The 230686-nt window shown below is 63.9% G+C and carries 208 protein-coding genes, 1 tRNA gene and 2 pseudogenes (2 of these 211 cut by a window edge); 123 read left to right on the top strand and 88 right to left on the bottom strand.

The annotated features are described in order from the left end of the window. The 4 genes from EP376_RS05770 to EP376_RS05755 all read left to right on the top strand — a co-directional run. A protein-coding gene (locus tag EP376_RS05770; RefSeq protein ID WP_127654557.1) for a DUF294 nucleotidyltransferase-like domain-containing protein crosses the window boundary here: on the top strand, positions 1-1645 show its 3' portion. It extends 176 nt beyond the left edge of the window; 1645 of the gene's 1821 nt are visible here — the last part of the coding sequence; its start codon lies off the left edge, out of view; it ends in the stop codon at positions 1643-1645. A gap of 4 nt (positions 1646-1649) precedes the next feature. Continuing rightward, on the top strand, positions 1650-2168 hold the full coding sequence (locus tag EP376_RS05765) for a hypothetical protein (protein ID WP_127654556.1): 519 nt from the start codon (positions 1650-1652) through the stop codon (positions 2166-2168). Between the two features lies 1 nt (position 2169). Then, on the top strand, positions 2170-3579 hold the full coding sequence (locus EP376_RS05760; protein WP_127654555.1) for a 3'-5' exonuclease: 1410 nt from the start codon (positions 2170-2172) through the stop codon (positions 3577-3579). A gap of 233 nt (positions 3580-3812) precedes the next feature. Next, on the top strand, positions 3813-4562 hold the full coding sequence (locus tag EP376_RS05755; protein WP_127654554.1) for an SDR family NAD(P)-dependent oxidoreductase: 750 nt from the start codon (positions 3813-3815) through the stop codon (positions 4560-4562). Positions 4563-4695: 133 nt separating this feature from the next. On the opposite strand, the gene psrA is transcribed toward EP376_RS05755, so the two are convergent. The 4 genes from psrA to EP376_RS05735 are packed head-to-tail and all read right to left on the bottom strand — an operon-like array spanning position 4696 to position 7992. After that, a complete protein-coding gene (psrA, locus tag EP376_RS05750) occupies positions 4696-5835 on the bottom strand; it encodes an iron-containing alcohol dehydrogenase PsrA (protein WP_127654553.1) in 1140 nt (379 codons plus the stop codon). A 59-nt stretch (positions 5836-5894) separates the two neighbouring features. After that, the gene (locus EP376_RS05745; RefSeq protein ID WP_127654552.1) at positions 5895-6545 is read right to left on the bottom strand and encodes a hypothetical protein; all 651 of its coding nucleotides are present in this window, start codon (positions 6543-6545) and stop codon (positions 5895-5897) included. Between the two features lie 48 nt (positions 6546-6593). Further along, positions 6594-7730, bottom strand: a complete 1137-nt coding sequence (locus tag EP376_RS05740; RefSeq protein WP_127654551.1) for a sulfotransferase family protein — start codon at positions 7728-7730, stop codon at positions 6594-6596. Beyond that, a complete protein-coding gene (locus tag EP376_RS05735; RefSeq protein WP_203330866.1) occupies positions 7717-7992 on the bottom strand; it encodes an acyl carrier protein in 276 nt (91 codons plus the stop codon). Before EP376_RS05735 ends, EP376_RS05740 begins: the two co-directional genes overlap by 14 nt. 193 nt (positions 7993-8185) lie before the next feature. Between EP376_RS05735 and EP376_RS05730 the strand changes: the two genes are divergently transcribed. Both EP376_RS05730 and EP376_RS05725 read left to right on the top strand, forming a co-directional pair. Then, on the top strand, positions 8186-9514 hold the full coding sequence (locus EP376_RS05730) for an isocitrate lyase/phosphoenolpyruvate mutase family protein (protein ID WP_127654550.1): 1329 nt from the start codon (positions 8186-8188) through the stop codon (positions 9512-9514). Positions 9515-9575: 61 nt separating this feature from the next. Continuing rightward, entirely contained in the window at positions 9576-10730 is a 1155-nt protein-coding gene (locus EP376_RS05725; RefSeq protein WP_127654549.1) for a sulfotransferase domain-containing protein, read from the top strand. Here the strand turns inward: EP376_RS05725 and EP376_RS05720 are convergent. The 6 genes from EP376_RS05720 to EP376_RS05695 form a co-directional block, all read right to left on the bottom strand. Beyond that, positions 10721-11296, bottom strand: a complete 576-nt coding sequence (locus EP376_RS05720; protein ID WP_127654548.1) for an adenylyl-sulfate kinase — start codon at positions 11294-11296, stop codon at positions 10721-10723. The two genes, EP376_RS05725 and EP376_RS05720, sit on opposite strands and share 10 nt — an antisense overlap. A gap of 8 nt (positions 11297-11304) precedes the next feature. Beyond that, entirely contained in the window at positions 11305-12063 is a 759-nt protein-coding gene (locus EP376_RS05715; RefSeq protein ID WP_127654547.1) for a class I SAM-dependent methyltransferase, read from the bottom strand. A 291-nt stretch (positions 12064-12354) separates the two neighbouring features. Continuing rightward, on the bottom strand, positions 12355-13062 hold the full coding sequence (locus EP376_RS05710) for a GntR family transcriptional regulator (RefSeq protein WP_127654546.1): 708 nt from the start codon (positions 13060-13062) through the stop codon (positions 12355-12357). A gap of 1 nt (position 13063) precedes the next feature. Next, complete coding sequence (locus tag EP376_RS05705) at positions 13064-13924, bottom strand: ABC transporter permease (RefSeq protein WP_127654545.1); 861 nt, start codon at positions 13922-13924, stop codon at positions 13064-13066. After that, entirely contained in the window at positions 13921-14691 is a 771-nt protein-coding gene (locus tag EP376_RS05700; RefSeq protein WP_238928581.1) for an ABC transporter ATP-binding protein, read from the bottom strand. The genes EP376_RS05705 and EP376_RS05700 overlap by 4 nt, the downstream gene beginning before the upstream one ends. 47 nt (positions 14692-14738) lie before the next feature. Next, positions 14739-15770 carry an ABC transporter substrate-binding protein gene (locus tag EP376_RS05695; protein WP_127654543.1) on the bottom strand — a complete coding sequence of 344 codons (1032 nt, stop codon included), beginning with the start codon at positions 15768-15770 and terminating at the stop codon, positions 14739-14741. 243 nt (positions 15771-16013) lie between these two features. On the opposite strand from EP376_RS05695, the gene EP376_RS05690 reads away from it, so the two are divergent. From EP376_RS05690 to EP376_RS05675, 4 genes are read left to right on the top strand one after another with little or no spacing between them, the layout of a single operon-like run. Beyond that, complete coding sequence (locus EP376_RS05690; RefSeq protein WP_127654542.1) at positions 16014-16712, top strand: fumarylacetoacetate hydrolase family protein; 699 nt, start codon at positions 16014-16016, stop codon at positions 16710-16712. Then, the gene (locus EP376_RS05685; protein WP_240652432.1) at positions 16709-17326 is read left to right on the top strand and encodes an RraA family protein; all 618 of its coding nucleotides are present in this window, start codon (positions 16709-16711) and stop codon (positions 17324-17326) included. Before EP376_RS05690 ends, EP376_RS05685 begins: the two co-directional genes overlap by 4 nt. Further along, positions 17323-18189, top strand: coding sequence for an NAD(P)-dependent oxidoreductase (locus EP376_RS05680; RefSeq protein ID WP_127654541.1), 867 nt, complete (start codon positions 17323-17325; stop codon positions 18187-18189). Before EP376_RS05685 ends, EP376_RS05680 begins: the two co-directional genes overlap by 4 nt. A 1-nt stretch (position 18190) precedes the next feature. Beyond that, complete coding sequence (locus tag EP376_RS05675) at positions 18191-19021, top strand: sulfite exporter TauE/SafE family protein (RefSeq protein ID WP_127654540.1); 831 nt, start codon at positions 18191-18193, stop codon at positions 19019-19021. 9 nt (positions 19022-19030) lie between these two features. On the opposite strand, the gene EP376_RS05670 is transcribed toward EP376_RS05675, so the two are convergent. Both EP376_RS05670 and EP376_RS05665 read right to left on the bottom strand, forming a co-directional pair. Beyond that, a complete protein-coding gene (locus EP376_RS05670; RefSeq protein ID WP_127654539.1) occupies positions 19031-20875 on the bottom strand; it encodes a PHA/PHB synthase family protein in 1845 nt (614 codons plus the stop codon). A 91-nt stretch (positions 20876-20966) separates the two neighbouring features. Further along, positions 20967-22493: a bifunctional aminoglycoside phosphotransferase/ATP-binding protein gene (locus EP376_RS05665; protein WP_127654538.1), complete on the bottom strand. Its 1527-nt coding sequence runs from the start codon at positions 22491-22493 to the stop codon at positions 20967-20969. A 287-nt stretch (positions 22494-22780) separates the two neighbouring features. Between EP376_RS05665 and EP376_RS05660 the strand changes: the two genes are divergently transcribed. Together EP376_RS05660 and EP376_RS05655 are read left to right on the top strand one after the other, a co-directional pair. Next, a complete protein-coding gene (locus tag EP376_RS05660) occupies positions 22781-23773 on the top strand; it encodes an aldo/keto reductase (protein WP_127654537.1) in 993 nt (330 codons plus the stop codon). Between the two features lie 74 nt (positions 23774-23847). Beyond that, a complete protein-coding gene (locus tag EP376_RS05655; protein ID WP_127654536.1) occupies positions 23848-24840 on the top strand; it encodes an aldo/keto reductase in 993 nt (330 codons plus the stop codon). On the opposite strand, the gene EP376_RS05650 is transcribed toward EP376_RS05655, so the two are convergent. The 6 genes from EP376_RS05650 to EP376_RS05625 form a co-directional block, all read right to left on the bottom strand. Then, entirely contained in the window at positions 24837-25082 is a 246-nt protein-coding gene (locus tag EP376_RS05650) for a MoaD/ThiS family protein (protein WP_127654535.1), read from the bottom strand. The two genes, EP376_RS05655 and EP376_RS05650, sit on opposite strands and share 4 nt — an antisense overlap. Beyond that, positions 25082-27310 (bottom strand): xanthine dehydrogenase family protein molybdopterin-binding subunit, encoded by a 2229-nt coding sequence (locus EP376_RS05645; RefSeq protein ID WP_127654534.1) that lies wholly within the window; start codon positions 27308-27310, stop codon positions 25082-25084. Before EP376_RS05645 ends, EP376_RS05650 begins: the two co-directional genes overlap by 1 nt. Then, positions 27307-27789 (bottom strand): (2Fe-2S)-binding protein, encoded by a 483-nt coding sequence (locus EP376_RS05640; protein WP_127654533.1) that lies wholly within the window; start codon positions 27787-27789, stop codon positions 27307-27309. The genes EP376_RS05645 and EP376_RS05640 overlap by 4 nt, the downstream gene beginning before the upstream one ends. Next, entirely contained in the window at positions 27789-28649 is an 861-nt protein-coding gene (locus EP376_RS05635; protein ID WP_127654532.1) for an FAD binding domain-containing protein, read from the bottom strand. The genes EP376_RS05640 and EP376_RS05635 overlap by 1 nt, the downstream gene beginning before the upstream one ends. A 136-nt stretch (positions 28650-28785) precedes the next feature. After that, complete coding sequence (locus tag EP376_RS05630; RefSeq protein ID WP_127654531.1) at positions 28786-31548, bottom strand: cation-translocating P-type ATPase; 2763 nt, start codon at positions 31546-31548, stop codon at positions 28786-28788. Positions 31549-31715: 167 nt separating this feature from the next. Next, positions 31716-32639 carry a LysR substrate-binding domain-containing protein gene (locus tag EP376_RS05625; RefSeq protein ID WP_127654530.1) on the bottom strand — a complete coding sequence of 308 codons (924 nt, stop codon included), beginning with the start codon at positions 32637-32639 and terminating at the stop codon, positions 31716-31718. Between the two features lie 108 nt (positions 32640-32747). Here EP376_RS05625 and EP376_RS05620 point away from each other — a divergent pair, with 108 nt between their 5' ends. From EP376_RS05620 to EP376_RS05610, 3 genes and pseudogenes are all read left to right on the top strand, one after another. Beyond that, complete coding sequence (locus EP376_RS05620) at positions 32748-33878, top strand: TauD/TfdA family dioxygenase (protein ID WP_127654529.1); 1131 nt, start codon at positions 32748-32750, stop codon at positions 33876-33878. Beyond that, positions 33875-34621, top strand: coding sequence for a class II aldolase/adducin family protein (locus EP376_RS05615; protein WP_127654528.1), 747 nt, complete (start codon positions 33875-33877; stop codon positions 34619-34621). The genes EP376_RS05620 and EP376_RS05615 overlap by 4 nt, the downstream gene beginning before the upstream one ends. Positions 34622-34666: 45 nt before the next feature. Continuing rightward, positions 34667-35647 (top strand): annotated as a pseudogene (locus tag EP376_RS05610) (NAD(P)-dependent oxidoreductase); the annotation flags it as partial. A 61-nt stretch (positions 35648-35708) separates the two neighbouring features. Here the strand turns inward: EP376_RS05610 and EP376_RS05605 are convergent. The 6 genes and pseudogenes from EP376_RS05605 to EP376_RS05590 all read right to left on the bottom strand — a co-directional run bounded on the left by EP376_RS05605 (position 35709) and on the right by EP376_RS05590 (position 42656). Then, positions 35709-38024: a TRAP transporter permease gene (locus EP376_RS05605; protein WP_127654526.1), complete on the bottom strand. Its 2316-nt coding sequence runs from the start codon at positions 38022-38024 to the stop codon at positions 35709-35711. A 166-nt stretch (positions 38025-38190) separates the two neighbouring features. Next, entirely contained in the window at positions 38191-39180 is a 990-nt protein-coding gene (locus EP376_RS05600) for a TAXI family TRAP transporter solute-binding subunit (protein WP_127654525.1), read from the bottom strand. Between the two features lie 210 nt (positions 39181-39390). Then, on the bottom strand, positions 39391-39567 hold the full coding sequence (locus tag EP376_RS23580) for a helix-turn-helix domain-containing protein (RefSeq protein ID WP_338068381.1): 177 nt from the start codon (positions 39565-39567) through the stop codon (positions 39391-39393). A gap of 69 nt (positions 39568-39636) precedes the next feature. After that, positions 39637-40212: pseudogene (locus EP376_RS23575) on the bottom strand (sigma 54-interacting transcriptional regulator); the annotation flags it as partial. A 12-nt stretch (positions 40213-40224) separates the two neighbouring features. Next, entirely contained in the window at positions 40225-40749 is a 525-nt protein-coding gene (locus EP376_RS23570) for a sigma-54-dependent Fis family transcriptional regulator (RefSeq protein WP_338068378.1), read from the bottom strand. After that, positions 40746-42656 carry an ATP-binding protein gene (locus EP376_RS05590; RefSeq protein WP_127654524.1) on the bottom strand — a complete coding sequence of 637 codons (1911 nt, stop codon included), beginning with the start codon at positions 42654-42656 and terminating at the stop codon, positions 40746-40748. Before EP376_RS05590 ends, EP376_RS23570 begins: the two co-directional genes overlap by 4 nt. Positions 42657-42739: 83 nt before the next feature. Here EP376_RS05590 and EP376_RS05585 point away from each other — a divergent pair, with 83 nt between their 5' ends. Further along, entirely contained in the window at positions 42740-43726 is a 987-nt protein-coding gene (locus EP376_RS05585) for a magnesium transporter (protein WP_127654523.1), read from the top strand. A gap of 51 nt (positions 43727-43777) precedes the next feature. On the opposite strand, the gene EP376_RS05580 is transcribed toward EP376_RS05585, so the two are convergent. Next, a complete protein-coding gene (locus EP376_RS05580; RefSeq protein WP_164744870.1) occupies positions 43778-46153 on the bottom strand; it encodes a YbcC family protein in 2376 nt (791 codons plus the stop codon). A 16-nt stretch (positions 46154-46169) separates the two neighbouring features. Next, positions 46170-47729 (bottom strand): proton-conducting transporter transmembrane domain-containing protein, encoded by a 1560-nt coding sequence (locus tag EP376_RS05575; protein WP_127654521.1) that lies wholly within the window; start codon positions 47727-47729, stop codon positions 46170-46172. A gap of 100 nt (positions 47730-47829) precedes the next feature. Here EP376_RS05575 and EP376_RS05570 point away from each other — a divergent pair, with 100 nt between their 5' ends. The 3 genes from EP376_RS05570 (at position 47830) to EP376_RS05560 (ending at position 50020) form a co-directional block, all read left to right on the top strand. Next, positions 47830-48741 carry a LysR family transcriptional regulator gene (locus EP376_RS05570; RefSeq protein ID WP_127654520.1) on the top strand — a complete coding sequence of 304 codons (912 nt, stop codon included), beginning with the start codon at positions 47830-47832 and terminating at the stop codon, positions 48739-48741. Positions 48742-48867: 126 nt separating this feature from the next. Beyond that, the gene (locus EP376_RS05565; protein WP_127654519.1) at positions 48868-49350 is read left to right on the top strand and encodes a hypothetical protein; all 483 of its coding nucleotides are present in this window, start codon (positions 48868-48870) and stop codon (positions 49348-49350) included. A gap of 10 nt (positions 49351-49360) precedes the next feature. Then, complete coding sequence (locus tag EP376_RS05560) at positions 49361-50020, top strand: hypothetical protein (RefSeq protein ID WP_127654518.1); 660 nt, start codon at positions 49361-49363, stop codon at positions 50018-50020. 162 nt (positions 50021-50182) lie between these two features. Here EP376_RS05560 and EP376_RS05555 read toward each other — a convergent pair whose 3' ends face one another. From EP376_RS05555 to EP376_RS05540, 4 genes are read right to left on the bottom strand one after another with little or no spacing between them, the layout of a single operon-like run. Further along, positions 50183-51277: a fatty acid desaturase family protein gene (locus EP376_RS05555; protein WP_127654517.1), complete on the bottom strand. Its 1095-nt coding sequence runs from the start codon at positions 51275-51277 to the stop codon at positions 50183-50185. Positions 51278-51290: 13 nt separating this feature from the next. Beyond that, positions 51291-52076, bottom strand: a complete 786-nt coding sequence (locus EP376_RS05550; protein WP_127654516.1) for a 3-methyl-2-oxobutanoate hydroxymethyltransferase — start codon at positions 52074-52076, stop codon at positions 51291-51293. Next, positions 52070-53116, bottom strand: coding sequence for a LacI family DNA-binding transcriptional regulator (locus EP376_RS05545; RefSeq protein ID WP_127654515.1), 1047 nt, complete (start codon positions 53114-53116; stop codon positions 52070-52072). The genes EP376_RS05550 and EP376_RS05545 overlap by 7 nt, the downstream gene beginning before the upstream one ends. Continuing rightward, complete coding sequence (locus EP376_RS05540) at positions 53113-54669, bottom strand: alpha-amylase family glycosyl hydrolase (RefSeq protein ID WP_238928579.1); 1557 nt, start codon at positions 54667-54669, stop codon at positions 53113-53115. Before EP376_RS05540 ends, EP376_RS05545 begins: the two co-directional genes overlap by 4 nt. Positions 54670-54871: 202 nt before the next feature. Here EP376_RS05540 and EP376_RS05535 point away from each other — a divergent pair, with 202 nt between their 5' ends. The 11 genes from EP376_RS05535 to EP376_RS05485 all read left to right on the top strand — a co-directional run bounded on the left by EP376_RS05535 (position 54872) and on the right by EP376_RS05485 (position 67016). Next, a complete protein-coding gene (locus tag EP376_RS05535) occupies positions 54872-55861 on the top strand; it encodes a substrate-binding domain-containing protein (protein WP_127654514.1) in 990 nt (329 codons plus the stop codon). A gap of 76 nt (positions 55862-55937) precedes the next feature. Next, complete coding sequence (locus EP376_RS05530) at positions 55938-56732, top strand: ATP-binding cassette domain-containing protein (RefSeq protein WP_127654738.1); 795 nt, start codon at positions 55938-55940, stop codon at positions 56730-56732. A 10-nt stretch (positions 56733-56742) separates the two neighbouring features. Continuing rightward, entirely contained in the window at positions 56743-57798 is a 1056-nt protein-coding gene (locus EP376_RS05525) for an ABC transporter permease (RefSeq protein WP_127654513.1), read from the top strand. Position 57799: 1 nt separating this feature from the next. After that, complete coding sequence (locus EP376_RS05520; RefSeq protein WP_127654512.1) at positions 57800-58513, top strand: SDR family NAD(P)-dependent oxidoreductase; 714 nt, start codon at positions 57800-57802, stop codon at positions 58511-58513. 1 nt (position 58514) lies between these two features. Further along, entirely contained in the window at positions 58515-59216 is a 702-nt protein-coding gene (locus EP376_RS05515; RefSeq protein WP_127654511.1) for an SDR family oxidoreductase, read from the top strand. Next, positions 59213-60358: a cytochrome P450 gene (locus tag EP376_RS05510; RefSeq protein ID WP_127654510.1), complete on the top strand. Its 1146-nt coding sequence runs from the start codon at positions 59213-59215 to the stop codon at positions 60356-60358. Before EP376_RS05515 ends, EP376_RS05510 begins: the two co-directional genes overlap by 4 nt. Before the next feature lie 6 nt (positions 60359-60364). Then, on the top strand, positions 60365-62437 hold the full coding sequence (locus EP376_RS05505; RefSeq protein WP_127654509.1) for a glycoside hydrolase family 31 protein: 2073 nt from the start codon (positions 60365-60367) through the stop codon (positions 62435-62437). Positions 62438-62515: 78 nt separating this feature from the next. Further along, positions 62516-63094 (top strand): 2-oxoacid:acceptor oxidoreductase family protein, encoded by a 579-nt coding sequence (locus tag EP376_RS05500; RefSeq protein ID WP_203330869.1) that lies wholly within the window; start codon positions 62516-62518, stop codon positions 63092-63094. After that, a complete protein-coding gene (porA, locus tag EP376_RS05495) occupies positions 63087-64262 on the top strand; it encodes a pyruvate ferredoxin oxidoreductase (RefSeq protein WP_127654508.1) in 1176 nt (391 codons plus the stop codon). The genes EP376_RS05500 and porA overlap by 8 nt, the downstream gene beginning before the upstream one ends. Continuing rightward, the gene (locus tag EP376_RS05490) at positions 64262-65329 is read left to right on the top strand and encodes a thiamine pyrophosphate-dependent enzyme (RefSeq protein ID WP_127654507.1); all 1068 of its coding nucleotides are present in this window, start codon (positions 64262-64264) and stop codon (positions 65327-65329) included. Before porA ends, EP376_RS05490 begins: the two co-directional genes overlap by 1 nt. Position 65330: 1 nt before the next feature. Further along, positions 65331-67016 (top strand): FAD-dependent oxidoreductase, encoded by a 1686-nt coding sequence (locus EP376_RS05485; RefSeq protein ID WP_127654506.1) that lies wholly within the window; start codon positions 65331-65333, stop codon positions 67014-67016. Positions 67017-67019: 3 nt separating this feature from the next. On the opposite strand, the gene EP376_RS05480 is transcribed toward EP376_RS05485, so the two are convergent. The 3 genes from EP376_RS05480 to EP376_RS05470 all read right to left on the bottom strand — a co-directional run bounded on the left by EP376_RS05480 (position 67020) and on the right by EP376_RS05470 (position 69601). Further along, a complete protein-coding gene (locus EP376_RS05480; RefSeq protein WP_127654505.1) occupies positions 67020-67943 on the bottom strand; it encodes an endonuclease/exonuclease/phosphatase family protein in 924 nt (307 codons plus the stop codon). A gap of 87 nt (positions 67944-68030) precedes the next feature. Continuing rightward, positions 68031-68978 (bottom strand): agmatinase, encoded by a 948-nt coding sequence (speB, locus tag EP376_RS05475; RefSeq protein ID WP_127654504.1) that lies wholly within the window; start codon positions 68976-68978, stop codon positions 68031-68033. Then, complete coding sequence (locus EP376_RS05470) at positions 68975-69601, bottom strand: TetR/AcrR family transcriptional regulator (protein WP_127654503.1); 627 nt, start codon at positions 69599-69601, stop codon at positions 68975-68977. The genes speB and EP376_RS05470 overlap by 4 nt, the downstream gene beginning before the upstream one ends. Before the next feature lie 129 nt (positions 69602-69730). On the opposite strand from EP376_RS05470, the gene EP376_RS05465 reads away from it, so the two are divergent. The 7 genes from EP376_RS05465 (at position 69731) to EP376_RS05435 (ending at position 77579) form a co-directional block, all read left to right on the top strand. After that, a complete protein-coding gene (locus EP376_RS05465; RefSeq protein WP_127654502.1) occupies positions 69731-70786 on the top strand; it encodes an ABC transporter substrate-binding protein in 1056 nt (351 codons plus the stop codon). After that, positions 70783-71634 carry an ABC transporter permease gene (locus tag EP376_RS05460; protein ID WP_127654501.1) on the top strand — a complete coding sequence of 284 codons (852 nt, stop codon included), beginning with the start codon at positions 70783-70785 and terminating at the stop codon, positions 71632-71634. Before EP376_RS05465 ends, EP376_RS05460 begins: the two co-directional genes overlap by 4 nt. Then, positions 71631-72404 carry an ABC transporter permease gene (locus EP376_RS05455; protein WP_127654500.1) on the top strand — a complete coding sequence of 258 codons (774 nt, stop codon included), beginning with the start codon at positions 71631-71633 and terminating at the stop codon, positions 72402-72404. The genes EP376_RS05460 and EP376_RS05455 overlap by 4 nt, the downstream gene beginning before the upstream one ends. Then, the gene (locus EP376_RS05450; protein ID WP_127654499.1) at positions 72401-73441 is read left to right on the top strand and encodes an ABC transporter ATP-binding protein; all 1041 of its coding nucleotides are present in this window, start codon (positions 72401-72403) and stop codon (positions 73439-73441) included. Before EP376_RS05455 ends, EP376_RS05450 begins: the two co-directional genes overlap by 4 nt. Before the next feature lie 3 nt (positions 73442-73444). Further along, entirely contained in the window at positions 73445-74176 is a 732-nt protein-coding gene (locus EP376_RS05445) for an MBL fold metallo-hydrolase (protein ID WP_127654498.1), read from the top strand. 62 nt (positions 74177-74238) lie between these two features. Further along, on the top strand, positions 74239-76857 hold the full coding sequence (locus EP376_RS05440) for a cation-translocating P-type ATPase (protein ID WP_127654497.1): 2619 nt from the start codon (positions 74239-74241) through the stop codon (positions 76855-76857). Positions 76858-76916: 59 nt separating this feature from the next. Further along, positions 76917-77579, top strand: a complete 663-nt coding sequence (locus tag EP376_RS05435; protein ID WP_164744869.1) for a helix-turn-helix domain-containing protein — start codon at positions 76917-76919, stop codon at positions 77577-77579. A 320-nt stretch (positions 77580-77899) separates the two neighbouring features. On the opposite strand, the gene katG is transcribed toward EP376_RS05435, so the two are convergent. Further along, positions 77900-80077, bottom strand: a complete 2178-nt coding sequence (gene katG, locus EP376_RS05430) for a catalase/peroxidase HPI (RefSeq protein WP_127654495.1) — start codon at positions 80075-80077, stop codon at positions 77900-77902. A 117-nt stretch (positions 80078-80194) separates the two neighbouring features. On the opposite strand from katG, the gene EP376_RS05425 reads away from it, so the two are divergent. The 13 genes from EP376_RS05425 (at position 80195) to EP376_RS05365 (ending at position 96539) form a co-directional block, all read left to right on the top strand. Further along, entirely contained in the window at positions 80195-81124 is a 930-nt protein-coding gene (locus tag EP376_RS05425) for a hydrogen peroxide-inducible genes activator (protein ID WP_127654494.1), read from the top strand. Positions 81125-81411: 287 nt separating this feature from the next. Beyond that, a complete protein-coding gene (locus EP376_RS05420) occupies positions 81412-82494 on the top strand; it encodes a C4-dicarboxylate TRAP transporter substrate-binding protein (protein ID WP_127654493.1) in 1083 nt (360 codons plus the stop codon). Positions 82495-82613: 119 nt separating this feature from the next. Beyond that, on the top strand, positions 82614-84557 hold the full coding sequence (locus tag EP376_RS05415) for a TRAP transporter large permease subunit (RefSeq protein ID WP_203330870.1): 1944 nt from the start codon (positions 82614-82616) through the stop codon (positions 84555-84557). 31 nt (positions 84558-84588) lie between these two features. Beyond that, positions 84589-85959, top strand: a complete 1371-nt coding sequence (locus EP376_RS05410) for an amidohydrolase family protein (RefSeq protein WP_127654492.1) — start codon at positions 84589-84591, stop codon at positions 85957-85959. Positions 85960-86214: 255 nt separating this feature from the next. Beyond that, entirely contained in the window at positions 86215-87525 is a 1311-nt protein-coding gene (locus EP376_RS05405) for a serine/threonine protein kinase (protein ID WP_127654491.1), read from the top strand. Between the two features lie 41 nt (positions 87526-87566). Next, entirely contained in the window at positions 87567-88736 is a 1170-nt protein-coding gene (locus tag EP376_RS23290; protein ID WP_238928578.1) for an FHA domain-containing protein, read from the top strand. Next, positions 88720-89637 carry a PP2C family protein-serine/threonine phosphatase gene (locus EP376_RS05395; protein ID WP_127654490.1) on the top strand — a complete coding sequence of 306 codons (918 nt, stop codon included), beginning with the start codon at positions 88720-88722 and terminating at the stop codon, positions 89635-89637. The genes EP376_RS23290 and EP376_RS05395 overlap by 17 nt, the downstream gene beginning before the upstream one ends. Positions 89638-89656: 19 nt before the next feature. Beyond that, positions 89657-90955, top strand: coding sequence for a hypothetical protein (locus tag EP376_RS05390; RefSeq protein WP_127654489.1), 1299 nt, complete (start codon positions 89657-89659; stop codon positions 90953-90955). 144 nt (positions 90956-91099) lie between these two features. Next, entirely contained in the window at positions 91100-93166 is a 2067-nt protein-coding gene (locus EP376_RS05385; RefSeq protein WP_127654488.1) for a dynamin family protein, read from the top strand. 8 nt (positions 93167-93174) lie between these two features. Further along, the gene (locus tag EP376_RS05380; RefSeq protein WP_164744868.1) at positions 93175-94137 is read left to right on the top strand and encodes a dynamin family protein; all 963 of its coding nucleotides are present in this window, start codon (positions 93175-93177) and stop codon (positions 94135-94137) included. A 49-nt stretch (positions 94138-94186) separates the two neighbouring features. Next, positions 94187-94564 carry a hypothetical protein gene (locus EP376_RS05375; protein WP_127654486.1) on the top strand — a complete coding sequence of 126 codons (378 nt, stop codon included), beginning with the start codon at positions 94187-94189 and terminating at the stop codon, positions 94562-94564. Next, complete coding sequence (locus tag EP376_RS05370) at positions 94564-95352, top strand: hypothetical protein (protein ID WP_127654485.1); 789 nt, start codon at positions 94564-94566, stop codon at positions 95350-95352. Before EP376_RS05375 ends, EP376_RS05370 begins: the two co-directional genes overlap by 1 nt. A gap of 542 nt (positions 95353-95894) precedes the next feature. After that, on the top strand, positions 95895-96539 hold the full coding sequence (locus EP376_RS05365; protein ID WP_127654484.1) for a fibrinogen-like YCDxxxxGGGW domain-containing protein: 645 nt from the start codon (positions 95895-95897) through the stop codon (positions 96537-96539). A 656-nt stretch (positions 96540-97195) separates the two neighbouring features. On the opposite strand, the gene EP376_RS05360 is transcribed toward EP376_RS05365, so the two are convergent. From EP376_RS05360 to EP376_RS05350, 3 genes are all read right to left on the bottom strand, one after another. Beyond that, positions 97196-98017, bottom strand: a complete 822-nt coding sequence (locus EP376_RS05360; protein WP_238928577.1) for a class I SAM-dependent methyltransferase — start codon at positions 98015-98017, stop codon at positions 97196-97198. Between the two features lie 467 nt (positions 98018-98484). After that, positions 98485-98766 (bottom strand): helix-turn-helix domain-containing protein, encoded by a 282-nt coding sequence (locus EP376_RS23615; protein ID WP_420837120.1) that lies wholly within the window; start codon positions 98764-98766, stop codon positions 98485-98487. Between the two features lie 399 nt (positions 98767-99165). Next, positions 99166-99255, bottom strand: a tRNA-Ser gene (locus EP376_RS05350). 129 nt (positions 99256-99384) lie between these two features. On the opposite strand from EP376_RS05350, the gene EP376_RS05345 reads away from it, so the two are divergent. Then, positions 99385-100230: a DUF2059 domain-containing protein gene (locus tag EP376_RS05345; protein ID WP_127654482.1), complete on the top strand. Its 846-nt coding sequence runs from the start codon at positions 99385-99387 to the stop codon at positions 100228-100230. On the opposite strand, the gene EP376_RS05340 is transcribed toward EP376_RS05345, so the two are convergent. Continuing rightward, entirely contained in the window at positions 100227-100580 is a 354-nt protein-coding gene (locus EP376_RS05340; protein ID WP_164744867.1) for a hypothetical protein, read from the bottom strand. The two genes, EP376_RS05345 and EP376_RS05340, sit on opposite strands and share 4 nt — an antisense overlap. A gap of 229 nt (positions 100581-100809) precedes the next feature. Between EP376_RS05340 and EP376_RS05335 the strand changes: the two genes are divergently transcribed. From EP376_RS05335 to EP376_RS05305, 7 genes are all read left to right on the top strand, one after another. After that, the gene (locus tag EP376_RS05335; RefSeq protein WP_127654481.1) at positions 100810-101451 is read left to right on the top strand and encodes a 50S ribosomal protein L21; all 642 of its coding nucleotides are present in this window, start codon (positions 100810-100812) and stop codon (positions 101449-101451) included. Positions 101452-101463: 12 nt separating this feature from the next. After that, entirely contained in the window at positions 101464-101733 is a 270-nt protein-coding gene (gene rpmA, locus EP376_RS05330; protein WP_127654480.1) for a 50S ribosomal protein L27, read from the top strand. A 195-nt stretch (positions 101734-101928) separates the two neighbouring features. Next, complete coding sequence (locus EP376_RS05325) at positions 101929-102468, top strand: GNAT family N-acetyltransferase (RefSeq protein WP_127654479.1); 540 nt, start codon at positions 101929-101931, stop codon at positions 102466-102468. Between the two features lie 20 nt (positions 102469-102488). After that, complete coding sequence (locus EP376_RS05320; protein ID WP_164744866.1) at positions 102489-103478, top strand: GNAT family N-acetyltransferase; 990 nt, start codon at positions 102489-102491, stop codon at positions 103476-103478. A gap of 36 nt (positions 103479-103514) precedes the next feature. Beyond that, entirely contained in the window at positions 103515-104555 is a 1041-nt protein-coding gene (gene obgE, locus EP376_RS05315; RefSeq protein WP_127654477.1) for a GTPase ObgE, read from the top strand. Then, on the top strand, positions 104543-105652 hold the full coding sequence (proB, locus tag EP376_RS05310) for a glutamate 5-kinase (protein ID WP_127654476.1): 1110 nt from the start codon (positions 104543-104545) through the stop codon (positions 105650-105652). The genes obgE and proB overlap by 13 nt, the downstream gene beginning before the upstream one ends. 30 nt (positions 105653-105682) lie before the next feature. Then, positions 105683-106948 (top strand): glutamate-5-semialdehyde dehydrogenase, encoded by a 1266-nt coding sequence (locus tag EP376_RS05305; protein ID WP_127654475.1) that lies wholly within the window; start codon positions 105683-105685, stop codon positions 106946-106948. A gap of 8 nt (positions 106949-106956) precedes the next feature. Here the strand turns inward: EP376_RS05305 and EP376_RS05300 are convergent, their stop codons facing one another. Beyond that, a complete protein-coding gene (locus EP376_RS05300; protein ID WP_127654474.1) occupies positions 106957-107553 on the bottom strand; it encodes a histidine phosphotransferase family protein in 597 nt (198 codons plus the stop codon). Positions 107554-107589: 36 nt separating this feature from the next. On the opposite strand from EP376_RS05300, the gene EP376_RS05295 reads away from it, so the two are divergent. From EP376_RS05295 to olsA, 3 genes are all read left to right on the top strand, one after another. Next, the gene (locus tag EP376_RS05295; RefSeq protein ID WP_127654473.1) at positions 107590-107769 is read left to right on the top strand and encodes a DUF3553 domain-containing protein; all 180 of its coding nucleotides are present in this window, start codon (positions 107590-107592) and stop codon (positions 107767-107769) included. Positions 107770-107947: 178 nt separating this feature from the next. Next, on the top strand, positions 107948-108715 hold the full coding sequence (gene olsB / locus EP376_RS05290; RefSeq protein WP_127654472.1) for an L-ornithine N(alpha)-acyltransferase: 768 nt from the start codon (positions 107948-107950) through the stop codon (positions 108713-108715). A gap of 2 nt (positions 108716-108717) precedes the next feature. After that, the gene (olsA, locus tag EP376_RS05285; RefSeq protein ID WP_127654471.1) at positions 108718-109545 is read left to right on the top strand and encodes a lyso-ornithine lipid O-acyltransferase; all 828 of its coding nucleotides are present in this window, start codon (positions 108718-108720) and stop codon (positions 109543-109545) included. On the opposite strand, the gene EP376_RS05280 is transcribed toward olsA, so the two are convergent. Further along, positions 109542-110591 (bottom strand): zinc-dependent alcohol dehydrogenase family protein, encoded by a 1050-nt coding sequence (locus tag EP376_RS05280; protein ID WP_127654470.1) that lies wholly within the window; start codon positions 110589-110591, stop codon positions 109542-109544. The two genes, olsA and EP376_RS05280, sit on opposite strands and share 4 nt — an antisense overlap. Before the next feature lie 10 nt (positions 110592-110601). Then, positions 110602-111225 (bottom strand): thiamine phosphate synthase, encoded by a 624-nt coding sequence (locus EP376_RS05275; RefSeq protein WP_127654469.1) that lies wholly within the window; start codon positions 111223-111225, stop codon positions 110602-110604. 168 nt (positions 111226-111393) lie between these two features. On the opposite strand from EP376_RS05275, the gene EP376_RS05270 reads away from it, so the two are divergent. The 3 genes from EP376_RS05270 (at position 111394) to EP376_RS05260 (ending at position 114851) form a co-directional block, all read left to right on the top strand. Beyond that, positions 111394-112137, top strand: coding sequence for an RNA methyltransferase (locus tag EP376_RS05270; protein ID WP_127654468.1), 744 nt, complete (start codon positions 111394-111396; stop codon positions 112135-112137). Between the two features lie 62 nt (positions 112138-112199). Beyond that, the gene (ctaA, locus tag EP376_RS05265; RefSeq protein WP_127654467.1) at positions 112200-113354 is read left to right on the top strand and encodes a heme A synthase; all 1155 of its coding nucleotides are present in this window, start codon (positions 112200-112202) and stop codon (positions 113352-113354) included. An 18-nt stretch (positions 113355-113372) separates the two neighbouring features. After that, on the top strand, positions 113373-114851 hold the full coding sequence (locus EP376_RS05260; RefSeq protein WP_127654466.1) for a carboxypeptidase M32: 1479 nt from the start codon (positions 113373-113375) through the stop codon (positions 114849-114851). 4 nt (positions 114852-114855) lie between these two features. Here EP376_RS05260 and EP376_RS05255 read toward each other — a convergent pair whose 3' ends face one another. After that, a complete protein-coding gene (locus tag EP376_RS05255) occupies positions 114856-115641 on the bottom strand; it encodes an enoyl-CoA hydratase (RefSeq protein WP_127654465.1) in 786 nt (261 codons plus the stop codon). A gap of 76 nt (positions 115642-115717) precedes the next feature. Here EP376_RS05255 and EP376_RS05250 point away from each other — a divergent pair, with 76 nt between their 5' ends. Then, positions 115718-116137: a PaaI family thioesterase gene (locus tag EP376_RS05250; protein ID WP_127654732.1), complete on the top strand. Its 420-nt coding sequence runs from the start codon at positions 115718-115720 to the stop codon at positions 116135-116137. Positions 116138-116314: 177 nt separating this feature from the next. Then, the gene (locus EP376_RS05245; protein WP_127654464.1) at positions 116315-116593 is read left to right on the top strand and encodes a hypothetical protein; all 279 of its coding nucleotides are present in this window, start codon (positions 116315-116317) and stop codon (positions 116591-116593) included. Here the strand turns inward: EP376_RS05245 and EP376_RS05240 are convergent. Both EP376_RS05240 and EP376_RS05235 read right to left on the bottom strand, forming a co-directional pair. Next, positions 116590-117630, bottom strand: a complete 1041-nt coding sequence (locus EP376_RS05240) for a hypothetical protein (RefSeq protein WP_127654463.1) — start codon at positions 117628-117630, stop codon at positions 116590-116592. The genes EP376_RS05245 and EP376_RS05240 overlap by 4 nt on opposite strands. Further along, positions 117630-117866 carry a hypothetical protein gene (locus tag EP376_RS05235; protein WP_127654462.1) on the bottom strand — a complete coding sequence of 79 codons (237 nt, stop codon included), beginning with the start codon at positions 117864-117866 and terminating at the stop codon, positions 117630-117632. Before EP376_RS05235 ends, EP376_RS05240 begins: the two co-directional genes overlap by 1 nt. Before the next feature lie 331 nt (positions 117867-118197). On the opposite strand from EP376_RS05235, the gene rplM reads away from it, so the two are divergent. The 6 genes from rplM (at position 118198) to EP376_RS05205 (ending at position 122959) form a co-directional block, all read left to right on the top strand. Beyond that, positions 118198-118659: a 50S ribosomal protein L13 gene (gene rplM, locus EP376_RS05230; RefSeq protein ID WP_127654461.1), complete on the top strand. Its 462-nt coding sequence runs from the start codon at positions 118198-118200 to the stop codon at positions 118657-118659. Beyond that, positions 118659-119165: a 30S ribosomal protein S9 gene (rpsI, locus tag EP376_RS05225; protein ID WP_127654460.1), complete on the top strand. Its 507-nt coding sequence runs from the start codon at positions 118659-118661 to the stop codon at positions 119163-119165. The genes rplM and rpsI overlap by 1 nt, the downstream gene beginning before the upstream one ends. Positions 119166-119338: 173 nt before the next feature. After that, on the top strand, positions 119339-120109 hold the full coding sequence (locus EP376_RS05220; protein ID WP_127654459.1) for a polysaccharide lyase family protein: 771 nt from the start codon (positions 119339-119341) through the stop codon (positions 120107-120109). Between the two features lie 149 nt (positions 120110-120258). Further along, entirely contained in the window at positions 120259-121068 is an 810-nt protein-coding gene (locus EP376_RS05215) for an ABC transporter permease (protein ID WP_127654731.1), read from the top strand. Next, positions 121065-121868 (top strand): ABC transporter permease, encoded by an 804-nt coding sequence (locus tag EP376_RS05210; protein WP_127654458.1) that lies wholly within the window; start codon positions 121065-121067, stop codon positions 121866-121868. The genes EP376_RS05215 and EP376_RS05210 overlap by 4 nt, the downstream gene beginning before the upstream one ends. Beyond that, entirely contained in the window at positions 121865-122959 is a 1095-nt protein-coding gene (locus tag EP376_RS05205; protein ID WP_127654457.1) for an ABC transporter ATP-binding protein, read from the top strand. The genes EP376_RS05210 and EP376_RS05205 overlap by 4 nt, the downstream gene beginning before the upstream one ends. Before the next feature lie 53 nt (positions 122960-123012). Here the strand turns inward: EP376_RS05205 and EP376_RS05200 are convergent, their stop codons facing one another. The 7 genes from EP376_RS05200 to EP376_RS05170 form a co-directional block, all read right to left on the bottom strand. Further along, entirely contained in the window at positions 123013-123630 is a 618-nt protein-coding gene (locus tag EP376_RS05200; RefSeq protein WP_127654456.1) for a TetR/AcrR family transcriptional regulator, read from the bottom strand. Between the two features lie 3 nt (positions 123631-123633). Next, positions 123634-124518 carry a polyphosphate kinase 2 gene (ppk2, locus tag EP376_RS05195; RefSeq protein ID WP_127654455.1) on the bottom strand — a complete coding sequence of 295 codons (885 nt, stop codon included), beginning with the start codon at positions 124516-124518 and terminating at the stop codon, positions 123634-123636. A 46-nt stretch (positions 124519-124564) separates the two neighbouring features. After that, on the bottom strand, positions 124565-125533 hold the full coding sequence (locus tag EP376_RS05190) for an alpha/beta fold hydrolase (RefSeq protein ID WP_338068377.1): 969 nt from the start codon (positions 125531-125533) through the stop codon (positions 124565-124567). A 1-nt stretch (position 125534) separates the two neighbouring features. Further along, positions 125535-126467: a homoserine O-succinyltransferase gene (locus EP376_RS05185; protein ID WP_127654453.1), complete on the bottom strand. Its 933-nt coding sequence runs from the start codon at positions 126465-126467 to the stop codon at positions 125535-125537. 51 nt (positions 126468-126518) lie between these two features. Then, positions 126519-127400, bottom strand: a complete 882-nt coding sequence (locus EP376_RS05180; RefSeq protein ID WP_127654452.1) for an ATPase — start codon at positions 127398-127400, stop codon at positions 126519-126521. Positions 127401-127493: 93 nt separating this feature from the next. Continuing rightward, a complete protein-coding gene (locus tag EP376_RS05175) occupies positions 127494-128606 on the bottom strand; it encodes an OmpP1/FadL family transporter (protein ID WP_127654451.1) in 1113 nt (370 codons plus the stop codon). A gap of 99 nt (positions 128607-128705) precedes the next feature. Next, positions 128706-129587, bottom strand: a complete 882-nt coding sequence (locus EP376_RS05170) for a DMT family transporter (RefSeq protein ID WP_127654450.1) — start codon at positions 129585-129587, stop codon at positions 128706-128708. A gap of 74 nt (positions 129588-129661) precedes the next feature. On the opposite strand from EP376_RS05170, the gene EP376_RS05165 reads away from it, so the two are divergent. Continuing rightward, positions 129662-130282 (top strand): hypothetical protein, encoded by a 621-nt coding sequence (locus EP376_RS05165; protein WP_127654449.1) that lies wholly within the window; start codon positions 129662-129664, stop codon positions 130280-130282. Between the two features lie 69 nt (positions 130283-130351). On the opposite strand, the gene guaA is transcribed toward EP376_RS05165, so the two are convergent. Continuing rightward, entirely contained in the window at positions 130352-131917 is a 1566-nt protein-coding gene (gene guaA, locus EP376_RS05160; protein WP_127654448.1) for a glutamine-hydrolyzing GMP synthase, read from the bottom strand. A gap of 135 nt (positions 131918-132052) precedes the next feature. Continuing rightward, positions 132053-132256 (bottom strand): hypothetical protein, encoded by a 204-nt coding sequence (locus EP376_RS05155; protein WP_127654447.1) that lies wholly within the window; start codon positions 132254-132256, stop codon positions 132053-132055. A gap of 155 nt (positions 132257-132411) precedes the next feature. Between EP376_RS05155 and EP376_RS05150 the strand changes: the two genes are divergently transcribed. Together EP376_RS05150 and EP376_RS05145 are read left to right on the top strand one after the other, a co-directional pair. Beyond that, entirely contained in the window at positions 132412-133587 is a 1176-nt protein-coding gene (locus EP376_RS05150) for an alpha/beta hydrolase (protein WP_164744865.1), read from the top strand. 184 nt (positions 133588-133771) lie between these two features. After that, a complete protein-coding gene (locus tag EP376_RS05145) occupies positions 133772-135313 on the top strand; it encodes a trimethylamine methyltransferase family protein (protein WP_127654445.1) in 1542 nt (513 codons plus the stop codon). A gap of 5 nt (positions 135314-135318) precedes the next feature. Here the strand turns inward: EP376_RS05145 and EP376_RS05140 are convergent, their stop codons facing one another. Further along, a complete protein-coding gene (locus tag EP376_RS05140) occupies positions 135319-135627 on the bottom strand; it encodes a DUF6477 family protein (protein WP_127654444.1) in 309 nt (102 codons plus the stop codon). Between the two features lie 241 nt (positions 135628-135868). Between EP376_RS05140 and EP376_RS05135 the strand changes: the two genes are divergently transcribed. Both EP376_RS05135 and lipA read left to right on the top strand, forming a co-directional pair. Then, positions 135869-136978 carry a DUF6456 domain-containing protein gene (locus tag EP376_RS05135; protein ID WP_127654443.1) on the top strand — a complete coding sequence of 370 codons (1110 nt, stop codon included), beginning with the start codon at positions 135869-135871 and terminating at the stop codon, positions 136976-136978. A 108-nt stretch (positions 136979-137086) separates the two neighbouring features. Beyond that, positions 137087-138046, top strand: a complete 960-nt coding sequence (lipA, locus tag EP376_RS05130) for a lipoyl synthase (protein ID WP_420837118.1) — start codon at positions 137087-137089, stop codon at positions 138044-138046. Between the two features lie 41 nt (positions 138047-138087). Here lipA and EP376_RS05125 read toward each other — a convergent pair whose 3' ends face one another. From EP376_RS05125 to EP376_RS05115, 3 genes are all read right to left on the bottom strand, one after another. Next, entirely contained in the window at positions 138088-139347 is a 1260-nt protein-coding gene (locus EP376_RS05125) for a sensor domain-containing phosphodiesterase (RefSeq protein ID WP_127654441.1), read from the bottom strand. An 89-nt stretch (positions 139348-139436) separates the two neighbouring features. Next, entirely contained in the window at positions 139437-140327 is an 891-nt protein-coding gene (locus EP376_RS05120; RefSeq protein WP_127654440.1) for a c-type cytochrome, read from the bottom strand. A 19-nt stretch (positions 140328-140346) separates the two neighbouring features. After that, positions 140347-140817 carry a c-type cytochrome gene (locus EP376_RS05115; RefSeq protein WP_127654439.1) on the bottom strand — a complete coding sequence of 157 codons (471 nt, stop codon included), beginning with the start codon at positions 140815-140817 and terminating at the stop codon, positions 140347-140349. A gap of 92 nt (positions 140818-140909) precedes the next feature. Between EP376_RS05115 and EP376_RS05110 the strand changes: the two genes are divergently transcribed. After that, the gene (locus EP376_RS05110) at positions 140910-141800 is read left to right on the top strand and encodes a LysR family transcriptional regulator (RefSeq protein ID WP_127654438.1); all 891 of its coding nucleotides are present in this window, start codon (positions 140910-140912) and stop codon (positions 141798-141800) included. On the opposite strand, the gene EP376_RS05105 is transcribed toward EP376_RS05110, so the two are convergent. Further along, positions 141790-141972, bottom strand: a complete 183-nt coding sequence (locus EP376_RS05105) for a hypothetical protein (protein ID WP_127654437.1) — start codon at positions 141970-141972, stop codon at positions 141790-141792. The genes EP376_RS05110 and EP376_RS05105 overlap by 11 nt on opposite strands. Beyond that, positions 141969-142520, bottom strand: a complete 552-nt coding sequence (gene hpt, locus EP376_RS05100; RefSeq protein ID WP_127654436.1) for a hypoxanthine phosphoribosyltransferase — start codon at positions 142518-142520, stop codon at positions 141969-141971. Before hpt ends, EP376_RS05105 begins: the two co-directional genes overlap by 4 nt. A gap of 78 nt (positions 142521-142598) precedes the next feature. Between hpt and EP376_RS05095 the strand changes: the two genes are divergently transcribed. The 3 genes from EP376_RS05095 to EP376_RS05085 all read left to right on the top strand — a co-directional run bounded on the left by EP376_RS05095 (position 142599) and on the right by EP376_RS05085 (position 145371). Further along, on the top strand, positions 142599-143531 hold the full coding sequence (locus EP376_RS05095) for a tetratricopeptide repeat protein (protein ID WP_127654435.1): 933 nt from the start codon (positions 142599-142601) through the stop codon (positions 143529-143531). 101 nt (positions 143532-143632) lie between these two features. Then, a complete protein-coding gene (locus EP376_RS05090) occupies positions 143633-144085 on the top strand; it encodes a type II toxin-antitoxin system RatA family toxin (protein WP_127654434.1) in 453 nt (150 codons plus the stop codon). After that, positions 144082-145371, top strand: a complete 1290-nt coding sequence (locus tag EP376_RS05085; protein WP_127654433.1) for an MmgE/PrpD family protein — start codon at positions 144082-144084, stop codon at positions 145369-145371. The genes EP376_RS05090 and EP376_RS05085 overlap by 4 nt, the downstream gene beginning before the upstream one ends. Here the strand turns inward: EP376_RS05085 and EP376_RS05080 are convergent. The 4 genes from EP376_RS05080 to EP376_RS05065 form a co-directional block, all read right to left on the bottom strand. Further along, on the bottom strand, positions 145353-146534 hold the full coding sequence (locus tag EP376_RS05080; protein ID WP_127654432.1) for an ammonium transporter: 1182 nt from the start codon (positions 146532-146534) through the stop codon (positions 145353-145355). The genes EP376_RS05085 and EP376_RS05080 overlap by 19 nt on opposite strands. Positions 146535-146683: 149 nt before the next feature. Then, entirely contained in the window at positions 146684-147163 is a 480-nt protein-coding gene (locus tag EP376_RS05075) for a CinA family protein (RefSeq protein WP_127654431.1), read from the bottom strand. Next, positions 147160-147654, bottom strand: a complete 495-nt coding sequence (locus EP376_RS05070; protein WP_127654430.1) for a phosphatidylglycerophosphatase A family protein — start codon at positions 147652-147654, stop codon at positions 147160-147162. The genes EP376_RS05075 and EP376_RS05070 overlap by 4 nt, the downstream gene beginning before the upstream one ends. Then, a complete protein-coding gene (locus EP376_RS05065) occupies positions 147651-148787 on the bottom strand; it encodes a bifunctional 2-C-methyl-D-erythritol 4-phosphate cytidylyltransferase/2-C-methyl-D-erythritol 2,4-cyclodiphosphate synthase (RefSeq protein WP_127654429.1) in 1137 nt (378 codons plus the stop codon). The genes EP376_RS05070 and EP376_RS05065 overlap by 4 nt, the downstream gene beginning before the upstream one ends. 197 nt (positions 148788-148984) lie before the next feature. On the opposite strand from EP376_RS05065, the gene dusB reads away from it, so the two are divergent. From dusB to hflX, 9 genes are all read left to right on the top strand, one after another. Then, positions 148985-149980 carry a tRNA dihydrouridine synthase DusB gene (gene dusB / locus EP376_RS05060; protein ID WP_276317299.1) on the top strand — a complete coding sequence of 332 codons (996 nt, stop codon included), beginning with the start codon at positions 148985-148987 and terminating at the stop codon, positions 149978-149980. Continuing rightward, the gene (locus EP376_RS05055) at positions 149977-151059 is read left to right on the top strand and encodes a two-component system sensor histidine kinase NtrB (RefSeq protein ID WP_127654427.1); all 1083 of its coding nucleotides are present in this window, start codon (positions 149977-149979) and stop codon (positions 151057-151059) included. The genes dusB and EP376_RS05055 overlap by 4 nt, the downstream gene beginning before the upstream one ends. Before the next feature lie 4 nt (positions 151060-151063). Next, a complete protein-coding gene (locus EP376_RS05050; protein WP_164744864.1) occupies positions 151064-152431 on the top strand; it encodes a response regulator in 1368 nt (455 codons plus the stop codon). Positions 152432-152542: 111 nt separating this feature from the next. Continuing rightward, entirely contained in the window at positions 152543-154795 is a 2253-nt protein-coding gene (locus tag EP376_RS05045) for a sensor histidine kinase NtrY-like (RefSeq protein WP_127654426.1), read from the top strand. 7 nt (positions 154796-154802) lie between these two features. Beyond that, positions 154803-156218 (top strand): nitrogen assimilation response regulator NtrX, encoded by a 1416-nt coding sequence (gene ntrX / locus EP376_RS05040; RefSeq protein WP_127654425.1) that lies wholly within the window; start codon positions 154803-154805, stop codon positions 156216-156218. An 80-nt stretch (positions 156219-156298) separates the two neighbouring features. Continuing rightward, a complete protein-coding gene (gene trkA / locus EP376_RS05035) occupies positions 156299-157675 on the top strand; it encodes a Trk system potassium transporter TrkA (RefSeq protein ID WP_127654424.1) in 1377 nt (458 codons plus the stop codon). A gap of 10 nt (positions 157676-157685) precedes the next feature. Next, the gene (locus EP376_RS05030; protein WP_238928576.1) at positions 157686-159233 is read left to right on the top strand and encodes a TrkH family potassium uptake protein; all 1548 of its coding nucleotides are present in this window, start codon (positions 157686-157688) and stop codon (positions 159231-159233) included. Between the two features lie 128 nt (positions 159234-159361). Beyond that, the gene (hfq, locus tag EP376_RS05025) at positions 159362-159595 is read left to right on the top strand and encodes an RNA chaperone Hfq (protein WP_127654423.1); all 234 of its coding nucleotides are present in this window, start codon (positions 159362-159364) and stop codon (positions 159593-159595) included. Positions 159596-159674: 79 nt separating this feature from the next. After that, a complete protein-coding gene (hflX, locus tag EP376_RS05020; RefSeq protein WP_127654422.1) occupies positions 159675-160994 on the top strand; it encodes a GTPase HflX in 1320 nt (439 codons plus the stop codon). Here the strand turns inward: hflX and EP376_RS05015 are convergent. After that, on the bottom strand, positions 160991-161758 hold the full coding sequence (locus EP376_RS05015) for a GGDEF domain-containing protein (protein ID WP_203338825.1): 768 nt from the start codon (positions 161756-161758) through the stop codon (positions 160991-160993). The two genes, hflX and EP376_RS05015, sit on opposite strands and share 4 nt — an antisense overlap. Positions 161759-161882: 124 nt before the next feature. Between EP376_RS05015 and EP376_RS05010 the strand changes: the two genes are divergently transcribed. Continuing rightward, the gene (locus tag EP376_RS05010; RefSeq protein ID WP_127654420.1) at positions 161883-162311 is read left to right on the top strand and encodes a DUF2177 family protein; all 429 of its coding nucleotides are present in this window, start codon (positions 161883-161885) and stop codon (positions 162309-162311) included. Here the strand turns inward: EP376_RS05010 and EP376_RS05005 are convergent. Next, the gene (locus tag EP376_RS05005; RefSeq protein WP_127654419.1) at positions 162280-164754 is read right to left on the bottom strand and encodes a penicillin acylase family protein; all 2475 of its coding nucleotides are present in this window, start codon (positions 164752-164754) and stop codon (positions 162280-162282) included. The two genes, EP376_RS05010 and EP376_RS05005, sit on opposite strands and share 32 nt — an antisense overlap. Positions 164755-164861: 107 nt before the next feature. Here EP376_RS05005 and EP376_RS05000 point away from each other — a divergent pair, with 107 nt between their 5' ends. Beyond that, complete coding sequence (locus EP376_RS05000; RefSeq protein WP_127654418.1) at positions 164862-165737, top strand: NAD(P)-dependent oxidoreductase; 876 nt, start codon at positions 164862-164864, stop codon at positions 165735-165737. 57 nt (positions 165738-165794) lie between these two features. Here EP376_RS05000 and EP376_RS04995 read toward each other — a convergent pair whose 3' ends face one another. From EP376_RS04995 to EP376_RS04960, 8 genes are all read right to left on the bottom strand, one after another. Then, positions 165795-167099: a branched-chain amino acid ABC transporter permease gene (locus tag EP376_RS04995; protein ID WP_127654417.1), complete on the bottom strand. Its 1305-nt coding sequence runs from the start codon at positions 167097-167099 to the stop codon at positions 165795-165797. Further along, the gene (locus tag EP376_RS04990) at positions 167096-168106 is read right to left on the bottom strand and encodes a branched-chain amino acid ABC transporter permease (RefSeq protein ID WP_127654416.1); all 1011 of its coding nucleotides are present in this window, start codon (positions 168104-168106) and stop codon (positions 167096-167098) included. The genes EP376_RS04995 and EP376_RS04990 overlap by 4 nt, the downstream gene beginning before the upstream one ends. Before the next feature lie 18 nt (positions 168107-168124). Then, the gene (locus tag EP376_RS04985) at positions 168125-168589 is read right to left on the bottom strand and encodes a hypothetical protein (RefSeq protein ID WP_127654415.1); all 465 of its coding nucleotides are present in this window, start codon (positions 168587-168589) and stop codon (positions 168125-168127) included. Between the two features lie 54 nt (positions 168590-168643). Further along, entirely contained in the window at positions 168644-169360 is a 717-nt protein-coding gene (locus tag EP376_RS04980; RefSeq protein WP_127654414.1) for an ABC transporter ATP-binding protein, read from the bottom strand. Positions 169361-169397: 37 nt separating this feature from the next. Then, positions 169398-170177 carry an ABC transporter ATP-binding protein gene (locus EP376_RS04975; RefSeq protein ID WP_127654413.1) on the bottom strand — a complete coding sequence of 260 codons (780 nt, stop codon included), beginning with the start codon at positions 170175-170177 and terminating at the stop codon, positions 169398-169400. 102 nt (positions 170178-170279) lie between these two features. Then, on the bottom strand, positions 170280-171473 hold the full coding sequence (locus tag EP376_RS04970) for an ABC transporter substrate-binding protein (RefSeq protein ID WP_127654412.1): 1194 nt from the start codon (positions 171471-171473) through the stop codon (positions 170280-170282). Positions 171474-171574: 101 nt separating this feature from the next. After that, the gene (locus EP376_RS04965; protein ID WP_127654411.1) at positions 171575-172603 is read right to left on the bottom strand and encodes a hypothetical protein; all 1029 of its coding nucleotides are present in this window, start codon (positions 172601-172603) and stop codon (positions 171575-171577) included. A gap of 4 nt (positions 172604-172607) precedes the next feature. Continuing rightward, the gene (locus tag EP376_RS04960) at positions 172608-173609 is read right to left on the bottom strand and encodes a GlxA family transcriptional regulator (protein WP_127654410.1); all 1002 of its coding nucleotides are present in this window, start codon (positions 173607-173609) and stop codon (positions 172608-172610) included. 217 nt (positions 173610-173826) lie between these two features. On the opposite strand from EP376_RS04960, the gene EP376_RS04955 reads away from it, so the two are divergent. Then, positions 173827-175197 (top strand): class II 3-deoxy-7-phosphoheptulonate synthase, encoded by a 1371-nt coding sequence (locus EP376_RS04955; RefSeq protein WP_127654409.1) that lies wholly within the window; start codon positions 173827-173829, stop codon positions 175195-175197. 228 nt (positions 175198-175425) lie between these two features. Here the strand turns inward: EP376_RS04955 and EP376_RS04950 are convergent, their stop codons facing one another. Beyond that, positions 175426-176067: a PAS domain-containing protein gene (locus tag EP376_RS04950; RefSeq protein ID WP_127654408.1), complete on the bottom strand. Its 642-nt coding sequence runs from the start codon at positions 176065-176067 to the stop codon at positions 175426-175428. A gap of 169 nt (positions 176068-176236) precedes the next feature. On the opposite strand from EP376_RS04950, the gene EP376_RS04945 reads away from it, so the two are divergent. Genes EP376_RS04945 through EP376_RS04930 form a run of 4 tightly spaced genes read left to right on the top strand, consistent with a single transcriptional unit; the run spans position 176237 to position 179510 of the window. Continuing rightward, the gene (locus tag EP376_RS04945; RefSeq protein ID WP_127654407.1) at positions 176237-177136 is read left to right on the top strand and encodes a YicC/YloC family endoribonuclease; all 900 of its coding nucleotides are present in this window, start codon (positions 176237-176239) and stop codon (positions 177134-177136) included. A 3-nt stretch (positions 177137-177139) separates the two neighbouring features. Further along, on the top strand, positions 177140-177799 hold the full coding sequence (gmk, locus tag EP376_RS04940) for a guanylate kinase (protein ID WP_238928575.1): 660 nt from the start codon (positions 177140-177142) through the stop codon (positions 177797-177799). Next, a complete protein-coding gene (locus EP376_RS04935; RefSeq protein WP_127654406.1) occupies positions 177796-178317 on the top strand; it encodes a gamma carbonic anhydrase family protein in 522 nt (173 codons plus the stop codon). The genes gmk and EP376_RS04935 overlap by 4 nt, the downstream gene beginning before the upstream one ends. After that, positions 178314-179510: a trans-sulfuration enzyme family protein gene (locus tag EP376_RS04930; protein WP_127654405.1), complete on the top strand. Its 1197-nt coding sequence runs from the start codon at positions 178314-178316 to the stop codon at positions 179508-179510. The genes EP376_RS04935 and EP376_RS04930 overlap by 4 nt, the downstream gene beginning before the upstream one ends. 2 nt (positions 179511-179512) lie before the next feature. Here EP376_RS04930 and EP376_RS04925 read toward each other — a convergent pair whose 3' ends face one another. Then, on the bottom strand, positions 179513-179914 hold the full coding sequence (locus EP376_RS04925; RefSeq protein WP_127654404.1) for a hypothetical protein: 402 nt from the start codon (positions 179912-179914) through the stop codon (positions 179513-179515). A gap of 152 nt (positions 179915-180066) precedes the next feature. Between EP376_RS04925 and EP376_RS04920 the strand changes: the two genes are divergently transcribed. The 9 genes from EP376_RS04920 (at position 180067) to EP376_RS04880 (ending at position 189703) form a co-directional block, all read left to right on the top strand. Beyond that, positions 180067-181119 carry an ATP-binding protein gene (locus EP376_RS04920; RefSeq protein WP_127654403.1) on the top strand — a complete coding sequence of 351 codons (1053 nt, stop codon included), beginning with the start codon at positions 180067-180069 and terminating at the stop codon, positions 181117-181119. 128 nt (positions 181120-181247) lie between these two features. Further along, positions 181248-182282 carry a substrate-binding domain-containing protein gene (locus EP376_RS04915; protein ID WP_127654402.1) on the top strand — a complete coding sequence of 345 codons (1035 nt, stop codon included), beginning with the start codon at positions 181248-181250 and terminating at the stop codon, positions 182280-182282. Between the two features lie 95 nt (positions 182283-182377). Beyond that, complete coding sequence (gene pstC / locus EP376_RS04910; RefSeq protein ID WP_127654401.1) at positions 182378-183859, top strand: phosphate ABC transporter permease subunit PstC; 1482 nt, start codon at positions 182378-182380, stop codon at positions 183857-183859. After that, a complete protein-coding gene (gene pstA, locus EP376_RS04905; protein ID WP_127654400.1) occupies positions 183856-185211 on the top strand; it encodes a phosphate ABC transporter permease PstA in 1356 nt (451 codons plus the stop codon). The genes pstC and pstA overlap by 4 nt, the downstream gene beginning before the upstream one ends. An 11-nt stretch (positions 185212-185222) precedes the next feature. Next, entirely contained in the window at positions 185223-186020 is a 798-nt protein-coding gene (gene pstB / locus EP376_RS04900; RefSeq protein WP_127654399.1) for a phosphate ABC transporter ATP-binding protein PstB, read from the top strand. 12 nt (positions 186021-186032) lie between these two features. Continuing rightward, on the top strand, positions 186033-186743 hold the full coding sequence (gene phoU / locus EP376_RS04895) for a phosphate signaling complex protein PhoU (protein ID WP_127654398.1): 711 nt from the start codon (positions 186033-186035) through the stop codon (positions 186741-186743). Continuing rightward, on the top strand, positions 186740-187438 hold the full coding sequence (phoB, locus tag EP376_RS04890; RefSeq protein WP_127654397.1) for a phosphate regulon transcriptional regulator PhoB: 699 nt from the start codon (positions 186740-186742) through the stop codon (positions 187436-187438). Before phoU ends, phoB begins: the two co-directional genes overlap by 4 nt. Positions 187439-187515: 77 nt before the next feature. After that, positions 187516-188703, top strand: coding sequence for an ectoine hydrolase DoeA (doeA, locus tag EP376_RS04885; protein WP_127654396.1), 1188 nt, complete (start codon positions 187516-187518; stop codon positions 188701-188703). Between the two features lie 241 nt (positions 188704-188944). Then, complete coding sequence (locus EP376_RS04880; RefSeq protein ID WP_420837117.1) at positions 188945-189703, top strand: LuxR family transcriptional regulator; 759 nt, start codon at positions 188945-188947, stop codon at positions 189701-189703. 489 nt (positions 189704-190192) lie between these two features. Here EP376_RS04880 and tsf read toward each other — a convergent pair whose 3' ends face one another. From tsf to EP376_RS04865, 3 genes are all read right to left on the bottom strand, one after another. Next, positions 190193-191068, bottom strand: a complete 876-nt coding sequence (gene tsf, locus EP376_RS04875) for a translation elongation factor Ts (protein ID WP_127654395.1) — start codon at positions 191066-191068, stop codon at positions 190193-190195. Between the two features lie 91 nt (positions 191069-191159). Beyond that, positions 191160-191963: a 30S ribosomal protein S2 gene (rpsB, locus tag EP376_RS04870; protein ID WP_127654394.1), complete on the bottom strand. Its 804-nt coding sequence runs from the start codon at positions 191961-191963 to the stop codon at positions 191160-191162. Positions 191964-192130: 167 nt separating this feature from the next. Then, positions 192131-193429, bottom strand: coding sequence for a HupE/UreJ family protein (locus EP376_RS04865; protein WP_127654393.1), 1299 nt, complete (start codon positions 193427-193429; stop codon positions 192131-192133). Between the two features lie 55 nt (positions 193430-193484). Between EP376_RS04865 and EP376_RS04860 the strand changes: the two genes are divergently transcribed. The 5 genes from EP376_RS04860 (at position 193485) to EP376_RS04840 (ending at position 197806) form a co-directional block, all read left to right on the top strand. Continuing rightward, a complete protein-coding gene (locus EP376_RS04860; RefSeq protein WP_238928573.1) occupies positions 193485-194297 on the top strand; it encodes a DUF4198 domain-containing protein in 813 nt (270 codons plus the stop codon). Positions 194298-194360: 63 nt separating this feature from the next. Continuing rightward, positions 194361-195257 (top strand): PfkB family carbohydrate kinase, encoded by an 897-nt coding sequence (locus EP376_RS04855; protein ID WP_127654391.1) that lies wholly within the window; start codon positions 194361-194363, stop codon positions 195255-195257. Continuing rightward, complete coding sequence (locus EP376_RS04850; RefSeq protein WP_203330872.1) at positions 195254-196183, top strand: pseudouridine-5'-phosphate glycosidase; 930 nt, start codon at positions 195254-195256, stop codon at positions 196181-196183. Before EP376_RS04855 ends, EP376_RS04850 begins: the two co-directional genes overlap by 4 nt. A gap of 87 nt (positions 196184-196270) precedes the next feature. Beyond that, on the top strand, positions 196271-196978 hold the full coding sequence (locus EP376_RS04845; RefSeq protein ID WP_127654390.1) for a DUF502 domain-containing protein: 708 nt from the start codon (positions 196271-196273) through the stop codon (positions 196976-196978). 231 nt (positions 196979-197209) lie between these two features. After that, complete coding sequence (locus EP376_RS04840) at positions 197210-197806, top strand: VPLPA-CTERM sorting domain-containing protein (RefSeq protein WP_127654389.1); 597 nt, start codon at positions 197210-197212, stop codon at positions 197804-197806. A gap of 77 nt (positions 197807-197883) precedes the next feature. On the opposite strand, the gene EP376_RS04835 is transcribed toward EP376_RS04840, so the two are convergent. The 3 genes from EP376_RS04835 to EP376_RS04825 are packed head-to-tail and all read right to left on the bottom strand — an operon-like array spanning position 197884 to position 201376. Then, positions 197884-198906 (bottom strand): patatin-like phospholipase family protein, encoded by a 1023-nt coding sequence (locus tag EP376_RS04835; RefSeq protein ID WP_240652430.1) that lies wholly within the window; start codon positions 198904-198906, stop codon positions 197884-197886. Then, on the bottom strand, positions 198903-200597 hold the full coding sequence (lhpI, locus tag EP376_RS04830) for a cis-3-hydroxy-L-proline dehydratase (protein WP_127654388.1): 1695 nt from the start codon (positions 200595-200597) through the stop codon (positions 198903-198905). The genes EP376_RS04835 and lhpI overlap by 4 nt, the downstream gene beginning before the upstream one ends. 5 nt (positions 200598-200602) lie before the next feature. Further along, a complete protein-coding gene (locus EP376_RS04825; RefSeq protein ID WP_127654387.1) occupies positions 200603-201376 on the bottom strand; it encodes a 3-hydroxybutyrate dehydrogenase in 774 nt (257 codons plus the stop codon). A 322-nt stretch (positions 201377-201698) separates the two neighbouring features. Between EP376_RS04825 and EP376_RS04820 the strand changes: the two genes are divergently transcribed. Both EP376_RS04820 and EP376_RS23500 read left to right on the top strand, forming a co-directional pair. Then, positions 201699-203519, top strand: coding sequence for an extracellular solute-binding protein (locus tag EP376_RS04820; RefSeq protein WP_127654386.1), 1821 nt, complete (start codon positions 201699-201701; stop codon positions 203517-203519). 18 nt (positions 203520-203537) lie between these two features. After that, positions 203538-203660: a hypothetical protein gene (locus EP376_RS23500; protein ID WP_255519397.1), complete on the top strand. Its 123-nt coding sequence runs from the start codon at positions 203538-203540 to the stop codon at positions 203658-203660. A 74-nt stretch (positions 203661-203734) separates the two neighbouring features. Here the strand turns inward: EP376_RS23500 and EP376_RS04815 are convergent, their stop codons facing one another. After that, the gene (locus EP376_RS04815) at positions 203735-204358 is read right to left on the bottom strand and encodes a helix-turn-helix domain-containing protein (RefSeq protein ID WP_127654385.1); all 624 of its coding nucleotides are present in this window, start codon (positions 204356-204358) and stop codon (positions 203735-203737) included. 65 nt (positions 204359-204423) lie between these two features. Between EP376_RS04815 and EP376_RS04810 the strand changes: the two genes are divergently transcribed. From EP376_RS04810 to EP376_RS04800, 3 genes are read left to right on the top strand one after another with little or no spacing between them, the layout of a single operon-like run. Beyond that, entirely contained in the window at positions 204424-205932 is a 1509-nt protein-coding gene (locus EP376_RS04810; protein WP_127654384.1) for a class I adenylate-forming enzyme family protein, read from the top strand. Beyond that, a complete protein-coding gene (locus EP376_RS04805) occupies positions 205919-206563 on the top strand; it encodes a DsbA family oxidoreductase (RefSeq protein ID WP_127654383.1) in 645 nt (214 codons plus the stop codon). The genes EP376_RS04810 and EP376_RS04805 overlap by 14 nt, the downstream gene beginning before the upstream one ends. After that, the gene (locus EP376_RS04800) at positions 206560-207816 is read left to right on the top strand and encodes a multidrug effflux MFS transporter (RefSeq protein WP_127654382.1); all 1257 of its coding nucleotides are present in this window, start codon (positions 206560-206562) and stop codon (positions 207814-207816) included. The genes EP376_RS04805 and EP376_RS04800 overlap by 4 nt, the downstream gene beginning before the upstream one ends. 6 nt (positions 207817-207822) lie before the next feature. Here the strand turns inward: EP376_RS04800 and mfd are convergent, their stop codons facing one another. Then, positions 207823-211278 carry a transcription-repair coupling factor gene (gene mfd, locus EP376_RS04795; protein ID WP_127654381.1) on the bottom strand — a complete coding sequence of 1152 codons (3456 nt, stop codon included), beginning with the start codon at positions 211276-211278 and terminating at the stop codon, positions 207823-207825. A gap of 37 nt (positions 211279-211315) precedes the next feature. Continuing rightward, entirely contained in the window at positions 211316-211840 is a 525-nt protein-coding gene (locus EP376_RS04790) for a component of SufBCD complex (protein ID WP_127654380.1), read from the bottom strand. Positions 211841-211998: 158 nt separating this feature from the next. Between EP376_RS04790 and hemB the strand changes: the two genes are divergently transcribed. The 4 genes from hemB to EP376_RS04770 all read left to right on the top strand — a co-directional run bounded on the left by hemB (position 211999) and on the right by EP376_RS04770 (position 216886). Next, a complete protein-coding gene (gene hemB / locus EP376_RS04785; protein WP_127654379.1) occupies positions 211999-212997 on the top strand; it encodes a porphobilinogen synthase in 999 nt (332 codons plus the stop codon). Between the two features lie 121 nt (positions 212998-213118). Continuing rightward, positions 213119-213676, top strand: a complete 558-nt coding sequence (locus EP376_RS04780; RefSeq protein ID WP_127654378.1) for a lipid-binding SYLF domain-containing protein — start codon at positions 213119-213121, stop codon at positions 213674-213676. A 168-nt stretch (positions 213677-213844) separates the two neighbouring features. Then, positions 213845-216253 (top strand): GcvT family protein, encoded by a 2409-nt coding sequence (locus EP376_RS04775; protein ID WP_127654377.1) that lies wholly within the window; start codon positions 213845-213847, stop codon positions 216251-216253. Positions 216254-216298: 45 nt separating this feature from the next. Next, entirely contained in the window at positions 216299-216886 is a 588-nt protein-coding gene (locus tag EP376_RS04770; protein WP_127654376.1) for a nucleotidyltransferase family protein, read from the top strand. Positions 216887-216895: 9 nt separating this feature from the next. Here EP376_RS04770 and EP376_RS04765 read toward each other — a convergent pair whose 3' ends face one another. Together EP376_RS04765 and EP376_RS04760 are read right to left on the bottom strand one after the other, a co-directional pair. Then, positions 216896-218410: a Hint domain-containing protein gene (locus EP376_RS04765; protein ID WP_127654375.1), complete on the bottom strand. Its 1515-nt coding sequence runs from the start codon at positions 218408-218410 to the stop codon at positions 216896-216898. Between the two features lie 285 nt (positions 218411-218695). Next, entirely contained in the window at positions 218696-221581 is a 2886-nt protein-coding gene (locus EP376_RS04760; RefSeq protein WP_127654374.1) for a Hint domain-containing protein, read from the bottom strand. 878 nt (positions 221582-222459) lie between these two features. Here EP376_RS04760 and EP376_RS04755 point away from each other — a divergent pair. Together EP376_RS04755 and EP376_RS04750 are read left to right on the top strand one after the other, a co-directional pair. Then, positions 222460-223335 carry a lysophospholipid acyltransferase family protein gene (locus EP376_RS04755; RefSeq protein ID WP_127654373.1) on the top strand — a complete coding sequence of 292 codons (876 nt, stop codon included), beginning with the start codon at positions 222460-222462 and terminating at the stop codon, positions 223333-223335. A gap of 274 nt (positions 223336-223609) precedes the next feature. Then, entirely contained in the window at positions 223610-224656 is a 1047-nt protein-coding gene (locus tag EP376_RS04750) for a sodium:calcium antiporter (protein ID WP_127654372.1), read from the top strand. A gap of 254 nt (positions 224657-224910) precedes the next feature. On the opposite strand, the gene EP376_RS04745 is transcribed toward EP376_RS04750, so the two are convergent. Beyond that, positions 224911-225891, bottom strand: a complete 981-nt coding sequence (locus EP376_RS04745) for a universal stress protein (protein ID WP_127654371.1) — start codon at positions 225889-225891, stop codon at positions 224911-224913. An 8-nt stretch (positions 225892-225899) separates the two neighbouring features. Continuing rightward, positions 225900-227615 (bottom strand): cation:proton antiporter, encoded by a 1716-nt coding sequence (locus EP376_RS04740; RefSeq protein WP_127654370.1) that lies wholly within the window; start codon positions 227613-227615, stop codon positions 225900-225902. Positions 227616-228862: 1247 nt separating this feature from the next. On the opposite strand from EP376_RS04740, the gene EP376_RS04735 reads away from it, so the two are divergent. Further along, a protein-coding gene (locus EP376_RS04735) for a calcium-binding protein (protein WP_203331166.1) crosses the window boundary here: on the top strand, positions 228863-230686 show its 5' portion. The gene runs 606 nt beyond the window's last position; the window shows 1824 of its 2430 coding nt (coding positions 1-1824); the start codon lies at positions 228863-228865; its stop codon lies off the right edge, out of view.

Raw genomic sequence — 230686 nt, 5'->3', positions numbered from 1 at the left:
CGAGATCGAGATCACCGACGAGACCGGCGTTCAGCTGTCCCTTCTGGGACCGCGCAATTCCTTCGGCGAACGCGCGCTTCTGCGTCGCGAGGCGGCCAGCCGGACCGCGACGGCAATCGCCGAGGCAATCCTGATCGTGCTGCCGGCGGCCCGGCTCTTTGAACTGATGGAGGATCATCCTTCCGTTGCCCGGTTCTTCGACCGTCGTCGCCCGGCGCGGGCCGATGACAGGTCGCTGGCGACCATGTCGGTCGCGCAACTGATGACCCGGGCGCCGCTGACCTGCACGCCCGACACGCCGATCCGGTCGGCGGCGGAACAGATGCAGGCAAACCGCATCTCGTCGATCTGCATCGCCGACGACAGCGGCTTTCGCGGCATCGTGACCCTGCGCGACATGAACGGTAAGGTTGTCGCGGGAGGGGCCGATCCCGATGCGCCGGTCTCGACCATCATGACGGCGAACCCGCTGACGCTTGGCGCGGGCGCGCTGGTCACGGATGTGCTGCACCTGATGGTGGAGCGCGGGATCGGGCATATCCCCATCGTGGATGGTCCGCGTCTGACCGGCATCGTCACCCAGACGGACCTGACCCGCGCGCAGGCCATGTCGTCGGCCGACCTTGTGGGCCGCGTGGCAAAGGCCGGCGACGCGATGGAAATGGCCCGCGCGACGGGCGACATCCCCAAGCTGCTGGTGCAACTCATCGATACCGGCAACCGGCACGAAGTCGTGACGCGGCTGATCACCGATATCGCCGACACCGCGACACGGCGGCTTCTGGCGCTGGCCGAGGCGGAGTTGGGCCCCGCGCCGGTGCCCTATCTCTGGCTTGCCTGCGGGTCGCAGGGCCGGCAGGAGCAGACCGGCGTCTCGGATCAGGACAATTGCCTGATCCTGTCGGATGACGTGACCGAGGCGCAGATGCCCTATTTCGCGGCGCTCGCCCGGTTCGTGAGCGATGGGCTCGATCGCTGCGGATACGTCTATTGCCCCGGCGATATGATGGCGACCAATCCCCGCTGGTGCCAACCCCTTCGCGTCTGGCGCGACTATTTCAGCGGCTGGATCGCCAGGCCGGACCCGGAGGCGCAGATGCTGGCCTCGGTCATGTTCGACCTGCGGCCGATCGGCGGCGATGAGAGCCTGTTCGGAAGCCTGCGCGACGACACGCTTCGCGCGGCGGCGAAGAACTCGATCTTCACCGCGCACATGATATCGAATTCCCTCAAGCATCAGCCACCGCTGGGTCTGTTACGAGGGCTGGCCACCATCCGATCGGGCGATCACCGCAATCAGCTTGATCTCAAGCACAACGGTGTGGTGCCGGTGGTCGATCTGGGGCGGGTCTATGCGCTTCAGGGCCAACTGACCGTCGCCAACACGCGGGCCCGGCTGGAGGCGGCGCGGAAAGCGGGGATCCTGTCGAAATCGGGCGGCGCCGATCTTCTGGATGCCTATGACCTGATCGCGACCATGCGGCTGGACCACCAGGCACGCCAGATCAAGGCGGGGGAGAAACCGGGCAATCATCTTGATCCGTCGGTTCTGTCTGATTTCGAACGCAGCCACCTGCGCGACGCTTTCGTCGTGGTCAAGACGATGCAATCGGCGGTAGGATCGGGAAAAGGGGCATTGGGGTGACGTCATGTTCCTGGAACTGATCGCGACGATCTTTGCCGGCATCGCCTGCGCGGGCGTGGCCATGGTGCTGAACCTGATCGTGGGGCGCAGGCTGCCGAAATGGATCCTGCCGGTGGCCGCGGGCCTCGGGATGCTGGGGATGACGATCACCAACGAATACACCTGGTTCGACCGGACGGCAGCCCAACTCCCCGAGGGGGTGACGGTGGCGATGCAGGTCGAAGAGCAGGGCTGGCTCCGCCCGTGGACCCTGCTCTGGCCCTATACAAAGCGCTTTGTCGCCGTCGATATCGCCACGGCCCGCCGGAACGAGAACCTGCCGGATCAACGTCTGGCTGACCTGTATTTCTTTGGCCGCTGGTCACCCGTGAACCAGGCGCCGATGCTGTTCGATTGCGCCGGCGCGCGCTCGGCGCTTTTGATCGACGGTGCAGAATTCGCGGCCGATGGCGCGGTGACGGATGCCGGGTGGCAGGCGATGGCGCCCGACGACCCGATCCTGACGCTGATCTGCGACGGCTGACATGCTCACCAGCCTCAGCCTGCGCCTCCGGATATTCCTGTTCTTCTGCCTTCTGGCACTCGGCGGGGCGGCGCTGGCGGCTGCGGCGCTTTATCTGGGATGGTCGCGGGCCGAGGAGGCGCTGCCGTCGCAGCCGTTCGTCACCGTCTTCATCGTCTTTGCCTTCCTCAACACCGGCCTTGCGCTCGGGGTCTGGCTGCTCTTCGACGAAAACGTCGCGAAACCGATCAACCGGTTGTCGGCGGGGTTGCGGCTGCGCGCCCATTCCGATGTGGAGGCCGAGGTTGACAGGCGGGCGGCCCGCTATCTGGGCGATCTTGCGCCCGCGGCCGAGGCGCTGACCCGAACGATGAACGCCTCTGTCATGGACAGCGCCGCCCAGATCGCGCGCGAAACGCAGCGCCTGCGCCGGGAAAGCGAGCGGCTGACAGCGCTTCTGACCGAGATCCCGATTGCGACGATCCTGCTGAACCCGGCAAACGAGATCGTCCTTTATGACGCGCAGGCGGCCGAGGTTCTGGCCGGCATTGCGCCGCCAAGGCTGAAGGCGGCGATCACCGAGTATTTCGACGAGGCCGAGATCGCCTCTGCGATCGGGCGCCTGTCGGATGGGGGCGGCGAGGTGGCCCTGACGCTCTGCAACAGCGCGAGCGGTCGGACCTTCGACGCGCGGATCAAGGTGCTTGGCGATGACGGCCACATGATCCTGATCGACATGACAGGTGTGGCCCGGCCGGTTGCGCCACGCCCGCTTGTCTTCGATTTCGATTTGCTCGACGCGGCGCAAAGCCGTGAGGTCAGGGACACGCCCTTGCGTGATCTGTGTTTCGTGGCCTTCGACACCGAAACGACCGGCCTCTCGGTCGAGAAGGATGCCATCGTTCAGATCGGGGCGGTCCGCATCCTGAACGGACGCATCGTCGAGGGGGAGGCGGTTGATTGCTACGTCAACCCGGGGATGCCGATCCCGCCCGCCTCGACACGGATTCACAAGGTGACGGATGAGGATGTCGCCGGCGCCCCCGGCATCGCCGAGGCCGGACGGGCGCTCCATCACTTTGCCCGCGACGCCGTTCTGGTCGCGCATAATGCGCCGTTCGATGTGGGGCTTCTTAAGAAATCCGAGGCGGAAATCGGGGTTCGCTGGTCGCACCCGGTGCTGGATACCGTCCTTCTGTCTTCGGTCGTCTTCGGGATCAACGAGCCCCATTCCCTCGATGCGCTGTGCGACCGGCTGTCGATCACCATCCCGCCCGAGCTGCGCCATACCGCGATGGGCGACGCGCGGGCGACCGGCGAGGCGCTGGTCAGGCTTCTTCCGATCCTCGAAGGGATGGGTTTCCGAACCTTCGGGGCGCTGGTGGACGAGACCCGCAAGCACGGCCGATTGCTCCGCGACCTGAACGAGTGACCACGGGTGACGAATGCGGCTGACTTGGGCAGGTGGGCTCTGCGATGGGCGAAGCCTGGGTCACGAGACGTGTGAGCTGATCAGAGTCAATCGCATGAGCGACGCGTCGTAACCATCTGATAAATAGACGTTAGATTTCGAATTTAGTTGATTAAGGGCTCCGAAACCATTTCCCAACGCCCGCCGTCGCGTCGTAAACCGATTTCGAAGAACGGGAATCGGGAGGGACAGTTATGGCAATCGTCATCACCGGAGCGGCCAAGGGGATCGGAGAGGCCGTGGCAAGGCGGCTTGGTGAGGGAGAGACCCCCTTGATCCTTGTCGATACGGACGAGGCCGCTCTGGCGCAGGTTGCCCAAAGCCTTGCCTGCCGGACCGTGACCATCGTGGGTTCCATCGCGGAGCAGGAGACAGCCACCAGAACCGCCGCCGCAGCGGCGGAGCTTGGCGGGGCGACGGGGCTGTCACATAACGCGGGCATTCAGCGCTATGGCTCGGTCGTCGACACGACACCGGATCTGTGGGACGAAGTGATGAACGTGAACCTGCGGGGGGCCTACCTGCTGTCTCACGCGCTCCTGCCGCAGATCGCCGTCAACAGCGGCTCCTGCGTTTTCATGGCGTCGGTGCAGGGGCTGGCCACGCAGGCCAATGTCGCGGCCTATACCACGTCGAAACACGGGCTGATCGGGCTTGCGAAATCCATCGCGGTCGATTTCGCGGCTCAGGGCGTGCGGTCGAACGCCGTCGCACCGGGTTCTGTCAAGACGCCGATGCTCGACTGGTCGGTGGGCCTGTCCGACGACCCCGACGCGGTGTGGGACGAGATCAACGCCATGCATCCCCTTGGCCGGCCGGCGGAGGCACGCGAAGTGGCCGAACTCGTGGCGTTCCTTCTGTCGGATGCGGCCTCCTTCATCACCGGAGAGACGATCCGCGTCGATGGCGGCTTGATGGCGCGGTTGGGCGGTTCGCCGAAGTAATCAGGCCCGGTCCTTGGCCGGTCTCGTCTCGGAAGATGGCCCCCTGATCACGGGGCAGGCGCTCGACATCGTCAGCCGTGTCCCGATCCGAGGCCGGTTGGGCTGATGTCAAACCCCGGGCGTGCTGTCCGCTCTATGTGCCGGCAGGATCACTCAGAAGGCCATGGCTGCGGGCCATGTTCAGGAACCTGTCCTTGTCTCCGATGAAGTTGCGTCCCCTCTGACCCTCGAAGGCCTCCGCGATGATGCGTGTCGCGGGGCTGTCGGCGATCCCGTAATCCGCGAAACTGGTCGGAACGCCGAGGCCGTTCAACTCTGCCGTCAGGTCATCCGCGCCGCGCATGAGGTCGGAGCCGAAGACCCGCATCAGGGCCTGCTGACATATCCCGTCGATTTCGGCGACCGAGCGCAGGATGTGCGGCAGGGTGAACGAACAGGCGATGCCATGGGCCACGCCATAATCCAGTGTCACGGGATAGCTGAGGTTGTGGGCGATGGCGGTCTTGGTGTTCGAGAACGCCAGACCTGCCGTCACCGCGGCCTCGGACATGCGTGTGCGCAACGCCAGATCGTCCGGTCGGTCGAGCACCTGCCCAAGTGTGTCTCGGATCATGAGTGCCGCGTCGACCGCGTGCCGGGCCGAGACCGGGTTCACGTTCTTGTTCCAGAGGCTCTCGAGCGCATGAGACAGGGTGTCGAGACCGGTCGCTTGCGTCAGGTCCGCAGGCATTCGCAGCATCAGCGACGGGTCGATGATCGCGGCCTTCGGATAAAGGTCTTCGTGTGCGAGCGAGAATTTCGCTCCTCCGGCCTCGTCCCAGATCGTGGCCCAGCACGTCACCTCGCTGCCCGTGCCGGCGGTCGTGGGAATGGCCAGCAGGGGCACCGGGCGCAGGTCCGGGCCGCCCCGGCCCGTCGTCACGAAGTCCATCACCGCATCAAAGCCCGCGCGCCCGGCGGCCAGAACCTTGGCGGTGTCGATCACCGATCCTCCGCCGATGGCCACGATCACGTCGACCTGTTCCGCCCCGGGCCAGAACCGTGCGCATTGGGCCGAGAGCCTCTGGCGTTCAGGGTTCGGCAAGACATCGTCGATCACGAGCCCGGCCGGACCCGCCGCCGCCTCGAGACGTGCGGCAAGGTCCTGAAACATCGGGCTGGGATAGGTCACGATCGCATAGCGCGCACCATTCAGGAGCGTCGCCGTGGTCTCGATGGCGTTCACATCGAAGTGGATGTCGACGGGGTTGCGAAATCGCCAAGGCGCGGTCATGTGAAATCCCTTCGGTTCGTGTTCGCGCCCTGACGGGCCGTTCGCGTTCGGTCGGGCGGTCAGACCTCGATTGCCTTATGCGCCGGGAATAGACCGGGCAGCAGGCCGTCCTGAATAAGGCCGTTGATCATCAGATGCCCGTGCCCTTCGTGGCGTATGAGGTTTACGCCCGGAAATCCGGTCAGGCTTTCTGCAAAATCCCGGTCGGCCGCGATCTCGCGGCTGTAGAGAACATCGTATTGGGTGATGCCGTTATCCTGATCCATCAGGTTGACCAGAAGATCACGGCCGCGCGGGCCGCCGGGCGCAAGCGCCCAGACCTTCTTGAACCCGAGCATGTAGCCAAAGAACAGCGCGGCCCACCCGCCGTGCGAATTTCCGACGGCGTAGATCTCTGTCACATGCGGATTGGCGGCAATATGCGCTTCGTGCCAGTTCAGCACGGCGTCGAGGTTGGGAATGTCGTCGCTGATGCCTTTCTCATAAAGGCAGCCATTGGGATCGCGCAGACAGGCGACATTGCGGTCGGAAATCCCGCTGCGCTGGAGGAAAGTCATCGGGCTGAGGCCTTCCATCGCGCCTTTCATGCCGGAATAGACGAAGAACAGCTGAGAACAGCGTTTCCGGGTCAGGCAGGCGATGTTGCCCCCATGGTCGAGCTTTGTCTTGCCGGATATGTTCATCGCCTCTTCCGTTGCCAGAATAAACACGCGAGCGCGATCTTGTCGGACCAAAGTGCCGGGTAAGGGGGGAGCGTGTCAACTCTTGGCTGTGGTGCGGCCGATCTCGGCAGCGCCGGTGGCCACGCGCGCGGCATCCGCCCCGTCGAATGACAGGCCAAGTGCCGCGTGAATACGCTGGACCGTGTCCACCGGCGTGTTGATCAGGTCGTCGAAGGCGATGTCGAGGAAACGCGCAGGCGCGGTTTGCCGCGCGGCCTCGGCGCGGGCGGTGGCGATCTGCATCATGGCGCGGGCCTCGTCCCCGAGGTCCACGACCGTGCCACGGCGGGCAAAGACGGTTCGGTTGGCTTCGAGCAAGGTGGCGGTCGAGGGAGCCGTCTGTTCCGAAGGGCGGGACAGCGCAACGATCAGCGCCTCGGGAAACCCGCGCAGGATCGCCGGCAATCCCCACATGTGAAAGGGCGACTTGAGAACCCATCGACGCTTCGGCGCCTGCGGGGCCTGCGCCCCGATCCGCGACAAGAGCCGCCCGTAGATCAGGTAGGCCGCGTCCCAATCCTCTTGCGGGCGCTCTGCAAACCAGCGGTTATAGCCGGGCAGCGGCGCCCAGAACTGGAACGACGGCGACAGAAACGATGGCTCCAGAAGCGCAAAGCATTCTTCTGCGCTGTCCGCGGCCACCGGGTGAAGCTGCAGCAGACGCGGCGAGAGCCTGCCGACCTGTTCGAGATATCGCGTGACACGATCCTGCGGCCAGTGGCCGTCTGCACGGGACATGCCAAGCGGCACCGAGACTTCGGTCGCGGTCGGACATCTGAACTGCGGATCGGTCGCCATCAGGCGATGCAGGAAGGTCGAGCCGGTGCGAAACGGCCCGACGATGAAGACGGGCGCCGGCGTTCGGGCGGAGTTGCCCGGCCCGTGGGTCATCTCGGTGCGCCGGATCAGCCTGTCGATCAGGGCCTGTTGCAGAAGCTTGCGGCCAAGAAAGCTCAGCCCCGGGGAGGCGCGTCGCAGATCGTCGGTCAGAACCTCCAGCCCCGCGCGCGCCAGAGGATCGAGGGGAATGTCGCCTCCCACCCTGTCTGCAGCCAATTGCCGAAGGGAGGCCGGGTCGAAGATCTCTGCCCGTGAGCCCCGGGCAAGTCCGCCCACGACGGTCCGGTCCGGGGTTGCGGCGGCCCCGCCCGGCGGATCGTCAGCCGCCTTCATTGTCGATCGCCCGGGCAAGGTAGGTCTCGACCAATGCGCAGATCGTCGAGAGGTCGACGAAATTCTCGGGTATGAAATCCTCGTCCGAGAATTCGAAATCGTATTCCTCCTCGATCCGCGAAATCAGCTCGACGGTCGCAAAGGAATCCAGTTGCAGCCCCTCATCGAAAAGTCGCGTGTCGGGCCGGAACCCACCCTCGGGCGCCGCTGTGGCCTCGGCAAGAAATGCAACGACCTGCACGTAAACTGCGTTCTGGTCCAATTTCTTAACCTTTCAAATGGCACGATCTGCGCGTCACATTCAGGTAGGCGTCTGTGTGTTGCCACGTCAAGCTTGGGACATGCCCAAGAAATACGCAGATACAGGGGCTATCACGCAGGGCCATGATCGCGTTAGGCTTGGGCATTATGTGATTGCCCTCCGATTTTTTGCCTGACCGGGACCAAGACATTCGATGCGCAACGATTACGAGAGCGATGCCGAACAGACCGTCTATGTCGGAATGGTGGGGGATATGCTCCATGCAGGCCACATCAACGTGATCAGAACGGCCGCGCGGCTGGGCAAGGTGACGGTCGGGGTGCTGACCGACGCAGCTGTCGTCAGCTACAAACGCCTGCCGATACTGGGCTATGCCGAACGCGCCGGGGTGGTGGCCAATATCAAGGGTGTCAGCCGCGTCGTGCCGCAGGACACGCTGAGCTATGCGGCCAACCTTCGGGCCCTTCGGCCCGATTTCGTTGTTCATGGCGATGACTGGGCCAAGGGCCAACAGCAATCGGGGGCCCGCGCCGAAGTGATCCAAGTGCTGAGCGACTGGGGCGGCCAGCTGATCGAGATCCCCTATACCGCCGGCATATCGAGCACCCAGCTTGTTCTGGCGCATGAAGAGGACGGATTGCTGGCGCGATCGCGGCAGGGCCGGTTGCGTCGGCTTCTGGCCGCGAAACCTCTGCTTCGGGTGATCGAGGCACACAGCGGCCTGTCGGCCCGGATCGCAAGCGAGGCGGTCGGACAGGATGGCAAGACCCGGTTCGACGCGCTCTGGCAAAGCAGTCTGGCCGATGCCACCGTCCGTGGGAAATCCGACCGGGAGGTCGTCGACAAGGCCCACAGATTGCGCACGATCGAGGAGATCAGCGAAGTCTCTCATCTGCCGCTGATCTACGAGGGCCGGGCCGGCGGCACGCCGGATCAGGTGTACGACCTGACGCGAAGCCTGGATTATGCCCGGGTCTCGGCGCTGTGCCTTGATGACAGGCTCAGCCTTGCACGCAACGGGGATACCGGGACCGACGAACCCGAGTTGCAGGCCCCGATCCCGGAGTTCAGGCAGAAAATCAACGCCTTCGAGGCCGCAAGCCGCGCGAGCGAGATCATGTTGATCTCGGGCATCGGCAGCTTTGTGACAGGCGCGGGGCTGGCCGATGCGATGGCGCGGGCAGAAGCGTTTCTTCAGGCCGGAAGCGAGGCGATCCTTATCCGGGGCACCCCCGACGGCCCGCAGCAGGTGTTCGAATTCGCTCGGTCGCTTCGATCCAATGGCATTCTCGCGCCGATCCTCGTCGAGCCGGTGGCAGGCTGGTCGGCAGGCCTCGCGGCGTTCGAGGAGGCAGGGATCAATGCGGTCATCTATCCCAACCAGTTGCTGCGTGCCACGATCCGACCAATGGAGCGGCTTGCACAATCGATCCTGACGGATGACCAAAGGGACGGCGCAGGCGATCTGCCGGACGTGATTTCGATCCCTGATCTGCTTGCCATGATCCCGGAGAATTTCTGACGATGGATGGGCGCCGCTTCGCATCGCCGTTGCAGACGTGCCATGGCCGGGCGGCCCGTGCATGACAGATCCACGTCGCATCGTCTTTGCCTCGCCGATCGAGCCGTCGGGCGCATCGTGGCTTGTGAATTGCTTTCTCGAGCTTGGCATCAGGGTCATCCACCGGCCCGCCGAGACAAAGCTCTGGCGCAAGGGCGATCCTGCGGCGTCGATCTGGATCGACGAGGGCGGTAGTTCGCGGCTGGCACCCCGCGCCGCGATACTGGGCAAATGGATGCCGTCGCTCGTCCATCGCGACAGCTTTCGCTTTCGGGAGGATCTTGTCGTCGATTACCGGCAGGATCTACCCCGTCTCGGCGAGGCCCAAGATGACACGCTTCTGTTTGTCCGCGACCCCCGCGATGCGCTCTATTCGATGTATCGCAGGCGGGGTCCGGGCATGTCGTTCGCCGAATTCTGCGATTTTCCCAACCCCGAGACATTGTTGAACAGGCCTGATCACTGGCGTCTGCATGTCCAGTGCTGGCAGGCCCGCGCTGCACAGCGGGTCTACCGGTTCGAGGATTACAAGGCCGATGCGACGGCGCTGTTGCGGCGCATTCTGGGTGATCTGGGGATCACGGCCTCCGACGCCGAGATCGGGGCTGCGGTTGCCGCGTCCGACAGTTCACAGGCCAAGGCCGCCGAGGCCATCTACCGGGCCCGCAATCCAAGCGATCAGGAGATCGCGAACCGGGCGGGAACCGTCGGCGACTGGAAGAACGGTGATGACGCGACAGACGCAATCGAGCGGATAGAAGGGCGGGCAGGGGCTGTCATGCGGGCGCTTGGTTATGCGACAGGCGTGCCGGCGCCCGTGAGCGTCATGCCCGCGCAACTGGCCTGTCTGAAGGTGTTCGAGACGATCGACCTGCCGGCGGCATTCGCCGAAAGACGTGGCGATCCGCTTGCGGATCCGGACATGCCGGCGCTTGTCTCTCAGATCGCGAGGCTGACGCCCGAGGCGCTTGCGGCGGCAAAGATGTCGCCTGTCGAAAGCCGGATGTTTCTGGACAGCATGTCCGAATTTCAGGCCGCTCTCGGGGCCCGGATGGGTCAGCACCTTGATCGGCTGTCCCGGCAGCTTCAGGACGGGGAAGCGGCGCATCTGGAGACCCTGAACGCACTCTTGCGCGAAAAGCGTGCGGCCCGTCGGGCACGGCGCGCTCAGCCCTGACGACCGGGTGCTGGCGGTTTGAGCAGTGTTGCACATGCAGGCCAGACAGCCGCCAGAGCCTCGGCCGGAGACAGACGGTCGGTATCGATGCGAAGGCAGGTTCCGTCCTGTCGTTCCGGCAATTCGTAATCGTGCGTCACGCCGACAAAGCAATCGTATTCGCCGGCAAAGGCGCGCGCGTAGTGGCCTTTCCTGTCCCGCGCGGCACAGGCCTCGGTCGGGCATTCGAGAATGACTTCAAGAAACGGATCAAGGTGTTGTCGGGCCAATTCCCGCATCCAGACCTGATGAGAAATCGTGGCGACGATCGCGATCCTGCCGGCGCGGTTCGCCTCGGCCGCAAGCTCGATCGTGGCGTGCAGGACTTCGGCCCTGTCCTCAAGCGAATGGCCATAGGATTTAGGCAGCCGCGCGCGGATCTCTTCTCCGTCGAGGAGGACGACACCGTGGTTGCCGGCCTCTGTGAAGCGTTGGCGAAGCCTTTGGGCAAGAGTGCTTTTCCCGGCACCGGACTGCCCGCTGAGCCAGATCGTGCCCATGACGTCTGTGCCGTTTCCGGGGGACACGCGGCCGGCTACCTTGGCAATCTGCGCGCCATCCAGACGCGCGTCATGTAGGGGATCGGCAGGGTCGTGCCGGGCAGGGCGCCCACGACGTCGGCAATCTCGTCCACGATCGCGTGAAACGCGGCGCCGGTCTGACGTTCCAGTGTTGCATGTGATCGCCACGCGGTGACCCAGTCGTCCTTGTCGACGTGATGAACGATCGGGCATTCCAGCCGGTGCACGGGGCCGAACAGCCCCGATTGCGCGATGACGCCGCCCTGATCTTCGCGGCGGGTCCCGTAGTCATAATCGGGCACATGCGCGGTGATGATGCCCTCGATCCGGGTTTGCAGCGGGTCTGTCAGGTCGCGGTGATTGAACATGCAGACAAACCAGCCGCCATCGGCCAGAAGACGCGCACTCTCGCGCAGGGTGTCGATCCGGTCCGTCACCCCGAACGACGAGCCATAGGTCGTCAGGGGAAAAGATGCGTCCGGCAGCCCGGTTGCCTGCATCACGCCCTCTTTCCATGTGACCTTTGGCAGATGCTCGGTGCGTTCGGTGCCATAGCGCCGCATTTCTGCATTTGGCTCGAGCGCCAGAACATCAAGACCGCGCTCTGCCAGCTTGAGCGTCAGATGGGCGACGCCCGCGCCAAGATCGATCACCTGCTGGCCCGACGGGGGCGATGCGATTGCCAGAACCGCATCGATCGCCGCGTCAGAATAATCGGGCCGGTTGATGTAGGCTTTGGCAAGCCCGGTATAATCCCAGTCGAGTTTTGTCATTTGCAGCAATTTCTTTGATGAAAAGGGTGGTCTCCACGATGGCGCGATTGCGCCTGCAAATACAGACCTTTCTGCCGCTTTTTGCCATTCAGGATCACGCAGGGCGTTCGATGGAAGTCCGAGGGCGGTGGTCGCATGGTGCGTGTTGCGGAGGGCAGGATCAGCCTTATGTCGCTTCCGGGAAGGTGTGTAGGTGTTTTATAACAAAGGCTTGTCCGACAAAGCTGATGTTATGCATTAAGCCTGCCATCGCGTGAACGCGGCTAGCGACTTTGCCGGAACTCTCTGGTTCTAGGCCGGACGACGATCCTGGAATTCCCAGGGAACCAGCCCCCGGAGCCCCTCAAGAGTGGTGCGGTAGTGATCTTCCAGAAGCTGGCAGGCCAGATCGGGATCACGGTCAAGCACCGCGTCGAGGATCGCCTTGTGTTCGGCAGCCGCCCCTTCGCGGCGCAGCTTGCTGGGATTGCTGTTCATCGACAGGTTCCGATAGCGCACCGCCTGATCCATCAGGTTCGAGCAGAACCCCAGCAGAAGCGAGGAGCCACAGCGATCCAGAAGGAGCATGTGGAAATCCTTGTGAAGCCGCTCCCATTCCTCGGACAGGTCCTTTTCGGCCTCTTTCGGGATGCGCCTCTGGGTCCGTGCCAAACGGTGGAAACTGACGACCAGTTCCTCTTCGAGAGCTTCGTCGATATTCGCGATCGACTGCCGCAGCGCTAGCGTTTCGAGCCAGATGCGCGTCTGAACCAGTTCGGCCAGATCGTCCATCGAGATCGGGGCCACGCAAAACCCGCGATTGCTGCGCCGTTCCACCAATCCCTCGGACGACAACCGGTTGAGCGCCTCGCGCACGGGGACAGCACCGATGGAATACCTCTCCGACATGGCGTCGATCTGCAGGCGCTCATCGGGGAACAGCGTGCCGTTCAGGATGTCACGACGGATCCGGTCGTGGGCCTGCTCCGACAGGTTGCGAAATTCCGTCGCTTCTACCATCCTACATCATCCCGCCCGGGCCACCCGACTTGTTCCAGAATACGAACCGTCTCTGAAGCCAGACGACGATGAAGAACAGGGTCAGGCCCAGAAGGCTGAGATAAAGGATCAGCGAAAACACGCGGGGCGTGTCCAGCTGGCTGGCCGATTGCCGGATCAGCGCGCCGAAACCCGACCCGCCGCCAAGGAATTCGCCCGTGATCGCGCCGGCCATGACGCCGACCGAGGCGATCTTGAGGCCGGTGAAGAAATAGGGGAGCCCCGTCGGCAGCTTCAGCCGCAACAGGATCTGCATCCGGGTCGCGCCCACGGATTTGAACAGCATCCGTTCGTTCTCGGTCGCGGCATAAAGCCCGGCGGCGGTCGAGACCACGATCGGGAAGGTCGCGATAAAGGCAGCAAGGGCCACTTTCGATCCGATGTCAAAGCCCAGCCACGCGATGAACAGGGGCGCAAAGGCCACCTTTGGCATTGTGTCGATCGCCACGAGATAGGGCATCACGGCGCGTTCGCCGAACTTTGTCTCGCCCACCAGAACGCCAAGGGAAAATCCGATCGAGATCGCGATCAGGAACCCGTAGAGAACGGTCAGGGTCGTGGTCCAGAGCGCCTCGAGCATGTAGCCGCCCGACAGCAGGTTCTTGCCCACGAAGATCAGGTCTTCGAGTGTTTCGGCCGGGCTTGGAAGGATGATGGCCGAAACCCATCCCATCCGCGTCACCAGATCCCAAAGACCCACGATGGCGACAAACAGAAACGTCATCGCCACCCAGCGCGGGATGCGGTCGATGAACGCCTCGTGTTCGACCCAGACGGTATCCCCGCCCGAGTCCATCTGGTCCGGATTGGTCGCGTCGGTCATTGATGGGCCTCCTTACCCAGAAGGTCGCGAATATGGCTGACGATTTCGCCGAAATGCGTGGTGTTGATCATGTCCAAAGTGCGCGGGCGCGGCAAGTCGATGGTGATATCCTCGACCACATGGCCCGGACGCGCCTTCATGACAAGGATTCGGTCCGACAGGATCACCGCCTCGGCCAGCGAATGGGTGACGAGAAAGGCCGTCGCGCCGCGTTCAAGGCAGATCCGCTGCAATTCCATGTTCATGAAATCGCGGGTCAGTTCGTCCAGCGCCGAGAAGGGCTCATCCAGCAAGAGCATCGCCGGATCCGAGATCAGCATCCGGCAGATCGAGGCGCGCTGCGCCATGCCGCCCGACAATTCGCCGGGATAGACATCGGCGAAATCCCCGAGCCCGACGAGTTTCAGAAGGTCCATCGCCTTGTCGGACGCGGCCTTCGCCGCGGCGCGCCCTTCGCGAAGCTCGATCGGCATCAGGACGTTTTCCAGCGTGGTTTTCCACGGCAGGAGCGTGGCCTGCTGGAACATCATCCCGATATCGGGGCGCGGGCCCACGACGGGTTTGCCCTCCAGAACCACGCGTCCGGTGGTTGGCGGCATGAGCCCCGCCATGATCTTGAGCAATGTCGATTTCCCGCAACCGGACGAGCCGATCACGGATACGAACTCGCCCTTGTGAATCTCGAGGTGCACATCCTGAAGCGCTACGAGGCTGTTGCGGGCATAGGTCTTCGACAACCGTTCGATCTTGTAGACAGTCCGCGCCATGGGCGCGGACTGCTGTGTGTCGATGGGGCGGGGCTCTGCCATTGTCGTCAGGCGTTCCAGCCGGCCACGAACTCGTTGGTGTAGGCACCGGCGAGATCTTCCAGAGGCTCGGACAAGGCACCGGAGGCCACGGCGGAATCGTGGATCGCCTGCCAATGCTCTGGCGGCTGATAGCCGTAGCCCTGACCCATGTAGGCATCGGTCGGTGTCATCCGCTCGACCACGCCGTCGAACAGGGCGGCGGCGTAATCCTGCTCGCCTTCCTGCGGGTTACCGGCGGCGCAATGGGCAAGGCAGGTGTCCTTGTTCGCCGGATCGCTGGCAAAACGCATCCCCCGGACCATGGCGCGACCGAAGGCGGGCGCGAGTTCGGGCATCTCGGCGATCGCGCTTTCCAGCATGGCGATGCCGTTGCCGAAGAAGCCAAGATAGGCTTCGGGCGTGATCTCGGTCAGGTTGATGCCGCGCGAGGCGAGGATCGCGGCGTCCGAGACGGCGCCGGCATAGGCGCTGACCTCTTCGCGCAGGAACGCGACGGCTGCCGTTCCGCCGTCACCGACGGGCAGGTATTCGAAATCCTCGCCCGGCGTCAGGCCTACATCGGTCATGATCGCGCTGGTGAAGGACACTTCCGCACCGTCCGCGGTGCCAACGCCCACGACCGTTCCGGCCAGCTGTTCAGGCGAGGTGATGCCGCTGTCGGCCGGCACGAGAAGGCCGAACACAGACTTGGGATACAGGTTGTAGAGGAACTTCACGTCGACGCCGCGGGCGCGTGCGCCGAGGGTCGGGCCCGGTCCGGGCGCGCCGATATGGGCCTGCCCGGCGGTCATCGCCTGAAGCACGGCGGACGATCCGTCGATGGCTTCGAGGGTCGGCTCATAGCCTTCTTCGCCGAAATAGCCTTCGCCCACGGCGACCCAATAGGGCAGCCAGGTCAGTGCCGAAGGGTTCGGCACGGCGAAGGTGATCGCGGTCTGGGCGCGCACGATAGCAGGCGCACCGATCGCGGCGGCGGTCATGCCGCCAAGGCTCAGTGCTCCGAATTGACGGCGCGACATCCCTGTCCGAATGGTCATATGGTTTTCCTCCCATTTCTCCGTTTGGGCACGTCACTCGCGTTTTGTTCGGCACCGAGTGTGAGCCCTGAATCGGGAGCCTATATGATTCGGAGCGATACGCAAAAGAATATACGAAATGCCCAATATCGGCTTTTCATATCTTGAACTAGCGTCTCAACCGCGACAATGTATGGGCATCTGAAGACGCGCCCGACGCGCGGGTCACGTCTGCCCCACAACACGCATCCGAGGATTTCCGCCATGGTCGCCTATGCCGTCACCCCGCCCAGCCCGGCTTATCTCGATATTGTCGGTTCGGACGAGAAATTCCCCGTCCGCCGCATCTATTGCATCGGCAAGAACTACCTCGCCCATGTGCGCGAAATGGAGCAGGACGAACGGGACCCGCCGGTCATCTTCATGAAGCCGGCCGATGCGCTGGTCCGCAATGGCGGCGAGATCCCCTATCCGGTCTTCACGAACAACTTCCATTACGAATGCGAACTAGTCGTGGCGATGAAATCGGGCGGCTATAACATCTCTGAGGCGGATGCCTCGTCGCATATCTTCGGCTATGCCGTCGGCCTCGACATGACCCGCCGCGATCATCAGGCAGAGGCTCTGAAAAAGGGTCTGCCGTGGGAGGTGACGAAAGCCTTCGATCATTCCGCGCCTGTCGGGCCGATCACCCCGGTCGAGACGACCGGTATCATGACCTCGGGCCATGTGAAGCTCAAGGTCAATGGCGAGACGAAACAGGATGCCGATATCTCGCTCCTGATCTGGAAAATCGACGAGATCATCGCGAAACTGTCCGAACAACATGCCCTGATGCCGGGAGATATCATCATGACCGGCACGCCGGCCGGGGTCGGGGCCGTTGTGTCCGGCGATGTGCTGGATTGTTCGGTCGACGGTCTGTGGCCGATGCAGGTCCGCATTGGAGAGCCCGCAGCGTGAGCCTGTCGCGGCACCTGGCTGAGCTTGGGACCGCGACCATTCACGAAGCGGCAGAGGCCGCGCAACTGATCGACCTTCCGCTCAGGCCGTTGTCGCCGGATATGCGGGTCGCCGGGCCCGCGTGCACCGTGCGTTGCACACCCGGCGACAACCTCGCGCTTCATCGCGCGATCGCGGTGGCGGCGCCGGGCGAGGTCATCGTCGCCGATTATGGCGGCAGCATCGACAGTGGCCCGTTCGGAGAGATCATGGCGCTGGCCTGCCGGATGCGTGGCGTGGCAGGGTTCGTCATCAATGGCGCGGTGCGCGACAGTGCCGAGATCGTCGAGATGGGATTTCCGGTCTTTGCCCGGGGCCTGAACATCCGCGGCACGGTCAAGTCCGACCCGGGCGCGCTGGACATCGTGCTTGAAATCGGCGAGGCCCGGATTGCGCCCGGCGATTATGTGATCGCCGACAATGACGCGGTCATCATTGTGCCGGCAGACAGGGCGCACGACGCGCTCGAAGCGGGCCGGGCCCGCGCCGAGGGCGAGGCACGGATGATGGATCGACTGAGGGCCGGGGAGACGACCTTGCAGATCCTTGGATTGGAAGGGGAGATTTCGACATGACGACGATTGCGATCGCAGGCACCGGCCGTATGGGAACGGCCTTTGCCAAGCGCCTGATTGAAACGAGCCATTCCGTCACGGTCTGGAACCGGACGCCTGACAGGGCATCGGATGCCGTGGCCGCCGGCGCCGATCTGGCGGCCGATCTGGCCGGGCTCACGCAGGCGGATATCATCCTCGTGTCGCTGACGGATGCCGCGGCTGTCAACGCGGTGATCGACGGGCTGATCGACGCCGGGCTGGACGGCAAGCTGATCGTGGACATGTCGACCCTGCTGCCCGATGACACGCGCGCCATTGCCGCAAAGGTGACGGCCGCCGGGGCGGAGTTCGTGGATTGCCCGGTGGGCGGCACGGTCGGCCCCGCGCTCAAGGGACAGCTTCTCGGCATGGCAGGCGGCACGGAGGCTGCTGTCGCGCGCGCCCGGCCCGTGCTCGATCATCTGTGCAAACGGGTTGAGCATCTGGGCCCCGCCGGCGCCGGCGCCAGCATGAAGCTGGCCGTGAACCTTCCGCTTGCGCTCTATTGGCAGACGCTGGCCGAGGCGATGGCATTGCTCGACGGATCTGGCATCACGCCCGAGACGGCGATTTCCGTGATCGCCGACAGTTCGGCCGGTCCGGCCGTGCTCAAGAACCGGGCGCAGGTGGTGATCGATACGCTGAACGGCACCGATCAGCCCGGGACCTTCGATCTCAACGGCCTGTCCAAGGACCTTGGCCTCGCCCTGCAGCAGGCCGAGAGGTTGGGGCGCAAGCTGCCGATCTCGGCCGAGGTGCAGAAGAATTATGCCGAGGCGATTGAAGGCGGGCTTGGCGGGTTTGACGGCGCAAGCCTCACGCGCCACCTGACTGGCCACTGAGGTGGAGCTTCTCTCTGATCCGCTTACCCTCCTGACGTTGATCGCCGGGCTGGCCCTTGCGGGGGCCAGCATCGGCGTTCTCGCCGGTCTTTTCGGCGTGGGCGGCGGGGCGATTTCCGTCCCGGTCTTTTTCGAGATCTTCGGCATGCTGGGATATCCCGCCGAGGTCGCCATGCCTCTGGCCGTGGGCACCTCGTTGGCCGTCATCATCCCGACGTCGATCAGTTCGGCGCGGGGCCATCACCGCAAGGGCACGCTGGAAAAGGATGTGTTGCGGGCCTGGGCCGTGCCGATCCTCGCGGGCGTCATCGTCGGCGCGGTCGTGGCGCGATATGCGCCACCGGTCGTGTTTCAGGCGGTGTTCGTGGCCGTGGCGCTCCTGAATTCGGTCAAGCTCCTGACCGGGGGCAAGGGCTGGTCGCTGGGCGACAGCCTTCCGGGGCGCGCGGGGATGAGCGCAGGTGGCGCATTGATCGGGCTGGCCTCGGCGATCATGGGGATCGGCGGCGGCGCGTTGTCGAACCTCTTCCTGACGCTGCATGGCATGCCGATCCACCGCGCGGTCGGCACATCTGCCGGGGTCGGGGTCCTGATCGCGATCCCGGGCACGATCGGCTATATCCTCGCGGGATACGGGCAGGCTGATCTGCCGCCTGGGTCGCTCGGTTTCGTGTCGCTCGTGGCCTTTGCGCTGACGATCCCGACGTCGATGCTGACGACCCGCTTCGGCGTCGCGCTGGCCCACCGGATGACACGCCGCAGCCTCGAGATCGCGTTTGGCAGCTTCCTTCTGCTGGTGGCCATCCGGTTCATCTGGGCGATCTTCGGCTGAGCGATCGCCCTAATGCTGCAGGACGTAGCGGCCCGGTGCGTCGCAAAGCGGCGCATAACGGCCGCCGGACTGGCCCGTCTCGGGGGGCGTGGTGAGGCCGGTTGAGCGGTCAATCAGCCACGCGGTCCATTCCGTCCACCATGATCCATCAACGGGTTCATGTCGGTCGATCCACGTGTCGGGGTCGGTATAGGTATCGCCTTCGTGCCGGGTTCCGATCCGGTAATGGCGGCGGGGGTGGCCCGGCTCGCTCAGGATACCGCCGTTATGGCCGCTGCTTGTCAGCACGAAGGTCAGGTCGCTTTGTGTGAACAGGCGCGTCTTGTAGACCGAACGCCATGGCGCGATGTGATCGGTTTCGGTGCCGACGACGAAGAACGGGGCGTCAATGTCCTTGAGCGCGATGACCCGGCCGTCCACGGCAAAGCGGCCCGCGGTCAGCCGGTTTTCGAGGAACAGGCCACGCAGGTATTCGCTGTGCATCCGGGCGGGCATCCGGGTCGTGTCGTTGTTCCAGACAGTCAGATCGCTGGGCAGGTCCTCGGCCCCGAGGAAGTAGCGCCGCACCGCACGGGCATAGATCAGATCCTCGGCCCGGATCGAGGCGAAGGTCCGCGTCATCTGGGGACGGTCGAGATAGCCCTGCGCCCACATCATGTCTTCGAGGAACGCCACCTGGCTTTCATCGAGGAACAGCAGCAATTCACCTGCTTCGGAAAAATCGACCTGCGCCGCGAACAGGCTGATCGAGGCTAGCCGGTCGTCTCCGTCCCGTGCCATCGTCGCGGCCGCGATCGACAGGATCGTGCCGCCAAGGCAATAACCGGTCGCGTGGATCTTCTGCCCCGGCACGATGGCCGAAACCGCGTCGAGCGCCTCCATCACGCCGCGTCTTCGGTAATCGTCAAGCGAGAGCGACGCCTGATCGGCCGTCGGATTGCACCACGAGATCGCGAAGACCGTGAAGCCTTGTTCGACCAGATACCGGATCAGCGAGTTCCGGGGCGACAGGTCGAGGATGTAATATTTCATGATCCAGGCCGGCACGATCAGAACGGGTTCGGCCTGAACCTCGTCGCGCATCGGAGCATATTGGATCAGTTCGAACAGATCGTTGCGATAGACCACCTTGCCCGGCGTGCAGGCGATGTCTTCGCCGATCCGGAACCCTTCGGGCGGCGGTCTCGAGTGCTGGGTCCAGGTCTGAACCATGTCGTCGATCAGATGTTGGGCGCCTTCAATGATGTTGTGGCCCCTCTGGCGCACGGTTTCCCGGATGATCTCGGGGTTCGTCATCGGAAAGTTCGAGGGCGAGATCAGGTCGAGATATTGCCTGACCATGAAGGCCACACGCTTGGAATCGGGCTCGCTCAGGCCGCGCATGGTGGCCGTTGCATGATCCCACCAATCCTGCGTGGCCAGAAAGCTTTGCTGCGTCAGCGCAAATGGCAGCTTTGACCAAGCCTCATCCGTGAAGCGGTGATCATAGGATTTCGGCTTGAACGGGGGGTCCGCCTCCTGTCCGGCGGCCAGGCGGGCCGCATATTCGAAGACATCGGTGGCGTTGCGCAGGCTGCGCTCGGCAAGTTCGAGCTGACGCCCCGGTGCGCGGCTCAGATGGAGGGCCCAGTCCGACCACGCCTGAAGGATGGAATAGGGCGACACGCCCCCCGTCTGCCGCGCGACAATCGCCCGCGCGATCCGGTCGAGCGCCTGATAGGGATGGGCGTCGGTCTCTGTCGTCGGAACCGATGGCAGCATTTCCCCCGCCACGGGGGGCTTTGGCGAAACCGCCTTGGGCGCGCGCGCGCGTTTCGCTTTGGTCGCGGGTTTCCTGGTCGGGGACTTTGCCATGCCAATGACCTTGTCGGACATCCGCGACACGTTCCTTGATGCAAATCATGAAACGATGCGTTGGCCTTGATCCTTCGGGCAAAGCGCCCCGTCAATCGCGATCGGGCGCATCCCGTCCGATCAGGTCGAGCGCCCGCGCACGGACGTCATCCACCGCACCTGTGCCATCAACACGGGTCCATGACATCGGGCCATGACCGGCCCGGAGCTGCGCATCAAGGACCGAGCGATCGGCATCCGACACGTCACCCCTGCGCGCCATCACACGATCGGCGAGGAGGTCGTCCGGCACGTCGATCCAGAGGCCGTGAAACGGGACGCCGGCGCGCAGGGCGGCCTCTTCGGCCGAGGCCCTGAGAGCGGGATCGACGAAAGTCGCGTCAAGGATCACCGAATGCCCGGCCGAAAGGATCGTCTCGGCGCGATTGAGGATGGCGCGATAGACCGCCTCGCGGCTTTCGCGACCGTAGGACTTCGGATCGAGGTGCCGTGTCTGCGCGCGACCGGCCTTTCGCTCCTGATCGGAATTGAGGATGACGGCACCGGGCAAAGCACCGATCCCGGCGGCGAGCGCCCGGGCCAGCACGCTTTTGCCACTGCCCGAAAAGCCGCCAAGCGCGATGAGGCGGGGCTGCGCGGGCCGCAGCGCCGCGCAGGCCAGATCGAGATAGGCCGCGATCTCCGCCGTGCTGGAACCGGTGCTCTGGCGGGCCGCATCCGTCTGCAGCAGGACCATCGCGCGGATCGCGGCCCTGACCGACAGGAACAGGGGCAGGGCGGCAAGGCCTGCATCCTCGGCCCCGCGCGCCTCGCGCAGCCAGGCGTCCAGAACCCGGCAGGCCTGACGGTGCAGATCGCGGTGGCAGAGGTCCATCACCAGAAAGGCGATGTCGTAGAGCACATCGCAGGTGCCCAGCGTCTCGTCGAATTCAAGCGCATCGAAGGGCACGGGCCGTCCGTCGATCAGAACAAGGTTTCTCAGGTGCAGATCGCCGTGCGCCCGCCGGACATGCCCGTCGCGGCCGCGTGCATCAAGGAGCGGCCCGACCTGTTCCAGTGCCCCGGCCGCGGCTGTCTGCCATTCCGGCACGCGGGCCGCACCATCGGCGCTCGGAAACTCGGCGAAGACCCGTCCAAGTTCGGCCAGGATCTCGGCGATCAGGCGTCGGCCCGAGTGATCGCGGGTCGGCGCGGCTGCGTGATAGGCGGCGATGGCCACGCCCGTGTCATCGGCCAGACGATCATCGAAGGCCCCGCGTTCGGCGATGCGTTCCAGCTCGTTCTCCGCCGGAAAGCGCCACATCCTCAGAACCCAGTCGACTACCTGACCCGTGCCGCCCAGCATCAGGCCGCCGGGGCTCTGGGTTACCGGCAGGATGTCACGATAGATCTCGGGCGCGAAGGGTTGGTTCAATTCCAGCTCGCGCACCAGCATCTTGTGACGCAGATCGGCGGTGCTGAGGTCCATGTAGTCGTATCTGACTGCGCGTTTCAGCTTGAACGCAGCATCTCCACACAGGAAGACATAGGCTCCGTGGGTTTCGACCACCTCGACCGGCGCGTCCGTGCCGAAGGCCCGACCGGATGACAGGAATTCGACCGTCCCGCGTTGATCCATCGTCTGCCTCGTGACTCGTCAAGCCGATGTTTCCGCATTTCGCGCGGAACGACAATGTCTGCAATGGGCGTGCTGTTGCGACAAGAGGCGAAACGGCTCGTGGAGTGGCAAGGATTTCCGTCAATCGACTTGCCAAACCCTTGGAAAACCGATTGATTTGAGACATGGCTTCGCCCCGCGAATGGTGGCGCGCTTTGCCCGTCTTGCGTGGTTCATCGGTAGTCGATTGTCAGTGTTTCGCTCTGTGGAGAGAACGCAAACGCCCCTGAACAGATTAGGAGTATGAAATGAACTTGCCGGATCGAGAACTTGGACGCACGGGTTGGAAGGTCGCGCCGATCGGATTTGGCGCATGGGCGATCGGCGGTTCATGGGGCGATGTGTCGGAGGCCGATGCACGTGCCACGCTCGAGGCCGCTCTCGACGCCGGGGTGACCTTCATCGATACGGCGGATGTCTATGGTGACGGCCGTTCCGAACGGATCGTGCGGGACGTTCTGGCCGGGCGCTCGGGCGATCGGCCGGTCGTCGCGACAAAGGCCGGCCGCAGGCTCGATCCCCATATCGCCGAGGCCTATACGGCCGAGGCTATCGAAGGGTTCGTCGATCGCAGCCTGACGAACCTTGGCGTCGACTGCCTCGATCTTCTGCAACTTCACTGCCCGCCGACCGACGTCTACTACCGGCCCGATTTCTTCGGCGCCCTCGACACGCTGGTGGCGAAGGGCAAGGTGCGGTCGCTGGGCGTGTCGGTCGAAAAGGTCGAAGAGGGCCTCAAGGCGATCGAATACCCCAACGTCGCCTCGGTTCAGATCATCTACAACATCTTCCGCCAGCGCCCCAGCGAACGGTTCTTTGCCGCGGCCCGCGAGAACGGCATCGGCGTGATCGTGCGCGTGCCTCTGGCAAGTGGGCTTCTGACCGGCAAGATGACGGCCGAAACGGCCTTCGCGGCGGATGATCACCGGAATTTCAACCGCCATGGCGCGGCCTTTGACGTGGGCGAAACCTTTGCCGGTGTGCCCTATGAATTGGCGCTCGAGGCGGTCGAAAAGCTGCGCCCGCTGGTGCCCGAGGGGGCCACGATGGCCCAGATGGCGCTGCGCTGGATCCTGATGAACGACGCGGTCAGCGTCGTCATCCCCGGTGCGCGCACCCCTGAACAGGCGCGGGCGAATGCCGCGGCGGCCGATCTGGCCCCCCTTGGGCCCGAGGCGATGGACGCCATTGCAGACGTCTATGACAGCATGATCAAACCGCACGTCCACCAGCGCTGGTGATCTTTGGAACAAATGACGGGCCGTTGCGGCCGGGCAGGGGGTGACCCCCTGCCAACAATAATGGAGATTGACCGATGAATACGCGTCAGGTGGGTCGAACGGACCTCAGGATCGACACGCTCGGGCTGGGCGGGGCGCCGCTGGGCGGCAATTTCGTGGACCTCGACGACAGCGAGGCCGCCGAACTGGTGCGCACCGCGCAGGAGATCGGGATCGGCTATTTCGACACCGCGCCGTGGTATGGGTTCGGCAGGTCCGAGAGGGTGATCGGCGATGCGCTCAGGGGCACGGAGTATATCCTGTCCGACAAGGTCGGCCGCCTGCTCAAGCCGGGCGCGGTGGAGAACCCGATGGATTTCGGCATGGTCGACCCGCTGCCGTTCAACGTTGTGTATGATTATTCCTATGACGGCATCATGCGTGCCTATGAGGACAGCCTTCAACGGCTTGGCCTTGACAGGATCGACATGCTCTTTGCCCATGATATCGGCGAGATGCAGCACGGCGCCGAGAATGCCCGCCATTTCAAGGATCTGGCCGACGGCGGTTACCGCGCGATGGACGAATTGCGCCGCAACGGCGATGTGAAGGCGATCGGGCTGGGCGTCAACGAGAACAAGATCTGCCTGAACGCGCTGGGGATCGGCGCGTGGGATGTGTTCCTTCTGGCCGGGCGCTATACGCTTCTGGAACAGACCCCGCTCGAGGGGCTGTTTCCCGCTTGCCGCGCGGCAGGCACCACGATCATTTGCGGCGGGCCGTTCAATTCCGGCATCCTCGCCGGGCGGGACATGTGGAATTACGCCAAGGCGCCCGAAGACGTCGTGGCAAAGGTCCGAAAGTTGTCGGCCGAGGCGGATGCTTTCGGTGTTCCGCTGCCCGCGGCGGCGCTGCAATTCCCGCTGGGCAATGACATCGTGACCTCAGTCATCCCCGGTCCACGGAACACTGCGGAATTGCGCCAGATCGTCGAATGGTTCGAGATGCCGATCCCGGCGGACTTCTGGGCAAGCTTGCGCGACAAGGGTCTGATCGCCGAGGCGGCGCCGGTGCCCGCGGGGGCCTAGCCCCCGGCGAGCCTGCGCATCAGGAACACCTCTGCATCGGGGGGCAGTTCCTGTGACCAGTCGTTGCGGTAGATCTGGCCATCGACCGCAACGGCCACTTCGTTGCGGATGGGCCCTTCAAGGCCGGGATACCGCTCTTGCAGCTTGCGCAGCAATTCGCGGATCGTCCCGGCCTCGACCGAGAGGGTCTTCTGGTTGTCTGCCAGCGGAACCAGTCCGCCCCAGAGCGTCACCTGTACCATTACCCCGCCTTTTCACGGTCCAGCGCGGCAAGGATACGGGGCGGCGACATCGGGATATGCGTCATCCGGACGCCCACGGCATTCGAGATCGCGTTGGCGATCGCGGCAAGCGGCGGCACGATTGACGTCTCGCCCACGCCGCGCACGCCGTAAGGATGGTTGGGGTTGGGGATCTCGAGGATCTGGGTGTCGATCATCGGCAGGTCCGAACAGACGGGGATGCGATAATCGAGGAAGCCCGGGTTCTGAAGACGCCCGTCTTCGCCATAGACATATTCCTCGTTCAGCGCCCAGCCGATGCCCTGCGCGGCACCACCCTGGTATTGCCCCTCGACGTAAGAGGGATGGACGGCCTTGCCCGCATCCTGGATCACGGTGTAGCGCTTGATCCGTGTCGATCCGGTCTCGGGGTCGACCTCCACGTCGCAGATATGCGTGGCGAAGGACACGCCCGCCCCATCGGCCACGATCTCGGAATGGCCTGCGATCGGCCCGCCGGTCGTGCCGGCTTCCGCGGCAATATCGGCGACCGAAAGCGGGGGCAGGTTGCCGTAGTTTTCGCCGCGCGCGACGGCGTGGCCGTCTTCCCAATCGATATCCTCGACCGGAATATCCCAGATGAGGGCTGCGCGCTGGCGCATCACCTCGATGGCGTTGCGCGCCGCCGAGATCGTCGCCATCGAGGACGAGAACGTGCCCCGGCTGCCGTCGGTCATGTCGTTGTAGCCAAGGGTCGCGGTATCGGCCACGACGGCCTTGACGTCCTTGTAGTCGATGCCGAGTTCCTCTGCCGCGATCAGCGACAGCGAGGCCCGCGATCCGCCGACGTCGACCGTGCCCACCGCCAGCGTCACGGTGCCGTCGGCATTGATGTTGAGGTCGGTGCAGGTCTGCCCGCCGAAGTTGAACCAGAAGCCACAGGCCATGCCGCGCCCCTGGTTCGGGCCGAGCGGGGCCTTCATGTGATCATGCGCCTTTGCCGCCTCGAGCGTCGGTCCGATCCCGATGGGGCCATAGACCGGACCATAGGACGACCGCGTGCCTTCGCTGGCCGCGTTCTGGATGCGGAACTCGACCGGGTCGATGCCCAGTTTCTGGGCGAGTTCGTCGACGGCACTCTCGACGGCGAACGCGGCCATCGGCGCGGACGGCGCGCGATAGGCCGCAACCTTGGGCCGGTTCACGAGGATCTCGGACCCGACGGTCTTGACGTTTTCAAGATCATAACAGGCAAACGAGGTCATTGCGCCCATCTCGGCCCAGCCATCGGCATAGGGGCCGTTGCTGTATCGCAGATGCGCCGTGGCCGCCGTGATCCTGCCGTCCTTGGTGGCGCCGATCTTGACGTCGATCGACGTGGCGCTTGTGGGGCCCGAGGCACGGAACACCTCTTCGCGCGACATGACCAGTTTGACCGGTCTTCCGGCCTTGCGCGATAGCGCAAGCGCGACCGGCTCGGCCCAGACATGGGTCTTGCCGCCAAAGCCGCCGCCGATTTCGGAGGAGGTCACCCGCAACTTCGAGACGTCGAGGCCCAGAAGGCTGGCGCAGGTCTGGCGGTAGACGAAATGGCCCTGTGTGCAGACCCACATCTCCGCCGTGCCGTCCGAATTGCAGCTGGCCACGCAGGCATGGGGCTCGATATAGCCCTGATGGGTCTGCTCGGTCAGAAAGCTGCGCTCGACGATCACGTCGGCCCGGGCAAAGCCCGCGTCCACATCGCCATGGCCGAACTCGGTCTGCTTGGCGATATTGGGGGCGGTTCCGTTCGCCTTGGGCGCGTCGGGTCGGGCGGCCATGTCGACATCGGTTACATGCGGCAGGACCTCGTATTCCACCTCGATCAGCTTGAGCGCCTGTTTGGCGACCCGCGCGTCGATCGCCGCGACAGCGGCAACCGCATGGCCATCATACAGCACCTCTGTCCGGGCCATGCAGTTCTCGAGCGTATTGAACAGGCCCTGATCCCCCTCGGTCAGATCGGGCAGATCGGCGGCCGTGACCACGGCCTTCACGCCCTTGAGCGCCTCGGCGCGGGAGGTGTCGATGCGCACGATCCGCGCATGGGCGTGGGGGCTGCGCAGGATGCGGGCGACCAGCTGACCCGGCATGTTGAAATCCGCGCCATAGCGCGCGCGGCCGGTGACCTTGTCGACACCGTCGGGCCTGAGAGGCCGGGTGCCAACGGAGCGGAAGTTCCTGCCCTGATATGTCGTGTCGAGGCTCATGCCCGTTCCTCCCTCATGACGATTGCGGCGTCGGCGACGGCGCGGACGATCTTGTCATAGCCGGTGCAGCGGCACAGGTTCCCGGCAAGCCAGAACCGGATCTCTTCTTCGCTGGGGTCGGGGTTGGTGTCCAGAAGCGCCTTGGCCGCCATCAGGAAACCGGGGGTGCAGATACCGCATTGCAGCGCGGCATGTTCGATGAACTTCTGCTGCAGCGGATGCAGCGTATTGCCGTCCGCCATGCCTTCGATCGTCTCGATGTTGCGGCCCTCGGCCTCGGCGCCCAGAACGAGGCAGGAACAGACGACGCGGCCATCCATGATGACGCTGCACGCGCCGCAATCTCCCGTGCCGCAGCCTTCCTTTGCGCCCATCAGGCCCAGCCTGTCGCGCAGCACATCGAGCAGGCTTTCATCGGCGTGGCACAGATATTCCACGTCGTCACTGTTGATCGTTGTCGAAACCGGGAGTGATGCCATCAGTCTTCTCCTGCCCGTTGGTATGCGATTTTCGCGGCACGTGCCGCCAGCACGCCCACGACCTGTTTTCTGAAATCCACCGTGCCGCGCTTGTCGGCGATCGGGGTGCTTACCTCGGAACAGACTGCCGCCAGCGCGTCGAGCGCGGGCTGATCCAGCCGGGTTCCGATGATCGTCTCGGCGGCCTCGGTGGCCTCGATCACTTTGGGCCCCACGGCACCGAGAGCCACGCGCGCGGAGGCGATGCTGCCATCCTCGGCAAGCGTCAGTTGCACGCCCACGCCCACAACCGCGATATCCATTTCGGTGCGCGGGATAAAGCGCAGGTAGGCATCGCCCGAACGTGGCCCGGGGTCCGGCAGAACGATGGCCTCGATGAATTCGCCCTTGCGAAGGGAGGTCTTGCCCGGGCCTTGCGGGATGTCCTGCACGGGAACGGTTCGCCGCCCGTCGGGGCCCGCGATCCGGGCCAGCGCGCCGGCGGCGACCATGGCGGGCACGCTGTCGGCGGCCGGCGAGGCGTTGCACAGATTGCCCGAGATCGTGCAGCGCCCCTGTATCTGGGTCGAGCCGATCAGGTTCGCGGCCTCGACCACGCCGGGCCAGACGCGGCTCAGCTCCGCATTCTCGCCAAGTGCGGCGCAGGGCACGGCGGCGCCTATCTCGAATCCGTCGGCGGTGCGGGTCACGTCGCTCATCCCCTCGATCGCCTTGATATCAACGATGAGGTCGGCCTCGAAGGCGTCGTTCTTCATGCGAACAAGAAGGTCTGTCCCGCCCGCAAGGACAAAGGATTTCTCCCCGCCCGAGGCAAGGAGGGCTGTCACGTCCTCGATGGTTGCCGGTCTTTCATAGCGCATCGGGCATGGTCTCCTGCTGCATGATCATTGAACGATGTATCAAATCTGGCGAAGGAAGAATCAACCACTAGCGAACATCCTGCGCGCCCTTCCGTTCAGGTCACGCGACGGACGGCAGCAATGCTCCATGACTGGGTCATCCCATGGCAGGCACGGGGCGCAGCCGGTTGTGCGCGGCCTTGTGAAGCTCCATCACCAGAAGGATCGTCAGCGCGGCGGTCAGCAATGTGACCCAGTGCGAAAACGACACTGGCTCGATCCTGAGCACATCGCTGATCCACGGCGTATACATGGCGCCGATATGGATCAGCTGCGCCACGACCGTCCCGATCAGGAGAAGCTTGTTGGTCAGCGGGTTGTGACGGAAGGCCGAGAGCGTTTCCGACCGGCTGTTGAAGACGTTCACGTTCTCGAACAGCACCATCAGCAAGAGCGTGCTGTTGCGCGCCTGATCGACGGAGAAGCCGTTGTCGAGGAACCATTTGAACAGCAGGAACGCGACCACGCCCATCACCAGCGCCGAAATCACGACCCGTTCGATCATCAGCCTGTTGAACACAGGCTCCTTGGGGGACCGGGGGGGCTGGCGCAATTCGTTGCCTTCCCCCGGCTCGAAGGCCAGCGCCACGTCCTGAATGCCGTTGGTCACGAGGTTGAGCCACAAAAGCTGCACCGCCAGAAGCGGAAGCGGCAGCCCCGCCATGAGCGACAGGGCAAAAAGAACCAGCTCGGCCGCCCCGGTCGAGATCAGAAGGAAGATCACCTTGCGGACATTGGCATAGGCGATGCGGCCTTCCTCCACGCCGGCCACGATCGACGAGAAATTGTCATCGGTGATGATGATATCGGCGGTCTCGCGGGCGACATCGGTGCCGTTCTCGCCCATGGCGACGCCGACCTGCGCCGCGCGAAGGGCAGGTGCGTCGTTCGCGCCGTCGCCACTGACGGCCACGAAATAGCCGCTGCGTTGCAGCGACTGCACGATCTGCAGCTTCTGCTGCGGCTCGACCCGGGCAAAGACCCGGCCGCCGCGCACCAGCGCGTCCATTTCGGCCTCGTCGGAGGCGGCCTTCAGCTGTGGTCCCGTGACCACCTGTTCCGGCCCGTCGATGAGGTTCAGCTCGCCCGCGATGGTGGCGGCCGTCGTCGGGTGATCGCCGGTGACCATCGCGACCTCGATCCCGGCCGCGCGGCAGGCGGTGACGGCGGCCTTGGCCTCGGCGCGCAGCGGATCGATCGCGCCCACGAGGCCGAGGAAGGTCATGTCCTTCAGCTGGTCATCGGAGAACTGTCCATCGGGGCCGGGAGGCGCCGCGCCCTCGGCCAACCCGATCACGCGGTAGCCCTGCCGGGCCAGCGCCTCGGCCTGCGCCTCGATCGCGGCGGGATCGAGCGGCACATCGCCGCCGGGCGTCGCCATGGTGTCGCAGAACGTGAGGATCCGCTCGAACGCGCCCTTGACGAAGGCGCGGGGGGCGCCGCCCACCTCGTTGAAGCTGGCGCAGAATTGCCGCTCCGATTCAAAGGGGATGGTGGCCAGTTCGGGGCTGGCGCTGATCAGTTCGGACCGGATCGTGCCGGCCTTGTGCGCCATGATCAGAAGCGCCACATCCACCGCGTCGCCATCCGTGACCCAGCCGTCGTCGCGGCGACCGAGAAACCCGTCATTGGCCAGAACGGCGGCCCGCGACAGGCGGGCCATCGTGTCCTGTTTTTCTGGGGCGAGGCCGCCCACGGGCGAGACGATCGTGCCGGTGGGCTCTGTCGTGGCGCCCGTCACCTCCCACGGCTCTGCCCCCGGCACGACGACCCTGCGGGCGGATAGCCGGTTCTCGGTCAGGGTGCCTGTCTTGTCGGTCGCGATGAAGGTGCAGGAGCCCAGTGCCTCGACGGCGACAAGGCGCCTGACGATCACGTTGCGCTTGGCCATGCGCTGCATTCCGATGGCAAGCGCCACCGTCAGCGCGACGGGGAGACCCTCGGGGATCGCGGAGACAGCCAGGGCGACTGCCAGAAGGAACACCTCGTCGATCGCCGTGCCGCGGGTCAGCGCGATTGCGGCCATCGCAACGGAGGCCACGCCGACGGCCATCGCCACGCGCCGGGTGAAGCGCTCCATCCGGACGATGAGCGGCGCCTTGGCGGGCCGCCTGTTCAGAACGCCCTCCGCGATCTTGCCAAGCTGCGTGTCCGAGGCGGTGTTGACGACAACCGCATGCTGGCGGCCCCGGACGACCATCGTGCCGGCAAAGACCATGTTCAGCCGGTCGCCCAAGGCGCATTCGGCAGGCAGCGCGGCCTCGTCATCCTTGATGACGGTCGCCGACTCGCCGGTCAGAAGCGACTCGTCCACCTCAAGATCGCGACCCGACAACAGCCGCATGTCCGCCGGAACCTTGTCGCCCGATTCCAGTCGAACCACGTCACCGGGAACCAGGTTTTCCGATCCGATCAGCGTCGCGTCGCCGTCACGCAGGACGCGGGCCTTGGTGGTGACAAGATTGCTCAGCGCCTCGGCGGCGCGTTGGGCGGAGTATTCCTGAAGCGTGCCGATGATCGCATTGACCAGAAGGACAGCGGCGATCAGCGCCGCATCGGACCATTCGCGGATGACCATCGACACGAGTGCCGCCAGCAGCAGCACATAGATCAACGGGCTTGCGAATTGCCGCAAGAACACCTGCACCGGGCTGGGGGGCGCGCCATGGGCCAGCGCATTCGGCCCGAAGCGTTCCAGTCGGTCGGCGGCCTCGGCCCCGCTCAGCCCTTTGCGCGAGGTCTGGAGCCTGGCCAGAACATCATCGATCGCGGGCTGATGCGGATCGGGGAAAGCGGCGTCCTGCCTCGTCCGGTTCCCCGCGCCACTGGGCGGATGCGACGTCGCTGCCTGGTCATTCATTCAGGATCACCCCCAAATCTTGACGCAGAGACCCGCCGGAACCCGTCCTGACATTGTCGGTAGCGGACACTGGAAAAGCCCGCTCACAAGACCAAGGTTTTTCCCGTGGCGCAAATGATTTTCGCCCCATTCGATCGCGACCTGTGTTGGTGCGACCGCACAGGCAGTTATTGCGACGCGGCCCTGGCCTCTGGCTGATCGTATTCGGCGCGTGCGTGGGAAAGCAGCCATTTGGCAAAGGTTTCCGTGGCTTGCGACCCGCGCTTGCTGCGGATGACGAGGTGAAACGCCTCGCGCGGGAACAGGATCGGCAGGCCCGCCGAGACCAGCGTTCCCGCCTCTGTCAGCGCCCCCGTGATCGACCGCCAGCCCAGCATCATGCCGTGCCCGTCCAGTGCGGCCTGTGTCGTCTGGACGTAGTTCGTGAAGGTCTGGCCGTTGCCGCGTTGCATGGGCTGACCGGTGGCGCGCAGGTATTCGGGCCATGTCACCCACGACACCTCCGCCGATTTCACATGCAGAAGCGACACGGCGCCGGGCGGCACGGGCCCGTCGAAGCGTGCGCGCATGGCGGGCAGGCAGACAGGTTCGACCGCCTCCTCGAAGAGGGGATGGACCTGTCCGTCGCTCCAGCGCCCGTGCCCGTAGCGGATCGCCACGTCGATGCCTTCGGTCAGGGGCGGAACGCCAGACTGGGTGGTGACGACGTTGACCAGAAGCTCGGGGTGATCGCGATAGAACGCCGTCAGCCGGGGCATGAGCCAATAGGTGGCCACGCCCACCGAACAGGCGACGGTCACGGTGCGCCCGCGCTGGGTTTCGGCAAGGCGCAGCGTCTCGAGCATGTCGGCGATCTGGCCGAGCCCGTCGGCGATGGTCGCGGCCAGCGCCTGCCCGGCATCGGTGGGCCGCGCCGGGCGGCTTCCCCGATCCAGAAGCGGCAGGCCGATATCCTCTTCCAATTGCTTGACCGCCTGGCTGATCGCGGGTTGCGACACGTTCAACTCCGCCGCCGCCGCCCGGACGGATCCGGTCCGCACCACGGCGGCAAAGGCGGTGAGCAATCGAAGGGGGGGCAAGGCACGGCTCATAGCATAACTCTGGGCTTATATTTCTTTCAGCGCAATCGCCGTATCGCGACGCGTGAAACCCGGATTAGCGTCGGCCTTGAAGAGGTCCGTTTTGTGAAAGGGCGAAGGATGGACGTTGCGCTGATCGAGGCCGTCGAGGTCGAGGAAACCGGATTGCAGGTCAGGCTGCCTGACGGACAGCAGGCCTATTTCAATGCGTGGTGGCTGCGGGACAATTGTCCGACCTCGTTCGATGCCGAAACGCGGGAGCGCGTCTTTGACATATTTCATCATGCAGAGACGCCGAGGCCCGAGGAGGCCTATCTCGACAGCGGCACGCTTGTCGTCAGATGGGCCGGTGAGGGTCATGTCTCGCGCTATCCGCTCGAGATGCTGGCGTCCTATGCCGATGGCAAGCGGCGGCACGATCCCGCCGATCTTCCGCGCCGTCCGTGGTTCGCCGATCACTACGACGCCATGACCCGGGTGTCGCATCCCGCGCTTCTCGAGGATGCGGGCGAACGGCGCCGCTGGATGGAGGCGCTGCTGATCGAAGGGGTCGCCATCGTCACCGACATGCCCGACAGCGACGAGGGACTGACGCGCACCGCCGGGCTGCTGGGCACGATCCGGCCCAGCTTCTTCGGCGACTACTTCGACGTGCGCGTGCACGTCAATCCGACGAACCTCGCCTATACGTCGAAGGCTCTTGAAATGCACACTGATGTCCCGGCCGAGGAATTGGCCCCGGGGATCCAGTACCTGCATTGCCGCCGAAACAGCGTCGAGGGTGGCCGCAACCTGTTCCTTGACGGGACGGCCGTCGCCAATGATCTGCGCCGCGAGGATCCGGAGGCGTTCCGCCTTCTGGCCGAGACCGAGGTGCCGTTCTACAAGGAGCATGACACGATCGACATGCGCGCGCGCCAGCGGGTGATCGAACTTGATCACAACGGCGAAGTGTCGGGCGTCACGATCAGCCAGCATCTGGCCGACATCTTCGATCTGCCGCAGCGGTTCATGGATGCCTATTACCCCGCGCTCGTGAAATTCGGACGGATGCTGCAGGACGACAAGTATGTCATGCGGTTTACCCTGCGCGCCGGTGAATGCATCAGTTTCGACAATCACCGGGTCGTGCATGGCAGGGCCGCCTATTCCGCGACCAGCGGCGAGAGGTATCTGCGCGGAACCTATACCGACCGGGGCGAATTGCGGGGCCTCTACCGGGCAATGGTCTCGGAAGGGCGGTTCAAGTGAACGACCACGTCGCCGGACTGTCGCTCGACGCGCTGCGGCAGGACCTTGCCGCCGCGTTCCGGCTGACCGCGCGGTTCGGCTGGCATGAATCCGTCGGTAATCATTTCAGCGTGGCGGTATCCGACGACGGGCGGCATTTCCTGATGAACCCCAAATGGCGGCATTTCGCGGCGATCCGGGCCAGCGACCTGCTGCTTTTAGATGCCGATGATCCGGCGGTGATGGAGGGGCCTGACGCGCCCGATGCCTCGGCCTGGACGATCCACGGCGCGCTGCATCGCGCGCGGCCGGATGTCCGGGTCATCCTTCATGCGCATCCGCCGCATGCCACGGCGCTGTCCACCCTGAAATCACCCGACCTGCCGCCCATCGACATGAACACGGCGCGGTTCTTCGGTGATCTGGCCATCGATCCGGACTGCGGCGGCATCGCCGATGACGCGGGCGAGGGGGCCCGGATCGCCGCGGCGCTTGGGCAATGTTCGGTCCTTCTGATGGCCAACCACGGCGTGACCTGCACGGGTGCAACCGTCGCACAGGCGTTCGAGCAGCTATATTTCTTTGAAAAGGCCGCGCAGACGGTTCTTCTGGCGCTGGCATCGGGGCAGCCACTTGCCGTGATGTCCGACGACGTCGGCGCCCTTACTGCGCAGGGCTGGAAGGCCTATGCCGGGATGGCGGACGCGCATTTCGCCCATCTGAAATCGGTTCTCGATCGCGAAGAACCGGACTATCGCGACTGAGCCAATTCCTGCAATCATCGGCCGACATATCGCAGGGATCATCCCGCAACGACAGGAGACGGCATGACGACAGGTTTCATCGGTTTGGGCAATGTGGGCGGCAAGCTGGCCGGGAGCCTCTTGCGCAATGGCATCGACCTTGCGGTCCATGACCTCGATCCCGCGCTGGTCGCGGAGTTCGTGGGCCGGGGGGCGGCAGAGGGCGGCTCGCCCGCGCAGATGATGCGCGACTGCGATGTGGTGATCACCTGCCTGCCGTCGCCCGCCGCCTCTGCTGCCGTCATGGCCGAGATGCTGGGCGAGATGGGCCCGGGCAAGATCTGGATGGAAATGTCGACGACCGACGCCGACGAGATCCTGCGCCTTGGTGCCGAAGTGGCCGCAACCGGTGGCATCGCCGTCGAATGCCCGGTCTCGGGCGGCTGTCACCGGGCAGATACCGGCAATATCTCGATCTTCGCGGGCGGGCCGCGCGACGCGGTCGAGGCGGTGATGCCGCTTCTGAAGCATCTGGGCCGGCGCATCCTGCACACGGGCGATCTGGGCACCGCGTCGAAGCTGAAGGTGATGACCAATTACCTCGCCACCGTTCACCTTGTGGCACTGTGCGAGGCGCTGACGACGATGAAGGCCGCGGGCCTCGATCTGGCGACGACCTACGAGGCGATCCGCATCAGCTCCGGCACCTCGTTTGTCCACGAGACGGAAAGCCAGCTGATCCTCTCGGGCTCGCGCGATGTAAATTTCACGATGGACCTGATCCTCAAGGATATCGGCCTCTTCCAGAAGCTGGCCGATATCGGAGAGGTACCCCTCGAGTTTTCGCCCCTGCTGATCGAGATCATGAAGGACGGCCAGCGCCGTTACGGTGAACGGGCTCAATCGGACCGGATTATCGAACGGCTGGAGGAGGCCACGGGGCTGAGCATTCTGGCCGACGGGTTTCCCATGACGCTGATCGATGACGAACCCGAGGAGGAGGGCTACGAGATTGTCCGTCCCGTCCCGGCGGCGGCTGCCGAATGATCAGGCGCCTTCTCTGAAACGCATCCCCCCGCGCCTTGGGCCCGGGGGGAGGAAGTGTGTTCTAGTCCACGCCGCGCACCGGGATCGGCGCGTCCGGATCGGGGTGGAACACCTTCTGGACAAGCCAGGCGCCGACGACGGTGCCGATGCCGATCAGGTCGGTGATGACGCCGCCTTCGATCATGAAGAGGGCAGCCACGATCAGGGCCAGCCGGATGATCCAAGCGGCCTTCTGACCGATGAACCAGCCCTGGACCCCGCCCGATAGCAGGAACACCCCGAAAACCGCCGTCAGACCGGCGCGGCCGACCTCGAACCATGTGCCGTCCATCAGAAGCGCGGAATTGTAGAAGAACATGAAGGGCACGATGAAGGCCGCGATGCCGATCTTGAACGAGGCCACCGAAGTTTCCATCGGGTTGGCGCCCGAAATGCCCGCCGCCGCATAACTCGCCAGTGCGACAGGCGGAGTGATGGCCGACAGAACCGCGAAATAGAAGACGAAGAAATGCGCCGTCAGTTGCGGAATGCCCAGCTGCACAAGGCCCGGCGCCACCACCGAGGCCGCCACCGCATAGGCCGCCGTCGTCGGCATCCCCATCCCCAGCAGGATTGAGATGCACATCGCGAAGAACAGCGCCAGAAGCTGCGAGGCCGCCGCCAGATCAAGCAGAACCGACGAAAATCGCGCGCCCACCCCGGTCAGCGAGATGACGCCCACGATGATGCCCGCGCATGCGCAGACCGCGATGATCTGGATCGACATGATGCCGGCCAGTTCGAACGCCTTCGCAATCGACCGCGCACCCATCCCCGCGACCGATCCGACAGGGACACTGTTGGGAAATATCCGGACCATCAGCACCGGCATCCACGACACCACGGCTGCCGCCATCGTGGCCAGAGTGCCTGCCCGGATCACCGAATAGCCCATGAACAGCGCCACGATCAGGATGATGATCGGGAAGAACAGATACAGCTGCTGCAGCATCTTGCCGAGCTTGGGCAATTCATCCTCGCGCATGCCGCGCATTCCAAGGCGGGCCGCCTCGAAATCGACCATGAAATAGACCGACACGAAGTAGAGGACCGCCGGGATGATCGCGGCAATCGCGATCTCCTGGTAGGGGATGCCGGTGATCTCGGCCATGATGAAGGCGCCGGCCCCCATGATCGGCGGCATGATCTGGCCACCGGTCGAGGCGGCGGCCTCGATCGCGCCGGATACCCGGGGCTTGTAGCCCACCTTCTTCATCAGCGGGATTGTCAGCGAGCCTGTGGCCACGACATTGCCGGCCGAGGTGCCGTTTATCATGCCCATCAGGCCCGAGGCGAAGATCGCGACCTTGGCTGGGCCACCACGGGCGCGCCCGGCGGCGGCGAACGCGAAGTTGACGAAATAATCGCCAACCTTGGATGCCTGAAGAAAGGCCGCGAAGATGATGAAAAGAATGATATAAGTCGAAGACACCGCCGTTGTCGGCCCGAGAATGCCCGCGTCCGAATAGACATGGCCAAAGAACCGCTGCCACGAATAGGCCGAGGAAACAGCGAGGATCCCCGGCATCAGATGCGCGGTGAACACATAGGCCAGAAACACCCCCGTGATGACGACCAGCGCCATGCCGGCGACCCGCCGGGTCAGCTCCATGATCAGGGCGGTGCCCGCGGTTGCCGCGAAGGCGATCCCGATGGGCACGAAGGGTGTGCCGACGGAGTTGCGCGCGGCGGTCGAATAGATCGGGATCAGGTAGGCCGCGACGGCGATCGCGCAGACCGCCAGAAGGATATCGGAGGCCCGGAACCGGTTGCGCGGCGCCTGTTCGAGCCAGCCCAGAACGATGCCGCCCAGGCTCGCCACCAGTAGGGGCACACCGAAGTACCAGACTTCCTGGCTGTAGATTGGTGTGCCGGGGAAAGCGGGCCACGTGGTCAGACCGCCCATCTCGGGCAATGTTCCCGAGGCCACGGTGCGGGCGAACCAGACGCTTGTTCCCAGCGCGAAGAGTGCGGGCACAAGCAGAACCCACGCGATCTTGTCCCACGGCCCCGGTGTTCCGGGCGGGGCCGTCTCGTCCGAATAGACCAACGCATTATAGACCAGAAACCCGAGCGCCAGCGCGCCCGCGATGTGGACAATGCGGAAATTCCACGTCTCCATGGGAAATTGCGGCAGCAGCGGCACGTTGATCCCGGTGTAGTCGGAGATCGAGACGCCGTTCAGAGCGGCCATGTGAAACAGCGCATAGAGCGCCGCGAAGGCGGCCACCGATGTCAGCCGCCAGCCATCCAGAAGGCGCCGGTTGCCTTCGATCGGCTCTTCGTCGACGCCTTCGGCGATCACGGCATCTTCGGCCTGAGTAGATTCCTGAACCATTTTGACCTTCCCCGTTAGGACGCGCGGCGTCCGTCTCTGTCGTCGAGATGTATGAGACACGTGATGATACGACCGACAGCGCAAGACCGACAACTATCGCCGGGGCGCGGGTCTTATCGGGGAAAGGGCGGCGTGCCGATCTGGCCGCGCCGCCCCTTCGTCTGGCTTACATGCCGTTGATCATGTCGTCGGGAATGTCCGCGCCGGCATTGTCCTTGAACCACTGCGCCGCGCCGGGGTGCCACATCAGCACGCCGTTCTTGTCCCAGTTCTCGGGCAGGGTGGAGCGGGCGGCCCGGTGGATGTTCACCATCCGCTCGTTGTCGAACATCACCACGTCGACGACCGCGTTGACGAAGCTGTCGGGCAGGTCGCAATTGGCGATCGCGAAGTTCCACATCGACACCGAACGGGCCGGCGCTTCGAGCGTGGTGTAGGTATCGGCGGCGATATCGAAGGCCGAAACGGGGAAGGCCTCCATGATCGCGGCCTGCTCGGCCTCGGTGAACTCGATGATGTTCACGTCGGTCTGCACTTCAAGCTGGCTGACGGCCGGAACCGGAACGCCGGCGGCAAAGGCGATAACGTCCAGCAGGCCGTCCTGAAGCTGGCCGCCAAGGTCGGACCAGCCACCGTTGCGACGATCGAATTCGACGCCCAGCTCTTCCATCATACGCGGGAAATAGGTGTCGGAGGTCGAACCCGCGGGGCCGAAACCGATCCGGGCCCCGGCCGGGATATCGGCGATCGAGGTGATCCCCGAGGAGGCCAGCGCGGTCACCGAGAACGGGGTCTGGTACATCGGGAAGATCGCGCAGGCATTCGTCATCGGAAGGCCGGGTGCGATCGGGTTGGTGCCTTGCAGCGATTCCGCCGCGGGGCCCATGGTCGTCATGCCAAACTGCGCGTCGCCCGTGTGGACAAGCGCCATGTTCTGCATCGGGCCACCGGTGACTTCGCCGCCGCCCGACAGGCCCAGCTCTTCGGCCACGAGGTTCGCCCAGCCGGAGCCATAGGCAAAATAGGTGCCGCCCTGCGACGCGGTGGCAACTGTAAAGCTTTCCGGCCAGTCGGTCCGGTCCTGATGGGCATCTGCCTGCGCCTGAGCCGTGACGGCACAGGCGACGACAAGAGTAAGTGCTGTGATTTTCTGCATTGGTTCCTCCCAGAAACGTGCGGTGTCTTGATACCCGGTTCGACACGACTCACCGGGACCGCGCAGACCCAATCACGCCGGCGCACTGGTCACCAAGCGCTGTTAACGCCAACATTTCGCGCAAATGCGGTTAGGGCTCGGCGATGGGTCGCAGGGGTGACAAAACGCGGATTTGATGTGTGGCAAGTGACCCATCGCCCGGGTGTCGGATCAGTCCGCGGCCCTCAGCCCGTCGGGATCGGCGAACTTTTCCCGATCCAGCCCATGCCGCTGCATCTTTTCGTAGAGCGCCTTGCGGGAAATCCCGAGCGCCTCGTAGGTGTCTTTCAGACGGCCCGAATTGGCCGCGAGGCTTGCCGCGATCAGGGCGCGTTCCTGTTCCGCCATCCTCTCGGCCAGCGTGGCGGGGGCTGGCGGCGCGTGTTCCGGGGTGTCGGGCAGCCCCAGCAGGTAGCGTTCGGCTGCATTGCGCAACTCCCAAGCATTGCCGGGCCAGTCGCGCGCCGCAACCGCATCGAGCACCGCACCCGGCACACGGGGTACGGGCTGGCCATAACGGTCGGCCAATTGCGTCACGAAGGACAGAAACAGCATCGGGATATCCTCGCGCCGTTCGGCCAGAGACGGCATCCGGATCGTCACCACGTTCAACCGGTAAAGCAGATCGCCGCGGAAGGTGCCGTTTGCCGCTGCCGTTTCCAGATCGGATTTCGAGGCCGCGACAAAGCGCACATCCAGATCGATCCGATCATGTGATCCCAGCCGGTTGATCGAACGGCTTTCGACGGCGTGGAGAAGTTTCGCCTGCAAGCCAAGCGGCAGGCTGTCGATCTCGTCCAGAAAGATCGTGCCCCGTCGTGCATGTTCGAACTTGCCCGCCCGCGCCCGCGCAGCCCCCACGAAGGCGCCGGCCTCGTGACCGAACAATTCGCTTTCGATCATCTCGGCGGGCAGCGCCGCGCAGTTGATCGAGACAAAGGGCCGGTCGGCCCGTGCGCTTGCGGCATGCAGGGCCTGCGCGGCCAGCCCTTTGCCCGTGCCGGTCTAGCCCACGATCAATACATCGGCATCGCTTGTCGCGACCATCGCGATCTGGCGGCGCACGAGGTCCATCTCGGGGCTTGGGCCGCGCAGCCCGTCGCTGATGCCGATCATCGGCGCGACCTGTGCGCGCAATTCCCGGTTTTCGATCGTCAGCCGTCGCAGGGCCAATGCGCGGCGCACCGTGTCGACCAGCCGTTCGGGGGCGTAGGGCTTCTCGATAAAGTCATAGGCGCCCTCGCGCATCATCGCCACGGCCAGTTCGAGATCGCCGTGCCCGGTGACGAGGATGACCGGAAACTCGGGGTCTTTGCCGAGTGCGGCGCGCATCAGCTCTGTCCCGTTCATGCCGCGCATCCGGATATCGCTGACAAGGATTCCGGGGAAATCGCGGCTGATCTCTGCCAGCGCCGGGGCCGCGCTGTCGAAACAGGCGCAATCCAGATCGGCCAGTTCCAGCGTCTGCTGCGCGGCGATGCGCAACGGTTCTTCGTCGTCGACGAAGAGGACAGGCCCCGGGACGTTCATTCCGCGGCCGCCATCGATGGTGCGTCGGCTCTGCGGAGTGTGACGGTAAAGACGGCTCCGCCCTCGGGGTGGTTGCGGCCCTCCAGCGTGCCGCCGAAATCGCGCATGATGTTGTAGGAAATCGACAGGCCCAGCCCCATGCCCTTGCCCGGCTCCTTTGTCGTAAAGAACGGATCGAAGAGGCTGGCCATCTCGTCTTCGGTCATGCCCGGCCCGCGGTCCCTGACCGCGACCGTCGCGGTGGCCCCGCCGCAGGCGATCGACAGATCGATCACAGGTTCGGCCACATCGCCCATCGCGTCGACCGCGTTGCTGAGCAGGTTGACGATGACCTGTTGCAGCCGGACCTGTCCGCCCATCACCCATGTCTCGGCCGGACCTTCGGTTTGTGCGACCACGCAACCGGCGCCCCTGAGTTTCGGCTCGAGGATCGCGAGCGCCGTTTCGACCGCGCGGTCGAGACGGACCGGTTCGGTCTTTTCGCCGGGCCGCCGGGCGAAGTTGCGCAGATGGGTCGAGATCGCGACCAGCCTGTCGACCATGTCGTCGATCATGCCGACATTCTGTCGGACCTTGTCGGGCTGGTCGCGATCAAGATAGGCCAGCGCGTTGCGGGCAAAGGATTTCACCGCCGCCAGTGGCTGGTTGAATTCATGGCTGAGGGCCGCGGACATCTGGCCCAGAGCGGCCAGCTTGCCGGCCTGGATCAGTTCCGTCTGGGTCTGGCGCAACAGGGTTTCGGCCGTGCGGCGCTCCTCGACTTCCTGCATGATGAGCTGGTTTGCCTGTTTGAGTTCGGCAGTCCTCAGGGTGACGCGGTGTTCCAGCTCTTCCTGCATCGACAGCGCCGCGCGGATCCGTTCCTGAAGCTGGACACGACGCTGGATCACAACGGTCGCGATCAGCCCGACCAGCAGCAGAAGCAGCGCCGAAAGGGCCACCATGCCCGCCGCCCGTGTCCATGCCGGATCGGCCGGCGTGAGCAGAGAGACAGTCCAGCTGGCCTCCGGGATCTCCCGGCTCTGCATCAGGAACCGGGTCCGGGTTCCGTCATCCCCCGCGATCGACAATTTGTCGAAATCCTCGTCGAACGGGGTCTGTGTCGCTCCCAGTGGGTCGAGTTGATCCATCGGATACTTGCGCGTGGCCGCGATCGCGGCGAGGGCCTCCGGTCCGAGGGGCGCGAGAGAGCGGAAATGCCACTCCTCTCGGCTTGCCATGAAGATCACACCCGCATCGTCCTGCACGATGATCTCGTTCGTGCCGTCGCGCCACGCGGCCTCGAAGGTGTCGACGGTGAATTTGACCGCCAGCACGCCGAGGATCTCGGCCCCGTCGCGGACCGGCTCGGCAAAGAAATAGCCGCGCTCGCCCGAGGTGGTGCCCAGCGCGAAGAATTTCCCGCGATCGCCCGCAAGCGCCATCGTGAAATAGGGCCGGTAGGAGAAGTTCTGTCCCACGAAGGACAACTCCTTCCAATGATTGCTGGCCGCGATCGTCAGGCCGCTCCGGTCCATCAGGAAGATGTCGGACAGCCCGACCTCCTCTGCGGTGGCCTCCAGATCGGTGTTGATCTTGTCGATCAGGGCGCCGTCGCCGGGATCGCGCAGCGCGCGAACCAGATCTGGCCGCTCCGCGATCAGGATCGGCAGCGCCTCGTAGCGTCTGAGCGATCCGGTCAGACCTTCGACGGCCAGAACGAGGGTCGAGGCCTCGCGCGTGCCAAGCTGGGCGAGGTAGACCCGTTCCAGAGCCGGAAACAGGATCAGCAGCAGGGCCAGCACCATGGCGCCTGCTCCGGAGATCAGGGCGATCGGCCACGAGATGCGGCGCGGGGAGGGGGCGCTCGAGGTTACCACCGCGCGAAGATGCGGCGATTTGGGGCGCGACACAAGCGGCCCGCGCATGTCGTCACATTCGAGGTTTCGCGCGGCGCCGTTCTCGGCGAAGCTTGGGGATCGGCTCTGAGCCGTCAGACAGGGGATCGCACATGTCAGCCGCGCCGGACATCCACTCGGGCTACCACCGCGAGGCCGCGGCCGCCCACATGGTCGCCAACATTCCGCGTGCAAAGTTCGACACGCCCGTCGATCGGGTGATCGAGGCATTGAGCGGGCATCTTTACGATTGCGCCGACACCGTCTTTGTGACCGATGGCGAGGGGCGATTGCAGGGCATCGTCCGGATCAATGACCTTTTCGGAGGTGGCGCCCGCCAGATCGGCGAAATCATGGAAGAACGTCACGAGGCCGTGCGCCCCGGAGACGATCAGGAACAGATCGCCCAGCTTGCCATCCGGCTCGAGATGATCGCGGTTCCAGTGGTCGACGATCTGGGTCAGCTGATCGGCGCGGTCCCGCCCGAGGCCCTGTTTCGCATCCTGCGCGAAGAACACATGGAAGATCTGCAAAGGCTCGCGGGTATCACCTCGCATGAACGGGGTCCTGCGGCGGGGCTCGACGCCTCGATCTGGAACCGGTTCTCGCGGCGCATCCCGTGGCTTGTCTTCGGCCTTCTGGCCTCGTCGGTCATCACGATGGTGATGGTGGGCTTCGAGGATACCTTGTCCCAGAATGTGGCGGCGGCATTCTTTGTCCCCGCGCTCGTCTATATCGCGGGGGCCATCGGAACGCAGGCCGTGTCGGTTTCGGTGCGGAGCCTGTCGATGCACGACGTGGCCATCGGCCCCTTGCTGCGCGACGAACTGGTGATCGGCCTCGCTATCGGGACGGTGCTGGGGCTGATGGCCATGGGCGCGGTCTTCGCGGCCTTTGGCGAATTGCCGCTGGCCTTTGCCGTGGGGCTTTCGGTTCTGGGTGGCGGCGCGGTGTCGGCGATGGCCGGGTTTCTGCTGCCATGGGCCTTTCTGCGGCTGGGCTTCGACCCCGCGCTGGGATCGGGTCCGATCTGCACGATCGTTCAGGATGCAGCGAGCCTGATGCTCTATTTCGTGCTCATCACCGTCTTGGTGCTTTAGCAGGCACCGCGGCGGCCGATAGGGGGCCGCCGCGGTCCGGCTCTCGCGGGCTCAGGCGGCGCGCGCGATGGGGGTCTGGTCCTCCCAGGTCAGTCCGGGCCGGTAGCGCGCATCGACGCAGCCGTCCTTCAGCGCGAACAAATGCAGCCAGCCATTGTCGAACAGGTCCCGCACGTCCTTGTGTCTGGCAAGCACGTCGGTGATCGCCGCGCGCGGGGCCTCGATCATGACCGACAGCCTGAGCGGCTCGTGCGCAAGCGCCGCGCCGTCATGGACGGCCTGCCATGGCAGGCCCGGCCTCAGCCGCCCGCCGTTGCCCTCGATCACGCCGATCCCGCCGACCACGTTGTGGATCAGCTTGTTGCCGCCGCCGAAGACCTCCGGCGCGACGGACGAGCCGTAATATTGCAGGCTGATCCAGCTGGCCACGACAACCGGTGCGGTCAGGATCAGCTCCAGCGTGCCAAAGCCCTCGTCCGCCGCCCAGTCATAGCTGTGCAGGAATGCCCGGCCGCCCAGATCCTTGCCCGCGGTGGCGCGCCGCGGCGCCGCGACAAAGGCCGCGCATCCCGCAAGGCCCCATTCCGGCCGGACCTCGGCCCAGTTGAGCGCCCGGTCCGCGATCGTGGCCGGGGTCGCGCCGGGCAGGGCGCGCGCCCGTTCGGCCCGTGCGATCCGACCCGCCTGTTTCAGCCAGTCGCGGACCTTGCGCAGATCGCCCGATTTCGTGTCGGCGTCATGGATCGTGATCTCGTCCGTGGTGGTGTCATGCAGGCCCGCCACGAAGAGCGTATCTTCGGGCAGCGCGAGCCCCCGCTTGGCAAGGCCCGCCCGCGTTTCGGCATCGTTGAGGAGCGCCGCCAGAAGCCGGGCAGACACCTCGCCGGTCTGCCCGCCGCAGGCGCCACAATGATAGGCGCTTTCATGCGGGTTGTTGGTGACATGCCCGCCGTGACCCAGCAGAAGCACGATCTTGCCAAGCCCCTTGGTCAGGCTCATCGCCCCCAGAACGGCTGCGGCCGTATCGGCCTTTGCCTCGGGTGTCATGCCGCCCACGACCTGCGGGGCGGGTTCCGACTTCGGCGGTTTTCCCGCCATGCCCAGCGCATCGCGGACCAGCTTGCCGGCATAGACAGGCCCCGCCGATTCCACGAAGGCGAAGGACGACACCGCCGCCTGCCGGAACCGGCCCCAGGCCCGGACGGCGCGCGCGCCGATCCGGATCTCCTGTTCTTGCGCGGCGTCGGTCTGGCTGGTCGTTTCGATCCCCGGGGTCAGCAGGACCGGCAAGTGCGCGGCCGCCAGATCGGAGCCCTGCGCCTTGTGCGACAGTGGCAGACCGAAGAAGCCCGCAAAGCCGATCGTCTCGACCGACGGATCGACGCTTTCCAGCGCGCGGCGGAACACCTCGGACCGGACGTCGATGCAGAAGGCTGCCTGAAGAAACGGCCTGTCGCCTATGGCAGCCTGTCCGTCGAGCGCGGCGATCAGCCTGTTCTGGTGCGCGCGGTCGGCGGCGTCCTGAAGGATCGCGAGCGCAACTTCGCCGATATCCGGCGCGACGGGCTGCGCGTGTGCGGCGACCGCCTTGGCCCAGTCCTCGGCGATGCCGGGAACATGGGCCAGAAGCGCCTCTTCCCAGATCAGCCGGATCGCCAGCAGATCGGCAAGGGTGCGATCGGTGCCGCCCTCAAGCTCGGCCTGCCACAGGAGCCACCGGGCGTGCTGGGACCAGCCCCCCAGATCGATATAGAGCCGGTGGAACACGCTTTCCGCCGCGGCATCGCTGAGGCCCAGCGCCTCGGCGGCGCGCAGGATCGCCCTTTCGGCGGTGTCGGGTGCCTCGGTCACATGGGCGCAGAACCCGGTGAGCCCTGCAATCTCGGGCGTCAGGTCATGCGAGGCCCAGGCCCGCCATGCGGCAAAGCATTCCTCGCCGGGCCGGGGTTGCCACAGCGCCTGACCCCGGTCGAACCGGCCGGCGGCCCACAGGCCGATGGTCCGTTCGATGATCGCGGGCCAGTCCGTTCCGGTGGCCTTGGCCGCCAGATCGGCAATTGTCGGCAGCGGGGCGGGCGTGTCGTTGATCCGCGGCGCGTCGAGGATCGCCATCAGGTGCCCGACATCGGCAGGCTTCGGGCTGAAGGTCGCGGCGTCCAGCGCATCGCGCAGCGCGGCCTCGTTGATCCGGCCGTCCCGGATCGCGGCGGCATACTCCGCCGCGCTTTGCGTGGCGCGGATGCCCGCGGTCCGGCGCAGCCGCGCCGATGCGGTGGCCAGATCCTCGCCCGTCTGGCCAAGGAAGGGATTGACCGCAACCGTCGCGTCAAGCGGGAAGGCGGGCGGGATCGCGCGGGCCGCGCTCTCGGCGGCGGCCAGCATATCGGAGAGCCGGGCAGGGGCGATCTGTGCGTGGTTCATGAACATGTCAGTCTCCGTCATGTCAGCTGGATTTCGTTGTCCGGAACCCGCCGATGGCGCGATCCAGCAGGGCGTTGAGATAAAGGCCATTGGCCAGATGAACCCGAAGTCCCGCCGTGGCCGGGTGATGCGCCCAGAGCGGGAAGAGCGATTGCGCCAGAGCCACCATCCCGAAGGACAGGACGGCCAGCACGATCAGCGCCCATTCCAGCGGCCCCGGTGCCGGCGCGGCCGGCAGGTCTGCGCCCCAGACCCATTGGGCGACGGCCTGAAAGCTGAAATAGGCCAATGTCGCGGCAAGCGAGGCGGCCACCGTCCTGCGGGTCAGTTCCGCAGGTGCCGTATCGGCCAGACCCTGCGCCACGAGATAGGCGACGCCGAAGACGAGGATCGCGCCGAGGGCCAGGGCCTGTGCCGTCTTGGGCCCGATGGCGACGCTGAACAGGCCCGCGATCGCGGCATAGAGCAGAAGTGCCAGGCCAAAGGATTTCAGAACAGCCCCGAGGTCCGGCACCGCGACGGGACCGGGCTTGCGGATCGCGGCGACAGCGGCCACCGCACCGCCAGAGGACAGGAAGGCATGCGCCTTGTAGAGCGAATGGGCCACGATATGCAGCAGCGCCAGCGCCCAGAGGCCCAGCCCGCATTGCAACAGCATGAAGCCCATCTGCGACACGGTCGACCATGCCAGCGAAGTCTTGACCGCGCTTTGCGTCAGCATAACCGCCGCGCCAAAGAGCGCGGTGAACCCGCCGATCATCACAAGGGCCGCCATGGCCCCGGGGCTTGTCTGCACCAGAGGCGCCGTCTTGATCAGGATGACCCCGCCCGAGTTGATGATGCCCGCGTGAAGCAGGGCCGAGACCGGGGTCGGCGCCTCCATCACCTCGGTCAGCCAGCCATGGAGCGGGAAACAGGCGGTCTTGAGGATCGCGGCCAGCACCAGAAGGCCGGCAGCCATGTGTCCGGCGATCCCTGCGCCGCCGTTCGAGGCCGCGATCGCGGACAGGTCGCCCGTTCCATGGGCCGAGGTCAGGACAAGGGCCGCCGCGATCAGGGCCGCGTCGCCGCCATGCCAGACCAGCCCGAACTTGGCCGCCGCGCGGCGCGCCTCGGGACGGTCGGCATAGAACAGCAGGAGCCGCTTGAGACCCAGCCCCGTCGCGATGGTTGCTGCGACCAGAAGCCAGAGGCTGCCCGACATCACGAAGATCAGCACGGCAGCCAGCGTAACCAGCATCAACCCGTGAAACGCGCCTTCACGCGCCTCTCCATCGAGGTAGGTCCGGGAATAGCGCAGGACGATCCAGCCGATGAAAGCCACCAGAAGCGCGAGTGTCGCGCTGACCGGATCGGCCCGAAGCGCAAGGACGCCCGCGCCGTCAAAGAGCGACGACACCGCAGGGCCCGCCACGATCACCTGGATGAGGCCCAGCGCCACAAGCCCCAAAGCGCCCAGAGCCGCCACTTCGGAGATTTGCGGCACAGCACCGGGGCGACGGCCGGGCGTCCGAAAGGCGGCGAGTGCCGCGGCAATCAACAGAACCGGCGCGAGAAACGAGAGCGAGAAAGCGGTTGTCATGGGTCAGCTCCAGCGAAGTTGGGTTGAGGGGCTATCTAGTGGCTAGCCAACATCAAGAAAATTTCATATTTTCGCACCAACCGTTCTGTTTGGTGAAAGTATGTCCACGATCAACCTGCATCACCTGCGGCTGTTTCGCGCCGTGGCCCGCGACGGAACCCTGACGGGCGCGGCGCGCTCGCTGAGGATTTCCCAGTCTGCCGTCTCGACCCAGATCAAGGCGCTCGAATTGTCGCTGGGTCATGACCTGTTCGAACGGCGCGGGCGGAACCTTGTCCTGACTGAAGCGGGGCGCATCGCGCTCGATCATGCCGAGGGGATCTTCCGGACGGCGGAGGATTTGTCGGCCACGCTCAGATCGGCGGGCGCGCGGCGGAAGGCGTTGCGCATCGGGGCGCTGGCCACGCTGTCGCGCAACTTCCAGATCGCCTTTCTCAGGCCATTGATCGGGCGCGAGGATGTCGAGGTGATCCTGAGGTCGGGGCCGCAGGAAAGCCTGTTGCGCGGGCTTGATGCGTTGTCGCTTGACGTGGTGCTGACGAACCTGATCCCGGCGCGCGATGCGGCAAGCCCCTATCTGGTTCAGCGGCTGGATGAACAACCCGTCAGCCTGATCGGATCGCCAGAGCGGCAGGTGGCGCCGGGCACGCCGATCGAAGATATCCTTGCTGCGCATCCGGTCGTTCTGCCAACGCCGGAATCGTCGCTGCGGGCCGGGTTCGATGCGATGCTCGACCGGTTGGGCGTGGTGCCCCGGATCGCGGCCGAAGCGGACGACATGGCGATGCTGCGCCTTCTGGCGCGCGAAGATGCCGGCGTCGCGGTGATCCCGCCCATCGTCGTGCAGGACGAACTGGCCTCGGGCAAGCTGGTCGAATTCGCCCGGCTCGACGAGATCAAGGAGGTGTTCTGCGCGGTCACGATCCGCAGGCAGTTCACGAACCCGCTTCTGTCGGATGTCCTGTCACCGGAGAGTGTGGCGGTAGACATGTCTGGTTTGCAGGAAAATTGAACAATCCCTCTTTTGCCGGATGGCAGAGTGCGTTTCTGTTTGGTGCGGTGCCGGCGGCCGTGTACCGTGTGGGTGATAACTTGTTGCCGCCTTGTTTTTCATGACGTTTTCAATTTCGGAGTTGCCATGACGCAAATCCTTCAGGTCGCAGCCATCGCGTTGGCCACTGTCGGCACAGGTGCTGCCACACTGACGGTGATGAACGAGGATGTGCCCGATTTTCAGGTGCCCGAGGGCGATTGGACTGCGGGCGCCGAACTGGATGGCCGCGTCTTCTACACCACCGACACGGTTATCGAGACGGGCGAAATCCTGCAGGACGAACTCGTCTTCAGGGACGGAACGTTCCAGTCGGTCATGTGCCAAGTCTATTGCGATTTCGGCTGGTCGGATTACCAGACCAAGATCGTGGATGACGTGATCCATTTCACGGCGCGGACCGAATGCCCCGACGCGCCGCATGTGGTGGTGTTCTACGGAACAGTCACCGGCGACGAGATCCGGATCGAGGGCAGCTGGACGACACGCCGTTGGTATTGGACGCATCAGCTTACCTTGACCGGTTTCGGCTCGGTCACGCCGCCGGCAGATGATCAGGTGACGGGGTGAGGCACGTCCCTTGACCGGCAAGACCTTGCGCCCGCTGGGGCTCTTGCTTCGGTTCGGGGCGCTGGTGGGATTTGTCATGGTTGTCACCTGGGGCGCGCACGAGGTGCGGGAGGCGCTGAACCTTCAGATACGTCCCGAAAACGAACAGCGCTTTCATCAGGCGATCATGATCGGCGCGGTGGCCTATGTGGGGCTTCTGGCGATCCCGTTCGTTCCGGGGGCCGAGATTGGCCTTGCCATGCTCGCAGCGCTCGGCCCCGGGATCGCGCCGCTGATCTATGTCGCGACGGTTGCCGCGATGATGCTGGCGTTTATCGTCGGGCGGTTTCTCCCGATTTCGATCCTGGAACGGGGGTTCCGGCTGCTTCGGATGCACAGAGCGGCTGACCTGATCGCCCGGATCGCACCGCTGCCGCAGGATGAACGCCTGGCTCTGCTTCTGGGGGACGGCGCAAAGGGCGCAATGCGCCTTGCGGTGCGGTATCGCTACGTCGCGCTGGCGCTGGCGGTGAACACGCCGGGCAATTCGCTGATCGGTGGCGGCGGCGGGATCATGATGATGGCGGGGCTGAGCGGGGTCTTCGGCCCGCTGCCCACCTTCATCGCGATCGCGATCGCCGTTTCTCCGGTGCCGATGGCGGTGGCCTTCTTCGGACTTCAGATCCAATAGGGCCGCCGCTGAAGGCGCATCGATGACGCACCTTAAAGGCCGACACTCTGAGCATCGGGCAGGTCGGCCCCGAGAGACCGTGTAGCGGCCACTGCGCGTACCGCGATCACACGGGCGGGACTGGCGTCGCCCGCGCTGTCAGCATCTTTGGCGAAGGCCGGATTACTCCGCCGCGTGGCCTATCGGCCCGAACTGCGGCGCCCCCGCGCCGGGCGGCAATTGGGGCCGGATGAAATGATGCGGATCGCGCAATTGACGGAACACGCAGGGCACGATCTCGCGCCACGCATGCCAGAGCGAGGGCGAGGGTGTGGGGCAGTCATGTTTCACCGCCGCGTGCAGTTCGGGTAGCCGGTGATAGGGCACCATCGGATACATGTGATGCTCCATATGGTAATTCATGTTCCAGTAGACGAAGCGCAGGACCGGGTTCATCAGGACCGTCCGGCTGTTGAGCCTGTGATCCAGCACGTCTTCGGCCAGCCCCAGATGCTGCGGCAGACCCATCACCAACAGAAGCCATATGCCGTAGAAGCGCGGCAGGCCAATCAGCATCGCCGGCAGGATCGACCCGGTTGCCAGACAGGCCAGCACCGTAGCGGCATAGATCGCCATGTGAATTCGGGCCACCCGGAATGCCTTGGGCCGTTCGCTTTCGGGGATGTAGTCGGCCTCGTCCGCGCTGAGCCGGCCCATCGCGTTGCGCGCGATCGCCGCAAAGCTTTGCGGCCCACCCACGATGCCGAAGAAATTCAGCGCGATCACGATCAGCTGTGGCGGGCGCATGCCCGAGATTTCCGGATCGCGCCCGACAATGATCGTATCGGTGTGATGGCGCGCATGGGACCAGCGCCATACGACCGAATTGCGCACCATCAGGAAGCTGGCGATCTCGTAGATCACGTCGTTCATCCAGCGGGTCCGGAACGCCGTCCCGTGGCCGCATTCATGCCAGCGGCTGTCCGCGGCCGAGGCATAGAGCACGCCATAGACGATGAACACGGGAACCGCCCACCAGCTGCCCCAGAGGGCCACACCGGCCGCACCTGTCGCCATCAGAAGCCCCAGCCAGATGGCCGTGTCGCGCAGGGCGGGCCCGTCTGTGCGTTTCATCAGCTCCTTCAGGACCTTGCGGTCCACGGGCGTGCGATACCACTCGGCATTGGCAAGGCCCGCCTCGATCGCGCGCTGCGATTCAGGGCCTGTCAGGCTGTAGTTCCTCTCGGTCGGAAAGGTGATGAGGTTCAGCAATCCCATTTCAGGGTCTCCGTCATTTTCGATCGTGAAGGCCCCGTTGGAAGGCCTCCCATTCCGGCGTGTCCATGCCGACGCATTCCGAAGGGGCGGGGAACCCGCCCGTCTCGACGTCGTGGCGAAATTCGGTGAAGGCCGCGACCCTTTCGGTCTGAAGCCGGGCGAATTCGGCGGCGAAATCGCGATACGCCCGGGCGTGGCGGGGCATCTTGCCTGTGGTTTCGCCCAGCACGTCGACGGCAAACAGATATTGCACGTCGCAACCGCCGCCCGATCCCATCGAGATCACGACAAGCGGCGTCGCCGCGCAGATCGCCGTGGCCACGGGTTCGGGCACCACCTCCATCTCGACGGCGAAGGCGCCCGCATCTTCATAGCGGCGCACATCGTCCAGCACCTTCAGCGCCTCGTCGGCCGACTTGCCGACGGCGCGAAAGCCGGTCCAGCGGGCCTTTTGCGGGATCAGACCGACATGGCCCACAACGGGGACCCCGTCCTTGGCCATGGCCTCGACGATGTCGAAATTCATCGCGCAATAGATGCTGTCGGCCCCGGCTTCCATCGCCTCGAAGGCGGCGCGCCGGGCCTCGTCGGCATTGACGTGGTGGCCATAGATCAGCCCGAAACAGAAATGCGTATCCGGTGCCGCGGCCCGATAGGCCGCGCGGTTGGCAAGACTGCCCGAGACGATCATGTCGATGCCGGCGGCCTCGGCCGCTGCGGCATGTTCGACGCAGGCCACGTTCAGCTCGGTCAGCTGGCGCTTGCCCTTCAGCGCAATGATGTCGCCAACGCTCAGCATGGCCGGTTCCTCCGGGCGGGCGGCATGTCGCTTTCGCGGACCAGAAGCGTGGCCTCGACCAGATCCTGCAGCCTGTCCGCCCCGCCATTGAGCCGGTTGAGCACCATCCGCCCCATCCGCATGCCAAGCGCATCGAGGTTCTGGCTGAACGTTGTCAGCGGCGGCTGAGACGCGGCCGCCATCGGCATGTCATCGCAGCCGATCACCGCGATATCGCGCGCCGGTTCGAGACCGAAACTGCGCATCGCCTCGATCGCGGACATGGCGATCATGTCATTGCCGCAGAAAATCGCTGTCGGATTGGCGCCGGACGAGATCAGCCGGGTCATCGCATCGGCGCCCGTGTTGCGCGACAGGAAGCATTCGACCTCGAGCGCGGGATCGAATTCGATCCCGGCCTCTTCGAGGGCGGCGCGATAACCCGCGCGGTTGTGGTGCGAATAGGTGTAGCGATAGGGCGTCGAGAGATAGGCGATCCGTGTATGGCCCAGCCGGATCAGACGCTCTGTCGCGGTGCGGCCGATCTTGACGTGATCCCGGTCGATCCAGTCGTGATCGTTGCGCTGGGTCTGGCCGATGGTGACAAAGGGGAATTCGCGCTCCTGCAGGTAATCGATCCGTTCGTCATCGAGACGTGTCCGCCCGAACAGAAGCGCGTCGCAGCGGTTGCGCTCGACCGTTCGGCGGATGATGTCGATTTCACTGTCGAATTCGCGCGCCATCACGACCTGAAGGTCGTAACCCTGCGCCTGAAGCACCATCTCGACCCCGTCGAGAATGCCAAGGAAGAACGGATCCACGAACTTCGTCCAGGGTTTCGAGACCATGAAGGTCACGGTCTGGGTCTGGTTCGAGCGCAGGGTCGCGGCTGCAAAGCTGGCGCGATATCCCAGCGCCTCGGCGGCCTCCTGCACCTTGCGGCGGGTATCGGCGTTGACGTCGTCATAGCCGTTGAGCGCTCGGCTGACGGTCGAGACGGACATGCCCACATGGGCGGCCACATCGCGGATATTGGTCTTTCTCTGGGGATGGGCTGTCACGTGGCGGCCTCGGCGATCCAGTAGGAATGCGGTGGAATGTGACCGGCCTCAAGCGTCCCGGCAAGGGTGTGCCCGTTCGGCGTGACCGGGACGGCGCGTGGCCTGTCGCCGAGATTGAAGCTGCACAGAACGCTCTGGCCGTTGTGCCGCCGCCAGAAGGTCAGACCGTCGGCATCTGCCTCGATGGTGTCGAAATCGCCAAGGCGCAGGGCGGATGTCGTGCGGCGCAGGGCAATCATCGCCCGGCAATGGCTGAGGTGCGAGCCCGGATCACCGGCCTGTCGCGACACCGCAAGCGGCCGATGCGCCGGTTCCGCCGGAAGCCATCCCTCCGCCGTCGAAAATCCGAGGCCCGGCGTATCGTCCCATGCCATCGGGGTGCGCGCACCGTCGCGGCCCCGGTGGTTGGGCCAGAACCGGATCGCTTCAGGATCCTGCAACCTGTCGCGCGGCACGTTGCTGTGCGGCAGGCCAAGTTCCTCGCCTTGATACAGCACGATCGAGCCTCGCAGCGACAGCAACAGCGCCTGGAGCACCTTGACCCGTTCGGCGCCCCACCGGTCGGCAACCCGGGTCACATCGTGGTTGGAAAAGGCCCATGTCGGCCAGCTGTCGCCGGCGCCCGCCTGTTCGACGGCGCGCGCGATATGCCGCCCATCGAGAACGGGGCCGAGAAGTTCGAAACTGTAGGCCGTATGAAGCCGCCCCGGCTGGGTGTATTCGGCCATACGCTCGATCTGCCAGTCGCAGCTGATCTCGGCCAGTAGCATCCTGTCGCCAGCGACCGCGCGCATCCGCTCGAGGAAGGGCAGGGTCTCGGGGCGCGAGCGGTCAAAGACGCGCTGTTGCATGTAGTAGGGATTGGCGGGCCGGTCGGCGAGGGCCGCGGGCGGATTGTCCCGCAATAGCGGGTCGTGCATGAAGAAATTCGCCACGTCGAGCCGCAGGCCATCGACGCCAAGATCGAACCAGAATTTCATGATATCCAGCACTTCGTCCTGAACCTCCGGATTGTGGAGGTTCAGGTCGGGCTGTTCGATGACGAAATTGTGCAGGTAGTATTGCTTGCGCGTCGAGGACCATTCCCACGACACCCCGCCAAAGCGCGCCAACCAGTTGTTGGGCGGGCTGCCATCGGGCTTCGGATCGGCCCAGACATACCAGTCGGATTTCGGCCCGTCGCGGGACGCGGCACTTTCCTGAAACCACGGATGATGGGACGAGCTGTGGGAATAGACCTGATCGATCACGATCCTGAGCCCGAGATCATGGGCCTTGTCGGTCAGGGTCCGAAAATCATCGAGCGCGCCGAAACGCGGATCAACGGCCCGGTAATCGGACACGTCGTAGCCCGAATCGAACATGGGCGAGGGAAAGAACGGCGTGATCCAGAGGGCGTCGACGCCCAAATCCGACAGGTAGTCGAGCCGCGAAATCAGCCCCGGCAGATCGCCTTCGCCGTCACCGTCCGAATCCTGAAACGAACGGACATAGACCTCGTAAATACAGGCTCCGCGCCACCAATCCCGATCCGACATGTTCCGGTGAATCATGCGATTGTCCCTTCTGATCAGGAAATACAAAAACGTTTTTGGATTTCTGGTCAAGTCTCGACGGTGCATTCAGACAAAAAGGCCGCTTTGGGGGAAGAAAGCGCTTGACGCCTCGGGGTTTCCGGAAAAATGATCGGGATAAGCCAAAAACGTTTTTGGCTCGAAGGCGCGGGTTTCCGTGCCGTTCCACAGGGAGGTAAACATGCGAAATATCGCGAAAATCATGCTTGGCGCCGCCTCGGCGATCGCGCTGACGGCCGGCGCAGCCGCCGCGCAGGAAGAGGGTTGGTGTTCGGATCAGACGATTCGCGTCTTTTCGGGCGGTCCCGCCGGCGGGGCGTTCAACTCGATCATTGATCGCGGTGCGCTTCAGGCCGCCGCGGATACCGGCGCGAATGTCGAGATCGTCTATTCGGAATGGGATTTCGACAAGATGGTCACCCAGTTCCGCGAGGCGATCAGCCAGCGCCCCGATGGCATTGCCATGATGGGTCATCCCGGCGATGACGCGCTGATGCCACTGGCCGCCGAAGCCGATGCCGCGGGCATCCCGGTCATGTACATGAACGTGGATGTGCCCCAGATCCGGGCCCGGTTCGGGTCGGGCTACGTGGGGGCCACGCTCTACAATCAGGGCCGCGCACTGGGCGAGGAAACCCTGCGCCTTGCCGGCGACCAGCTGGGCGAAGGCGACAAGGCGATCGTCATGAGCCGCTGGGAATCCGAGAACCGCGCACAGCGCGAACTGGGCCTTGTCGACGTGCTGGAGGAAGCGGGTCTCGAGGTGATCAAGCTGCAGGAGGCCGAAGGCGCCTCGGCAGACCAGATGCTTCAGCTTCCGGTTCTGACCTCGACGCTTCTGTCCAATCCCGAAACCAAGCTGATCGGCTATCCGGGCGGCCCGTGGCTGTCGGCTGCGCCCGTCTTCATGGAAACGGTCGGCAAGGAACCCGGAGAGGTTCTTGGTGTCGGCTTCGACCTTGGTCAGGGCGTCATGGCGGCTTTCGAGGCCGGGCATGTCCTCGTGACCTCGGATCAGCAGCCGTATCAGCAGGGCTATCTGCCGGTCCTGTCGCTGTGCCAGCAGCTTGTCTACAAGCTCGGGCCGCTCAACGTCGATACGGGCGCCGGCTTTGTCACCGTTGACAATTTCGAGGACGTCGTCGCGCTTGCCGAGGCGGGCATCCGCTAGGCAATCCTCCCCGGGCGCGGCGGGCCTGTAATCGAGGGCCCGCCGCGTTCGCGTTCAACCGACAAAGGAGACGATGATGGCGGCCTCAGGCGAACCGATCATCGAAATGCGCAACATCGTGAAGCGGTTCGGCAACGTCGAGGCCCTGTCCGGCGTGTCAATGACCGTCCGCAGGGGCGAGGTGCTGGGCCTTCTGGGCGATAATGGCGCGGGAAAATCCACGCTCGTCAAGACGCTCGCGGGTGTGCACGACCCCGACGAGGGCGAGATCATCGTCAAGGGCAAACCCCGCAAACCCTGGACACCGCTTGCCGCCCGCGACGCGGGCATCGAGACCGTCTTTCAGGACCGGGCTCTGGCGCCACAGCATTCGATCGTCACCAATATCTTCATGGGCCGCGAGATGACCAACTGGCTGGGCCTTACACAGGTTCAGAAACAGGTCGACGAGGCCAACCGTCTGATGCGCGAGATCGGGTTTACCTCAAAGGTCTTCAACCCGGAATCGACCGTAGGCCACCTGTCGGGCGGCGAACGGCAGGGCGTCGCCATCGCGCGCGCGCTTTACAACAAGGCCGATGTGATCGTTCTTGACGAGCCGACCACCGCGCTGTCCCTGACCGAGACACAGAAGGTGTTCCGCTTCGTCGAAGCCGTCCGGGCATCGGGCCGGACAGTCGTTTTCATCGGGCACAACATCTACCACGTCTGGGAAATCGCAGACCGGTTCTTCGTAATTGACCGTGGGCGCGAGGCCTTCGAGGGTGAGAAGTCGCAGTTCGGCGGCGCCGACCACCTGATCGAATTGATGCATCAACTGGCCGAGACCGGCCAAGCCGATGTCGGTTCCCTGACCGAACCGGCCGCCTGAGGAGAGCGATATGAGCGACGCAACACCCGCCGCCACCAAGCCGTCCGAGGCCAACGCAAGCGCGGTCGACAAACGGCAGGAGCAATCGGCATGGTTCCGGTTCTATCGCCGCAACGGCCGCGCACTGAACGCCTTCATCACGCTGATGCTCGTCTGGGGCGTCTTCGCGGTGAACAACCCTGTCCTGTTCCTGAACCCGATCTTCTATGGCGCGTTCCTGTTCTCTGTCCCGGCGACCGTGTTCCTGACGACGGCGCTTGTTTTCGTGATCGTCTCGGGGGAGCTGGACCTCGCCTTTCCCTCGGTCGTGGGCGCCTCGGGCGGGATATTCATGTACATGGTCATGAGCGGCGCGCCGGTCGTGGGTTCGTTCTTCGTCACGCTCGGGTTCGGGGCGCTGATCGGGCTCGGGATCGGGTTGATCGTGGTCTATGGAAAGATCTCGTCGCTGGTGGCGACGCTGGGTCTTAATTTCTTCATCCTCGGGCTTGTGAATCTTCTGGCGCAGGGCCGCACGATCACCGCACCCGAGGCCGTCGATACCTTCGGCTACCAGCTGTTCGTCGGCAAATGGGAGCTGTTCGAGACAGGTCTTCAGGTGCCGATGCACTTTGTCTGGTGCCTGATCTGGACGTTGTTCTGCTGGGTCCTGTTCAAATATCACCGCTTTGGCGTGCGGGTGCAGCTGGTGGGCGACAATTCCGACAGCGCGCGCCAGATGGGGATCAATGTCGAACGTATCCGCGTGGGTGTCTTCGTCTTCTCCGGGATCGCGGCGGCGATCACCGGTGCGGTGCTGGTCCAGATGGCGAACATGGTCTGGTTCCCGACCAGCGGGAAGGCCTATCTCCTTATCGCGCTTGCGGCCCTGTTCGTGGGTGGCACCCCCACATGGGGCGGGGTCGGCACGATCTTTGGCGCCTTCTTCGGCGCGCTCACCGTGACGCTGATCCCCTCGGGCGCGGTGGGTGCGGGCTTTGCCGGGTACTGGACCGATTTCCTCTTTGGTCTCGTCATCATCCTGACGATGATTGCGCACCGCTTCTCGGGCGCGCGGGTGAGGTAGAATGCCGCGTGCCGTCATCACGGGGGCCGCAGGCGGCATCGGCGGAGCGGTCGCGCGGACATTCGCCGCCGCCGGATACGAACTGGCCCTGCTCGACCTGTCGAAGGCCGAACAGCCGGGCGCCGAGTCCATCGCGCTCGATCTGACCGACCCAGAGGCCGTGGCCGAAGCCTTTGAGCGTATCGCGCGCCGATGGGACAGGATCGACGCCCTGATCAACGTGGCGGGCATCAATCATCGCGCGCCCGTGCGCGAGATGGCTGTCGCCGACTGGGACAGGATGATGGACGTCAACGTGGGCCACATGTTCCTGACGGCAAAGAACGCTGTGTCGCACATGGGCGAGGGGGCGGCGATCGTGAACATGGCCTCGATTTCGGGCCATGTCGCGACGCCCGATTACCCGGCCTATGTCACGACGAAGGCCGCCGTCGAAAGCTTTACCTTCGCGCTGAGCCAAGAGGTGGGCGATCGCGGCATTCGGGTCAATGCGGTGGCGCCGGGCTGGGTCAACGCGGGCTTTACCGACGCGGCGCTGTCAGAGGCGGAAAACCCGCAAGACATCTTTGACGCTGCCCGCGAGGCGCATCTTCTGGGACGGATGGCCGAACCGGAGGAGGTCGCCGATGCGGCGCTGTGGTTGGCCTCGCCCGAGGCGTCCTTCGTGACGGGGCAGACGCTCTTCGTGGACGGCGGCCTGATGAGGAAACACTGAGATGAGACCCCTTGCCGGACAGATCGTTGTGACGGGTGGCGCGGGCGGGATCGGTGCGGCCTGCGTCAAGGCAATCCGCGCGGCCGGCGGCACGCCCGTCTCTCTCGATCAGGTGGAAAACCCCGACTGCCGGAGCCTGATCGTCGACGTCTCGGACGAGGCCGAGATCTCCGCCGCCATGGCCGATATCAGAGAGGTTTCGGGCCTGATCTGCGTGGCGGGCACCAACGCCCACGGCCGTCTCGAAGACCTGGCATGGGAGGACTGGCGCCGCGTCATGGCTGTCAACGTCCGCGGCATGATGCTGGCCATGAAACATGCGCAAGTGTCGGATGGCGGGGGCATCGTTCTGACGGCATCGGTCGCGGCTCATATCGGCTGTGACGGATACACGGCCTATCACACCTCGAAAGGGGCGGTTCTGGGCCTGATGCGCGCGACCAGCGGCGAATTCGCGCCCCGGGGCATCCGGGTCAACGCGGTCAGCCCCGGATGGGTTGACACGGCGTTCACCGATCGCGGGCTGGCTGCGTTGCCCGATGGCGCGGCAGTGCGCGCCCGCGCCGCAGAGGCCCATATCCTCGGCCGCATCGCGCAACCGGCCGAAATCGCGCAGGCGATGATTTTTCTTCTGTCCGACAGCGCGCGGTTCATCACGGGGACCGAGCTGGTCGTTGACGGCGGCTTCCTGAGAAAGCGATGACAGAACCGTCCGATCCCTTTGCCCGGGCGCGGGCCTCGGGCGCATATGCCGGCGATTTCGGGGGCGAAATCATTCCCGTTCTCGTGAATTACGCCGAGATACGGCGCGCCGCCGGCCAATGGGAGGATCTGTCGAGCGCTGTGCCGGGGCGGATCCAGATCCCGGCCGAAGACGACGTGCGCAGCCTGCGGCAATTGCCGATCGAAACCGACCCGCCGCTGCATGACGGCTACAAGGCGCTGGTGCAGGACTATTTCCGCCGCCCCCGGACGGATCCGGACATGCGCGAAGGGATCAATGCCGTCGTGGCGCGGGTATTGGGGGATTTGCACGACGGGGCCGAGACGGATGCCCTGCGCGATGTCGCGCTTCCCATCCAGTCGCGCGCTTTGGCGGTTCTGCTGGGCCTGCCGGCAGAGGAAGCCGAAGGCTGGATCGGTTGGGGGCTTCATGCCTTCAAGACCGAGGCCGGCAACGACAAGGCGGCGGCAGACCGTCTCCTGCGGATGATCGAGCGCCATACCGACCGGGCCCTGTCCGAAGGCGGGGCGGATTTCTTCGGCCATCTGGCGGGGGCGCGCCTGAATGGACGGCCATTGTCGCGGGACGAGATCATCGGCTTTGCGCATGTCACCTTTGCGGGCGGCCGCGATACGTTGATCACTTGTATCGCGGCCACGCTGGCGCATTTCGCGGCGCAGCCCGGGGACCTCGATGCCGTGCGCGCCGATCCGCGATCCATTGCCCTCGCGGTCGAAGAGGTCATTCGCCATACCTCGCCGCTTACGCATATCGGCCGGATTTGCACCGGCGATATGCCGGTCGGCGGCGCCGGGTGCGAACGCGGCGACCGGGTTGCCCTGTGCTGGGCGGCCGCCAATCTTGATCCTGAACGGTTCGACGAGGCGCACCGCCTGCGGATCGACAGGCAACCGAACCCGCATGTCGCCTTCGGCTCGGGTCCGCATGCCTGCCTTGGCGCCACCCATGCGCGGGAAGTCCTGCGATCGTTGATCCACCAGCTGATCGAGCGCTTCGACCGGATTACCGTAGTCGACGTGGTCCGGGGCGAAAAGTCGATCGGCGGACCTGTCGTGCCGGGCGGATTTGTCCGTCTGCGCCTTTCCTTTCACCGAAAGTGACCCCAGATGCCCGAGACCTACAGCCGCGACGGATCGGCCCTTATCATCCGCTTCAACGCAGAGACGATCCGGATCGAACCCTGGGGCCGCGATGCGCTGCGCGTTCGCGCCCGCCCCGGCGGTGCGGTGGTCGAACCGCATGTCTCGGCCCTTCTGCCAGCCGAAGATACGCCGTCGGAGATCGAGATCGACGGACCCAGGGCCAGCCTCACCACGGGCCGGATCCGGGCCGAGGTCAGGCTCGTGCGGCGGTTGGGCGCCGAGGTTCCGAAAGAGCCCGAGATCAGGTTCGTCCGCAGCGACACGGGCGAGGAATTGCTGGCCGAAACGCGCAGCCATTTCGCGGGTCCGTCACCGCGCAATTTCAAGGCGATCGCTGGCGGGTCGTTCCAGCTCGAGGCCCGGTTCCGGGCCTATCCGGACGAAAGCCTGATGGGGCTGGGCCAGCCGCAGCACGGGCTCGAGGATCTCAAGGGAACATCGACGACGCTTGTTCAGCAGAACACCCATGTGGTGGTGCCCTTCGTTCTGTCGTCGCGGGGCTACGGGTTCTTGTGGAACAACCCCGCAACGGGGCGCGCCGATTTCGCCACCAATGTCACACGCTGGCTCGCGGATGCGACGCCGGGGCTGGATTACTGGATCACCGCCGGTGACAGCCCGACCGAGATCCTGTCCCGCTATGTAGGCGCCACCGGCCAGCCGCCGCAGTTGCCAGACTGGGCGACGGGGTTCTGGCAATGCAAGCTGCGCTATCGCTCGCAAGCCGAGATCCTCGAGGTCGCACGGGAATACCGGCGCCGGAACCTGCCCCTGTCCTGCATCGTCATCGATTTCTTCGCATGGACCCGGCAGGGCGAATGGCAGTTCGATCCCGCCGACTGGCCCGATCCCGAGGGGCTGGTCCGGGAACTGGACGAGATGGGGATCAAGACCATCGTATCGATCTGGCCCACCGTCGCGGCCAATGCCGAAACCTATGACGAGATGCGCGAGAAGGGCTATCTGCTGCGCACCGAACGCGGCGTGCCGGTTGTCATCCAGTTCCCCGACAAGGATCCCTATGGCATTCACTTCCTGACCTATTACGACCCCTTCAATCCCGAGGCCCGCGATTTCCACTGGGACCGGGTGCAAAAGGGATATGTCGACAAGGGGTTCACCAATTTCTGGCTTGATGCCTGCGAGCCCGAGATGCGCCCAGCCCATTCCGACCACGTGCGCACGCATCTGGGCAACGGGGCCGAAATGCTCTCGGCCTTTCCGTTTCTTCATGCCAGCCGCTATGCCGAAGGCCTGCGGGCGGCGGGCGCCGAGGATCCGGTCCTTCTGTGCCGGTCCACCTGGGCCGGCGGGCAGAGGTTTCCGACGATCCTTTGGTCGGGCGATGTCTGGTCCACATGGGAGGATTACCGCGCCCAGATCGCGGCCGGCCTTCATGCGGCGATATCGGGGATCGGCTGGTGGACGACCGATATCGGCGGTTTCTACGAGGGCCACCGCGAGAACCCCGAGTTCCACGAATTGCTGGTGCGGTGGTTCGAATTCGGCGTCATGTCGCCGATCTGCCGGTTGCATGGGGTGCGGGTGCCCAATGGCGTGCCCTTCGCCGCCCCGGACGGCGAGGTCGATTACGGGCGCGAGCTGTTCCGCGTCTTCACCGATACCGGCGGCGACAACGAGGTCTGGTCCTATACGCCGGAACTTCTTGACCTGTTCACCGGACTGCTTGAATTGAGGGAACGCCTCCGGCCCTATCTGGACGCAACCTTTGCGGCCTATTCGGCTTCGGGCGTGCCGCCGATGCGGCCGCTCGCGTTTGCCTATCCCGGTCAGATGGGTTTGACCGGTCAGGGGGCCTATATGCTGGGTGACGATCTGCTGGTGGCCCCGGTGCTCGAGCCCGGTGCCCGGTCGCGTGAGGTCAGACTGCCCGACGGAGAGCAGTGGATCGACGTCTGGTCCGGCGCACGCCATCCCGGTGGCGCGACGGTGAGCCTCGCGGCAACGCCGGGCCGCCCCCCGGTCCTGTGCCGGGCCGAGGCATGGCAAGGGCTGGCGCCGGTCTTCACCATCTGAGCGGTGCGCTTTCGGCCCCCTGCGCGGTCGGCCGGTTGAATTTGATCTGCATCATGTCGGCATTCCCGAAGGCCCGGCATGGTCGGGGTTATGATCGAATATCGCATTCACGGCAGAGGCGGGCAGGGCAGCGTGGCGGCAGCCTATCTCCTCGCGGCGACCGCTTTTCATGCAGGCCAGATGTGTCAGGCCTTTCCGGCCTTCGGGGCCGAACGACGCGGCGCGCCTGTCACGGCCTTTGTCCGGACCGACGAGGCGCCGATCCGTCTGCGCGCGCAAGTGCGCACACCGCATTTCCTGATCGTGCAGGACGGAACGCTCTTGCAGGACCCGTCCATCGTGGCGGGGCTTCGGCCCGGCGGGGGCATGGTCGTCAACACGACCCGCCCTGGTGACGAGGTCGCAGCGGAATTCGGCTGTCGGGCGCTGACGATCCCGGCCACCGAGCTAGCCGAGGAGGTCATCGGCCGACCGATCCCGAATACCGCTCTTCTGGCGGCGTTCCTCTCGGTCACGGGGCTTTTCGAGATCGCTTCGCTCTCGGTCGCCCTGCGCGACCGGTTCTCGGGCACGACGCTCGAGCGCAATCTGGCGCTTGTCGAGAAGGTGGCCGCCACGATCCGACCCGATGCCTGGAAGGAGCCTGCGGATGCTTGAAGCCATCGAAGGAAGCCAGGCCATCGCCCGTGCGGTGGCCATGTGCCGGCCCGATGTCGTCGCGGCCTATCCGATCACGCCCCAGACCCACATCGTCGAGGCGCTGTCGCGGCTCGTGGCCGAAGGCGAGATGCATACCGAATTCGTCAGCGTCGAGAGCGAGTTCTCGGCCGCCTCGGTCGTTCTGGGGGCCGCGGCCACCGGCGCGCGGGCCTATACGGCGACCGCCAGTCAGGGCGTTCTTCTGATGGCCGAGGTTCTGTTCAACATCTCGGGCATGCGGGTGCCGCTTGTCATGACGGTGGCCAATCGTGCAGTCTCGGCGCCCCTGTCGATCTGGAACGATCACAGCGATTCCATGGCGGTGCGCGATTGCGGATGGATCCAGCTGCATTGCGCCGACAATCAGGAGGCCGTCGACACCACGATCCAGGCATTCCGCATTTCGCAGGAGACGGAACTGCCGGTCATGGTCTGCATGGACGGTTTTGTTCTGACCCATACGCTCGAACCCATCGAGATGCCCGATCAGACCGACATCGACGGCTGGCTGCCACCGCTTGAATTCGACCGCAGGCTCGATCCGTCCGACCCGAAATCGCTGGGCACTCTGGTGTCGCCCGACTTCTTTGCCGAGGTGCGCCATAGTCACCATGCGGCGATGATCCGCGCGCTCGACGTGATCGAAACGGTCGATGACGATTGGCACGCGATGACGGGCCGTCGGGGTGGCGGGCTCGTGGAGGTGGCGGGCGATCCGGAGGCGAAGATCGGCATCCTTGCGATGGGTTCGACCTTCGGCACGCTCGAGACCGGGATGGAACATGCGGGCGCGCAGGCGGGCCGCGCCCGGCTGATCAAGTTGCGCGCGTTTCGCCCGTTCCCCGCCGCTGCGTTGCGCGCCGCCTGTGCGGGGCTGGAGCATCTGATCGTGATCGATCGCGCGATCTCGCCCGGTCTTGGCGGTGTCGTGGGCACCGAGGTGGCCGCCGTCCTGGCCGGTGCGCCCGATGCGCCGCGCATCCACAATCACGCGCTGGGGCTGGGTGGCCGCGACATCCCCGAGACGATCTACGCCGACCTGATGACGGCTGTCGCCGATCCCGACGGGCCGGCCTTCTCGGTCTTTGATGCCGATCTGACGAAACTCGATCCGGAGGACCGCTGATGGCCGAGCATGATCCAAGGGGCGAACGGCTTGATGAATTGCGCCGGAAGTTCGGGCGCGAACCCCTCCCGCCCGGGGCAGACCAAAAGGAACTTACGCCACGCGAGGCGCAACCCCGGTTTCGCGGACTTGAGAGCGGGCACCGCGCCTGTCAGGGTTGCGGAGAGGCGCTGGCCGCGCGGCTGGTGACGGAATGCGCGGGCCCCGATGTCATGATCGCCAACGCGACCGGGTGCCTCGAGGTCTTTACCACGGCCTGGCCGCAATCCTCCTGGCGGGTGCCATGGATGCATTCCCTGTTCGAGAACGCCGGGGCCATCGCCTCGGGCATGGAAGCCGCCATGAAGGCCAAGGGCAAGAACACCAAGGTTCTCGCCTTCGGCGGCGATGGCGGAACCTATGACATCGGGTTTCAGGCCCTTTCGGGCATGCTGGAGCGGTATCACAACGTCCTTTACGTCTGCTACGACAACGAAGCCTACATGAATACCGGGATCCAGCGATCCTCCTCGACGCCGCATGCGGCCACCACGACCACCTCGCCCGCAGGCAAGGAGCGGATGGGCAAACGCCATTTGAAAAAAGATCTTCTGGCCATCGTCGCCGCCCATCACATCCCCTATGCGGCGGCGGCCTCGGTCGCCTATCCGGCCGATCTGCAACGCAAGGTCCGGTATGCGATGGGGATCGAGGGGCCGACGTTCCTCGTGATCCACAGCCCGTGCCCCTTGGGCTGGCGACACGACAGCGCCCTGACGATCGAGGTCGCACGGCGGGGCGTGGAATGCGGGCTCTTTCCTCTGGTCGAGATCGAACGTGGGGCGGTCACCAACGTGATGCCGATCCGCAAGGTGCGTCCGGTCACCGATTACCTTGAGTTGCAGGGCCGCTTTTCGCATCTGATGACCCCCGACGATGCCCGCGCCGAAGAAGAACGGGCGCATCTTCAGGCGCTGGCCGACCATAACATCCAGACCTTCGGCTTGCGCGGCGATACGCCCGACGCCGGCGATACGCAGGCCAGTTCGTCGGTCGGACGGGGTGGCCATCCGGCGGGGAGAGTGTGACATGGTGATCCTGACACGTGGGGCCTATGCACGGCCCGGAACCTCGCTCGATTTCAAGACCGGCAACTGGCGGTCGGGCGAGGCGCCCGTTCATGTTCATGCCACGGCGCCCTGTGCCGCGTCCTGCCCGGCGGGCGAAGACCAGCAGGCCTGGTTCGCCCGTCTGCAGGAAGGCGACGCCGAGGGCGCGTGGCGCGAAGTCGTGCGGGCCAATCCCTTGCCCGCCGTCACAGGCCGGGTCTGCCCCCATCCCTGCGAGACGGCCTGCAACCGCGCCGCACTCGACGCGCCGCTTGCGATCCACAATGTCGAACGCTGGCTTGGCGACGAGGCGATCCGGCAGGGTTGGACCTATCCGGTGTCCGCGCCGGCGGCGGATGCGCCCGAGGTTGCGATCGTGGGGGCGGGCCCGGCGGGTCTGTCGGCGGCCTATCATTGCGTCCGCCAAGGCCTGAGGGCCGCGATCTACGAGGCCGCACCCGAAGCGGGCGGCCTGTTGCGCGCGGCCATTCCGCAGACCCGTCTGCCGCGCGACGTTCTGGATGCCGAGATCGCGCGCCTTCTGGACCTGCCGGGGATCACGCTAAACCTGCGGGCACGGCTGGGGCGCGACGTCACGCTCGACGAACTGGAGCGCGATCACGCCGCCGTTCTTCTGGCGCCGGGATGTCAGGCCAACAAGGCGTGGTCCATCGACGGCGCTGTGCCCGTCGATCTGCACGAGGGGCTGAACCTTCTCAAGGAATTCGTCGATCACGGCCAATTGCCCGAGGCGCGGCGCGTCATCGTGCATGGCGGCGGCAACACGGCGATGGATCTGTGCCGCGCGATGAAACGCGCAGGCGCCGAGCAGGTGACACTTGTCTCCGCCTCGGGTCTGCCCGGGCCGGAAACGGACCCCTCGGACGTGATCAATGTCGTGCCGCGTGAACTTGAGGAGGCGTTGGAGGAGGGGATCGAGATCCTCGATCACACGACGATCAACCGCCTGATCCTGCGCGGCAGTCGGGTCACCGGCGTCGAGGTCATGAGCCTGCGCAAGCTGCGCGGCGAGGATGGCCGGGCGCACCGCGTTGGTTTCGAGGGCACGGAACGTGTCCTGCCTGTCGACATGGTGATCCCCTGTATCGGCGAGGAAGTGGCACCCGAAGGGTTGGGCGCCCTGATCGATCACGGCTATCTGAGGCCCCGCGATCCGGCGGGCCGGCTGACGCAGGAGCGGGTTTTCGCCCTTGGCGATGCGCGCGGCGATCACGGCACGGTGGCGGCCGCGATCGGCGACGGGCTTCGGGCGGTCAGGGCACTGGTTGCCGAACTCGAGGGCGCGCCCGCATCGCCCGACGGCGACAGGGTCGGGATTGCGCCGGATCAGCTGAACCTGTCCTATTACGACCATTCGGCGCGGGTGGCGGCACCCAAGCTGCGGGTCGAGGCCCGGACCTTCGAGACCGAGATCGAGGGCGATATCGGGCGCGCCGCCGCGATGGCCGAGGCACAACGGTGCCTGTCCTGCGGCAATTGCCTGGCTTGCGACAATTGCTGGACCTTCTGCCCCGACAACGCGGTGATCAAGACGGTCGAACTGGCCCGCGACGGATCGCATTACCTGTTCGATCTGGATTACTGCAAGGGCTGCGGGCTTTGCGCGCAGGAATGCCCGACGGGATATATCCGGATGCAATCCTGACGCTTACGTCGCGGGGTCCAGCAGTCCCGGGAAATCGACATGGACCAGGGCGTGATCGCTCGCATGTGGCCTCCGGGCAATCGCCGCGTCATCGCCGGTCAGCCCCATGCTGGCGCGAATGATGCCGGGCCGGACGGCGGGATATTCCTCGGCCAGACGGGGCGAGACGAGGATCCTGTCGGGCCGGGAGTGCAGATGCGTCCCGGCAACCTCGTAGGTCCAGCGATCGCCCGGTCGCCTCCGATCCATCAGGTCGACGGCGAAATCCGATGTCAGGGGTGCCAGCGCGCTTGGTCCCGGCTCCTGTCCGGGGGCCGGTTCGTTGAAATCGCCAAGCGCGATCCAGCGCGCCTGATCGGGCCGGTCGAAGCGCCGCTCGATAATGCGGCGCACGGCGCGCGCCTCGGCCTCGCGGACAAGATGGGCCTTTTGTGCATCAGGGTAGGGGGCTTTGAAGTGGCAGACAAAGATGGTGAGCCCGCCGAACTCAAGCTCGAGGCAGTCGCGCCTGAAGATCGGTAGATCGCGCAAGGCGTCGGGCAGGTCGGTCAGGCCCAGATCGCCGCCGGTGACATGGGCATGGCTGCGCACGGTGGCAGGTGCGATCCGGGACATGGCCGCCACGTTCAACCCGCGCCCGTCATTGCCGGGGCGGCAAATCCGGACGGGGTAGGCCGGCCCGGCGATCCGGCGCAGGAACCTGTCATGCAGATGATCGAGCGCCGCGAGATCGAACACCTCCTGCAAGGCGATAATGTCGGCGCGGGCCTCCTGGATCACGCGGGCGGTCTGCCACCGGTCGGCGATGTCCATCGTGCGCGAGCGGCCCGGCTGGGACATGTCGCCATCGACCGCACCATCGAGATGCGCCCGCCCGTCGATGCGGCGCAGGCGCAGGTTTTGCAGGTTGAAGGTCGCGATGCGCATGATGGGAGACGCCCCGGCGCGGCTGCATGGATATGCCGCCAGCCTAGCCTCGGCGTCCCGCCGCTTTCCACGAAAATCAGGCCGGGCCTAGCCGCGGGTGACCCCGGGCAGGGCGCAGAGCATCTCGAACAGAAGGTTCGCGGCGATCAGCGCGGTGTTGCCGGTCGGATCATAGGGCGGCGAGACTTCGACAAGATCGCACCCCACAAGGTTGAGCCCGGCGCAGCCGCGCACGATTTCCAGCGCCTGAACGGTGGTCAGCCCGCCGGGCTCGACCGTGCCGGTGCCGGGCGCGAAGGCAGGGTCGAGGCTGTCGATATCGAAGCTGAGGTAGACAGGCGCATCGCCCACCACATCGCGCACCCGTTCCATCAGCGGGGAGAGCGATTTGTGCCAGCATTCCTCGGCCTGAACCACTGTCCAGCCCCGGTCGCGGCCCCAGTCGAAATCTTCGGGCGCATAGCCTGTGCCCCGCAGGCCGATCTGGAAGACCTTGTCGTTTTGCAGGCAGCCATCCTCCCATGCGCGGCGGAACGGGCAGCCATGCGCCACGGTCTCGCCGAACATGTGTTCGTTGATATCGGCATGGGCATCGACATGGATCAGGGCCACGGGCCCGTGACGCGCCCTGATGGCGCGCAGGATCGGCCATGTCAGCGTGTGATCGCCACCCAGTGTCAGGGGGATCGTCCCGTGCGACAGAACCTCGTGGTAATGTTCGGTGATGATGTCGACGGATTTCTTCAGATCGAAGGTGTTGATCGGCACATCGCCGATATCCGCGATCTGGAGGCTGTCGAAGGGGGCAGCCCGCGTTGCCATGTTGTAAGGCCGGATCATCCGGCTTTCATCGCGGATCTGGCGCGGCCCGAGGCGGGTGCCGGGACGGTTAGAGGTGCCGATATCCATCGGGATCCCGATGAAACAGGCGTCCAGCCCTTCGGCTGTGTCCTGCGAAGGCAGGCGCATCATCGTGGCGGGGCCGCCAAAGCGCGGCATGTCATTGCCGCCAAGCGGCTGGTTGAACCGGCTCATGCCTGTGCCTCCGGCGCGATCAGGCGCGCGAGGGGGGCGGTCTGGGCGGCAACCTCGCTGCGCAAAGTCTCGAGCGTCATGTCATCCTCCTTCACGAATTCGATGAACATCTGGTTCAGGTTGTTGAAGATCAGCTGCCCCATGGCCACCGGGTCGACATCTGCACGAACCTCGCCCCGCGCCTGAAGCGCGCGGATCAGATCGGTGACCTGCGCCGACAGGCGCGCGTCGAGTTCGGCATAGCGCCGGCCGTTGGGCGTGCCGGGCGCTTCGATCGCAAGGGCCATCGCGGTGCGCCACATTTCTTTCGACAGGTATTCGAGGGAATGGTCGTAATAGGAAAAGATTAGCGAAAGCAACGCCTCTTCCGCACCGGGCGGCGGGGCGCGAACGATCTCAGCCCCCGAGGCCAGAACCTCCTCGACCTCCATCGCGACCGTGGCGATCAGGATGTCGCCCTTGGTCTGGTAGTAGTTATAGACCGTGCCGACCGACACCTCGGCCATCTCGGCCAGGTCCTCGATTCGGACCGAACGATAGCCTTCTGCCCGAAATTTGGTCACTGCCGCACCCAGAATGCGTCTTTCGCGGTCAGCTTTTTGTCGTTCGCGCAATCCGGCCATGGCAATCGTACCCGAGCGTTGAGGACCCATCGAAAAATGACGTTGACTGCAAAGATGAATGACTTCAACTTTTTTCACAAGACGCCGCGACCAGCGCGGTCAACGCGAACCACATCTGGGAGAATAGAGATGACCCGTCTGCCTGCCTTGCTATTGTCGACCACCGCCCTGAGCATCGGGGTGGCCGGCGCCGCCAGCGCACAGGAGCTGAACGCTCTGGTCTGGTGCGACCACACCGACCCCGCCCTGATCGAGCCGTTCGAGCAGGAATTCGGCGTCACGGTGAACCTGCGCGAATACGAAGGGACAGGCGCCGCGCTCGCGCTTCTGGAACAATCGCGCCCCGGCGACTGGGACGTGCTGGTCATCGACGGCATCGACGTGTTTCGCGCGGTCGAGGCCGGCATCCTGGCGCCGCTTGATCCGGCCGAACTGCCCACGGACGATTTCTTCCCCGAAGTGGTCATGGCCGAGAGCAACACCCTTGACGGCGTGACCTATGCGGTAACCGAGAAATTCGGCTACAACACCATCTCCTACAATTCCGAGGCGGTGGACCCGGCGGATATGGAAAGCCTCGCCACCGTCTGGTCCGAGAAATACGACGGCCGCATCTCGATCTACGATTATTACCTGCCGGTGATGGGCATTGCCGCGATGGCCGAGGGCATCGCGACCGCCGAGATCGGGATGGATGACCTTGCCCCGATCGGAGAGGTCCTCTCGACCATGCGCTCGCGCGCAGCATCGGTCGCGGGCGTCGTGGCGGCGCAGACCGCCCTCGCCACGGGCGAGGTGGATATCGTCGTTGGCGGCGGCGAATGGCTGACGGCCGTCCTGGCCGGGGAACAGCCCGAACTGACATGGACCATCCCCGAAGAGGGCGCCGTCCGCTGGGCGCAGTCCATCGGCGTGGTCGCAGGAACCGAACAGCCCGATCTTGCGCTGGAATTCGTCAAGTACATCGTCAGCCCCGAGGGGCAGGCCCGGCTTGCCACGTCGTCCTGTTTCTGGGGCATGCCCGCGAATGCCAAGGCCGGCGACGTGCTGAGCGACGAGGAAAAGGAGCTTCTGCGGTGGGACAGCCAGGCTGATTATCTGGCCCGGACCCAGCTCTATCCTGCGCCCGATACCGATCTCGATATCGAGATGCAGGACCTCTGGCTCGATACGCTGCAGCAGTGACCCCTCGCGCCGAGCGCATCCGGGGCTGGGGCTTTGCGGCCCCGGCTCTCCTCTGGACGGTGGCGTTCTTTGTCGTGCCCTTCCTCGTGATGGGCGCGATGAGCCTCGCCACGCTGGAGGGCCGGACGCTTGTCTGGGGGCTGTCGCTGGCCAATTACGTCGAACTGACGGAAAAGGCCTATCTGGCCCGCGCCATCATGGTGTCGCTCGAGATCACGGTGACGGTGACCGTCGTCTCGGTTGTGCTGGCCTATCCGCTGGCCTGGATCATCGCCTTCCGGGTGCCGGCCCGGTGGCAGCGGCTGGCGCTGCTTCTGGCGATTCTGCCGTTCTGGACGTCCTATGTCGTGCGATCCTATGCGTGGCTGCTGGTTCTGGCCCGCGAGGGCATGATCAACAACACGCTGATCGGCCTTGGCCTGATCTCGGAGCCTATCACATTGGCAAACACACGCTTTGCGACCGTGACGGGCTTCGTGCATTTCTTCGTCATGCTCTTGACGCTGACGATCTACGCCAACCTGATCCAGCTGTCGCCCAACTACCGCCGTGCAGCGATGGATCTGGGCGCGAACGCGTTCCAGACCTTCCGGCACGTGATCCTGCCGCTGACCTTGCCCGGGATCGTGACCGGCGCTTTCCTGACCTTTGTGCTGTGCATCGGCGACTATGTCACGCCGCAGATCCTTGGCGGCAACACCGAGTTGACCGTGCCGCAGGTGATCATGGTCCAGCTTGGCCGGCGCGCGGATTTCCCGCTGGCTTCGGCCCTGGCGATCGTTCTGATGGGGATCGTGACGCTGGCCTATATCGCGTCAGCCCGCTGGCTGAGGCTTGACCGGCTATGATCCTGCGCATGCTGCCATGGGCCTATCTGCTGGCCGCCTTTGTCTTCATCTACCTGCCGGTCGGCACGCTTGTTCTATTCTCGTTTCAGGAGGGCAGCCTTCCGGTGCCGCCCTTCAACGGGCCGTCGCTCAGGTGGTATGGCGATATCCTCGGGGACGACGATCTGACAGGCGCGCTCTTGAATTCGCTTCTGGTGGCGTTCGGCGCGGCGTCGGTCTCGGTGGTGCTGGGATTTCTGGCGGCCTATGGGCTGGCCCGGCATGTGCTGCCGGGATCGGCGGTGATGCGCGGCCTTCTGATCGCGCCGCTGACGGTCAGCTACCTGATCGTGGGGCTCGGGCTTCTGATCGTGATCACCCGCGCGGGGCTTGGCCTGTCGCTTGTGACGGCGGCCATCGGACATGTGGTGATCAACCTGCCGATCGCATTCGCGATCATCTATGCCTCGATGGGCGCGCAGCAGCAGAATGCCGAACGCGCGGCCCGGGATCTGGGCGCGTCGGAGGCGCAGGTGATCAGGCTGGTGACGGTTCCGATGCTGATGCCCGCCATTGCCGCGGCCTTCTTTCTTTCGGTGACGCTGTCGTGGGATGAATTCATCATCGCCTTCCTCCTGACCCGGTTCGACGTGACGCTGCCGGTCGAGATCTGGTCGATGCTGCGCTCGGGCCTGTCGCCCCGGCTCAATGCGATCGGCAGCCTCGTGTTCCTCGTGTCGGTCAGTGTCGTGTTGATCCTCGAACTTCTGGTCTTTCGGAGGCGCAGATGACTGCACCCGTGATCCTTGCCGGCCTCAACCATTGGTTCGGGCCGTTCCATGCCCTGAAGGATATCGATCTGACGATCGAGGCGGGGGAATATGTCACGCTTCTGGGGCCGTCGGGCTGTGGCAAGACCACGCTTCTGTCTGTCCTTGGCGGCTTCATCGATCCCAGCGCGGGCGAGGTGCTGATCGGCGGGCGCGACATGACCCATGTGCCGCCGGCCAAGCGACCCACGACGACGATGTTTCAGGATTACGCGCTGTTTCCGCACATGAGCCTGCGGGACAACGTGGGCTTTGGTCCGCGCATGGCGGGCATGGGGCGTGCGGCGCGGAATGCGCGGGCAGAGCAGTTGCTGGGCATGGTCGGGCTGGCCTCGGAGGCGGACAAGCGCCCGCATGAATTGTCGGGCGGTCAGCGTCAGCGCGTGGCGCTGGCCCGGGCGCTGGCGGTCGAGCCTGATGTCCTGCTGCTGGACGAACCGCTCGGCGCGCTCGACCTCAAGCTGCGCCGCGCCATGCAGGACGAGTTGAAGTCGATCCAGCGGCAGGTCGGCACCACCTTCGTGCATGTCACCCACGATCAGGAAGAGGCGATGGCCATCGCGGATCGGATCGTTGTGATGAACGCAGGCCGGATCGAGGATGTGGGCCCGCCCGCCCGGGTCTATCGCGCGCCCGCGTCCCTGTTCGCGGCCGATTTCATGGGCGAGATGAACCATCTGCCGGCCCGGATCACCGTCGAAGGGGTCGAGACGCCCTTTGGACTGATCCCGCAGGCCCTGCCGCCCACCGGCCGGGCGGTCGCCTGCCTGCGCCCCGAGGCGATCACGCTGGGCGAGGGACAGGTCCGGATCGGTCCGGCCCGCGTCCGCGACGCGGCCTTTTTCGGAACACACGCCCGGGCGCATCTGGTCCCCGACGCGACCCCCGATCTGACGCTCGTGGCCCATCTGCCGCCCGGCGCCATGCCCGCCCCGGGCGACAGCCTCGATCTGTCGGCCGCCTTCGACGCATTCCGCATCTTTCCGGTCAAGGAGTAGGACATGATCCGTGCCAAACCGCAGGACTGGTATCGCATCCGCCATCTGTCGGATGACGTGACTTTCATCGACGAGCCGTTCATCCACGAATTCTACCGCTGCAACATCTGGCACGTTCGCGGCCGCGATCGCGACATGCTGGTCGACAGCGGGATGGGCGTCGTGTCGCTGCGCGACTGGGTGCCGCTGGTGACCGAACGCGCCCTGACGGCGGTGGCGAGCCATACCCATTTCGATCATATCGGCTGCCATCACGAATTCGAGGATCGGGCCGTTCACCGTGCCGAGGCCGGGATCATGGCCGACCCAACCCGCGCCTCCACGCTCGCAGACCCCTACGTGACGGATGAGATATTCGACAGGTTGCCGCCCGCGCCCTATGAATCCGCCACCTACGCTGTCAAACGCGCGCCCGCGACACGGATCCTCGACGATGGCGACCTCGTCGATCTGGGCGACCGGCAGTTCGAGGTGATCCACACGCCCGGCCATTCGCCCGGCGGGATCGCGCTCTGGGAGGCGGCGACGGGTATCCTGTTCTCGGGGGATATCGTCTATGATGGCCCGCTTATCGAGGATACCTATCACGCCGATGCGGCCGATTATCACCGCTCAATGGTCCGTCTGCATGATCTGCCGGTGCGGGTCGTCCATGGTGGGCATTTCCCAAGCTATGACGGTGCCCGCCACCGCCAGATCATCCGCGCCTGGCTGGATGAAAAAGAGCGTGGCTGATCGCGCATCCGGTCGATTAGGCCTTTCAAGTCCGGTCCTGCGTCGGGCAATCTGACGGGGATATGGCGCCCAATTCAGAAGCCGGCCTCCCGGATGAGGCAGCACACGCCACCGACACCGGTCGCGGCCTGACGCGCGATCAGGTGGCCGAGGCGCGGCGCAGCCATGGCTGGAACGAACTGCCGGAGCCCGACAGGGTCGGCCCCCTGACTGTCCTGATCCGCCAGTTTTCGAGCCTTCTTGTCGTCATCCTGATCATCGCCGCATTGGCCGCCCTCGTTCTGGGCGAGATCGTGGACGCGGTCACCATCGGGATGGTGGTTCTTCTCAATGCCGGGCTGGGCTTTGTTCAGGAATGGCGCGCGGAAACCGCGCTGACCTCGTTGCGCAAGCTGATGTCGCCCAAGGCGATGGTGATCCGCGACGGGGCCGAACAGGTCATTCCGGCGCGCGACATCGTGCCGGGCGACCTTCTGTTGCTGGCACCGGGCACCAAGATTGCAGCGGATGCCGATCTGATCGAGGCAAGTTCGCTACAGATCGACGAGAGCGTTCTGACGGGCGAGTCGGTGCCGGTTCAGAAGACCACCGACGGTGACGCATCTTCGGTCTTTGCCGGAACCTCGGTGACAGCCGGCCGGGCGGAGGCGCGGGTTACCGCGACGGGCGCGCAGACAGAATTCGGCCGGATCGCCGGTCTGACCGGATCCTTGGGGCTCAAGACGACAAACCTTCAGATCAAGCTGGGCCAGCTGGCACGGCAGCTTGGGGCGGCGGCCCTTCTGGTGGCGCTGGGTGTGGTTGTCCTCGGGCTTGTCATGAACCGCGACGTGACCGAGATGGTTCTAACGGGGCTGTCGCTTGCCGTGGCCATGGTGCCCGAGGGCTTGCCGGCGGTCGTGACGATCACGCTTGCGCTGGGGGCCACGGCGATGGTCCGGCAGAACGCACTGGCGCGAAAGTTGCAGGCCGTCGAAACGCTGGGCGCGGCCTCGGTGATCTGCACCGACAAGACCGGCACTCTGACCGAGAACAAGATGACCGCGACCCGTCTTCACACGCTGGAACACAGCTATGAGGTGACGGGCACGGGATATGATCCGGCGGGCCACATCCTGCGCGACGGAACCCGCCTGCGGGCGGCCGACGATCCGGTTCTGGCCGCACTCCTGACCGCGGGGCTTTATTGCAACCACGCCCGGCTGAAGGAGGAAAACGGCGCGTGGGAGATGTTGGGCGAGCCGACGGAAGGTGCGCTGGTGACGCTTGCCTACAAGGGCTGGTGCGGTACCGGGGCCGCGCCCCGGATTCTCGCCGAGATCCCGTTCAGCAGCGACCGCAAGCGGATGAGCGTGCTGCATCAATCCGCCGATGGTCCGGTCACGCTGACCAAGGGTGCGCCCGAAACGATCCTCGATCTGTGCAGCGAAGGGCTGACCACTGAGGGCGTGCGACCGTTGACACCAGAAGACTGGGCCCGGATCACCGAGAACTATACCGCCATGGCGCAGGACGGGCTGCGCGTGATCGCCCTTGCGCGACGGCAGGACGGGCCGGAAATCAGGGAGGAGGGTCTGACGTTTCTGGGCCTTGTCGGCCTGATCGACCCGCCCCGCGCGGATGTGCGCGAGGCCATCGCCAGTGCGCGCGCGGCCGGCATCCGGACGATCATGATCACTGGCGACAGTCCGATCACGGCCACGGCGATCGCGCGGCAACTTTCCCTTCCTGTCAGCCGTCACCTGACAGGGCCGGAGCTGGAAGAGCTGGACGACGAGACGCTTGATGCGATCCTTGCCGAAGACGTACTCTTTGCCCGCACGCGGCCCGAACACAAGATGCGGATCGTCTCGGTCTTGCAGGATCAGGGGCAGATCGTCGCGATGACGGGCGACGGGGTCAACGACGCGCCCGCGCTGAAGAAGGCCGATATCGGGGTCTCGATGGGGATACGGGGCACGGATGTGGCCCGTGACGCGTCGGACCTCGTGCTGCTTGACGACAATTTCACGACGATCGTCCGCGCCATCGGCGAAGGGCGGCGGCAATTCGCGAACATCCGCAAATTCGTGCGCTACCTCCTGTCGTCGAACGCGGGCGAGGTGATCGCACTGGTCGTCAATATCGCCATCGGCGGGCCGCTGGTCTTTCTGGCGACGCAGATCCTGTGGATGAACCTTGTCACCGATGGCGTCACGGCTGTGGCGCTTGGTCTTGAGAAGTCGGAACCCGACCTGATGAAGGAAAAGCCGCGCGAAAAGGACAGCGCGATCCTCGGGATATGGGGGATCGTCACGATCGTTGTCTTCGGGCTCTATACCGGGTTGTCGAGCCTTTGGATCTTCTTTCACCTGATGGATCAGGGGGTTGAGCTTGCACGCACGGCGGCCTTCACTGCGATGGTCGTCTTTGAAAAGGCGAGCGTCTTTGCCTTCCGCTCGCTGCATCTGACGACCTCGCGCATCGGCTGGTTCAGCAATCCGTTCCTCTTGGCGGCGCTTGGTGTCACGCTGGGGGCGCAGCTGTTGGCGATCTATTGGGCGCCGCTTCAGATCATGCTGCATACCGTCCCGATCGGAACAGACGACTGGATGTTGATCGGACTGTTCGTGCTGCCGATCCTGATCGTGCCCGAATTGTTCAAGTCGTCGAGGATGCGGATTGCATCAAGGCGGGCCTGAGGCACGCATACGCAACGCGAGGCTTTTCCTGCATGGTGGGATCGCGTAGCAAAGATGTCATGGAAGGGACGGCGATCAAGAACCTGCGACGGCGGCTCGGCATCACCCAACAGCAGTTGGGAGACCGGCTTGGCGTCGATCAGGCCACGGTCAGCCGATGGGAGCGCGGTGTGGAAAACCCGCGCCTGTCGCGACAGAAGGTGCTGTATGCGATCCTGCTTCGCGACGAGGAGAAACGGTTCCTCGATCGCAGCCTCTCGATCGTCCGCAACGATCTGATGGTGTCGACACTCGTCAACGAACGTCTGGAACTGAGCGAACTTTCGGCCTCGAGCGAGAATTACTTTGTCCGCCGGGGGCGCGACCCCGACGCCATCGTCGGCATGCATATAGACAGATATGCCGAACGGTATGGCCTTCCTGAAATGAATGGGCTTGTCGAACAATCAGGCCTTCTGACGGGCGATTGCCTCATGTTCCGGTTCAGCGTCACTGGCAACGGGCTGGGCAACACAACGGTCTGGGAGCCGCTGTTTCTGGGCGGGCACTTCCACGGCTTGATCAACTCGCTCGTGACGGAATTCGAGGTGCCCTTCAGCGGGCCGACCACGATCGAAATGGCGGAATGCATCCGGATCGACGATCCGGCCGAGCTCTGTTCCATCTATCGCGGTCCTCGTGCGGACCTCGTGGCCTCTTTGGCGAAACGTCCCAGCTTATAGTCATGCCAAGACTGTGATGGCCAAATGCGTGGAACGCATATTTTCGCCCTTCTCAGGGTAATCGTTCTATCGGAGACAAGAGGCAGTTCCGGCCCTGTGCCAGGCACTGGTATCGAGTATCGGACGCATGTCGTCCTTTGGTTATGCAGGGCCGGGGCCACCCCCGTGGTCGCATCCCCGATGTATGGCGCGCCATGCCGTGCGGCGCCCATCGCGGGTTGCATCGTCAATGACTGGGAAATCAGAAGTCCTGCAGCCCGTCAGGTAAGCGGGCAGCGGGTGGAACCGGGCAGCGCATGCCGCCCGGTTCTGTCCTTGGATCAGGCGACCAGATCGAAGCGGTCGGCGTTCATCACCTTGGTCCATGCGGCGACGAAATCGCGCACGAACTTTTCGGCGTTGTCATCCTGTGCATAGACCTCGGCATAGGCGCGCAGGATCGAGTTGGAGCCGAAGACCAGATCGGTGCTGGTGGCTGTCCACTTGACCGCGCCGGTCTTGCGGTCGCGGATCTCGTAGGTGCCGTCCTCGGCCGGTTCCCACGCATTGGCCATGTCGGTCAGGTTGACGAAGAAATCGTTCGTCAGCTGGCCTTCGCGGTCGGTGAAGACACCATGCTTCGATCCGCCGTGGTTGACGCCCAGCATCCGCATCCCGCCGACGAGAACCGTCATCTCGGCCGCTGTCAGGCCCAGAAGCTGCGCCTTGTCGAGGAGAAGCTCCTCGGGGGCGACGGCATATTGCTCCTTCTGCCAGTTGCGGAAGCCGCAGGCGAGAGGCTCCAGAACCGAGAAGCTGTCGGCATCGGTCTGCGCGTCGGTTGCGTCACCGCGACCCGCGGCGAACGGAACCTCGATATCGTGGCCGGCGGCCTTGATCGACATCTCAAGCCCGACGTTGCCGGCCAGAACGATGACATCCGCGATGGATGCGCCGGTCTCGCTGGCGATGGGCTCGAGGATGCCGAGGACCTTGGCCAGACGCTCGGGTTCGTTGGCGACCCAGTCCTTCTGCGGAGCAAGACGGATGCGCGCGCCGTTGGCGCCGCCCCGCTTGTCCGACCCGCGGTAGGTGCGGGCACTGTCCCATGCGGTGGCGATCATCTCGGCTGCTGTCAGGCCGCTTTCGGCGATCTTCGCCTTGACGGCCGCCACATCGTAGGAAGTGGAGCCCGCAGGGATCGGATCCTGCCAGATCAGGTCTTCGGCGGGGACGTCGGGGCCGTAGTAATTGGCCTTGGGTCCCATGTCGCGGTGGGTCAGCTTGAACCATGCGCGGCCGAAGGTGTCGGCGAAATACTCGGGGTCTGCCCGGAACTTCTGGCAGATCTCGTTGTAGATCGGGTCGACCTTCATCGCCATGTCGGCATCCGTCATCATCGGCATGCGACGCTTGGACGGATCGGTCGGATCGACCGGCATCTCGCTCTCGGGCATGTCGACCGGCTTCCACTGGTTGGCGCCGGCGGGCGATTTCGTAAGCTCCCACTCATAGTCGAAGAGGTAGTCGAAATAGCCCATGTCCCACTGGGTCGGATGCTTCGTCCAGGCGCCCTCGATGCCGGAGGTGAAGGCGTTTGTTGCCTTGCCGTCCATGCCCGGGTTCGCCCAGCCAAGGCCCTGGCTGTGGACAGGGCAGCCCTCGGGCTCGGCCCCGATATTGGCGTGATCGCCGCCACCATGCGCCTTGCCGACCGTGTGGCCGCCGCAGGTCAGGGCGGCGGTTTCCTCGTCGTTCATCGCCATGCGGGCAAAGGTTTCGCGCACATGGAGCGCGGTGCGCGCCGGATCGGGCTGGCCGTTCACACCCTCGGGGTTGACGTAGATCAGGCCCATGTGCACGGCGGCAAGCGGGTTATAGAGCGTCGACGTGTCGTCGAGGTCGCCGTAACGGTTTTCGGACGGGGCGAGCCATTCGTTCTCGGCGCCCCAGTTCACATCCGTCTCGGGGCCCCAGATGTCCTCGCGACCGAAGCCGAAGCCAAAGGTCTTCAGGCCCATGGATTCATAGGCCATGTTGCCGGCAAGGATGATCAGGTCGGCCCAGCTGAGCGCGTTTCCATACTTCTTCTTGACCGGCCAGAGCAGACGACGTGCCTTGTCGAGGCTGGCGTTGTCGGGCCAGGAGTTCAGCGGGGCAAAGCGGATGTTGCCCGAACCCGCGCCGCCACGGCCGTCACCCATGCGGTAGGACCCGGCAGAATGCCACGCAAGCCGGATCATCAGGCCACCATAGTGACCCCAGTCGGCCGGCCACCAGTCCTGGCTGTCGGTCATCAGCGCTTTCACGTCTTCCTTGACCGCGTCATAATCCAGCGCCTTGACCGCCTCGCGATGGTTGTAGTCGGGATCCATCGGGTTGGTGCGTGCGCCATGCTGGTGCAGGATGTCGAGGTTCAGTGACTTGGGCCACCACTTTGTGACGCTGTTGCCAAGCTCGGTATTGCCGCCGTGCATGACGGGGCAGCCGCCTGCGGGATCGACGTTATTTTCGTCCATGATTTACTCCCTCGAGTCGCGCCGGGCAGGATGCTCCGGCTCTTTCTAGAATCGTTCTAGCAAATGCGCGCAATTGTCTCCAATTGGAATTCCAAAAGGTTTTGATAAACTGAACTTATGATCGGACTGACATTTAAACAGTTGCGCTACTTCGACGCGCTCGCCCGGCACCGCCATTTTGGCCGCGCGGCAGAGGCCTGCTCGATTTCGCAACCCGCCCTCTCGCTTCAGATAAAGGAGCTGGAAGGCATGTTCGGGGCCCCGCTGGTCGAACGGGGCGCCCGCGAGATTCGGCTGACACCGATCGGTGAACGGCTGCTGGACAAGGCGCGCCATATCCTTCTGGCGGTCGAGGAACTTGACGATCTTGTCCGGGCATCACAAGGGCCACTGGCGGGGCGGTTGCGTCTGGGCGTGATCCCGACCGTCGCACCCTATTTTCTGCCCGCGATCATCTCGGCCCTGTCGGCGCGATTCCCCGGGCTGGACCTGACGCTGCGCGAAGCGGTCACGCAATCCCTGATCGAGGATCTTCAGGATGGCCGGATCGACATGGCGGTGGTGGCACTTCCGATTTCGGAGCCGTCGCTGACCGAGTTTGCGCTCTTCGAGGAGGATTTCGTCCTCGTCCGCACGTCGCGGGACGCGGGCAAGCCGGTGCCCAGCCCGAAGACGCTTCAGACGATGCGTCTGTTGCTGCTGGAGGAGGGGCATTGCTTCCGCGATCAGGCACTGTCCTTCTGCCAGTTCGGCCGCACCAAGGCGGGTGCGTTGATGGAGGGCAGTTCGCTGTCGACTCTTGTTCAGATGGTCGGGGCAGGGATGGGGGTCACCCTGATCCCGGAAATGGCGGTCGACCTCGAAACCCGATCGGCCGATGTCTCGATCGCGCGATTCCCCGCGCCGCGCCCGTCGCGCCGGATCGGCATGGTCTGGCGCAAGTCGAACCCGCTGTCGGATCAGCTGATGCAGATCGGGGCCATCGTCCGGGCGGTCAGCCGGACCGGAGCCCCGGAGGATCCGGCAGATGACGGGCAGATGATCTGAATCTGCGTGTCGCAAGAATCTGACAAACGATTGCACATCGAAATCGGCGCAACCGACGTGGCGGGATTTCTGCCACGGGGCGCCGCGTCGCAAACTGAAGAAAATATGCCGAATATTGGCCTATTGCGGGAGATTTTCCGGGCGCAATCTGAAATGGGATGTTGAACGCTTTTCGGACGGATGCTATGCAATCGATTGCGCAGCACCTGATGGTGAATGGGCACTGCATCATGGCGAAAGGGTCCGGGTGTCACGGCACCACCTCGCCGAATTCCAGGGAGGAAGCAATGAGCATCAATCGACGCGCCGCACTCGGCATCATCGTCGGAGCCACCGCGGTTCCGGTTTTGGGAACACGATCCGCATCGGCCCAGACGGTGATCCGCCTGACCATGGCCTCGAGTCACCCGACCGTTCTGCCCTGGACCGCGCCGCTGGAAACCGTCGTGCGCCAGTCCAATGCCCTGCTGGAGGAGCGCGGCTCGGAATATCGCATCGACTGGACCGAAGCCTATGGCGGTCAACTCTACGGTGCGGGCGAAACGCTCGAGGCGATCACCCAGAACATCGCGGATTCCGGCTGGATCGGCGCCCTGTTCGAACCCTCGGCCCTGCCGCTTCAGAACATCATGTATTCGACGCCTTTCGCCACGACGACGCTGCAGCAGGCGCTGAACACGATGAACTCGCTCAACCGCGATGAACAGGCGATGATCGACGAATGGTCGCGCCATGACATCATGTTCTTCGGCTCCTCCGTCTCTGACGGCTACAGCCTGTTCCTGCGTGAACCGCTCGAGAACATCTCCGATATCGCGGGCCGCAAGATCCTTGGCGCCGCGGCGACCGCCTCTTACGTCGAGCCGCTTGGCGCGACGCTTCTGGCCGGTGCGCTTCCGACTTATTACTCCGATCTTCAGACCGGCGTCGGCGACGGCGTTCTGCTGGTGGGGACCGGGGCCTATCCGCTCAAGCTGCACGAAGTGGCGCCTTACGCGGTCCGCGTCGACACGGGCCCGCTGACCTTTGGGGGGCTTGGCATGAACAAGATGATCTTCGACGGCCTGCCGCAGGACGTGCAGGAGGTCATGATCGAGATGGGCGCCATCTATTCCGGCCAGAACGCGGACATGATCGTCGCGCGCGAAGCTGCGGCCTGGGACAACATGGCCGCCGAAGGCGCCGAAGTCCGTGTCATGCCGCTCGAGGAAAAGCAGCAGTGGGTCGACGCGCTTCCCGATCTTGGCAAGATCTGGGTCGAGGAGAACGAGGCCAACGGCGTGCCCGCCCGCGAGATCATGGGCAAGTTCATGGACAGGCTGCGTGCCGAAGGGGCAGAGCCTCTGCGCGACTGGTCCGCGAACATCTGAGCTGCCGACAAATGAACGCATCGCGGCGCAAAGCAGGGTCTTCGTGCCGCGGTTGCGGCTGTTCATGACAATTCGGGGCCGGCGAGCGACCGGCCCATGCACAGGACGAGGCGCGAGGCATGGCGACTGGATCGGCCGAGGCAGGACAGGCAGGCGCGGGCGGCGGAATGATCGACCGGACCTTGGGCCATATCTCGGCCCTCAATGCGGCGGTGGCCTCGCTGATCATTGTGTCGATGACGGTCCTGATCTGTCTCGATATCGCCTCGCGCAACCTGTTTTCGGTGCCGATCAACGGCGTGGCCGATTACGTATCCTATGCGATCGTGGCCTGCGTCTATCTGCAACTCGGCCTGACGATCCGCAACGACAGGCTCGTGCGGGCCACCTTTCTGAGCGACCGGCTCGAGGCCGCGCGCCCCGGGGCGATGCTCGTCCTGCAAACCGTGTTCTCGGTCTCGGCGATCATCGTGATGATCCTCGCGGTCCGCTACCTCTGGGATGATTTCATCTCCGCCTGGGTGGATGGCGAATTCCTGGGCTCGGCCGCGACCTTCCGCCTGCCGACATGGCCGTTCAAGCTCGTCGTGGGCATCGCGAGCACCTTCGCCCTGATCGAGCTGGTGGCGGATCTTTTTCGCAGATACCGGGCCTGGGCCGACGGCGGGCTGGCAGGTCGGGCGGTCACGCTTGTGATTGCGCTGGCATTGGTTGCGGGCGGCTATGTCGCGTTTCAGGCGATGGCCGCCGCGGGGCTCGACCGGATGTCGATCGGGATCGCCGCGCTGGTGGCCCTTCTGGTGCTGATCGGCCTCGGGATGCCCATTGTCTTCGCGCTTCTGATCACTTCGTTCATCGGGATATGGCTGATCCGCGACAACATGGTCGTGGCCGTCAATTCGGTAGGCATCTCGGCCAGCGCCGCGGTGCGGTCATCCGGATTTGGCGTGATCCCGCTTTTTGTATTGATGGGGCTTCTGCTCGACAAGGCGGGCGTGGGCCGCGACGCGTTTCAGGTGATGGCCGTCTTGGTGCGGCGGATCACCGGCGGCCTTGGCGTGGCGACGGTGGGGGCCAACGCGATCTTCGCCTCGATCACCGGCTCGTCCATCGCTTCGGCCACTGTCTTCTCACGCATCGCCGTGCCGCCGATGATGGATTCGGGCTATACCAAGAAATTCTCTCTCGGCATCGTAGCGGGCAGTTCGGTTCTGGGGATGCTGATCCCGCCGAGCCTTCTGATGATCATCTATGGACTTCTGGCCGAAGTCTCGATCGGTGACATGTTCATCGCGGGCATCATCCCCGGGCTTCTGCTGGCCGGCTGTTTCGCACTGCTGATCGTGGGGCTGGCGCGGTTCCGGCCCGGATATGCCGGGCGCCCGCGCGACGAATTCCGCCCCGACGACCTGTCGTTCGGTGGGATGGCGCGCGGCCTTGCGCCGGTGATCTTTGTCGTCGCAGTCGTGATGGGCGGCATCTACGGCGGCATCTTTTCTCCGACCGAGGCGGGCGCGGCGGGCGCGCTTGGCGCGCTTGTCGTGTCGCTGGCACGCCGGTCGCTCAGCTGGAACGATCTGCGGCAACTCGTGCTCGAGACCGGGGCGATCACCGCGGGTCTTCTGTTCCTGATGATCGCGGCCAGCGTCTATGGGCGGATGCTCTCGATGAGCACGATCCCGATGCAGACCGCGGGCCTGATCTCGGGGATGGACCTGACGCTGATCGGCTTCGTGATGCTTTATGTGCTGATCGTCGTGGTGCTGGGGATGATCCTCGATTCCGTGTCGATCATGCTGATCATGCTGCCGATCGCGCTTCCGGTGGTGAACGCGCTTGGCGGCGATCCGGTCTGGTTCGGCATCATCACCGTGATCGCGATCGAGATCGGCCTGCTGACCCCGCCCTTCGGGCTGAGCATCTATGTCGTCAAGGCGTCCTTGCCCGAAGGGTTCGCCACCCTGGGCGAGATCTTTGCCGCCGCCGCCCCCTTTGTCGTGATCATGGCCCTTGTCACGATGGCCCTGATCCTTGTCCCATGGCTGACCACGGCGCTGATCTGACACAGATCCCGCCGCCTAGAAGGAGAGTTCGATGTCCAAGACCCTGATCAAGAACGGAACCGTGCTGACCCTCCAGCCCGGGAGCACGCCGCAAATGGCCGACATCCTTGTCGAGGGCGAGCGGATCGCGGCCATCGGCCCCGACCTCGAACCCGCTGACGACATGATCGTGATCGACGCCGCCGGCATGATCGTGATGCCGGGCCTTGTGAATGCGCATATCCACACCTGGCAGACGGGTCTGCGGGGGCTTGCCACCGACTGGACCGGCACGAATTACTTCCGCGCGATGCATGCGGGGCTCGCCAATTTCTTTACCCCCGACGACATCAAGATCGCCAACCAGCTGGGCGCGATCAACCAGATCAACAACGGCGTCACGACGATGATCGACTGGCACCACAACAACCCCACGCCGGATCATTCCGACGCGGCCATCGACGGGTTGGAGGATGCAGGCATCCGCGCCGTGTTCCTGCACGGATCGGCCAAGCCGGATCCGAAGCCGGGGCAGAAGCATTTCTCCGAAGTGCCGATGTCGCAGAGCGAGGTGAAACGCCTCCGGACAGGTCGCCTGTCGAACGATGACGCGCTGGTGACGATGGGTCTTGCCATCCTCGGCCCCCAGATGTCGGTCGAAGAGGTGACGCTGACAGATCTGCGGCTTGCCAAGGAGTACGATCTCGTCACGTCGCTGCACCATTCCATGGCCAAGATGATGGCGCCCGAAGGCTATGTGGCGGCCGCCGCCGAGGGGCTGATCGATCGGCGCCTGAACATCGTGCATGGCAACGAGCTGACGGATCGCGATCTCGATGTGCTGGTCGAGAACGGCGCCACCTTCACCGTGACCGCAGAGATCGAGATGCAGATCTGCTATGGCGATCTGCTGAGCGGCCGACTGCATACGCGCGGTGTGCCGTTCTCGATCGGGACAGATATCGAAAGCGCCTATGCGCCCGACATGCTGGCCTGCACGCGGATCAGCCTTCAGGCCGAACGGCACCTGACGAGCCTGCGGATGAAGGCCGAAACGGGCGAACGGCCGCATCCGATCCCGCTGAGCGTGCGCGAGGCGCTGGGATGGGCCACGATCGAAGGCGCCCGCGCCGTGCGGCTCGAGGATCGGACGGGCACGCTCGAGGCCGGGAAGCAGGCCGATATCATCCTGATCCGCGCCAATGACCTGAACATGTCGGGGGCCTTCGATCCCTACAACGCCGTCGTGGGGTTCGCGCATCCGGGCAATATCGACACGGTGATGGTGGCGGGCAAGGTCCACAAGCAGGGCGGCCGGATGCTGCGCGAGGATATCCCCCAGCTTCAGGACAAGCTTGCCGCATCGGGGCAGCGCATCTTCAAGGACTTCAAGGCCAAGGCCGCAACGGCCGAATTCGCCTGATCGCTGCCTGACCGCACGTCATCGCACATGGCTCGCCTGGCGGGCCGGTTCCGCCGCCAGCCGCAAGGCAGGCGGCGGTTCGCTTTTCGGCATCCACACCGGATTGCCACCGCACGGGAGGCAACCTGCCGGCATTGTCAGGGCATCGGCCCAATGTCGCCATGATCTGATCATAATTCACCGGCACCCTGACATCACGGTTTGTGTGTTTTGTGTTCCCTGTTTTCCCTAGCTGCCAGCTGGAAAGCCCGAGACGTGCAAAACATCGCCAATTTCTCCGACGAGCCCGAAACCGATGCGCTTCCGCCGGGAAGCCAGCTTCTTTATGGTCAATACACCATCGAGAGGCATCTGATCGACGGGGGCTTCGGGATGACATACATCGCGCGCGACAGCCTAGAGCGCCGCGTCGTGATCAAGGAATCCTTTCCCACGGCGATCTGCCGGCGGCTCGGTGGGGAGGTGCGCCCCCGCAAGCCCGATTATCAGGAACAATATCAACGGGTCATCCGCAACTTCCTGCGCGAGGCCCTGCGTCTGGCCAAGCTCGATCACCCGAATATCGTCAAGGTCTACCAGGTCTTCCAGGAGAACAATACCGCCTACATCGCGATGGAATTCGTCGATGGAAAGGACCTCTTCACGATCCTTGAAGAAGAGCCGTCCCGCCTGTCACATGACCTTCTGCGCAAGCTTCTCAGAGAGACGCTGATGGCGCTGTCGCATGTGCACGACTACGACATGCTTCACCGGGACATTTCGCCCGACAATCTGATCCTCGACGAGGACGGGACCCTGACACTCATCGATTTCGGTGCCGCGCGCGAAGATCGGAGCGAACAATTCCGCGCCCTGTCGACGGTTCTGTCGGTCAAGGACGGCTATTCCCCGCATGAATTCTATTATGCGAACGGCACTCACGAACCTTCTAGCGATATCTATTCGGTGGGGGCCACGTTCTATCACCTGATCACGGGTGGCGCGCCGCCCGATTGCCAGAAACGTCTGGCCGATCTCAGTTCCGGTTTGCCTGACCCCTATGTCCCGCTGACCTCGGGGTCGGCTGTGCGGGACGACGGGTTCCTGTCGGGGATCGACCGGGCGCTGGCCGTTTCGCAGGACCGGCGTTTCCAGTCGGTCGAGGAGTGGCTGGACTTTCTGGATCTGGCGGAAACCGCGCCCGCGCCGAAGGGGCGGGTCAGGGCGCCCAAGACAATCCTGCACACCAACCAAAACGAGCTTGGGCCGAACCTCGCGATGGTGATCTCGTCTTTGGTCGAAGACACCAACAGCGCCATCGAACCCGAATTGCGCGCCGAACGCGCCCGGGCCGCTGGTCAGCCCTCGGGATTGCAGCCTGAGCCCGAGGAGAATCGCCTCGTCGATCTGCTTGGCAACCCGATCGAGGATGTCGATCGCTGGCTGCGCGAGCAGGATCGCCTGTCGAGAAAGAAGCACGCCAGAGACCCATCCGCAGCCCATGGGCGGAACGTGGGGCCGCAGTCCGGCCCCGGGGGGCAGACATCCTGGCTGAAACGAACGCTGGGCGCATTGGTCAAACGATGACCGGGGCGCCGGTGCGAGGAGTGACCCTGAAAGGAGCGATGATGAACTTTATCCGAGATATCATTGGCGAGAAACGCCAATCGACCGGCCTTTCTGCCAGCGAGCAAACCACGAGGCCGGACGACCGATCTCGCGAGGCAGACCCTGATCGTCAGGACAACATCGCTCTGGATCGCCCCCCCGCGCCGACACCGTGGACCGAGGAGGACCTGTCCTATCCCGCCGCCGCCGATGACGACCAGAGCTCTGATACCGCCGAATTTGGCTTTGATGACGAGGCATTCCTCGACGAAGTGATGTCCGAGCCCGAAGATGACGCGGAGGCCGCGCCGATCAAAGCCGATCGCGATGTCTATGAAGAGCTGCGTTCCATCTTCGTGGCCGAAGACAGGCATCGCGTCTTGGACGGCACCGCACCGCCGTCAGAGACCGCATCGCTCAAGGCCTCTGCAGAGCAGGAGCCGTTGAGGGCCGCGATCGCGCGGGTCGGGCGGGAATACGGCCGCGCCGGCGTCATGCCTGCGGCAGAGCCCGATGACAGCCGGGATGCGTCCTTGGACACGACGAGTGACGGGATCGACGCGCAGGCCGAGACGCCTCACGAGGCGCCCGTAGAACCCGTGCGCCACGCGCGCGCCCCCGAGCCCGCCCCGAGCCCCGGGCCAGAGCTGCCCCGGGCCGAGGAGGCCGTCTCCGTGCCGGGCCCCGCGATGGGGCGGGGATCAAGCCACAAGGGTCGGGTCAAGACGCGGCTTCTGGGTTTCAACATCGACCGCGAGGACGACATCGATCCGATTGCCGGCGGGCAGGCGGCCCGTCCCGCTGCCTATACGAAATTCCCGCTGGGCTGGCTGATCGTGACCGATGGTCCCGGGCGCGGCGCGGCGTTCACCTTGTTCAACGGCGTCAGCCAGATCGGCCGCGGCAAGGATCAGACCATTTCGCTTGATTTCGGCGACAACAGCATCTCGCGGGAAAACCACGCGGCCATCGCCTATGATCCGACGCAGAACACCTTCTTCATCGGCCATGGCGGCAAGGCCAACCTCGTGCGCCGCAACGATCGTCCGGTCCTTGCGACCGAGGAACTCGCGGGCGGAGACCGGATCACCATCGGCGAGACGTCGCTGCGCTTCGTGCCGCTATGCGGCGAGGGCTTCAGCTGGCAGGCCACGGAAGAAGGACGCTTGTCCCATGCTGTCGACGGCTGAACTGGTGTTCGACACCTCGACCACGATGGGGCTTGGCCAGCGCGAGCGTCAGGAGGATGCGGTCGCCTCTGATTTCTCCGCCGGGGACGGCTTCGGCTTCGTGGTGCTGGCCGATGGCATGGGAGGTCATGCCGCCGGGGACGTGGCCAGCAAGATCGTGGTGGCCGAGGTCTTCAGCCACCTGAAACTGCAATCCGGCGATCGTGATCTTCTGGAACGGCGGATCGGCGAGGTGCTGGAGCGCGCGGCCGTGAGTGCAAATCGCAGGGTCGGTCATTACTCGCGCCAGCGCCCTGACGCGACCGGGATGGGGGCGACGCTGCTCGCCCCGGTCTTCATTCAGGACAGGCTCTACTGGGTGTCGGTGGGCGACAGCCCGCTTTACCTGTTCCGGGGCGACAAACTCGTCCGGCTGAACGAGAACCACGCGCTCATGTCGCAGATCGACTACCTCGTCGACAACGGCATCATGGACCGCGATCAGGCCCTGAGCCATCCCGATCCAAGCTGCCTGACATCGGTTCTGATCGGCCGCGATATCGCGCAGCTGGATTGCCGGACCGCACCGGTCACGCTCGAGCCGGGGGACATCCTGATCGTGGCAAGCGACGGGTTGCAGACCCTGTGCGAAGACCAGATCGAGGGGGTCTTGCGGTTCAGTCAGAAACGCCCCGCCGAAGAGATCGGCACATTGCTCATGACCGAGTTGGGCAATCTCAACGACCCGTGTCAGGACAATGTCTCGATCTGCGTGGTCAAGGTCGTCGATCCCGCCGCCACGCTGGCCACGACACCCGAGGCCATGCGTGCGGTGTCGTGCTCGCGCCGGGACGGAAACACGGCGATCACGCTTACCTTGATGGCGCGCGGCGGCACGCCCCGAAAGGCGACCGGAACATGAGGGCCAGGGGAGGTGTGCGGTGACTATCGCAAACAGGGTCGAGCCGGTGACCGACCGGCTGGAGGATATCGTCCAGAAAGGGGGCATACCGGCCCCCTATGATCGGTGGGGCGCGCGCCTTCTGGGCCATCTCAGGCGCCCGGTTCAGATCGTCGTCACCGGCTTGCCCGGCAGCGGCAAGACCGCATTGATCGGCATGATCTCGGGCCGCGACGTGGTGGGACCGGCTCGCGCGGCACCGGTGATCGAGATCACTTACGGAGATCGGGAACGCATTCTGTTCGAACGGCAGGACGGCGCGATCGAGACGGCGGCAGGCATCGTCAAGGCAAGCGATTGCCCCGAGGACGTGGTGCGCATCCGGCAGGAACTGCCCGAAGCCGGCCTCAACGGTCAAAGCTATGTCGAGCAGGGGCTCTCCGGGAGCCCGGCCCAGATGCGCGCAACCCTCGATGAGATCGCGCGCCGCGCCGATATCGTCATCTGGTGCAGCCAGGATTTCGGACCCGCCGAGCAGGCCCTGTGGGCCGCTATGCCCGACCGGATCAAGGATCACAGCTTTCTTGTTCTGACGAAGGCCGATGTTCTGATGAGAGCCCAGACGCTTGCCGGGCATATCGACCGGCTTGCCCCCATCACGGCCGATGAATTTCTGGGGCTTTATCCGGTGGCCACCTTGCAGGGCATCTCGGCACAGCGGGAGGCGGGCGGGCTGAACCAGACGCTTTGGTCGGCAAGCGGCGCAGGGCATCTGGTCAGATCGCTGCACAAGCAGGTCCGACAGGGGCGGAGCGCCGACATCGACCGCGCACAGGTTTTCCTGAGCCGGTTGGGTGCGCTTGTCCCGGATGAGCCGGTCAACGAAAACGAGCCTCCCCGCGTTCAGGACCCGCGCGAGGACGGCCCCGCACATGTTGGAGATTCTGTGGCGGGCGCGACTGTGGCCAGTACGACGGGCGCGCCGGATGTGGCAGCGCCTGCCACGGCGCCCGATCCGCAGACCTTGTCGATCCTGTCGGAGGCGATCGACATGCTGCAGGAGCATGGGCAAAAGATGCTCCGGCAGGTCGATCGCATGGGCGATTTCGACCCCGATGTGATCCTGAGCAATTGCACGCAGGCGCTCTCGTCGCTGGGCCGTCTTCTGGAGCAAGGCCGGGCGGATGATCCCCTTGCTCACGATGCCCGTGAAAGCGTCGAGGAAGGCGAAGAGATATTGATGCTTTTTCAACTGGAACAAAGCCAGGAGGCAGCCTTGGACGCCGTGACGTTGCTTCTTCAGATCCGCAAGGAACTGATCCAGAAAGTAGCCGACTGACCGCACGTTGCCGCCGGAATTGTTCCGCGAACCAGACCAAGTTTCGACATAATCGGCACCCATTGTGGCAAGGTGGATTTGGTTTTTGTTCCAAGGTTTCAGAGACGTAGAACCCGTTCTTGATCGGGTGAGCCGGGGAGCCAGATGAACATCACTGTCGCAGTCGATCCGACGACCGAGATCCGGACATCCACCCATCCGACGAACCTGCGGGCCGGGACCGAGGATCTTGCCGCATTCGCAGCCCGGGCCGACGAGCTGAGCGAGGCGCTGGCGCGTCTTGGCCCTCTGGTTGGAGAGGAATCGCGCCATTCCGTGGCACGTTTGCAGGAGAAGCTGGCCGGCTTCGAACCCGCGATCACCGTTCTGGGGCAGGTCAAGTCGGGCAAGACATCATTGATAAATGCCATGGCGGGCTGGGCTGATCTTCTGCCGTCCGACGTCAATCCGTGGACCTCTGTCGTTACCTCGCTGCACATGACGCCGTCGGACGAACAACGCGAGATCGGCGCCCGTTTCCAGTTCATGACCGAGGGAGAATGGGATCGCCTGACAACGAAGGGCGGCCGCATCGGCGAACTGGCCGGACGGGCAGGGGCCGAGGGTGAGCTGGGCAAGATCCGCGAGCAGATTCTTGCCATGCGAGAGAAATCCCGGGCCCGGCTTGGCCGGCATTTCGAGCTGTTGATGGGGCAGGAGCACGACTACGGCTATTTCGACAAGAACCTGCTCGAGCGGTACATCTGCCTTGGCGATGATTTCGACGACGCGCCCGGGGACCCGGCCGATCAGGAACAGGGCCGGTTTGCCGACATCACCCGATCTGCGGAATTGTTCCTCAATTGCCATACGGTGCCGTTCCGAATGTGCATCCGCGATACGCCCGGTGTGAACGACACCTTCATGATGCGCGAGATGGTTACGATCAACGCGATCCGCGACAGCCGCATCTGTCTTGTGGTGCTGTCGGCAGGGCAGGCGCTGACCTCGGTCGACATGGCGTTGATCCGCATGATCTCGAACCTGCGGTCGCGCGAGGTCGTGATTTTCGTCAACCGGATCGACGAGTTGGCGGAACCTGCCGAACAGATGCGTGAGATCGAGGATAGCATCCGCGCGACGCTCAAGACCCATGGCGGGCCGCAGAATGCCCGGATCATCTTTGGCAGTGCCTATTGGGCCGGCAAGGCGCTGAGCGGCGACTTGGATGACATGGCCGAAGCCAGTGCCACTTCCCTGATCAGCCTGACCAAGGCGCGGATGGAGGCGGCTTTCATCGACCAGCCGGCCTCGTCCCATACATGGGAGATGTCGGGCCTCCCCGCCTTGATGGAGGCGCTGTCGTCACTGATCGTCGCGGGGCAGGGTGACCCCGTTCTCAAGAAGATCGCCTCGTCCGCGCTGTCGATCGCCACCTCCCGGCAGGCCGTCCAGACCGTCCGGATCGGCGGCGACCAATTCGATCAGAACGCGACGATGGACGAGGCCCGCCGCACATTCGAACAGATCGCCGAGGCCAATCTCGCCGGGCTCGAGACGTCGCTCGACGCGATATTCGAAGACTACCGAAACCGCGCCGACCGCGTACACGAGAATTTCGTGGAACGGGCCACCCATTCGCTGCTTCAGCATCTGGAAACCCAAGGTCCGGACGAGATCTGGGAATACGATCCGGCAGGCCTCAGGCTTCTGCTGAGATCGGCCTATTCGGCGATGGGCAACAAGGTCCGGAAGGATGCGCTAATGCGCTATGAGGTGGCGGTCTCGGATGCGGCGCATCTGTTCTACCGCGTCTTCGGGCCGGCCGTCGAAGGCATTCAGATCCCCGTGCCCACGGCGCCGCCGATCCCGTCGCCGGTGGTCCTCGGTCAGGCGATCGCCCTCGATTTCAACGACAGCTGGTGGTCGAACTGGTGGCGGAAAACGGTTGGATACCGGGCGTTTGCAAAGAAGTTCAAGGCTCTCATTCGCGACGAGACCGAAGATTTCATGACCCAGATGAAAGAGGTTCAGATCCAGGACATCCGGCGCGACGTGACCGAGGAGCTGCACGCCTTCCTTGATGAGCAGCGCGGTATCCTGCTCGATCTGATGAACGGATCTGCGCAAAGGGCGGGCCGGGTCGAAAGCCTGTTCGCCGAAAAAGGACCGGACGGGCCCGATCAGGCGCTTGAAGAGACGCTGGTGACGCTGCGTCGGTACGCGGCATGAACAAGGAGATGAGTGTGCACAACGCCGATCCGATGGATCAGAATGCCCGGGGCAAGCCGCGACTGGCATTCATGGGAGAATTCAGCTCGGGCAAGAGCACCTTGTCCAAGCTGCTTCTGGGCGATGCGCCGTTGCCTGTCCGGGTGACGGCCACGCGGTTTCCACCGGTCTGGGTGAGCCACGGCGAACAAAGCGCCACAATGGTCGGCCACGACGGAAGCGAAACCCCGCTGGCAATCGAAGACCTCGCCTCGGTCCGGATCGAGGATGCGCGGCTGATCCGGCTTCGATCGATGTCCGAAACGCTCGAGATCTGCGATCTGATCGACATGCCCGGCATCTCTGATCCCAGTATGGCCGCCGATACCTGGCAATCCGTGCTGGACGAGATCGATAGCGTCGTCTGGTGCACGCAGGCCACTCAGGCCTGGCGTCAGACCGAAGCGGCCGCTTGGCAGGATATGCAGCCCCGCACCAATGGCGACAACATCCTGCTGGTGACACAGATCGACAAGCTGCGCTCGGATCGGGATGTGGAACGGGTTCTGAAACGGGTCCGCAAGGAAACCGAGGGAGTGTTCAAGGCGGTTTATCCCTTGTCGATTCTCAAGGCGATCGAGGCCGGCGACGACGTCGCCAAATGGCGCGACAGCGGCGCGGCCGAGTTCATCGGGCATCTGGTCGATCTGCTGCTGCACCCGTCACCCCGGCTGGCCGTCGCCCCCGAAGAGGCCCAGGTGACAGAAACGGAAAATCAGCTAGCTGCAGCGGAACCGGCCGCCGAGGAGATCGTTGCGCCCGAGGCACCGCCCGCGGAGGCCCCGGCAGAAACGCCGGCCATCGCCGTCAGCGGGGTCACCGACATGCAAAGCCGCGTGTTGCCGAAACGTGTGCGGGTCCATACCCGGATGCGGGGCCGGGTGGAGCGGCCGGATTTCACCCTGAGCCCCGAACGCAGGGAAACGTCATGATGGTCCCGCAATCCCCGCAGGTCGCGCGTATTGCCAGAAGGCGCGCCGCATGAGCCTGTCCGAACGCCTCGACCGGATGCGAAGCGATATCCCCGGCTGTTCGCTGGCGTCATTCGGGGATCTGCGAACGGGCATGGCCCTGCGCAGCAGCGCATCGCGCCCCTTCAAGCAGGACTTTCTCGAAGAGATCCTGAAACACGCCGCCTGCCACTTCGAGGCGTCGGATCTCGTTTGCGAGGATGTGGAATGCGACGACGGATCGCGTGATCGGCTGATCGTGGCGACACCGCGTGATCTGCGCATTTTTGTCCGCTCGCCCGATAATCCCATAGACGTCGTGTGTTGTCTGTGCGCCGGACTGGAATGCGTGCCGCAAGTGGTCGATCATGCACATGGCATCTTTGAAAGCGTGGCGGTGGCCGGGTAATGGCAGACGCGGTCCGAATTCAGCAGAACACGCCAAACCCCGCGGCGGATCGTTTGCGCGCGGCGCTGATCCGGCTCGGGCTGGATCGGGAGGCATTGCAAGACACCATGGGGTGCAAGGCCGATGGCCCCGATCAGGCGCTGCGTCTGGTCGCCGAGGAGATTGACGAAGTCGTCCTGCCGCGCCGGATCGAGGTGACTACCAAGGGCAGTGCCGCCGGGGTGCTGGTCGCGGCAAACCGGCGTCTCATCGGCATCACGCCGCCCGCCGGTGACACCATCGAAGAGGGCGACGCCGAGGCGGCGGCCCTGCGGCACGCCGCAAGCATCCGGCGGATTGCCGAACGCTCGGGGGGGATCACGCTCAATACTTTGGGGCGCGCGTCGAATGCCGGTCTGGGCGGGGCGTCCTGTTCGGCCGAGGCGCTGATGCGCGCGGGCAAATCATTCGGACACGAGGCGCGGATCACGCAATTTCTGGAACGGATCACGCCGCGTGTCTCTGGCTGGCGGTGTCACCTCGGGGACAGCGGGGAAACCTATGCGCACGGACCAGACGAGATCCGCAGCCGTCTAGGGGCAATTGATGCGGCGCTTGCGCATTCGCCCGGACGTTGCGGCAGTCAAGAACGTCTTGAACGCGCGGGTCCGTCCAGTGCCGCCCTTGCGATTGGCCCGGGGATTCAGGCCGTCGTCGCGCGCGATGGCCGTTCGCGGCTGCTGGCTGCCATTCCGGACAGCGCGCTGGGTTCCGTCCTTGAAAGCTGGACCAAGATTTTCGGAGACTAGGGGCAGGGCGCAGTCCGCCAGCCTCGGCATCAACTGCGCCGCCGCCACGCCAGCGGGCCGGCGTGGCTGGTCGTGGAGTATTACTCCTTACGCTTTCTTACCGTGCGCATGACGACGACGTAGATGCCGGCGACGCCGCAGAGAAAGGCCGCGATCAGGATCGGATTTTCAGCAATCGTGCTCATGGAAGACATCCCTTTGGTCCAGATTGATGGCCCCTTATGTATTCGATTGCTGGCAAAAGTATGACGGTCACATGATGATGCCCGGGTCTACTCGTCATACAAACGAGGCTTTGACCAGCTTCTTACGGGAGAGTTCGGCAGAGTGTCGGACAACGTATTGTATCGCGAACGCGTCAGGTAAGAAAGCGAAGACGTGGCTTGCCACGTGCGCTTCAGATGACGGCATATCACTTCAATCAAATGTGCTCGTTTGGGCAAACCGAATGCGAAAGTTGCGGGACACCAGTCAGAATGATAATAATCGTTTCGGGCAATCGATTATGTCTAGCGGGAATAACCGCAAGGGGGGTCATATAGATGACAGGACGAATACTTTCTGGAATTGTACTAGTTATCTTTTCTTGGGCGGGGTCGGTTCATGCTGCGACGATGAATGGCTTTTCTTCGGGGACAGCCGGGACGTCGGCAAAGCAGATACTAGCGGACGGTTTTTCAGTCGGAGACGGATTTTACTGGTTGGACCCTGATGGGCCGAACGGCAACGCCGCATTCCGGACCTATGCGGATATGACAACATCCGGCGGAGGCTGGACATTGGGGGCTTCTTGGAATGCCAACGCGTTCGCATCGGCGTCGGAAGCAGTCTCAACGATCAGCCTTAGCAGTTTTGTCAACAATCCCTTCTCGGGCGACGACTTCTGGTCCGTCGATCTGAGCGCGTTGACCATGGATCGGGATGCCGACTACCTGTATGTCGTAGGTGGTCTTGTAGTTGAAGTAATCGGGAAAACCTACAGTTCGGCTTTGATGGACCTCATCGCCAACGAACTATCAGGTAATCCGCTTTTTGATGTTACCGCTGCCGGTCAGGTCTACGTTCGCGAGGTTGTGACGCCCAGTTACGACACGGGAGTGGTGCCGTTGCCTGCAAGCCTGCCCATTTTGCTTGGAGCCTTGGGGGTCTTTGTCCTGGTTGGGTTCCGGCGTCGAATCAGCATTTGATCTTTGGCTATATGGTGCTGATTCAGGTATGAGCCAGCTGATGGGTCGCCGAGTCTATCAAGTTGTTGCGCGCGTCGAAGCCCAACTGCGAGTTGTGCTGTCAGTCAATTCCCGGTGTCATAGAGTCTTTTCGTGATCTCGGCTTGTTCGGTCTCAAGTGGATGGCTTACTCACGTCTGTACATCATCACGAATTTCTTTGGTTGGCGTCATCTGAAGAACCGTCGAATTGCGCCCAAGATTGGACGGCGTCTGGGTGCGTGGACGTCACCGCCAGACCCTGCTGGTTGAACAATCAAGGCGTGTGGCAGTTTGGCTGAAGTCTATTCATGAGCTGCCAGAGATGCCAGCTGAGATCGTGCGCGAAACGGCCATACAAAGTTGACCTGACGGACGGTCTAGCGCCGTCCCGTCAACAGCACGATCCTTCTTGGGTGGACAGTTTGTTATGCCCGCAGGCACAACCACATCTTCACAATCTCCGCTAGGGCTTGGTCAATGATTGCGTTGTAATCGCCGTCTGGAGGCTCCGAGAGTCGTGGGCATTCTGTGATAGTATGTTTCATGGTATATCTCGATTGTGCATAAAATGATTGTTGTGCCACTCGCCCATCAGAACCGATCAAGATATGTGTAGTTTAGTGAGCATTGGAAATTCTAGTCCAGAAGATTCTTAAGCCTATTCGCCATTTCGGGATTCTTGAATTTAAGATCGATGAGAATGCTTTCCAGTTGTTGTAGCGTTATCTCTTCTTTTGGTTTTTCCTTATCGAATATTTGATTAACTTCCATCAACGCATTTTCATCTTCAAATCGAAAATCTTTTGCCCTGGTGCCTGAGCCGATATTAAAGATCGGCTTGGAAACAAGTTCTGTCGCAGCCCTATTTACTTTAAAGGCCACCATACTTTCCACGACCTCTATACTCCAAATTCTCTTTTCTGCTATCCCGTTCTCAAACTTCCCAAATCTCAGGTTGATCTTATCAATATGCTCCTTGACATACTCGATGAATGAAAAATCCATATCACCGAACCCTTGCATGTAGGATGTGTGAGTGTCTTCAATGACAATAAGTCCACCATCTTTGATGTGAGGTAGAAGGCTTTCTGTTGTAATTATCTGTTGGCTATAAGTATGCCCACCATCGTCCAGAACAATATCAACGTCTCCCACATCAACTACAAATTCTCTCCAAAAATCCCTATCAGATTGACTTCCTATATATATTTCAAAGCCTTCGTTCTCCCATTTTTTCGCCTCTGGATTTAAGTCGACACCAATTATTCTGGCATTAGCTCCAAAATAGTCCCTCCACATAAAAAGAGATCCACCATCAAGAATACCTATTTCTACGAAGGTTATGTCTTTCCCTTTGTAGGTGGAGAAAAAACTATCATAACTGTCAAAATATGTAGTATGTTTGAAACTCACATATGGACTCTTCATGTAAGACTTGTAGGATTCAGTCTTTTTCATATTGCCTGTCTCCTTGGTGGTTTTCGCGATCATCATAAGCAGGCGCCCTATCATCGTCTACGTCCAGCGGCCAACGTTGGGGAGGCATTAGTTGTGGAGGACGTCCGAAAGAATCCTCCTTAGATTATCGCTGTTGTTCTTTGAGGAGCTGCTCCCAAAGTTCAGGGGCAATACCGTTATAGATCAGGTACAGCTTGAAGAGCTTCTCACGATCTTCCGTCATGGTTTCTCCGTTCTCTGGATGTAGCCAAGGAAATAGACAGTATTCTTTTCAGAAATGAATATACGACCATCGTGGTGTGATAGAGGTTGGTCTCAGGATCACAGGTTATGCCTTCGGGGAGATTAATCGTCCGACCCTGAGGAAAGGCTTCTTTTGTCAGCATTACGCTGTCTATTTCTGAGAGGTGAACACTTCCATGTGCCGACACGGAGTTTGCGCAATCAAATCATGATCGGGATTCTGGCTATGTTCGGGGATGATGCGGAAGGGCGGCCAGTGCCTGCGCAAGTTGTTCTTGCTCGTCTTCGTCGTATTGCTCAAGAAGACGCAGAAGCGCAGGGGCCAAGGAAACACGAGGCCCAAGCCCCATTAGTTCGCATGGGTCACAAGGCAGCGCCCGCGCGATCTTAAACACGGTCGACAGCTTCGGGCTTGCTGCTCGACCTACTAGGATGTCCTTGATCGCCCGACGGTTTAGTCCGGCAGCCAAGGAAAGCGCCGCGGCATTCCAGCCTTTCCCAGCCATCATTCGCTGAATGATTTCGGCGCAGATTCTCGACTTCAACCATGTTTCATCTGTTTATCATATCGGCGGTGATCATGCCGTTATTATTCACGAGCCAAGGTGACCCTTACCTCACTTCCGAAGACTGACCTACGAACTTTCCCGACAACCTTACCTGTCAACACTCAGAACAATTTGCCATTCGATCAACCTTTTCTCAGGACATGATCCACTCAAATATCACAGCCAACCGCACTCGATTGAAAGGCCGTCCGCTTGGGGTGCGGTCGGATGACTCAAAAGTTGCTGTAAACGGGGCGGTGTCGAAAACCGTTGTGCTGTTCGTGCGTGGGAAAGCGTTTGGAGAAGTGGCCCTTCGGATTTCGATTAAGGCCTTGTTTCTATGGGAAAAGTGAAATTTGGCGGAGAGACAGGGATTCGAACCCTGGGTGGACTTGCGCCCACAACGGTTTTCGAGACCGCCCCGTTCGACCACTCCGGCACCTCTCCGCGGTCAGGCTGCGATCTACGCATTCCGGCGCGGGGACGCAAGACCGAAATCCGCGCATCCGTCGCGCGGGCTTGAAATGCGGGTTGGGGCGCTTATCACTTGGAACAACCCAACACGAGGAAGAGCAGATGCACGTACATTTCGCGAAAGGCGCGCTGGCCGGTCTGGGCTTGTGGGCCGCGCTGGGGGCCGGTCCGGCCCAGGCGCAGGCCGATCCAGACCAGGTGGTGCGGCTCTTCGATGCTCTGGAACTTCCGGGTATCATCGCGGTGATGCAGCGCGAAGGGCTGGATTATGCCGATCAGATCGCGACCGACCTGATCCCCGGTGATCCGAGTGCGTCGTGGAATGCGACGATCGCGGGCATCTATGACATCGAACGGATGGAACAGATGGCGCTGTCGGGGATGATCGAAACGCTCGACGGGGCAGCGATCGAGGCGATGCTTGCCTTCTACGATGCCGATCTCGGGCGCACGATCCCGCAACTCGAAGTCTCGGCGCGCGAGGCGATGCTGACGACCGAGATCGAGGATGCCGCGAAGGAGATCGCGGCAGGCGCCATCGCGGAGGAAACGGACCGCTATCTTCTGGTGCGCGACTTCGTCGAGGCGAACGACCTGATCGAGTTGAACGTCATGGGCGCGCTCAATGCGAATTACGCCTTTTTCAGCGGCCTTCAGGCCGGTGGTGCCCTGCCGCCGGGGATGACCGACGATCAGATCCTCGCCGATGTCTGGTCGCAGGAACCCGATATCCGGACGAATACGACCGAATGGGTCTATGCGTTTCTCATGCTGGCCTATCAGCCGCTCAGCGCGGCCGAGCTTCAAACCTTCACCGCGTTTTCGCAAACGCCGGCAGGTCAGCAGATGAATCGCGCGCTGTTCGAGGCCTTCGACCGGATGTTTCTCGACATCAGCCGTGCGCTGGGGGAGGCCGCGGCCGAGGAGTTGACGACGCAGGAGCTTTAGCCGCCATAGACCATCAGGGCGACGATCAGGGCCTCCGGGCTCTGGCTGTAGAGCGGCAGATCGGCCTGCAACTGCACCAGCCGGGCTGCCCGGTCGCTGGATGGGATGCCCGCAAGCTCCATCGCTTCGGTGAGCAGCGGCCCACCGCCCGCGGCAATCTCGGCCAGAAGGGCGGGGTGGTTGGTCTTGACGAATAGCTCGACCTCGCCCCGGCGGGCATTGTAGACAGAATTGTCGACCGCCGATCCAAGCGCGTTGAACGGCCAGAGCAGGGGGTTGCCCAGATGGTTCGCCTCGGATGAACAGCCCGCAAGGGCAAGGGCCGCGAAAAACAGGGGCAATCGGCGCATTCGGGGGCTTCCTTCAGGGTTGACTTGATGTCCAGATGCGCAGATAAGCCCGCATCCCGGCAAGTGGATTGTCGGGGGCTGCGCGATCATCTGCCGAAATGCCGAGCCGCGCGGCGCGAGTTGAAACATGCTCCCGGAGACGGGGGCCGCTGTTCGAAGGTGGCGAAAGCCGAAACGCCCCGGGATCGATCCGGGGGACCGAAGAACGCGGGATACGAAGGAAACGAAGATGTTTGCGGTTATGAAAACCGGCGGCAAGCAATACAAGGTCGCAGCAGGGGATATCCTGCGGGTCGAGAAGCTGGCTGCAGAGGCGGGTGAAACCGTCCAGTTCAACGATATTCTGATGATCGGCGACAAGGTGGGCACGCCCGTCGTGGACGGTGCTGCCGTTCAGGCCGAGGTCATCGACCAGATCAAGGGTGACAAGGTCATCAACTTTGTCCGCCGTCGTCGTAAGCATTCGTCCAAGCGGACGAAGGGCCACCGTCAGCAGCTGACGCTCGTCAAGATCACTGAGCTTGTCGAGAACGGCGCAGACAAGACCGGCGTGAAAGCCGCGATCGGTGCGGCCATCGCATCGGCGCTGGCGCATAATGCCGGTGGCGCTGCCCCCGCGAAGGCTGCGGCCCCGAAGGCCGCCGCCCCGACCGAGGCGCCCGCCGCCGCGGCAGGTGCCGACGATCTCAAGCAGCTGTCGGGTGTCGGCCCGGCGCTCGAGAAGAAACTGCACGCCGCCGGCGTGACCTCGTTCGCACAAATCGCGGCTTGGGGTCCGGAGGATATTGCAGAATTCGACGAAAAGCTTAGCTTCAAGGGCCGGATCGAGCGTGAAGGCTGGGTCGACCAGGCCAAGAAACTCGCGAAATAAGGAGAGACAGTCATGGCACACAAAAAAGCAGGCGGTTCCTCCCGCAACGGTCGCGACTCTGCCGGCCGTCGTCTTGGCGTGAAGAAGTTCGGTGGCGAAGTCGTCGTTCCGGGCAACATCATCATGCGCCAGCGCGGGACCAAGATGTTCCCGGGTTCGGGCGTCGGCATGGGTAAGGATCACACGATCTTTGCAACGGTCGAGGGCAACGTCTCCTTCCACAAGGGGTTCAAGGGGCGCACCTTCATTTCCGTCCTTCCGGTAGCCGAGGCTGCCGAATAGGCCGCTAACCGGAAACCATATGTTTCAGGGGATCGGTCGAAAGACCGGTCCCTTTTTATTTTTGGGATCAAGCCTGTCACATATTCGTAGGACAGGCTGGTGTAGCCATCGGATGACACCCAGATCAGGAAGGGCCTCGGAGGAGGGGCCCGTCATCCCGGACCACACCATCCCGCTTTCGGAGGAGGAAAGCCGATGTTCGAAACACTGACCGCTCAGCCCATTCTCGAGGCCGATCGCTTCATCCTCCGTCCATTGCGGGTGTCGGATGCGGGATTGATTTCGCACTATTGCGCCGATCTGCGCGTGGCGCGCGGAACGACGCATATTCCCCATCCGTTGCCGCCCGGCACGGTCGAGGCAATGATCGACCGCGCCTCCCGGGATGACCGGGTCGAGGATACCTGGGTTATCGACGGATCGGAACAGGGCCATAGCGAGGTCATGGGCCTCGTGACGCTGTCGGGCATGGATCGCCAGCAGGACGAAATCCGTTATTGGGTGGCGCCCGGTTTCTGGAACACGGGCATTGCCTCCGCGGCGGTGCGCCGGCTGATCGCGGCCAACCCCCACAAGGCGCGCCAGATCTTTGCAGAGGTCTTTCAGGACAACCCGGTTTCGGCCCGTGTGCTGACGAATTGCGGGTTCGATTATCTGGGCGATGCCGAAGCCTATTCGGTGGCTCGCGGATCGACCGTGCCGACATGGACCTATTCTCTCAAACTGGACGAATGACCCGGATCAGGACCCGGCGATTGGTCCTGCGCCCCTTGGCGCAGGCCGATCTGGATTGGGTCACGCGAGCCGCCGGTGACATCGCGGTGTCGCGCTGGCTGACACGGGTCGCGCATCCCTACACCCGCGCCGATGCGGAACAGTTTCTTGCGGCCGTCATGGCGGGCGATCTTGGCGCGCTTTGGATCATCACAGAGGCGGGAGCGCCCTGCGGCATCGTCTCTGTCGGAGAGGAGCTTGGCTATTGGCTCGAACCGCGGGTATGGGGCCGGGGCCTTGCTACCGAAGCCGCAAGCGCTGCGATCAGGGCGGCATTCAGCGATCCTGACCGGCAGGAGATCCGCTCCGGCCATTTGGAGGGCAACGCAGGTTCTCGGCGCGTTCTTGAAAAGCTGGGCTTCGAGGATCAGGGGTCCCGGATGCTCACATCGCTCGCCCTTGGCACGGAGGTCGCGTCTCGCGCCATGTGCCTGACCCGCACGAAGTGGGAGGCCGCGTTCTCGGACCTCAGCTTCCGGGAACTCGGGCCTGACGACGCGGCCGATCTGCACCAGATCGCCTGTCACTGGGACGTGACGCGCCAGTTGGGCAGTTGGCCCTGGCCCGCCGATCCGGTCTTTACGGCCACACGATCGGGGCCCTTCAAGGGCGAGGGCTTCGTCTGGGGTGTCTTCGAGGCGGGTCGCCTTTTGGGCACTGTTGCCGTGACCGTTCATGCCGGGCTGCCGACGCTGGGTTATATGTATGCGCTTGAGACTGCGGGGCGGGGCCTCGCCACGCGGGCGGCGCGTCATGCGCTGTCCCACGGCTTCGCGCAGTGGGACTGGCCCGAAATCCATGCCGCCACCTGGCACGACAACGCGGCCTCCGGCCGGGTCCTGCGCAAGCTGGGCTTCGTGCATTGGCGCACCGGGTATGAGCCGGCACGCGCCCGTGGTGTCCCGACCCTTGGCCATGATTACCGCCTGACCCGAACCGACTGGGACCGCTTGAGCAATGCCGCGCATTAGAGTATCGCGCGGGTTCAGGTCCCGAAGGGCAATCAGATGAAGTTCCTCGATCTCGCCAAGGTCTATATCCGCTCCGGCGCCGGTGGTGGCGGCTGCGTGTCGTTCCGGCGCGAGAAATACATTGAATTCGGCGGCCCTGACGGCGGCGACGGCGGGCGCGGAGGCGACGTGGTGGCCGAGGCCGTCGACGGGCTGAACACGCTGATCGATTTCCGCTACCAGCAGCATTTCTTCGCCAAGAACGGCCAGCACGGGATGGGCCGTCAGCGCACCGGCAAGGATGGCGACGACATCGTCCTGCGCGTGCCGGTAGGAACCGAGATCCTCGACGAGGATGGCGAGACGCTGATCGCCGACATGACAGCGGTGGGTCAGCGGGTTCTCTTGGCCCGGGGCGGCAATGGCGGCTGGGGCAACCTGCATTTCAAATCGGCCACCAATCAGGCGCCGCGCCGCGCCAACCCCGGACAGGAGGCGGTGGAGCGCACGCTCTGGCTCCGGCTCAAGCTGATCGCCGATGTGGGTCTTCTGGGCCTGCCCAACGCTGGCAAGTCTACCTTCCTGGCCGCGACCTCGAATGCCCGGCCAAAAGTGGCGGACTACCCGTTCACCACGCTGGTGCCCAATCTCGGTGTCGTGGCGGTCGATGGCGCCGAATTCGTCGTGGCCGATATTCCGGGCCTGATCGAGGGCGCGAGCGAGGGCAGGGGCCTTGGCGATCTGTTCCTCGGCCATGTGGAACGCTGTGCTGTCCTGCTGCATCTGCTCGACGGGACAAGCGGTGACCCGGTCGCCGATTACCGAACGATCATTGGCGAGTTGAACGCTTATGGCGGTGGGCTTGCCGACAAACCCCGTGTCACGGTGCTCAACAAGATCGACACGCTCGACGAGGAAGAGCGCGTCTTCATCGCAGGTGAAATCCGCGAGGCGACGGGCGTCGAGGTGATGTTCATGTCGGGCGTGACCGGCGAAGGCGTGACGGATGTCTTGCGCGCGCTGCGGCGCCAGATCACCGACGACCGCATCCGCCGCACCGCCCAGGACGACGAGGAAGAAGGCCCGTGGCGACCCTGATCGAGGGCAAACGGATCGTTGCCAAGATCGGCTCGGCGCTTCTGGTCGATGCCGACACGGGTGAATTGCGGGCCGACTGGCTCGGGGGGCTGGCCGAGGACGTGGCCTGGCTGCGCGCGCAGGGCAAGGATGTGATCCTTGTCTCCTCGGGCTCCATCGCGCTTGGTCGCGGTCTTCTGGGGCTGGGGCGCGATGCGCTCTCCCTCGAACAATCACAGGCCGCGGCAGCGGTGGGCCAAATCCGTCTGGCCCGCGCCTATGAAGAGGCTCTGGCCGCACATGGCATCCTGACGGCCCAGGTTCTGGTAACGCTCGAAGACACCGAAAACCGCCGGAGGTTCCTGAATTCGCGCGCAACGCTTGAGACGCTTTTGTCGATGGGGGCCGTGCCCATCGTCAACGAAAACGACAGCGTGGCCACTGATGAGATTCGCTATGGCGACAATGATCGTCTGGCTTCGCGCGTCGCCATGAGTGTCTGGGCCGATCGGCTGGTCCTTCTGTCGGACGTCGACGGCTTCTACACGGCCAGCCCCGTGATCGATCCCGCCGCGCAGCGGTTCGACACAATCACCGAGATCACGGCCGAGATTCAGGCCATGGCCGGCGACGCGGCCTCTGGCCTGTCGAAGGGCGGCATGGTCACGAAACTGGCCGCCGCCCGCACGGCCATGGCCTCGGGCTGTGCGATGGCGATCACGCTGGGCAACGTGGCACGCCCGCTGCGCGCGCTTCAGGACGGGGCGAATGCCACGTGGTTCCTGCCCACGGCCAATCCGCGCATCGCCCGCAAGGGCTGGATCGGCGCGATGAAGGCGCGGGGCCGGATCCGGCTTGATGACGGGGCCATCGCGGCCCTGCGTGACGGGCGGAGCCTGCTGCCCGCCGGGGTGCGCGGTGTGACAGGCCGGTTCGGCCGCGGCGATCCCGTGGCGATCTGCCGGTCGGTCGACGGGGCGGAACTGGGGATCGGGCTGATCCGCTATTCCTCGGACGAGACGCGCAAGATCGCCGGTCACCGCAGCGATGAGATCGCCGAAATCCTTGGCTATCCCGGACGCGCGGTCTTGATTCACCGCGATGATATGGCACTTTGACGGCCTCGGGCCCGCAGGAAAGGCAGATCGATGAAAGACCAGACCGACATTTCCGCCTTGATGTACGATATCGGTGCCCGCGCGCGCGCCGCGGCGGCTGAGCTTGCCTTTGCCTCGCCCGAACGCAAGCACGCGGCGCTGATCGGGGCGGCCGACGCGATCGATGCCCGCCGTCAGGATATCATCGACGCCAATGCCGAGGATCAGGTGTTCGGCGAAGAAAAAGGGCTGAGCCCCGCCATGATGGACAGGCTGATCCTGGACGACCGGCGGGTCGACGGCATCGTCGACGGCCTGCGCAGCGTTGCCGCGCAAGCCGATCCGGTGGGGGAGGTGATCGCCGAATGGGACATGCCCAGCGGGCTGAACATCCGCAGGGTGCGCACGCCTCTCGGGGTGATCGGGGTGATCTATGAAAGTCGCCCCAACGTCACGGCGGATGCCGGTGCGCTATGCCTGAAATCGGGCAACGCGGTGATCCTGCGGGGCGGCTCGGAGAGCTTTCACAGCTCGACCGCGATCCATGCCTGCCTGCAAACCGGCCTCTCGCAGGCTGGGCTGCCGGCAGATGCGATCCAGCTGGTCCCGACCCGCGACCGCGCCGCCGTCAGCGCGATGCTGACGGCCACGGATCATATCGACGTGATCGTGCCGCGTGGCGGAAAGGGGCTGGTTGGCCTTGTTCAGCGCGAGGCGCGGGTGCCTGTCTTTGCCCATCTCGAAGGTATCTGCCACATCTATGTGGGCGCCACGGCCGATCCCGCCATGGCGGCCGAGATCGTGCTTAACGCCAAGACCCGGCGCACAGGCATCTGCGGCGCCATGGAATGCCTGCTGATCGACTGGCGCTTCTATACGCAGCACGGGCCTGTGTTGATCGACGCGCTTGTGGCCGCGGGTGTCGAAGTGCGGGCTGAGGGCGATCTGGCCAAGGTGCCCGGAACCGTACCCGCCCAACCTGACGATTTCGGGCGCGAGTTCCTCGACATGATCTGCGCGGCAAAGCTGGTCGACGGCGTTGATGCCGCGATCGAGCATATCCGCACCTATGGCTCGAACCATACCGACGCGATCGTCACAGCCGACGATCAGGCGGCCGCGCATTTCTTCGAACGGCTCGATTCCGCGATCCTGATGCGCAATGCCTCGACCCAGTTCGCCGACGGCGGGGAATTCGGGATGGGGGCCGAAATCGGGATCGCGACGGGCAAGATGCATGCGCGCGGCCCCGTTGGGGCGGAACAGCTGACCAGTTTCAAGTATCTGGTGACCGGCAACGGAACCGTGCGCGGCTGATCGGGGCCTCAGAACCGGGCGACGATCTCTGTCTCCCTGATCCCGAGCGACAGACGCACCTTGTTGCGGGTCAGGTCTTCGGCCAGAAGCGCGAAATGCACCTGTGCAGCGCTGACATCGACACGAATGCGCGGGTTGGTCAGGCTGTCCCACAAGGGCGGATCGACAAGGAACCGATCCGCCTCGGCGGTGATCTGCCATCCTCCGTCGATGTCGCTCACGGTGATGGTGCCGCCCCTTGGCATGGCCGATTCGAGGCATTGCAGCAGCAGGAACGCGGTGCGCACTCGACCGCGCCTCTGATCTCCCGCTGGCCCCCAGGTATAGCTGATGCGGCCTGAGCGGCCTGCGGCCTGCAGCGTGGTCGTGATCTCGGCCCGGCCCATCATCTGGTCGTCTGCACCCGATCCATAGGCGATCCGGAAGAACCGGATCCGGGCGCTGGCCGACTGGATGCTTTCTTCGATCAGGTCGAGTTCGGGGCTGCGCTGCACACCCGAGAGCGTCATCAGCTCGACCCCGTTGCTTATCGCGCCCAGAGGATTGACCAGATCGTGGCAGATCCGCGTGCCCACAAGCGAGGTCAGGTCATCGCGACGGGTCATTGGCGGCCCCCCTGTTTCGTGCCATAAGCCGGGGTCATGTCAGATATCACTTCGATCCTTTCGCCGGGCATGTATGTCCAGCATCCCGAGCGCCCCGAATGGGGCACCGGACAGGTGCAATCCAACATCAATGGCCGCGTGACCGTGAACTTCCCCGATGAGGGCAAGGTTGTCATAGACGGTCGAACGGTCGGATTGATCATTGTCACTCCCTGAGGTGGATGTTTTGCAACTATAGGTGGAATGCTTCACGCCTGACAACTGGCGCCTGCCACCGGCCACCCACCGGTTAACCAACCCTTACGGTCAATTCGTTGCCAAAAGGTAACCACGCGCCTAGAAGGCGATGATCCGGGGCCAAGGGCCCTTCTGATGCGACGAGGCATGGCACCCGATGGTGGGCTCCCACCCAGATTTTACCGTAGCGCTCGCCCGGAGTGACGACGATATCCGCGCCGCGCAAAGGCTGCGCTATCGCGTCTTCGTGGAAGAGCTGGGTGGCGGCGGGCCGATGGTCGATCATGATCAGCGGCTCGAGATGGATTGCTTCGACCCCAGTTCGCGCCATCTTCTGCTGCGCGACAGAACGCGCCCCGAGGCCGATCAGGTCGTCGGAGTCTACCGGCTGATGACCCGCGCCGATGCGGAGGCGGGGCCGGGGTTCTACACCGCGTCGGAATACGACCTGTCGCCGCTTCTGGGATCGGGCCGTCCGCTGCTGGAACTGGGCCGGTCGTGCCTGCACCCGGCCTATCGCGGCGGGGCGGGGATGTATCACCTGTGGCGGGCGCTGTCGGATGTGATCGACGACGAGGGGATCGACCTTCTGTTCGGTGTGGCCTCGTTTCACGGGACCGATATCGACGCCATCGCGGGGCCCTTGTCGCTCCTGCATCACCTGCATCTTGCCCCGCCCGATTTGCGGCCGCGCTCGAGTGCGCATGTGCCGATGGATATCCTGCCCCTCGATGCGATCGACAAGCCAGCGGCGCTCAGGGCCACGCCGGCACTGATCAAGGCCTATCTCAGGCTGGGCGGCATGATCGGGGACGGCGCCTTCGTGGATCATGCGTTCAACACCACCGACATCTGCCTGATCGTCGACACCTCTCGGCTCAATGCGCGGCTCAAGGCGATCTATTCCAGCGGGATCCGCGTCTGATCATGACCCCCACGTGGCGATCCGAGACAGAGCCAGCCCATCCATCCATCGGCACGATCGGTTGGGTCCGCGCGGTGCTTCGGGCGGTGCCGCTGATCTTGGTGACCTTCGGTGGGCTTGCGCTTCTGCTGGTGCTGCGGCTGATCGAACGGCCGGTCTTCGGGCTGACGCGGCCGGTGACGCCCTATATCACGCAAGCGGTCTGCCGGGTGGCCTTCGTCATCCTCGGGATCAGGCACCGGATCGAGGGGCGGCCCATCACGGGTGAGGGCGCGGTGGTGGCCAACCATTCCTCATGGCTCGATATCTTTGCGCTGAACGCGCGGCAGAGGGTCTACTTCGTCTCCAAGGCCGAGGTGGCGGGCTGGGCCGGGATCGGCTGGCTTGCGCGCGCCACCGGCACGCTCTTCATCGAGCGGGACAGGCGGCAGGCCTCGGATCATGTCCGCACGCTGGAACAGAGGCTCCACGCCGGACATCAGCTGTTGTTCTTTCCCGAGGGGACCTCGACGGACGGGCGGCGGGTCCTGCCGTTCAAGCCGACGCTCTTCGCCGCCTTCCTGTCCGACGATCTGCGCCACGACATGGTGATCCAGCCCGTCAGCGTCGTCTATCACGCGCCGAAAGGGGCAGAGCCGCGGTTCTATGGCTGGTGGGGCGATATGGAGTTCGGCCCGCACCTTCTGTCTACACTGGCGGCGGGCCGGCAGGGGGATGTGCGGGTGGTCTATCATCCGCCCGTGGCGGTGGCGGATTACCCGGACCGGAAGTCGCTTGCCGCCGCGCTTGAGCGGATCGTGCGGGACGGCGTCGAAACCCGGCTCGGCTAGTCCGACAAGCGGTCGATGACCGTCACGCCAGGTGGCTGCGCACCATCCATCGCGGCCAGGGCATCTCCCGCCTGCGACAGCGCAATGCGCGCGGTGACAAGGCGCGAGGGATCCATCCGGCCTGCATCGATCATGTCCAGAAGCGGGGCAAAGCCCGCAGCCCCCAACCCGCGCGTGCCAAGGATCGTCAACTGCCGCGCATACACCAGATCGAGAAGCGGAAGCGGAACCGTGGCATGCGCGCCCACCGGCATGCCGATCTGAACGTGCCGGCCCAGCTTGCGCAAAGAGCGCAGCGAATTTTCGAAGGTCACCCCGTGACCCAGACCATCGACCGATACATGGGCACCGCCACCGGTGATCTCGCGCACGGCATCGCCCACATCGGCCACGGAACCGGCATCGAGCGTGGCGTTGGCGCCCAGCTCGCGCGCCATGGCGAGGGCACCGGCGCTCACGTCGACGGCCAGCACCCGCGCGCCGAGGGCCGCGCCGATCAGAGTAGCCGACAGGCCGATCCCGCCCGCGCCATGGATCACCAGCCATTCGCCGGGGCGCAGGTCTGACCTGTCGGTCAGGGCCCGCCAAGCGGTTGTGACACGGCAGCCCATGCCCGCGGCCGACACGTAATCCAGCGTATCGGGCAAGGCGACGAGATTGAAATCCGCCGCCGGAACCGCCAGCACCTCGGCAAAGGCGCCCCAGAAAGTAAAACCGATAACCTGTTGCGCGTTGCAGATCGTCGGATGACCCGCACGGCAATCGGGGCAATGGCCACAGGACAGGATGAAGGGGGCCGTGACCCTGTCGCCCTTGCGAAAGGCCCGGCAATCGGGGCCGGTCTCGATCACCTCGCCCGCGAATTCATGCCCCATCACATGGGGCAGGGCCACATCCGGGTCCGCGCCTTTCCACGCGTGGTGATCGGACCGGCAGACCCCGCAGGCCCGCACCGCCACCAGAACGCCGTCGCGCGGGCAGGCCGGATCCGGCACCTCCCGGACGGGGACGGGGCCGTCATAGCTGTCGAGGATCGCCGCCTTCATCGCAAATCCCTCAGATCATCGCGTTGCGTAGGGCGCGCAGGGCGACAACGGGGTCGTCCGTGTTCCAGATCTCGTCCCCGATGCCGAAGAAATCGGTATAGGGGGCGAGCGTCCGGACAAGGCTGTCATCGAGCGCGCCTTCGGCCACGCAGGGAACCTCGATCATCTCGGACCACCATTGGAACAGCTCCGTCTCGGCCCGCCGGCCGTCGCCAAGGGCCGTGTCGCCCACGGGGCCGAAGCTTATGTAATCCGCGCTCAACTCGCCCGCCGTCATCCCGTCGTGGCGCGACGTGCCGCAGAAGGTGCCCACGATGGCCTCGTCTCCGAGCGCCTTGCGCGCGCTGCGGACAGACCGGGCGCTATCGGTCAGGTGGACGCCGTCGAGGCCCAGTCGCTCGACCATGATCAGGTGCGTGTCGATCACCAGCGCGATGTCGCGTTCGTGGGTGAGTTCGCGCAGCGCATCTGCGGCGCGTGCGATCCGGTCCTCGTCCCGGGTGGCGAGCGCAAGGCGGACGCAGGCCACGGGCACCGCATCGAGACAGGCGGCAAGCTGGCCCGGGAACCGCATCAACTCGATCTCGGGCGGCGTGATGAGGTATAGCTGCGGCTGTTCGCTTGTCTCTGACATGACCACCCTTCGGATCGCCTGAAAATCATTGTGTTCCGGGGCTATAGCCCGGATTTTCGTGCTTGGCTACTTTGACCGTCATGCACCGGGGGGCCTTGCCCTTGCCGCCGCCGTCTTGTCGCGCCGCGCGCGCCGGCGTATCAGCGGGCGCACGCCCGAGGAAAAGACATGACCGAACCCAGACCGCAACCCGATTTCATCCTGATCCGGCCCCAGATGGGGGAGAATATCGGCGCCGCCGCGCGGGCCATGCTGAATTTCGGGCTCGAGCGGATGCGGGTCACCGCGCCACGCGATGGCTGGCCGAACGAGCGTGCCGTCGCGATGGCCAGCGGCGCGGGCCGGGTTCTGGACGCGGCGCAAATCTTTGACACCACCGCCGAGGCGCTGGCCGACCGGACCTATGTCTATGCCACGACCGCGCGTCCGCGCGACATCACCAAACCGGTCTTCACCCCCGAGGCCGCGATGCAGGACGCCGCCGCCCGGATCGCGGCGGGCGAAAAGGTGGCCGTCATGTTCGGCCCCGAACGCGCGGGCCTGGAAAACGACGATATCGTTCAGGCCAATGCGATCGTCACCGTTCCGGTCAATCCCGATTTCCCATCGCTCAACCTCGCGCAATGCGTGTTGCTCACGGGCTATGAATGGCGCCGCGCCACCGAAGAGGCCGAGGCGATGCGGGTCGAGATGGCGGGTTCGGACTGGGCCGAACAGCAGGAGATCGACGCCCTTGCCCGGCATTACGACGAGGCGCTGACAAAGGCGGGGTTCTATTTTCCCGAACACAAGGCGGCCCACATGCAGCGCAACATGCGCAACCTGTGGAGCCGGATGCCGCTGACCCGGTCGGATGTTCAGATGCTGCACGGGATCATGCGGCAGATGGTCCGCTGGAAAGAGCGGGGCTGAGTGTTGCCCGCGCCGCGCGCGGGGAATAGGTATCGTCTCGTGTCAAGACAGGGGTGCCGCGCATGGGCATGAAGCCGAAACAGGGATCGAACCGCTCCATCTTCGAGGAGGTGGCGACGACGCAGAAGGCGCCAGTGGCGCAGCCCGGGGCCATCGACCGGGGACGCAAGGATGCGCGCGGCGCGATCCGGGTCTGGCTGATGATCCTTTTTGCCCTTGTCGCGATCATCATCGCGGTCGGTGGGATGACCCGGCTGACGGATTCGGGTCTGTCGATCACCGAATGGGCGCCGATTTCGGGCGCGCTGCCGCCGATGTCGGAGGCCGATTGGCAAAGCGAGCTGGAGGCATACCGCCAGACCACCGAATACCAGCGGCAGAATGCCGGCATGTCGATGGCCGAGTTCAAGTACATCTACTGGTGGGAATGGGGTCACCGGCAGCTGGGCCGGCTGATCGGCGTGGTCTGGGCAGTCGGATTCGTGGCGTTCTGGGCCTCTGGCCGGATCCCGCGCAGCTGGACGCTGCCGCTCTTTTCGGTGGGCGTCCTCATCGGGGTGCAGGGCGCGATCGGCTGGTGGATGGTCCATAGCGGGCTGCAGGAAGGCATGTTCGACGTGGCCTCCTACAGGCTTGCCACCCATCTGGGCGTGGCCTTCGTGATCCTCGGCACGCTGACATGGTTCATCCTGAAGATGGGCCGCAAGGAGACCGATCTGATCCAGGCCCGCAGGCTGGGTGAAAAGCGGCTGTTTTCCGGCGCCACGGGGCTGATGCATCTGGCCTTCGTGCAGATCCTGCTGGGCGCGCTTGTCGCGGGCATCGACGCGGGCCGTGCCTTTCCCACATGGCCCCTGATGGGCGATGGCTTCCTGCCGCCCGAGCCGTTCCAGATCACGCCGATCTGGCGGAATTTCTTTGAGGATGCGGGGCTTGTGCAGTTCATCCACCGGATGACGGGATACCTTGTCTTCATCCTTGGCATCGTCGTCTGGCTGCGGGCGCGCAAGTCGCCCAACGGGCAGACGCGCTTTGCCTTCAACGCGGTTCTGGCGGTTCTGACGCTTCAGGTCCTGCTGGGCATCGTGACCGTGCTGTATTCCGCGCCGCTGCACCTTGCCATCCTGCACCAGGTGGGTGCGGTTATCCTCTGGGCGCTGATCCTGCGGGGGCGGTTCCTTGCGCGGTATCCTCTGGCGCAATCGGTGCGCGGCTAGGCCTTGAAAGGGTCCGACATGACTAGTTTCGATGATCTGATGGCCTTCCAGCGCGAGACGGAGGCCCTGTCACAGGTGGCCGGTCGTCTGGGCTGGGATCAGGAAACCATGATGCCGCGTGGCGCGGCCGAACAGCGCGCCGAAGAGATGGCGGCGATGGAATCGGTCCTGCATGGGCGCCGGACCGATCCGCGCATTGCCGACTGGCTCGCCGGTGCGACGCCCGAAGGCGAGGTCGAGGCAGCGCAACTGCGCGAGATACGCCGTGCCTATGACCGGGCGATGAAGGTGCCCGCCCGGCTGTCGTCGGAAATCGCGCGCGTCACCTCGCGGGCCCAAGGCATCTGGGCCGGTGCCCGCGCCGAAGAGGACCCTTCGGTCTTTCTGCCGATCCTGACCGAGGTGATCGCACTTCGGCGCGAGGAGGCCGCCTGTCTCAGTGACGGGACCGGCACCTCCGCCTATGACGCGCTGCTGCAGGATTACGAGCCAGGGGCAACTGCGGCCGGCATCGGCGCGATCTTTGACGAGATGCGGCCCCGGCTGGTTGCGCTGCGCGAGGCGATCCGCGCCTCGGGCAAGGTCGCCCCCACGTTCGAAGGCCGGTTCGAGGAGACGGTGCAGATCTCGCTTGCCGCCGAAATCGCCCGTGTCTTCGGATATGATTTCAACCATGGCCGTATCGACAAGGCGGTCCATCCGTTCAGCTCGGGTAGCGGGCTCGATGTCCGGATCACGACCCGCACCGATCCGGCGCTTCCGCTGGGCGCGCTCTATTCCACGCTGCATGAGGTCGGCCACGGCGCGTATGAGCAGGGGGTGGATCCGACCTATCTGCTGACCCCGATCGGGCAGGGCGCCTCGATGGGCGTCCATGAAAGCCAGAGCCGGATCTATGAGAATCAGCTCGGGCGCAGCAGACCCTTCACCTCCTGGCTCTATGGTCGGATGCAGGACCGGTTCGGCGCGTTCGGGATCGCGGATGCCGAAGCGTTCTATCGGGCCGTGAATGCGGTCGAGACCGGCTTTATCCGCACAGAGGCCGACGAGGTGCATTACAACCTGCACATCTTCCTGCGGTTCGATCTGGAACAGGCGCTGATCTCGGGCGATCTGTCGTCCCGCGATCTCGAGGCGGCCTGGAACGATCGCTTCGCCGCCGATTTCGGTCTTGCGGTGCAGAAACCGTCGGACGGGTTCCTGCAGGATGTGCATTGGTCGGTGGGCCTGTTCGGGTATTTCCCGACCTACAGTCTGGGCAATGTCTATGCGGGCTGCCTGAACGCCGCGATCCGCGCCGCGCATCCCGGTCTGGACGAGAGTCTGGCCGAGGGCGACCCGTCGCCCGCCACCGGATGGCTGCGCGAGAACCTGCAACGTCATGGGGCACTGCGCAGCCCTCGGGCCACGATCGAGGCCGCGACTGGCTCTGCGCCGCAGCCGGGCCCACTGCTCGACTATCTCGAGGCCAAATTCGCCGACCTCTACGATCTCTGACGGGTCACTCCGCCCACGGCGGCGGGCGTTTGTCGAGGAAGGCCGCGATCCCGGCCTCGGTCTGGTTGTCGAGAAGGTTCTCGACCATGACCTGACCGGTCAGCGCATAGGCGGCTTCGGTCTCGAGTGCGGCCTGATCGTAGAAGGCGCGCTTGCCGATGGCGACCGCGCGGTCAAGCTTGGACGCGACCGTCCGGGCAAGGTCGTCGGTCGCGGCATCGAGGTCATCGGGGGCGACGGCCCGGTTCACGAGGCCCATGGCCTCGGCCTCCCCGGCATCGGCAAAGCGGCCTGTGACCAGCATCTCGAACGCCTTGCGCGGGGCGATCGCGCGGGTCATGGCGACCATCGGGGTCGAGCAGAAAAGCCCGATGTTGACACCGTTGACCCCGAACCGCGCCGCCGTCGAGGCGACCGCCATGTCACAGCTTGCCACCAGCTGGCAGCCCGCCGCCGCCGCGACACCATGGACCCGCGCGATAACCGGTTGGGGCAGGCGTTGCAGGCCCAGCATCACATCGGAGCAGCGGGAAAAGAGGTCGGCGAAATAGGCGGCGCCGCCGTCTTCGGATTGTCGGCCCGCCTGCATTTCCTTGAGGTCGTGGCCCGCGCAGAAGGCCTTGCCCGACGCGGCCAGAACCACCACGCGGATCGCCTTGTCTGTCGACAGGGCCTCGATCTGGGCCGACAGTTCCGCCAGCATGGCATCCGACAACGCGTTAAGCTTTTCGGGTGCGTTCAGCGTCAGGGTGGCGATCGCGTTCTTGTCATCGCGCAGAACCAGCGGCATATCGGTCTCCTCGGGCAAATCTGTTCCTCACCGGCGACCCTAGGCCCGGGCGAGGCGGGAGGAAAGCATGGTTGCGATGAACGAAACGGCGCTGCGTGAATTTCTGGTCAGCGATTTTCCCCAGGCGGACGGCCAATACCGGGTCGAACGGCTGACAGACGACGGTCTGATCCTGCGGCTCGTGGTCGATCACATGCATCTGCGGCCGGGCGGCACCGTGTCGGGGCCTGCGATGTTCGGGCTGGCCGACGTGGCGGTCTACCTCGCCATCCTCAGCCGGATCGGGCCCGAAGCGCTGGCGGTGACCACGAATTGCAGCATCGACTTCATGCGCAAGCCGGAGGCGGGGCGCGATGTGCTGTGCGATGTGCGGCTGCTGAAGCTGGGCCGCAGGCTGGCGGTGGCAGAGGCCCATCTGACATCGGACGGAGGGTCCGAGATCGTGGCGCGCGCCAGCATGACCTATTCGATCCCGCCCGCACGCGACGCGGGCTGACGGACCGGTTTGCGCCGGTGCCGGCCTGAAACTGGCCAAGGTTTCGCCCTCAAATCAACGCATTTGATGCCGACTCTGCGGTCGTCCTGATCCGGGATGGCGGATGCGGCTCCGGACGGATCAGGCCGGCTTGCCGACACGATGTGCAGGGGTCACGAGTTTTCAGGGGGTAGTCCAGTGTCACGAGACAAACCGACCGCGAAAGAAGAATTCGAGAAACTGAGCCGTTTGATCGGAGGCACCCTCCTTTCCGACGTGAAATGGGCCGTGACGGGCGCCGTGACAGGCGCTGTCGTCATTGGCGGGGCGGCCAGCGTCGCGCTGGGGTGGGAGTTTTCGGGCGCGGCGAAGGTGGGCATTCTTGCGGGCGCGCTGTTCGGCTTGTTGGGGCGGTCATTGTTCAGGCAACCTTTCGATGCCGAGGGGCAGCGCCGGGACGACGGAAAGCACCACTAAAGGAACCCCGTAGCCCCCCAGGCCCAGCCCAGACCGATCGCCAGACTTGAAAGCGCGGCGGAGAAGCCGAACAGCTTGCCCATCGAAAAGGGCCGTTCACCGAACGTGCGGCCCTGCATGCCACAGACCACCACCTTCATCGGTTTGTCGTCATAGACATAGTGAAGGATCCAGACAGGCAGCAGGATCCGTCGATAGCGAATGCCGGTCGTGTCGGTCTTGTAGCTGACGCTCGTGATCCGTCTGAGCCGTGTATGCGTCTTGATCCGGTTGCGGATCAGAAGGTCCTTGTCGGAGGCGTTGGCCGCCAGTCCCTCCTTGACGCTCTGATGATGCCGTTCGGCGGCGAAACCGGCCAGGTAAGCTGGCGTGTAAGGGCGCAGCTTGTCGGGGTCGAAATCATGCAGGATGCCGTCGCGGATCAACGGCGTCACATGATGTGAGGCCGGCATCAGGAGGTCGTCGAATTCCGTCGTCATCGCCCCGCTTTTCGAACGGGTCACCCAGTTGTCGCCCGACTTGACGCGGTACTTGACGAGATAATCGATCGCCTCCTTGCTGTCGAAGGTCCAGAACGGCGCGTAGAGTCCCGCGACTCGCGCGGCGCCGACCTTGTCGGACAGATCACCCGGCGCCGCGATCCGCTCCCGGACCCATCGCAACGCCCGGGACTGGGCGTCTCTTTCGGTGATGCGAAACGGGATCAGACCGATCGCCTCGTAGCTTGCCTCCTCCGCCTCGAGCACCACGGGACCGTCGCAATAGGCACAGCGTTCCGACAGGACGGGCCCGGTAAAGATGATCTCCCCGCCGCATGTCTGGCATTTATGGATCAGATCGCGCGACGGAAGGCTTTGTTCCGTATGGGGCAAATCCGGATGATAGTGGAATTCCCGGCCCGGATCGGCATCGGGATCGTGCCGCACCTCGTGGGCCGAGCCGCAGCTTTCGCAGACAAGCGCTTGGCGGACGGCCGAATAAGCGCATTGCCCGGCGCAATCGGGGCATTGCAGTTCCGTCTGGGCCACCCGATTCATCAATCATCCCCGAAGGCTGCGAGGATCTCGAGAAGGATCTCAAGCCGGATCAGGCCCCTGTCGATCGCGCCCTCCAGATCGCCGGTGGCCCACCAGTCCCCGAGGACCGTCGCCCCGAACCACGAAAACGCCAGCCACAGCACGATGACGAACCAGCCCGAGGTGGTGCGGATGAAGCCGGCCGAGCCGTGCTTGAGTTCGTGTTTTGCCTCGCGTACCTGAATCAGCTTGCGCATCGGCCTGACACCGAAGAGCGACGACAGAACCAGAAGGACTGCCAGGGCCAGAAATGGACCGAATGAATTGACCAATTGAAACCTGCAAAACAAGTAAGGAACTCTCAGCCTCGTATCATGCGGTCAAATCGGGCCGGTGCAAGCGGGCAAGGAGTGATTTTAGGCTTGGTATTATGGGGTAATATGATACCTAAATTTCAAGCTATTGATATTGCAAATGAAATTCGGCGCATCCCCGCTTGACCGGGTCAAAACTCAGCGTATAACCCGCTCATCCCAATTCCGGGCGTCGGGATGAACCCGTGCCGCCCCCGAAGAACAGGTAAGACACATGAAAACCTTTACCGCGACCCCCGCGGATATCGAGAAGAAGTGGGTCGTCATCGATGCCGAAGGCGTCGTGCTCGGCCGGCTCGCCTCGATCATCGCGATGCGGCTGAGGGGCAAGCACAAGCCCTCCTTCACGCCGCACATGGATATGGGCGACAACGTCATCGTCATCAATGCCGAGAAAGTCCAGCTGACCGGCAAGAAGCGTGACAAGCCCAACTACTGGCACACCGGTTATCCGGGCGGGATCAAGAGCCGCACCACCGGCCAGATCCTCGAGGGCAACCACCCCGAGCGTGTCATCATGCAGGCCGTCAAGCGGATGCTTCCCGGCAACCGCCTGAGCCGCAAGCAGATGACCCATCTGCGCGTCTTCGCCGGCGCCGAGCACGGGATGGAGGCACAGCAGCCCGAAGTTCTGGACGTCAAGTCCATGAACAAGAAGAACACGAGGACCGCATAATGGCCGATCAGATCAATTCCCTCGAAGAGCTGGGCGAAGCCGCCGGCATGGCCGACATGGCCGCCGCCCCCGAGGCCGTCACCCGCGAGCCGGTTCGTGACGATCTGGGCCGCTCCTACGCCACAGGCAAGCGCAAGGACGCGGTGGCCCGCGTCTGGATCAAGCCGGGCTCCGGCAAGTTCCTGATCCGCGACAACAAAGGCGAATTTGTCGATTACACGAAGTATTTCGCCCGTCCGGTTCTGCAGATGATCCTGCGCCAGCCGTTCCAGGTTGCCGGCGTCACCGGTCAGTTCGACGTGATGGCCACCGTCAAGGGTGGCGGTCTGTCCGGACAGGCCGGCGCGGTCAAGCACGGCATCTCGAAGGCGCTTCAGCTGTATGACCCGAGCCTGCGCGCGGCCCTCAAGGCCGCCGGCTTCCTGACCCGCGACAGCCGCGTCGTCGAGCGGAAGAAGTACGGCAAGGCGAAAGCCCGCAAGAGCTTCCAGTTCTCCAAGCGCTGATTTTCGAAGCCTGCCAGGAATACCGAAGGGCGCCCTCTGGGCGCCCTTTGTCGTTAGTCGCCTCTGCCTCGTCAGACAAGCTCGGCGTTGGTTTTCTGACGCGACTTCGCTAAAGTATCGAAGCGTCCGGTTCTCCCGGAGCGTGGAAATCGACAAGCCGAGGGTCCTCGATCATGCGCCTTGCAGCACTCTGGATCATTGTTCTGGCTCTTGCGGCCGGAGTGGCCGCCGCGCAGCCCGCTGGTTTCCAGAACCATATATTCAACGGAAACAATCCCGTTCACGCGGGCGGTGTGACGACCTTTCACGTCGATGAGGGGGATTGCAGCGCGATCGACTACGGCGACGGGCGCGGCGAATCCGATTGCTACAACGGCAACCTGCGCTCTCGGATCGCCTACCGGGATTACGCGCGTCTGGGCAGCTCGGTCCAATACAGGATGGAGATCCTGATCCCCGCAACCCTGAGCTATGGCGGAGGGCCGAACCGGCGCAGCCTTCTTGAAGTGGCGGAGTGGCAAAGGATCAACACGATCAAGAACCACATTCATACGCTGCATCTCGATGGGCGGCGTGGGCTGACATTCGATGACACGGTCTGCATCCCGCCGGCCGAATTCGGGCAATGGGCCGAGGTCGTGGTCCAGGTTCGGTGGTCGGCGGATGATGATGGCGTGATCCAGGTCCTGTGTAATGACAGACCCGTCGTCGTGCGCCGGGGACCTACCGCGATCCCGCCTGATTGTGGCGCTCCCGGTGTCTTCCAATGCGACCCGTCGCGTCAGGACCTGAGCCAGCCGGTGCAGTTCCAGGCCGGCATCCTCTTCCGGGGCTATGGTCCGAGGGCACAACAAGACGGCCTGAGCCGGGCCGGCCGGGTTCCTCCGCCCGGCGGGTTCACCATCCAGATGAGAAACCTCCGTGTTTCCCCGATCCGTTTCTGAGTTCGGAGCCAACGACGTTTTCACTGTTGATCTTTCCGCGCCGTCAGGGAAACGATGGTCGGGCACATCCAATCGGGGCAGGGCGATTGCTGGGGTTTCTGGGGCGATCTGAGAAGGCACGCGCGGCAACGCTGTTGGCGCCACCGCTCATGTATGCGCTGGCCTTTCTAGCCGTGCCGATCATCGCCGTGATCCTGTTCAGCTTCTGGACACAGGATTTCATGACGCTGGACCGGACCTTCACTCTCGATAACTACCGCGAGATCGCGGAGAAGCCGATCTACACCGTCCTGCTGCAACGCTCGATCTATGTCTCGGCCTGCGTGACGCTGGTGACGGTGATCCTCGCCTATCCGATCGCCTATTTCGTGTCGTTCCATGTGGAGCCGGGGCGCAAGTCGCTCTGGCTGTTCCTGATCACGATCCCGTTCTGGACGAGCTACCTGATCCGCGTGTTCCTGTGGAAGGTGGTCCTCGGATACAATGGCGTCGTGAATTCGGGCCTTCTGGGTCTGGGTCTGATCGATGAGCCGCTGAGTTTCATCCTTTATAACGTGAACGCCGTGATCATCACGCTGGCGCATGCCTTTGCGCCCTTCGCGATCCTGCCGATCTTCGTGGCGCTGGAAAAGATCGACCGCTCACTTCTCGAGGCGAGCCAGGATCTGGGGGAGACCCGGTTCACGACCTTTCTGCGCGTGACGCTACCCCTGTCGATGCCGGGGCTTGTGGCGGCGGTTCTGATCGTCTTCATCCCGACGATCGGGGATTACGTCACGCCCGAGTTGATGGGCGGGGCGGGCGGCAAGCTGATCGCCAACATGATTCAGGTGCAATTCCGCGAATTGAACAATGCGCCCCTTGGCGCGGCCCTCGCCCTGATGGCAATGGTCAGCGTGACGGCGATCAGCCTCGTCTTCATCTTCCTCAATCGCCGCTGGCTCAGGAGGCAGGGATGAAACCGTTGCGTATCTATGCCGTGGCCTACCTGATCTTCCTCTATGCGCCGATCGCGCTGCTGCCGCTCTTCGCCTTCAACGACGGCACGATCATCGCCTTTCCGCTTCAGGGCTTCACCACGAAATGGTTTGCTGAATTGTCCGGCAACAAGGCCTTGTTGTCGGCGGTGGGAAATTCGCTGTTCATCGCGGCGATGACCGCGATCTTTGCGACGCTTCTGGGCATCTGCGCGGCCCGTGCGGGTGCGATGGCCGACTTTCCGGGCAAGCGCGGGATCATTGGCTTTGTGATGCTGCCGCTTGTTCTGCCCGAGATCATCGTGGCGACCTCATTGCTGATCATCATGCGTCAGGTGCTTGGGCTCGATCTGTCGAACTGGACGGTGATTGCGGCGCATGTCCTGATCTGTATGCCGTTTTCGATCGCGATCCTGAACGGCGCGTTCCAGAATCTCGATCCTGCGCTGGAAGAGGCCGCCCTCGATCTGGGCGAGAACCGGTGGTCGGCGTTCCGGCTGGTGATCCTGCCGCTGGTGATGCCGGGGATCATCTCGTCGCTGCTGATCTCGTTCACGATCAGCCTCGATGAATTCATCATTGCCTTCTTCCTGACCGGAACGAACCCGACGATGCCCGTTTATATCTGGGGTCTGCTGCGGTTTCCCGGGCAATTGCCTGTGGTGATGGCGCTTGGGACGATCCTCGTGACCCTGTCGATCCTTCTGCTGGCCCTGGCCGAATATTTCCGACGCCGCGGGCTGGCCCGCGCCGGTGTCACCGATTCCGGAGGTTTCCTGTGAGCACCCTCATTTCCCTCTCGCAGGTCGAGAAATATTACGGCGACTACCACGCCCTGAGGGGGATCGACCTCGAGATACGTTCGGGAGAATTCTTTTCGCTTCTGGGCCCGTCCGGATGTGGCAAGACAACGCTTCTGCGCACGATCGCGGGTTTCGAGGGCGTCTCGGGCGGGGCGATCCGGATCGACGGCAAGGACATGGCGGGCGTGCCGCCGAATCTGCGCCCCACGAATATGGTGTTCCAGTCCTACGCGATCTTCCCGCATCTGAGCGTGGCCGAAAACGTGGCCTTCGGTCTGCGGCGCTCGGGGTTGAGCAAGACGGACAAGGCCCGCGCCGTGACAGAGGCGCTCGAGATGGTGGGCCTTGGCGGTTTCGGCAAACGCGCGGCGCATGCGCTGTCGGGTGGGCAAAGGCAGCGTGTGGCGCTGGCACGGGCCCTGATCCTCAAGCCCAAGGTGCTGCTTCTGGACGAGCCGCTTTCGGCGCTCGACAAGAAGATGCGCGAGCAGATGCAGGTCGAATTGATCAAGCTGCAACGCCAGGTGGGCATCACCTTCATCCTCGTCACCCACGATCAGGAAGAGGCGCTGGTGATGTCGGACCGGATCGCGGTGATGTTCGACGGCGAGATCGGCCAGATGGCCGATCCCGAGACGCTCTATCGTAGGCCCGCCTCCCGGCGGGTGGCGGAATTCATCGGTCAGATGAACTTCCTGCAGGCCCGGATCGTCGATGACGCAGGTGCGTCCCTGATGCTGGAGGTGGCCGGGCTGGGCCGCACGCGGGTCGAGGCGAGCCAGGCCACGGCTGATGCCCGCACGGGCGCCTGCGTCGTGGGCCTGCGCCCCGAGACGCTGGGCATTCTCTTCGAGGGAGAGGCCCCGCGGCTCGGGCAGGAGGTCATCGACGCCGTGGTCGACGAGGTCGTCTATTATGGCGATATGACCTATTACCATGTGCATATCCCCGGCGTGGCCGAGCCCCTGAAGCTGTCGATGAAGAACATCACCGGGCGTCCTGTTCTGGACATCGGGACGTCAACGCGGGTCGCCTGGGATCCGCGCGCACTGGTTCTTCTGGGCGGCTAACCCAAATTTATCCAAATTTGGGGACACCAAAATTGGAGAATTTTGGTGCGCGCCTAGCTGTCGGGGCGGATCAGCCCCAGCCCGCGCAGGTAGATGCCGATCCCGCTTTCCAGAAGGTCCTCGGGGGCAAAGGGGCTTTGCGTCCCCGGCGAGCCTCGGGCAAAGAGTTCGACCACACCATGGCTCAGCGCCCAGATATGGGCCGAGAACATCTGCGGGGGCGGACGCCGGTCTTCGGGGATGTGCTGGCTCAACTCTTCGGCGGCCAGTTCGAAGACACCCATGGCAGCGCGCGCGGCGGCATGCAACTCAGGTGTGCGCTGGATCGAGATGCCGCTTTCGAACATCGCGACATAGTGGCCCGGATGTCGCCGGGCAAAGGCAAGGTAGGCCCGGCCGACCGCCTCAAAGGCCGCGAGGGCCGAGGGCTGTCCCTTGTCATAGGCGTATTCCATCAGTTCGCCGAAGATCTCGTAGCCCTGAAGGGCCGCCTCGGCGATCAGGTCGTCACGTCCCTCGAAATGGCGATAGACCGCCGCAGGCGTCACACCCGCTTCGCGCGCGGCCTCTGACAGGGTGAATCCGGTCGGCCCCTTCTCCTCGATCAGGGAGAGGCAGGCATCGACCAGCGCCTGACGCAGGTTGCCGTGGTGATAGCCGCGCTTGGCCAAAGGTCAGTCCCTCGTCCAGAGCGATTGCCAGTCGTCGACGCTGCTTACGATCCGGGGATCGCGATCGGGAATCGAACCGCCTGACTTGCCGGCATAGGGCAGGGCGTCGAGGACCTCACGGATCGCACCGACCCGGGCGCGGCGCTTGTCATCGCCCTTGATCACCGTCCAGGGTGAGAAGGCTGTGTCGGTCCGGGTCAGCGTCTCGTGGATCGCGTCAGAATAGGCATCCCAGCGGTTCAACCCCTCGACGTCGATCCAGCTCAGCTTCCATTGCTTGAGCGGATCACTCTCCCGCTTCAGGAACCGTTCCAACTGGGTTGCCTGACCGACGTTGAGCCAGAACTTGAACAGGTGGATCCCATCGTCAACCAGCTGTTTCTCAAAAGGGTTGACCTGTTCGAACCAGCGCGCGCGCTGTTCGGGTGTGCAGAAGTCGAAGACATGTTCGACAACCCCGCGGTTATACCACGACCGGTCGAAGATGACGATTTCGCCCGCGGTCGGCAGATGCTGGGCATAGCGCTGGAAATACCACTGGCCCTGTTCTCGCTCGGTGGGTTTCGACAGGGCCACGACGCGCGCGTAGCGCGGATTAAGATTGGCACGCAACCGTTTGATCGTGCCACCTTTTCCAGCTGCATCCCGCCCTTCAAAGACGATCGCGACCCGCGCGCCCGTGTCGCGGACCCAGGCCAACAGCTTGACCAGTTCGATCTGCAGATCATCAAGCGTCTTCTCGTATTTCTTCTTGTCCCAGCGTTCCGGGTAAGGAAACCGCGGATTGGTGACATCGTCTTTTTCGGCGCCGTCGATCACCGCCTTGAGATGGGCCTGTTCGGGGGCGTTGTAGAAGGCGCTGATCGCGCCGTCGAATGGCAGGGACATGGGCTCGCACTCCTCAACTTGTTGATAATATGGAGACGCGCAGCCCCTAGCGCAATCCGGCGCGCATGGCGGCCCGGTCGATGGCGGCGACGAGGGCATCCGTGTCCGCATGGTGCGGCATGTGACCCACGCCGGGCAGGACAGTCAGGTTCGCGCCGGGGATCAGATCGGACAGGGGGCCCGAGTGGATGGTCAGGGGCACGGTCACATCGGCGTCACCGTGCAGGATCTCGACGGGAAGATCGAGATCGCCATAGGCCGGCGTCAGTTCCACGATCTGGGGACGCAAGGAATTGACCTGCCGCGCATTCGAGCGCAGCGATCTTGGCCGGACCACAAGCTCGGCGCCCGCGTTGGCCGCATAGCCTTCGGGCACGGGATCGGGGGTAAAGACAGCCTCGACCGCCGTTTCGATCCGGCTCTCGGGGGCCCAGGCCGCGATCAGGGGTGGCACGATGATCCCGCCGAGGAAGGACCCGTTGATCCGGTAATAGGAGGACAACTCGCCGGGCCACGGCAGGCTTGGCCCCGCAACATCGACGAGGGCGGCGATGTCATCGGGAAAGGTCACGGCCCAGGCAAGCGCGACGGAGGCACCGAAGGAATGGCCTGCAACAACGGGCCTTTCCGCGCCGAGGGCCAACGCGGCCCCACGCAGAAGCGTGGCCTGTTCGACAATCGTGGCGGCCGATGTGCTGAAGGCGCGGCCATGGGCCGGGGCGATCTGTTCGGTATGGCCGAGGCCCGGCCGGTCGAAGACGATGACCCGGTAGGATTGCGCCAGCCGCTGCGCGATGCCTTGGGTGAAGTCGCGGGTGGAGCCGCCCGCGCCATGGATCAGCACCAGATCAGGCCCCGATCCCATGACGACCGCATGGACCCGGGTTCCATCCACCTCGACGAACTGGCCTTCGGCCGGAAAGCGCGCCTCGAATATCGATGATCTGGCCTGTGCGCGCCAGGCCGTGATCAGGATCAGCGTGCCGATCAGGCCGGCCAGAACAATAAGGAACACTCTAAGCGCCAATGGCATTCATGTCGTAAGGGGTGGATTGATAGATCTCGTTGATCCAGTTGCCGTAGAGCAGATGGGCATGGCTGCGCCACCGGTTGGGCGGTCTCTGCGTGGGATCGTCGCCGGGGAAATAGTTCACCGGAACACTGATCTCGGCGCCTTCGACCTGAACCGATTTCAGGTCGCGCTGGTATTCCTCGTTGAGGGTGCCGCTGTCATATTCGAAATGGTTGAAGACATAGAGCGCACGATGCTCCGGGTCTTCGACAAGGGCGGGACCGACCTCGTCGGAATGCAGCAGGATCGGCAGGCCGGCGGCCTCGATCTCGTCGCGGCGCATTTCTGTCCAGCGGCTGACCGGCATGACCAGATCGTCGGAAAAGCCTCTCAGATAAGGGCTTTCCTGCGCAAGGTTCATGTGCCGGAAGCAGCCGAACAGCTTTGCGTCCAGCATGTGCTTTTTCACGCCGTGGAAATGATGGATCATGGCCATCCCGCCCCAGCAGACGCCGAAGGTCGACTGGACGTGGCTTTGGGTCCAGTCGAAGACGCGGGTCAGCTCGTCCCAATAGGTCACGTCTTCGAAAGGCAGATGCTCGATCGGAGCGCCGGTGATGATAAGGCCGTCGAATTTCTCACCGGTGGCCTCGACCTCCTCGAAGGGGCGGTAGAAGCTTTCCATATGTTGGGCGGCGGTGTTCTTGGTCTCGTGATCGGTCATCCGGATCAGCGAAAACTCGATCTGCAACGGCGTCGCGCCGATTAGCCGGGCGAATTGCGTCTCGGTCTGGATTTTCTTGGGCATCAGGTTGAGGAGCCCGATCCGAAGGGGGCGGATATCCTGCCGCGCGGCCTGATCCTCGCTCATCACCATGACGCCCTCGCGAGTGAGGACATCATAGGCGGGCAGGGTGGCAGGCAGCTTGATCGGCATCTTTCAACTTTCCGGCTGGAAGCGATCAGATAGGCGCATCGCGGTTCGATCTCAAGTCATTGAAATCCGTCTGTCCCGCGCGGCCAGCACATCGGCCACCATGTCGATGACATCGGCCTCGCTGCGGACATCGGCCACGGCCTCGGCCTTGACGGTCAGGCCCCAGCGGTCGGCCATGGCGCGGTAGCGGGGCTGGCGATGGGCCAGCGCCTGCGCATAGGTCCAGCGGATGAAGGCATCGGGATCGACCTGATCGCCGGTGCAGCCTTCCCGGTCGAGGTAATCCGACCAGACCCGTCCAAGGAATTCGGGCTGATAGCTCATCGGTTTGGGCGCCTTGTCGAAGCGGCGGATCAGCTCGGCCGTGTGGGCATCGGACCCTTCGATCCACAGGATCAGCGTGCGCGCGCACAGATGCGACATGATCGGATCGGCGGGATCGTCGGGATTGACCCATTCGCAGATCGATCCTCCAGTGTCGCAAATGAAATGCGGATAATCGTAAAGCCATTCGGCCCGTTCGATGAAATGGCCGGTATCCAGAAGGGCGGCCTCTTCGGCGCGGCGGAACAGCATCTGCCTGTCGCGATACTCTTCGATCGGAAGGCCGCCTTTCGACGGATCGCCGGGCTTGCCCAGATATGTCGATACCGGGGTGAGGTTATCGAAGGTGATGTTCGATCCGATGTAGATCGAATCCGTCAGAAGCAGGTCGCGCAGGAACGGCACCTGCATCGCATGATGCTTGGCGTTGTCGGTGATCGCCTCGCCCAGATAGCGGGTGCCGATCCGGTAATCGATCGAGTAATGGAACCAGCCGCCTGCATCGCGCAGCAAAGCGGACAGATGGGTCTTGCCCAGACCGGACATGCCCATGACCAGAAGGCGTTTCTTTGGCGCATCGCGCCAGTGCTGTGCGCTGGAGTAGATCATGCCGCCTTTGCTAGCCGCCCTCTGCAGCGGGGGCCAGCCGTTTCTTGCGCGTGATGCCCCGCGCTGTCGCGGGGCATCGTCGCATATCTTGCATCAGAAGCTGTAGCCGACCTGAACGCCGGCAGCGATCGCGCTGTTGTCGGCAAAATCGGCTCGCGCCGTGTCGGAGGTTTCGGGCTGCGCCTCGCCAAAGACGGTGTAGCGGATGCCGCCCCCGATCGAGAGAGCCTCGGTCAGCTGGTATTCCGCGCCGATCCCGACCGACACGTTTCCGTTCGTCGGCGACAGCGGCGAGACAAGCGGATCGCCCGCGCCCTCGTAGCCGATGCTGAAGGAGGCGGACAGGTCGTCGGTAAAGCGGCGTCCGACGCCGAGCGAAAACGCCGTGCCGTCATCGATATCGGTCAGGCTTGTACCGATATTGCCCGCAAAGAAATCCGGTGCGACGATGGTCTTGGAATAGCGCGCATGCCGGATCTGACCGAAAAGGAGCGTGTCGGGCGCAATGCCGGTCTGAAAGTCGATATTCACCGCATCGGGTGTTTCCACTTCGGTCGGGCTTCCCGGATTCACGACGGCGCCATTGAATGTCTCGACCGAGTTGAATTCATGGGTGATCGAACTGAAATAGGTCACTGCGAGGCGCAATGCGATATCCGGCCTTTCATAGGCCGCGCCCACGAGATAGCCGACACCCGTGCTTGTTTCGAGCGCCACATCGTAGGTGATTCCGCCATAAGCCAATCCGGACAGAGTGATGTCGCCGGATAGCTGTTCGCCCCTGACACCGGCATGGATCGAGAAGTTGTCGCTGAATTCATATCGGCCGATCGCGGTGAGCGCGTAGCTGTCGAGCCGCGCCTCCGTTCCGCCCAGCATCGTTGCCGCGGGATCGCCGGGATAGAGAACATCCACGCCGAAAGGCTGATCGAAAATCAGGGCTGCCGAAATCTGAGGCGTCATCTGAATTTTCAGACTTGCGCCAAGTTGACTGAAGCCGTCGGCCACACCGTCATAGGCCGCGCCGCCGAATGCCGGCAAGTCCGCGCCGGTGATATTGGGCGTTACATAACCGAAACTCAGCTCGACCGCATTTCCATCCGAGAATATCGCACCGATATTCTGGTTGGACCGATCAAGGCCGACGGCCCCTGCCTGGCCTGCCATTGCAAGCAAAGCTGCCCCCGAAACTGCAAGAATTCGCATGGATCCTCCCTGACCCGTGAGTGTTGGTGGGCAAACGTATGAGGGATTTGCGCCCGGGGTCAATTCGAACCCGGCGTCACATCGGAATTGAACACAGCATCATTTGACGATCCCGCCGGGAACGGGCAATTGCCCGCGTGTGATATTGATGTAATTGCCCAAGAAGATCAGGGCCGCTCCGACGAAAATAACCAGTTCCAGCGGTTCATCATAAAGCAGCATCCCGACGATCGCGACGACAGGCAGGCGGGCGAAATCAAGCGGCATGACGATACTGGCCGGCGCGATCGACAAGGCGTTTGTCAGGCAGAAATGCGCCAGAAGCCCCGCACAGGCGATCAGCAGCAGCCAGGGCGCCGTGGCCGCACTCGGTGCGGCGATGTCGCCGTCGAACCCCGCGAAGACGAGCCCGAGGATCGCCTGTAGCACGGTCAGCCAGAACATGATCGTGTAGATCGTCTCGGTCTTGGTCAGCGAGCGCGTGCAGACGGCCGTCGTCGCGAAGGCCACCGCCGCGATCGCCGCGGCGAAGACCCCGGCATTGGCCCCCCCGACTTCGGGGCGGGCCACCAGCAGGATCCCCAGAAAGCCCAGTCCCGCCGCGATGATCCCATAGCGCGTGATGCGTTCGCCCAAAAACAGCGCCGACAGGAAGATCGCCCAGATCGGTGTCGTGAATTCCAGCGCAAATACCTGCGCCAACGGGATCACCGTGATGGCGAAGAACCACAGGTTCTGGCCGGCGAAATGGGCGAGATTGCGAAAGACATGAAGACGCAGCCTCTGGGTGCGGGCTTCGGCAAGGCGGCCGGTCGCGGCGCCGATGATGATGACGATCACCATCCCCACGAGAGACCGGTAGAGCATGATCTCGAACGTATCCAGCTCGAAGCTGACCTCCCGGCCGGCAACAGCCATGGACGTGAACGAGGCGATGGCCCCGGTCATCCAGAATGCCGCGCGGATCGCTGGATTGGTCATGGCGTGAGATGTTCACAGGGCTGCGGAGGCGTCAAGCCTTCGCAACCGGGAACAAATGGGTCTATGCTGCGCGCATGGATAAGTTCATCCCGACCATTGCCGGACTTGCCCTTCTGTGCGCGGGCCCCGCCGCGGCACAATCCGTGCTCGACAGGCTGACAGTCTCGACAGAGGCGTCGTTTCCCAGGGTGCCTGTTGTCCGGATCATGGACGATGTTTCCGATGTCTGCGGCGGCGGCGTGACGGCCAATGCGGTGTACTGCACGAGCGATAACACCATCTACCTCGCGCCCGAGGGCAAGGACGGTCGCGACGTTTACGCGCTGGCGCATCTCTATGGCCACGGGCTTCAGGTGCGCTACGGGATCGCCGATCTGGCGCTGAACGCGATCCTCGCGAACCGGGAACGCGAGGCGGAGTTGCGCGGAATGGTGACGCGTCAGGTCGAGTGCCTTGCGGGGTTCCTCGTGGCCCGGGCCGGGATCGAACCGCCGCGCATCGCGGATCTGTTCGAGGCCGAACCGATGACCGGCGCCCATTGGGGTCGCAGGCCTGTCAGGGCGGGGCCGGAGGTGTCCATCGGGCTTGCGGCGCGGGCCACCTGGTTCGCGCATGGAGCCGCGGCCACAACGGCTTTGGACTGCACGGTCGAGGAGGTTCCGGCCGACCTGATTGCCGCCGCGGACCGCGGCTGATCAGGGGCCGCACCAAAATTGGCCAATTTTGGTCCCCCGAATTTCCCGAAATTCAGACCCGTTGCAGCCCTATTCCCATTCGATCGTGCCGGGGGGCTTTGAGGTGATGTCATAGGTCACGCGGTTGATGCCCTTGACCTCGTTGATGATGCGGGTCGCGGTTTCACCGAGGAAATCATGGCTGAACGGATAATAATCCGCCGTCATCCCGTCGACTGACGTGACGGCGCGCAACGCGCAGGCGTAATCATAGGTCCGCCCGTCGCCCATCACGCCGACTGTCCTGACCGGCAGGATCGCGCAGAAGGCCTGCCAGATCTCGTCATAGAGGCCGTGTTTGCGGATCTGGTCAATATAGACCGCGTCGGCCTTGCGCAGGATCTCGAGCTTTTCGCGGGTGATCTCTCCGGGGCAGCGAATGGCGAGCCCCGGCCCGGGGAAAGGATGACGCCCGATGAAATGATCGGGCAGGCCCAGTTCGCGACCCAGTGCGCGGACCTCGTCCTTGAACAGCTCGCGCAGGGGCTCGACCAGTTTCAGGCCCATCTTTTCGGGCAGGCCGCCCACGTTGTGGTGGCTCTTGATCGTGACCGACGGGCCGCCCGAGAAGCTGACCGATTCGATCACATCCGGGTAGAGCGTGCCCTGGGCCAGGAATTCCGCCCCCTCGATGTCATTGGCGTATTTCTGGAACACGTCGATGAACAGCCGGCCGATGATCTTGCGCTTGGTTTCGGGATCGCTTTGCCCGTCCAACTCGCCCAGGAACAGGTCCTGTTCCTGGGCATGGATTACATGAAGGTTCATGTGATCGCGGAACATGCCGACGACCTCTTCGGCCTCGTTCAGCCGCAACAGGCCGTGATCGACAAAGACGCAGGTCAACTGATCGCCCACCGCCTCGTGGATGAGGGCTGCTGCGACCGAACTGTCGACCCCGCCCGACAGCCCGCAGATCACCTTGGCGTCACCCACCTGTTCGCGGATGCGCGCGATCGCCTCTTCGCGGTAGGCGCCCATCGTCCAGTCGCCCTTGAAGCCCGCAAGTTCCACGAAGTTGCGATAAAGTGTCTGTCCGTTGGGAGTGTGGTGGACCTCGGGATGAAACTGCACCGCATAGAACCGGCGCTCGGGATCGGCGGTGATCGCGAAGGGCGCCCCGGGCGAGGTGCCCAGCACGCCGAAGCCGGGTGCGATCTCGGCGACGTGGTCGCCGTGACTCATCCAGACCTGTTCGCGATCTGACTGGAACCAGCCCTTGAGGATCGGATCACTGGCCTCTGTCGGGGCGACGAAGGCGCGGCCGAATTCGGCCGTGGCATGTTCGCCCGCCTCAACCCGGCCGCCCAGGTCCTGCATCATGACCTGCTGGCCATAGCAGATCCCGAGGATCGGCACGCCCAGATCATAGGCGGCCTGCGGCGGACGGGGCGAGCCGTCGCGCATCACCGAATCCGGGCCACCCGAGAAGATGATCGCCTTGGGCGCAAACTCCGCGAGGAACGCGGCATCGACCTTCTGGAAGGGGTGGATTTCGCAATAGACGTTCAGCTCGCGCAGGCGCCGCGCGATAAGCTGCGTCACCTGGCTGCCGAAATCGATGATGAGGAGGCGGTCATGGGCTGTGCTGGTCATGGTCAGGCTCTACTGCCTTGCCGCGAAGGCGGCAAGCCTTCCCGTATGGCGATCCCGTGCACCGCAGAAAGCCCCGGGGCGCTTTTTCGGTGCACGGGATCTCCCCGGTGCCGGATGGCCTGTCCGGCCGGGTAATCAGATTGCCCGGGGCCCGCGGGCGAGGAGAGCGGAGAATCCGGTGCGGCGCGGGGCGGGCTTGGCCGGGGCGGGCGTCGTCACGGCCGCCGCCATGTCATGGGCGGCCTTGCTGCGAAGCATCCGGCCCTGGGCCATGTGATAGGTGGTGTCGATCGACCCATCGGGGCGGCGGCGGATTTGGGGGGCGGTGTGGTTGGTCATCGTTTCGGCCTTTCCATCTGAACTGTCCCTCTTGTGACACGGGGCAGGTCCCCCCGCTTGAAGAGCGCCTGAAGAAAGCCTTTCGGTTTCCTTGTGATTGTCTTGAGATGCGATTGAGACTTGCCCCGGACACATCGGGATGCCGTTATGAGGCCATGGAAATCAGCTTTCGCGATTGCCGGATCGATCTTCTGAGCCGACAGCTCTGGCGGGGGAACGAAGAGGTGCATGTGGAGCCGCAGGTCTTTGACCTGATCGTCTTGCTGACCCGGCATCCGAAGGAGGTCCTGTCCCGCGATACCCTGATCGCCGAGATCTGGAATGGCGTCATCGTGTCGGATGCCACGATTTCCGCCCGGATCAGCGCGGCGCGCGCCGCACTTGGCGATTCGGGCCAGCGGCAGGAGGTGATCCGGACCGTACCCCGGCGCGGGATCATGTTCGTGGCCGATCTGGCAGGGGGGCCGGCGACGCCCCCGGCGCGTCGGGACAAAGGTCCGCCCGCTGTGCATTATGCCTCCTCGGCGGATGGCTCGGCCATCGCCTGGAGCGTGTCCGGCGCGGGACGCCCCCTTGTCCGGATCGGGCATTGGCTGTCGCACCTCGAACTCGACTGGAAGGGCCCGATCTGGGGCGAACTGATCGACAGGCTCGGGGCCGAGAACCGCGTGATCCGGTTCGATCTGCGTGGAACCGGTCTGTCTGCGCGGGATGCGCCGCTGACCGGGATCGACGATTTCGTGGCCGATCTTCTGGCGGTGATCGATGCCGCCGGTGAAGATCGCGTCTCGCTTTATGCGCCGTCGCAGGCGGGGCCTGTCGCCATAGCCTTTGCCGCGCGCTATCCCGAGAAGGTCGATCGGATCGCGATCCTTGGCGGCTATACCGAGGGGCGCATCCATCGGGCCGCCCGAACCGACACCGTCACCGAAGAGACGATGCTCGACATGATCCGGGCCGGCTGGGGCCGCCGGGAAAGCGCGTTCATGTCGGCGTTTTCAACGCTGTTCGTGCCCGACGCCACACCCGAGCAGCGCGATGCGCTCGTCGAGATGCAGCTGGCCACCGCCGATCCCGAAACCGCCGTCACCCTGCGGCAGGCCATTGACCGGTTCCTCGTGACGGATCTGCTGGAGAAGGTGCAGGCACCGACACTGGTCTTTCATGCCGAGAATGATGCGATCCACCCGATGAGCCAGGGCCAAAAGATCGCGGCGGGGATTGCCGGCGCCGAATTCATCCGTCTGCCGGGACGCAACCACGTGTTGCTCCCACAGGAGCCGGGATTCGCGCAGATGATGGATCGGCTGAACCCGTTTCTGCGTAGCTAGGTTCGTCGCGATCCGGGGCGCCGCTGCCCTGTTTGTGCCGCCATGAAATGCACGGATGTCGCTTTCGCGCCGCAAAGGACGCAATCCGCGAATTTGTCCGGCGCCCAAGTCGGTATCACTCGCTCAACTGGGCGGGTCTGACCGCTCGATAACCTATCGAGGATTCTCCATGGAGGATGGCACCATGAGCGCACGTCCAGCACGCAGGGGCAGGGGGGGCGGCGGTGCCGCGCGTCGGGCCGAGCGCACCGCGATCTCCGTCGAGACGGCGAAATACATCGAACGCAACATCCCGAATTTCGAGGTCCTCACCGAAGAGGCGCTCGAGATCATCGAGCACAACGCCGAGACCGTGCTCGAGGAAATCGGCGTCAACTTCGTCGACAACCCGGCCGCCCTCGATCGCTGGCGCGCGGCAGGCGCCGATGTCACGGGCGAGCGGGTCCGCATCCCGCGCGGTCTGGCGCGTCAGCTTTGTTCCACGGCACCGTCGCGGTTCGTCCAGCATGCCCGCAATCCCGAAAGATCGGTTGAGATCGGAGGCAAGTCACTTGTTCTGGCCCCGGTCTATGGCCCGCCCTTCGTCAGTGACATGGAAGGCGGGCGCCGCTATGCGACGATCGAGGATTTCCGCAACTTCGTGAAGCTGGGCTACATGTCCAAATGGCTCCACCATTCGGGCGGCACCGTATGCGAGCCGACGGATGTGGCGGTTAACAAGCGCCACCTCGATATGCTGCACGCCCACATGACGCTGTCGGACAAGCCCTTCATGGGGTCGGTGACCGAACCCAGCCGGGCTCAGGATTCGGTCGATATGGCGGGGCTCCTCTTCGGCGAGGAGTTCGTGCAGCAGAACACGGTGATGACCTCGCTGATCAACATCAACTCGCCGCTCACCTTTGACGGCATCATGATGGGGGCGCTCGAGGTCTATGCGCGGAACAATCAGGCCGCGATCATCTCTCCCTTTATCGTGGGCGGTGCGATGGCGCCCGTCTCGGTCGCGGGCACCTTGACGCAGGTTCTGGCCGAGACGCTGGCGGGCATCGCCTACAGCCAACTCGTGCGCGCTGGCGCACCGGTGATCATGGGCGCCTTCGTCACGTCGATCGACATGAATTCAGGCGCGCCGACCTTTGGCACGCCGGAGGCCGCGCATATCACCTATGGCGCGGGTCAGCTCGCACGGCGGTTGGGACTACCCTACCGGTCTGCAGGGGCGTTCTGCGGATCGAAACTGCCGGATGCCCAAGCAGCCTACGAAACCGCCAACAGCCTGAACATGGGGCTTTTGTCCGGGGTGAACTTTATGCTCCACGCCTGCGGCTGGCTCGAGGGCGGTCTGGTCGCGAGTTTCGAGAAATTCGTCATGGATGCCGATCAGCTTGGCGCCTTGCACCATCTGGCCCGCGGCGTCGCGCATGATGAAAATGCGCAGGCCATGGATGCGATCCGCGAGGTCGGCCCGGGCGGGCACTACCTTGGCTGCGCCCATACTCAGGCCAATTTCAAATCCGCCTTCTGGAGGTCGGAGGTCTTCGACTACAAGCCTTTCGAGACATGGTCGGAAGAGGGCGCGCAGGACACGATGGCCCTTGCCGCAACCCGGGTGCGCAAGCTGCTGGCGACCTACCAGCAGCCTGCCCTCGACCCCGGGATTGCCGAGGCGCTCGACCATTTCGTGGCCGAACGCAAGGCGGCCGTGCCCGACAGTTTCATCTGATCGGATCACCCCATCGCGGACGGGCCCGCGGGGCGCATGTGGCGCAATGCGCGGGCCTCTCCCATCAGAGCGATCAGGACATCGACGTGGCGTGAGACCGCGTAGTCCGGCGACTTGCTGCGCCGGGCCGTGTCCAGTTCGGCCTCGAGTTCCAGCAACAACATGATCGCCTCGCCGGTGCCGGGAGCGAACGGCCGGTCGAGGAGCCGGGGCAACCGTTGCGCCCGGTCGTAGTCGTCAACGCCAAAGCGGGCGGCCCGAACCAGAAGCCGTGGCCGTTCAAGCTGCGCGATCATCGAAAGAATGTCCTGCATTGTCTGCGTTTCCCTTGCCAGGTTCGAAAAGTGTCAGACAAGGATTGCACAACCTAAACATGTGTTGCGCGAGGTGGGTATCCTAAGTGCGCTGTGGTCAGTGCCGTTTATCCCTTTGATCCAATATTAGAACGGAGCACTGATTGTTAACAAATGTGTAATTTATACAATTTTAAGATGTATCCGCTGCCAGCGGATCGGCCTTCGCCATTCGTTCACCATGACACTGGAAACGGAACTCATGAACCCACGGTCACTCAGCAAGACGCCGTCTCACAGCCTTCCCGATTGGGTGCCTGCGCCGGCGGTCCACTACCTCGTTCACACCGAAAGCGGAACATCGATCCGGGAAATCGCCCGTCAGGCGGATGTTCATGCCTCGACGATCCTGCGCCAGATCCGGCGCTTTGAATCGCGCCGCGACGATCCTCTGGTCGACGGCGCCTTGCGCAGATTGTCGCATTGTGTGGCCGCAGGGCCTGGGAAGGGAACCCGGCTGACGGCGCATGGCATGGGCCCGCTGGATCGCACGTCGGGCGATGGCGAGGGGCAGGACATCATGCACGAACTGCGTCGCGTTCTTCGCAGGATGACGGAATCCGGGGCGATCCTGGCCGTTGCCCGCGACATGGAGACCGCCGTCGTCCTGCGGGAGGGCGCCGACGGAGAGACCCAGCGCACCGCAACCGTGCCGCGCAACATCGCGCAGGCTCTGGCTCTCAAGGAATGGATCGAAAGCCGCGCCCCCGAAAAGCGCGTGGCCCGCTACCGGATCACCGCGGCCGGCCGCACCGCCCTCAAGGACATGATCCTTGCGGGCGATGACAGGGCGGCGCCTCCGGCGGGCTTTGCCGAAAGGGCCGCGCATTTCGATCCCGCCGCTTCCGATCCGCTGTTGCACCACATGCGCAACAGCCTGACCGAAAGCCCGCTTGTGGGCCTGTCCCGGCGGCGCGACCGGGCGGGAAAGCCGTTCCTGTCGCGGGCTCATGTCGCGGCGGGGGAACGGCTGCGCGAGGATTTCGAGCTGTCCGCTCTGCTGCCCGGCGGGGCAATCGACTGGCTGGCCTTCCTCGAGGGCGGCGATGCGGAGCGGCCCGATCGGCCCGCCGAGGCGTCCCCCGTGACCTTGCAGGCGCAGGACCGTGTCGCCGCCGCGTTGCGCAGTCTGGGATGTGGTCTGGGCGAGGTGGCCTTGCGGGTCTGCTGTCATCTCGAGGGGATGGAAACCCTTGAAAAGCGCATGGATTGGTCGGCGCGGTCGGGCAAGATCGTCCTGAGGATCGCGCTGACGCAACTGATGCGCCACTACGAGGAGGCCGAGGGGCCACACGGGCCGATGATCGGCTGACCGAGCCATGCGCAAATCGGGGCCCGGGCTTGCACGGGTGTGATTGGGCTTTCGCCGGGAATGGTCTATGATCAATGGCGAAGTGAATGCCCATCGCAGGAGAGCGAGTTGCGCGACCTCAAGATTCCGGCCCAGCGTCACCCCGAAAAGGCGCATCGGCCTGACAACGATCAACCCCGCAAGCCCGACTGGATTAGGGTCAAGGCCCCGACGTCCGAAGGCTACAAGCAGACCCGCGACATCATGCGGGCGCACAAGCTGGTCACCGTCTGTGAAGAGGCGGGCTGCCCCAACGTGGGCGAATGCTGGAGCCAGGGCCACGCCACGATGATGATCATGGGCGAGGTCTGCACCCGGGCCTGCACCTTCTGCAACATTGCGACGGGCAAGCCGCCCGAGGCGCTCGACGTGTTCGAGCCGGGCCGGGTGGCCGATGCGGTCAAGAAGCTGGGTCTGAACCACGTGGTGATCACCTCGGTCGATCGCGATGACATCGAGGATGGCGGGGCGGAGCATTTTGCCCAGACGATTCGGGCCATCCGGCGGCAGGCGCCCGAGACGACGATCGAAATCCTGACGCCCGATTTCCTGCGCTGCGATCCGTCGGTCCTTGAGGTTGTTGTCGCGGCAAAGCCGGATGTCTTCAACCACAACCTAGAAACTGTGCCGGGGCTCTACCCGGAGGTGCGCCCGGGTGCGCGGTATTTCCATTCACTGCGTTTGCTGCAGCGGGTCAAGGAACTCGACCCGAGCCTGTTCACCAAGTCGGGGATCATGGTGGGCCTTGGTGAGGACAAGCAATCCGTCCTTCAGGTCATGGATGACATGCGCGCCGCCGACGTGGATTTCGTGACCATCGGCCAGTATCTGCAGCCCACTCCGAAGCATCACCGGGTTGATCGCTTCGTGACGCCCGAGGAATTTGCCGCCTATGAAAAGGCCGCCTGGGGGAAGGGATTTCTCATGGTCTCGGCCACGCCCCTGACACGCTCGAGCTATCACGCAGGCGAGGATTTCGAACGCCTGCGCAATGCCCGCAACGCGGCGCTCGAAGCCAATCCGGCCTGACATCGGCGGGGCAGCGGCCCGTCTGGCGACGGGCGGTCGCCTCAGGCCGCTACGTCGATCAATCGGTCGAGATCGAGGTGATCGAGCGGCAGGGGCCGGCCAAACAGCCAGCCCTGGGCAAGATTGATCCCGAGCGATTTCACGGTGGCAGCCTCGGCCTCGGTCTCGACGCCTTCGGCAAGAACAAGGGCACCGGTCTCTCCGGCGAAATGCTTCAGCGCCGCCATGATCGCGCGGTGCGTAGCGATCGTGTCGATGCCCTTGGTGATGGAACGGTCGAGTTTCAGAAGATCGGGTGCCACGGAGGCAATGCGCTGCAGTCCGGAATAGCCGGCGCCCACATCGTCGATCGCAACGCGCAGGCCATGCAGACGACAGGCCGACAGGCGACGGAAGAAGACCTCCTGTCCCGGCGCGTCGTGATGTTCGGTAATCTCCAGCACCATTCGGTGAAGCGGCTGGCCCTCGAGCAACCGATCGAACCTGCGGTCACAGACCAGCGCGGGCGAGGCGTTGAGCGACAGGTAGATATCCTCGGGCAAGGTCTCGAACGCCCGCAGGGCAAGGCGGAATGTCGCCTCTTCAAGATCGAGCTCTAGCCCGGCGACACCGGCCTCGTGGAACCACTTGTCCGGGCTGCGATACGGGTCCGAGCAGAAACGGGTCAGCGCCTCGACCCCGGTCACCCGTCCGGTGCTCAGGCTGTAGAGCGGCTGATAGACCGTGCTGAAGGCGCCCGAATCGAGGATCCGGCGGACCCGTTCGACCGAACTCTGCAGATCGGCTTCCCGTGCCTCGATCAGGCGCACCTGCCGGGCGGCCAGGTTGGCGAAGGTCTGCATCACGGCCAGATCGCGGCCGTTGAGCGACCTGTTCGGCTCTGGCGAGAGGCAGCAGAACATCCCATAGGGAGACCCGTCAGACCGATAGATCGGCAGGCTGACATGGCTGCGGATCGGGACGGATTCGGTGACGTCGAGCGTGCTGCAGAACGGCACGTCGCGGGTATCGGGGATCAGGTTGGGCAAGGTCCCGTCAAGAACCCGGGAGCAATAGACCTGCGACAGGGGCCATTGATCGCCCGGCTTGATCAGGTGTTCGAGCCCCGGCGCCGAAACCGACCGGAACACGATCTGATCATCCGTGAATTCGGAGAGATACCCGATCGGCATATTCAGATGGAGACGAACCGCTGTCAGCGCCTCCTCGATCAGGTCTGCGGGCGAGGCGTCGGCATTCGCACTCAGGGCCGCAAACGGTAGTGGAACAGGCTTTTCAACTTGTGCATCGGAAACCAACATGACGCTCTCCCAAAAAACTGGGACAGTCTTCTCACAGAGGTCTTAACGCTTTGTATTCGGGCGTGGGCCCCGGACCCGGGGCCGGCCGTCTACCCCCCGGAGCGCGGCAGGGCGAGCAGGTAGGCCGCGATCGCATCGCGATCCTCGGACGAAAGGCGCGACGTGTTTTCGATCACCTCGACCATGTCGCCACCTGCGGTGTCGAAGCTCGGGGTGAAGCCGGTCGACAGGTATTGTGCGATGTCGAATGCCGTCCAGCCCAGCGCATCGGGCGTGATCGCGGGCACACGACCGTCGCCCGCGGGTTCCGGCGCACCGGCAAGCCATGCATCGTAATCGGCCATGCCAAGTCCGTTTCGCGGCGTGTGGCATTCCGCGCAATGGCCCAGTCCTTCGACAAGATGGCGTCCGCGCGCCACCTCGGGCGACACATCGCCCGCGAGAACCATCTCGGGGCCGCCGGCCATCAGTTTCCACAAGCCCAGCGTTCTGCGGATGTTGAACGGAAAGCCGATCTCGTGATCAAGGCTCGGGGTCGGATCGGCGGGCATCGTACGCAGATGGGCCGCCAGATCGACGATATCCTGCGCCGATGCCCGGAAATAGGAGGTATAGGGAAAGGCGGGATAGTAATGCGCCCCGTCGGGCGAAACGCCGCGCAAGACCGCGTTCGCGATATCCATGTCAGACCAGGCGCCGATCCCGGCGTCGGGGTGGCTCGAGATATTGGGCGCGATGAATGTGCCGAACTGGCTTTCGAAACGCCGCCCTCCCGACATCACGGGCGCCGCGACGGCCGCATCGGCCTCGGGGGCGACATGGCACGAGGCGCAGCCCGCCGCGATGAACACCCGTTCACCATTGGCCGCGTCGGCCACGAGGCCGTCGAGCGCATCCTCGGGCAGGGGGTCGGGCCCCGACAAGACCCATGCCCCCGCCGCAACGGCAAGGGCACAAGCTGCAAGTATCCAGCGGATCATGGGGATGAGGCCCCCTGGATCAGTTGTTGGATTGACGGTAGTTTTCGTGACAGCTCCCGCAAGAGGCGCCAACCGGGCCGATCGCGGCCCGCAGGGCGTCGAGCCCGCCGCCCGCCGCGTCCTGCATTCCGGCCACGGCCGCGCTGAAGGCCTCTGCCTCGGCACCGATGCCGCCATCAGTCCAGATCACCTCCAGCGCGCGGGTGCCTTCGACAGCGCCCGCATGCGACCCGGGGACCCAGTAGAATCGCTGGCTCATCGAGGCCAGCGCGGCAAGGTTGTCGGCCGCTGCCTGAGCGGCCTCGGCGTCGTAATCCATGCGGCCCTGCGCCATTCCGCCCAGAACAGCCAGGTTTGCGGAATAAAGCTGCATATGCGACTGGCGCGCCTTGACCGCAGCGGCGAGAGGATCGTTACTCTGGGCAGAAGCAATTCCTGCGACCGCGATACCGGCAGCAACCAAAACCGAAAGACGAATTATTCTGGTCATGAGGACCTCCCTGTAAATCACATCATGCGCAACAACTTAGCTTTTGTCGGCCGGTCGCCCAGTCGTCATTTTTGCGGAAGCCTCGTTCAGTTATGCACAAGTCGAATTGGGACGATCTGAAATTTGTTCTCGCCGTGGCCGAGCACGGCTCCGTCAATGCGGCTGCCAAGGTGCTGGGCGTCAACCATGCCACCGTTTTGCGACGCGTCTCTGCCTTCGAGGAGGCGCATGGCGGCCCCGTCTTCGAAAGGGCAGCGCAGGGCTATGCGGTCCTGCCGGGAAAGATGGGCCTGATCGGGGCCGGTCGCGATGCGGCGGCGGCAATGAGCCGGGTTGACCAGATGTCGGCCCATGCGCACGGGGGGACGCTCACCCGGGTTCAGATCACCTCGACCGACAGCCTGTGCACCTATCTGCTGCCGCGCCTGTTCGCAGCGGTGGAGGATTGTGGCGTCGCTCTCAAGATATCGTCGACCAACAGCCACATAGACATGGGGCGACTGAGGGCCGAGATCACGATCCGGCCCGCGCTCCGGCTTCCGGGGGACCTTGCAGGTTTCGAGGCCGGGGAGCTTGCGATTTCGGCCTTCGCCCCGGCAAACGGCGCAGGGTCGCGATGGCTGGGCATGAGCGGTTCGCTGTCGCGGGTGGCTGCGGCCGACTGGATGGCAGAACATGGCCATGATCTGGATGTCGGCGGTGCCGCGGACAGTTTCCTTGCATTGCACCAGATGGTCGGCGCCGGGATAGGGCGCGCATTCTTCCCGACATTCCTGGGGCGCGACGATCCTCGCGTGGTGCGTGTCGCGGATGGGGCGCCGGATTTCCGCGTTCCGATCTGGGTCGCCAGTCATGCCGACCTTGCCGATCTGCCGCGGTTGGCCCGGATCCGGCGCCGGCTTGCCGAGGCGATCGAGGACGAGGCCGACTGGCTGGCAGGCGAGGCGCCCTTTCCGGGGCCGATCCCCGGGCTCAGCGGATAACCGGCGGTCGCGCCCGTTCCGCGGAAACCCAGTCAGGCAGACCGATCGTCCGCTCGATGGCGAAGATCGCCACGCAGATCGCGATGATCGATACCACGAGGATCACACGGCTCATGGGCGGGGGATGTGTGGCCCAGCGTTTGGCACGCAGCAGCCAGTGCAGGTAGTTCACGTCCCGCTCTCTTCGGTCAGTCGCACCTTGCCGATGAACGGCAGGTTCCGGTTCCGCTGGGCATAATCGATGCCGTAGCCCACGACGAATTCGTCGGGGATCGTGAAGCCGATCCAGTCGGCCGCGAACTCGACCTCCCGGCGGGAGGGTTTGTCCAGCAGCGCGATCGTGCGCATCTTCGCCGGGTTCCGGTTGCCGAGGAACCGCGCCACATGGGCCAGCGTGTGGCCTGTATCGACGATGTCCTCGACGACAAGCACGTCGCGCCCCTCGATCTTGCCACGCAAATCCTTGAAGATCCGCACCTCTCGGCTCGATTCCATCGCGTCGCCATAGGACGAGACCTCGAGGAAATCGACTTCGACAGGCAAATCCAGTTCGCGCACCAGATCGGCGATGAAGACGAACGATCCGCGCAGCAAGCCCACCACCACCAGTTTCTCGGTATCGCGGAACTCGCGGCGTATCTCGCGCGCAAGCTCTTCGATCCGGGCCGCGATGGCCTTGGCCGAGATCATCTCGTCGATTTCATAGGCGGGGGACGACATGGGGCAGGGCCTTTCGGTTGCGGTTTCAATCGCGGCCGTTTCTGCGATAGCTTCGGGCGCATTGATAGGGAGTTTGCAATGACGTGCAAGATCTTCGCTTTGATTGCTGCAGTGTTGCTGGCCCTGCCTGCGGCGGCGCAGGATCACGACGAGATGACCCGGGCGCGCGATCTGCTGATCGGGGGCGCGCATGCCGAGGCGATTTCCCTTCTGCGCCCATCGGCGGAGGCAGGCCATCCTCGGGCGCAAAACCTGCTGGGCGCCGCGTATGAGCACGGGCTCGGGGTCGCGCAAAGCGGGGCGGAGGCGCTCCGTCTCTATACGGCCTCGGCAGATCAGGGATATCCGCCCGCGCTCTTCAACCTTGGTCTGATCTTTGCACGCGGCGGCCCCGGCATCGCCCCCGACAGGGCGCGCGCCATCGAGATGTTCGACCGCGCCACGGCGCTCGATTACAGCGCGGCATTTGGCGCCTACGCGGGCTATCTGCTTGAAACCGCCCGGTCACAGGCCGACCGCGACCGGGCGCTGACGCTGGCGCTGCGCGGCCTCGATCTTGGCGATCCCGCATCGATCGAGATCATGGCCTTCCTGCGGCGCACCGGGCAGGCCGGCCCTCAGGACCCGACCGCCGCCCGGCGGCTCTATGAGATCGCGGCGCTTCTGGGCTCGACCTCGGCACAGATGCAGGTGGCCGGGATGTTCGCGCAGGGCGAAGGCGGGCCGCCCGACTACCGTCAGGCGCATGAATATTACACCTTCGCGATCGAAGCGGGGCGTGCGGAGGCGCTTCATGCGCGCGGCCGGGTGGTCATGAACTGGCCCGATCAATTCGAAAACGGCCGGGTCATCGGACTGGCCGAATGCCTTGCCGGGGCCGATCTGCTACGCCGCAACGACTGGTTCGCCATCTGCAAGACGCAGGCAGAGAGCTATCCCCAAGACCTCTATGCCGCCGCGCTGGCCGAGGTGCCGGCAATCGTCGAGGCTTTCAGCGCGATGCAGCAGTGACTCCCAAGAGCGACAGCGCCGGGGCAAGCCGCCGCATCCCCCTTGAATTCGTCCGCCCCTGTCTGACATGGAGCGGGCACACGACAAGACGGACCCGATGAATGACCGCACATTCCGAAACCCGGACCCTGCCTTTCACGCCCCAGCAGATGTACGATCTGGTGGCCGATGTGGCCCGGTATCCGGAATTCCTGCCATGGACGGCGGCGGCCCGGATCCGGTCGGTCGACGAGGCGGGCGATCACTCGGTGATGCTGGCCGATCTCGTCGTGTCGTTCAAAGTCTTCCGCGAACGGTTCGGCAGCCGGGTCACGCTCTGGCCCGGGGACATGAAGATCGACACCTCCTATATCGACGGCCCGTTCCGGTATCTCGACAGCACATGGACGTTCCGCCCGGCCGATCAGGGGTGCGAAGTGCAGTTCGACGTCGATTTCGAGTTTCGGAACCGTATCCTGCAGGGTGCCGCAGGCATGTTCTTTTACGAGGCGATGCAGCGGATCGTGCGGGCCTTCGAAAAAAGGGCACACGACATCTATGATCCGATCAAATGAGCATTGAAGCGACGCTTGCGCGCTTTGCGCACGAGGCGCGCCCGTCGGCCGAGGCCCGCGATATCCTTAGGCTTTGCCTGCGCGATTGGGCCGCTTGCGGCATCGCCGGGGCAGGGGAGCCTGTCGCCCGTATCCTGCGCGCGCATCTGGAGGGCAGCACCGGCCCCGCAACGCTGATCGGCGGCGGGACAGCGCGTGCGGGCCACGCGGCGCTCTGCAATGGGACGACATCTCATGCGCTGGATTACGACGACACGCATTTCGCCCATATCGGTCATCCGTCGGTTGCGGTGATCCCGGCGGCCCTCGCTCAGGCGGAACAGACGGGCGCATCGCTCGACGCGCTGGTCGAGGCGGCAGCGATCGGGGCCGAGGCGTCGATCAGGGTCGGGATCTGGCTTGGCCGGGCGCATTATGAGACGGGCTTTCACCAGACCGCGACCGCGGGGGCGTTCGGGGCCACGCTGGCCGCCGCGCGGCTCCTCTCGCTTGAGCCGCAGGCGACCCGGATGGCGCTTGGCCTTGCCGCGACCCGGGCCTCGGGGCTGAAGTCGCAATTCGGCACAATGGCAAAGCCCTATAACGCCGGCCTTGCAGCCGAAACCGGGGTGGAGGCTGCACTTCTGGCCCGCGCCGGCATGACATCGGCGGCACGGGGGCTGTCAGACGGTCAGGGCTTCGGGCCGACACATCACGGCGCGGCCGACGCGACTGCATTCGATGGATTGGGCGACGACTGGGCCCTGATCGGAATCAGCCACAAATTCCATGCCTGTTGTCACGGGCTGCATGCCATGCTCGAGGCGCTGGCGGGCATGGACGCACTGGATGAGGATATCACGTCGATTTTGGTGGCGACCCATCCGCGCTGGCGCCGCGTCTGTGACATCGCCGAGCCACGGACCGGGCTCGAGGCAAAGTTCAGCTATCGTCTGACCGCCGCCATGGCGCTGAGCGGAATAGATACCGCCGCCATCTCAAGCTTCACAGATGAGGCCGCCCGCGACCCCGCGCTTTGCGCGCTGCGCGACAGGGTTTCGGTCGTATCGGACGACACGCTGACCGAGATGCAGGCCCGCGTAACGATCGCCACCGGCGCGGGCGACAGGATCGAGCTGTGCCACGATCTGGACGCCACGCTGCCCTATCCCGCGCGAGCCGAGCGGATCGACAGAAAGACCCGGGCCCTGATCGGAGCGGCCCGGGCCGATGCGCTGCGCCTTGCGGTCGAGGGTGAGGCGCTTGAGCCCCTCACCCGGTTGCTCGCTCAGGACGTCAGCTCATAGGCGCGTTCGCCGTGGACCGACAGATCGAGCCCGCCACTCTCGGTTTCCTCGTCGACCCGCAGGGCCGTGATCGTCCGAAGAACGACGATCAGCACCACCGTCACGACGGTTGTCCAGACCCCCACGATGGCCAGCGCGCCCAGTTGAGCCGCCCATGAGCCCGCACCAAAGACCGCGATCATGATCGTGCCGAAGATGCCGCCCACGCCATGCACCGCAAAGACATCGAGCGTGTCATCGATCCTGAGCGCGTTGCGGATCAGGTTCACCGCCTCCTGACACAGGATGCCCGCGATGCCGCCGATGACCAGCGCCTCGACCGGGCCCACGAAACCCGAGGCCGGAGTGATCGAGGCCAGCCCCGCGATCGTGCCCGTGACCATACCGACCAGCGAGGCACGGCCGAACTTGATCCGCTCCCACAGGGCCCAGCTGAGCGAGGCGGCGGCCGCCGAGATATGGGTGACTGTGATCGCCATCGCGGCGCCGCCATCGGCGGCCAGCTGTGATCCGCCGTTGAAGCCGAACCAGCCGACCCAAAGCATCGCGGCGCCGATCATCACGAGACCCGGGTTATGCGGCGGCGTCGTCTGGTTTTTCCGCGGCCCGAGGAAAACCGCGAGGATCAGCGCGGCGATACCCGCCGTCTCGTGCACCACGATGCCGCCTGCGAAATCCCTCACACCCGTTTCGCCGAAGAGGCCCCCGTCGGCCAGGAACCCGCCGCCCCAGACCCAATGGACCACCGGCGCATAGCACAGCAGCATCCAGAGCGCCGAAAAGGCGAGCACAAAGCCAAAGCCGATCCGCTCGACATAGGAGCCGACGATCAGGGCCGGCGTGATGATCGCAAAGGTCATCTGGAAGGCAAAGAACAGAACCTCGGGCAGGGTGCCTGATACACTGTCCGCCGTCACACCCGACAGGAACGCGAGGCTCAGTCCGCCCCAATAGCCCGACCCGCCGGGGCCGAAGGCGATCGAATAGCCCACCGCGAACCACAACAGACTCATGAGGCAGGCAATGGCATAGCAATGCATGAACACGCTGAGCACGTTGCGGGCCCGAACGAGCCCCCCGTAGAACAGCGCCAGACCCGGCAATGTCATGAATAGCACGAGTGCCGTCGCCACGATGATCCAGGCGGTATCCGCTCCGTTCATGTGTTTTCCCCTTCCCATTTGGATGTTTCGGCGCAGAAGCCGGAAATCAAACGCCCAAGGAAGTGGCAGACGGCCGGAAAGGTGATCAATCCATAGCCGGTTTCAAAAATGCACAGGAATTAAGCGAGAATTTCGCCTAATGATGTGGATCAGGGCAGATCCTGTTCGAGTGCCTGCCGCATCATCGCGATCGCATGGGCGACCGTCGCCTCGCGCACCCGCCCGCGGCCGATGGCGCCGAACTCGATGGTTTCCGTCGCAACGCCGCGTGCCGTGGCGAGGCCGAAACAGACCCGCCCCTCGGGCTTGTGCTCCGACCCGCCCGGGCCCGCGATCCCCGTCACCGAGGCGGCGAGAGTCGCGCCCGATCGCGCCAATGCGCCTGCCGCCATTTCGCGGGCCACCTGTTCCGACACCGCGCCATGGGCCTCGAGCGTCGCGGAAGTGACGCCCAGCATCTCGATCTTGGCGGCGTTGGAATATGTGATGAAACCGCGATCGACCACGTCGGACGACCCGGCAATGTCGGTCAGGGCGGCGATGATCATACCGCCGCTGCAGCTTTCGGCGGTGGCGATGATCGCGCCCTTGCCGCGGGCCAGATCCAGAAGTTCCGCCGCCCCGGTCACAGCAGGCGCATCCCGGCATGCGCAAGTGCCGCCAGAAGGACCACGCCCACCGCGGCGATGGCGCCGGCCCAGACATCATCCATCATCAGACCCATCGCGTCACCGCGCCTGTCGGCCTTGCCAACGGGGCCGGGCTTGAGGATGTCGAAGATACGAAACAGCACGAAAGCCGCGATCCAGCCGGGCCAGAGCGCGAGCAGCGCAGACCCCGTCATGGCCGCACCGATGCCCACGGGCAGAAGCGCGATCCACTGACCCACGACCTCGTCGATGACAACGTGAGACGGGTCGTGATCGCCGCTGGCCTCGGCCTCGGCCCGCGCAGCCTCGAGGCCCACGAAAAAGACAGCCGTCGTGGCCACGACAAGCGCGATCCAGCCGCCAAGGGTCAGGATAACCCAGGCCACCGGCAGCGCGGCGAGCGAACCCCAGGTGCCGGGCGCGGGCCGCATCAGCCCGACATAACCGAACGTCGCGATCGCGCGCATCATGGCCGCACCAAGGTCGCGGTGGCGAGCGCCGCGATCCCTTCGCCCCGGCCGGTGAAACCGAGCCGTTCGGAGGTGGTGGCCTTGACGCTGATCTGGTCCGTTTCAAGCCCCATGATCCGCGCCATTTCATGTTTCATCTCAACGGCATGTGGCCCGATCTTCGGGTACTCGCAAACCAGCGTGCAATCGGCATGGGTGATCCGGTAGCCGCGCTCTCGCGCCAGAGCGCAGGCATGTTCGAGAAAGATGTGACTGGCCGCGCCTTTCCATTGCGGATCGGAGGGCGGGAAGTGCTGGCCGATATCGCCCTCGGCCAGTGCGCCGTAGATCGCGTCGGTGACCGCATGCATCCCGACATCCGCATCCGAATGGCCCTCGAGACCGCGATCGAACGGAACCTTCACGCCACACAGGACGACGTGGTCGCCGTCACCGAAGCGGTGCACGTCATAACCGTTGCCCGTGCGTATATCCATCGCGCCCTCCAGCACTCGTTCGGCCCGGGCGAAATCGCCGGGCATGGTGATCTTGAGAAGGTCTTCATCCCCCTCGACAATTGATACGGCAAGCCCGGCCCGGCGCGCCACCTCGACGTCATCGGCGGCACTGCCCTGATGGGCGCGATGGGCGGCAAGGATCGCGGCGAAGCGAAAGCCCTGGGGCGTCTGCGCGCGATAGAGCTCTGTCCGGTCCTGCGTTCCGGCAACCCGCCCGTCGGCGCCGCGCCAGAGTGCATCCGTCACGGCAAGCGCGGGGGCGGCCCCATCGCTCAGGTCCAGCTCATCGATGACCCGCTGCGCCAGTTCGGGCCTCAAGACCGGCCGTGCCGCGTCGTGGATCAGCACCTTGTCGGGCGGCGTGGTCGCAAGCGCCTCCAGCCCGGCCCGGACCGAGGCGTCCCGCGTGGCACCCCCGTCGACAATCGTTACCCCCGACAGGTCCAGTGCCTGCGCCAGCACACGATCATCAGGGTGAATCACCAGCGCGATCGCACCGATCCCCGGAACCGCGCGCATCGCATCAAGCGTATGCGAAAGGACGGGACGGCCCGCGAGGCTCTGCCATTGTTTTGGCAGATCGCCCCCGGCGCGGTGTCCCCGTCCGGCGGCCACGATAACGGCGGCTGTTGTCATGTTTCGGACCCATGTCTTGCGCCCTCTGTCCTATGCTGTGCCCGGGGCGGGTGCAATTCCTTCCCGCCTCGGGTTCGTCATGCCTGAAATTTAGGCGGGCGATGAATTTGACGACGAAAATAGACCCTGAACGTTGTGAGAGGGTCATTCAGGCGCTAACTGTCTGGCATGTGCGCAATAAGAAGGCAGGTCAGATCGTGAACAACATCCAACCGATCAGGCTGGACAGCGTCGAGCTGTCTCCTCCGGTTGCACTCGCGCCGATGGCGGGAATTACCGATCTGCCGTTTCGCCAGCTTGTCCGCAAATTCGGGGCGGGCTGGGTCGTCTCCGAGATGATCGCCAGCCAGGAAATGGTGCAGGCCAAGCCCGGTTTTCGCGAAAAGGCGGAGCTGGGCTTTGGTCAGGCCGGGACCGCCGTTCAGATCGCGGGCCGCGACGCCTACTGGATGGCCGAGGCCGCCCGCATGGTCGAGGCCAACGGCGCGGCGCTTATCGATATCAACATGGGATGCCCCGCCAAGAAGGTGACGAACGGGTATTCCGGATCGGCTCTTCTGCGCGAACCCGACCACGCGCTGCGCCTGATCGAGGCCGTGGTGGCCGCGGTCGATGTGCCCGTCACGCTCAAGACCCGGTTGGGCTGGGACCACGATTGCCTGAACGCGGCCACGGTCGCGGCACGCGCCGAGGAGGCGGGCATCCGCATGGTCACGATCCACGGCCGGACGCGGCAGCAATTCTACAAGGGCCGGGCAGACTGGGCCGCGATCCGCGCGATTCGCGACGCGGTGACGATCCCGGTGATCGCCAACGGCGACATCGTCGATACCGCCAGCGCATCCGAGGCACTGCGCCTGTCGGGCGCGGCGGGAGTGATGATCGGTCGTGGCGCTCAGGGCCGCCCCTGGCAGCCCGCGCTGATCGGCGCGCGCCTTTTCGGTGGCAAGATGCCCGACATCCCGACAGGCGCCGATTTCGTTGCGATGGTCGCGGGCCACTACGAGGCGATCCTTGCCTTCTATGGCACCGATCTTGGCCTGCGCGTCGCGCGCAAGCACCTGGGCTGGTACATGGACGAGGCCGGCGCGCCCGCCGCGCTCAGGCGCGTGATCCTGACGGCCGGCACGCCCGCGCAGGTCTTCGAATTGCTGCCAGATGCACTGGCTCATGGGGAAAGAGTAGCTGCATGATCGTCGAATCCCATCTTTGGAATTCACTGCCCGTTCCCGCCCTGCTGCTGGGCCCGGAGGATCTGATCCTCGAGACGAACCCCGCCGCGGAAAGCTTTCTCAACCTGTCGTCCAAGGCGTTGATCGGGTCGAACCTGTGGGAAAAGGTTATGATCGACGCCGATCTTGAAAGCGCCTTTGCCCGCGCCCGCGAGAAATCGGCCCCGCTGTTCGTGAACGACGTGGACGTCGGGTCGGGCGAACGTGCGCCGATGCAATGCAACGTCCAGTTCGCGCCGCTTCAGGGGCAGGACCAGATCATGCTGATGATCATCTCGCCTCGCGAGATCGCGTCGCGCATCCATCAATACGCCTCCTCGGCGCGCGCCGCGAGGTCGGTCATCGGGATGGCCGAGATGCTGGCCCACGAGATCAAGAACCCGCTGGCGGGCATCACCGGGGCCGCGCAGCTGCTGTCGATGAACCTCGATAATGGGGACCGGGAACTGACCGACCTTATCGTCGAGGAAAGCCGCCGGATCGTGAAGCTCCTCGAACAGGTGGAGGAGTTCGGCAATCTTCAGCCGCCACAACTCGACGCGATCAACATCCACGACATCCTCGACCGCGCGCGTCAGTCCGCGGCGCTGGGGTTCGGCGCGCATATGAAGATGGTCGAGGATTACGATCCGTCGTTGCCGCGCACCCATGCCGATGCCGACCAACTACTGCAGGTGCTTCTGAACCTGATCAAGAACGCGTCGGAGGCCGGCGAGGAAGGCGGCACGATCCGGCTGCATACTTTCTACGATGCCTCTCTTCGGGTGCGCCGGGACGACGGATCGCAGGCGCGTCTGCCGCTTCAGATCGAGGTGATCGACGATGGCCCGGGCCTGCCGCCTGAAATCGCGGGCGATATATTCGAGCCCTTTGTCTCGAGTCGTGAGAACGGCACAGGCCTCGGCCTGGCCCTTGTTTCCAAGCTTATAGGTCAGATGGGTGGCTGGATTTCAGTCGAAAGTGTCCCCGGCCGTACTGTTTTCAGAATATCACTTCCGGTCGCGCCAGACGTGCAGCCGGACAATAGCACGACGGAGTAATATCATGGACGGAACCGTTCTTGTGGCGGACGACGACAGGACCATTCGCACGGTCCTGACACAGGCGCTGACGCGGGCGGGCTGCAAGGTTCACGCCACATCGTCGCTGGTTACACTCATGCGCTGGGTTGACGAAGGAAAGGGCGACCTCGTGATTTCCGACGTGGTCATGCCCGATGGCAACGGGCTGGACCAGCTGCCCAAGATATCGGAGGCGCGGCCGGGCCTGCCCGTCATCGTGATCTCGGCGCAGAACACGATCATGACCGCGATCCAGGCCGCCGAAGCCGAGGCCTATGATTACCTGCCCAAACCCTTCGACCTGCCTGACCTGATGAAGCGCGCGGCGCGTGCGCTCGAGGTCAAGAGGCGGGCTCCCCAGCCGCGTGCCACCGCCACCGAAGAGGGCGGGAACGACCTGCCTCTCGTGGGTCGGACGCCGGCGATGCAGGCGCTTTATCGCCTTGTGGCGCGGGTGATGAACACGCCGCTTCCCGTTCTGGTGACGGGCGAAAGCGGGACGGGAAAATCCCTGATCGCCCGCGCGATCCACGATTTTTCGGACCGGCGAAACCTGCCGTTCCTGACCGTCTCGGCCGGCGATCTGGCCGGCGTGGAGGGGCCGTCGACGGTGGTGGCACGCGCAAAGGGCGGCTCGATCCTGATCGACGAGGTGGGCGATCTGGATGCCGACAGCCAGGCCCGCGTCGTGCGCATGCTCGACGGGTTCGGCGACAGCTCCCCCCGGATCATCGCCACCAGTCAGGGCGACCTGATGGGCGCGATGGAGAATGGGACGTTCCGCGACGATCTGTTCTACCGGCTGTCGGGGGTCACGGTGAAGGTGCCCGCCCTGCGTGAGCGGGTCGATGATATCGAACTGCTGGCCGATCACTTCCTTGCGCGCGCCGAACGTGAAGGCGCCACGCTCAAGCGGTTGTCGCCGCCGGCGCTTGAACTGGCGCGGGCCTATAGCTGGCCCGGCAATGTCCGGCAGCTGGAAAACGTGATGCGCCGGCTTGTGGTCACCTCGCCCGAAGACGAGATCAGCCGCACCGAGATCGAACAGGTTCTGGCCAGCCAACCCGCGATGGAGCCGCTGCGCGGCGGAGGCGAGGGCGAAAAGCTGTCTGCGTCGGTCGGAAAGCATCTGCGCCGCTATTTCGACCTGCATGGCGGCGTTCTGCCGCCGCCGGGATTGTATCAACGGATCCTGCGCGAGGTAGAGGCGCCGCTGATCGAGATCAGCCTCGATGCCACAGGCGGCAACCAGGCAAAATGCGCGGATCTTCTGGGCATCAACCGCAATACGCTCAGAAAGAAGATCACTGATCTGGATATTCGCGTGACACGGCGCCGCAAATTGATGTAAAACCGCAACAGAACCGTGGCCCATTCGTCGCATTACGCGACGATAGAGGACCGCGGACAGGCGGACAGGGCAGGCGGTTCACGATCTGCCCGAGCAACAAGGCGGTAACTCGTGCAGCGGTCTTTGGCCGGCAGACGCATATCCACATTCACCCGTTGGCGCCGTCAGCGGCAGTTTCGCAATGCGGCCACGCTTCTGGTGGTGATCGCCGGGCCGGTTCTGGCGCTTCTGACCTATATCGCCTTCGGCCCCCTCGATCTTGGCGGATCGGCCCCCTCGCTGCGGATCGTGCTGCTGGCCGACCTGGTCTATATTCTTGTGGTTGCGGCGCTTTTGGCGCAGCGCGTCGCGCGGATGATCACCGCCCGGCGGGAGAAATCGGCCGGATCCGGCCTGCATCTGCGCCTGACGGGAACATTCGCGCTCCTGGCGCTGATCCCCACGGTGATCGTCGCGGTCTTTTCTGTTCTGACCATCAATATCGGGCTGGAGGGCTGGTTTTCCGATCGGGTCCGCACGGTTCTGGGCACCTCTCTCGACGCCGCGCAGGCCTATGAGGAAGAGCACCGGCAGGACATTTCGCGCGATGGTCTGGCGCTGGCCGAGAGGCTGAACCGCGAGCGCGCGCAGACGTTCTTCATGTCGGATGGCGAGATTCGTCAGGCTCTGGGGCGCTGGCAGGACCAGATCGAACCCGGCCTGATCGAGGTTTTCGTGATCGATTCCGGCGGGGCCATCCGGGCCCGCGGCGTCCGGTCGTATGAGTTCGGCTATGAAGAGCCGCCCGCAGACGCTTTTGTTCGCGCGGAAGACGACGGCATCGCCGTCCTCGAGGATTATCCCAACAACGAATTCCGAGCGCTGATCCCGCTCGATGCGTTCCTTGATCGCTACCTCTACGTGACGCGCGAAGTGGACGGAGAGATCCTGTCGCTCCTAGATGAAACACAGGCGACGGTCGCGCTCTACGAGCAGCTCGAAGAGGAACGCGGGCGGCTGCTGTTCGAATTCGGCCTCCTCTACCTCGGCTTTGCAGTGATCCTGATCCTTGCCGCGATCTGGCTGGGCCTGTGGTTCGCCGAAGGCATCGCCCGGCCCGTGGGCCGTCTGGTCAGCGCATCGCAGCGTGTCGGATCGGGTGATCTGGACGTGCAGGTCATCGAGGATGAGGGTGATGATGAGATTGGCCTTTTGGGTCAGTATTTCAACCAGATGACGACCAGACTTAAAGCACAACGTGAAGAGTTGCTGGACAATACCAACCAGATCGAGCGTCGGCGCAGGCTGTTCGATTCCGTGTTGTCCTCTGTCACGTCGGGGGTCGTCGGTCTGGATGCAGACGGCCGGATCGCCTTTGCCAACCGCTCGGCCCAGCGGCTTCTGGATCTGGGCAACAACCGCGCAGATACCGCCTTGCCCGTCGCGATCCCCGAATTCGGCCCCTTGTTCACGCGTCTCGTCGATCAGAACCTGATCGTCGTGCAGGAACAGGTCAGCCTGATCCGGGGCGGGCAGCAGGAGACCCTTCTTGTGCGCATGTCGCGGCGTCTTCGGGGGGACGATACGCTCGAAGGGTTCGTTGTGGCCTTTGACGATGTCACGGATCTTGTCTCGGCTCAGCGCATGGCGGCCTGGGGCGATGTGGCCCGCCGCATCGCGCATGAGATCAAGAACCCGCTGACACCGATCAAGCTCTCGGCCGAGCGCATTCGCCGCAAGTACGGCTCAGAAGTCAGCGAACCCGAAAAGCTTGCGAACATGACCGATGTGATCGTGCGGCAGACCGACGATCTGCGCCGGATCGTCGATGAGTTTTCGAAATTCGCCCGCATGCCCGAGCCTGATCTGCGGGAGGACGATCTGGCAGGATTGATGCGCGGCGCCGTCACCCTGCAGGAGGCGGGCCAGCCCGATGTGACGATCCGCGCCGAATTGCCCGATATGCCCGTGATCGCGGATGTCGACAGCACGATGATCAGCCAGGCCTTCACGAACCTGATCAAGAACGCGGGCGAAGCGATTGAAACACTGAAGGAAACCGGTGCGCCGGACGGGTTCGAACCAGAGGTTCGGGTCGAGATGTCCGTGGCAGAAACCGCCGTGAGGATTGTCATTTCGGACAACGGCATCGGCCTTCCAGAGGATCGGGTTCGCCTGTTCGAGCCCTATGTCACCACCCGCGACAAGGGCACCGGCCTCGGCCTGCCCATCGTCAAGAAGATCATCGAGGAGCATGGCGGGACGCTGACGCTCGTCGATGCCGAGCCATTCACCCCCGGCGCCCATTGCGGGGCCGCCGCGATCATTACCCTGCCGATCCTGCCACAGGCGGCCGGAACGGCCCAAACAAGAATAACCGCGTGAGGAGAGTATGAGCGACATCCTGATTACCGACGACGAGCGTGATATCCGCGAATTGATCTCGGATATCCTCAAGGACGAAGGCTTCGACACCCGTCTGGCCGCGAATTCGCAGGAATGCATGGATGCCATCGAGGAGGCGCCGCCGGCGCTTATGATCCTCGACATCTGGCTCAAGGACAGCCGGATGGACGGGATCGACATCCTCAAGGTCGTCAAACGCGACTATCCCGATATTCCGATCGTCATCATTTCCGGCCATGGCAACATCGAAATCGCGGTCGCCGCGATCAAGCAGGGCGCTTACGATTTCATCGAAAAACCGTTCAATATCGATCAGTTACTTGTCGTCATTCGGCGCGCGATGGAGATTTCGCGGCTGCGCCGGGAAAACACCGAACTGAAACGCGGCGATGCCCCCCCCTCCGAGATGCTGGGCGACAGCGCGATCTTTCGCGCCCTGCGCAACCAGCTCGACAAGGTCACGAAATCCAACGGCCGTGTGATGCTGTCGGGGCCGCCCGGCTGCGGCAAGGAGATCGCCGCGCGCTATATCCACGCCAATTCGAACCGCGCCTCGGCGCCGTTCGTGTCGGTCTCGTCGGCGACGATCGAACCCGACCGGATGGAAGAGGTTCTTTTTGGTCGCGAAAGCCCCGAAAAAGGGTTGGAGAAAGGGCTTCTAGAGCAGGCCAACGGCGGCGTGATCTATTTCGACGAGGTCACCGACATGCCGCTGGGCACGCAATCCAAGATCCTGCGCGTGCTGGTCGATCAAAGCTTTCAGCGCGTCGGCGGAAGCGACAAGATCAAGGTCGATCTGAGGGTCATCTCCTCGACGAACCGCGATCTGGATCAGGCAATCCAGGAAGGGCGGTTCCGGCAGGAGCTGTTCTACCGGCTTAACGTGGTGCCGATCGCTGTGCCGAGCCTCGAGGAGCGCCGCGAAGACATCCCGCTTCTGGCCGAGCATTTCATCGCCGAACTGAACAAGACCCAAGGCTTGCCCCTGCGGCCGCTGGCCGACGATGCCCGCGCGCTTCTTCAGACGATGGTCTGGCCCGGCAATGTGCGCCAGCTGAAGAACGTGATCGAACGGGTTCTGATCCTCGGCGACGGATCCGGCCCGATCAGCGCGAAGGAACTTCCCAGCCTCGAAGAGACGGGCGCAGAGGAGGGCCGGGTGGTTCTGTCGGGCGGGCTCGCGACCTTGCCGCTGCGCGAGGCGCGGGAATTGTTCGAACGCGAATACCTGCTGACCCAGATCAATCGCTTTGGCGGCAACATCAGCCGCACGGCGAGTTTCGTCGGCATGGAGCGCTCGGCGCTGCACCGCAAGCTCAAGTCGCTGGGGGTCGTGACTTCGTCCAAGGGCGGGGGGCGTGTCGCCCATGTTCAGGACGACGCCGTGTCGGCCGAAAGCTGACACGTGCCGCCGGCCAGATTGACCACGGGCTGCGCATCTGGCAGGACGGGCGGGCTTGTGACTGACAGGAGTGCCTTCCGATGAAGGTCATCATCTGCGGCGCAGGTCAGGTCGGTTGGCAGATTGCCCGCCACCTGTCCGGCGAGCGCAACGACGTGACGGTCGTGGACAACAATCCCGACCTCGTGCGCCGCGCCACCGATACGCTGGACGTGCAGGGTATCACAGGCTTTGCGAGCTATCCCGATGTGCTCGATCGCGCCGGCGCGCGCGATGCCGAGATGATCATCGCGGCGACCCATTCCGACGAGGTCAACATGGTCACCTGTCAGGTGGCCCATTCGGTCTTCGCGATCCGCCGCAAGATCGCGCGGCTTCGGGCGCAAAGCTATCTCGATGCCATCTATTCCGATCTCTATCGCCGCGATCACATGCCGATCGACGTGGTCATCTCTCCGGAAAAGGAGGTGGCCGAGGCTGCGTTGCAGCGGCTCTCCGCCCCAACCACATTCGATATCGAAAGCTTCTTCGGCGGCAAGGCCCAGCTGATGGGCATCCGGATCGACGAAGCCTGTCCGATTGTCGACACTCCGCTACGCCAGCTCACCGACCTGTTTTCCACCCTGCGCGCCATCGTGGTGGGCATCCGGCGGGACGGATCGCTTTTCGCGCCGATGGCCGGGGATCAGATCTTCATGGGCGACGATGTCTATGTGTTCACCGACACACGCGACATGGGCCGCACGCTCGAGATTTTCGGCAAGGCGCAGAAAAAGCAGGACAGGATCGTCATCATCGGCGGCGGCAACGTGGGCCTTGGCGTGGCAACAGCGCTGGAGGCGCGCACGGTGCGCCCGCGCGTCAAGGTGATCGAGCGGAGCCGTCAGCGGGCCGAACGCGCCGCCGATGCGCTCGACCGGACGATCGTTCTGCATGGTGACGGGCTCGACGCAGGGATCCTCGACGAGGCGGGGGCCGGCCGTGCCGATGCCGCCTTGGTCGTGACCGATGACGACAAGACCAACATGCTCGCGGCCGTGCGCGCCAAGGAGATGGGGGCCCGGACGGCGATCTGTCTGTTGAACGACCCGACGCTGATCCCGCTGATGAAACCCCTCGGGATCGACGCCTATATCAACCCGCGCGCAACGACCGTGTCGTCGATCCTTCGCCATATCCGGCACGGGCGCGTTCGGGGTGTCTATTCGATCGGCGATGCCGAGGCCGAGGTGATCGAAGCGCAGGTTCTGGGAACCTCGCCCATGGCGGGGCAGAAAATCTCGGATATCGGGTTCCCGGAAGGCGTTCTGATCGGTGGCGTCGTCAAGGATGGCGACGTGGTGCGCCCGACCGGCTCCACCCGGATCGAAGAGGGCGACGTGGTGGCGATCTTTGCGATGTCGAGCGATGTGCCTGAGGTGGAACGCCTGCTTCAGGTCTCCATCGACTTCTTCTGAGCGGCACGCCATGGCCACCACGCGGAAAACGGCGAACGCCTCCACCCGGATCGCGGACATGCCCTTTATCGTGCTGGTCATGGGGGTGGGATCGGCGGCCATGGCGGCCCCCGCAGCCTATGCGCTGACTACCGGCGATTTCGTCGTGGCGCGGGCGTTTCTCTTCGCGATGATGATGTCGCTTGTCCTGACGCTTCTGATCGCGATCGCCACGCAGGGCCAGCGCCGGTCTGACCTTGGCAAGAGCCAACTGACAGGACTGCTGGCCAGTTTCGCGATCCTGCCGGTTCTCTTCGCCATTCCCTTTCACGAAGCGGTGCCGGACCTGAGTTTCCTGCACGCATGGTTCGAAATGATCTCGAGCTTCACGACGACCGGGGCCACGCTCTTCGACGATCCCGGCGATATCGCACCGGGGCTCCACCTGTGGCGCGCCACCGTTGGCTGGCTGGGCGGTTTGCTGATCTGGGTCGCGGCACTTGCGGTTTTTGCGCCGATGAACATCGGTGGCTTCGAAGTGCGGGCGGCGGCCCGCGGAGAGGACCCGTCTCTGGGCCAGTTGACCGGGCAGCAACTTCATGCCCCATCCGAACGGCTGGTGCGCTTTGGCGCCAAGCTGATGCCGATCTATGTGGGGCTTACGCTTGCGCTCTGGGTCGCGCTGCTCGTCGCCGGCGAGACGCCGCTGACCGCGATCTGCCATGCGATGTCGGTTCTGGCCACATCGGGCATATCGCCCACCGGCGGGACGCAATTCGCGGGCTCGGGCTTTGCGGGCGAGGTGGTGATCTTCGCCTTCCTGATTTTCGGGGTCTCGCGCCTGACGTTCTCGCGTGGGGTTCTGTCAGATGACGACCGGTCGCTGTTTCGCGATCCGGAAATCCAGATTGCCATTGTTCTGGTCGTCATGATCCCGCTCTTGCTGTTCGTGCGGCATTATGTTGGCGCGGTCGAGGATCGGGAGGCGGGCAATGCGGCGTCGGCGTTTGCCGCCCTCTGGGGCAGCATCTTCACCGTTCTGTCGTTCCTGACGACGACGGGATTCGAATCCGCGCAATGGGTGCGGGCGGGCGATTGGTCAGGGCTGGAGACGCCGGGGCTGATTCTCGTTGGCCTGTCACTTCTGGGGGGCGGCGTGGCCACGACGGCGGGTGGGGTGAAACTATTGCGTGTCTATGCGCTGATGCGCCACGGTGAGCGCGAGATCGGCCGCCTGGTTCACCCCAATTCCGTCGGTGGCTCGGGCCAGACCGCGCGCCGGATCCGGCGTCAGGGCGCAAGGATCGCATGGATCTTTTTCATGCTGTTCGCGCTTAGCGTGGCCGCGATCATGCTGCTTCTGGCCTTGACGGGTGTGCAATTCGAAACGGCGATGATCCTTGCGGTGGCAGCGCTGTCCACGACCGGGCCATTGGCCACGGTTGCCGCTGAAAACCCGATCTCGAGCGCGGGGATACCGGATGCTGCCAAGACGATCTACGCCCTCGCGATGGTTCTGGGACGGCTCGAGACACTGGCCCTCGTGGCGCTTCTGAACAGGGAATTCTGGCGCGGTTGAAGGCACAGTCTTGAAACTCCGGCGCAATGCCTTGAATTTGGGCTGGAATGTCAGTTGCTGGCACGACATAATCGGCCCAAACGAGGGAGAGGCCCCGCAGAGGCCGTCAAGAGCAAGGAAAACAGGTCATGGCCGCCGACAAGCAGAATCTGCAGGACGCATTCCTGAATCACGTCCGAAAGACAAAGGTTCCCGTCACGATCTTCCTGATCAACGGGGTCAAGCTGCAAGGCGTTATCACGTGGTTCGATAGTTTCTGTGTACTTCTGCGCCGGGATGGCCAGTCGCAGCTTGTCTACAAGAGCGCGATTTCCACGATCATGCCGTCGCAGCCGATCAACCTTTACGACGGCGAGGACTGATCCCGCCAGTCGCGATCCGCACCAGCCGCCGGGCGGGGCAGGTCGGCAAGATGCGCGCCCGGCCCAAGGTGAGATGATCATGAAACAGGGCGCCCGTGGTGGCGGCGTGGACCGCAAGGTTCCGGATACTCCGGCTTTCGTGCTGCATCCGCATGTCCGCTCGGACAGGGACGCACGCGATCCTGATCCGGCGCTCGAGGAGGCCGTGGCGCTGGCCGCCGCCCTGCCGGGGCTGGTGGTCGAGGGTGCGCAGGTCGTGCGCCTGCCTCGCATCCATCCGGGCAAGCTGTTCGGCAAGGGCAAGATCGAGGAACTGGGCCAGCTGTTCAAGGCGCAGGACATCGAACTCGTGCTGATCGACGGCCACGTCTCGCCTGTTCAGCAGCGCAATCTGGAAAAGGAATGGGGGGTCAAAATCCTCGATCGGACGGGTCTGATCCTGGAGATCTTTTCCGACCGTGCCCGCACCCGCGAGGGTGTTCTGCAGGTCGAGATGGCGGCTCTCAGCTATCAGCGGACGCGCCTTGTGCGGGCGTGGACCCACCTTGAACGGCAGCGGGGCGGATTGGGATTCGTCGGCGGCCCCGGCGAGACGCAGATCGAGGCAGACCGCCGCGCCATCGACGAACAGCTCAACCGCCTGCGTCGCCAACTGGACAAGGTGGTGCGCACGCGCGATCTGCACCGCAAGGCCCGCGCCAAGGTGCCGTTCCCCATCGTCGCGCTGGTCGGCTATACCAACGCCGGAAAATCCACGCTGTTCAACCGCATGACCGGGGCCGAAGTGATGGCCAAGGACATGCTGTTCGCGACGCTTGATCCCACCATGCGCAAGGTCGAACTGGCCACCGGCGACGAGGTCATCCTGTCGGATACGGTGGGGTTCATTTCGGATCTTCCGACCGAGCTTGTCGCGGCCTTCCGCGCCACGCTTGAAGAGGTGACGGATGCTGATCTGGTCCTGCATGTGCGCGACATCAGCCATGCGCAGAGTGCTGAACAGGCCGCCGATGTGGAGGCAATCCTGACGAGTCTAGGCGTCGCCAACGAAACCCCGATGATCGAGGTCTGGAACAAGGCCGACCAGCTTCCGCCTGAAGAGCGAGACGCGATGGAGGTTCAGGCAAGCCGGAGTGAGGATGTCTGCCTGATCTCGGCGTTGACGGGTGACGGCGTGCAGCAGCTGGTGTCCGAGATTGCACGACGTCTCAAACCCCAGACGGTGACCGAGACACTGACCCTGCCGCATGATGCGGGCCGGGCGCGGGCCTGGCTTTACGAACAGGGCGTGATCGAGGCGGAAACCCCGGTCGAGACCGGCGTGGAACTCCGCGTGAACTGGAATGAGCGGCAAAAGGCGCGCTTTGCCCGGCTGACCGGGAAGGCGGACGGAAGCTAGGCCGCGGCAGAGGGCCGTAGCGGCCCGCCATCCCAAATCTCGACCCGGGCGCGTCCGTTCGCCTTGGCGCGATAGAGCGCCGTATCCGCCTGAACGAGAACGTCGGGCAGCGGATCGCCATAGTGAACAAGCGCCGCCCCGATCGACAGGGTCAGGCTGATCCGGCCCGGCGGCTGTTCGGGTTCGATCCGGATCGGACGACACAGGCGCGTTCCGACCTCATAGGCCACCTCCATCGAGACGCCGGGCAGAAAGACGACGAATTCTTCGCCCCCGTATCGCCCGACCACATCGAAGGGGCGAAGTTCCGTCGTCAGGCGTTCCGCCACGCGCTGCAGGCACAGGTCGCCCACCGCATGGCCCCAATTGTCGTTCACACTTTTGAACCGGTCCGCATCGATCAACATCAGCACGCCCTGTTCGGCAGCATCGATCCGGCTCAGAACCCGGGTCGTCCAGTCAAGAAAGGCCCGCCGGTTGGGAAGCTGTGTCAAGGGATCTGTCAGGGCCATCATCGCAAGCCTTTCCTGAAGCCGGTCCAGATAGGTCACGACCAGAAAGATGATGCCCGAAAAGGGCAGCGAGGCCACCATCGTCACCAGCACCAGATCGACGAAATCGATCAGAAATTCCCCGTGCAGGTAGAATTCCGCGCCAAAGGCGAAAAGGCACATGAACAAACCCGCAAACAGCGGTTTGACCACGAAATCGACCGGCTTGCGCAGCGACATGAAGGCGATCAGGATCGCGATGATCTTGGGCATTTCCTGCATGCCCGCAATCTCGCCCTCCCAGTCTTACCAATTTCGGAATGGCGCCCTAGGTGGTCAGGGGGAAATGCTCGCAACTTTAGGCGAGATCAAAATGAATCCGGAACGGAGCCCGCATATGTCGATTGCCATCCTCTACCTCGTCACCGTCGTGATATTTCTGGCCGCCGACGTCATTGGCCTGCGATACATCGTGAAACCGGTTTTCGACCGGGATATCGGGCACTTGCTGCTCGAGACGCCGCGCTACGGGCCGGCCCTTGTCTTCTACCTGTTCTTTGTCGGCGCGCTGTTGTGGTTCGTCTCTCTGCCTGCGCTGCGTGACGGGACGTCGCTGGGCGCCGTCTGGTTCTCGGCGGCGGTGCTGGGTGCGGTGGGGTATGGGACCTACGAATTCTCGAACCTTGCCACGCTCAAGGGCTGGACATGGCAGATGCTCTGGACGGACCTGATCTGGGGCACGCTCCTGTCCGCGACCTCGGCAACGCTGGGGCTTGCGATCACCCGCGCCTTTGTCAGTTCCCCAGCGCCGGGCGGAGGATCGTGACACCAACCGCCCCGGCCCGCGCCAGCGCCGGATCGAGAGACATCGGGATATATTCCCCACGCCGCCACAGCTCCCCCAGATCGTCGTAATGGCGCGAGAACAGATGACCTGACTGCCCGGTCGAGATCACGAAGACAGAGCTGTCGGGATCGGCGAAGTCATAAACACCGCGGTAGCCTGCGGAATGGACGTTCAGGAACGGGTCGGGATCTGTGCCCGAGGTCAGGCCGCGACGCAGGGTGTTGTCGCCGCCGGAGGTCGACTGACGGATGTTCACGAACCAGTTCAGGATCGGCGTTTCGCCCAGAACGGGGTGGTCGTGCGCGGCCTCGTGCGCATCGCCCCAGCGCAGCGATTCCAGCGCCGTGCCATAGTTCTGCTCGATCCACACAATCGCATCATCCAGCGCGAGGCGCGCCATATCCGTGCAGGTTTCGGTCGGGGCCGACTGGATGACGTCGCACCAGACCCCCGCGCCGTCGATGTCGCGGAACACGCGTTCGATGAACACAGGCTCCACATGGGTGAATTCCGACGCGAGCGGGCCCAGCTCATCGCGGATCAACCTGTCCTGAAGGGCACGTACCCACGCCGAATAGATCAGGGGTTCGGGCATGTGCTCGTTCATCTCGCCGTTCCATTCGGACAGCAGGGCAAGGGCCTTCTGGCGCTGGCGGGCGGGCGTTCCCTCGGGCGCGGAATCGCCGGTGAACCACAGGTCTGCCCCCACGAGCGGCAGGATCGATCGGGCGGTGTAGCTTACGGTATCGAGCTGTGCCTCGATAAAGCTTTCGCGGGTATGCACCTCGCGGTTCTGCATCAGGAACCGCCAGCGCTGCACCCGCTGCGTATCGCCCCAGTCGAACGACATATGAAGCGGGAACGGACGGTCGATCACCTTGTTGTTGGTATTGCCCAGGATCCCGCCGCCCGGATCGACGAATTGCGGGTTCGCGGCATAGGGCAGGGTGCCCAGCCAGCGGTTCGCCTCGACATAGCCCAGCGACGGATAGCGCCCCTGGCTTGCGTGACCGGCATCCCGGCGCGGCATCGCGCCGATCACCTTCATGGCGATCCGGTTGCGATCGGCCAGAAGCAGGTTCTGCGAGGGCGCGACAAAGCGCTCCCCGGCGGCCAGCCCCTCGTCGATATTGCGCGCGCGCATCAGGGCGATGGCGGCACTCATCGAGGTGTCATCGGGCGACAGCGCCGTCCAGCTGATCGCGGTGACATGGCCCGGCGGACGGATCGTGCCCAGATCATACATGTCCGGCGGAAGGACGGGGCCGTTCACCGTCCATTGCAGGCGCAGGGTGACGCCTGGGCGATCCTTGATGTTGATGATGCTGTCGCGGGTGACAAAGGGCGCCCAGCCATCGGGCGTGCGGTATTCGTCGGTGTTGGCGGGGTTCACCTCTTCGACGAAGACGTCCTGATCGTCGAGATAGCTCGAGGTGATCGCCCAGCCGAGATTGGCCGACCGGCCCGAGAGGATCACCGGCATCCCCGGGATCGTACCGCCGATCACGCCGCCCGACGACAATTCCAGCCGCGCCAGATACCATATCGCGGGCGCCGTCAGGCCCAGATGCGGGTCGTTGGCGAGGATGGTCGAGCCCGTGGCCGAGCGATTGGGGGCGGCGGCCCATGAATTCGACGCGCCCGACAGGGGCCGGGGGCTGACAGGGGACAGCGGGCCCAGCTCAGACCGGCGACCTTCCGCAAAGCGAAGCTCCTCGACCCCTGGCATGAGCATGGCATAGGCGGGCAGGGCCGCAAGCCCGCTGCCCGGCGCATCGGGCAGGATATCTCGGACCCGCTCGTCCGGCAGGGCCAGCGAGACGCGGGCGCGCAGCACTTCAGCCTCGATCTGGCCCGACAATTGCAGGGCCATCAGCTTGAGAATCGCAAGACTATCGGCGGGCACCCAGGGTGCCACCGGATGGTTGAAAAGCCACATCTCGGGCGCGCCACGGCCCAAGGCGCCGGCGTTGACCTCGGTCAGCCAGGCATTGACCCCCGCCGAATAGGCCTCGAGCGCGGCAAGGGTGCGGGCGTCCTGATCCGCCACCGACTGACCGGCCAGCGTGTAGAGATCGAGCCTGCGCATGAGCGCGTCGGTCGACAACGTTCTCTCTCCGAACAATTCGGACAGCCGGCCCTGCGCCGTGCGGCGCAGCATCGTCATCTGCCAGAACCTGTCCTGCGCATGGGCATAGCCCAGCCCGTAATAGATGTCGGGATCCGTGGCGCCGAAGATATGCGGCACGTTCGAGGTGTCCCGCACAATCTCGATCGGGGCGATCAGGCCCGAGACCGAGCGTTCCGCAGAATAGTCGGGCAACGACCGCGAACCGAAGTAATAGGCAAGGAACAGGGCCGCCAGAACAAGGACGACAAGCCCCGTTGTCAGTCGCAGCAAGAGCCGGAAAACGCGCGCCATGACCTGCCTGTCTCCAAAGCGGAGCGCCTGTCGCCGCTTGACGACGATGGCTCATCCGTTACCAATCCTCGAACCGTTTTACAGGGCTGGCAGAGAGGGGCAAGGCAATGGCGAAAGTCGCATTTCTTGGATTGGGTGTCATGGGCGCGCCGATGGCGGGGCACCTTGCCGCCGCCGGACACGAGGTCACGGTCTATAACCGGACCCCGGCAAAGGCCGAGGCCTGGGTCGCGAAAAACGGCGGCCGCGCCGCGCCGACGCCCGCGAAAGCCGCCGAGGGCGCGGAGTTCGTCATGGCCTGCGTGGGCAATGACGACGATCTGCGCTCGGTCTGCCTGGGCGAGGACGGCGCGCTTGGCGCGATGACCGAGGGGACGATCTTTGTCGATCACACCACCGTTTCGGCTCAGGTGACGGCAGAGCTCGAAGAGGTGGCCCGCAGCCACGGGCTGGGCTTTGTCGACGCGCCTGTGTCGGGCGGGCAGGCAGGCGCCGAGAACGGCCAGCTGGTCGTGATGTGCGGGGGCGCGCAAGCGCATTACGACCGGGCCGAACCGGTGATCGCGGCCTATGCGAAGATGTGTTCGCGCCTTGGCGAAAGCGGCGCGGGTCAGCTGACCAAGATGGTCAACCAGATCTGCATCGCGGGTCTTGTGCAGGGCCTGTCCGAAGGTCTGCATTTCGCCGAGAAAGCCGGGCTGGACGGTCGCGCCGTGGTCGATGTGATCAAGGGCGGCGCGGCGGGCAGCTGGCAGATGGCAAACCGCTACGAGACGATGCTCGACGATGAATTCGAGCATGGCTTTGCCGTCGACTGGATGCGCAAGGACCTGCGGATCTGCCTGTCCACGGCCGAGGATACCGGCGCATCGCTTCCGGTGACGGCGCTGGTCGACCAGTTCTACAAGGACGTGCAGAAGATGGGCGGAGGCCGCTGGGATACCTCGTCGCTGTTCAAGCGTCTGCGCAAGCTCGACAGCTGAGACGCCGGTCCATCGAAACCGGAGAGCGAAAGGGGGGCAGAAGCCCCCCTTTTCTTGTTACTTCTCGGGGATCAGGCCCCTTGGACTGAACCGCAGGACCAGAAGCAGGATCAGCCCCATCGTCAGCAGCCGCATTTGCGCGGCACTGGCGATCAGGTGGTCCTTCAGGGCGCTGCCATCGGGCATCCCGGCCGTGATCAGCTCCATCAGGCCAAGGCCGATGGGCTCTACCATGACCCAGAGCCACCAGATCAGCAAACCGCCCAGAACGGCGCCGAAATTGTTGCCCGATCCGCCGACGATCACCATCACCCAGACAAGGAAGGTAAAGCGCAGCGGCTGGTAGGAGGTCGGCGTCAACTGGCTGTCGAGCGTGGTCATCATCGCGCCCGCGACGCCGCAGATCGCCGAGCCGAGGATGAAGATCTGCAGATGCCGGCCCTTGACGTCCTTGCCCATGGCTTCGGCCGCGGTTTCATTGTCGCGGATCGCGCGCATCATCCGGCCCCATGGCGAATTGAGCGCCCGCTGTGCCAGCCACAGAACGATCAGCAGGACGATCACGAAGAGGATGAGATAGGCGAACTTCACGTAGATCGTCGAGGCCGTCACCGGATCGAGGCCCAGCCCCGTCGCCCGATCGACAAAGCCCGGATCCTGTTGCAGATCGATTTCATAGGGCACCGGGCGCGGGATGCCGATCACGTTCTTGACGCCCCGGCTCAGCCAGTCCTCGTTCTTGAGAACCGCGATCACGATCTCTGCGATCCCGAGCGTCGCGATCGCCAGATAATCCGAGCGCAGACCCAGCGCCGTCTTGCCAATCACCCAGGCCGCACCCGCGGCCAGAAGTCCGCCCACGGGCCACGCGATCAGGACAGGCAGGTTCATTCCGCCCAGATATCCGGTGCCGGCGGGGTTGATCGCCTCGACCGCCTCGACGCCCGGATCGAACACCGCGCGGAACACGAAGAACCCCACGATCAGGATCGCCAGCGTCGCCAGCGTGCGTGCCCGGCCCTTCGCCATCCGGCGCTGTGCGATCACCGCGGCCACGATCGTCGCGGCCCCGAGGATCAGGGCTCCGACGATGCGAAAGCCCCCCGCGCTCCATGCGCCCTCGGTGGGCGGCATCGAAACCAGAACGGCGCCGAGACCTCCCAGCGCGACAAAGCCCATGACCCCGATGTTGAAGAGGCCCGCAAAGCCCCATTGCAGGTTCACCCCGATGGCGAGGATCGCCGAGATCACGCCCATGTTCAAAAGCGTCAGGGCCACGTTCCAGCCCTGCGTCATCCCCGTGCCGACGATCAGAACGGCCATCAGCGCGAAGTAAAGGATGTTGCGGTTCGTATCCGTCATACCGATTGTCCCCGGAACAGGCCCGTCGGGCGGAAGAGAAGAACGACGATCAGGATCGCAAAGCTTACGGCGAACTTGTAATCCGTCGACAGAAGCTGGACGAGACCGTCAGGTTCGAGTGGTTCGGGCAGGACATAGCCCAGCACCTTTTTCCACGCATAGGTGATCGTGACCTCGGAGAAGGCGATGACAAAGCCGCCGGCGATGGCGCCCAGCGGGCTGCCCAGACCGCCCACGATGGCCGCGGCGAAGATCGGCAGAAGCAGCTGGAAATAGGTGAAGGCCTTGAACGATTTGTCGAGCCCGTAGAGCACCCCCGCAGTCGTGGCCAGCGCTGCGACGATGATCCAAGTCACGGCCACGACCCGCTCGGGGTTGATGCCGGACAACAGCGCCAGATCCTCGTTGTCGGAAAAGGCGCGCATGGATTTCCCGGTCCGCGTCTTGTTGAGGAACCAGAACAGAAGCGCCACCGCGATCGCCGCCGTCACCAGCGTGATCAGCGATGTCGTGCGAATGGCAAGACCTTCGTCAAGGCCCGTCATCTCTCTGAAATCGCGGGCAGAAATGATGAACCTCTGGCCGTCCGAGAAGTTGATGTCATTGACCCCGATGATGAAGCGCACGACGCCGTTCATCACGAACATCACCCCCATCGAGACGATCACGAGGATCACCGGCTTGGCCTTCTGGACCCGGTAGAACCGATAGACCGCCCGATCCGTGAACAACAGCAGAAGAGCCGTCGCCGCGATGCCGAAGGGCAGGGCCAAAAGCGCCGTGGGAAGGGGGCCGAGCCCGATGCCCACCGCCTGAAACAGCCACGTCACAAGGATCGTCGCCATCGTGCCGAAGGCCATCGTGTCGCCATGGGCGAAGTTCGAGAACCGCAGGATGCCATAGATCAGCGTGACCCCCAGCGCCCCGAGCGACAGCTGCGCCCCATAGGCCAGTGCCGGAAAGAAGACGAAATTCAGAAAGGCCACAAGGGCGTTCAGGATATCCATTATTCCTCGCTCATCTGGTCATGCGGCCTCGGGCAGAGGGGCTGGGGCGGAACATTGGCCCGACCCGGTTTCGAATCCGGCTGCATCGATCCGCCTTTCTGTCTTTCGGAAGGTGAAGGCGCGCTCCGCCGAGAGGACGAAGACGGCCCAGATATCCTCGTCGATCGGGGCGGCATAGACCGTCTCTGTCTCGCCCGGCAGGACGGTGGCCTGACCCAATGGGCTGTCCCAGATCATCGCGCTGCGCCCGCGGTAGGTGTTGATGACGATCTGCGCGACGGCGGGCAGGGCGCCGCCGCAATCCTCGCCCCGGCAGTAGCTGTCGAACCGGCACTCCATCGCGAGGGCATCCGGACCAAAGCCAAGCGATGGGGGCGTCCGCAACAGAAGGAAGCCGAAGGTGCCGGCGCCGAGGAGTGCGACGACCGGGATCGCGGTCCAGACGAACCTGCGGGCACCGTTGCCCTGAGCCTTTCCCGTCACGGCGCGCCTTGTGCGGCGTCGGCGCGACGGCTGGACGGAAGGAGGACGCACCCCTCATCCCCCCAGGAAGGTCCGGCGCACAACCGGATCCTCCAGAAGTTCCTTGCCGGTGCCGGTATGGGCATTGCTGCCCTGAACCAGCACATAACCGATATCCGCGATATCAAGCGCCTGCTTGGCATTTTGTTCCACCATCAGGATGGTGATGCCGGCACGGGCGACCTCGATGATCCGGTCGAAGAGTTCATCCATGACGATAGGGCTGACGCCGGCGGTGGGCTCGTCCAGCATCAGGACCTTGGGCTGGGTCATCAGCGCGCGGCCCACGGCGACCTGCTGGCGCTGCCCGCCGGACAATTCGCCTGCGTTCTGTCGGCGCTTGTCCTTGAGGATCGGGAACAGGCCATAGACCTGATCCATCGTGTCGCGGATATCGTCGCGGCGCAGAAAAGCGCCCATCTCGAGGTTTTCCTCTACCGTCATCGACGGGAAGATGTTCGAGGTCTGCGGCACGAAGGCCATGCCCTTGGGCACGCGGGCCTGCGGCGACAGCCTGGTGATATCCTCACCGTCGATCCGGACCGAGCCCTTCCGCAGGTCGAGCATGCCGAAGATGGCCTTCATCGCCGTCGATTTGCCCGCGCCATTGGGGCCGACGATGACGGCGATCTGGCCCTTTTCCACCGAAACGGTGCAATCGTGCAGGATATCGGCTCCGCGGCCATAGCCGCCGGTCATGTTTTCGCCGATCAGGAACGGGTCTCCGGCCATTGTCAGTTTCCTTGCCCCCGGCAATTGGCGTGCAGTCTCAGCCCGCCTGCGCCTTGTTCTTGAGCCCCGTGCCGAGATAGGCCTCGATCACCGCCTCGTTTTTCATGATCTGGTCGGCCGATCCTTCGGCCAGCACCTTGCCCTCGGCCATCACGATCACCGGATCGCACAGCCGCTGGATGAAATCCATGTCATGCTCGATGACGCAGAACGTATAGCCCCGTTCCTTATTCAGCCGGATGATCGCATCGCCGATCGTGTTGAGAAGCGTGCGGTTCACGCCCGCGCCCACCTCGTCAAGAAAGACGATCTTGGCTTCCACCATCATCGTGCGGCCAAGTTCCAGAAGCTTTTTCTGGCCGCCCGACAGGTTCCCGGCCTTTTCGTCGGCAAGATGAGAAATCGTCAGGAAGTCAAGGACTTCATCAGCCTTGCGGCGCAGCTCGGCCTCTTCGCGTTCGATCCGGCCCCGACCGAACCACGCGGTCCAGAGCCCTTCGCCCGATTGGCCGCCGGGCACCATCATCAGGTTTTCCCGCGCCGTCATCGACGAAAATTCATGCGCAATCTGAAAGGTGCGCAGCAGGCCCTTGTGGAACAGATCGTGCGGCGCCATCCCGGTGATGTCTTCGCCTGCCAGCATGACCTTGCCCGAGGTCGGCGGCAGGTGGCCCGCCACGACGTTGAACAGCGTCGTCTTGCCGGCGCCGTTCGGGCCGATCAGCCCCGTGATGGAGCCCTCGGCGATTTCGAGCGTGGCCCCGTCAACGGCATGAAAGCCGCCAAAGTGCTTGTGTAGATTCTCGACGGCGATCATGGCGATCTCCCCGTATGGAAAGAGACCGCGCAAACTGGCGCGCGGTCCCCGGTCCGGCGTCGGAAGCGACCGGACCACGCAGGCCCGGCCGCATCTTAGACCTTAACGGAAGCGCACAGTCTCGATGGCGCCGTCCTGGATCTCGATCTCGCGGTAGTTGCCCGCGCTTTCGCCGGGGCCGATCAGTTCGACCGCGGTTGCTCCGACGTAGTCGATGTCGGTACCGGCTGCGAGAAGCTCGAGTGCCTTGGCAAGCTCGCCCGGGAAGATTTCCTCGCCCGGCGCGTTCGCGATATCCATGATCAGCGGTGCGAAATCGGCCGATGCGGTCGATCCGGCGGCGTGCATCGCCATCATGATCAGCGCGGCGGCGTCATAGCTTTCCGGTGCGAAGGCGGAGGTGCCTTCAAAGCCCGCCTCGGCGGCCATGCCCTGGAAGATCTCGGCACCCTGGCTGTCGGTGCCCGGGAACTGACCGAACGAGCCGTTCAGATCGGCGCCGATGTCGTCGACCAGCTGCTGTCCGACCATGCCGTCGGGCAAGACGAAGGTGTCGAAGGCCCCCGAATCGAGGCTGGCCTGGATGATGCCCTTGCCGCCCTGGTCGGTGTAGCCCGCCACGACGAGGACCTCGCCACCGGCGGAGGCCAGCGACGCGACTTCAGCCGAGTAATCCGCCTTGCCGTCTTCGTGGGCGGCGTTGATCGTGACCGTGCCGCCGGCTTCGGTGAAGGCAGCTTCGAAGCTGTCGGCCAGACCCTTGCCATAGTCGTTGTTGGTATAGGTCAGCGCCACTTCGGTGATGCCGCGATCCATCAGGACTTCGGTCATCACGACGCCCTGACGCGCGTCAGAGGGGGCGGTGCGGAAGAACAGGCCATCGTCCTCGGCGGTCGACAGCGCCGGGCTGGTGGCGGAGGGCGAGATCATGACCATGCCGTTCGGACGGGCCACGTTCTGAAGGATCGCACCGGTCACACCCGAGCAATCGGCGCCCATGATCGCGGCGATGCCTTCCGACGAGATCAGACGCTCGGCCGCGGCGGTGGCGGCGGCGGCATCAATGCAGGTGCTGTCAGCGCGCACGGGGGCGACGGTCATGCCGTCGATGATGCCGCCGGCAGTGTTCACCTCTGCAATCGCCAGTTCGGCCCCGGCACCCATTGCGGGCGTGATCGATTCAAGCGGACCCGTGAACCCGAGGATGATCCCGATCTTCACTTCGCTGTGGGCATCGGCCAGCGCACCGGTTGCCATGATCGCGGTCGCGGCGGAGGCCATGAGAAGTTTCTTCATTTGTTACTCCCAGTTGAATTTTTTTCCTCGGACGAAGCTAGTCAGACAAACGCACAAAGAAAAGAGGATTTAGCATGGCGCATGGTCAGGGTGTCGCCGCGTCACATTTCCTGCGCCGGGTCGGTCAGGAGGCGGGCGATCCGGACCGCGTGGCGAAATACCAGCGCCGGAGAGATCGAGATCGCCCCGTCGAGAAGCGCCGCCCTGTCAGGCAGGCTGTCGCTGCCGCCTGCGTAGGAAACCGGGGCCGCACCGGCCAAGGCGGCATCAAGCACCGACCTGTCGCGCCAGGGGTCGAGACTGTCGCCTGTCGACAGGTCATCGAGCGCGGCACAGGCCGCCTCGGTGCAGCGCACGGAATAGACTGGCCGCAGCAGGGCAGAGAGGCCCGACACGACAGCCGGATCACCGTCGACCAGCACCACCGGGGCACGTCCTCCGCCCGCCACGGGGGCCTCGGGTCCGGCTTGGGTCGTCGTCTCGATGTCGAAGGCCCCATCCTGGCCGGTCAGAGCCTGTTCCAGCCATTGGGCGCCGATCGGCAGAACCTCTGACAGATCGCGCGGATCATCGGGGCCGGTCCATACCCAGGGCAGAACCACGATCCGTTCGAAGGGCAGGTCGATCCTCTCCTGCGGAAGGGTGATCGGCAGGCGAAGAGGGTCGGCCGCGATCTCGGCCGCCAGAATTTCAACCTCTTGCCCGGTCAGAAGATCGCGCTCCATCCGGATCGGTCGGGCCTGCACACGCAGCGCCGCCAAATCCAGCGCGGCCGGATCGCAGAACGCGATTTCCTCGACGATCTGCGCATCCCTGATGCCCCAGACAATCCGGCCCCTGTCGCCCCCGCAATAGGCGGGCACATGAGCGCCGCCCGAAAGGCCGATCCCGCCCAAGGGGCTTTGGGCCGCGCGGGATGGATCGTCGATCAGGAACCAGCCATCGCGATCATCCAGAAGGGCGATATAGTCCAGGGTGTCGACCGGACCCATCGCTTCGGCCAGGGTCACGCGGGGCAGGGCACCAAGCGCAGTGTCCAGCCGCAGTGGCGCAAGGACCAGCCGGTCGACGCCAAGGGCCAGAAGGGCCACCGCCAGGAGCCCGGTCGCGAGCCGGGGCGATCGGGCCACGCTATCAGACCGACAACCGCGCCGCGTGGCTGCCGCGTTCGCGATAGGGTGTCGTATCGTAATGGGCGCGATAGCATTTCGAGAAATGCGACGGGCTCGCGAAACCGCAGGCCAGCGCCACGTTGATCACGCTCATATCCGTCTGCATCAGCAGGTTGCGGGCCTTCGACAGCCGCAACTCCATGTAATACCTCTTGGGGCTGCGGTTCAGATAGCGGCGGAACAGCCGTTCCAGCTGCCGGGTCGACATCCCAACGTCCTTGGCCAGGATCGAGGGGCTGATCGGCTCCTCGATGTTGCGCTCCATCATCTGGATCACCTGGCTCAGCTTGGGATGGCGCACGCCGATGCGCGTCGGGATCGACAGGCGCTGGGTGTCCTGATCGGTTCGGATCTGGGTATAGATCAGCTGATCCGCAACGGCATTGGCCAGCAATTCGCCATGATCGTCGGCAATGATCTTGAGCATCAGGTCGATCGATGAGGTGCCGCCCGCTGTGGTGATCCGGTTGCCATCGACCACGAAGACGGATTTCGTCAATTCCACCTCGTCGAATTCCTCGATGAAGCTGTCCTGGTTCTCCCAGTGGATCGTCGCGCGTTTGCCGTCCAGAAGTCCCGCCTTGGCCATGGTGTAGCCTGCGGTGCACAGCCCGGCCAACGTCACACCGCGCCGCGCCTCGCGCCGCACCCAGTTGAGAATGCGCTTGCTGCTGGCTTTCTGAACATCGACGCCGCCGCAGATCATGATCGTATCGTCGCGCTGAACCTCGTCGAGACCCATCTCGAGCCGGAACTCGATCCCCGCCGAACAGCGCGCCGAGACCCCGTCTTCGCCGGCCACGATCCAGGAGTAGAGCTCCTTGCCGGCCATCCGGTTCGCGATGCGCAGCGCCTCCACGGCGCAGGAAAAACATAGCAGCGTGAAGTTATCCAGAAGCAGGAAAACGAAACGCCGATGATCGCCGGAATTGGGGTTTTGACTTCCGATCGATTGCGCGTTCATCCACTTTCGTCCGACTCAGGCCGGACGCTCCTTTAGTATCCGAATGATGTGAACAGGTTTGCCCGAACAGGACAAGAGCGTTTGCACTGCCTGAAAAACCCGCAAATCGGCCTGATTTGCACGGCATTTGGCGTTGGCCACCGCAGTTTGTCTCGCTATAAGCCGGCCTGTTCCTGTCGAACGGATCGGCGGGATAACTGCGAACGGAGCTGTAGATATGACCGAGTGGCACAAATCCGACTGGCGCCAAAAGCCCAGGGTTCAGATGCCGGACTATACCGACGAAGCGAAACTGCGGGAAGTCGAGGCTCGGATCGCATCCTATCCGCCGCTCATCTTCGCCGGAGAAGCGCGCCGTCTGCGCAACGAGCTGGCCGCGGTGTCGCGCGGCGACGCGTTCCTGCTTCAGGGCGGCGATTGCGCCGAGAGCTTTGCCGAATTCACGGCAGACGGGATTCGCGACACGTTCAAGGTCATGCTGCAGATGGCGATGGTCCTGACCTATGCCGCGAAAGTGCCGGTGGTGAAGGTCGGCCGCATGGCCGGTCAGTTCGCCAAGCCGCGCTCGGCCCCGACAGAGACGGTCGGCGGCACGGAGCTTCCGTCATACCGCGGAGATATCATCAACGCGCTCGATTTTACGCCCGAGGCCCGGATTCCGGACCCCGAGCGGATGTTGCAGGCCTATCTGCAATCGGCCGCCACGCTGAACCTGCTGCGCGCCTTCTCGACAGGCGGGTTCGCCGATGTCCACAAGGTTCACGCCTGGACGCTCGGCTTTACCGACGCGCCCGAGGCCGAACGCTATCGCGAGATGGCGAACCGGATTTCCGACACGCTCGACTTCCTGTCGGCGGCGGGCATCAAGTCGGAGCAGAGCCATGCGATGGAATCGGTGGATTTCTACACCAGCCACGAGGCGCTGCTTCTGGAATACGAAGAGGCGCTGACCCGCGTCGACAGCACTACGGGCAAATGGGTCGCGGGATCGGGTCACATGATCTGGATCGGCGACCGGACCCGCCAGCCCGATGGCGCCCATGTGGAATTCTGCCGCGGTGTGCAGAACCCGATCGGGCTCAAATGCGGCCCGTCCATGACGACCGGGCACCTGAAGTCGCTGATGGCCACGCTCAATCCCAACAACGAAGCCGGGCGCCTGACGCTGATCGCGCGCTTCGGCGCGGGCTCCGTGGGCGAACATCTGCCGCGCCTCGTCAAGGCGGTTCAGGAAGAGGGCGCAAATGTCGTGTGGTCCTGCGACCCGATGCACGGCAACACGATCAAGTCGTCGACCGGCTACAAGACGCGCCCCTTCGACAGCGTCCTTCGCGAGGTGAAGGAATTCTTCGCCGTCCACAATGCCGAAGGCTCGATCCCCGGCGGTGTGCATTTCGAGATGACCGGATCTGACGTCACCGAATGCACCGGCGGCGTGCGCGCCCTGACAGACGAGGATTTGTCCGACCGGTATCACACCGCCTGCGATCCGCGTCTGAACGCGAGCCAGGCTCTGGAACTGGCCTTCCTCGTGGCCGAGGAACTGACCGACCGCCGCGCCTGTCTGGAGACCGCCAAGGCGGGCTGACACGCCATAACAGTCTGCAAGCGAAAGGGGCGGAGCGATCCGCCCCTTTTTCATTGGTCACGATCTGCCGGGACGATCAGCAACGTCGTCGTGAGACGAGATGAACAAGCGAGCGTCCCCAGCCCGGCCACGCCGGGCTGTTTGCTGTCGGTGACGGAAACTTTCAAAGTTTCCGATCCGATTTCTTTGAAAGAAATCGGTCCCCGACCGCAAGAGACGGCGCAAAGGTCAGCTGTTGTCGACGACCAGGCGCAATGTGGGCTTGTCGGAGCCGACACGGGGCGGCTGCGCAATGTGGAGCCGTTCGACCCGAAAGGCCCGATCTGTCGGGATGGTGATCTGCGCGGGGCCACGGGTCGCCGTCTTGCCGTCGAAGATCACCGCCCCAAGGATATGGGTCACCGCGCCCGCGCCATCCCGCAGCGGCAGGAGGCTCATCCGTCCCGCCAGGCGCCGCCGCAAGACCCGTTGTCCGGTCTCGAGCGGAAGCTCGACGATCGTCGGCGCCGCCGCGATCCGCTCGAGCGCATCGTGCAGCCGGACCCGGCTGCCCGGATCGAACAGCGCACTCATCGGCATCCCGCGCACATCCATCCCGAAGATCTGCTCCAGTTCCTGTCCCGCGAACCGGATCCGGGCAAGGCCCGGTGCGATGATCGAGGCAATGTAGCAATGGCGCAGGCACGGGCCGATATCGCGCGGCTCCACGTCGTGACGGTCCGGAATATCACCCATTCGCCCCAGCCCGCGCCAGTATTCCTCGAGCGCCATCAGGACAGATATCTGCCGCGACGGCCCCGGCTGATGGCCCAGCCTCAACACGTTACCCACATCCTCGTTACTCGACTGACCGGTCTTGTCCCGCCACATCGGCTCAACTCCCCACCCATGAAATCTATCCGAAAGATAGCTTCAATTTGTACCGAAATCCCGGGAATTCCTTACGGGTGGTTAATGCGTCCATGTCGGGCTTGCCGTGAGTGGGCAATTTCCGTTAGGTGCCCGGACACCCGCATATCCATCGTCAGGAGCCCGCGCCGTGATCCGATCCATGACCGCCTTTGCCAGCCGGACCGGCACCCACGGGGCCCATGGCTGGAGCTGGGACATGCGCTCCGTCAATGGGCGGGGGCTCGATCTGCGGCTGCGCCTGCCGGACGGGATCGAGGGGCTGGAGGCGGGGCTCCGCGCCGCCGTGACCCACCGGATCGACCGGGGAAATGTCACGATCGGGCTGCGCCTGAGCCGAGACGCGTCACGAGAGGAGCTCAGCCTCGATGAGGCCCGGCTGGACCGGGTTTTGCGCGCGCTTGATGCGGTTCAGGACAGGGCGATGACGCTGGGGATCACGCTAGGTCAGCCAAGCGCTGCCGATGTGCTGTCGCAGCGTGGCGTGCTGGCGCAGGAGGACAGCCAACCCGATCCGGCCGAAACCGAGGCGCTGCGATCCGCGCTTCTTGCGGATTTCGACCTGCTTCTGTCTGATTTCTGCGAAATGCGCGAGGCAGAAGGCCGTGCCCTTCGCACGATCCTTTCCGAGAGGCTCGATGAGATCGGCGCCCTCCTGACCGAGGCACAGGATGCGGCCGAAGCCCGGCTTCCCGTGGCGCGTCAAGCGCTGCGCGACGCCGTTGCCCGGCTGGGCGAGGCCGGGACCGACATGCCGGAGGACCGCCTTGCGCAGGAGCTGGCGCTTCTCGCGGTAAAGGCCGACGTGACCGAAGAGCTCGATCGTCTGAACGCCCATGTCGATGCCGCGCGCACGCTTCTGTCGACGAAGGGGGCGGTCGGAAGAAAGCTCGATTTCCTGATGCAGGAGTTCAACCGCGAGGCCAACACCCTGTGCTCGAAGTCCGGCTCGACCGCGCTGACCCGCATCGGGCTCGATCTCAAGACGCTGATCGACCAGATGCGCGAGCAGGTCCAGAATGTGGAATAGGCGATGAACGCGACACCTCTCTCCATGCCCCGGCGCGGGCTGCTGATCATCCTGTCGTCGCCCTCGGGGGCGGGCAAGACGACACTGACCCGGCGCCTGCGCGACTGGGACCCGTCGATCACCTTCTCGGTCTCGGCGACGACCCGGCCACCGCGCCCCGGCGAGGTGGACGGCCGTGACTACCAGTTCCTGTCGGAAGCAGAGTTCAAGTCGCGCGTCACCAATTCCGAGATGCTCGAACATGCCCATGTGTTCGGCAATTTCTATGGCTCCCCCAAGGGCCCGGTCGAGGCCAGCATCGAGGCCGGGCGCGACGTGCTGTTCGATGTCGACTGGCAGGGCGCACAGCAGATCAAGAATTCGTCGCTGGGTCAGCATGTGCTGTCGGTGTTCTTCCTGCCGCCCTCGATCACCGAGCTGCATCGCAGGCTTGTCAGCCGCGGCCAGGACGATGAGGCCACCATCGCCAAGCGGATGCAGAAAAGCTGGGACGAGATCAGCCATTGGGATGCCTATGATTACGTCCTGATCAACGACGATTTGGACGCGACCGAACAGCGCCTGATCAGCATCGTCACCGCCGAACGCCTGCGCCGGACGCAGCAGCCCGGCCTGACCAGCCATGTGCGCACCCTGCAATCCGAATTCGAGGATACCAGATGATCTATAGTCTTGACGGCATATCCCCCCGCATCGCGGCCAGCGCCTGGGTCGCGCCCGGCTGTCACCTGATCGGCGATGTCATCCTTGAAGACGACAGTTCCGTCTGGTTCGGCGCGACGATCCGGGGCGACAATGAACCGATCACGCTGGGGCGTGGGTCGAATATCCAGGAGAACTGCGTGCTTCATACCGATCCCGGCTGCCCGCTGACGATCGGGGCCGATTGCACGATCGGCCACAAGGCGATGCTGCATGGCTGCACGATCGGGGAGGGGAGCCTGATCGGCATGGGCGCCACGATCCTGAACCGCGCGGTGATCGGCAGAGGCTGCCTGATCGGGGCGGGCGCGCTGATCACCGAAGGCAAGGTCATCCCCGATGGCAGCCTTGTCATGGGCGCACCGGGCAAGATCGTGCGCCAGCTGGATGATGCGGCCCGCGCCGCGTTGATCACCTCGGCCCGCCATTATGTCGCGAATGCCCGAAGGTTCCGCGCCGGGCTGGAGGCCATCGAATGAAACGCCCCGACAGCCTTGTGCGACGCACGGATTGGCCCAGTTCGACCTCCCGGCCCGTTGTAACGCCCCTGCAGCCGTCGGTCGTCTATGCCTCGCCCGACCCTGATGCGCTCGATGCGCAATACGAGGGGGCGACGGGCTATACCTATGCCCGCGAGGGGCATCCGAATGCAGATGTTCTGGCGGCCAAGATCGACATGCTCGAAGGCGCGCCCGTTCTGTTCGAACCCGCCGGCATCATCACCGGATCGGGCATGTCGGCGATCTCGGCCACGTTCCTTGGCCTCTTGCGGGCGGGCGATCACGTTCTGGGGGGCGATCAGCTCTATGGCCGCACGCTCAGGCTGATGAACGACGATCTGCCCCGGCTGGGGATCGCCACGTCGCTGGCCGATCCGACCGATGCCGCCGCCATCGAGGCCGCGATCCGTCCGGAGACCCGGATGATCGTGGTCGAGGCGATCTCCAACCCCACGATCCGCGTGGCCGACATGAAGGGGATCGCGGCCATCGCGCGCGACCGGGGCATCCTTCTGGTGGTCGACAACACCTTTACGACGCCACGGCTTTATCAGCCTTTCGCCCATGGCGCCGATATCGTCATTCATTCGGTGACGAAGCTGTTGGCCGGGCATTCCGATGTCACGCTGGGCTATGTGGCGGCCAGGGACCCCGCGCATCGCGACGCCATCATGACGGCCAATGTCACATGGGGCCTGACGCCCAGCCCCTATGAATGCTGGCTGGCCGAGCGGGGGCTGCATTCATTCGATCTGAGGCTCGCACGCGCGCAGAACACCGCCGCCCGGCTGGGGGCCGCGCTGGCGGAGGTGCCGGGCGTGGCGCGGGTGATCTATCCCACGCGTCCCGATCACCCCGATCACAACAGGGCGGTGGCGCTGTTCGCGGGGCAGGGGGGCAACATGCTGAGCTTTGAACTCGAGGGCGGGCGCGCGGCAGCCAACGCCTTTACCCGCGCCGCCCCTGATATCGCCTTTGCTCCGACACTGGGCGATGTGGGCACGACGCTGTCGCATCCCGCCTCGTCATCGCATCGCGCACTGACGCCCGCGGCGCGGGCCGCGATCGGCATATCGGAGGGGTTCTTCCGGGTGTCGGTGGGGATCGAAGAGCCGGATCTGCTGATCCCGGAGATGGTCAATGCGGCACGGATCGCGACGGAGGCGAGCTGATCTCAGACCTGATCGTCGTATTCGACCCATGTCGTCTGACGGCCCTTGCCGGAAAACAGCAGGATGCGGAAATCCAGAAACGGATAGACCCTGCGCACATCCGACACGATCAATCCCGGTCGCGGGACACCCGACGATACCGCCCGGTAGCGTCCGGTAAAGCCCATCAACGACAGTTTCCCGGCCAGATCGATCACATCGAATTCGTCGGTCCAGAGCGCCGAGAGAACAATCGTCGCCCCTGTCCTGAGCAGAAGTTCGCCCGTCAGGTCATCGAAAGAGGTGAAGAACACGCCGTCCGGAGGCGCAGTTTCCACAGGCAAACGTGAAGAGCAGACGACCACGAGGACCTGCGAAGACGTGCCTGTCGTCATTGACCCGAACAGGTCGTCACCTGCCTTCACAAGACACACCTCACTAGAAACCACACGGAACGCCGCGAGGTTCTTCGCTGTTGAACGGCTTTTCAACTTCCACTATTGGCGGATCGATCTCGCCACGCAAGGGTTCTCATCGCCAGCCGATGCTCGCGCTTGCCTCCTGTTCGGGAATTGCAATGGCCGACGCTGTCTTCCGCGAAATTGTCGAAGCCCTGCCATTTCCGGTGGCTCTCGTCGGTCCGGATCAGCGTTTGAGAGCGGCGAACGAGCCGGCGATCGCGCTTTTCGGGGTCAATGCGGTGGGCCAGCATTTCGTCGTGTCCCTTCGAAATCCTGCGATCGTGTCCGGGGTCGAACGGGTACTGGCCCGCGGCGAAGCCACCGAGGCGACGATGCGTCAGCTTCAGGATCCGCGCGAAATGCTGTGGCGCGCCGTCATTCGGCCCGTGACGACCGAAGATGGCCGCGGCGCATTGATCAGTTTCGAGGATATCACCGCGGTCGAGGAAACCGGCCAGATGCGCCGGGATTTCGTGGCCAACGTCAGCCATGAGCTGCGCACGCCACTGACCGCATTTCGCGGATTCGTCGAAACCCTGCGCGGCGCGGCGCGGCACGACGCAAAGGCGCAGGACCGGTTCCTCGAGATCATGGAACGTGAAGCCGAACGCATGTCGCGGCTGATCGACGATCTTCTGTCGCTCAGCCGGGTGGAACAGGAAGTCCGGGTCCAGCCGCGCGAGCAGGCCGATCTGGTCGCGATCACGGAACAGGCCATCGCGCTCTTGTCGGGCGGTCCGGGCGCGGGGCGGATCACGCTCGATGCGCCGTCGGAGGCGGTGGTGCAGGGCGACGTGCGGCAATTGCAGCAGGTCGTCACCAATCTGGTCGAGAATGCCCTGAAATACGGCGGCGCCGATGGCCAGGTCCGGATCGACATCGCGGGGCCCGGCCGGGATGCCGTGTTGCAGCGCATGGCGTGGCGGCTGTCGGTCACCGACGAGGGCGAGGGAATCGAGGAACATCACATCCCCCGCCTGACCGAACGGTTCTACCGGGTCGATTCCCACCGGTCGCGCGAAATGGGCGGCACCGGGTTGGGGCTGGCGATTGTAAAACATATCGTCACACGACACCGGGGCCGGCTCAGAATCGAAAGCGAGCCGGGAAAAGGAAGTATTTTCAGCGTGTTCCTTCCTGTTTCTGGGCGCGAGGAGGTGTCGGAGTAGCCCCCGGAAAACTGCGTCATGTCATGAAACTTTTACATGAATGTCACAGAAGCTTTGTGTCCGATCCATAGCAGGGCGGTGACGGTTCGACAGGGGTGTCGGGCCGACAGCGAAAACAGGAGTATCTGATGAAATTCGCGAAACTGGCGACATCCGCCATTGCCATTTCTGCCCTCGCGACCGCTGCCGCCGCGCGCGACAATGTTCAGGTTGCAGGGTCGTCGACTGTTCTGCCCTATGCCTCGATCGTGGCCGAAGCCTTCGGTGAAAACTTCGATTTCCCGACGCCCGTCGTCGAATCGGGTGGCTCCTCGGCCGGTCTCGCCCGCTTCTGCGAAGGCGTCGGTGAAAACCAGATCGATATCGCCAACGCCTCCCGCGCGATCCGCGAGGGCGAGATCGAGGCCTGCGCCGCCAACGGCGTGACCGACATCATCGAAGTCCGGATCGGCTATGACGGGATCGTCTTCGCCTCCCAGATCGACGGGCCGGCCTTCGACGCCTTCACGCCGTCCGACATCTTCAACGCGCTGGCGCCCAAGGTCATGGTTGACGGTGAACTGGTCGACAACCCGCACACCATGTGGTCCGACTTCAACGCCGATCTGCCCGAAGCCGAAATCCTCGCCTTCATCCCCGGCACCAAGCACGGCACCCGCGAAGTGTTCGAAGAGCAGGTCATTGCCGCCGGCTGCGAAGCCACCGGCGCCATGGAAGCCATGATGGCGGCCGGCATGTCCGAGGACGATGCCGAGGATGCCTGCCTCGAAGTGCGCACCGATGGCCGCTCCGTCGACATCGACGGCGACTACACCGAGACGCTGGCCCGCATCGACGCCAACACCAACGGCATCGGCGTGTTCGGCCTCGCGTTCTACGAGAACAACACCGACACGCTGAAGGTCGCGACCATGTCTGGTGTCGAGCCGACGGTCGAGACGATCGCATCCGGCGAATACCCGGTGTCCCGCCCGCTCTACTTCTACATCAAGAAGGCGCATATCGGCGTGATCCCGGGCCTCAAGGAATATGCCGAGTTCTTCGTCTCTGACGCGGTTGCCGGTCCCTGGGGTCCGCTGTCGCAATACGGCCTTGTGTCCGATCCGGAGCTTGCTGCGACGCAGGCGATGATCGCCAACGAAGAAACCATGGGCGGCATGTAAGCCACCCATTCGCGGCGGGGCCCGATCAGTGGCGGGCCCCGTCACACCCATTCCGGGGCCATCGCGTGCCCGAACCTGATTGAGCGGAGCATCTCATGGCGCTGTCCTGGCTTTTCGGTCTGCTGGTGCTGATTGCTGTTGCCGGCTTTTTCGCCGGTCGAAGCAAGTCCGTGGCATCAGCTGGCGGAGATGCGCGCGGTCTTCATTCCCGACCCAATTATTATGGCTGGCACGTGGCGCTCAATGCGCTCGTACCGGCGCTTTTGCTTCTTGTTCTGTGGCTGTTGATCCAGCCGTTCGTTCTCAACCGTGCGGTCATGCCGATGCTGAGCTCGGTCGACGTCAACGACCGCGGCACCATGAGCCTTGTGCTGAGTGATGTGCGCCGTGTCGCCGAAGGCATCGACATCGCGATCACCGAAGGTGCAATCAGCCCCGACGAGGCCCGTGACATCCAGGCCGACGTCATGGATGTGCGCGCACGTCTGGCCGAGGTTGGTGTGGCGCTTGGCTCGGATGTGAGCATCGAAACCCTGAGTGCCGCGCAACGGTACCGGGCACTGGCCTACACCGGCACCAGCGTCATGACGATCCTCGTTCTGATTGTCTCGCTCGTGGGCGGTGTGATCGCCTATCGGCTTGTCAGGCCGGACTTCCGATCCCGCAACGTGGTGGAATTCGGAGTGCGGATGCTGCTGTTGTCGGCGGCCTCCATCGCGATCCTGACGACGGTGGGCATCGTTTTGTCGCTGGTCTTCAACACGGTCGAGTTCTTCCGGCTTTATCCGGCCACGGATTTCTTCTTTGGCCTGAACTGGGCGCCGAGTTTCTCGGGCAGGGGGGGTGCGTCCGAACTGGGCATCCTGCCGCTCTTGTGGGGCACGCTCTACATCTCGGTCGTGGCGCTGGCCGTGGCCGTTCCGATCGGCCTGTTCTCGGCGATCTATCTGTCGGAATACGCGACGAAGCGGGTTCGCTCGATCGTGAAGCCGATGATCGAGGTGCTCGCGGGCATTCCCACGATCGTCTACGGCCTCTTTGCCCTGCTGACGGTCGGTCCGGTCCTTGTGTCGGCCTTCGGCGAAGGCGGGGTTCTGGGTGTCAGCTGGATGGGTGGCGGCACCGCTGTCATGACGGCGGGCCTCGTGATGGGGATCATGCTGATCCCCTTCGTGTCGTCGCTGTCGGACGACATCATCAACGCCGTCCCGCAATCCATGCGCGATGGATCGCTGGGCCTCGGGGCCACACGGTCGGAGACGGTGCGCCAGGTCGTGCTGCCGGCGGCCCTTCCGGGGATCGTGGGCGCCATCCTTCTGGCCGCCTCGCGCGCCATCGGCGAGACGATGATCGTCGTGCTCGGGGCAGGGGCCGCGGCCCGTCTGTCGATGAACCCCTTCGACGCGATGACGACGATCACCGCCAAGATCGTGAGCCAGCTGACCGGGGATGCGGATTTCTCCTCGCCCGAGGCGCTGGTGGCCTTCTCGCTCGGCATGACGCTGTTCGTCATCACGCTGGGCCTCAATGTCTTTGCGCTCTGGATCGTGCGCCGCTACCGGGAGCAGTATGAATGACCGACACGACACCGCTTGACGCGGCCCCGGCGGGCAAGCCCACGAAATCCATCCTTGTCGAGGATGAACGCACGCGCGCCCGCAACAGGGCCGAGGCACGGTTCCGTGCCTATGGGATCGCGGCTATCGCGATTGCGGCCACCTTCCTCGTGATCCTTCTGGCCACGATCGTCGTGCGCGGCGTTCCGGCCTTTACCCAGACCTACATGACGCTGGACGTCACGCTGGAGGCCAATGCGCTTGACCCCAACGGCACCGGCGACCGCGACGAGATCGCGAAGGTCACGACCTTTGGCTATCAGCCGCTGATCGGACAGGCGCTGGTGTCGCTTCTGGAAGAGCAGCGGATCGAGACGCCCCTGCCGCCGCCCGCGCTGATCCTGATGCTAAGCCAGTCGGCACCGGCGGTTCTACGTGATGCCGTCCTCGACGATCCGTCCCTCATCGGACAGACGGTGACGTTCGAGCTTTTGACCTCGTCGCGGGCAGATGGCTATTTCAAGGGCCGCGTCACCCGCGAAAGCCTTGCGCGTGACCGCAACCTCGGCCCGCCGCACCTCGATATCCTCGATCAGCTGGCCGAAAGCGGCCATGTCGAACGGCGATTCAACCTCGATTTCATAACCGGATCCGACGCCTCGGAAAGCCGGCCGGAATCGGCGGGGATCGGCGTGTCGATGATCGGGTCGTTCTTCATGATGCTGGTGGTCCTGTTCCTGTCGCTCCCGATCGGCGTCGCGGCCTCGATCTATCTCGAGGAATTCGCACCGCAGAACAGGTTCACCGATTTCATCGAGGTGAATATCTCGAACCTCGCGGCGGTGCCGTCGATCGTCTTTGGTATTCTCGGCCTCGCGATCTTCATCCAGGTGATGCATCTGCCGCAATCGGCGCCGCTGGTCGGCGGTCTGGTTCTCACGCTGATGACGCTGCCCACGATCATCATCTCGACCCGCGCGTCGCTGAAATCGGTGCCGCCCTCGATCCGCGAGGCCGCGCTGGGTGTCGGCGCCTCGAAGATGCAGACGGTGTTCCACCACGTCCTACCGCTGGCGATGCCCGGCATCCTGACGGGCACGATCATCGGTCTGGCACAGGCGCTTGGGGAAACGGCCCCGCTTCTGTTGATCGGCATGGTGGGCTTTATCGCGTCGAACTATCCCGCTGGCGTGGCCGAAGGGTTCCTCGATCCGAACTCGGCGATGCCCGCGCAAATCTACGAATGGGCCAAACGGGCCGATCCCGCCTATTACGAACGCGCATGGGGCGGTATCATCGTCCTGCTGGTGTTCCTGATGTCGATGAACCTTCTGGCGATCCTGCTGCGCCGCCGGTTCGAACGCCGCTGGTAGGAGGGCAGCAAATGGATGACCTCAGATTAATCGAAAGAGCCGTGGACATGAATGAAACGAAGATCTCAGCGAATGGCGTTCAGGTCTATTATGGCGACAACCACGCCATCAAGGACGTCAATGTCGAGATCGCGGACAAGACGGTCACGGCCTTCATCGGCCCGTCGGGCTGCGGCAAGTCGACCTTCCTGCGCTGCCTGAACCGGATGAACGACACGATTTCTGTCGCCCGGGTCGAGGGAGATATCCGGATCGATGGTGAGGACATCTATGACAAGCGGGTCGATCCGGTCCAGCTGCGCGCCAAGGTGGGCATGGTGTTCCAGAAACCGAACCCGTTCCCCAAGTCGATCTATGACAACGTGGCCTATGGGCCCAAGATCCACGGGCTGGCCCGCAACAAGGCCGAACTGGACGAGATCGTCGAACGCGCTCTGCGCCGCGCGGCGCTCTGGAACGAGGCCAAGGATCGCCTTCAGGAACCGGGGACCGGCCTGTCGGGCGGCCAGCAGCAGCGGCTTTGCATCGCGCGCGCTGTCGCAACCGAGCCCGAGGTCCTGCTGATGGACGAGCCCTGTTCAGCGCTCGACCCGATCGCCACGGCACAGGTTGAGGAGCTGATCGACGAGCTGCGCCAGAGCTATTCGGTGGTCATCGTCACCCATTCGATGCAGCAGGCGGCCCGCGTCAGCCAGATGACCGCCTTCTTTCACCTCGGCAACCTCGTGGAATACGACGAGACCGGGACCATCTTCACCAATCCAAGCGATCCGCGAACGGAAAGCTATATTTCCGGCCGCATCGGCTAAGGAACCGCCAACATGAACGAACAGCATATCGCATCGGCCTATGACCGCGATCTCGAGGCGATCCAGGCGATGATCATCCGGATGGGCGGCCTCGTGGAATCCGCGATCCTCGAAGGCACCCGCTCCCTCGATACCCGCGACGTGGAGCTTGCCGAAAAGGTGCGCCGCGAAGACGCCGTCATCGACGATCTGGAAGAGCGGATCAACGAGGAATGCGCCCGCGTCATCGCGCTGCGCGCGCCGGTGTCAAAGGATCTGCGGATCATCCTTGCGGTGATCAAGCTGTCGGGGTCGCTGGAGCGGGTGGGCGATTACGCCAAGAACATCGCCAAGCGCACGACGGTTCTGGCCGAACTGGGGCAGATCCCCGGCACCAACACCTCGCTGCGGCGGATGGCCATGGATGTGCAATCCATGCTCAAAGACACGCTCGATGCCTTTATCGCGCGGGATGCGGAGCGGGCCGAACAGGTGATCCTGCGCGACGAGGATGTCGATCAGCTCTATAACGCCATGTTCCGCGAATTCCTGACCCACATGATGGAAGACCCGCGCAACATCACCGCCTGCATGCATCTGCATTTCATCGCCAAGAACATCGAACGCATGGGCGATCTGGTCACGAACATGGCGGAGCAGGTGGTCTATCTGACGACCGGCACCTTGCCCGACGACGATCGCCCGAAGAAGGACAGAACGGCCTTTGCCGCGCCAAGAAAATGACCACAGACAACCAGAGCCAGCCACACGTCCTGATCGTCGAGGACGAACCCGCGCAGCGCGAGGTGCTGTGCTACAACCTCGAGGCCGAAGGCTTTCGCACCACGGGTGCCGCCAATGGCGAAGAGGGGTTGATGATGGTCGACGAGGATCCGCCCGACGTGATCGTTCTGGACTGGATGCTGCCGCGCGTCTCGGGCATCGAAGTCTGCCGCCAGTTGAAAATGCGGCCCGAAACCCGCGGCATCGCGATCATCATGCTGTCGGCCCGGTCCGAAGAGGTCGATCGCGTGCGCGGGCTTGAAACAGGGGCCGATGACTACGTCGTCAAACCCTATTCGGTGAGCGAGTTGATGGCCCGCGTCCGGAGCCAGCTGCGGCGTGTCAGGCCCGCCAGCGTGGGGCAGGTGCTCGTCTACGAGGATATCCTCCTCGACACCGAAACGCACCGCGCAAGCCGGGCGGAACGGCCACTGAAGCTGGGGCCCACGGAATTCCGGCTTCTGGCGACCTTCATGGAAAAGCCGGGCCGTGTCTGGACCCGGGACCAGCTGCTTGACCGGGTCTGGGGGCGTGACGTCTATGTCGATACCAGAACGGTCGACGTGCATGTCGGGCGTCTGCGCAAGGTTCTGACGCGCGACGGCGGGGGCGATCCGGTGCGCACCGTGCGCGGCGCGGGATACGCGCTGGGGTAGGGCGCCATCGTCGTTTTTGGGGTTGAAGCGGCCGGGCTCTTTGGTGAGCCTGCCCCAAGATCAATTCCGGAGGCCCCATGCCATCAACCCGCACAAGCCCATCCTTCCCCGATGCCGAATACTGGGACCGGATCGAAAAGACCCGTGCCGCGATGGAGGCCGCGGGGATCGAGGTTCTGATCATCTCGGACCCGTCGAACATGTCCTGGATCTCGGGCTATGACGGCTGGTCGTTCTATGTGCATCAGGCCGTCATCCTCGGCATGGAGGGCGAGCCGATCTGGTGGGGTCGTGGCATCGACGTGGCCGGCGCCCTGAGAACGGTGTTCATGGAAGACGACAACATCTTCGGCTATGAAGACACCTACGTTCAGAACCCCGACAAACACCCGATGGAAGACATGGCCCGCATCCTGGATGCCATGGGCTGGGGTCAGGCGCGCATCGGCATTGAGCTGGACAATTATTATTTCAGTGGAAAGGCTTACGCGACGCTCCTGAAGTTGTTGACGAAGGCCGATCTGATCGATGCAACGGGGCTGGTGAACTGGCAGCGGGCCGTGAAATCGGAAACCGAACTGACCTACATGCGCCGCGCCGCATCCATCGTCGAGGCGATGCATGCCCGGATCGTCGAACTGGCCGAGCCGGGCATGCCCAAGCACCAGCTGGTCGCCGAGATCTATCACACCGGCATTACCGGCGTCGGCGGGCATTGGGGCGACTATCCCGCGATCGTGCCGATGGCGCCCTCGGGCCTTGATGCCACGGCGCCGCATCTGACATGGGATGACACGCCGCTGAGAACCGGCGAAACCACGTTCTTCGAGATTGCGGGCGCGCATCGTCGCTATCAATGCCCGCAGTCTCGCACGCTGTTCCTTGGCAAGCCGCCTCAGAAGTATCTCGACGCCACAAAGGCGGTAGAGGAGGCGAAGGATGCAGCGCTTGAGCAGGCCAGGCCCGGCAATCGCTGCGAGGATGTCGCCAATGCCTTCAACAAGGCGCTCGAGGCGCATGGCTATATCAAGGACAATCGCTGCGGCTATCCGATCGGGATCAGCTATCCGCCGGACTGGGGCGAACGGACCATGTCGTTCCGCAAGGGCGACAGGACCGAGCTTTTGCCGGGAATGACGTTCCACCTGATGCCGGGGCTGTGGCTGGACGACGGGGGGATTGAGATCACGGAGCCGATCCTGATCACCGAAACCGGCGTGGAGAAGCTGTGCAATACTCCTGGGGGGCTCACCGTCAAGCTATAGTGTAATTCGCATAATCAGTATTATGTTAAAGACTTGGATTGTGGAAAACTGGTCGCTTGTTCACTATTGCCCCCAGCATTCAATAACTTGGTCCATCATCTTCAGACCAGATCGCCCATGTCAGCGCGCCATCGCGGACGCGTGCCCGCCCGGCTGGAAGCACTGGACGGGTTTTCTGTTTTTGACCAAGCAATAAAAACATTGCTAGACAGTGGCCATAATCCCGCGGAGCGAATTTCCCATGTCCATGCCACTTGTTGATTACCTGAACCACGTGACCAATTCACCCGATGTCGAGACGCTCTGGGCGGCGCATCTTGACCAGATGCAAAGCTACGGGTTCGACCGGATCATCTATGGCTTCACGCGGTACCGCACGACAAGTTCGCTTGGCGATCCTCAGGATTGGGTCCTTCTGACCAACCAGACCGCCAGCTACATGACAGCCTTCATCGAGGACGGTCTGTATTTTCACGCGCCCATGATACATTGGGCCCTCGAGAACGATGGTGCGTGCAGCTGGTCATGGATGGCCGAAATGGCGGCGTCGGATGCGTTCACGCCGGCGGAACTTCGTGTGATCGATTTCAATCGCAAGTATGGCGTGACGGCGGGCTATTCGATCAGCTTCCGGTCGATTTCGGCCCGCAACAAGGGCGCGGTGGCGCTGACGGCCCGTGAGGGCATGTCGCAGGCCGAGGTGGACGAGGTCTGGGCCGAACATGGCAAGGATATCCTTGTCATGAACAACGTGGCCCATCTGAAATTGCTCACCCTGCCCTATTTCGGCTCACGCAACCTGACCAAACGGCAGCGCGAGGTTCTGGAATGCGTGGGCGACGGCAAGACGACCCAGGATACGGCGATGATCCTCGGGCTGACGCCTGCGACCGTGGAAAAGCACCTGCGGCTGGCGCGGGAGGCGCTGGATGTCGACACCACGGCGCAGGCCGTTCTCAAGGCCGCGTTCTACAACCAGATGTTCGTCCTCGACCTCTAGTTGTTGATTCGTAAACCTTTGGCCTTATTGGGGATTTGAGACTGAACAGTTCAGGCCAATTCGCCCGTTGATTGTGCGCTGCGACCGAAAATTTCGTCTGACGTTGCGTAAGAAGACGCTTTTATTCACGAGGTAGGGTTTCCCCTACTGTTGTGACGTAGCGTCATTTGGCATGCTAACCATGTTCCGTGAGTGGTGGCCTAAGGCCAGGGAACAGCGGGTCGTATCTCTGAGATTACAGGGCGCTTCGACCCGCATCTCTAAACAGCCGGTTGTCCCCCGGCTGGGCGGGGTCGGAGAGTATTGTTCTCCGGGCTTGCAGAATTCGGCATCCTTCCCCTGATACGGGTGTCGGAACTCCCAAGGGCGGCACCGCCTCTTCTTCCTGAGCGGTGTCGCCCCCCTTCCTCCAAATCGCGTGAGAGAGTGGCCAAAACGAAAAAAGCCGCCGGCGAACCGGCGGCTTTTCGACTGAGGTCTGAATGTGGATCAGCCCTTGAGTGTCTTTGCGACCTCGGCGGCGAAATCCTCTTCTTCCTTCTCGATGCCCTCGCCGACGGCAAGGCGCACGAAACCCGTGATCGTCGCGCCGGCCTCTTCGGCGGCCTGGGCCACTGTCAGGTCGGGATTGATCACGAAAGCCTGACCCATCAGCGTGTTCTCGGCCAGCCACTTCTTCATGCGGCCTTCGATCATCTTTTCGATGACCTGCTCGGGCTTGCCGGATTCGCGGGCGATGTCCATCTGGACCTGCTTTTCCTTCTCGACGATCGCCGGATCAAGCTCTGCCTCGGACAGCGCGGCCGGCGAGGCGGCAGCGATGTGCATCGCGACCTGGCGACCAAAGGCTTCGTCGCCGCCGTTCATCCCGACCAGAACGCCGATCTTGCCCATGCCGTCGCTCACCGCGTTGTGGACATAGGTGACGACAGTTTCGCCCTCGACCTTTTCCATGCGGCGCAAGGTCATGTTCTCGCCGATCGTGGCGATGGCGGCGGTCAGCGTGTCGGCGACCGACTTGCCGTCCACGTCCATCCCCAGAAGGCCGTCGACATTCTCGGCGGCGAGCGCCGTGTTGGCGATGGCGCCGACCATTTTCTGGAATTGTTCGTTCTTGCCCACGAAGTCGGTCTCGGAGTTGACCTCGACGGCCACGCCCGTGCCGCCCGAAACGGCAACGGCCACAAGACCTTCGGCCGCGGTGCGGCCCGACTTCTTGGCAGCCTTCGCAAGGCCCTTGGTGCGCAGCCAGTCAACCGCGGCTTCCATGTCGCCATCGGTTTCGGTCAGCGCTTTTTTCGCGTCCATCATGCCTGCGCCGGTGGATTCGCGCAGTTCTTTCACCATGCTCGCTGTGATCGCCATGAGCGGTCTCCTGTCAATGGAAGTGACCCGCGGGGACCCGCAGGCCCCCGTCGGGAAATATATATGAGCGTCGTATGCCCGGCTGGGCCGCTTATTCAGCGGTGGCCGTTTCGCCTTCGGCGGCGGCAGCGGCGGCGGTCGCCTCGCTAGCCAGCTCTTCTTCGGCCAGCTCTTCCATGGCGCCCATGTCGACGCCTGCGGCGCCCAGCTGTGCGGACATACCGTCAAGCGCGGCGCGTGCGGCCAGATCGCAATACAGCGAGATGGCACGGCTGGCGTCGTCATTGCCGGGGATGATGTAATCCACGCCGGCGGGCGAGCAGTTGGTGTCGACGACGGCGACGACCGGAATGCCCAGCTTGCGGGCTTCGGCGATGGCCAGGTCTTCCTTGTTGACGTCGATCACGAACAGAAGGTCCGGCACGCCGCCCATCTCGCGGATACCGCCGAGGGAGGCCTGCAGTTTGGCCTGCTCGCGCTCCATGCCGAGACGCTCTTTCTTGGTCAGGCCTTCAAAGCCGTTCTCGGCTGCTTCGTCGATCTGGCGCAGACGGTTGATCGACTGGGACACGGTCTTCCAGTTGGTGAGCGTGCCGCCCAGCCAGCGGTGGTTCATGTAATATTGTGCCGAGCGCTCGGCCGCATCGCGGATCGGCCCCTGGGCCTGACGCTTGGTGCCGACGAACAGAACGCGGCCCCCCTTGGCGACGGTCTCGCGCACCACGTTGAGTGCGGCGTCGAGCATCGGGACGGTCTGCGTGAGGTCCATGATATGAATCCCGTTGCGCGAGCCGTAGATGAACTCGGACATGCGGGGGTTCCAGCGTGCGGTCTGGTGGCCGAAGTGAACGCCAGCTTCCAAGAGCTGACGCATGCTGAACTCAGGAAGAGCCATGCGTATTTCCTTTCCGGTTTCTGCCTCGGCACGGGATCAGGGTTTCCCCCAACCGGTGGACCTTCGGGGATGTCTCCCCCGCGGGCCCGCCCGTGCCTGTGGATTGATCCGCGCGCTTTACCCGGCGCGGCGGGCCTTGTCCAGCCCTGCCGCACGGGTTTCGCCGGTCAGAGGAAAACCCGCTCGAAGAACCACCACAGTCCGACGACAGCGATCCCCGCCGAGGCCGGGATCGCCACGATCCGCCGGTAGGCGTCGATCTGATCCCGCAACAGAACGGAGGCGAAGCAAAGCATCATCAGGAGCGCCGTCGGCACGATGAAGACCCAGACCGGGATTTCATCCATCAACGACCCACCCCAGACACCCGATCCGGTCAGCGCAAGATAGGACAGGACCAGAAGCGCGCCGCCGGTGACTGCGTAGAACACCGACGCCAGTGGCACGTCGGAATCGCCCCGGTCGATCTGAACCGCGAGGTAGACAAAGACCGCGATCACCGCGATCACCGCGAGCTGGCCCAGCTCGACCCCCACGTTGAACCCGATCAGCGCTGGCACGAAGGAGCCCGGCGGCAGACCGAATTGTCCCAGCACAGAGGCAAAGCCCAGGCCATGCAGCAAGCCGAAGCCGAAAATCACCACGGGTCGCCACGGGCTCAGCCCCCGGCTGAAGATGTTCTCGACCGCGACGAAAACAATCGAGGCCGCGATCAGCGGCTCAACGATCTCGGGCGGGATGCGGACATATCCCAGCGCGGCCAGCGCCAGCGTGATCGTATGCGCCAGCGTGAAGGCCGAGACCTGCCACAAGAGCGGCGCGAGATGGGTCGACAGGAAGAACAGGCCGAGCACGAACAGGATATGGTCGAGCCCCAGCGGCACGATATGATCGAAGCCAACGGGGATATAATTGACGAAGGTCAGCCAGGGCCCGGCCTGACCGCCGCCCGACAAGGTGATCTCGTCGCTCATGCTGCCGGCCTCGAGATAGCCGTCATAGGGGGCCTCGACCCCCATCTGCCGCAGAACAAGCGTGCCGAAGGCGCGGTCCCAGCCCATGCGGACCGTTTCGGCCCCTTCGGGCAGCGCCACGCTGAAGGTCAATTGGGCCGGGCGAACCAGCTCGATATTGCCCACCTCGGGGATCATCATCCCGTCGAGATCGGGTGCAAGGCGGGCTCCATCGGCCTCGATCGTGATCCGGCGGGCCATTTCTGGCCAGAATTCTCGGAATTCCGCCTCCAGCTCCGCGGGCCCCATCGCCCGCAGCGCGTCATAGCGCGCGGCCTCGTCGGCCTCGTTGGTATCAGAGACCTCGGCCAGGTCGATGCCGGCCACGAAGCTTTCCAGATTGGCCTCGACCTCGAAGACAAGCCGGCCATCGACCTCGGTCATGTCGGCGATCGAGGGCAAGACCTCGTGCGCGGCGGCCATGCCGGCCAGCAGGCACCAGACCGACAGCATGCTTGACACCAGCGCTGATCGGATCACCCTCACCGTCAACGGAAAGGACCAACCCATGCGCCGCTTTATTCGTCTAGCCACCCTGCCGCTCCTTCTTATCTTTGCCGCGCTGCCTGCGCTGTCTCATGAATTGTGGATCGAGCCACTCGAGTGGCAAGTCGAGCCGGGCGAACAGCTTCAGGCCGATCTGATCAACGGCCAGAATTTCGAAGGCGTTCGCCAGCCTTACCTTGCCAATCGCCTCGTCCTCTTCAACCTCTTTTCAGAAAACCGCGCCACGCGCATCCAGAATCGCAATGGCTCTCGACCGGCGCTGGATACGCCCTCGCATGGCGAAGGGCTTCACGTGGCGGCCTACCAATCGACGCCGTCGACACTGTCCTATACCGAGTGGGAAAAATTCGTGAGCTTTGCCGAGCACAAGGATCTGGGCGACGTGGCGACGATGCATGACGCGCGCGGCCTGCCCCGCAGCGTCTTTACCGAGGCCTATACACGGTTCTCGAAGTCCCTCATCGCGGTGGGTGCGGGCGAAGGCTCCGACAGGCGTGTGGGCCTCGAAACCGAGCTGGTGGCCCTCGACAACCCCTATACGGCCTCGGGCGATACGATCCGGGTTCAGTTGTTCTACCAATCGGGGGTCCGCGCAGACGAACAGGTCGAGATCTATGATCGCGCGCCGTCGGGCGCGGTGACGGTCAGCACGGTGCGCACCAACGCCGAAGGCATCGCGGTGATCCCGGTCGCCCCGGGTCATGACTACATGCTCGATGCGGTGCTGCTGCGTGAACCCACCTCGGAGCTGGCCGATCTGACCAAGGCCTCGTGGGAGACGCTCTGGGCAAATCTCACCTTTCACGTGCCCTGATACGACTTGCTTGGCGCGGTTGGGGTCTTGCGTCCGTGACCCGACCGCGTCAGGAGATGGCGCATGACGACACCGACCCCTGATATCCTGTGCATTGGCTCCGTCCTGTGGGACGTCATCGGCCGCTCTGCCAGCCATATGCGGGTGGGCTCGGACGTGCCGGGCCGCATCACCCGCCTGCCCGGCGGCGTGGCGATGAACATCGCGATGACGCTGGCCCGGTTTGGCCTGACACCCGCGCTTCTGACCGCGATCGGGCGCGACCCGGAAGGCGACGAACTGATCGCCGAATGCCGCAGCCAGGGCATGATCACCGATCATGTCTACCGCTCGGATGATCTGCCCACGGATGTCTACATGGCGATCGAAGGTGCCAATGGCCTGATCGCCGCCATTGCGGATGCCCATTCGCTCGAGGCGGCCGGCGCAAAGATCGTGGCCCCTCTCAGCGACGGGCGGCTTGGTCACGCAGACACGCCGTGGTCGGGGCTGATCGCGCTTGACGGCAACCTCACGACCGAGTTGCTGCGCGATATCGCCCATTCGCCGGTCTTTCGTGACAGTGACCTGCGCGTCGCGCCCGCCAGCCCCGGCAAGGCCGAACGCCTTCTGGCCCTGATGGGCCATCCATCGGCGACCTTCTATGTCAACCGCGAGGAAGCCGGCATCATCTGTCAGGACAGCTTCGCCACCGCGAAACCCGCGGCCGAGGCCATGCGCGCCCGTGGCGCCCATCGGGTGCTGGTGACCGATGGCGCCGGCAAGGCGGCTCTTTGCGGCCCCGACGGCACGCTGACCGCCAAACCGCCCGAAGTCCTCGTGACCCGTGTCACCGGTGCCGGCGACACCTTCATGGCGGCCCATATCGCGGCCGAAGCCCGCGGCGAAGGCCCCCAAGCCGCCCTCGACCACGCCCTGCGGGGTGCGGCCGCCTATGTATCCGGAGAGATGCCCCTGTGACCCACCTGCCCCTTCTGCTGTCCCCCGAAGTGGCGGAGGCCCGCGCGTCGGGCACGCCTCTGGTCGCGCTCGAAAGCACGATCATCACCCACGGGATGCCCTTCCCCCGCAACGTCGAAACCGCCCGTGCCGTCGAGGCCGATATCCGCAAGGCGGGCGCCGTTCCCGCGACGATGGCGGTGCTCGACGGGACGCTCCATGTCGGCCTGACCTCTGATCAGCTCGACAGGCTCGCGGCGCTGGAGGATGTGGCCAAGCTGTCGCGTGCCGATCTGGCCACCTGCATCGCACGTGGCGGCCACGGGGCGACAACGGTCGCGGCCACGATGATCGCCGCGCAACTGGCAGGGATCGAGGTCTTTGCCACGGGTGGTATCGGTGGCGTCCATCGCGGCGCGGAATTGAGTTTTGACATCTCGGCCGACCTGCGGGAGCTGTCGCTGACGCCGGTAACGGTCGTTGCTGCGGGGGCAAAGGCCATCCTCGACCTGCCCAAGACCTATGAAGTTCTGGAAACGCTGGGCGTTCCGGTCATCGCCATGGGGCAGGACGTGCTGCCGGCCTTCTGGTCGCGCCGGTCAGAGATAGCGGCCCCCCTGCGGATGGACACCGCGGCAGAGGTCGCCCGTTCCCACCGGATGCGCGCCCGCATGGGCCTGTCGGGCGGCCAGCTGGTCACCAACCCGATACCCGAGGCCGATGAAATCCCGCAATCCGATCTGGCGCCCCTGATCGACCAGGCGCTGGCCGATGCCGATGCCGCGGGCATGTCGGCCAAGGCTGTCACGCCGTTCCTGCTTGACCGGATCTTCCAGCTGACCGAGGGCCGTTCGCTCGAGGCCAATATCGCGCTGGTTCGCAACAACGCGCGACTGGCCGCCGCAATTGCCCGGGAATTGTGCAGCCTCCCGTCAATTGCGGGGTAAGCACGCCGTGCCGGATTGAAAGCGGCCCCGCCGCGACATACATTCAGGATGTTGAAATAAATCCCACCGGGATCTTCGAGACCGCTCATGGAACCACCGATTCTTCCGCTGCGCAAACGGCCAGGTCCCTTCGGACGGCTCCGGACCAATTTTCTTGCAGGCCTCGTCGTCATTGCACCGGTGGCCTTCACGCTCTGGCTGATCTGGACAGTTATCGGCTGGATCGACGGCTGGGTCCTGCCGTTCATCCCCGGCTGGCTCGATCCCGAACAATATATCGGGATCAACCTGCGCGGCGTGGGCGTGATCTTCTTCCTCGTCTTCACCGTCTTGATCGGCTGGATCGCCAAGGGTCTGGTCGGGCGCAGCCTGATCCGTCTGGGCGAAAGCCTCGTGTCGCGGATGCCGATCGTCCGGTCGGTCTATAACGCCGTCAAACAGATCGCCGAGACGATCTTTGCCCAATCCGACAAGAATTTCGACAAGGCCTGCCTTATCGAGCATCCCCGCAAGGGCGTCTACGCCATCGCCTTCATCACCACCGACGCCAAGGGCGAGATCGACGCCAAGCTGCCCCATGACGAACGCATCGTGACGGTCTTCATGCCGACGACGCCCAACCCGACGTCCGGTTTCCTGCTTTTCGTGCCGTCATCGGACATCATCGAACTGGACATGACGGTCGAAGATGCGGCCAAGCTGGTGATCTCGGCGGGCCTCGTCTACCCGGCGAACCAGCTGGCGCCCGCGAAAGGCGCGATCCCGCTGCCGACCCGAGAAAAAGAAGCGATCTGAAAGGCTTGGCGTGGGCTTCGTCTTTGCTCCCTGCGGGGCGAAGACCCCATCCAAGCCCTCGACACCGACGCTAGGTGGGATCAGACCCCGCCGCGCAATCGTGGTAGGATTTGCCACCATAGCGCGATAGTGCCTCGACTTTTTTCACCAATTATGGCAGAATTAAGGCATTAGTTGTAATCAGTGCCCTTGGTTTGTGAGGATTGTTGACAACGAGATTGGGGGACAAGGATGAAGATTCTGAATTTACTGAAGGGCGCCATTCTGGCGCTTGGGCTTTCGGCGGGGGCCGCCCATGCGACCACCGTCGATTTCGAGGTCGGTCCCGACACGGACGTGACGAGCACGTCCTTCTGCGCCGGTTGCATCCTGTCGATCGACCAGAACCCGTCGCTTGAGGGAACGATGTTCGCTCTTGCCGAGGGACAAACGGAAAGCCTGGCCTTCTTCGACATCTCGGCAGATATCCACTCGTGGGTTGCCGGCGGATGGTTCGATATCGACGCCACGCTGTCCTTCCTTGTTCCTGGCGGGTCCGCCTCGAGCATGGGCAGCGGAGCGTTTGTGAGCCTGTTTGGTGCGATCAGCGGCGGGATCCTCAACTGGGACCAGCATGAATTCGTCATCAACTTCGGAAATGGCGGCCAATACACCGTCAACTTCGATCAGGGCATCGATGTGCTGAAAGGTACAAGCACGACCATCTACGCGGATGTGACGCTCACTGCCGCGCCGATCCCCTTGCCCGCATCAGGACTTCTTCTGGTGTTTGGCATTGGCGGACTTGCGGCCATGCGGATGCGGAAAAAGGCAAGCGCAAGCGCCTGACCTTTCGGATCGCACGACCAACAGAAGGGCCGCCCGATCATCGGGTGGCCCTTTTTCGGTTAGGCTGGGCATCGTGTTCACCCGAACATTTCCGCCAGATCGACCGTCCCGCGCTGGCCCAGATCCCCCTTATGGGCGGCAAGGAACCCGTCCATCGCGGCGCGGCCCGCCGATTTCAGCTTGGCCAGTATCACCGGCGTGGGGATCGTCTTGGTGGCCACGTTCAGATCGTTCATCAGCGCGTCGTCCGACACCATGTGAACCAGAACGTCCTTCATCGTCCCCCTTTCGAGGCTGCCATCGGACAGGAGCCGTTTGACGAAGGCGATGGCCCGCAATTCCCGCAAGAGCGAGGCGTTGAAGCTGATCTCGTTGATCCGGTTCTGGATTTCCTGGCTCTCGGTCGGGACGGTGTCGCGCATCAACGGATTGATATTGATGATCAAGACGTCGTCCGGCAAATGCCCCTCGAACAGCGGAAACAGCGCCGGGTTGCCGGTGTAGCCGCCATCCCAATAGGCCTCTCCGTCGATATCGACCGCCTGGAACAGCGTCGGCAGGCAGGCGGATGCAAGGAGCGCCTCTGGGCCGATCTCCTCCCCCGAAAAAACCCGGATCTTGCCGCTGCGCACATTCGTGGCGCCGACGAACAATTCGGGCCCATCGGCCGCGCAGACCTCGTCATAGCGGAACTGCCGCACGATCCGGTCGAGCGGGTTGCGCAGAAGCGGGCCATAGACGTAGGGCGAGACGATCCGCGACGTCATGTCCAGCGCCATGTAGGCCGGCGACATCGACAGCGCCCGGGCCATCGACGGAACGGTCGGCGCCAGCGCCGAAAGCCATTCGGACATGCCATCGGCATTGATCGCCCCGATCTGGGACCAGAACCATTGGAGATTCGCGCGCGCGCCCTCCCGTCCATTCTCGAGCCAACCGGCCTTGAAGGCCGCGCCGTTCATCGCGCCTGCCGAGGTGCCGGAAATGGCGGAGACCTCGATGTCATCCTCGTCAAGCAGACGGTCCAGCGCGCCCCAGGTAAAGGCGCCATGGGCGCCGCCGCCCTGAAGGGCAAGGTTGATGCGGATCGGGTCGGTCACGATGTAAACTCTCCTTCACTCAACCAGCCGGGCAGGTCCGTCGGCGCCTGCCCCGACACCGCGGCGCGGGCGCAATCCGACAGGCTTCCGAACCGGACCGCACGGCCTGACAGGCCGGGCGCGTAATGGGCGTATTTGCCGGAATTCGTCATCAGGACGCGGGCGGTTTCCGGCATCACCGGCTCCACGATAGAACACCAGCACAGATCGCCCAGAAGCTGGACACCCGATTGGGCGAGCCTGCCCGCGATGCCATCTTTCCGGGCGGCCCGAAGCGTGTCGCGCCCGGCCGTCACGATCATCGCGACATGCTGGGCCACATGCTGCCCCTCCAGGAGATCGGCCAATGCACTCAACTCGGAAAGCGAGGCATGAGGGCTGCCGATCGACACCAGATCAATGGCTTGCGGGCCGGAGTTGAAGCGGCCCCAGAGCTTTCTCAAATCCTCGCGCGTGATGGCGAGGACGGGTGCGCCGGGCGCAGCTGGCTGGTCACCCTCGGGGGTGAGGCCCCGGATATGCAGAAGCGGGGAGCCGGAGGTCGTCCCGAATGCGGCACAAAGCGCCTTGAGGCCGTCCTGCCCGGGTTTCCCCGCCTCCAGCCCCGTCAGCAGGGGCACGCAATCGGGCGCACGCTGACCGGCAAGCCAGCCGATCAGCGGCCAGACCGCATCTTCGGCCCCCTCTGGCAGATCGACCTCGATCACGACGCGGGCCTGCCGTTCGGCATCAAGATAGACACCGGCCTCCGGCGCGCGGCCCGTCATCGCGATGAAGAGATCGAGGTAATCGGGGTGTTTCACCGTCCGTGCCCCCAGAACGGAATTGGCGAAGATGACCGCATTCGATTCCGACCAGCCGATCGCCTCTCCCTCGGCGGGCCTGTCCTCGGCGAGGTAGGGCGCACAGGTGAAGGTCGGTCGCGCGCCCATGTCGACATAGGCCTGCGCCAGCCTGCGGGCACGGTCGCCGAAATCATGCGGCACGCCATCGGCCTGCCAACGCTCCATATCGACCGAGATCGCGTTGATCGTGGTGGGGATGCTCACCTGCGCGCCACGGTCGCGCATCGCCTCGGCATAGCGCAGGTTCGCGGAATGGGCAAGGATACAGCCGTCGATATGGCCCCGGCTCACATCGATCAGGCGGGAGGCGCCCTGCGCCTCGGCCATGGCGATCAGCGTTTCCATGGCCAGCTGGATCGGCTCGCCCTCTTCTCCGGCCAGCATGGCGCGGTCGCGTTCGGAAAGCGCGAGCGTGTCGTCCATGGCCCCGCTCAGCGCGACGGACCTGTCGTCCAGCGTCAGGCGCGTATCGGAGATCGCTGCCCGCGTGGCGCGCGCAATGGCCTCGTAATCCTCGGCATCGGCCCGGATGACCGGGATCGGGGTATCGAACATCCGCGTCGCGATGAAGGCCCCGAGGGTGAGGATGTCTTCGGCCTCGCGAAAGACGAGCGCGGCGGGTGCCAGACCCGCCAGCGCCAGTTGCAGCAGGACGCCGGATCCGGAACAGGAACCCCGGCTCGTGGGCATGCAGACGATGGCCCCGGCGACGGACCGGCCCGCCTGCGGGTGATGCGCGTCGATGATCCGGCCCGTGGCCGGATCGACACCGCCCCAGAAGCTGAGCCCTTCGTCACAGGCGACAACCGGACCTTCCGCTGCGCTGGGGATGATCGCCCGGGCCATCGCGGTCAGAGCGCCGTCCAGCCGCCGTCCACGCTGATCGTGGTGCCGGTGATCTGGTCGGCGGCATCCGAACACAGGAACACCGCCGTGCCACCGATCTGCTCGACGGTGGCGAATTCCTTGGACGGCTGACGCTCGAGGATGACCTTCTGCTTGGCCTCTTCCTCGGTCATGCCATACTTCTTGGCGGTATCGGGGATCTGCGCCTCGACCAGCGGAGTCAGCACATAGCCCGGGCAGATCGCGTTGGCGGTGATCTTCTCGCGTGCGGTTTCCAGCGCCACGGTCTTGGTCATGCCGACGACGCCGTGCTTGGCCGTGATATAGGCGCTCTTGTAGGGCGAGGCGGTCAGCCCGTGCGCCGAGGCGATGTTGATCACCCGGCCCCAGCCCGCCTCGCGCATCATCGGCAGTGCCACGGCCGTCGTGTGAAACGCCGACGACATGTTGATCGCGATGATCGCATCCCATTTGTCGACGGGAAATTCGTCGATCGGGGCCACGTGCTGGATGCCGGCATTGTTCACGAGGATGTCGCAGCGTCCTGCCTTCTCGATCAGGCGGCGGGCCTCGGCGCCCTTGGACAGATCCGCCGCTATGTAGCGCGCGGTCACGCCATGGGCCTTGGCGATCTCTTCGGCGAGGGCATGATCCTCGTCGCGATCGGTATAGGAGTTGAGCACGACATCGGCGCCCGCAGCCGCAAGCGCGCGCGCCACGCCGAGCCCGATTCCCGAGTTCGATCCGGTGATGATCGCGGTCTTTCCCTTCAGTGACATGCGCGGCTCCTTTCGCTGTCCGATTCGCTGTCAGCATATATGCTGCACCTGCGAGATAAACGCGAAACACGCGGGCCCTCCCCCACTTTGGCAGGGCCTTGCATACAGGGGCCACACGAGGGGCTGCCGGTCAAAAAAAACGCCCGCACGAAGCGGGCGTTGAGTTATTGAGGCAGGTTTCATACAGGCAAGAAACCTATCGAGCAGTGACACCTTTATAAGCAATCCTGCGCCGCCGTCCAAGCTAAAAAATTGAAAACACACAAGGACCCCGATACGCTCCCCCTCAATGAACACAGGGAGCAGAAGGATTGTCGTCAAAATGAGATCAGTATTTTTCCCACGCAAGCGGGTCGTCGCATTAAGCGTGGCCTGTTGCGCCCTCGCCGGCATTGCCATGGCAGAGCCTCAGCATGGCATAGCTATGTATGGGGACCCTGCCCTCCCCCCAGATTTTGAACATCTCCCCTATGCCAATCCCGATGCGCCGACCGGCGGTTCCATGACCACGGCCTTCATCGGGGGCTATGACAGCCTCAATCCCTACATCCGCAAAGGCTCGGTTCCGTGGCAGCTTCGCTGGATCGTCGGCGACACGCTGATGGCCCGTTCCCTCGACGAACCCTTCACCCTGTACGGCCTTCTGGCCGAAACGATCGAGACCGGACCGAATCGCGAATGGGTCGAATTCACCCTTCGCCCCGAGGCCCGATTCTCAGACGGAAGCCCGGTCACGGTCGAAGATGTGATCTGGTCGTTCGAGACCCTAGGCACCGAGGGTCACCCCCGCTATCACGGTCTCTACAGCAAGATCGCCAGCATGGAGCAGACCGGCGAGCATTCCGTCCGGATCACCTTCAACGAAGAGGACCGGGAACTGGCGCTTCTGGCCGGGCTCCGCCCGATCCTGAAGAAGGACCAGTGGGATGGCGTCGATTTCGCCGAATCCGACGGAACCGACATGATCCCGATCGTGTCTTCCGAATATGTGATCGGCGATTTCGAGGCCGGCCGTTTCGTCAGCCTCGTGCGCGATCCCGATTACTGGGGCAACGGTGTCATCCCGTTCCGCAACGGCGTCGGCAATCTTGACGAGGTGCGGTTCGAATTCTTCGGCGACGAGACCGCGGCTTTCGAGGCGTTCAAGACCGGGATCGTGAATTCCAACCGCGAGTTCAACGTGGCCCGCTGGGAAAGCCAATATGATTTCCCGATGGTTCAGGACGGCGAGATCGTCCTGTCGGTCCTGCCGCACTTCCGGCCGTCCGGCATGACCGGCTTTGTCATGAACACCCGCAAGCCCCAGTTCGAGGATTGGCGCGTGCGCGAGGCGCTGATCCAGGCGTTCAACTTCGAGTTCATCAATGAATCGATGACCGGAAGCCAGCAGCCGCGGATCACCTCCTATTTCTCGAATTCGCCTTTGGGGATGGAGCATGGACCGGCGGAGGGCCGCGTCCTCGAATTCCTTCAGGAGTATCAGGACGCGCTTCTGCCCGGGGCGATCGACGGCTATTCGCTGCCTGAAAGCGACGGCTCGGAGCGCAACCGTCAGGGCACGGCCACCGCGCTGGAGCTTCTGGCCGAGGCCGGCTGGACGGTTCAGGACGGCGTTCTGGCCAACGAGGATGGGGAGCCCTTCACCTTCGAGATTCTGCTGACCACCGGCGCCTCCGAGAACCAGTCGATCATCGACATGTATACCCAGTCGCTGGCCCGGATCGGGATCACCCCCAGCGTCAGCGCCGTCGACAGCGCGCAATACAAGGAACGCACCGACCTCTACGATTTCGACATGACCTATTACCGTGTCGGCCTCTCGCTCAGCCCGGGCAACGAGCAATATCTTTACTTCGGGGCCGAACGCGCCGACGAACCGGGCGGTCGCAACCTGATGGGCGTGAGTTCACCGGCCGTCGACGGCATGATAGACAAGTTGCTGACTTCGGAGAGCCAGGACGATTTCCTTGCCGCGGCGCGCGCGCTGGACCGGGTGTTGATGTCCGGCCGCTATGTGATCCCGATCTATCAGTGGAATATCAGCCGGGTGGCGCATTCGGCCAATCTGCACTATCCCGACTACATCCCGCTGTTCGGGGACTGGCCCGGATGGCAGCCCGACGTGTGGTGGTATGAAGAATAGCGCATAGAGGGCCCTGCCATGAACAAGACGACACTGATAATCGCGATGGCGGCCTTCGCCGCGATCGCGGGCTGCACCCCGATCGGGATCATAACCGCCCCGATCGACGCCGCAGCCACCGTGACCGGCGCGATCCTCTAGGCAGGCTCTGGTCCGGCTGGATCTGAAACGGGCGGCTCCGTCGGGGCCGCCCTTCTTGCGTCGGGAGTCCCGGATCAGTTCAGCGACGTCACCCAGAGGATTGTCGCATCCTCGGCGCTGACAGAGATCACGTTGTGGCCCATCGCGGCGTCGTAATAGGCGCTGTCGCCGCGGGACATCTCGACGGGTTCGTAGAATTCGGAATACAGCCGGATCCGGCCTGTCAGCACATAAAGGAATTCCTCGCCCTCGTGGCGGACCCAACCGTCGAATTCGTCCATCGAGCGGGCCCGGATCCGCGCGCGATAGGGCAGCATGTCCTTGCGGCTGATCGCGGGTGCCAGCAATTCGTGCTCGTAGGTCGTGGTGATCTGCACCGGGCTTTCGCCCGCACGCGCCACCGCCATCCGGCCATTGACCTGAGCCGTCCGCGTCGGGGTGAACAGCTGCGGCACCGAGATGCCCAGCCCCACGGCCAGCTTTTTCAGCGCGTCATAGGTGGGCGACATCTGGTCGTTTTCGATCTTCGACAGCGTCGACCGCGCCAGACCCGCCTTTTGTGCCGCCTGCTCCAGCGTCCAGCCCTTGGCCTTGCGCAGTTCCCGCACCCGCGACGACAGGTCGACTGGCTGGGCGATATCGGTCTCGCCGCTGGCGCGGGCGATCTCGATCAGGTTGCGGGGCGACGTGTCGGACATGGCATTGCTCATAGGGCGCGGCGGGGCCGCTTGCAACTCTGCGCCTGCGCCACTAGCGAAGCGCCATGCCCGATCAACCCGACCAGACCGCCCCGTTCAACCTTGCCGCCCATGTGCTGCGCGAGGGCCAGAGCTGTGCCGACAAGACCGCGCTCGAAATCCACGGTCCGGATGGCGCCGATTGCTGGAGCTATCGTCGCCTGATCGACGCCACGCGCGGGACGGCCACGGGGTTGCTGGAGCTTGGCCTGCGCCCCGGCGACCGGGTTCTGATGCGGCTTGGAAACTCGGTCGAGTTTCCGCTGGCCTATCTGGGGGCCATCGCCGCGGGCCTTGTGCCGATCCCGACCTCGGCCCAGCTGTCCCGGCCCGAGATCACCCGGATCGCCAAGGCGCTTGATCCGGCGCTGGTGATCGCGGGGCCCGGCATCGCCTGCCCCGATCATCCCGCGCCGGTTCTGTCGGCGGATGATCTGCACCGGTTCCACCACCTGCCGCCCGCCGACTGGCATAGGGGCGATCCCGACCGGCCTGCCTATATCATCCTGACCTCGGGCACCTCGGGCCAGACCCGGGCGGTGGTTCATGCGCATCGCGCGATCCTCGCGCGCCGGATGATGTGGGACGGCTGGTACGGGCTGCGCGCGGATGACCGGCTCCTTCATGCGGGCGCCTTCAACTGGACCTATACGCTGGGCACCGGGCTGATGGACCCATGGAGCATCGGGGCCACCGCGCTCATCCCGCGCGCCGGCACTGCCAGCACCGATCTTCCCGCGCTGCTGGAACGGTCGAAGGCCACGATCTTTGCCGCGGCCCCGGGGGTATACCGGCAGATTCTGCGCTCTGACATGCCGGGCCTGCCGGCGTTGCGCCACGGATTGTCGGCAGGCGAGAAGCTGCCCGAAACCCTGCGCGCGGCATGGCGCACGGCCACGGGCCGCGAGGTGCACGAGGCCTTCGGCATGTCGGAATGCTCGACCTTCATCTCGGGCAATCCCGATCGCCCGGCCCCGCCCGACACGCTCGGCTGGCCGCAGAATGGCCGACGCATCGCGTTGCTGGACGACAACGGCGCCACGGTCGCGCCCGGCGCGCCGGGGATCATCGCGATCCATCGGGACGATCCGGGCCTGATGCTGGGCTATCATGGCGATCCAGAGGCCACGGCCAACCGCTTTGCCGGCGACTGGTTCCTGACCGGCGATCTGGCCTGCGGGACCGAGGCAGGCGCGCTGCGCTATCTGGGCCGCAATGACGACATGATGAACGCAGGCGGCATCCGCGTTTCGCCCATCGAGGTCGAAACCGCCCTGACAGACCACCCCGGCGTGACCGAGGCCGCCGCCTGCGAAGTGCGGGTCGGGCCCGAGACCACCGTCATCGCCGCATTCTGGTCAGGGCCCGCCCCGATCGCCGAGGATCAGCTGCGCGCCTTTGCCGCCGAACGGCTGGCCAGCTACAAGCTTCCGCGCCTTTTCGTGCGGGTCGATCACCTGCCCCGCGGGGCGAACAACAAACTCTTGCGCCGCGCGCTGCGGCAGGACTGGGAGAAGAACCATGGTCAAACTTGATATCCTGTCTGACCCGATCTGCCCATGGTGCTATATCGGCAAGGCAAGGCTGGACGCGGCCCTGAAGGCGCGGCCCGATCATCCCTTCGTCATCGAATGGCATCCTTTCCAGCTGAACCCCGACATGCCGCCCGAAGGTATGGACCGGCGCAGCTATCTCGAGGCCAAGTTCGGCGGAAAGGAGCAGGCGGTCTCGGTTTATGCCAGAATCGCCGAAGAAGCCGAGGCTTCGGGCCTTTTTGTTAACCTCGCCTCAATAGATCGCACGCCAAATACGGTGAACGCTCACCGCCTGATTCACTGGGCCGGGATCGAGCGGAAGCAGGAGGCAGCCGTGACGGCCTTGTTCAACGCCTATTTCACCGAAGGCCGCGATATCGGCGACAGCAAGGTGCTGTGCGATATTGCCGAGGCCATCGGAATGGAGCGGGATGTCGTCGAACGGTTGCTGTCCTCCGATGCCGAAATCGAGGATATCAAGGCGCGCGATGCCCATTCCCGACAGATGGGTGTAAACGCCGTTCCGACCTTCATCGTGGCCCAGCAACACGTGGTCCCCGGCGCGCAGCCGGCCGAGTTCTGGGAAAAGGTCATCGACGATATCATCGAGCAGTTGCCCGACCCCGGATGATCGGGCGGGGCCGCCGCCTGCCACTGCCCGAATTCGTGGTATTGATGGCGGGGCTCTTCTCGATGGTCGCGTTCTCTATCGACGCGATGTTGCCGGCGTTGCCCGATATTGCGCGCGAACTCAGCCCCGACGCCCCCAACCGCGCACAACTTGTTCTGTCGAGCTTCATCATCGGCATGGGTGTCGGCATGCTGCTGGCGGGCCCCCTCGCCGACCGCTTCGGCCGCAAACCCGTCATCACGGCCGGGATCGTGCTCTATGTGCTGGGCGCGCTTCTTGCGATATGTGCCGTCACGATCGAGGGCCTGCTGGTCGCCCGCCTGATCCAGGGCCTCGGCATGGCCGGACCGCGGATCGCCGGACAGGCCCTCTTGCGCGATGCCTATTCGGGCCGCCGCATGGCGCAGATCTGTTCTTTCATCATGATGGTCTTCGTGATCGTTCCGGCGATGGCCCCCTATATCGGCGCGCAGATCGCGGACATGGCCGGTTGGCGGGGCATCTTCGGCAGTTTCGTCCTGATCGGCCTCATGATGGCGACATGGCTGAACCTGCGCCAACCCGAGACGTTACCCCGCGCCCACCGCCGCCCGATCCGGCTGCGTGTCATTGCCGAGGCCCTGTCCGAGATCGGGCGCGACAGGCTGGTCATGATCTATGTACTCGTGCTGTCGCTGTGCTTCGGAATGCTGATCGCGATGTTGTCGTCGATCCAGCAGCTTTATGCCGTGACCTATGGCATGGAAGACAGCTTTCCCTTCTGGTTCATGCTCAGCGGCCTGATCTCGGGGCTCGCCACCTTGTTCAACGCCGCGCTTGTCATGCGCAGGGGCATGCGGCGACTGGCGCTGTTTGCCTTTGGCGCGCAAAGCTTTGTCTCGGCCATCTTCGTGGGGGGGCTTCTCACGATCGGGGGGGACCTGCCCTTCCCGGCCTTCTTTGTCTGGACCGTCTCGATCCATGCCATGGCCGCGCTGACCTTCGGCAATCTCACCGCGCTGGCGCTGGAGCCGATGGGTCATATCGCCGGCATCGCCGCATCGGTCGTCAACGCGGTGACGGCCTTTGGGGGCATCATGATCGCGATCCCCCTCGGGCTTGCCTTCGATGGCACGCCCCTGCCGCTCCTGCTGGGCACGATGACCTGTTCAGCGCTGGCCTATGCGTTCCTGCGTGTGGCCAAGGCCATCGACCCCGACCCCAAGACGGACCGCCCGGTCGTCACGCTGGCCTCCCGGACGGAAAGCGCCTGATCCAGCTCAGGCGGCCTTGTCCTCCTTGGCCTCGGCCACCTTCTCGGCCAGGTCGCGCGCGATGGCAAAGGCGCCGCGCACCTTGTCCTTGTCTTTCGACCAGTCGCGGCGCACCACGATCTTGTTGTCGCGGACCTTCGCCAGACCATTCTGCGCCTCGATGAATTCGACCAGCCCCTTGGGCGAGGCGAACTTGTCGTTGTGAAACCGGATCGTGGCCCCCTTGGGTCCGGCATCCAGCTGGCTGATACCCGCGCGCTTGCACATCGCCTTGATGCGAACAACGGTCAGCAGGATATTGATTTCCTTGGGCAACGGGCCGAACCTGTCGATCAACTCGGCAGCAAAACCCTCAAGCTCCACCTTCTTCGACAGATCGCTCAGGCGGCGATAAAGGCCAAGGCGCACATCAAGGTCGGGCACATAATCTTCCGGGATCAGGACCGGCAGACCAAGGTTCAGTTGCGGCGCCCAGGCCCCGTCATCGATGATGCCCTCGGCCTCGCCCGACTTGATGCGGGCAATCTGCTCTTCCAGCATCTGCTGGTAGAGTTCATAGCCCACTTCGCGCATCTGGCCCGATTGTTCCTCGCCCAGAAGGTTGCCCGCCCCCCGGATATCAAGATCCTGGCTGGCGAGGTTGAACCCGGCCCCAAGGGAGTCGAGCGATCCCAGAACGCGCAGCCGCTTTTGCGCCGCATCCGTCAGCTTCTGCCGGGGTTTCGTCGTCAGATAGGCATAGGCCCGCGTCTTGGACCGGCCCACCCTGCCCCGGATCTGGTAAAGCTGGGCCAGACCGAACATGTCGGCGCGATGGACCAGCATGGTATTGGCCGTCGGAATATCGAGACCGGATTCCACGATCGTGGTGGCCAGAAGCACGTCGAACTTGCCGTCATAAAAGGCATTCATCCGGTCATCGAGTTCGCCCGCCGCCATCTGCCCATGTGCCACGACATAGCTCACCTCCGGGACTTCGCGCTTCAGCCAATCCTCCATCTCAGGCAGATCGGCGACACGCGGCACCACGAAAAAGCTCTGCCCGCCGCGATAGCGTTCCCGCAGGAGCGCCTCGCGCAGGGTGATCGTGTCGAATTCGCTCACATAGGTGCGGATCGCCAGCCGGTCGACCGGCGGCGTGCCGATCACCGACAATTCGCGCACGCCCGACAGCGACAGCTGCAAGGTGCGCGGGATCGGCGTCGCGGTCAGTGTGAGAACGTGGATATCGGTGCGCAGCTGTTTCAGCCTCTCCTTGTGCTGAACGCCGAAATGCTGCTCTTCGTCGATGACAAGCAGGCCCAGTCGCTTGAACCGCACAGATTTCGCCAAAAGCGCGTGGGTGCCCACCACGATATCGACAGTTCCATCGGCTATCCCCTCGCGGGTGCGGGCGGCCTCCTTCGCGCTGACAAACCGGGACAGGGGCCGGACCTGAAGAGGGAACCCGCGGAACCGTTCGGCGAATTGCTTGTAATGCTGCCGCGCAAGCAGTGTTGTGGGCGCGATCACGGCCACCTGAACGCCTGACATGGCCGCCACGAAGGCCGCACGGATCGCGACCTCGGTCTTGCCAAAGCCGACGTCGCCACAGACGAGCCGATCCATCGGCTGGCCCGATTCAAGGTCGGCCAGAACATCCTCGATCGCCTGAAGCTGATCGTCGGTTTCGGAATAGGGAAAACGCGCGAGGAACTGATCCCAGACGCCCTCGGGCGGGGTCAGCGACGGCGCGGTGCGCAGGGCACGTTCTGCCGCGACGCGGATCAGGCGTTCCGCCATCTGGCGGATGCGTTCCTTGAGGCGGGCCTTCTTGGCCTGCCACGCCCCGCCGCCCAACCGATCCAGAAGCCCCTCTTCATGCCCGAACTTGGACAGAAGTTCGATATTCTCGACCGGAAGGTAAAGCTTTGATCCTTCGGCATATTCCAGAAGAAGGCATTCGTGCGCGGCGCCAGCGGCCGTCACGACCTCAAGGCCCTGATATCGCCCGACACCATGATCGACATGAACGACCAGATCACCGGGGCTGAGACTTTGCGCCTCGGTCAGGAAGTTTTCGGCCCGGCGTTTGCGCCGGGTCTGCCGGATCAGCCGGTCGCCCAAAACATCCTGTTCGGAAATCACCGTCAGATCAGAGGTTTCGAACCCGTGTTCCAGCGGCCAGACGGCAAGGTGGACACCCCGCTTGCCGATCCGCGTGGCATCGGTGATCGGGATCGCCTCGACGATGCCCTCATCTTCGAGAAGCCCCGAGAGCCTCTCGCGCGCGCCCTCGGAATAGGAGGCGACGACAACGGGCCCAACTTCGAGTCGTTTCTGAATATGATCGAACAGAGATTTGAAAAGGCTTATCTTTTCCTGCTGACGTTCCGGCGCGAAATCGCGGCCGGTCCGGCCGCCCGCGTCGATCACACCGGGGCCTGTCGCCTGCTTGTGCGCTGTGAAATGCAACAGCCGCCGGCCCGATGTCGCGGCCTGCCAGCCATCGTCGTCGAGGTAGAGCAGGTCCGGTGGCGCGGGTTTATAGACCGTGTCCATCCGGTTCTTCTGATCCATCGCGATCTTGCGCGTCTCGTATTGATCGGCGATCGCATCCCAGCGGGCGGTGCGCTGCGGATCGGATTGCTCATCGAGCGTGATCGTCGCATGGGGCAGATAATCGAACAGCGTCTCGAGCCGGTCGTGAAACAGGCCGAGCCAATGCTCCATGCCGGCATGTTTGCGCCCCGCGCTGACGGCCTCATACAGCGGATCGTCGGTGCCCGCCGCGCCGAATTCGATGCGGTAGTTCTGGCGGAACCGGGTGATCGCGTCGTCATCGAGGATCACTTCGGAGACCGGGGCCAGCTCGATCACATCGAGCTTTTCCGTCGTCATCTGCGTCGCCGCATCGAACCGGCGCGCGCCGTCCAGCACATCGCCGAAGAGATCGAGCCTGACCGGCCCACTTTGCCCCGGCGGATAGATGTCGATGATCCCGCCGCGCACGGCGTAATCGCCGGGCTCAAGCACCGTGGGTGCCTGAGAAAAGCCCATCCGGACGAGGAATTCGCGCAAGCCCGCCTCGTCGATGCGCGATCCCACCCGTGCCGTAAAGGCTGCCTCTTGCAGCAGACCCCGACGGGGAACACGCTGCGTCGCCGCGTTCAGCGTCGTCAGCAGGATGAACCGTTCGGGCATCCCATGCACAAGAGCCGCCAGCGTCGCCATTCGCGTCGCCGAGATTTCGGGATTGGGCGAGACCCGGTCATAGGGCAGACAGTCCCAGCCGGGAAAGGTGATGACAGGCATGTCCGGCGCGAAGAACGCCAGGGCCGCGCGCATCGCCTCGAGCCGCTTGTCATCGCGCGCGACATGCAGGACCGGCGCGCCGGCGCGTGCGACCTCTTCGAGGATCAGCCGGGCATCAAGCCCTTCGGGCGCGCCCGAGACGGTGACATGGGTGGATGGCCTGTTCATGCGCGTGACCTACCGCGCGGCGCCGGATAGTCAACCGTCAGAAGCCCGGCACCACCGACAGGTTGTGATACATTCCGAACATGGCCGTGATAAAGATCGAGACCATCCCCGTCACATGCGTCCAGAACCGGTGCCGCATCAGCCGGCGAATCAGCTCCTGCCCTTCGAGCTTCTGCTCGGAGATGATGCGGGCGGTCCGCATCGTCATGAAACCGATCCATGTGACGGGAACGGCAAGGAAGGAAATCGCCTGCGCGAGTTCGATCCAATACCAGAACCCCAGAAGCAAAAGCCCCGACAGGATGAAGGCCCAGAAGCCCATCAGGAGAAGGCCAGAGACCTGTGTGATGAAGAACAGGCGCCGGATATTGATATCTACAAGCCTCGAAAGATCGGACAGCGCATCTTCTCCCCCGCGCCGCGCGCGGGCGATCATATCGAAGGGCACGCCCAACACGTAGTGCGAAACGGTCGACCAGAACACCGCCAGAACCATCCAGTACCAGACATTGGTAAAGGATCGCGCATCGATGACGTCGATGATTGTCTTGGCGAGGTCCACTGTGGGTACCGACCCGGGTGCTTTGTAAAATCTCGCCGGACACTATCGCCCCCGAACGGCAATGCCCAGACTTGTGGGGCGGGAAAATCCGTGCGACTCAAAGATGCGGCCGGAACGACGAGATGACCCGGCCGCCGTCACGTATCGGAAGGCCCGCCATGACACCCACCTTGCCCCCCTTTCCCGCCGCCCGTCCGCGCCGGCTGCGCCGGACCTCCGCCCTGCGCGCGATGGTGCGCGAAACGACGCTGAGCCCCGATGATTTCATCTGGCCGGTGTTCGTGATGGCGGGACAGGACGACGAAACGCCCGTGCCGTCGATGCCGGGGGTGACGCGCAAGACGGTCGACAGGGTCGTGGCGGCCGCGCGCGAGGCCCATGGCCTGGGCATTCCCGCGATCTGCCTCTTTCCCTATACCGCGCTTGAAGACCGGACCGAGGATTGCGCCGAAGCCTGGAACCCCGACAACCTGTCGAACCGCGCGATCCGCGCGATCAAGGACGCGGTGCCCGAGATGGCGGTCATGACGGATATCGCGCTCGACCCCTACAACATCAACGGCCACGACGGATATGTCGAAGGCGAAGAGATCGTGAACGATCGCACCGTCGAGGCGCTGGTCAGGATGGCGCTCGCCCAGGCCGAGGCCGGCGCGGATATACTGGGGCCGTCCGACATGATGGACGGTCGGATCGGGGCGATCCGTTCCGCGCTTGAATCCGAGGGACATCAACAGGTTACGATCCTGTCTTACGCCGCCAAGTTCGCGTCTGGATTCTATGGGCCGTTCCGCGACGCGGTCGGCGCCTCGGGCGCACTGAAGGGCGACAAGGCGACCTACCAGATCGATCCTGCGAACCGGTCGGAGGCGCTGCGCATGGTGGCCCGCGACATCGCCGAAGGGGCCGACATGGTCATGGTCAAGCCGGGGATGCCCTATCTCGACATCTGCCGCGAGGTGAAGGATCGCTTTGGCCTGCCGACTTTTGCCTACCAGGTGTCGGGCGAATACGCGATGCAGAAGGCGGCCGCGCAGAACGGCTGGTTCGATGGCGACAAGACGATGATCGAAGGGCTGACGTGTTTCAAACGCGCCGGCTGCGACGGGATCCTGACCTATTTCGCCCCGGATGCGGCCCGTCTGCTGAACGGCTGACAAACCGCCCGGCGAGGTTTTGCCCGGCCGCAATCTATCAGATGACAGGACCAGGCTTCCTGCCTATAGTGTCGTCAGAAGGGTCAGACACAACATGGCCCCACACTAGAGGCGATACGATATGAGCAGTTTCACCAGACGCAATTTTGCGCTTGGCCTTGGCGCGGCAACGGGACTGGCCGCCTGTGGCAACGGCATCGGCAGCGGCGGCGCGGAGCAGATCGACGCGCGCGTCCAGTCGACGCTGAACTTCCTCTACTCAACCTACCCCGGCACCGCCGATCTTGCGGCGCAATCCTCGGGAATGCTTGTCATGCCGGTGGTGACGGAACTCGGCCTCGTGCTTGGCGGATCCTACGGACGGGGCGCCCTTCTGGTCGGGGAAAGCGTCGTCGATTACTATAGCGCCGCGGCGGCCAGCGCAGGCCTGCAACTTGGCGCGCAGCAATACAGCCATGTCCTGTTCTTCATGACAGATGACGCGCTGATGGAGTTCCGCCGCTCGCCCGGCTGGGTCGTCGGGGCAGACGTGGAATACGTCATCTCGAACGAGGGAGAGATTCTCCGGGCCGAGACAACAACTGTCCGCACACCCGTTATCGCCATGGTCTTTGCACAGGCCGGGCTTCGTGTTGGCGCCACGCTCGACGGCACGAAATACACGCGGATCATACCGTAACGGCCCGATCCTCATCCTTTGGGTGAAATGTGGATGCGAACCACCTGAAACTTATTGCGTTTCGGGGGAATTGTTCGTTTGCGACGGCATCTGTCGGTTCTGACCATCCATTCCGCGGCAGGCTCCACAAAGTGGCAGAAGACACAGCCCAGCCATCGGAGGCCCGCCATGCAAACCACCACCCGCGTTGCCGTCATCGGGGGCGGCGTTGTCGGCTGTTCCGTCCTTTATCACCTGACAAAGCTTGGCTGGTCGGACGTAATGCTGATCGAACGTTCCGAATTGACCTCCGGCTCCACATGGCATGCGGCAGGCGGATTTCACACGCTCAACGGCGATACCAACATGGCTGCCCTTCAGGGCTATACGATCAAGCTTTACCGCGAGCTTGAAGAGATCACCGGCATGTCCTGCGGCCTTCATCACGTGGGCGGCGTGACACTGGCGGCCGACAAGGACCGCTTCGACATGCTCGTCGCCGAGCGGGCCAAGCATCGCTACATGGGGCTCGAGACCGAGATCATAGGCCCCGACGAGATTGCGAAACTTGCCCCGATCACCAATCTCGACGGAATCATCGGCGGGCTTTACGACCCGCTTGACGGGCATCTCGATCCGTCGGGCACGACCCATGCCTATGCCAAGGCTGCCCGGATGGGCGGCGCCACGATCGAGACCCATTGCATGGTGCGCGAGACCACGCAGCGCCCCGACGGCACCTGGGACGTGGTCACCGACAAGGGCACGATCCATGCCGAACATGTGGTGAATGCAGGTGGCCTCTGGGCCCGGGAAGTCGCGGCGATGGCGGGCATCTACCTGCCGCTCCATCCCATGGAGCATCAATACCTCGTCACCGAGGAGGTCCCCGAAATCTATGAACGCGAGAGCGAACATCCCCATGTGATGGACCCGGCGGGCGAAAGCTACCTTCGACAGGAAGGTCGCGGTCTATGTATCGGGTTTTACGAGCAGAATTGCCGGCCTTGGGCGGTGGACGGAACGCCCTGGCAGTTCGGTCATGAGCTTTTGCCCGACGATTTCGAGAAGATCGAGGACAGCGTGGCGTTCGCCTTTCGCCGGTTCCCCGTGCTGGAGCGCGCGGGCATCAAATCGGTGATCCACGGGCCGTTCACCTTTGCCCCTGACGGCAATCCGCTGGTCGGCCCGATCCCGGGGCTACGCAACTACTGGTCAGCCTGCGGAGTGATGGCCGGGTTCAGCCAGGGTGGCGGCGTGGGGCTGATGCTCGCGCAGTGGATGGTCGAGGGCGAGCCCGAGCGCGACGTGATGGCCATGGATGTCGCCCGCTTTGGCCGCTGGATCACGCCGGGCTATACGCTGTCCAAGGTGGTGGAAAACTATCAGACACGGTTTTCCGTGGTTTATCCCAACGAGGAGCTGCCCGCCGCGCGCCCTCTGCGAACCACGCCGATGTATGACACCTTCGACGCGATGGGGGCGGTCTGGGGCCAGCAATACGGGCTTGAGGTGGTGAATTATTTCGCCGATCCCGGCGAGGCGCGCTACGAGACACCGTCCTTCCGCCGCTCGAACGCGTGGGATGCGACGGCGCGCGAGGTGGCTGCCGTGCGTGGCTCCGTCGGTATCAACGAGGTGCAGAATTTCGGCAAATATGACGTGCAGGGCGCCGGCGCACGGGCCTGGCTCGACCGGATCATGGCCGGCCGCATCCCCGGGCCGGGTCGGCTGTCGCTGACGCCGATGCTGTCCGAGAAGGGCAAGATTATAGGCGACTTTACAGTCGCTTGCCTGTCGGAAACGCATTTCCAGCTGATCGGGTCCTACGGCGCGCAAGCCTATCACATGCGCTGGTTCATGGCCCATGAACCGGAAGGCGAGGTCACGCTCGACAACGTGTCGGACCGGCGCACCGGGTTCCAGATCGCGGGGCCGCGCGCACGCGAAGTGCTGCAGGCGGTCGCGCGGGAGGACGTCAGCGACATGAGGTTCATGGATGTCCGCCAGCTGACCATCGGGCTCTCCACCGCGGTCGTGCAACGCGTCAGCTATACCGGCGATCTGGGATACGAGATCTACGTCGACGCCATGGAGCAGCGCCCCTTGTGGGACACGTTGTGGACCGCTGGCCAGCCCTTTGGCATGAAACCCTTCGGAATGCGGGCCATGATGAGCCTGCGTCTGGACAGGTTCTTCGGGTCATGGATGCGGGAATTCTCGCCCGATTATACCCCGGCCGAGACGGGGATGGACCGGTTCATCCGCTGGGACAAGGCGGCCGATTTCATCGGGCGCGCAGCGGCCGAGGCCGAACGGATCACCCCGCCCGCCCGGACGCTCCTGCCCTTCGAGGTCGACGCCACGGATGCCGATGTCACCGCCTATGAGCCAATCTTCATCGATGGCGAGGTCAGGGGGTTCTGCACTTCGGGCGGCTATTCGCACCACACGGGCAAATCCATCGCCTTCGGGCTGGTGCCGCGCGACATGGCGCGCGAGGGGCTTGAGGTCGAGATCGAGATCCTCGGGCAGCGGCGCCCTGCCCGGCATCTGTCGGCTCCGATCTTCGATCCGGATCGGACGCGCTATGCCTGAGACCGGGCCTTGCCCTTTGTCCGCGGCCGGGGGCAGACTGGTTGCATGATCCCGATCCTGATCCTTGCGGCCGGCGAAAGCCGGCGGATGCGCGGGCGCGACAAGCTGGCCGAACTTGTCGATGGTGAGCCACTGCTGCGCCGCCAGACCCTTGCCGCGCTGCGTTTGGGGGGGCCGGTCTTCGTGGCCCTGCCCGGCCCCGGTCACGACCGGGCGCAGCATATCGCCGATCTGGAGGTCACGCCCCTGATCGTGCCCGAGGCGGCCGAAGGCATGTCGGGCACGCTGCGCGGTGCAGTGGCGCAATTGCCCGATTGCGCGGCGTTTCTCGTGGTTCTGGCCGATCTGCCGCTGATCGACGCCGCGGCCATGCGCGCCGTCTGCGATCTGAGAGAGGCCCGGCCCGAGGCGATGATCTGGCGGGGCACGACCGAAACCGGCAAACCCGGCCATCCGATCCTGTTCGATGCCCGACTGAGGCCGGAGTTCGAGAGCCTTCAGGGCGATACGGGAGGCGAGGTGATCGTGCGCCACCATCCGATTGCGACCGTCGCCTTGCCGGGCGAGGCTGCACGGCTTGATCTTGATACGCCCGAGGATTGGGACAGGTTCCGGGCCGAGACCGGGCTCTGACAGGATAGGTCAGGCGCGCTGAAAGACCGACGCCTCATAGCCGCGCAACACCCGCCGCGCGGCCCCGAAATCCTCCAGCCCCGGCGCGTCGGCAAGTTCGGGAAACAATGACAGGATTTCGTTGCGCTGAGGTTCGCCCAGCCCCGACATCGACCATGACCCCGGCTGAAAGCTTTCTGTCCAGCAACCGTTGGTGCTGAGGATCTCATGTTTCTCGAACATGAGATGGATATAGCTTGCCTTCACCGGCCCGAGCCGCTCGACCCCCGGTCGCCCGACAAGATGCACAGCGGCCGCCAGGACCTCGGGTTCGTGAAAATAAAGTTCTGCCACATGGCCCTGCATCAGGATCCGGTGCTGGGGCGAGACGACAAGATCGCGATCGGGAAACCCGTTCCCCAGCGCGCCCGCGCGGATCCGGATCGGCGCGTGTTGCGGCGCAACGCAAAGATCAGCCACTCCCAGATCGCGGCGACCGACCCAGGCCAGTTCCTGCAGGCCGTTGTCGCGGGTGACGATCATGTCGCCGGGGCGCAAGGCTTCGACCGGCAGCCGCCCCCGCTTCGTGGCGACCATGACGCCGGGCGTGAAACAGATGACCGGATCAATGGATTCCATCCCTGAAAAGTTGATCCGGCCAAGCTGCTGACCGCCCGGTTCGGTCCGAACAAGTATCGTCCCCGAAGAACTGCCGGGCGAACCACTTTCGTAGATGATCTCCAGATCGGGATAGATTTCACGAAGCTCGGACAGGTCGAGCGTATCCGACCCGCTGCCACCGAAGATGTCTAAATCGTTGAAGACCCCGTTCCCGTTGGCCTGAATGATAAAGGTGTCGTCATCATCCCCGCCGAAAAGCTCGTCACCATTCCCACCTGAGATGAGCGTGTCGTCGCCGTCCCCGCCGTACAACTCGTCTCGACCGTTGCCATCCGCATCTCCAGCATCGAGCGTGTCGTTCCCATCACCACCCTCGATCTCGTCCTGGCCCTCGCCACCGTCGATGACGTCGTCACCATCGCCGCCTTCGATCTCGTCGTCGCNACCACCCTCGATCTCGTCCTGGCCCTCGCCACCGTCGATGACGTCGTCACCATCGCCGCCTTCGATCTCGTCGTCGCCGCTTCCGCCGTCGATACTGTCGTTCCCGTCGCCACCCTCGATCTCGTCCTGACCCTGCCCCCCGTCGATGGTGTCGTCGCCATCGCCGCCTTCGATCTCGTCATCGCCGCTTCCGCCGTCGATGCTGTCGTTGCCATCTCCTCCGTACAGCTCGTCGCCGGAACTGCCGCCATCGAGGCTGTCGTTGCCCGCCCCGCCATAGAGCTCGTCGGGGCTGTTGCCGCCAAAGGCCGTATCGTCGCCATCGCCGCCCTCGATTTCATCCTTGCCGTTGCCGCCATAGATGATGTCGTTGCCGTCGCCTGCGTCGACTTCGTCCTTGCCATTGCCTGCATAGATGACGTCATTGCCGGATGTGCCGTCGATTTCGTCCTTGCCGTTGCCACCAAAGATGGTCGCCATTGCCGCCTCCTGTCGTCGCGCGTTGACGGCCACCCCTTGGGAGGGGGACGCTCGCGGATCTTGCGCGGGTGGGTCGTGTACTACTCTGCCTCGGGGTTTGCCCCCATTTGTTTCTGACCATGCAACAATCGAGCTGACGGCTCAATCCCGATTATTCAGTGACCCCGGGCCTGTATCGCCGGCGACACGGAGAGGTGCGGAGCAGGATCCACAAACCAAAACGGGGAGCCAAAGGCCCCCCGCTGGTTAACGCTGCGCCCCCCGGCGGCGTTACGCTGCAACTTGTTACTTCACCAGAAGCTTGGCCTCGTGCTTCTTCAGCGACTTGCGGGCCGACTGGTAGCCCTCGAGACCCTGCTTGGAAGCCAGTTCGGGGAAGAGTTCGAAAATCTCGTTCCTCTGGCTGTTGCCAAGACCCTTGAGGCTGTAATCGCCGGGCTGGAAGCTTTCGGTCCATGCACCGTTCGACAGGACCACTTCGTGGCGGTCGAACATGAAGTGGATGTAGCTGACCTGCATGACATTGACCTGATGCACGCCATTGCTGCCGACCAGGTGCTTGGCCGCGGCCAGGACTTCGCTTTCCTCGAAGTAAAGCTGGGTCCGGTCATTGGCGACCAGCAGACGGTGGTTCGGCGACACCAGCATGTCCCGTTCGGGCAGGCCATTGCCAAGGCTGCCAGCCTTGATCAGGACGGGTCGCAGATGCGGGCTGCCGACCAGGTTCTTGCCGGTGAGGTCCTTGCGACCGACCCAACGGATCTCCTGGATGCCGTTGTCGCGGGTGATGATCCGGTCGCCTTCGCGAAGATCTTCAACCAGACGCTCACCGCGCGGCGTGGCGATCGTGGTGCCCGGCGTGAAGCAGGGGATGACATTCTCGATCTCGGTGAAGGTCATCGTGGTGCCATCGAGGAAGGTCACGATGCCATCTTCGCGATCGGGCGAGGTGTAGGTGATGAAATCGACATCCGAGCCGGTCAGGTCCAGCGTATCGAAATCGTCGCCCCCCGCGCCGCCGTCGACGACTTCGCCGGCATCGCCACCGATGAAGGTGTCGCGATCGTCGCCGCCGAACAGCTCGTCCGCGCCTTCGCCACCGGTGATGACGTCGTTGCCGACATTGCCGAAGATCGTGTCATCGCCCTCTTCGCCATCGAGGATATCGTTCCCGTCGCCACCGGCGACGATATCGTCGCCCTGCCCGCCGGTGATCGAATCGTCACCCGACTGACCATTGATCGAGTCGTCGTCGACCCCACCGTCGATCACATCGTCCCCGCGACCGCCAAAGATGGTGTCGTCATCATCTTCACCGAAGATGATATCGTTACCGGCACCGCCATAGATCAGGTCCTGACCATTGTCGGGCACCAGATCGCCGTCTTCGTCGGGGATGTTCAGCGCGTCCGGGAAGGACGGGTCGAGGCCGCCGTAGATCACGTCATCTCCGTCGCCGCCGTAGATGAGGTCATTGCCTTCACTGCCCACCACGGTGTCGTCGCCGCGACCTGCGGTCACTTCATCGTCATCGATCCCGGCATCGATGCTATCGTTGCCGTCACCGCCGAAGATCGTGTCACGGTCGTCGCCGGTGAAGATGACGTCGTCGCCTGCCCCGCCATAGACGGTGTCCAGATCGTTGTCCTGGATCGGATCGACGGGAAGCGGCGGATAGGGATTGTCGAAGTCGCCTGCCAGCGTCTCGTCATCGGTCGTATCGATGATGTCGTTGCCGTTGCCGCCATAGACCACGTCGTTCCCGTCGCCGGTATCGATGTCGTCATTGCCATCCATGCCGAAAACTTCGTCGTCCCCGTCACCGGCAAGCACCGTGTCATCGCCGTCATAGGCGTGAATGAGGTCATCGTTGCCCGTATCGCCCGGCAGGATGGCATCGTTGTTGTCGACCCGGTCGCCCTCGGGGTCGCCGGTGTAGAGCACGTCGATCACATCGTCGCCGTCAGTGCCTTCCACGGTTCCGTCGAGAACCGGAGCGATCACCTCGATCGTGTGCACGGCGGTGTCCTGCAGGCCCTCTTCGTCCTCGATCGTGTAGGTGATCGTGGCGGTGCCGGTGAAGCCGGCAACGGGAGTGAAGGTCACGGTGCCGTCGCCGTTGTCGACGAGGCTGCCTTCTTCTGCCGGGACCGTCGCCGACACGACACTCAGCGCATCGCCGTCGACATCGGTGTCGTTGGCCAGCAGATCGACCGTGATCGGCGTGTCGAAGTCCGTCGTGTCCGCATCGTCAACCGCATCCGGAGCGTCGTTGACCGGGGTCACGTTCAGGTCCACCACGGCGGTGTCGGTGCCGCCATTGCCGTCGCTGATCGTATAGGTGATCTGGTCCGGCCCGTTGTAATCGGGGTTGGGTGTATAAGTCAGCGTACCGGTGGGGTTGATCGTGACCGTCCCGTTGGGAGCGGTCGCCTCGATGACGGTCAGCGCGTCGCCATCGGGATCGCTGTCGTTGAACAGAACCGGCAACGTGATCGAGCCATCTTCGGGAACGTCGCGCGGGCCGTCATCAACGGCGATCGGATCGGAATTCATGTCGTCGACAATGAATTCGATCTCGGTGAATTCGATCACTTCGCCGGTCGGGCTGCCGTCGGCATCCAGAAGCACGACCGTTCCGTCAAAGCCGTTTCCGTTCGAATCCGGGACCACGCCGACAAGCGCGTAGGGCCCGATGCCCGACAGATCGAGCGTGTCGTTGTCGTCGCCGCCGGCCCCGCCGTCGATCTCGTCACCAGCACCGGCGATGACCGTGTCGGCATCGTCGCCGCCACCGATCACGTCTGCGCCCTCGCCACCAGAAAGGATGTCTTCGCCGTTGCCACCCTTGAGCGTGTCGTCGCCAGACCCGCCATCAAGCACGTCGTCGCCGGCATCGCCCCACAGGATATCCTGGCCTTCGTCGCCGTTCAGCGTGTCGGCGCCATCACCACCATATAGACGGTCGTCATCTGCTCCGCCGTATACGACGTCGTCGCCGTCGCCCGCCAGAACCGTGTCGTTCCCGGGACCCGCTTCGACGAGATCGTCGTTTCCGCTCGCGCCCGGCAAAAGAGCGTCGTTGGCATCAATACGATCGCCCTCTGGATCGCCCGTGTAGCTTTCATCGATGATGTCGCTACCAAAAGTACCTTCGACTGTACCGTCCATCTTCTTTACTCCTAACACCCAGAACCGGGCCGCGGGCGAACCGCATCCAAACCGACAGACACACGGGGGCCGTCGCGAAAACCGCGTTCGGCTGGCGTGCCGCGACTGGTCATCGGACCAGCCACCATGCTCTTCATCCGCTTGAGAGGTCGCCCCCCGGCCGCAGACACCACTCGCTTCATCGACGTTTTGCCGATAGGCCGCCCCAACGGCCGGAATGCCCCCCAGTGGGCAAGACAGAGGTTTACCGGCCCTGTCTGAGACGACAAAGGGAAAATTCATCCCAAAATTACCCCAATTGCCTCGGTTCGCCCGATTCTTGCCCCGCATGGCCGGCAAATCGGGGTTCACCTCGCACATATTGTTTCGGCATCGGGATCAGTCGGGAGGGCTTTTGCCCGAGAAATGGCCGGTTTGGCGGTGAAATGCGCAGGAACGCCCAGAACGGGCGCCTCGATTGTTTCCAACTTGGTAGAAAGTCGCCGCCCGCCACGCTTCTGCCTTATTCGCGGCCAAAAACGACACATTTGCCCGCGATTTATCCACCAAGGTGCATCAATGCCGGTCGAGAGTGGCGATTGACCACCAGACGATCCGAAACCGGAGCATCGAATCGTGCAGCAAGGAGAAATCAGGCCCCTCCCGAAGGTTCAAATGTGGCAATCGGGTGGGCGGCATGGCCGATGCCCGAGTTCGGGCAATACGCGGGGCCTGTCCGGATCGGCGCCGTCCCCGGGGATCGGGCCCCCTTCGATTTGCGGCCCGGCGCCCCCTGCCCGGCCCGGCAATCCGCCTCCGTTGACCGGCCGTCATAGGGCATCCGGTCGCGGGCTGTTTTTTGCCATTGGATCTTGGCGGAAAACCACTGATAGAACGTCATGATATCCGCGCGCCTGAAATCCCTGTTCGAACATGTCCGGTATCTTCCGCTCTGGTCGGCGCTGACGATCTCGCGGGGGCGTTCCTTCGATGCGCGCTCGAAAAGCCTCGGAACAACGCTGGAAGCCGTGATGCGGTGGTTTCCGCCAGCCGCACGCGCCTTTGACCGCGAAGCGCGGCGCGTCTTTCCGGATATGCCCCGAAACGCGCGCGCAAAGCTCGGTCAGAGCATGGGCCATCATATGGGGCGGACGCTGTTCGAACTGTATCATGATGCGGAATTCCAGACCCTGACGCACAAGTTCAACGTCTCGGGCCCCGGGCTCGAGGTGTTGAAACAGGCCCATGCCGCCGGCAAGGGGGCGATCATCGTGTCGGGGCATTTCGGCCAATGGGAGGCCATTCGCGCGGTTCTGAAGACCCACGGGATGGAAAGCGGGGCCATCATTCGCACCCACAAGAACCGCCATTACGCGCGCCGGATTCGCGCCGGGATCGAGGCCGGGGGCCGGCCGATCCTGTCGACCGGCCGGTCCGGCACGATGGCCCTTGTGCGGCACCTCAAGGGCGGCGGGATCATCTCGATCCTGCTCGATGAGAAATATCCCGAAGGCGTGCGACTGCCGTTTCTGGGGCACGACGCACTGACCTCCCTGTCAGCGGCCCAGCTTGCGCTGAAATACGATGTCCCGATGATCCCGGCCTATGGGATCCGCACCGAAGACGGCTCCATGGTCGACGTGATCTTCGAAGCTCCGATCACGCCCACCGACAGCCTCACCATGACCCGCGCCTTCAATGACAGCCTCTCGGCCCGAATCCGCGCGCATCCCGATCAGTGGTACTGGCTGTTGAAGCGCTGGGATGGGGCCTGATCGTTCAAACCGACGACCCAGCCCGATCTCCCGCGGCATGAAAGCGTCAAAGCTCCCCTTTTCGCCAAGCCGCGATCGGCTGGCCTCGGCATGCCAACGTGAATGGGCCTCATGGCTCGGGGCGCAACCAGCAGAACAAAGCCGCCCCGCCACACGCAGCGTCGGCGGACCGCGAACAAGGGGCCCACACCGATAGACGCCCGGGAAGGTTCGCCCTAAGATCGACCTCACGTCCGACGTGCGCGCATTCCAACTGAACCCGGAGGGAACCGCCATGCTCGCCAATTGGCCGATCCACGACGTGCTGGGCCTCTTTGCGCTGGCGGCCATCGTGGTCTTGCTGACCGGATTGTGGATCACAGGACTGGTCGACCGGCTTGCCGACCGGACGGGGATCGGCGAAGCGATTGCGGGGGCAATCCTGCTGGGCATGGCAACCTCGCTCAGCGGCACCATCGTCTCGGTTACGGTGGCATGGGATGGCTACGCCTCGATGGCCTATGCCAACAGCATTGGCGGCATCGCTGCGCAAACGGCCTTTCTTGCTGTGGCGGACATCGTCTACCGGAAGGCCAACCTGGAACATGCCGCGGCGGACCTTGCCAACATCTTTCAAGCCGTCACCTTGATTGTTCTGCTGACCCTGCCGCTTCTGGCAAGCACGCTGGCCGAAGTCTCGGTTTTCGCGATTCATCCGGTGTCGCTGGTCATCCCCGCGATCTATGTGGGGGCCTTGTTCGCCACCCGTGCCCTGCACGAAACCCCGATGTGGCGCCCGGTCGACACGGACGACACCCGCACCGACCGACCGGAGGACGAAACCGACGGGTCACGTGACACCAGCACCGCGCGGCTTTTCGTGATCTTCGCAATCCTGATGCTGCTCATGGCCTGCGCGGGCTGGACAATCGCAAAGACCGCCGGCGCGATCACAGCGCGGCTGGAACTGTCCGAGACATTGATGGGCGCGTTGGCCACGGCTGTCGTGACCTCGATGCCGGAGCTGGTTACCACGGTCGCGGCCGTGCGCCGCGGCGCCCTGCAGCTTGCCGTGGGCGGGATCATCGGCGGCAATACATTCGACACCTTGTTCCTGACTGCGGCAGATGTCTCGTATCGCGACGGATCGATCTATCATGCCGCGACGGTGAACGATCAGTTCTGGACCCTCACGGCCATCCTGATGACGGGGATCCTCCTGAGCGGGCTTATCCTGCGTCAACGCAGGGGACCCGGTCGCATCGGCGTCGAGAGCCTCACGATCCTCGTCGTCTATGCCGGAGCCATCACATTGCAGGTGATGACCGCGTCCGGCCCATGACCACGCAGGCATCGCGACGGGCGCAGATCACAAGGTGATCGGACGGCGGGCAAGCCATAGATGCTCGGCCGGCGGCGGCCACGGCCCTGACCAACCTACCGTCATGAGGCAACCGTGACGACAGTTTGTCGGCTGAGGCCACGCGGTCGTTAATTCAAGAAATCGACCGGTTCGCAGGAGTTCTGGCCAGATCACGATGTGTCCCCTTGCGTGTTGAGGGCGACGATTCCACGTCAGACATCCGCTGAGGTGGATCAGTTGCCGAGAAGCGGGCTGACGAAGCCGTCCGGTTTCACGGCGATGACCGGACATGCGAGGCTGTTGATGATATTTTCGGCCGTGTTTCCTATGAACACGCCGCTCAGCCCGGTCCGGGCCACGGTCCCCATCACAACCACATCCACGGGGATCGCGCGGCTTTGCTCATGTATGACCGCCTCGGGCGACCCACGGTCCAGAATAGGGACCAGCCGGGGCCCGGGGCCGACCTCGCTGCGGACATCTGCAAGCAATTGATCCATCGCCTTGGTCCGGGTGGCGAGGATCTCGTTGACATATCGATCCGCGGAAATCCGCGCTGCACTCCCGCCGGAAAATGCCCAGACAAGCCCCTCGCCGATCGCCTCCCAGGCATGCAGAACGATGACTTCGCTGTCTGGCTCCGTCGCGAACATGCATGCGGTCTCGAGGACGCGTCGGTTCAAGGAGGTCAATGTCTCCGGCTCGGCCGCATCCAGAATATCGAGATCGACCGCGGCCAGGATGCGCTTGGGCCGACGTGACGCTGTCTCCGTCTGCAGCCAGACGGGGCACGGGCATTTGCGCAGCAGATGCTGGTCGGTGCTCGCAAACAGGACGCGACTGATGCCGACAAGCGGATCGGCCTTCTTGATGACCAAGTCGCAGTCCGAGCGCGCAACGTGGCGGATGATCTCCTGATAGGCCTTGCCAACCAGGATCGTGACATCGAATTTGGAACCGTGTGCGACTTCTTCAAGTCTCTCGCGCACCGCCGTCCGGGTGCGCTCTGCTGCCCCCTCGATCAGACTGGAAGGATCCGAGCCAGAGAGGCGCGCGAGAATCGACAGATCGTGCGGAGGTTCCACGCAGGCGACAATTTCAATGGAGGCGCAATGCACCTCCGAAAGGGCCATCGCGCTCTCAAGAGCGATCTGGCTTTCGCTGGCGTCCGCAACAACGAGTATCTTGCCTGATTTTTCGATGTTCATGGCCATTCCTCAAGCTACAATCGCTCCGATGGGGTCTCAACCGCCACCGCGGGCACAGGCGCATCGCCTGCGATCATCCTGGCTGCGGCGAAGGCCGCATCCCTGTAGGGCATCAGCACCAGTTCTGCCTGTTCGGCCTGCAGCTTTTCGGCAGTGGTGCTCCGATGTGCCGCGACGGCGATCTTTCCGGTGAAGCCAAGAGCGCGCGCGCCCCTGAGGAGTGTGTGGCGCGGATCGTCATGGGTCAGACCGGTGTCGTGTTCGGGAACGGCCATGACCAGCCATTCCGTCCGCCCGAGAGGAAGATGACCGAGGAACTCCGGATCTGTTGCGTCGCCGAACAGGACCTCGAAGCCCTGTCCCCGGGCAAAACGCACGGCCTCGGGGCTGAAATCCACCCCAAGAATTCTCTTGCCGCTATCCCGCAATTCCGACGCGATACCCAACCCGTAGCGGCCAAGGCCGAACAGGATCGCATCATAGGCCTGGTCGGCATCGGACGAGCCGCTGTCTTCCGCCTCCGGATGACGGCGTTCAAAAATCCCGAGGACGGGTTCGAAGACGGCATAGAGCTGGTGAGAATAGGTGATCATGTAGGTCGATGCAGCAATGGTCACGAGCCCGACCAGCGTGACCAGCCCTAGCGCCTCCTCCGTTACATGTCCGATAGCCACCCCCATCGCCATGAAGATCAGAGAGAATTCGCTGATCTGCGCAACGGTCAGTCCGGCGAGGAACCCGGTCCGCTTGCGGTAGCCCATCGCCCCCATGATCGCGAGCACGATCAACGGATTGCCGATCAGGACAAAGAGCGACAGGACGATGGCCGGGCCAATACTCGCACCCAGAGCAGAGAGATCGAGCGAGGCCCCCAGCGCGATGAAAAAGAACAGAAGCAGAAAGTCGCGCAGGGAGGCAAGCCGCGCCGCGATCGCCTCGCGAAAGGGCGTCGAGGCAAGCGAGACACCGGCCAGAAGCCCGCCGAGTTCCTTGCCGAAGCCAAGGTAATGGCCAATCGCGGCCAACAACGCTGCCCATCCGATGGCAAAGGAAACCAAGAGTTCCGGTGCCTTCGACAGCGTCTCGACCAGCGGACTGGCCACATAGCGAATGAAGAACACGACGAAAGCCAACATCGCGATGCCATAGCCAAGGACGCGCATGACCTCTGTCATCGCGTTCTCGTCTCCCGCCGCGGCGCCCCCCACACCTATGGCCGACAAAGCGATCATCGCCACCACGACGACGATATCCTGCACGATCAGAAAACCCAGTGCGATCCGCCCGTGCAGGGCATCTATCTCGCGCTTGTCGGACAGAAGCTTCACGATGATGATCGTTGACGAAAAGGTCAGCGCGATCGCCACATAGATCGCCACAAGAGCGCTGAGCCCGAGGGCGAGGCCGATGAGGAAGCCGAAGACCGTCGTGAACAGCACCTGTCCGATCCCGGTCACCAACGCGACCGGCCCCAATGTCCGGACAAGATTGAAATCAAGCTTCAGGCCGACAAGGAACAGCAAGACAGCGATGCCCAATTCGGCAAGCAGATCGATCTGCTCGTCGGAGCGGGCGATATCGAGCACCGAGGGCCCTGCGATGATCCCCACCGCGATGAAACTGACGATGAGCGGCTGGCGCAGCAACAACCCGACAAAGCCAACCCCGGCCGCAAGGACAAGAAGCGCGGCGATTTCATAGAAAATATAGCTCTCGATTGCTGTGGTCACATCACTCTCGTCAATGGTGTGCGCGATTGCCGCGAAATGTCTTCGACTGACCGGACGGCCGCGGAGAAGACCACCGAAGCCGACTGCCCCTTTGCGAACCCTCAAAGACTGCACCGGTTCGCGCTGCTGACTGAATATCAGACAAAAATCTGACAGATTTACTCGGAAAAGCAACCCAGATCTTGCTGAAAGAGCCTGGCATGCGTGCAGCCGTCCCGGGCATGCCGGAGGACCCCTTGGGGCGGGCTGAAGCACGGTCAACGCACCGTCGGAGCCGTTCACAGCTTCGGTCAACACCTGCCGGATCTTGCCGCGCGGATGTCAGACGGGAATGCGTTCATCGCAATCAACGTAGCTGACCATCGACCCGCCCGTTTCAACCGGGCCGCGCGCCTTGAACGTTCGGTTACTCCTGAGAAGGAGGAACCATGTTCTCAAATCCTTATTCAAAATGAACTAATTCACCGACCCATTGAGACATTCGGATAAATAAATTTTCCATAGATCCGACTAAAAATCTTTTGATTGAACCACAATCTCAAAGATAAACCCCCAATCCAGCGAATTACGATATCCGACCGACGTGAAGAACAGGGTCGTTCGCAAGCATGCGGCTCGTGCATTGCGGTCAGGCATCGAGGTCGCGACAAATCAATCCCTGAACGGAAAATAGAAGTGGCTGTCATGCGCTGAGAGAGCGCACCGACCATTTGTTTCCCGTGGGAAATGTCTTGACGCAAGAGAGCGCAAATATCCGGTGCCCAAGAACGTTAGCGGCTGACCCGAAACAGGAATTGTTCACGCCCTGATCCAGCATGTCGCTCCTATGGAAGCGGAGAATGAAACGATCAGGGCTTTCGAAAGAACTTTGGGAAATCTGTTGAGGATTCCGCACTTTGTCGTTGCGATATAGCACTTCGATCTTTGCTGATGTTTTGACCGGCGAATTTTCTGCCGGCCCCTTTTATTGCGACCTAGAGTCATCACCTTTTCCAGATGATTCCACTATGTCGGATCAGTCTTCATCGCCGCTCTTCGATAAACTCATAACGTCGGGGGGTAAACCTTTTTTGGAAGATCGGCACAAACTCTCAAATCAGATCTTTCACCATTTGGATTATCAGAACGCTTCCTTTGACATCGCAATTGATGGCAAGCCTTCCTCTAAAGAAACAGGAACCGACGCCCTGGTCCGCCGAATATCTGCAAAGGTGGATTCTCTCAAATTCAGCCAACCCCTATTCGACGTGCTTGTCACAGAATCCGATCTCGTTTCGGAGGACAGCGAACGAAACATCGTCCCGGATCAGACCGTCCGGATCGTCTCCATAACCGACAATACGGACTACCGCCTTTCCGTCACCTACCAGACCGATTTCGACAACATCGTCGAATTGAGTGCCGATCTCTTCGGTGGTGTCCTGATCAACAATCAGGATTTCGACAGCTTCATGGGTGATTACACCGAGTTTGGCATGTCGTTCATTCGCATACCCGGTGGAACGTTCACCGAGAAGGGATTGGTCGAAGACGGAGAGGTCATCTATGCCGATCCGTCGGTGGCGCTTTCCGATCTGCTCGTCGCCGACAGGTCGGCTTTCTTCCTCGATCTGACATTTCCCGAGTTGATAAACCCCGCGCTTCTCGAGGCCGACAAGAAGGACGGTAGCGCGAACAGTTTTGCCGCGCTTTCGGATCTCTTCGCCGCCGCGATCCAGCAGGACTGCCCGATCAGCGTGATCTTGCCCGTCCGACGGTATTATTCGGGCGTCGACCTGAAAAATCCGGCCGAGCTGGACCGGATGATGTCTCTGGCCGAAGAAGACTTGAGAGGGTTCCTCGAGAGGGTGAAATCCGGAGCCTTCAATGACGGGAAATATCCCGAGAACATCATCTTCGAGATCGGAAACGAGAATTATTCCACCCCGCTCGAACATGCCCTGTTCTCGCGGCTGTTCATCGATCTGATCGACGAGGTTCTGGGCGACAGCGATATTGCCCATGAGATCGCGTTTCAGATGAATATCGGAAGCGGCAATTTCGTCGACCTTCTGGAGCAGGGCTATTTCGACACCTATTTCGACGAGAATGGCAATGCGTTGGTGTCGTGGCTGGAGGGTTTGACGTTCGATCCCGGCGCAGAATATTCCTATGCCGACCGCATTCTCATCGTCGACCAGATGATGGCCTACATCGTCGGCGAGTCGCTTCTGAACGTCGACAAGTTGCGCCATCACTTCCTTGCGCTTGATGCAGAGAACATCCTGTCGGACTCGGCCCTGATCCATCAGCGTTTCGACATTCTCGACTATTGGCTCGATCAGGTCGAAGCGCTTGGCGGGGATCGCGATGACGTCGAATTCTTCGTGTCCGCCTGGACGGTCGACAGCAGCGATGCAGGCAATTATCCGGCCGGGCTGGCGGCGGCGGGCAACATCCTGTTGGCGACGCAGTTGTTCCTTGAAAACGGGGTCGATCTCGCCGCGGCATGGGGGTTCAACGGCTCGGACAAATACTGGCCAGAGAATTCCCCGACGACGGCGCTGACATTCACCAGCGACGACATCGTGACGCCGGCGGCGGAAGTCTTTCGCCTGTTGTCGGAGAATGCCGTCGGTCATCAGTTCCTCACGTCGTCGCGCGACGAGGTCATCGATGCCGACGACCCCTCCGATTACCGCGAGATGGTGTTCTGGTCCACGACCTCGGTCGTCATATTCTACACTGCAGGATACCTCGACGGCGCGACACTCAGCCTCGAGATCGACCTCTCGGCGTTCGGGCATTTCACCGCGGCGCAGATCGTGACTGTCGGCACGGTCGATGGTGAGGCGTTCGGACCGGTCGACAGCCAAAGCGCGAATTTGGCCGTTACGAACGACACTGTGACCGTCACGTTCGATCAGAGCCACGAGATCGTGATGCTCACCCTCGAGAACGAGGCCGTGTTCGGAACGGACGGCGACGACCTGTTCGAGGGCAACAGCGGCACCGACGTCTTTTTCGGGGGCGCCGGGGCCGATGTCATCAGCGGCTGGAACGGCGATGACAGGCTCTATAGCGAGGATGGC

The organism is Alexandriicola marinus (genome assembly GCF_004000435.1).
Lineage (GTDB): Bacteria > Pseudomonadota > Alphaproteobacteria > Rhodobacterales > Rhodobacteraceae > Alexandriicola > Alexandriicola marinus.
This window is presented reverse-complemented; position numbering and strand designations above follow the sequence as displayed.

Coding starts and splice junctions, on each gene's coding strand:
- EP376_RS23615 (WP_420837120.1), bottom strand. CDS start 98,766: ATGGCTGGGAAAGGCTGGAATGCCGCGGCGCTTTCCTTGGCTGCCGGA.
- EP376_RS05250 (WP_127654732.1), top strand. CDS start 115,718: ATGAACGAAACGGCGCTGCGTGAATTTCTGGTCAGCGATTTTCCCCAG.
- EP376_RS05625 (WP_127654530.1), bottom strand. CDS start 32,639: ATGAGCCGTGCCTTGCCCCCCCTTCGATTGCTCACCGCCTTTGCCGCC.
- pstB (WP_127654399.1), top strand. CDS start 185,223: ATGGATGACCTCAGATTAATCGAAAGAGCCGTGGACATGAATGAAACG.
- phoB (WP_127654397.1), top strand. CDS start 186,740: ATGACCACAGACAACCAGAGCCAGCCACACGTCCTGATCGTCGAGGAC.
- EP376_RS05540 (WP_238928579.1), bottom strand. CDS start 54,669: ATGATTCACCGGAACATGTCGGATCGGGATTGGTGGCGCGGAGCCTGT.
- olsA (WP_127654471.1), top strand. CDS start 108,718: ATGACCCCCACGTGGCGATCCGAGACAGAGCCAGCCCATCCATCCATC.
- EP376_RS04865 (WP_127654393.1), bottom strand. CDS start 193,429: ATGCTGTCGGTCTGGTGCCTGCTGGCCGGCATGGCCGCCGCGCACGAG.
- EP376_RS05165 (WP_127654449.1), top strand. CDS start 129,662: ATGGATAAGTTCATCCCGACCATTGCCGGACTTGCCCTTCTGTGCGCG.
- EP376_RS05280 (WP_127654470.1), bottom strand. CDS start 110,591: ATGAAGGCGGCGATCCTCGACAGCTATGACGGCCCCGTCCCCGTCCGG.
- EP376_RS05240 (WP_127654463.1), bottom strand. CDS start 117,630: ATGAATCGGGTGGCCCAGACGGAACTGCAATGCCCCGATTGCGCCGGG.
- EP376_RS05145 (WP_127654445.1), top strand. CDS start 133,772: ATGAGCGCACGTCCAGCACGCAGGGGCAGGGGGGGCGGCGGTGCCGCG.
- EP376_RS05630 (WP_127654531.1), bottom strand. CDS start 31,548: ATGAATGACCAGGCAGCGACGTCGCATCCGCCCAGTGGCGCGGGGAAC.
- EP376_RS05050 (WP_164744864.1), top strand. CDS start 151,064: ATGGACGGAACCGTTCTTGTGGCGGACGACGACAGGACCATTCGCACG.
- EP376_RS23580 (WP_338068381.1), bottom strand. CDS start 39,567: ATGGCGGAACAGGAACGCGCCCTGATCGCGGCAAGCCTCGCGGCCAAT.
- EP376_RS05605 (WP_127654526.1), bottom strand. CDS start 38,024: ATGGTTCAGGAATCTACTCAGGCCGAAGATGCCGTGATCGCCGAAGGC.
- mfd (WP_127654381.1), bottom strand. CDS start 211,278: ATGAACAGGCCATCCACCCATGTCACCGTCTCGGGCGCGCCCGAAGGG.
- EP376_RS05555 (WP_127654517.1), bottom strand. CDS start 51,277: ATGGGATTGCTGAACCTCATCACCTTTCCGACCGAGAGGAACTACAGC.
- EP376_RS05300 (WP_127654474.1), bottom strand. CDS start 107,553: ATGACCCGTCGCGATGACCTGACCTCGCTTGTGGGCACGCGGATCTGC.
- EP376_RS23290 (WP_238928578.1), top strand. CDS start 87,567: ATGAACTTTATCCGAGATATCATTGGCGAGAAACGCCAATCGACCGGC.
- EP376_RS05155 (WP_127654447.1), bottom strand. CDS start 132,256: ATGACCAACCACACCGCCCCCCAAATCCGCCGCCGCCCCGATGGGTCG.
- EP376_RS05700 (WP_238928581.1), bottom strand. CDS start 14,691: ATGGCGCGGACTGTCTACAAGATCGAACGGTTGTCGAAGACCTATGCC.
- EP376_RS05510 (WP_127654510.1), top strand. CDS start 59,213: ATGACAGAACCGTCCGATCCCTTTGCCCGGGCGCGGGCCTCGGGCGCA.
- EP376_RS05550 (WP_127654516.1), bottom strand. CDS start 52,076: ATGCTGAGCGTTGGCGACATCATTGCGCTGAAGGGCAAGCGCCAGCTG.
- EP376_RS23570 (WP_338068378.1), bottom strand. CDS start 40,749: ATGAACGTCCCGGGGCCTGTCCTCTTCGTCGACGACGAAGAACCGTTG.
- EP376_RS05425 (WP_127654494.1), top strand. CDS start 80,195: ATGATCGGACTGACATTTAAACAGTTGCGCTACTTCGACGCGCTCGCC.
- speB (WP_127654504.1), bottom strand. CDS start 68,978: ATGAGCCGGTTCAACCAGCCGCTTGGCGGCAATGACATGCCGCGCTTT.
- EP376_RS05450 (WP_127654499.1), top strand. CDS start 72,401: ATGACTGCACCCGTGATCCTTGCCGGCCTCAACCATTGGTTCGGGCCG.
- EP376_RS04815 (WP_127654385.1), bottom strand. CDS start 204,358: ATGTCCGACACGTCGCCCCGCAACCTGATCGAGATCGCCCGCGCCAGC.
- EP376_RS05295 (WP_127654473.1), top strand. CDS start 107,590: ATGTCAGATATCACTTCGATCCTTTCGCCGGGCATGTATGTCCAGCAT.
- rplM (WP_127654461.1), top strand. CDS start 118,198: ATGAAAACCTTTACCGCGACCCCCGCGGATATCGAGAAGAAGTGGGTC.
- EP376_RS04960 (WP_127654410.1), bottom strand. CDS start 173,609: ATGAACGCGCAATCGATCGGAAGTCAAAACCCCAATTCCGGCGATCAT.
- EP376_RS05335 (WP_127654481.1), top strand. CDS start 100,810: ATGTTTGCGGTTATGAAAACCGGCGGCAAGCAATACAAGGTCGCAGCA.
- EP376_RS05470 (WP_127654503.1), bottom strand. CDS start 69,601: ATGGCCGGATTGCGCGAACGACAAAAAGCTGACCGCGAAAGACGCATT.
- EP376_RS05760 (WP_127654555.1), top strand. CDS start 2,170: ATGCTCACCAGCCTCAGCCTGCGCCTCCGGATATTCCTGTTCTTCTGC.
- EP376_RS05055 (WP_127654427.1), top strand. CDS start 149,977: ATGATCGTCGAATCCCATCTTTGGAATTCACTGCCCGTTCCCGCCCTG.
- guaA (WP_127654448.1), bottom strand. CDS start 131,917: ATGACCAGCACAGCCCATGACCGCCTCCTCATCATCGATTTCGGCAGC.
- EP376_RS05765 (WP_127654556.1), top strand. CDS start 1,650: ATGTTCCTGGAACTGATCGCGACGATCTTTGCCGGCATCGCCTGCGCG.
- EP376_RS04935 (WP_127654406.1), top strand. CDS start 177,796: ATGATCTATAGTCTTGACGGCATATCCCCCCGCATCGCGGCCAGCGCC.
- EP376_RS05705 (WP_127654545.1), bottom strand. CDS start 13,924: ATGACCGACGCGACCAATCCGGACCAGATGGACTCGGGCGGGGATACC.
- phoU (WP_127654398.1), top strand. CDS start 186,033: ATGAACGAACAGCATATCGCATCGGCCTATGACCGCGATCTCGAGGCG.
- EP376_RS05520 (WP_127654512.1), top strand. CDS start 57,800: ATGCCGCGTGCCGTCATCACGGGGGCCGCAGGCGGCATCGGCGGAGCG.
- lhpI (WP_127654388.1), bottom strand. CDS start 200,597: ATGGCCCGGGCGATCATCCCCAGCGCAGCGGAAGGTCCGGTTGTCGCC.
- EP376_RS04970 (WP_127654412.1), bottom strand. CDS start 171,473: ATGAAGAAACTTCTCATGGCCTCCGCCGCGACCGCGATCATGGCAACC.
- hpt (WP_127654436.1), bottom strand. CDS start 142,520: ATGTCGTCCCCCGCCTATGAAATCGACGAGATGATCTCGGCCAAGGCC.
- EP376_RS04845 (WP_127654390.1), top strand. CDS start 196,271: ATGGAACCACCGATTCTTCCGCTGCGCAAACGGCCAGGTCCCTTCGGA.
- EP376_RS04825 (WP_127654387.1), bottom strand. CDS start 201,376: ATGTCACTGAAGGGAAAGACCGCGATCATCACCGGATCGAACTCGGGA.
- EP376_RS05740 (WP_127654551.1), bottom strand. CDS start 7,730: ATGAAGGCGGCTGACGATCCGCCGGGCGGGGCCGCCGCAACCCCGGAC.
- EP376_RS05110 (WP_127654438.1), top strand. CDS start 140,910: ATGCACAAGTCGAATTGGGACGATCTGAAATTTGTTCTCGCCGTGGCC.
- EP376_RS05645 (WP_127654534.1), bottom strand. CDS start 27,310: ATGAGCCTCGACACGACATATCAGGGCAGGAACTTCCGCTCCGTTGGC.
- EP376_RS04760 (WP_127654374.1), bottom strand. CDS start 221,581: ATGGACGGTACAGTCGAAGGTACTTTTGGTAGCGACATCATCGATGAA.
- EP376_RS05730 (WP_127654550.1), top strand. CDS start 8,186: ATGCGCAACGATTACGAGAGCGATGCCGAACAGACCGTCTATGTCGGA.
- EP376_RS05395 (WP_127654490.1), top strand. CDS start 88,720: ATGCTGTCGACGGCTGAACTGGTGTTCGACACCTCGACCACGATGGGG.
- EP376_RS05650 (WP_127654535.1), bottom strand. CDS start 25,082: ATGGTACAGGTGACGCTCTGGGGCGGACTGGTTCCGCTGGCAGACAAC.
- hflX (WP_127654422.1), top strand. CDS start 159,675: ATGAAACAGGGCGCCCGTGGTGGCGGCGTGGACCGCAAGGTTCCGGAT.
- EP376_RS05480 (WP_127654505.1), bottom strand. CDS start 67,943: ATGCGCATCGCGACCTTCAACCTGCAAAACCTGCGCCTGCGCCGCATC.
- EP376_RS05010 (WP_127654420.1), top strand. CDS start 161,883: ATGTCGATTGCCATCCTCTACCTCGTCACCGTCGTGATATTTCTGGCC.
- EP376_RS05505 (WP_127654509.1), top strand. CDS start 60,365: ATGCCCGAGACCTACAGCCGCGACGGATCGGCCCTTATCATCCGCTTC.
- EP376_RS05565 (WP_127654519.1), top strand. CDS start 48,868: ATGACGCAAATCCTTCAGGTCGCAGCCATCGCGTTGGCCACTGTCGGC.
- EP376_RS05640 (WP_127654533.1), bottom strand. CDS start 27,789: ATGGCATCACTCCCGGTTTCGACAACGATCAACAGTGACGACGTGGAA.
- EP376_RS05725 (WP_127654549.1), top strand. CDS start 9,576: ATGACAGATCCACGTCGCATCGTCTTTGCCTCGCCGATCGAGCCGTCG.
- EP376_RS05365 (WP_127654484.1), top strand. CDS start 95,895: ATGACAGGACGAATACTTTCTGGAATTGTACTAGTTATCTTTTCTTGG.
- EP376_RS04750 (WP_127654372.1), top strand. CDS start 223,610: ATGCTCGCCAATTGGCCGATCCACGACGTGCTGGGCCTCTTTGCGCTG.
- EP376_RS04805 (WP_127654383.1), top strand. CDS start 205,919: ATGGTCAAACTTGATATCCTGTCTGACCCGATCTGCCCATGGTGCTAT.
- rpsI (WP_127654460.1), top strand. CDS start 118,659: ATGGCCGATCAGATCAATTCCCTCGAAGAGCTGGGCGAAGCCGCCGGC.
- EP376_RS05440 (WP_127654497.1), top strand. CDS start 74,239: ATGGCGCCCAATTCAGAAGCCGGCCTCCCGGATGAGGCAGCACACGCC.
- EP376_RS05755 (WP_127654554.1), top strand. CDS start 3,813: ATGGCAATCGTCATCACCGGAGCGGCCAAGGGGATCGGAGAGGCCGTG.
- EP376_RS05260 (WP_127654466.1), top strand. CDS start 113,373: ATGACTAGTTTCGATGATCTGATGGCCTTCCAGCGCGAGACGGAGGCC.
- EP376_RS05115 (WP_127654439.1), bottom strand. CDS start 140,817: ATGACCAGAATAATTCGTCTTTCGGTTTTGGTTGCTGCCGGTATCGCG.
- olsB (WP_127654472.1), top strand. CDS start 107,948: ATGGTGGGCTCCCACCCAGATTTTACCGTAGCGCTCGCCCGGAGTGAC.
- EP376_RS05375 (WP_127654486.1), top strand. CDS start 94,187: ATGAGCCTGTCCGAACGCCTCGACCGGATGCGAAGCGATATCCCCGGC.
- EP376_RS04920 (WP_127654403.1), top strand. CDS start 180,067: ATGGCCGACGCTGTCTTCCGCGAAATTGTCGAAGCCCTGCCATTTCCG.
- tsf (WP_127654395.1), bottom strand. CDS start 191,068: ATGGCGATCACAGCGAGCATGGTGAAAGAACTGCGCGAATCCACCGGC.
- doeA (WP_127654396.1), top strand. CDS start 187,516: ATGCCATCAACCCGCACAAGCCCATCCTTCCCCGATGCCGAATACTGG.
- pstA (WP_127654400.1), top strand. CDS start 183,856: ATGACCGACACGACACCGCTTGACGCGGCCCCGGCGGGCAAGCCCACG.
- EP376_RS04950 (WP_127654408.1), bottom strand. CDS start 176,067: ATGTGGCGGGACAAGACCGGTCAGTCGAGTAACGAGGATGTGGGTAAC.
- EP376_RS04915 (WP_127654402.1), top strand. CDS start 181,248: ATGAAATTCGCGAAACTGGCGACATCCGCCATTGCCATTTCTGCCCTC.
- EP376_RS05580 (WP_164744870.1), bottom strand. CDS start 46,153: ATGTTCATGAACCACGCACAGATCGCCCCTGCCCGGCTCTCCGATATG.
- obgE (WP_127654477.1), top strand. CDS start 103,515: ATGAAGTTCCTCGATCTCGCCAAGGTCTATATCCGCTCCGGCGCCGGT.
- EP376_RS05710 (WP_127654546.1), bottom strand. CDS start 13,062: ATGGTAGAAGCGACGGAATTTCGCAACCTGTCGGAGCAGGCCCACGAC.
- EP376_RS05095 (WP_127654435.1), top strand. CDS start 142,599: ATGACGTGCAAGATCTTCGCTTTGATTGCTGCAGTGTTGCTGGCCCTG.
- EP376_RS05690 (WP_127654542.1), top strand. CDS start 16,014: ATGGTCGCCTATGCCGTCACCCCGCCCAGCCCGGCTTATCTCGATATT.
- EP376_RS05080 (WP_127654432.1), bottom strand. CDS start 146,534: ATGAACGGAGCGGATACCGCCTGGATCATCGTGGCGACGGCACTCGTG.
- EP376_RS05015 (WP_203338825.1), bottom strand. CDS start 161,758: ATGCCCAAGATCATCGCGATCCTGATCGCCTTCATGTCGCTGCGCAAG.
- EP376_RS05655 (WP_127654536.1), top strand. CDS start 23,848: ATGAATACGCGTCAGGTGGGTCGAACGGACCTCAGGATCGACACGCTC.
- EP376_RS04955 (WP_127654409.1), top strand. CDS start 173,827: ATGACCGAGTGGCACAAATCCGACTGGCGCCAAAAGCCCAGGGTTCAG.
- EP376_RS05570 (WP_127654520.1), top strand. CDS start 47,830: ATGTCCACGATCAACCTGCATCACCTGCGGCTGTTTCGCGCCGTGGCC.
- EP376_RS05665 (WP_127654538.1), bottom strand. CDS start 22,493: ATGGATCAACGCGGGACGGTCGAATTCCTGTCATCCGGTCGGGCCTTC.
- EP376_RS05445 (WP_127654498.1), top strand. CDS start 73,445: ATGATCCGTGCCAAACCGCAGGACTGGTATCGCATCCGCCATCTGTCG.
- EP376_RS05415 (WP_203330870.1), top strand. CDS start 82,614: ATGGCGACTGGATCGGCCGAGGCAGGACAGGCAGGCGCGGGCGGCGGA.
- EP376_RS05385 (WP_127654488.1), top strand. CDS start 91,100: ATGAACATCACTGTCGCAGTCGATCCGACGACCGAGATCCGGACATCC.
- EP376_RS05530 (WP_127654738.1), top strand. CDS start 55,938: ATGGCGGCCTCAGGCGAACCGATCATCGAAATGCGCAACATCGTGAAG.
- rpsB (WP_127654394.1), bottom strand. CDS start 191,963: ATGGCTCTTCCTGAGTTCAGCATGCGTCAGCTCTTGGAAGCTGGCGTT.
- trkA (WP_127654424.1), top strand. CDS start 156,299: ATGAAGGTCATCATCTGCGGCGCAGGTCAGGTCGGTTGGCAGATTGCC.
- EP376_RS04780 (WP_127654378.1), top strand. CDS start 213,119: ATGAGCAGTTTCACCAGACGCAATTTTGCGCTTGGCCTTGGCGCGGCA.
- EP376_RS05485 (WP_127654506.1), top strand. CDS start 65,331: ATGGTGATCCTGACACGTGGGGCCTATGCACGGCCCGGAACCTCGCTC.
- EP376_RS04820 (WP_127654386.1), top strand. CDS start 201,699: ATGAGATCAGTATTTTTCCCACGCAAGCGGGTCGTCGCATTAAGCGTG.
- EP376_RS23500 (WP_255519397.1), top strand. CDS start 203,538: ATGAACAAGACGACACTGATAATCGCGATGGCGGCCTTCGCCGCGATC.
- EP376_RS04995 (WP_127654417.1), bottom strand. CDS start 167,099: ATGACGGATACGAACCGCAACATCCTTTACTTCGCGCTGATGGCCGTT.
- EP376_RS05715 (WP_127654547.1), bottom strand. CDS start 12,063: ATGACAAAACTCGACTGGGATTATACCGGGCTTGCCAAAGCCTACATC.
- EP376_RS05525 (WP_127654513.1), top strand. CDS start 56,743: ATGAGCGACGCAACACCCGCCGCCACCAAGCCGTCCGAGGCCAACGCA.
- rpmA (WP_127654480.1), top strand. CDS start 101,464: ATGGCACACAAAAAAGCAGGCGGTTCCTCCCGCAACGGTCGCGACTCT.
- hemB (WP_127654379.1), top strand. CDS start 211,999: ATGACACCCACCTTGCCCCCCTTTCCCGCCGCCCGTCCGCGCCGGCTG.
- EP376_RS04860 (WP_238928573.1), top strand. CDS start 193,485: ATGCGCCGCTTTATTCGTCTAGCCACCCTGCCGCTCCTTCTTATCTTT.
- psrA (WP_127654553.1), bottom strand. CDS start 5,835: ATGACCGCGCCTTGGCGATTTCGCAACCCCGTCGACATCCACTTCGAT.
- EP376_RS05005 (WP_127654419.1), bottom strand. CDS start 164,754: ATGGCGCGCGTTTTCCGGCTCTTGCTGCGACTGACAACGGGGCTTGTC.
- EP376_RS05120 (WP_127654440.1), bottom strand. CDS start 140,327: ATGATCCGCTGGATACTTGCAGCTTGTGCCCTTGCCGTTGCGGCGGGG.
- EP376_RS05180 (WP_127654452.1), bottom strand. CDS start 127,400: ATGATCTACTCCAGCGCACAGCACTGGCGCGATGCGCCAAAGAAACGC.
- EP376_RS05210 (WP_127654458.1), top strand. CDS start 121,065: ATGAAACCGTTGCGTATCTATGCCGTGGCCTACCTGATCTTCCTCTAT.
- ppk2 (WP_127654455.1), bottom strand. CDS start 124,518: ATGTCCCTGCCATTCGACGGCGCGATCAGCGCCTTCTACAACGCCCCC.
- EP376_RS05670 (WP_127654539.1), bottom strand. CDS start 20,875: ATGGCAAAGTCCCCGACCAGGAAACCCGCGACCAAAGCGAAACGCGCG.
- EP376_RS05175 (WP_127654451.1), bottom strand. CDS start 128,606: ATGCGAATTCTTGCAGTTTCGGGGGCAGCTTTGCTTGCAATGGCAGGC.
- EP376_RS05000 (WP_127654418.1), top strand. CDS start 164,862: ATGGCGAAAGTCGCATTTCTTGGATTGGGTGTCATGGGCGCGCCGATG.
- EP376_RS04980 (WP_127654414.1), bottom strand. CDS start 169,360: ATGGCCGGAGACCCGTTCCTGATCGGCGAAAACATGACCGGCGGCTAT.
- EP376_RS05585 (WP_127654523.1), top strand. CDS start 42,740: ATGTCAGCCGCGCCGGACATCCACTCGGGCTACCACCGCGAGGCCGCG.
- EP376_RS05360 (WP_238928577.1), bottom strand. CDS start 98,017: ATGAAAAAGACTGAATCCTACAAGTCTTACATGAAGAGTCCATATGTG.
- gmk (WP_238928575.1), top strand. CDS start 177,140: ATGAACGCGACACCTCTCTCCATGCCCCGGCGCGGGCTGCTGATCATC.
- EP376_RS05270 (WP_127654468.1), top strand. CDS start 111,394: ATGACCGAACCCAGACCGCAACCCGATTTCATCCTGATCCGGCCCCAG.
- EP376_RS05235 (WP_127654462.1), bottom strand. CDS start 117,866: ATGCGCAAGCTGATTCAGGTACGCGAGGCAAAACACGAACTCAAGCAC.
- EP376_RS05185 (WP_127654453.1), bottom strand. CDS start 126,467: ATGCCGATCAAGCTGCCTGCCACCCTGCCCGCCTATGATGTCCTCACT.
- ntrX (WP_127654425.1), top strand. CDS start 154,803: ATGAGCGACATCCTGATTACCGACGACGAGCGTGATATCCGCGAATTG.
- EP376_RS05275 (WP_127654469.1), bottom strand. CDS start 111,225: ATGTCAGAGACAAGCGAACAGCCGCAGCTATACCTCATCACGCCGCCC.
- EP376_RS04770 (WP_127654376.1), top strand. CDS start 216,299: ATGATCCCGATCCTGATCCTTGCGGCCGGCGAAAGCCGGCGGATGCGC.
- EP376_RS05465 (WP_127654502.1), top strand. CDS start 69,731: ATGACCCGTCTGCCTGCCTTGCTATTGTCGACCACCGCCCTGAGCATC.
- EP376_RS05490 (WP_127654507.1), top strand. CDS start 64,262: ATGGCCGAGCATGATCCAAGGGGCGAACGGCTTGATGAATTGCGCCGG.
- EP376_RS05065 (WP_127654429.1), bottom strand. CDS start 148,787: ATGACAACAGCCGCCGTTATCGTGGCCGCCGGACGGGGACACCGCGCC.
- EP376_RS05600 (WP_127654525.1), bottom strand. CDS start 39,180: ATGCAGAAAATCACAGCACTTACTCTTGTCGTCGCCTGTGCCGTCACG.
- EP376_RS05135 (WP_127654443.1), top strand. CDS start 135,869: ATGAACCCACGGTCACTCAGCAAGACGCCGTCTCACAGCCTTCCCGAT.
- porA (WP_127654508.1), top strand. CDS start 63,087: ATGCTTGAAGCCATCGAAGGAAGCCAGGCCATCGCCCGTGCGGTGGCC.
- EP376_RS05070 (WP_127654430.1), bottom strand. CDS start 147,654: ATGATGCGCGCGATCGCGACGTTCGGTTATGTCGGGCTGATGCGGCCC.
- hfq (WP_127654423.1), top strand. CDS start 159,362: ATGGCCGCCGACAAGCAGAATCTGCAGGACGCATTCCTGAATCACGTC.
- EP376_RS05515 (WP_127654511.1), top strand. CDS start 58,515: ATGAGACCCCTTGCCGGACAGATCGTTGTGACGGGTGGCGCGGGCGGG.
- EP376_RS04880 (WP_420837117.1), top strand. CDS start 188,945: ATGTCCATGCCACTTGTTGATTACCTGAACCACGTGACCAATTCACCC.
- EP376_RS05455 (WP_127654500.1), top strand. CDS start 71,631: ATGATCCTGCGCATGCTGCCATGGGCCTATCTGCTGGCCGCCTTTGTC.
- EP376_RS05420 (WP_127654493.1), top strand. CDS start 81,412: ATGAGCATCAATCGACGCGCCGCACTCGGCATCATCGTCGGAGCCACC.
- EP376_RS04745 (WP_127654371.1), bottom strand. CDS start 225,891: ATGGCCATGAACATCGAAAAATCAGGCAAGATACTCGTTGTTGCGGAC.
- EP376_RS05305 (WP_127654475.1), top strand. CDS start 105,683: ATGAAAGACCAGACCGACATTTCCGCCTTGATGTACGATATCGGTGCC.
- EP376_RS04930 (WP_127654405.1), top strand. CDS start 178,314: ATGAAACGCCCCGACAGCCTTGTGCGACGCACGGATTGGCCCAGTTCG.
- EP376_RS04755 (WP_127654373.1), top strand. CDS start 222,460: ATGATATCCGCGCGCCTGAAATCCCTGTTCGAACATGTCCGGTATCTT.
- EP376_RS05255 (WP_127654465.1), bottom strand. CDS start 115,641: ATGCCGCTGGTTCTGCGCGATGACAAGAACGCGATCGCCACCCTGACG.
- EP376_RS05140 (WP_127654444.1), bottom strand. CDS start 135,627: ATGCAGGACATTCTTTCGATGATCGCGCAGCTTGAACGGCCACGGCTT.
- EP376_RS05125 (WP_127654441.1), bottom strand. CDS start 139,347: ATGTTGGTTTCCGATGCACAAGTTGAAAAGCCTGTTCCACTACCGTTT.
- EP376_RS05220 (WP_127654459.1), top strand. CDS start 119,339: ATGCGCCTTGCAGCACTCTGGATCATTGTTCTGGCTCTTGCGGCCGGA.
- EP376_RS05085 (WP_127654433.1), top strand. CDS start 144,082: ATGAGCATTGAAGCGACGCTTGCGCGCTTTGCGCACGAGGCGCGCCCG.
- EP376_RS05635 (WP_127654532.1), bottom strand. CDS start 28,649: ATGCGCTATGAAAGACCGGCAACCATCGAGGACGTGACAGCCCTCCTT.
- EP376_RS04990 (WP_127654416.1), bottom strand. CDS start 168,106: ATGGATATCCTGAACGCCCTTGTGGCCTTTCTGAATTTCGTCTTCTTT.
- EP376_RS04975 (WP_127654413.1), bottom strand. CDS start 170,177: ATGATCGCCGTCGAGAATCTACACAAGCACTTTGGCGGCTTTCATGCC.
- pstC (WP_127654401.1), top strand. CDS start 182,378: ATGGCGCTGTCCTGGCTTTTCGGTCTGCTGGTGCTGATTGCTGTTGCC.
- EP376_RS05535 (WP_127654514.1), top strand. CDS start 54,872: ATGCGAAATATCGCGAAAATCATGCTTGGCGCCGCCTCGGCGATCGCG.
- EP376_RS05170 (WP_127654450.1), bottom strand. CDS start 129,587: ATGACCAATCCAGCGATCCGCGCGGCATTCTGGATGACCGGGGCCATC.
- EP376_RS05590 (WP_127654524.1), bottom strand. CDS start 42,656: ATGCGCGGGCCGCTTGTGTCGCGCCCCAAATCGCCGCATCTTCGCGCG.
- EP376_RS05575 (WP_127654521.1), bottom strand. CDS start 47,729: ATGACAACCGCTTTCTCGCTCTCGTTTCTCGCGCCGGTTCTGTTGATT.
- EP376_RS05680 (WP_127654541.1), top strand. CDS start 17,323: ATGACGACGATTGCGATCGCAGGCACCGGCCGTATGGGAACGGCCTTT.
- EP376_RS05215 (WP_127654731.1), top strand. CDS start 120,259: ATGTATGCGCTGGCCTTTCTAGCCGTGCCGATCATCGCCGTGATCCTG.
- EP376_RS05695 (WP_127654543.1), bottom strand. CDS start 15,770: ATGACCATTCGGACAGGGATGTCGCGCCGTCAATTCGGAGCACTGAGC.
- EP376_RS05370 (WP_127654485.1), top strand. CDS start 94,564: ATGGCAGACGCGGTCCGAATTCAGCAGAACACGCCAAACCCCGCGGCG.
- EP376_RS04855 (WP_127654391.1), top strand. CDS start 194,361: ATGACGACACCGACCCCTGATATCCTGTGCATTGGCTCCGTCCTGTGG.
- EP376_RS05030 (WP_238928576.1), top strand. CDS start 157,686: ATGGCCACCACGCGGAAAACGGCGAACGCCTCCACCCGGATCGCGGAC.
- EP376_RS05345 (WP_127654482.1), top strand. CDS start 99,385: ATGCACGTACATTTCGCGAAAGGCGCGCTGGCCGGTCTGGGCTTGTGG.
- EP376_RS05435 (WP_164744869.1), top strand. CDS start 76,917: ATGGAAGGGACGGCGATCAAGAACCTGCGACGGCGGCTCGGCATCACC.
- EP376_RS04800 (WP_127654382.1), top strand. CDS start 206,560: ATGATCGGGCGGGGCCGCCGCCTGCCACTGCCCGAATTCGTGGTATTG.
- EP376_RS04810 (WP_127654384.1), top strand. CDS start 204,424: ATGCCCGATCAACCCGACCAGACCGCCCCGTTCAACCTTGCCGCCCAT.
- EP376_RS05325 (WP_127654479.1), top strand. CDS start 101,929: ATGTTCGAAACACTGACCGCTCAGCCCATTCTCGAGGCCGATCGCTTC.
- EP376_RS05150 (WP_164744865.1), top strand. CDS start 132,412: ATGGAAATCAGCTTTCGCGATTGCCGGATCGATCTTCTGAGCCGACAG.
- ctaA (WP_127654467.1), top strand. CDS start 112,200: ATGGGCATGAAGCCGAAACAGGGATCGAACCGCTCCATCTTCGAGGAG.
- EP376_RS05090 (WP_127654434.1), top strand. CDS start 143,633: ATGACCGCACATTCCGAAACCCGGACCCTGCCTTTCACGCCCCAGCAG.
- katG (WP_127654495.1), bottom strand. CDS start 80,077: ATGGACGAAAATAACGTCGATCCCGCAGGCGGCTGCCCCGTCATGCAC.
- EP376_RS05340 (WP_164744867.1), bottom strand. CDS start 100,580: ATGCGCCGATTGCCCCTGTTTTTCGCGGCCCTTGCCCTTGCGGGCTGT.
- EP376_RS05410 (WP_127654492.1), top strand. CDS start 84,589: ATGTCCAAGACCCTGATCAAGAACGGAACCGTGCTGACCCTCCAGCCC.
- EP376_RS05620 (WP_127654529.1), top strand. CDS start 32,748: ATGGACGTTGCGCTGATCGAGGCCGTCGAGGTCGAGGAAACCGGATTG.
- EP376_RS04775 (WP_127654377.1), top strand. CDS start 213,845: ATGCAAACCACCACCCGCGTTGCCGTCATCGGGGGCGGCGTTGTCGGC.
- EP376_RS05380 (WP_164744868.1), top strand. CDS start 93,175: ATGAGTGTGCACAACGCCGATCCGATGGATCAGAATGCCCGGGGCAAG.
- EP376_RS05500 (WP_203330869.1), top strand. CDS start 62,516: ATGGTCGGGGTTATGATCGAATATCGCATTCACGGCAGAGGCGGGCAG.
- EP376_RS05660 (WP_127654537.1), top strand. CDS start 22,781: ATGAACTTGCCGGATCGAGAACTTGGACGCACGGGTTGGAAGGTCGCG.
- EP376_RS04840 (WP_127654389.1), top strand. CDS start 197,210: ATGAAGATTCTGAATTTACTGAAGGGCGCCATTCTGGCGCTTGGGCTT.